This is a genomic window from Glaciecola sp. 2405UD65-10 (assembly GCF_048820975.1).
Taxonomy (GTDB): Bacteria; Pseudomonadota; Gammaproteobacteria; order Enterobacterales; family Alteromonadaceae; genus Glaciecola.
In genome coordinates, this window is the sequence record NZ_JBMEUF010000001.1 from 115,343 (window position 1) to 346,028 (window position 230,686).

The window sequence follows — 230,686 nt, forward strand, 5'->3', positions numbered from 1 at the left end:
AAGAACGGTTTGAGTATCTTGTAGGTATACCGGCGGGCTAGATAAGTCTGATAGCAATGGTCTAGCGGTGTTACGAGACGCCCCGGCACGAATCAGCCAATTAGGCTCAAACTCCCACGATACATTCACACTGGGCAGAAGCGTGCTATGTGTTTGATATGGTGTCAAAGTACCTGAGCTTAGGCGGTAAGTAGTATCTACTTGCTCTTGTTGATAACGCAAGCCAAGTTCAGCATCAAGAGTGGCACTTGTCCATGAGAATAGAACAAATGAGGAGTGTTTAGTTTCAGCTGTTTGACTGAAAAGCTGGGTAATATCTTGTGAATTAAGGGATAAGTTAAACGGGTTAATGCCAAAATATTGCATAGCAGTGTTGGTGCTTAACGTTAACCAATTAGCATTTGGATGAGCAAAAAGCGGATTAGCTAAGTGAACGGGTAGGTTATTATCAACGCTAATAATACCCGTTTCATCAGGTTCACCTGCAGGTATTCCATTTGCATATGCCGCCCAGTTGTCTTCCAATAAATCAGCTTGAAACAAACTGGTGCTAGCATTACTAAAATATGTATATTCTATCCCCCACTTACCCGAAAAAGATGGGGAGTAGTTATATGTAAATGCTAATTCTGCATGTTGATAGCGCGTTTGTGCAAAATATTCTTCTAAGTCAATTTCTTGCATCTGCCACATGTCAGCTGATAGCAGGTCATTGTTGTAACGTATATTGGCAAAGAAACGGTCAGGCCGGTAGTCTACTTCAAGGTCACTTTTGCCTTTAGTATAAATTTTATTACTCAAAGGAATATCAAAATCAGACTGTTCAAGGCCCACAACTAGCGTCATATTTAGGCGCTTGTTTATGGCTGTGTGTGCATTTAATACCACTTGGTTGTAATCTGTTTGCGATAACTGCGCCCGGCTTTCAGTGGCTGCTCGGGCATCTTGATACTTGCCGTACACTAATTCATTGGCGGTATTTATTTCAGCATCGAGTACCTGCGTTTCACCAAGTATAATTGGGCTTGATTGATCGCCACGTGGATACAAATGGAATTCTGTTCTGTTTGAGTCTAATAGTGCGTGAAGGGCGTCAAATGTTACAGAAGTATTTTCATCTTTAAATTGCAAAGCAAAGCTTAAGCCTAAACGGCTTTGTGAGCTTCGCCATACGGAATTGCGATTGCCTCGTGGCATTGTTATTTCGCCGCTTGCTAAGCGTGATTGTAGTGTGCTGGGTAACAAGGTCAGAGCACTTGGCGGCAATGCAATTTCACGCCACCTAAAAGTATTAACGCCACGCTCCTCAGCATTTCTTTTGCCATATGAGAGTGATATTAAAGATCCCCAGTTGTCCCACGTGTTTGATATTAAGCCAGTGAAACGATGGGCAAGGGTGTTGGTGTATTGATTAAGGCCAATTTGAGGTGAAAATGTAAAATTAAAGCCAGGTTGATCAAACGGTTTGGTGGTGTTTAGCGCAACGGTACCAGCCAAGCCTCCAGATACTTGATCAGCTGAGTAGGCCTTTAGAACTTGTGCTTGATTAAACAGCTCAGAGGAGAAAATATTAAAATCAAATGATCGATCGCGTTGTTTTTGCTCTCTGCTGTCCATGGGGGAATCGTTATTGGCAAGCACTGGCATACCATTTAAAGTCACTTGAGTGAAATCTGGTAGAGTACCTCGCAACGACAATTGACGGCCTTCGCCGGCCTCACGTGTAATAGTTACCCCTGGTATGGTTTGCAACGACTCTGCAATATTTATATCTGAGTACTCGCCCATATCTTCACTAGCAATAGCATCTGATATTTGTGTTGTACGGTATTTGATATCTCTAGCGCGTTTTAATGCCCCGCGAATGCCCGTTACCACGACTTCATCGATTGCGCGCGTATTGTTATGAGTGTTTATAACATTTCGGGGCTTTATTATGACACCCAGTGATGATATTTCGTAGCTCACCTTAGTACCTTTAAATATAAATGCTAAGGCATTATTTAAGGTGTATTCTCCTTCAATATTTACAATTAGGGAAGATTTAGTAAGTTGGGAACTCACAGAAATAGGGGTGTTGAATAACACTGAAAATTGCTTGGCAACGTCAGCCAATGGCTTATTCTTAAGGTTGATATAACGTGATTCATTTAATGAAGCTGAAAAACTAGCGGCACTAAACAGCACCAATAAAGCAAGCGTCAGTAAATAGGAATACGAAGCTGTTTTGGTCAAAAAGTTTGTTATGCTAAAAAGCTTAGGTTTAGCTTTCAATTTGAGAGGCCTGCAACCGTGTTTGCAATAATTAGTTATGAGTAGTGCTAATTTTTAGCTTGAATAACAATACGCTGTGTTTCATTTACGAACTCAAGTTGATTCGTGTTTGAAATAAGCATAAGTGACTCTTCGGGCCTGTCTAATGCAAATCTACCATTTATCAGCAAACCTGATAAGCGCTCATCAAATACGACCTTCTTATCTAAATAAGCTTGAAATTGAGCAATGACTTCATCAATAGGTGTGTTATCAACCTCTAGCCAGCCTGCGCGCCATAGCGGGAGTATATCGAATGTTTGCTCGCTAACATTCACTATTTTACCCGCCTGCACCTTAATACTATGGCCTTTTGTTAAGGTAACTTTTTTGTCGGCCTTAACGTTAACCGTTCCTTCATACACACTTACCGTTGTATGCTGGGGCGTGCGTTTAACATCAAATGAAGTGCCTAACACCGTTATTTCTGCATTACCCGTGTTAATTATAAAAGGCCTATTTTCGTCGGGCGCTATATCAAAAAATACTTGCCCTTGCTCAAGCACTGCAAATCGTTTGTTTTTCGTTTGCGATACACTTAACGCGCTATTGGCATTTAAGTGTACTTGGCTGCCATCGTCAAGCACGCTTGATTTACGTTCAGCAATAGGTGAGCTTAGTTCTACCTCATATATATGAGAGGTGCTTGCTGTAGTTTGGCGTGGCTCGCTATATTCATTGCCATAAGGCATCAGGATATAAGCCAATATACAAACGAAGGTAAGCGATGCGGCCATTGCCACTGACACGTGTTTTTTTCTAGTTTGCTCTAAGCATACAACCGTGGAGTCACTTGATTGTTGCAAAGCATCAGATAAAGCATCTGAGTTTAACAAACCTTGCATTTTCTTATATGCAGCCATGTGCTCAGGATTTGCTAGCCAAGCGTTAAGTTCAGATTTTTCTGCGCTTGTGAGTTCATCTTCTTGATCAAGCCAATTTGCTGCTTGTTCCAGTATATCTGGTTTCATTAGTTCTTCTCTAATGTAAGTCAAAAGCTAATATACTTAAAACGTATATCAAACAAAAAAGGGGACAAAACTGCATTAAAATGTCCAGTCATGCTTGTCTGCGCATTTTGTTAGCTCAATCATAGCGCGATTAATATGCTTTTTAACCGCCTCTACCGATATTTGTAACTCATTAGCAATATCCTCTCTGCTTTTGCCATCAATACGGCGCATCTTAAATACTTTCTTTCTAAGGGCTGGCATGTTGGCTAAGACCTCACCTAAAATTCGAATTTTTTCCTGTTGTAAATATACATCTTCAATACTGGCGCTTTTATCTACAATGGCGTCAAGTTCGTAGTCAGTTTCGGTTTTATGCTTTGACTTCCAATGATCAAACAACACGGTTTTAGATACCGTTAACATGTAGGCTAATGGATTTTGAAGATGCTCAACTTCTCTGCTGCGAAAAGTTCTCAGCATCGTTTCTTGTACAACATCATCGGTCAGTTCATTATTTTGTGTACGCGTTTGTACATATGATCTGAGCTTTGGTATAGAGGCAAAAAATGTAGTTTTTGGTGTCATAATGGTTATCGACTATTAGGCTTCATATGATGAACTATTGCATAGCCACTCACTTTGCATCGGATTTCTTATACTATTTCAAGTATGTGTCAGTTGTATGAAAGTTGTTATACATTGTTTCCTGTTCATACACCCAAGCTCCAAAATCCCATTTAGCAATTTATTGTAATTTAATTTTACCCTTTGCTGATTGATGCTAAGCTCACCATCAATCGTTGTACATATTGAATCAATTCATACGGATAGTGGGTGATATATGCTGTTTAAAGAAAAATTGTTATTGTCAAATTGCGATTCGGTTCGAAAATTAAATACTAACGAGCTTCGAAAACGCTTTCTGACAGGTTTAGTGTTTGGCAAAGGTGTTGTTTTAACGCCCAATACCTTGTCGACAATATTGATTTACACTTATTGTTGAGCCGTAAAAATGTGCTCAAATATTTACAAGAAGAAGGATGTGAAAGTTTTGTAATTAGGGGGTTTAACCTTTATGGCGAACTGTCTTTACCTGATCATTTTGAACGCTTACCTGATGATTACATTGTATCAAGCTTGCCCGGTAGCCCCAAAAAAAGCTCACTTAACAACTTTCAACGTGACCAAATTCTCCATCGCTTAAGCACAACACAAAAAACCTTAAATCAAATATCGCCGATTATTGAAAACATAGAAATCCAAAAGCACTCTTTAAAAAATGAAATAGTGAAAAAAATCGAAAGCGATGATGCGATAGGTACGTATTTTCATTCTGACGGTGAAAGGTTACTGTTTGTTAAGCAGTTAGAAAATGTTGTGTCTCGCTCTCAGTGGTACGAGTTTATTGACAATTATTTTGCAAAAACAAGTAGCCTTGATTCAAATCGGTTTAAGTCAGAAGTGATTGACCCTTCATATAATTCACTATTTGCGATTGAAGGTGAGGGCTTTCTGCAAGATGATATTAAAGTCATCAATAATGTGCCTGAAATTCTGCTTGATTCAAGTGTTGTGTTCAAATCGTTTAGAAATGAAATTCAATATATTGAATATCCCTTAAAAGTATTTGAATTTATTACGAGCTTTGGCAGCGGCGAAATTGCTAAATTTCTTACCGATGAAGCCTTAGGTTATATTGAAGATAAATTTTCAGATAAAGGTGAGAAGTACCTTTCAAGAAAAAATTGGTTTGGCATGTACGACGTAATGAAAAGAAAAATAGGTTTGGAAGTTAAATGAGTATTGAGTATGAAAACCCGTGGTTTAAAATAGTTAAAAACGGTAAATACCATTATTTAAGCGAGAACGGCTCTGATAACGGCGCAGTAATACTGGCGATTGTTGATGAGCAATTTGTATTTGTTAAGGTGTATCGTCCCGCTCATGGTAAAGCATTTATTGAAGCGCCTAGGGGCTATGGTAATAGTGGCGAAACTAGCCAACTATGCGCTATGCGTGAGTTGTTTGAGGAAACCGGCTATTCACTGGATGTTTCTGATCTTAAACCCTTAGGTGTGGTTTGCCCAAACTCAGCTATTCTTTCTTCCACCATTCCTGTGTTTTTGATTGAGGCAGCTCAGCAGCTCCGTCAAGCAGTAAATGACGACGAAGTAAGCGAATTGTGCTTTATTCCTAAAGTCGAAATTCACAATTATGTAGCACAAGGCAAAATAAGCGATGGCATTACACTATCTGCTTTAGGACTTTATTGGGCGAAAAGTTACGCTATTAAAGTATAAAGTATTGGTGTTGCTAAACCACTTAGCAAGCCTGTATTTACGCATGCCAAAATGCTAAGCTCAAAAAACGAGTACTGCTTGCCTGTAATTGCTACAACCTTAGTTTATTAGTAAGCGTATGCCTTAAATTTCAGCCTATTACAAAAGTATATACATGAAAAAAAATGTTGTTGTTTTAAACTGCGGTAGTTCTTCAGTTAAGTTCGCCATTATTGACGCTAAAACCGGCGAAGCAAGTTTAACTGGCTTAGCCGAAAACTTAGGGAATGCCGATTCGTGCATGACGTTTAAAACCCAAGGTAAAAAGCAACAAGGTGATTTGGTAGCAAACGCAAATCATGCACAAGCCTTAAAAGCCATTCAAGATGTTATTGCTAGTACAGGTGAAAAACCTGTTGCGGTAGGGCACCGGGTCGTTCATGGCGGAGAGCGTTTTAAAGAAGCCGCATTGGTTGATAACAGCGTGTTAGCTGCCATAGAAGATTATGCTAGCATGTCGCCCTTGCATAATATGGCTAATTTAAAAGGCATTACTACCGCCCAAGCGGCATATCCAGACTTACCTCACGTTGCTGTATTTGATACCTCTTTCTTTCAACAAGTTCCACAGCGCGCTTACTTATATGCCTTACCTAAAAAGCTATACGAAGAACATGGTATTCGTAGCTATGGGTTTCACGGTACTAGCCACCAGTTTATTTTAGACAGCAGTGCTAGTTTACTAAATAAGCCAGTAAGCGAAACCAGCATCATTAGTGCGCATTTGGGGAACGGTTGCAGCGTAGCAGCAATTGAAAAAGGCATTGCTCATGATACCAGTATGGGGTTTACACCATTAGAAGGCTTAGTGATGGGAACCCGCTGTGGCGACATAGACCCAAGCTTACCCGGCACATTACAAGCCAAATTAGGTAAGTCAGTCAGTGAAATCAATGACCTATTGAATAAACAATCAGGCTTACTGGGTTTATCAGAATTGAGCAATGATTGCAGAACCCTGGAAGAGGCTGCGCAAAATGGCCATGAAGGTGCAAAGCTAGCCTTAGAAGTATTTTGCTACCGCTTAGCAAAATATATTGCGTCATATTTGATTGTAGTGCCGTCGCTGGATGCCATCGTATTTACCGGCGGAATTGGCGAAAATTCGTCGTATATTAGAAGTACTACCATGGCATATTTTGCTCATTTAGGTTTTAGCATTAACAATGATGAAAACTTAGCTAAGCGCTTTGGCACAGGTGGTAATATTGCGCATGAGTGTTCTTCTAAGCCCGTATTTGTAGTTGCCACCAATGAAGAGTGGGTCATTGCTGCCCAAGCCCTTACTTTCGCTTAAGCGCCGGAGAATTTATGTCACGTCGAATTATGTTAATCCCAGTGGGAACCAGTGTAGGTTTAACCACGGTTAGTATGGGATTAGTACGCGCACTTGAAGAACAAGCCATTAAACTCAATTTTTATAAGCCGGTGGCGCAACCGCGCAAAGGCGATACAGGCGTTGAACGCTCAACGGCTATTATTTCCCATCATTGTAGCGTTAAACCTATCCCCGCTTTTACACACTCAGCCGTAGAACGGATGATCAGTAACGACAACATGGACGACTTGTTAGAAGGCATTATTGAACGCTTTGAGCAGTACCAAGAACAAGACGCAGTGACCATTATTGAAGGCTTGGTGACAACGCGGCATCATCCTTATGCTGAGCGATTGAATTTAGAAATAAGCCGAGCTCTTGATGCCGATTTAGTGTTCGTATGCGTTCCTGGCAATGATGACACGGTAGACATTAATCATAGGCTAGAAATAGTGGTAGATGCTTATGGCGGCCACAAAAGTAAAAAAGTGGTTGGCTGTATTTTTAATAAAGTCAACGCGCCATTTGATGAACATGGCCAACTTAGCATAGATATAGCTGATGGCGAGGTGCCTCAATTAGATGAAGAAAGGTTAGCAGCGCTAAGCGCTTTACCTATTTTTAAGAAACACCTTAAGATGTTGGGCTGTATTACTTGGAATCCTGAATTGGTGTCACCACGCGTCATTGATATCGCTAAGCATTTAAATGCACATATTGTAAATGAAGGTGATATTGAGCAGCGGCGCTTAAGAAGCGTGACCTTATGTGCACGCGAAATTCACAACATGACACACACCTTAAAACCTGGCGCTTTGCTGGTGTTTTCGGGCGACAGAAGTGATGTGTTTGTTTCAAGCTGTTTAGCTGCGTTAAATGGCACAAAATTGGGCGCATTATTACTCACTGGCGGCAACATGCCTGATGAAAATATTCAGCGTTTAGGTAGCCAAGCAATGGAAACCGGCTTGCCAGTAATGTTGGTAAATACTAATACATGGCAAACCGCTCAAAAACTGCATGCGTTTAATCAAGAAGTGCCGGTTGATGACAGCCAGCGCATAGAAAAATTGATGGCTCATGGTGCTGAAAATATTAATGTAGATTGGCTTTCATCACTGACTAAAAAAGTGACTCGCCAGCAAAAATTTTCGCCATCAGCCTTTAGGTTTGCGTTAACCACACGCGCACGTGAAGCCAACAAGCGTATTGTATTACCCGAGGGCAATGAGCCTAGAACGGTTGTTGCGGCATCAATTTGTGCTAAACGCGGGATTGCCCATCCGGTTTTACTTGGTAACAAAGATGAAATACTAAGAGTAGCGCAGCAGCAAGGTGTAGAATTAGGTGAAAACGTTGAAATTGTAGAGCCTAGTGATGTAAAAGAACAATACGTGGCTGAACTTGTTTCTCTGCGAGGCCATAAGGGCGTAAGTGAAGTTATTGCGCGGGAATTACTGGATGACAAAGTCACCTTAGGCACAATGATGCTTAAACAAGGTGATGTAGATGGCTTGGTGTCGGGGGCTGTAAATACCACTGCCAATACTATTCGCCCAGCATTGCAGTTAATCAAAACCGCAGAAAATGCGTCTTTGGTTTCTTCTGTATTTTTTATGTTATTGCCTGATCAAGTATTAGTTTATGGTGACTGTGCTATAAACCCTGATCCTAACGCTCAAGAACTTGCTGATATTGCCATTCAATCAGCCAATTCAGCTAAAATGTTTGGCATTGAGCCGCGTGTAGCGATGATTAGTTATTCTACAGGTACATCAGGCGCGGGCAGTGACGTTGAAAAGGTGCGTGAAGCCACAAAGATTGCGCAAAAGCTACGCCCCGATTTATTAATTGATGGGCCCTTACAATATGATGCTGCCGCCATTGAAAGTGTGGGGCGAAGCAAGGCGCCTGATAGCCCCGTTGCGGGCAAAGCCAATGTATTTGTATTTCCTGACTTAAACACAGGAAATACTACTTACAAAGCGGTTCAACGTAGCTTTGATTTGGTTTGTATTGGCCCTATGCTGCAAGGTATGCGCAAGCCGGTTAATGATTTAAGCCGCGGTGCATTGGTAGATGACATAGTGTATACCATTGCATTAACCGCTATTCAGGCTAAGCAAAGCGAATAAGTTTTATCAAAATATGTGATCTTGATTGTAATTTTTACTTTACAAAATAGAAGTCATTAGGTGAAAGTCTAATATGACGTAATTCAACACGCCAGAAGCGTGAGCTTGAGCACCACTGCCGCTCAGCGCTTACAACACAAGGAGTATAGAATGAGTCAAAACAGCTTTGATACAAAACGTGATTTAGAGGTAAACGGAACAAGCTTTACCATTTACGACATTACTCGTTTACCCAATCAGGATGCTATTTCAAAACTTCCCTACAGCATGAAAATACTGCTGGAAAATTTACTACGCAACGAAGATGGCCACCATGTAGATAATGGTGATATTCAAGCTTTGTGTGATTGGGACGCAAGCATAAAATCTGAGCAACAGGTTGCCTTTACCCCAGCCAGAGTGGTGCTTCAAGATTTTACAGGTGTACCTGCCATTGTTGATTTAGCTGCCATGCGCGATGCTATGATCAAACTAGACGGCGATGCCGAACAAATTAACCCTTTAGTGCCTGTAGATTTGGTCATTGACCATTCTGTTATGGTCGATTTCTTTGGTACTGAAGACGCGCTAGGTAAGAATACTGCTATTGAGTTTGAGCGCAATGAAGAGCGCTATAAATTTCTACGCTGGGGCCAAAAAGCATTTTCTAACTTTAGAGTGGTTCCACCAGGCACGGGCATTGTGCATCAAGTCAATCTAGAATATTTAGCCCATGTGGTCATGACCAAAGAGAAAGGCGACACCCAAGAACTAGTGCCCGATACGCTTGTGGGAACCGACTCACACACAACCATGATAAACGGCCTTGGCGTACTGGGTTGGGGCGTAGGCGGGATAGAAGCCGAAGCGGCCATGTTAGGGCAACCTATTAGCATGCTTTTACCTGAGGTAGTGGGCTTTGAACTAAAAGGCGCTTTAAATGAGGGCGCAACAGCGACTGACTTAGTGCTAACCGTGACTAAGATGCTGCGTGAAAAAGGCGTGGTAGGAAAGTTTGTTGAATTTTATGGTGACGGACTTGCCAATCTTCCCTTAGCTGACCGAGCCACCATAGCGAACATGGCGCCTGAGTATGGTGCTACGTGCGGCATATTTCCTATTGATGATGAAACATTAAATTATATGCGCCTGAGTGGCCGCGACGCGGCGCAGATTGATATAGTTGAATCTTACGCTAAGGCGCAAGGTATTTGGCGAGAAGACGGAGAGGCTCCGGCCACTTATACCGATACTCTACAACTTGATTTATCTGATGTGGTGCCCAGCATTGCCGGGCCTAAACGCCCGCAAGATAAAATTGCGTTAAGTGATGCCAAGAAATCATTTTATGATTTAATGGAGTTACAAGGTGTTGAGCTTAATAACGAAATGCTAAGCCGTTTTGCCGATGAAGGTGGCTCAACCGCTATTGGCGCTGAACCACCTAAGGGCGCCGTTGAAATTAATATTAATGGCGAAAGCCATCATTTACAGCATGGTGATGTGGTGATAGCGGCTATTACATCGTGTACGAATACATCAAATCCGGCGGTAATGATTGCTGCTGGCTTAGTGGCACAAAAAGCCAAACAAAAGGGCTTAAGCGTGAAGCCTTGGGTGAAAACATCCTTAGCGCCAGGTTCACAAGTGGTGCCAGCTTATTTAGAAAAAGCGGGATTACTTGATGATTTAGCTGACTTAGGCTTTGATGTAGTAGGTTTCGGTTGTACTACCTGCATAGGTAATTCTGGCCCTTTACCCGATGTGGTTAGTGGAGCAATAAAAGAAGGAAAGCTCACCGCTTGCTCGGTGTTGTCAGGCAATCGAAATTTTGAAGGGCGCATACATCAAGATACCCGCGCTAACTACTTAGCATCACCGCCATTGGTAGTGGCTTATGCTTTGGCCGGCACTATGGCGAAAGATTTAAGCAAAGAGCCGCTAGGGCACACAAGTGATGGCAAACCTGTATTTTTAGATGACATTTGGCCAAGTGCTAAAGAGGTTAGTGACTTAATAGCAAGTTCACTTTCAGCTGAAATGTATCAAAGTAAATACCAAGATGTATTTGAAGGCACTAAGCAGTGGCAAGAGTTGCCTGTGCCAGAAGGTAAAAGTTATAGCTGGCCTGACTCAACATATGTTAAAAACCCACCGTTTTTTAGCAATATTACGCGCGATGTGGCCGATTTACCCAGTATTAAGAATGCCCGTTGCTTGGTGAAAGTGGGCGACTCAATTACCACTGACCATATTTCACCAGCAGGCGCTATTCAAGCCGACAGCACAGTAGGACTGTATTTACAAAAGCAAGGCGTTAAGGTGAGTGACTTTAATAGTTTGGGTTCAAGGCGTGGCAATCATGAAGTGATGATGCGTGGTACCTTCGCCAATACACGGCTAAGAAACCAATTAGCTCCCAACACAGAAGGCGGGTTTACGCGCTGTTTTATAGACGATGAAGTAACCAGTATTTATGATGCGGCTATGCGCTATCAAGAACAGAAAACCCCCTTAATTGTGTTAGCGGGTAAAGAGTACGGTACTGGTTCAAGCCGAGATTGGGCCGCTAAAGGAACTAAATTACTGGGCATTGAAGTGGTAATTGCACAAAGTTACGAACGTATACATCGTTCAAACTTAGTGGGCTTTGGTGTATTGCCGCTGCAATTCAAACAGGGTGATAGTGCTGACAGCCTTGGCTTGGATGGTACAGAAACATTTAGTTTCAGTGCGTTAAATAACAAGCCTGACACGCTAAGTGTTGAGGCGCTAAGCACTGGGGGGGAAAGTACATCATTTGAGGTAGATGTTAGAGTAGATACCGAGAGTGAATGGGATTACTACCAGCATGGTGGCATATTGCATTATGTGCTTCGCAATTTAGCCACGAGTTGAGTGTGAATTAGTAGATGAAAAAAGCCCTGTCGCAAAGTGTACTCTGCGGCAGGGCTTAAGCTTTATACCAAAAGGCTTCTTACAGCAACGCGCTATACTAATTTAGCAAGATGCGCTTTATCAAAGGCTTCAAGTTTTTCAAAATTACCCGCTTGTACTTGTTTCACCCAATCAGGATTAGAAATAAGCGCACGGCCAACAGCTACTAAATCAAACTCTTCATCATTAATTCGTTCAATTAAGTTATCAAGGTTTTCAGTTTCAGCATCTTTGAAATTACTGGTGCCGTCTTCTGGCAAGAAGTCTTGGCTTAAACCTACACTTCCTACGGTAATCGCTGGCTTATTCGTTAGCTTCTTCACCCAACCGGCAAGATTTAAATCACTGCCTTCAAACTCTGGCTCCCAGAAACGGCGCTGTGAACAGTGGAAAATGTCAACGCCTGCATCTGAAAGGGCTTGTACGAATGGCGCTAATTCTTCTGGCGTATTGACCAATTTCGCAGTGTAATCTTGTTGTTTCCATTGTGACCAGCGGAATATAATAGGGAAATCAGGGCCCACTGCAGCGCGCACCGCTTCAATAATTTCAATGGCGAAACGTGAACGCCCAGCTAAGTCACCGCCGTATTCGTCGGTACGCTGATTTGTACCTTCCCAGAAGAACTGATCAATCAAGTATCCGTGAGCACCGTGTAATTCAATTGCATCAAAACCAATGTTTTTAGAGTCTAAGGCAGCTTGAGCAAAGGCATCTACTACTTCTTTGATGTCTTCTTTTGTCATTTCGTGGCCGGTCACTTTGCCTGGAATAGCCATACCTGATGGACCATAGCCTGGGGTATCACCGCCTGGCTCTATACCGGGTTTACGAATGGCACCTACATGCCACAACTGTGGGGCAATTTTTCCACCCGCCGCGTGAACAGCATCTACTACCTTCTTCCAGCCGGCTAACGGTTTTTCGCCGGCAATGAACGGCACGTTGTCATAACCTGACGCAGCTTTGTGGCCAATACACGTGCCTTCGGTAATTATAAGGCCAACATCACCCTCAGCACGGCGTTTGTAATATTCTATATTTAAGTCGTTAGGAACATTGCCTGGGGAGTAGGTGCGCGTCATTGGTGCCATAACAATTCTATTTTTAAGGCTAAGATTGCCTAATGTTACGGGGGTAAATAAGTTATCGAGGTTTTCCATAAACTACCTTGTTTGAATTCATTAAAAGAACACAGCTGATATGTAGACAAACATGGAAAAACACAAGTATGGGAGCAATTAAAGATAGTGATAATAAAGTATAAGTCAGAACGAGGTGGGCGCTTATTGGATATAAAAAGCGATACTCAAGCAAGTATCGCTTTGACTAAATAACACGTAGCAAAAATGTTAGCGCGTTATTTATGCGGTTACGTTTATCAAAGATTGCCCTTCAGACAAACCGAACTTTTCGGCCAATGATGCCGTTAAGCTTGAGCTACTAGTACTGCTACTATCAGACAATTCGTCAAGGTAATCAACAATTGACGATAAGTCGAAATCGCTGCTAGCTGAAGAATCACTTGGTGGCGGAGGGGGTTGACCGCCTTGGCCGCCTTTACCTACACCGGCTAAGTCACCAATTTCTTTGGCATCAAAGCCCGATTCGGCCAGTGCATCTTGAAAAGCAACATTTGGACTAATGCCTGCTTCGGCAAACGCTTCAACAATACTAGTTGCATCTGATTCTGATAAATTATCAGCATCGTAATTCGCGAGTGTTTCGGAAATTAAAGATGCTTGATCTTCACTTAAACTTGCACTGCTATTTGCATTTGGAGGAGGGGGTGGTCTAAAGCTCCCGCCGCTGATTGAATCAATCATAAGTGTATCCTTAGGTTTAGGTTTAAATAAGTAACATCACGTGCAAGGTATTACGGTCTCTTCCTCGTAAATCCTATTTACACCTCATTCCTATCACCATTACACATTGTTAGCATATCAAATAATGTACAAAGTAAATGTGGAGAACTTGCGCAATTTATGCACGCTTTATTACAGCTTTCGCACTTTTAATCACTAAAAGTGAATTGCATCGTTCGATAATGGGGATGTATGGTGGTGCAAAACAAATGTGTGCGAAAGAGTGATGTATATTGCGCGTAAAATTGCTACTCTTTATAGTGCCTAGCCAAGAGTTTACTGCCTATTAAGGAATATTGCCTGAATGATAGACTACGTTGCCGTTTTCATTACCTTTTTCGCTGTAATTGACCCTATTGGAACCATTCCAGTCTTTATAGCAGTGACCGAGCAATTTGATGCTAAAACAAGGCGTCGCGTTGCACTTATTGCCACCATAACATCCGCGTTTATTTTATTGTTTTTCTTAGTAGTGGGTGAAATAGTACTAAATGCGCTGTCTATTCCATTACCGGCATTTCAAATCTCTGGCGGTATAGTGTTATTTTTGTTTGCCCTTAATATGATTTTTGGGGACAGTAAGCCAGATGAAGAAATACGAATGCTGCAAAACTCCCACCGAGAAACGGCTATCTTTCCTTTAGCCGTTCCGTCAATTGCAAGCCCAGGCGCCATGTTAGCAGCTGTGTTATTAACTAAAAACTCTGTATTTACCATATGGGAACAGGCGCAAACCGCCATGGTGATGATAGGCGTGTTGTTATTAGCCTATATATTGATGCTACTTGCGGGGCTTATTAATAAAGTGGTGGGTAGTAGCGGTGCCAGCGTAATAAGCCGAGTGATGGGGCTAATACTTTCTGCGGTTGCCACGACTAATATTTTGGCTGGCTTAGCCGAGTTTTACGCAGTACATTAATCGTCAGTTAGACGCGTTAGTCACGTTAAAGAATACCGTGCTTGATGAACCACCAGCGCTTTGATTTTGCTTGTGTAAAGTTTGTGTAAAAGCAGTTTCACTCACCAACAAAAACAGTATACTTTCGTCTTAACTTTTGGAGACATCGTGCGCCGTTTAACCTACTTATTTTTATGGGCAAGTTTAAGTGCCTGCCAAGCTACGTATCAAGCAAGTGAGCCGGAAATCTTAGACGATATACCTGCTCAATGGGCCAATAGCAGTAATAATCCTTCAGAATTACTGAGTATTGATGATTGGTATTCTGCCTATTTAAGTTCCGAGCAAAGCGGTAATTTAACTGAATTAATTGCCCAAGCCCTTGCCCACAATATCAGTATTCAAAAACAAGCTTTATCAGTTAGCGCACAAGAAAAAGCGTTAAATAACGCCCAAGCGGAGCTATGGCCTAGTCTATCTCTTGATTTTTCAAGTAGCCGGCAACAAGGAAGTAGTGCACTTTCGAGTTCTCAATCTCTTGATTTATCAGCCAGTTATGAGTTAGATATTTGGGGTAAATTAAAGTCTCAAGAAAAAGTAGAAGCCTTTACGTATTTGTCGACACAAGCTGAGTTAGAAAAAACAAAACAAAGCGTTGTGGCGCAGGTTATTACTTTGTACATACAAACTATTGAAGCTAAGCAATTGTACGAGCTGTTTAATGAGCGCGCTAAAAATTCTCAGCAAAACTTAGATATTATTGATACCGGATACAAACAAGGCCTAAATAGTGCCTTAGACGTGTATTTAGCGCGAAACGAGTTAAATTCGGATTTAGCTACCGTTTCTCAACAACTTAATTTACAACAACAGTTAATTCGCCAGCTTGAAAACCTTATTGGGTTTTATCCCAAAGGCGCGTTAGCTTTTAGTGGCAGCATCCCTTATTTAAATGATTCTGTATATTTAGGCTTGCCATCGCAGCTCACCAAACATAATCCGTCGCTTAAGCTTGAATGGCTTGAATTGCTTGCTGCAAACGAACAAATTGCTGTTGCTCACAAGTTACGTTTTCCAAGTGCACAAATAAACGCGTCTATTGGGAAGGCGTCAGAAGACTTAAGTGACTTGTTATCGTCTGACACAGTTTGGTCATTAGTTGGCAGTATTGTTACCCCAATTTTTAATGCGGGTAAGCTAAAAAATAACGTAGAAATAGCCAAGTTAAGTGCACAACAATTTGAGCTAGATTACTTAAATGAACTACGCGCTACTTTTTTAGCCGTTGAAAATGCCTTATTTCAAGAAAAAAGCCTCACCGAGCGATACGAATATCAACGTGAAGCCAGAGCCAATGCACTTGCAGCACAAGAGCTATCATTTGAGCAATATCAAAAAGGTTTAGTCACCTACACCACGGTTCTTGAAGCACAAACGCGCGCGGTAGATGCACAAAGTTCGCTGATACAAATCACGAGCAGTCTTTTTACTAATAGAATTGAGTTGCAAGTAGCGTTAGGCAGCGCTTTGCACAATCTTAACTAATTTCAGGCAGAGTTAACAAATATATGAATAAAGCAAAAAAACTACTGATCCCCTTGTGTGTTGTGTTGGTCAGTGCAGCAATAGTTTACTTTGTAACATCTAATCCTCCTGAAGCAAGGCGCGGAAAACCCAGCAATGCAGCACAAGTATTAGTAGAAGTGCAGGAAATAAGACCCCAAACCTACGATGTTGTGCTAAATAGTTTTGGTGTGGTAGCGCCAAGAACCCAAAGTGACTTAGTGGCTCAAGTAAGTGGGCAAATAGTCAAAGTAGCCGATGAATTTCGCGACGGTGGCTTTTTCGAAAAAGGCGACCCACTGGTTTGGATAGACGAACGAGACTACATCGCGCAAGAAAAAATAGCGCAAGCAAATGTGTTATCAGCCCAACAAACTTTACTAGAAGAACAAGCGCGCTCTGAGCAAGCTTTGATTGATTGGAAGCGCCTTGGAAATGGTGAAACACCTAATGCACTAGTATTGCGAGAGCCACAACTTGAAGCAGCAAAGGCCAGCTTGTTGTCAGCTCAAGCTCAATTAGAACAAGCACAATTAGCCGTTGAACGTGCCACTATTCGAGCGCCCTATGACGGTCGTATTTTGGTGACCGAAGCAGACCTAGGCCAATACATTAACTCAAACACAACCGTGGCAAGTATTTATGCAATTGATTTAATAGAAGTTAGATTACCTATAAATAATGCCGATTTAGCCCTAATTGACTTACCTCGAGAATACCGTAACAAGCTCTCACTCAGCACTGATTCAAAGGTACATCTTCGTTCAGATGCAGTAGGCAAACAACATTGGCTGGCAAAGTTGGTTCGTACCGAAGGTGCTATTGATGCTAGCACGCAACAACTATACGTAGTGGCACAAATTGATGATCCTTACAGTCAAAAAAACAAAGACATGGTGCCTATCAAAATAGGCCAGTACGTTAATGCGCAATTAAGTGGTAAGCGCTTAAACGACGCCATTGTCGTCCCTAATACTTCCATTTACCAAGGCAGTTACGTTTATACGGTAAAAGACAATATATTGATGCGTAAAGACATTAGTATTTTATGGCAAAACGGAACTGAGGCTATTATTAGCAGTGGTTTAGAATTTGGTGAGTCACTCGTATTAACACCTATGGGGCAGGTAAGCTCGGGCACGCGTGTTAAGGTGTTAGAACCAACTAGCGGTAATAAACCTCGCGCTAAAGATAATATTAAAAAGCCTAAAGGCGACAAGAGGCCTTCAAGATGATCGCATGGTTTACTCGTAACTCGGTTGCAGCCAATTTATTGATGATCAGTATTCTAATGGGAGGCTTATTTAGCTTAACTACGCAAATCCCATTAGAAGTGTTTCCAACCTTCGAATCAGAGCGTATTTCGGTTAGTGTTAGTTTACGTGGAAGTGCGCCTGAAGATGTAGAGCAGGGTGTTACGGTTCGTATTGAAGAATCAGTACAAGATTTAGAAGGCATAAAGCAGATAACTAGCAGGTCATCTGAAAGCTCTTCGTCAGTCACCATAGAAGTAGAAAGCGGCTATAACGCGCGTGATATTTTAGCCGACGTGAAAAGCCGTGTGGATGCTATTAACACATTCCCTGCTGATGCCGAAAAGCCAGTTATAGCATTGGCTCAGCGCCGAAGAGAAGTAATGGCCGTTACCATTGCTGCACCCTATAGCGAAAAAGAAATAAAAGAATACGCTGAGCAAGTGCGTGATGAATTGCTGTTAATTGATGGTGTAACGCAAATTGATATGTCGGGTGTACGCGACTACGAAATTACCATTGAGGTAAGCCAATCACAACTTCAAAAGTTTGATTTGAGCATTAGTGAAATTGCCAATCTAATTGATAATGCAAGTGCTGATTTATCAGCGGGTAATTTAAAAACCGTAGGTGGTGACGTATTGATACGCACAAAAGGGCAGGCGTATCACAAAGACGAATTCATTAATATTCCCATTTTAACGAAATCTGATGGTTCAGTCGTACGCTTAAAAGATATTGCTATGATCACCGACGGCTTCGAAGAAACACCGGTGCGCACGCGCTTTAACGGCAAACAAGCCGCGTTTTTAGACGTTTATAGAATTGGCCAGCAAAGTGCAATTGAAGTGGCTGACAAGGTCAAAGAGTACATCATTAACAAGCAATCAACACTTCCTGAAGGGTTTGAGTTGTCATTTTGGGATGATGATTCAGAGATTGTTAAAAGCCGTATTGCTACCTTAACCTCAAATGCGATTCAAGGTGGATTTTTAGTTTTATTGTTATTAACGCTATTTTTGCGTCCCTCAATTGCATTTTTTGTATTTATTGGCATTCCCGTATGCTTTTTAGGTGCATTTATGTTCATGCCAGTTATGGGTGTAACCATTAATATAATGAGCTTATTTGGGTTTATTCTAGTGCTAGGGATTGTGGTAGATGATGCTATTGTCACAGGCGAGAATATTTATACGCATTTGAAAACAGCCACTAGCAGCGAACAAGCCGCAATAAACGGTACACTGGAAGTTGCTACCCCTGTTACCTTTGGTATTTTAACCACTGTTGCTGCATTCTTGCCCTTAGCGTTTATTGACGGAAATAGAGGGCCTATTTTTGCTCAAATTCCATTCGTTGTTATTCCAGTGTTGCTGTTATCATTAGTAGAATCTAAATTTGTGTTACCCGCTCATTTAAAGAATATAAAACTTCGCAGCGACAAAGATAAAACCAATCGTTTTGACGCCTTTCAACAACGTTTTGCTGATGGCTTTGAAAGCGCCATTTTAAAATACTATCAACCTGTTTTGCGAAGAGCCCTGCGAAACAAACTAACCACTTTAAGCTTATTTGTAGGTTTCTTTTTCATTATAAGTGCACTAATTACCAGTGGCTGGACAAAATTTGTATTCTTTCCCCGTATCCCGAGTGAAACGGTTCGTGCAAGCTTAACTATGCCTACAGGCACTCCTTTTGACGTAACCAATTTATACATCACCAGAATGACTGACAAAGCCATTGAACTGCAAGATAAATATGTTGATGACATTACTGGCGAAAAAATTATCACCAACGTATTAGCAACAACCGGTGGTAGAGGCGGTACTTCAAATGTGGGAAGTGTGCGCTTTGAAATTACCCCGCCAGAGAAACGAAGCTCTGATATATCTTCAAGTGAATTAGTCACTGAATGGCGCAAGTTAATTGGGTCTGTTCCAGGTGCTGAACTGCTGACCTTTAGGGCTGAATTAGGCCGTTCATCAGATCCTATTGATATTCAATTAAGTGCTAAATCGTTGACTACGCTAAATCAATTAGCTGATGAGGTAAAAGCGCGATTAGCCACATACCCGAGTGTATTTGAAATTGCTGACAGTTTGTCAGACGGTAAACAGGAACTCAGGATAGAGCTAACCGACGCGGGTAAAGTACTCGGCTTAACGCGAATTGGATTGTCTCAGCAGGTGCGTAATGCCTTTTATGGCTCCCAAGTGCAACGTATTCAGCGCGGTAGTGATGACGTACGTGTAATGGTGCGCTTGCCTTTAGATGAGCGAAGCTCACTCAGTACGCTTAAAGATATCTTAATTGAAACCCCTTCCGGTGACAAAGTGCCGCTATCTCATGTGGCAACATTGCAACCTGATAAGAGCCCAGCCACTATTTATAGGGTTGACCGCTTCAGAACCGTGAGCATTACGGCTGATGTTGATAAAACAAGTACGAATATGACGGTACTGCAAAGTGATATCAACGAGTACCTAGCGAGTTTGATGCAGCAATATCCAGGGGTAAAATATAGTTTAGAAGGCGAAGCTCGTGAGCAACGTGAATCGTTTGGCTCATTGGGATGGGCATTAATATTTGTATTCTTTGTTATTTATTGTTTGTTAGCTATACCATTTAAATCTTATAGCCAACCTATTATTGTTATGAGCGTTATTCCCTTCGGGATGATAGGTGCGGTAGTAGGGCATTGGGTAATGGGAATGGACTTAACAATATTCAGTTTATTAGGCATGCTTGCACTAGTAGGGGTGGTAGTAAATGATTCCCTCGTATTGGTAGACTATATTAATAAAAAACGAGAGCAAGGGATGGCGGTGCTAGATGCAGCAATGACCGCTGGAGCCGCTCGCTTTAGGCCTGTAATGCTAACGTCGCTAACAACGTTTATAGGCTTAATGCCCTTGTTATTCGAAAAATCAACGCAAGCACAATTTTTAATACCAATGGCAATATCATTAGGATTCGGTATTTTGTTTGCTACTTTCATAACCTTGTTGCTTGTACCCGTGAATTACATGCTTCTTTCAAAAATTGTTGATAGGTAACAAAAAAGGCAAACTTTCGTTTGCCTTTTTTTTATTATTTTATTCTTTTAGCCTTACTTGGCTACTTCGTCAGCTCGTACTTTCTTGAGCTTTTTTATGTCAGCACCTAAGATTTTTTCTACTTGCTTTCTTCCGATATAAGCAATGGGTGCATATGGATAATGACGTTTAAATAATTGGGTCAACTTCATAGGGTCTTCCTTTGTAAGATATTCTGTTCTGACTAAGTCAGTTAGAATATGTGGGTGGTGGGATGTAAATTTATGACTACAAATTTACACATGAGGTATAGCTAGAATCAATCAAATTTCGATTTACTTTTATACTTATGTACGTTATACCGCTTTTTTAAGCAGATTGCAAGCTAAAATTCGACCTTAGTATAGTTAATTATGAAATTTTTTGTTTGAAAACCATGCTTTTGCCTGATATTTCATTGATTTACGGGTGTTTATTGTACACCCGCAAGTTTTCAGTGTTAGCGTTTGTTATTAGGTTTATTTCGCCCCTTGCTAGGGCTACCTTTGCGTTTGCCATTTGCAGGCTGGTTGTGTGGTTGATCATCACTGAAGCGAGTCAATGCTTTTTGAGGCTTAGGTCCGTTTTTACTTTTCCCTTTTGCATAGGCTTTGTTTATAGAGCGTTTTGCAAATTCTTTATGGTCACGGCCACGTAGCTCGTCTTTGCTTTCTGCTGGCACTAAACATTTAGGTCCGTTACCTATTAAATAGGGTTTTCCCATCTCAATTAACGCTTTGCGTAGCATGGGCCAATTGGCGGGATCATGATAGCGTAAAAATGCACGATGCAATCGTCTGTGAATTTCACCTTTAGGTACTTCAACTGCTTCACTTTTATGTGTCACTTTATGTATAGGGTTTTTATTAGTGTGATACATAGTGGTGGCGTTAGCCATGGGCGATGGATAGAAGTTTTGTACTTGATCTAACTTGAAGTTTCGCTCTTTCAGCCATAAAGCCAAATTTAGCATGTCTTCGTCTTCTGTACCGGGGTGAGCTGATATAAAGTAAGGAATTAAGAACTGTTCTTTACCCGCTTCCTTCGTATATTTATCAAACATTTCCTTGAAACGATCGTAAGTCCCCATGCCTGGTTTCATCATTTTATCTAAGGGGGCTTTTTCTGTATGCTCAGGCGCTATTTTTAAATATCCGCCCACATGGTGAGTAACCAACTCGCGAACATAATTAGGGTCTTCAATGGCAAGATCGTAGCGAACACCAGAGGCAATCAGTACTTTCTTAACGCCGTCTACCTTCCGTGCCTTTTTGTAAAGCTCTACGGTAGGCGTTTGGTCTGTATCTAAGTGACCACAAATTTGCGGCCATACGCAACTTAAGCGGCGGCAGGCTTGCTCAGCTTTCGCGCTTTTGCAACGCAACTTGTACATGTTGGCTGTTGGGCCGCCCAAATCTGATATTACGCCAGTAAAACCAGGCACTTTATCGCGGATTTCTTCAATTTCACGAATGATAGATTCTTCAGAGCGGCTTTGAATAACACGGCCTTCGTGCTCAGTTATAGAACAGAAGGTACAACCGCCAAAGCAGCCGCGCATAATATTAACCGAGGTTTTAATCATGTCGTAAGCAGGAATTTTAGCCTTGCCATAACTAGGGTGGGGCACTCTTGCGTAAGGCAAATCGAATACTGCGTCCATCTCTTCGGTTTCAAGTGGATAGGCCGGTGGATTGATCCAAATAATTCTATCACCATGGCGCTGCGCTAATGCCCGTGCACAACCAGGGTTGGTTTCTTTGTGCAAAATACGAGAAGTATGCGCGTACAGGGTTTTCTCAGCGCGCACTACGTCATAAGGAGGGAGCAACACATAAGTTTTATCCCATGGCTTGCGGCGCTCTTTTTTAGTGTGTGGTTGAATAACTACGGCTTGCGCTTTTTCAACTTCAATGGCCGACTCTTTGTCAGCTTCACTCGCTATGGCACATTTATCTTCAATATATTCGTAAGGGCTAACTATTGGGTCTATTTTGCCAATAGTATCAATATGGGTAGAGTCAACACCTTGCCAGCCGGGGAGCGGCTCTTTACGAATAACGGCCGTGCCTCTAATATCTTGCATATCGTCTATGCTTTCGCCGTTTGCAAACCTATGTGCCATTTCTAGCAAGGGGCGCTCAGCGTTACCGAACATCAGCATATCGGCTTTTGAGTCAAACAATACGCTTCTGCGGACCTTATCAGACCAATAATCGTAATGTGCTATACGGCGTAAACTGGCTTCAATACCACCAATTACAACCGGTTTTTTATAAGCTTCTTTACAGCGCTGCGTGTATACGGTTACGGCTCTATCGGGGCGCTTACCGCCTTCATTGTTAGGAGTGTAAGCATCATCATGGCGTAGTTTTCTGTCAGCGGTGTAGCGGTTAATCATAGAATCCATGTTGCCAGCGGTAACGCCAAAGAATAAATTGGGTTCGCCAAGCTTCATAAAGTCTTCTTTACTGTGCCAATCAGGCTGCGAAATAATGCCTACTCTAAAGCCTTGTGCCTCAAGTGTGCGGCCAATTACTGCCATGCCAAAGCTTGGGTGATCAACATATGCATCCCCTGTCACAATAATAATGTCACAACTATCCCAGCCTAATTGGTCCATTTCGGCCCTAGACATAGGTAAAAATGGTGCGTAACCAAAACATTCTGCCCAATATTTAGGATAGGAGAAAAGGCCTCTCTCAGCTTTCATGCGAGCAGTGGGCTGAGCGCGTAGGGAAGTAGGATTGGCAGATTTAGTGCGAGGCATGTATTACTCTTGTTGCGTGGCCATTGTAGCGGCATAAATTATGGCTTCATTTTACCAGAATTCGTACAGATTTAAATTTATATTGTGCTAAGGTTAAATTTGTAACGCAAACGGTATGGTTTATGCTTTACATATTTTTCAATAAATATAATAAAAACGACAATTTACATGGGATTTGACAAAAATGAATACTTCTTTTTATAAAGCGGGTTTTTGTGCTTTTAGCATATTAACCCTGGCATCTTGCGGTGCTACCTATACTCCTCAACCAGCCAAAGAGGGGCTTGAAGTTACGCCGGCGCAAAATCAAGTGATGGAATACGTTCGTAAGGTGCAAAACCAAAGTGATGAAAGTGATTTGGCTTTTGAGATAGTTAAGTCATTAACGGTTGAAGTTGGCCCTCGTATTCCAGGTTCATCGGGCGATAAACGAGCGGTTGTTTGGGCTGAAAATAAATTAAATGAATTGGGCTTTGATAAAGTCTATAAACAGGCTGTTCGAGTGCGCAATTGGGAACGTGGTTTTGCCGATGCGAATGTTATTAAGCCTTACCCTCAGCCGCTGGTAATAACGGCCTTAGGGGGCTCTATTGCAACGCCTGAAAGCGGGATTGAAGCGCCGGTAGTGATGTTTGAGTCATTAGAAGCCTTAAGCAAAGCAAGCGCAAATGAAATTGAAGGTAAAATTGTATTTTTAAATACCCGGATGCAGCGCCATAAAGCTGGCCGCTTTTACTCACAAGTGGTACCTAACCGCGTAAATGGCGCGGTTGAAGCGTCAAAATTAGGCGCAAGCGCTGTCATTATTCGCTCAGTAGGGACTGATAATTCTCGTTTTGCTCATACGGGCGTGATGCGATACGAAGACGGCGTGACGAAAATACCTGCAGGTGCTATTTCTATAGCCGATGCAAACAACCTAGAAGCGATGTTTACTGGCAACACTGAAGTACTGCTTAATATTAATATGCAGGCTAAAGACGCAGGTTGGCAAACCTCTTACAACGTTATTGGGGAATTTACGGGCACTGAAAAACCAAATGAAGTGGTTTTAGTAAGCGGCCACTTAGACTCGTGGGATGAAGGTACTGGTGCATTAGATGACGGCGCAGGCGTAGGTATTGCAACCGCCGCTGCAACACTAGTGAAAAAAGTTGTAGGCCAGCCCAAGCGAACAATTCGCGTGGTGTTATTCGCTGCAGAAGAAATTGGTTTGATAGGTGCTCGCCAATATGTGCGAGATAACAAAGATAGTCTTAAAAATATCATTATGGCGGGTGAATCAGATTTTGGTGCGGGTCCCATTTATCAAATTGATACCCGCTTTAATGAAGCTGTTAGAAGCGATGCAAGTGAGCTATACGCAGAGTTAGCAAAAATTGGCGTGGTATTAGGGAACAACACCACAAACGGTGGCCCTGATGTATCAATTATGCCCAAGTTAGGCGTGCCAGTTATTGCGCTTAAACAGGATGGAACCTATTACTTTGATTACCATCACACGCCAAACGATACTTTAGATAAGATAAACCTAGCGGACATTACTCAAAACCAAACTGTATGGGCAATGATTACCACATATATGGCTATGAGTGACTTTGACCCTCGCCCAGCGCCAGAAGCTGCGCCATAAAGCGTTAATAATCATAATTAGGAAAGTGCAATGAAACAAACATTTTTACGTGTATGTACAGTGACAAATTTGTTGTTACTTTCCCCTTTTATGTTAGCTGATGAATACCATTACAATAACTTGCTTATTGGTAAAGATGCCGTAGGAATGGGCGGGGCTTATACGGCAGTGGGAGATGATTTATCAAGTATTTACTATAATCCTGCCGCGCTTACTCGTGTTGGTGATAGTAACATGGCATCAATTAACACCTTTGCCTGGGAACAAACCACATTTAATAATGTGTTTGGGAATAGTGACGATTTTAAACGCAGTGCGTTTTCAATTGTCCCAGGCTTCTTTGGTATTAGCTATAACACTAATAGTTGGACATTAGGCGCGGCACTAATGGTGACTGATTACAGTCAAGAACGTTCTGATGACGAAATATTTTATCAAAGCCCGGCATTTTTAGGCACTGGAAGTTCTACAAACAATGAATTTATCACAATAGATATTGATAACAGTGCTTACCAAGTTGTAGGTGCTGCTGCCAAGCAAATTAATGATAACTTTTCTATTGGCTTTGGGTTGGGCATAGAGTACCGAGCATTTCAGACTACGCAATCTTCAGGGACGGTTATAAGCTCAAGTTCAAGCGAACTCAGTGCCTCGGCCAGTGGCTTTCAAGCCAGTGCGCGTTATTCTGATGACAACATTCTTATGATTCCGTCTGTTTCTATGTTGTACCAAGATAACGCGTGGTCATTAGGGGCGAAAATCGCTAAGTCTATTGTTGTGCAGCGTAATCATGAGTTTGTTAGTGCAATATTTCTAACGGGTGTACCTGCTGACTTTCCTGATGTAGTGTCGGCTGCGCGCTTATCGGAAAGCGCTTGCTGCAAACAGAAGTACCCATTTAATATAAATGTAGGCGCCGCTTATAAAACGGCCAACTGGCTATTTAGCGCTGACCTTCAGTATTTCGAAAAAGTAGATGAGGGCGTTGAACTACTCGAGGTATTTGGTTCACCGGTGACCAAAGTGTTAGATGAAGTGGTGAATGTAGCTTTGGGCTTGGCGTATACTATTAACCGAACTGACAGCATAAAATTCGGTATTTTTACCGACAACGCTAATTCAAGCATTGATACCAACATTGAGTTTCAGCGCTTAGAGGCCATTGACTTAATGGGGGTGAGCTTAGCCTTTGACACTGAGTTAATTGAATTACCCTTCACCTTTGGGGCTTATTATAAATTTGGTGATGGCAAGGTACGTATTGCCGACACGCGAAGTGTAGAAAATATTGTGGGTTTGCCTTTGTACCCCCAAAATAACAATAGTGATATTGCAGATGCTTCGCGCGGTACTGTAGTGGCTTATTTTAGCGTGAATTTCTAGCCTTATAAAACTACATTGCTTGTAGTATCGCTTCACTGATTTTGTTATTGGCGAGCGTGTGGGTAGCCCCCCTCAATTCTACTAATTCACGTGGCATGCCATATACAACCGCTGTTTCAGATGATTCCGCTATTGTAAATGCGCCCTTACTATAAGCTTGGTGCATCTCTTTTGCGCCATCATTGCCCATGCCGGTCAGCTGGACGCACATTAGCCTTTCGCAAGGTAAAATATTCATAGCCGAGAGCACCATTTTGCTTACGCTAGGGTGCCATACAAAATTTTTATCAATAGCTTGTGGCGTGGCTACAATAATGCCTCCTTGGGCCGAAAATTCTATATCACCATCCCCTTTAACTATGTATATATGGCCCGCCTTGAGCTCTGTCGTATCTAAAACTTCACTTACCGCAAGCTTACACAAGCTGTTTAAGCGCTTCGTAAATACCTCGGTGAATCGTGCCGGCATGTGCTGAGCAACTACAATGGGTACAGGAAAATCAGCAGGCAAGTTTTGCAGAATTTGTTGCAAGCACCCAGGGCCGCCAGTTGAAGCACCTATAACAATTAAATCAAATTTTGCGTGCTTTTGTATAGGTAGCGAAGTTGGCTGCGTTGGCGCAAGGGGTTTGGGTGACTCGCTTGGGTGTAATGTATTAAATTTGTTGCGAAAGGTACTACGCGGCCTAAGTTTAGATTGACAGGCAGCTTTTACTTTTTCAACTAATTGAATACCTGAATCAAGTATATTCTGGTTATGTACACCTTCGGGTTTCGCAAAATAGTCAACCGCACCTAATTCTAGCGCTTGTAAAGTGGCTATCGCTCCTTTTCGAGTAAGAGAAGATACCATTATTACTGGCAGGGGATGTGTGGTCATAATTTGTTTTAAACAAGCTATTCCATCCATAACCGGCATATTTATATCAAGCGTAACTACGTCAGGCGTATTTAAGGCTATTTGAGTTAAACAATCTTGCCCGTTAATCGCAAAAATCACTTCGTATCCAGCGTTATTCAAAACAGTTTGAATATGCTTTCTCATTACTGCTGAGTCATCTACAACTAATACTTTTTTACGCATTCTTGTGCTTCTTATTTAGCATTCTTTTAATTTTACCTCGATGATGACCTTGATTTCTTTTGTCCGAAAGACAACATGGCTGGTAGTAGTAACAAATCTACAATAAGCGCAAGGACTATAATAATTGCCGTTAATGTACCCATATCTGAATTCAAGGCAAAGCCTGAGAAAGCGAGAACCGTAAAGCCACTTGCCAATACTATGGTGGTAATTAACAGCGCATTGCCAACATTATTAAATGCAAACATAATCGCTTCGTTTGGTGTAGAGCCTGAGTCGATAGATTTTTTATACTTACTTAAAAAATGCACTGTATCGTCTACTATAATACCCAAGGTCATGGTCATTACTACTGATAATGCCATGCTTATTTCTGCTGAAATAAGTGCCCATACCGCAAATCCCATTAATGCAGGAAGTAAATTAGGGATTATGCTGATCAATCCTAGCTTTACACTTCTCAGTGCAAACAACAGTAAGCCTGAAATAAGCAGAAGGGCAACAACACCCCCTTTAATCATTCCCTCCATATTGGCTTTTCCAATATGTGCAAATATTAAGGGGATACTGGCAGCTTCAAGCGTGTATTGAGGAGCTTTATTATTCATCCATGCTTTTGCTTTGTCTTCAAAGGCGGTTAGCTCGCTACTGCCTAGGTTTTGTATGGTTACCATTACGCGCACTGCCGATTTTCGCAAATCTATTTGATTGTTGGTATCAAGCCCGAAAGGTAAGGACATTTCATAAAGCAGTAAATATTGCGCTGCCAATTCGCGGTTTTCAGGAATAACTTCAAATGCAATGTCATCATCATTTACGTTTTTACTTAAGCGTTTAATGGTGTTGCTGTAGCTAAGCACATGATCCACCTCTTCTTGAAGTAACAACCAAGCGGTAAATTCTTCTATTAAACGCAAATATTCAGGACTGTTTATTTCGTTGTCTTTATTAGTATAAAGCGCGAAGTCGATGTTGGTTAAGCCACTTAAGTTATCTTGCTGAAAATCGGCCGATTGCCTAAAGGTGTTACTTTTATTGAAATACTCAATGGCAATATCATTAAGTTCATTTTTGCTGGCTAAAAAAGCACTTCCAATTATTAAGACAAGGCCTGTCAATACAATTGGGCGGCTGTAATTTATAGTCAGTTTGGCCATTTTCTCCCAAGGGCTAGCTTCTTTAAGCGCTTCCTTTTTAAAAGAAATAGGCAGTGCTAACAATAAAGCGGGTAGTAAAATGAGGGAGAATAGGCAGGCTATAATCACCCCTATTGCAACCAAATTACCTAAATCGGATAAAACCGGTACTTCAGCAAAATTAAGGGTTAAAAATCCAATGGCGGTGGTAAGGCTGGTCATAATTATAGGTGGAGTGTTTAATTTTAGGCTCTTTTGAATCGCGAGGGATTTTTTGTCACCCTGTTGCATATAATAGCGTAAGCTAGAAATAACATGCACGCTATCGGCAATCGCTAAAGTCATAATAATAACCGGCACGTTGGCGGTGGCTATGTTCATAAACATACCGAACCAGCCGCCAAGGCCTAGGGTGGCAATAATACTAGTGAAAATAATGATCAGAGTGGCTACCGTTGCCCATACACTTCGCATTAATACTGCTATTAAAATACTAATGAGTATAAACATTGCTGGGAATAGCGTTTTTACATCGTGCAGAGCAGCTAAAAACATAGCGTCGGTCATAAATACAATGCCGCTTAGGCGGTATTGTACGTCAGGATATTGTTGTTGATAGGGCGCTACCATATTGCGAACATAGTCGCTAACTTCCTGAATAACCGCTGTTTGGTCCCCATCAGGTAGCAATATATTAACGTTGATCATGCTCACTTTTCCGTTTGAAGAAATGAGTTTGTCTACTAAATCAGGTTCATTCAAGCTTACGCTTTCAATCAGCGCAATCCTATTGTTATCTAAATCGTCTATATCCATGAGTAAATCTTCAACAATCAAATCCCCTTCATCTGAATAGGTGTGTTGAAAATTAGTGAGCGAGTCTACTCGGGTAGATAAGGGAATTTGCCAACTCGCGTCAGATAAATCTTTAATCATCGCAAGTCTTTCTTGCGTAAACTGAGTCCCATCTTCTACGGAAATAACAATAGAAACACTTTCATTTTTTGTAAATCGCTCTTGCATTTGCTCGTAAGCTAAACGCTGTGGATTATCATCTTTGAAGAATACTTTGTAATCACCCCTAAAATATAAATTTTTGCTGCCCAAAGCGGCAAGTAGCATAAATATGATACTTACAACAATAACAAGCTTAGGGCGAGCCAAAACCTTTTCTATCCAATGATTATTCAAAATGAACCTTTAGGTAACAAATAAAATGATGTATTAAGTCTCAAACATATCGACAAAATATGCAATTAACTGAAGGTGTAAAATGTATTTTTTATGTAAAAATAAGGTGATGGTGGCAGCAAAAAGTGGGGGGGAATAAATAAGGAGCTCATTTTAGAACGAACTCCTTATTTTAGCTTTCTAGTAGTTAGCGTTGCCTGGTGAACGCGGGAACGGAATTACGTCGCGAATATTTTGTACACCGGTTACGTACGAAACTAAACGCTCAAAACCAAGGCCAAAACCTGAATGTGGTACTGTACCGTATCTGCGCAAATCTCTGTACCAAGCGTAATCTTCCGCGTCTAAGTTCATCTCTTTTAAACGCGCATCAAATACATCGAGTCGCTCTTCACGCTGCGAACCACCAATAATTTCGCCTATCCCTGGGGCAAGTACGTCCATTGCTGCTACCGTTTTGCCATCATCATTAATACGCATGTAGAAGGCTTTAATATCTTTTGGATAGTTTTGCATTATAACCGGCGCACCAACGTGTTCTTCGGCAATATAACGTTCATGCTCAGACGATAAATCAACACCCCATTCAACTGGGAATTCAAATTCTTTGCCGCAGTTTTGCAAAATTTCAATGGCTTGGGTGTAATCCATTCGAACGAATTCAGAATTAACAACCTGTTCCATGCGCGTAATAACGTCTTTGTTGACACGCTGCTGGAAAAACGCCATATCATCAGCGCGCTCTTCTAAAACGGCTTTAAATACATATTTAAGTAAATCTTCAGCTAACTGAGCCACGGTAGATAAATCAGCAAATGCGACTTCTGGCTCAATCATCCAAAATTCAGCTAAGTGGCGGCTGGTATTTGAGTTCTCTGCTCTAAACGTTGGGCCGAAAGTGTACACCTTTGACATTGCCGTACAGTAAGTTTCAACGTTTAATTGGCCTGATACCGTCAAAAACGTTTCTTTGCCGAAAAAGTCTTGCTTGTAGTCAACATCACCTTTATCAGTGCGCGGTAGGTTGTTCATATCAAGGGTAGATACGCGGAACATTTCACCTGCACCTTCAGTATCAGATGCCGTTAAAATGGGAGTACTTATCCAATAATAGCCGTGCTCATGGAAAAATCTATGTACGGCTTGACTCAAACAGTTACGTACGCGAGTTACTGCGCCAATTATATTGGTACGAGCACGCAAGTGGGCATGTTCACGCAAGTATTCAATACTATGACGCTTAGCAGACATGGGGTAGGTATCAGGGTTTTCTACCCAACCAACAATCTCAATAGAATCAGCTTCTATTTCTAGCGCTTGTCCTTTACCTTCTGATTGTTTAATAACCCCAGTAGCAATAACAGAGCAACCCGTTGTTAGCTTAAGAATATCGTTATAATTGGTAAGAGAATTCAGCGCAACCACTTGAATAGGGTCAAAGCAGCTACCGTCATGAACGGCAACAAAAGAAAGACCGGCTTTTGAGTCACGCTTTGTGCGAACCCACCCTTGCACAGATACACTCGTGCCAACCTGATGTTTTCCAGCCAATACATCGGCGACTGGGGCTGTTGTCATATTAATCTCCATGAAATCTAAGAATATTCAAGTTTCGCGTTTGGAAACGCCAATAATGAGCATAAAGATGCTCAAACAAGGTAAAATAGCATTAAACTTGATATGATTGTTTGCAATTTTAATAATTATTCACAATAGTATACTTCACTCAAATTATGATGCCACTACTGTATAAGCAATATGACAAATAAAAATTGGCAAAAGGCCGATGTTTCGGGAATAGACTTAAATTCACCCGATGGATTTATTGAACGACGAAAGCAATCTAGAACCAAAGATTGGTTGTATCGCGTTGTGGTGACCCTAAATTTATTAGCGTGGGCCTTTTTGGTAAGCGCGCTTATTTTATTTCATTACGCTAGGCCGGAATTTATTACCGGTGTGCAAAATTACTGGGGAATAGAAGGGCGAAATTTTTGGTCAGAAGAACATTTGGCAAATCTACTTCGTTTATTACAGGTTTGCTTATTCACAACTATTTTCACCATCGCGCTTCGTAGTAGGCGGAATCGAAGAAAAAGTGACCGATTCGGCGTCAATATTATCATTCTCTTAGTTATCTCTATTGTTAGTTTAGCCACACTGTACATGACAGTGTAAATAATTAAGCCAGTGTTACAACTTGGTGACAAGTTTGAAAATACTTAAAAATCAAACATTTACTTCTAAGTTAACTGGATTTAAGACTTTTGTGCAGATTTAGTGTCGGTAAATTGCGACATTTACGGGCTAAGATTCTTAAAATAAAAAATATAAGCTGCTGTTTTTTATGGTATATTTTTAATGGCACGATAATTGAATTGCAATTTTCTTTTATGTGATCAGTAAAATCGTACTCACTTATTTACGACTCGAATTATCAGTAGGAACAATAAATGGATTTTTCATATTTTAAAAGGTTAACCGTCACGCCACTTACGCTCTTTAATTTGAATTTTTAGTCTTGAATCGCTTCAATATATTTGCAATGCTTGCGAGCAAAATTTCTCGACTTGGAAAGCACTTGCAGCTTAGTTCATTGCGCCAGCTAATACTTGGCAGTTTCTTCATGGCCCTAATTCCTTTAATTGCACTGTTGTGGCAAGGTAAAAGTGATTTTGTTTCTGTGAGTAAGTTAACGGCTAGCAATACAGGTTTTTTTGTATTCATGACCAGTGAGCTAAGAGAGCTAGAATCTTTTGGCGATGATGTTGAGCGCTTGGTAAGCCAATATCAGGTTTTACCTAAACCCCAATTGCAAGAATTAGCTGACGAAGCAATTGATAACTACTCTCGAAAAGTCGCCTTTTTGTGTGAAGAATTTAGCGATGGAAGTGCTGAATGCCGAGAACTCGTATTAATTATATCGCAATTATCAGAATACACGTCGTTTAACGACAATATGTTATTAGACGCTCAATTGGCATCTTTGCGTGATGCTCAGGCCAAACTTCGGCTTAAAATTCAGGTGCTCATTAATACTAAAATAATGACACAACAATCTCTTTTAGAAGAATTACAAGTGCGCCAAAGTTGGTTTACATTAGCATTGGTAGTGTTGTCATTAGGATTAACACTTTTAGCATCACAGTTAATTATTAAACCAGTTAAAAAGCTTAAAGATATTATTGAAGCAATAGCAACAAATGATAATCAATTACCTCGCAAGAGTAGAAACGGGCCGCGAGAATTAGTGGCAGTTGAACAAGATTTATATCGTTTGAATGATCGTTTGCAACAATTAGAGAAGGTGAGAACAGCCTTGCTGCGTCATGCTGCTCATGAATTAAAAACCCCCATGGCAAGTATCAAAGAGGGCTGTGAAATATTAGAGCAAGGCATGGTAGGCAAGCTAAGCGACATGCAAAGTGAAGTGGTGTCGCTTTTAATTTCTTCAACTGACCGCTTAAACTTGCTGATTGTTAAACTATTGGATTACAACGCGCTATTACAGCAAGCAGAACCTACATTTGAATTAGTTAATATGTATAAGTTAACTAATGATTGCTGCAATGATTACAAACTGCTGTTGGCGCAAAATGAGCAGTCAATTGTAATTAGAGTTGAGCCTACATTAAAGATAGTGACTGACCCTGAGTTATTGAGACGCGCTTTAGATAATTTAGTGACTAATGCAATTGCACATGGCAATCTAAAATCTGAGATAATAGTGTCAGCAAGCGAAATTGGTGATCACACAGTAATTGATGTGATGAACATGGGTAAACCCATTAATAAAGCCTCTAGGGTTGAGCTGTTCGAACCGTTTAAACGTGGCCAAGACCCACGTAACGACAAAGTAACCGGGGCAGGCTTAGGTTTATCAATTGTGAGTGATTGTGCTCGTTTGCTAGGTGGTAATGTTAAAATTATCGATCATCAGTACACTGACGTGTGCTTTAGAATTCAATTACCAAGGAAAGAGGTAAATGAGTAAATGGTTTCAAGGTAAAATGGTATTAAGATGTTTCGCTAGTGCAAGTGTAGCGGTGTATTTATCTGGCTGTAACATTTTACCCGAACGCGTGCTTGATAGCACAAGCAATAATCAGCAAAACCTGACTTTATGTGAAAACAATCGCCAAGAAAACGCTTTCGCCGAATTTTGCGATGCGCAATATTGGATTAGTTATCAACTAAGTATTCAAAATATGGCATGGCAAGAGCGAAGTGATCTAATAAAAAGCTTAAGTGATGATGCCTTCTATGTGCTGCAAAAATCGCTTTTAAGCCAAGCCGTTGATACACCATACCAAGATCGTTTGCGTGCACAAAATTGGCTGCTAAGTTTACAAAACCTTGCGAGTGATAAAATGAATTCACTGTTGTTAGGGCTTATATATAACAATAGCCAGCAACTGTTAGAACTTGAATCAGCCATTACCGTTCTTAGCCGCGTAAATACGCAGCAAGCCAAAAAGATAACTAAGCTTGAAAAACGTTTAGGTAAAAGTGAAGAAGAAATATTGAAGCAGCAAGAACAGGTTGATCAACTTCTGAAAATAGAGCTCGATATATCTAAAAAAAATAAACAAAGTTTAGAAGTAAGTGATTCTCTAGACTTAGAAAACAACAACGATGGGAATTAATAAAGGTGACTGGTAAAATAGCTGAAGAGCAGAGACCTCGATTACTCTTAGTAGATGACGATGAAACACTGTTGCGCTTGATGTCTATTAGGCTTAAGAATGATGGCTTTGACGTTAGCAGCGTAACAAGTGCCACGCAGGCACTGCGTTTATTGTATAACAATGATATAGATGTGGTACTTAGCGATTTAAGAATGCCGGGCATGGATGGCTTAAGTTTCTTTGATGAGATACTTCATAAACATGCTAATTTACCTGTAATTTTAATGACCGCTCATGGCAATATTAAAGATGCAATTTCAGCTACACAGCGCGGCGTTTATAGTTTTTTAACAAAGCCGGTGGATCATGTTGAACTGCGCCGTACCCTATTGAAAGCTATTTCAATAAGCAGCCGACAACATTTAGGCGAGTGGTGCGAAGACATTATTACTCGTTCGCCTGAAATGATTAGGCTGTTAAAACAAGCAGAACAAGTTGCCGATAAAAATGTAAGTGTTCTCATATCAGGTGCCAGTGGAACAGGAAAAGAGCTTCTTGCCAAAGCCATTCACAAAGCGAGTAATAGAAAGGATAAGCCATTTGTAGCGGTTAATTGCGGGGCATTACCTGAAAATTTACTTGAGTCTGAGTTGTTTGGACACGTTAAAGGCGCATATACCGGCGCTCATCAAAACACCGTTGGTTTGTTTAGAGAGGCTGAAGGCGGAACCTTATTTTTAGATGAAATAGGTGACATGCCCCTTAGTTTACAGGTTAAATTATTAAGAGCATTGCAAGAGCGCACTGTTCGCCCTGTAGGTGCAACGCAGAGTGTGGATATTGATGTACGGATAATATCTGCCACCCACAAAGATTTGCAATCGGCTATGCATATGGCTGAATTTCGAGAAGATTTATTTTATCGTTTAAATGTTGTGAATCTAGAAATTCCATCCTTGAAAGATAGGTTTGAAGATATTCCCATATTGGCCGAACACCTATTAAGGCAAAGTGCACAGAAGCATGGAATTAGCGTAGTTAAATTCGCAGATGATGCTATTAACATGATGTCTAAATATGAATGGCCTGGAAATGTGCGTCAGTTAGTGAATGTTGTTGAGCGATGCGTAGCATTAACCAACTCACAAATAATAGCGAGTAGTTTGGTTGAGCAAGCGCTTTCTCAAGAAAACCAGTATTGGCCTACACTTACCGAAGCGCGTGATACCTATGAGTATGAGTACTTATGTCGTTTGCTTCGACTAACAGAAGGTAACGTAACACGTGCGTCAGACTTAGCGGGGCGAAATAGAACCGATATGCACAAGCTGATGAAAAAACATGGCCTTGTAGCCGCAGACTTTAGAAGTGTTTAACAACACTTCTCTATGCCTGCGCTAATTGCATTCGTTAGCGTTAAAATGTCGTTTTCGTTTGATATAAACGGCGGCATAAGATAAATAAGCTTTCCGAAAGGCCTTATCCAAGCGCCATTAGCCACAAACACCTTTTGTATCTCAGCCACATTTACGGCTTGTTTCATTTCAACCACAGCAATCGCACCAAGGGTTCGTACATCTGCCACTGCCTCATGGCTTAACAAGGGGGCAAGCTGTGCGGCTAATACCTTATGGATATTAGCTACGTTTTGTTCCCAATTACTTTCTAGCAAGGTGCTAATACTGGCATTTGCAACTGCACAAGCCAGTGGGTTGCCCATAAATGTAGGGCCGTGCATAAATACGCCTGGGCTTCCTTCACATACCCCTTGCGCTACATTATCACTACACAAAGTTGCGGCAAGGGTCATGTAGCCACCGGTAATTGCCTTGCCTAAACACATAATGTCAGGACTAATATCAACATGGTTGCAAGCAAACAATTTTCCAGTTCTGCCAAATCCAGTCGCAATTTCATCGCAAATGAGCAGTACATCAAATTCATCGCATAATTGCCGGCAAGCACGAAGGTACTCAGGATGATACAAGCGCATACCGCCAGCGCCTTGTACTACAGGTTCAAGTATTAATGCCGCAATACTATTGTGATGGGTCTCAAGTATATCGCGCATGGGCGCAATGTCATCGGGGTTCCAGGCTTGGCCGAAACGAGTTTGCGGCGCAGGTGCAAAATAATGTTCAATTAATGAGTTTTTGAACAAAGAATGCATGCCATTTACCGGATCGCATACCGACATTGCCGCGAAAGTATCTCCGTGATAGCCATTTCTGGGAGCAAGCAGTTTATTTTTCTCGGCACGTCCCTGACACGCCCAATACTGCATTGCCATTTTAATGGCGACTTCTACTGCCACCGAGCCCGAATCAGCTAGAAATACGCGGTCAAGGCCTGAAGGCGTAATATCAATTAGCTTTTTACATAGATCAATTGCCGGTTGATGGGTAATACCACCAAACATAACGTGGGAAAAGTTATCGATTTGCGCATGAGCGGCTGCATTTAGTATTGGATGGTTATAGCCATGAATAGCCGCCCACCAAGACGACATGCCATCAACAATTTTTTCCCCGCTAGCCAAATGTAGATGCACACCACTGGCATGTACCACCTCGTAGCAAGGTAAAGGTTGGTGGGAAGAGGTGTAGGGATGCCAAATATGGCGCTTATCGAATTCGATATTACTAATTGATTTGCTCAAAAATTAACCTGTAGTTTAGCTTTGCTTTTAATTTGCATTGACAAATAGCGAATGGCACATAGACTAGTGGCAAATTAATTCTGAGTAAACCTTTTTATGACCATTACTGCTGACGCAAATCATCAAACAAATAAGGCAAATGCTTTTAGCCAACATGATACAACTATTCGCCACGATTGGTCTCTTGACGAAGTTAATGCTTTATTTGCACTGCCTTTTAATGACTTGATGTTTCAAGCTCAAACCATACACCGTCAGCATTTTGATCCAAACCAAGTACAAGTATCTACCTTGTTATCCATTAAAACCGGTGCATGCCCTGAAGATTGTAAATATTGTCCGCAAAGTGCCCGGTACGATACGGGGCTGGAAAAAGAACGCTTACTTGAAATAGAAAAAGTCATACAGCGGGCTAAGGAAGCGAAAGCCGCAGGTTCAACTCGTTTTTGTATGGGTGCCGCATGGCGAAATCCTAAAGAACGTGATATGCCCTATGTAACAGACATGGTTAAAGAAGTAAAAAAGCTAGGCTTAGAAACCTGTATGACATTAGGCATGCTTACCCGTGACCAAGCCTTGGCGCTTAAGCAAGCTGGGCTTGATTACTATAATCATAATTTAGATACCTCGCCGGAATACTATGGTGACATAATTACCACTCGTACTTATCAAGACCGCTTAGACACACTTGATAACGTGCGAGGCGCAGGCATGAATGTGTGCTCTGGTGGCATTGTGGGAATGGGTGAAACCAGTGATGACCGTTCAAGTTTGCTTCGCCAGCTCGCAAATTTACCGCATCACCCTGAAAGCGTGCCTATTAACATGTTAGTAAAGGTGAAAGGTACTCCGCTAGACAATGTTGATGAATTAGAACCTTTCGAATTTGTGCGCACCATTGCCGTTGCTAGAATTTTAATGCCTAAATCTCATGTGCGTTTGTCAGCAGGGCGCGAAAATATGAATGAGCAAATGCAAGCAATGTGCTTTTTAGCGGGCGCTAATTCTATATTTTATGGCTGTAAGCTGTTAACCACGTCAAATCCTGATACCCACGAAGACGTGCAATTATTTAAAAAGCTAGGCATTAACTCAGAGAAAACACGCGACTATTCCGATGAAGCTTTTGCAGCAGCCTTGCATGAAGAAATTGAACAAAATGATACAAGTGTAGCTGCCGATGCCTTATTTATTGATGCGACTCAATCATCTTTGAAACAAGCAGCTAAGATTTAATGTCATTTGAGTTTTTAAGAACCAATTTAGCAGAAAAAGAAAGCTTAGGCTTATTGCGTGAAAGGCGCTGCATTGCAAGTAATAAAGATGGCATTATTGAAGTTAAGGGCAAGCATTATATTAATTTTGCCAGCAATGACTATTTAGGCTTAAGCCAGCACACTCAAGTACAACAAGCGTTTGCCCAAGGTATAGCTGCCACTGGAACGGGAAGTGGCGCGTCTCCCTTAGTAACCGGCTACAGTGAACAGCATAAAGCCTTGGAAGATGATATATGCAGCGTATTAAATAAGCCCGCCGCCTTATTATTTAGTAGCGGGTTTAGTGCAAATCAAGCTATTTGTCATGCATTGTTTAACCAAGCCAATAACAGTGCAGGGCATATACTATGTGATAAATACATGCACGCTTCGTTCATACAAGGGGCGCTAGAAACCCCTGCAAAACTTCTGCGCTACCAGCATAACAATTTTGAACATGCGCAAAAGCAGCTACGAAATTTACCTGCCAATAGCTTAGTAGCCACTGAAGGTATATTTAGCATGGACGGTGATGAGGGTGAAATTGCCACATTAGCCGGCTTAATAAATAGCGAGAGTGAAACGCAAGACAGACCTTGGCTGATGGTAGATGACGCTCATGCATTTGGGGTAATAGGTAAATCAGGTTTTGGGAGTTTGGATGCAAACATTACATCTGAAAGCGTAGATGTTGTAATGGGAACTTTTGGTAAAGCCGTTGGTACAGGCGGAGCCTTTGTGGCAGGTAGCCAAGCGTTGATTGATTACATGGTAAATTCGTCTAAACACTATATTTACAGCACCGCGTTTAGTGGCGCGCAAGCTTATGCTACGCGTACTTCTTTAGCCATTATTGAAGCAGGTAAAGAACGTGAATTATTGCACAATAACATTGCGACATTTAAGCAATTAGCAGCCGAGCGAGGTTTAGATTTATTACCTTCTAATAGTCCTATTCAAGCACTCATAGTGGCGTGCCCCAACAAAGCAATGGCCTATAGTAAAAAGCTAGCTGAGCTTGGTTTATGGATTCCGGCTATACGCACCCCCACGGTGCCTAAAAACACTGATCGTTTGCGTATAACCTTAAGTGCGCTGCATCAAACACAAGATGTTCACGCACTTATTGATGGGCTTAGTGTGGTGATACACAATTGAAAACGCACTCCTTAAAATCTTCGATTCAGACTAGTTTTGATGTGGCCGCACATTCATACAATAATAATGCCCATGTTCAGGAACGTATTGCTGAGGACAATTTACGCGAGTTTGCACAGTTAGATCGCGCCGACTTAGCTTTATTAGTTGATTTAGGATGCGGCACAGCAAAGGCAAATAAAGTGCTAGCTAATTGTGCGCATGCATACCTTGGCTTAGATTTATCACGCAAGATGTTGTTAGAAGGAAAACGGTCTTCAATTAGGGCAAACACACATCATTGCTCAAATTGGATACAGGGCGATCTTGAATCCTTACCTTTTCAAGATAAATCCGTTGATGCATTCTATTCATCAATGGCGCTGCAATGGTGTACCTCTACGCTTACGTTTATAAAAGAGGTGAAGCGGTGCTTAAAACCTAAGGGAAGCGCCACTTTTGCCCTTATGGTAGATGGCTCATTTAGTGAAGTTCACAAGGCTTGGCAAAACCTAAACATGTCATCACGTTTAAATACTTTTACCAGTGAAGCGCAGTGGCTAGAAACCGCAAAGATGTTTGACTGGCATGTTACCAGTACAGTAAGAAATTACATCACTGAGCATGATAGCTTGCTTAATCTACTTCGTTCTGTGAAATCAGTAGGCGCAAATATAAAAAGCCAGCCTCAAGTACAGCAGTGCTCTGCAAGTAAACAAAAGCAAGGTTTTATAAGCCGGGCTGAATTGCGCGATTTAGAATTTGAATTAACACGGCACAACGCGGCTCAAGCTTTTGAGCTTTCTTACCGAGTACTCTTTTTAACCATTCAAAATAAAGATAAATAAATGCATACTTTTTTTGTAGCAGGAACCGACACTGATGTAGGTAAAACCATAGTAAGTAAGCTTATTATTAGGCAGCTAAACGCTAAGTTTGGCGCCACCTTAGGCATAAAGCCAGTTTCTGCGGGTTGTGAGCTTACGCCAGAAGGTTTACGCAATGAAGATGCTTTAATTTTGCAAAATGAAAGCGCGATAAAAGTACCTTACGAGGTAATCAATCCGATTGCATTTGAGCCTGCAATTGCACCGCATATTGCGGCTCAATTGGTAAACAAAGGCATTACGCTTGATGACTTACAAAAATGTTTAGCGCGCGCCAGTACATATGAACCAAAGTATTTATTGATAGAAGGCGCCGGTGGATGGCGATTACCGCTTAATAATGAAGGCTTATTTTTATCTGATTTCGTAAAAGATAGTAAAATTAAAGTGATATTGGTAGTAGGCATGAAGTTAGGTTGCTTAAATCATGCTATTTTGAGTTACCAAGCGATATTAGAAGATGGTTTAGAATGCGTAGGGTGGGTGGCAAATCACCTTAGTGCTGATATGCCGTATTTGCAGGAAAATAAAGAAACTTTATTAAAAACCCTAGGCTGCCCACTTATAGCAGAAGTGCCATATCAAGGCGGCACAAACTCGACTGATGATATAAGCACCATGCATGTAAACGCGTCGTTTCTACAAGTATTCAGTTAAATCTTGTTGGCTTGTAATTTCTAACTTATTGGGGCCAATGAAAACAAAGCCATTTAATTCCCCTAGCAGACTTAATTTATTATCCCTAATTAACAATGCAGTGCCCTCTCGAATAGCGATGACCGGGGTTTTAGGGTGTAATACACAAAATTCTTCAATGCGTTGATCACGAGTTTCACCGTGATGATGGGGAGCTACATAATCGGTGTAATGGGGGTTTAGTTGGGCGCTCAAAAAGTGTAGTGCATTAAATGAAGCGGGCTCAATTATAGGCATGTCGTTGGTAGTACGAATACTTTGCCCACATATATTTGAGCCAGCGCTCCAGCCAATATAAGGGGTTCCCAATTTCACGCTTGCCTGAATGGGCGTTAAAAGCGCATTTTTATACAATTGATGGAGTAAGTTAAATGTATTTCCCCCTCCAACTAAAATTCCCTCAGCTTCTTTTATAGCTAATACCGGGTCCTCAAATTGGTGTATTCCTTTTACTTGATACATAGGTAGGGCGTCTTGCACTTTTTGTGTGTATTCATCCCATGAAATGGAAACACCCGCATAAGGCACGAAAATAAGCGTTTTAGCCCCGTTCAGATGCTCAAGCATCCAATTTTTTGCATAGGCAAGGTAATCGTGCTCAGCATATTTTGAGCTACTTAACATCAACACATTCATTCTTGTTTCCTAAATTATGACTTACATCAACTTATCTTCGATGGTCTTATTCTACAATGCTTGTGTGCTTGATTTACAGCGCAAATTTTTCGTAACTTAAGGGGCGAATAATGTATATGACTGACAAAACCTTAATAACAGTGTTAAAGATTATTATGACAACTGGATTATGTTTAATTGCACTAGGTGTTTATTTTCATTTATACAGCGAGGCAATTGAACAAATGGGCGTCACAGGGATGATTATAAGTGCTTGTTGCGTTGCAATAGGCATGATCATGTCTTTGCCCACTAAAATGTTTTTGACCTTTGTATTGGTTAAACGAGAAGAAGACCTAAAGCATCATAAGTTGCACTGAGGCAAATAACCATACTTTAAGATAACTAGGTGCTAGGAATCATAAAAACACATGTTCTCAACATTGATGTGATGAAAATCTATTGGGCTTCTTGTATACTTTATTCAAGTAAATAAAAATAAAGATACGGGTCTTAAAAACATGGGCACGCCCTCAGTACTTTTTGTATGTTTAGGTAATATTTGTCGTTCTCCCACTGCTGAAGGCGTTTTTAAACACAAAGCTATGCAAAATGGCTTTGATGTAAAAGTAGATTCTGCTGGAACAGCGGGTTACCACGATGGCCACGCGCCAGATAAACGGTCTCAGCAAGTCGCTAGTCATAAAGGCTATGATTTATCGCGCCTTAAGTGCAGAAAAGTGACGGAAGCTGATTTCGAGACCTTTGACCACATTATTGCAATGGATAAGGCTAATGTGCGTGATTTAAAGCGCAAATGCCCAGAAAATTTGCAGCATAAAATTAGTTTATTTTTGTCGTATGCTAATAGCGAATTTGAAGAAGTCCCTGATCCATATTACGGTGGCGGGAAAGCCTTTGAATTAGTTATTGATTTAATAGAAGATGCGGCTGATGGTCTTTTATTTAAGTTGTCGCAATCGCTTAAGGCGGGCTAGCATTGCCGCCTGTTAAAGGTAAACCTTGGTACGCATATGTAGCTCTGTATCTTGGAGTGAATCTGCTCTTATCCGCATTGTACTTGTTTCCAAACCTTATACTGAGTTCTGAATTAAGTAAAAGTACTGAAATACACATTCTTTTTGCTATTAAAATTCCTATATATTTAACTGCAATCTTAGTCGGCTGGGCTATTTCATCTGCGTCAGCCGCACTGCAAGTAACCTTACAAAACCCTTTAGCTGATCCTGGCTTACTGGGCGTATCAAGTGGCGCTAGTTTTATGGCGGCTGTTTGCTTATTCATTTTTGCCAGTATTGGCATAGCTCCAAACGCTTTGTTTTTTGAATATAGTATGTACTGGATGCCATTAGTTTGTTTTGCAGGTGCTTGTTTAAGTGGCTTATTAATTTTTGCGGTCGCTAAGAAAATTGGCCAATCTATTAGTAGTTTTGTGCTAGCTGGTATTGCCATTTCTACCCTATTTAGTGCCTTAGTGGGGTGGCTATACCTTGTTGCGCCAGCGCAAGCAATGAAGAGCTTAACATTTTGGTTAATGGGTAGTTTACAATATACCAACTACACCAGTTTAACGGTGGCCGGTTCGCTTATAATATTTGCATTAATATTGCTGTATTTAAAGTCACACCACTTGAATAAATTGTACTTAGGCGCTCAAGCTGCGGCTAATGCAGGGGTGAACGTTGAGTCTCTTCAACGCCAAATATTTTTATTAGTGGCGTTACTGGTAGGGGCAAGTGTTTCGATTGCCGGTTCGGTAGCATTTTTAGGTTTGTTGGTACCCCATGTAGTCAGGCGAATACATGGGTACAATAATCAGCATGTGCAAATTCTGTCAGGCATATTGGGCGCGAACGTGATGCTAGTGTGCGCAAACGCGAATGAATATATTTTTTCTACCCAAGTGCCGCTATCAATGATAACGGCGAGCCTAGGTGCGCCCCTGTTTTTATACGTATTATTTGCTAATAAAAATCATCAATAAACTATTCAGCAAACGCTAAGGTAGCCTCTACCGCCAAGTGCCATTTTTTTAATAATCTCGCTCTTGTTGGTTCACCTAGTTCAGGTGAAAAGGTGCGGTCAACCGCCTTATGTGATGCAATATCGTCTAAATCTTTATACAAGCCTTCTTGTAAGCCTGCTAAGTAGGCAGCCCCCAACGCGGTTGATTCCATAATTTTTGGACGTTGTACTTCAATTTGCAGAATGTCGGCTAAAAACTGGCACAACCAATCATTTGCTACCATGCCACCATCTACCCAAACAGCTGATGATGATATTCCGTCATTTTCCATCGCGTTTAGTAATTCATGGGTTTGGTAGCATACTGCTTCAAGTGCGGCTCTGGCAAAGTGCGCGGGCCCAGTGCCACGCGTCATACCAAATAGGCTTGCTCGTGCATTAGGGTTCCAATGAGGGGCTCCTAAGCCAGCGAAACCTGGTACAAGGAAAACACCATGGTCATAATCAAGTGATTCGGCCAGCACTTGGCTTTGTTTAGCATGGTCTAATACGTGGATACCATCGCGCAACCACTGGATGTTTGCGCCTGCAGTGAAAATAGCACCTTCTAAGGCATAACTTGTTACGCCATTTAATCTATAACCCACGGTAGTTAATAATTTATGTGACGACATTACCGCTTCTTCGCCGGTATTTAGAAGTGCAAAACAACCTGTGCCATAGGTACTTTTAAGATCACCTGCTTTAAAACACGATTGCCCTACAAGCGCAGCTTGTTGATCACCTGCCACACCACTAATGGGTAACGACTGACCCAACACTCGTTTACTGGTAATGCCAAAGTCGTCAGCGCAATCAAGTACTTCAGGTAACATATTGGCGGGAATATCAAATAGCTCTAATAATTCAGCATCCCATTGTTGCGTATGAATATTAAATAAATTAGTTCTACTTGCGTTGCTTGCATCGGTAACATGTGACTTGCCGTCAGTTAGGCGCCATATTAAGAAACTATCTACCGTGCCAAAGGCTAGTTTGCCTTGGCTAGCAAGGTGGCGTGCTCCTTCAACTTCATCCAAAATCCATTTGACTTTGGTTGCCGAAAAATAAGGGTCAAGTAGTAAGCCGGTTTTAGCCCTGACGAACTCTTCCTGCTTTTTGATTGATTCACAATATTGGGCGGTTCTGCGGTCTTGCCATACAATTGCAGGATAAATTGCTTTACCGGTTTGCTTATTCCACACTAAGGTGGTTTCTCGTTGATTGGTGATGCCTATACAGGCAACGCTAACTCCTTTTTTGCTAGCTTGCTCAAGTGCCGTTTTACTGCTTTCTAATGTTGTTTTCCATATTTCTTCGGGGTCGTGCTCAACCCAGCCATTCGCCGGATAGTGCTGAGTAAACTCTTGTTGCATGTTTGACACTTGCTGGCCATTTAAAGCGAATACAATTGCGCGGCTTGAAGTGGTTCCTTGGTCTATAGATAAAATACCTTGCTTGCTCATAGTTTGACTCATTTTTGTTGTGTGTTGTGTTTAAATAGCTATTATCATTGCGAAGATTCATTTATAAATTAATTATGTAAAATGTAATCTATGTAAATGAATCGTCGCATTAACTGTGTATTGTTATGTAAAAAAGTGCGTACAAAATTTAGGTAATTTAAAGAGATTTATTGTTCTCTTTATTTGCCTTTTACACCCTAAAATGGTTAATATATTATTTATCATACAAATATGTAAAGCGGAAATGTAAAAATGTTGTTGCGAGAGACCAATGTATCAAAACTTAACGAAGATGAATATGACGTTCTTATATTAGGGGCTGGTATTAATGGTGCTGTTTCTGCAGCAGCGCTTGCACGAAAAGGCTTAAAAGTCGCCATGATAGACAAAGGTGATTTTGCTGGGCAAACATCATCTAATTCGTCAAACCTAGCTTGGGGCGGTATAAAATACCTTGAAAACCATGAGTATTTTTTAGTTAACAAGTTGTGCAAAAGCCGAAATCATCTCATGCGCAGCTACCCTTCAACGGTTCAAGAAATCCGTTTTTTAACTACCTTACAGAATGGTTTTAGATTTCCCGCATGGTTTGTATATTTAGGTACTTTAACTTACTGGGTAATGGGAAGGTTCTTCACCAAAGCGCCCAATTTTTTAGGCGCTAAAGCAATTAAAGCGCTAGAGCCGGCCATTGATGTAAGCAATGCGCAGGGAGGATTTGAGTATTCAGATGCTTTTTTACATGACAATGACGCTCGCTTTGTGTTTAATTTTATTCGTTCAGCCATGGACAACGGTGCTGTAGTTGCCAACTATGTAAGTGCAAATGGCAGTTCAAAAGAGGGTGATACGTGGCTTACGAAAGCGACTGATTGTACAAACGGTAAAGAACTCAACATAAAATCTAAAGTCATCATTAATGCATGTGGCCCTAAGGTTGACGCGTACAATCAAGCCAACCATCAAACTACCGAGCATCAGCATTTATTTTCAAAAGGTGTGCACTTAATAGTTGATAAAATCACCAAGGTAGACAAAGTCCTAGCATTCTTTGCATCTGATGGCCGTTTGTTTTTCGTTATCCCCATGGGGCAAAAAACATGTATTGGCACAACCGATGATAAAGTAGAAAACCCTGATACTCACGTAACAGATGCCGATCGAACATTCATATTAGATAATGTAAATGCCTTACTTGCGCTTGATAAACCCTTAACTATGGATGACGTTATTTCAGAGCGCTGCGGTGTGAGGCCTCTTGCTGTTAAAGGCCAAGACGGAAAGGCTGATTGGGTTGCGCTATCACGTAAGCATGCTATTGATGTAAACAAGCAAGACAAATATTTAAGCATTTTTGGTGGCAAACTGACTGACTGCATTAACGTTGGAGAAGAAGTTAGCCAATTGGTGAAGTCATTAGGCCTTGATTTACCCTACGAGAACGCTATTTGGTATGGTGAGTCTGATGATAAAATTAAAGGCGAATTTGAATTTAGAGCAAAGCTCTTAGATTTAGATGCCATGACACCCGAATATTCATCTGAAAAATTAACGACTCGATTGTGGCGCCGTTATGATATTCACGCTTTGCAAATATTAGATGAAATTCAGCGCGATCCTAGCCAAGCCGAACAATTATTAGAAAACGCTGAATACTTGCGGGCTGAACTTCACTATGCGGCACGACGTGAAATGATTACAAACTTAGAAGATTTTCTACGCAGGCGTTCAAAAATTGAAATGGTGTTAAGAAAAACCGATATCATTAACACCAAAGGTATAGTGGAAGCTTGCGAAATTTTATTTGGCGCACAAGCCCAAGAAAAGTTAAATGAATATGTTGCTCAAGTGAATACAGTTTCTGAATAACTGAATGTTGGTAAAAAGTGCTTCAATTAAAAAATGCGTGTGTTGGGTCAAGAATTAAATCAGTGAATTTAGATATTACTGAGGGAGAGTGTTGGCACTTACTTGGTAATAATGGCTCAGGTAAATCTAGCTTATTGGCATTAATGGCCGGGACGCTGGCGGCAGATACCGGCCAAATATTACTCAGGGGCCGTATTATTGATGATATATCCTTAGCGCAATTAGCCCAAGCAAGGTGTTTTTTGCAGCAATTGCCGCAAGCTGAGTTCGATATAAGCTTGCAAGAATTGCTCACGTTTTATTCCCAGCAAACACACTTACCCAAGCCTGTTGAAGATGCTTTAGGTTTGTCTGATTTAATGCCTAAATCATTGCGTAAATTGTCGGGCGGCCAGCAACAACGCTTTCATATAGCTCTAAGCTTAACGCAAATTTGGCCTGCGATTGAAAGCGGCAAAGCACTAGTATTACTTGATGAGCCATATCAGTATTTAGATATTTCTTACCAATGTAAGCTTAAAGCATTACTTAAGAATATATTAGCGCTGAATAATACGATTGTAATGAGCACACATGACGTCAACAGTTGTTTTGGCTTAGCTTCGCACATAGCCTGGCTAAAAGACAATGCAATAATGGCACAAGGCAGTACACATTCACATTTAAGCACTCACAATATGACGCTGGCTTATGGGCATGCATTTCATGAAATTCATGATGACGTGCAAAAGCAACGCTATTTCATTCACTCTCCCGCGTAAACCCAATAAATTTGCAAAATTTATCCTATAATTACGCAATTTATGGCGTGATTATGCTACTCTCACTTTTATTAAAATAATAAAATTTACGTCACATACCGTGGCATTTACAACAGTATAAAAGCGAATGAATTTAAGGACACAGCAGTGAGCGAGTGGAGCATAGATAGTTGGCAGAAAAAGCCAATACTACAACAACCAACTTATAAAGATCAGGCATTATTGAAAGACGTTGAGGGTAAGCTTGCGAGTTATCCACCTTTAGTGTTTGCTGAAGAAACGCGTCAATTATATAAGCAACTGGGTGATGTATCTCAAGGGAAGGGTTTTCTTCTTCAAGGCGGAGATTGCGCTGAGTCGTTTAATGAGTTTAATGCGCCTAAAATAAGAGACACTTTCAAAGTTATTTTACAAATGGCAATTGTGATGACTTTTGCAGGGCGTTGTCCGGTTACTAAAGTAGCTCGTATGGCAGGACAGTATGCGAAACCTCGCTCTGCCGATACCGAAACAATAGGCGGTATTACGCTACCAAGTTATCGTGGCGATATCATTAATAGTTTTGAGTTTACACCAGAAGCACGTGAACCTGATCCTACGCGTTTGCTTGACGCTTACCATAGAAGTGCATCTACACTTAATTTGTTGCGTGCTTTTGCTCAAGGCGGACTGGCTGACTTACATCAGGTGAATCGCTGGAATATGGCGTTTTTGGAAAATAATCCACTTAAAGAGCGTTATCAAGATATTGCTAATAGAATTGAAGATACGCTTGCCTTCATGCAAGTTATTGGTGTGAATAGCCAAAATACCGCTTCACTACATGAGACTAGTTTATTTACCTCCCACGAAGCTTTGCTACTTAACTACGAACAAGCGCTTACGCGAATAGATACGCTTACAGGCAAGCCGTATAATTGCTCAGCGCATATGTTGTGGATTGGTGAGCGAACACGTCAATTAGATCATGCTCATGTTGAATTTTTCAGTGGTATAAATAATCCAATAGGCGTGAAAGTAGGGCCAGGTATGCAAGAAGACGAACTTATTCGTTTAATTGATGCATTAAACCCTCAGAATATCCCAGGGCGTTTAACGCTAATTACTCGTATGGGGGCTGACAAACTAGCTGACAACCTGCCGCGTTTATTACGCCGCGTTAAAGCAGAAGGGCGCCACGTAGTTTGGAGTTCTGATCCAATGCATGGCAATACCATTAAGGCTTCAAGTGGTTATAAAACACGTAATTTTGATGCTATATTGACTGAAATTAAGCATTTTTTCCAAGCTCATGCTGCAGAAGGTACGCATGCTGGTGGTATTCATTTAGAAATGACTGGCCAGCACGTGACAGAATGCACCGGTGGTGCTTATCAAATTAGTGATGACGATTTAGCACAAGCGTATCAAACGCAGTGTGATCCTCGTTTAAACGCTGACCAAGTGCTTGAAATGGCATTTTTAGTAGCGGATCATTTAAAGAAATAAGTGTAAAAATAGCGCTCAGCCCTTTGAATAAGTTATTTATTTAATCAAGGGGCTGAGCATTTTTTCAAGGCCATTCAGTTTAATCTCATACATCAAAGCCAGTCTTTCCCCTAATTTACCTTCAGGAAATCCTTTTTTGTGAAACCAAACCAAATAAGGTTCAGGCAAATGAATTAACTTTATACCTGCATATTTTCCAAAGGGCATTTGCATGTTAATAGTGTCAATTAAATAGGCCTTATCGTGCTCTTCAAACGAAGGTGTGCTCATTAACTTACTTCCTTTGCACTTTTTTGCTGCGCCATCCAAAGTTTTGCATAAACGCCGTTCAATTCAAGCAGTGTTGCGTGATCACCTTGTTCTGCTATTTCACCTTCATGCATTACAATGATGTTATCGGCATCCATTATAGTTGAGAGCCTGTGAGCAACAACAAAGCTAGTATGCCCCTTAGATATTTCTTGTAAAGCTTCTAATATAGCTCGCTCAGATTGCGAATCTAATGAGGATGTTGCTTCATCGAATACCATAATAGGCGGGCGTTTTAATATGGTTCTGGCAATAGCCACACGTTGCTTCTCACCGCCACTTAATTTTAAACCACGTTCACCCACTTGCGTGTTGCCTTTATCAGGCAAGCGAGCTACGAAGTCTTCTAAATGCGCTAGTTTAATGGCTTGTTCAATATCTGCTTGGCTTGCATCGGGGCGGCCATATTTAATATTCTCATAAAGGGTGTCGTTAAATAAAACGGTATCTTGGGGCACTATACCTACTTGCTGGCGCAAACTGTGTTGGCTCACTTTGGATATGTCTTGGCCATCTATTTTTATACAGCCTTCACTAGGGTCGTAAAATCTAAACAGCAATTTAACTAAAGTAGATTTTCCAGCTCCGCTTTCACCCACCACAGCGACTTTATTGCCAGGCTGTATGGTGAAACTAATGTTGTTAATAATTCGGCGTTTTTCATGGTAATAAAAGCCAATGTGCTCAAATTCAATTTTTCCTGATTGAATTTGCAAAGGCTTAGCATCGGGTACATCAAGTACTTTTGGCTTTTTCTCCAGTAAAGTGAATAGGTTCTCAATATTGGTTAAAGAACCGCGTATTTCGCGATACACAAATCCTAAAAAATTAAGGGGCATAAAAATTTGCATGGTAAAGGCGTTTACCAATACAAAATCACCAATAGTCATATTACCTTTAGCTACCTGCGTTGCAGCCAATGCCAACATGCTAGTCATAGCAACTGCAATAATTAAGGCTTGGCCGGCATTTAGGGCAAATAGCGAGAGGCGGTTTTTACGCCTTGCTGACTCCCAATCAGAAAGCCCTTTGTCATAACGTTTCGCCTCGTAGTCTTCATTGTTGAAGTACTTTACCGTTTCAAAATTAAGCAAGCTATCAACGGCTTTGGTGTTAGAGTGGTTGTCAGCTTGGTTCAATTCTTTTATGTACTTAGTGCGCCAATCGGTGGCTTTAAATGAAAAACTAACGTAAATAATAACCGCTGAAAGTATGACTAGGGCAAAGCTAAAACCGTAGTTATATAGCAGTATGCCAATCACCATGGCTATTTCGAGTAAAGTTGGCCCAATATTAAAAACCATAAAGCGCATCAAGAAACTTATCCCGCTGGTACCGCGCTCTACATCACGTGACAAACCTCCGGTTTGGCGCGATAAATGAAAATCAAGATCGAGTTTATGTAAGTGCTCAAATACTTTTAAGCCAATTCGGCGCATGGCTCGTTCGGTTACGCGCCCGAATAACATATCTCTTATTTCCCCAAATAATACATTCGCTAATCGCAAGGTACCGTAAGCAACTATTAGACTTAAAATAACCGCCATTAGCTTTTCTGCACCGGTGTTTAAATTCAAGTTATCAACAATATGTTTTAGTACAAAAGGTAAGCTAACACTTGCTAGTTTTGCGCCCACTAAACAAGCCAAGGCAAGGCAAACTCTCAATTTAAATTCTGTTAGAAAAGGCCAAAGCTTGGCTAATACCTGCCAATTGAATGTGGCGTTTTCGTTTATAGGGTGTCGGCTAGGGCGCAATACAATATCCTCTGAAAGAAAATGGCGGCAAAAACAAAGTATACGAATTATTTAGGGATTAGTCTTAATTGCTTATGTATTTATTGATATTCATGGGCGAGTTCATCTAAACATAAATAATCCGCACCATTAAGGTGCTAAAAGCATTGGTGTTGCACCTTAATGGTGGTTTTGTGAAGAGGAGTACCTAAAAACATCAAACTTTGCAGCAATGAATTCGAGCAATGATACGCCCTAAATATTTCAATATAAATTTACATATAGGTAACAAGCCCGTATTTATTGGTCTATAACGGTGCAAAGCCTGATTTGATTTACCACGGATTTCAAGCCGTGCTCTTGCTGATTTATGTGAGTTCATTTGGTATGTATTTTGCTTTTGCTCACTAATAGGGCTAATGCTATTACTAAGTAAACTGCGATATGAACGCACATTCATTCTTATGCTTAGCCTAAAAATTCAGCAAGCATCAATATTATAAATTAAAGCACATAGAGGTTTATTGATGTTTGCACTATTTTCATTCATAGGGGAAACAAGTGAAAATCAAAACTTACAAAAAAAACACATTTAAGAAAAGCGCACTCGTATTAGCGTGTGCAATGCCTTTTGCTGGTGCATTTTCGCATCAAGCATTTGCTCAGGAAACAGCACAAGATAGCGCTGAAACTGAAAAAATTATTGTAACGGGTACCAGAATGACCAACCGCTCTGCGGCTGACTCTCCTGTTCCGGTAGACGTTATTAGCGGTGAAGAATTCCGCCAAAATTCATCAGCTGATGTACAAGACATGTTACGTACCGCTGTACCATCATTTGATGTAAACGCACAGCCAATAAGTGATGCGGCTACTATTGTACGCCCAGCTAACTTGCGTGGTTTATCACCTGATAACGTACTAGTATTAGTTAATGGTAAGCGCCGTCACCGTGGTTCAATAATCTCGTTCTTAGGCGGCGGTATTTCTGATGGCGCACAGGGGGTAGATATTTCTGCTATTCCTTCAATGGCCTTAAAGCGCGTTGAAGTATTGCGTGATGGGGCGTCTTCACAATATGGTTCTGATGCAATAGCAGGTGTACTTAACTTCATATTAAAAGACAGTGCTGAAGGCTTTGAAGTCACGGCTCGTTACGGCTCTACTTATGAAGGCGACGGCGATAATTTCGTTGTGGCTGCTAATGCTGGTTTCGCTTTAGGTGAGTCAGGTTTTATTAATGTAACAGGTGAATTTAAAGAAGTGGATGGCACTATCCGCTCAGTGATTCGTGATGACGTTGCTTTTCAAATTGAAAACGGTTATACGCCTGTTTCAGACTTTGCCGCAATTAACTCATATACCAACGAAGTACCTCAGTACTGGGGCCAGCCTGACGTAGAAGACGACGTTAAGTTGTTTGTTAATTCTGAATTTGATATTAATGAAAACACGCAAGCATATTTGTTTGGTAACTACGGTGAGAGACAAGTAACCGGCGGTTTCTTCTATAGAAACGTAGTGGGCGGGCCTTCTGGCCAACGCGGTGGTGTTTATGCCGGTCCATTAGTTGATCCATTAACAGGCTTAGCTGATGAAGAAGGTGTTAGCTCTGTGCTAGTGGGTGATTTAGACGGGCTAGGTGAAGGTGGTTCATGTATCGCGGGTATTCCATTAGGCGGAAGCGGCGGCGTTAATCCTGATCCAACATTCCTTGCGCAAGTAATGGCTGACGATAATTGTTTCTCATTTATTGAAACTATCCCTGCTGGTTTTACGCCTCGATTTGGTGGAACCAATGAAGATATGTCATTGACCGTGGGTATTCGTGGTGAATTAGATGTAGGTACGGGCTTAATGTATGACGTAAGTGCTCAGCGCGGCTCAAACAGAACCGACTTTTTCATCAACAATACGATTAATGCTTCTTTAGGCCCAGATACACCTCGCGATTTTGTACCTGGGGGACAAGAGCAAACAGAAACACTATTTAATCTTAATTTTGTATACGCTGTAGATGCGGGCTTATATTCTGATCTTAACGTGGCATTTGGTGCTGAATACAAAGAAGAAGAGTTTGATTTATTTGCAGGTGATGCTGCTTCATATGCCTTAGGCCCTTTAGCTAGCCAAGGATTTGCATCAAGTTCAAATGGTTTTGGTGGTTTCCCTGAAAGTTCATCTGCATCACAAGACAGCACCGCGTTTTATGTTGACTTAGAAGCCGATATTAGTGAGCAGCTTACCTTACAAGCCGCGGTAAGAACTGAAAGTTTTAGTGAATTTGGTGACACAACTGACTTTAAACTAGCTGGTATTTACCATGTAAACGATGAAGTGCGTCTTCGTGCAGCCTATTCAACGGGTTTCCACGCGCCAACAGCAGGCCAAGCGAATATTACCAATGTAACTACGCAAAACGTTAACGGCGTATTGATTGACCAAGGAACGTTACCTTTGTCATCGGTTGCTGGGCAATTAGCGGCTAACTTCGTTGAAAGCGCGGGTAATGGCCGTCCTGAATTAGGGCCAGAAGAAGCGGTTAACTACTCATTTGGTGTAGGCTTTGAAGTAGCTGGTACCACATGGACAGTAGATTACTACAATATTGAATTGACTGACCGTGTTGCATTAGGTGCAAACGTTGATTTCTTATCGGCTCTTAATTTTGCTGGTGGCGGTTCTGATTACGCTTCGGTATCGGCAGCCTTAACTGGATTAGACGCTGATGGGACCATTAATCGCCAAGATTTTATTGGCCTTGATGATTTGTCTGAGTTTAGATTTTTCTCAAATAGCTTTAGCACTACAACAACCGGTATTGATATTGTAGGTAATATTGATTTTGCATTCTTAAATGGTGACTCACGCATTACCGTTGCTGCAAACTACAATAAAACCGAAGTAGACGATACAGGTACGGTTAACCCAATTGATGAGGGCCGCGTAAGTGCAATTGAAGACTTACTGCCAAATACTCGCGCAAACATTTCTTGGAGCCACACAGAAGGTAAAGTAAGAACTTTACTACGTGCAAGCTACTACGGCGAATGGGATGACACTGGAAATGGCGTTCCCGGTATTGATGCTGAGGTATTGATTGATGCACAAGTAGCTTACCAGTACTCTGATAATTTAGAGCTAGTGATTGGCGCAGATAACTTGTTTGATACTTACCCGCAAGAAAACCCAAGTGCAGGGGGGTCAGGGCAGTTGTATTCTGAGTCAAGCCCATTTGGCTTTAACGGCGGTACCTACTATGTACAAGCACGTTACGTTTACTAAACCTTAGTAACACAACATACTGATAAAAGCTGCCAACACAAAATTGTTTGGCAGCTTTTTTTTGCCTATATTATGCTGCTTAAGTTTACTGTACCATTAAGGCAATAATGTAAATAAGGTAGGGAAGTAAGGCTAAGCCCACCAAAGCGGCAACATTTGCGACTACTTGCCAGCCATTAAAGGTATCTAACTTTTCAGTGTGAGTCGTCATAAATTTCTCCAGTATTAACAGATATATTGGTAATTATTAATTACTTAATCATACCAATACAAAAATTGTTCCAGAATTTTATTTGCTTTAAGCTATTGATTTTTAGTGCTAATTATTGATTTCAATGTAAATTTTCTTGTTTGCGATTTTTTCCATGACAGTATTGTCGCGAAGTGTTGTCATAATTGTCATCTGCCCGTGTTGCCAATAGACTATTACCGATGTATCCACTTTTATTGTATGTTTCAGTGCGTATCACGAATAGGCTGCTAATGATGAACTATTTATATATTGTGGATGAATGTGCTAACCAAGCCTGTTAAAATTACGTTAACAGTGTTGTGAATTTAGGATTAGATATTTTGAAAAGTAAACGCGTAAATGGCAAGTGGATGGATTCCTTAGCTCATTTATTTAGCAAGTGGCACGTCAGTTTACCTAGCCTGACTATTTTATGTTTTTTATTCACTATTTTTCCCAGTATCGCAAGTTCTGAATCGTCAAAGCTCTTACATCAATATCAGCGAGATACGAAGGATTTAACTACACAAGATTGCGTTTCATGCCATAAGGACCAAGAACAAAAGTGGCATTTATCAGACCATTTTATGGCAATGGCTATTCCTTCCAACTCTTCTGTAAAAGGAGACTTCAATAACCAGTATGTTGAGCATTTTAATCAGAAGGCTCATATGTTTAGGCAAGATGAGCAATACATGGTAACAGTGTTTGACGGCGCTGCAATTGATGAACAAAGCACACCTGCAAGTGGCGAGACATTTGCCGTAAAATATACCTTTGGCCACTTCCCACTACAGCAATATTTAGTCGAAACGCAACAAGGACGACTTCAAGTTTTACCGTTTGCTTGGGATAGTCGAACTGAAGAAGAAGGGGGGCAACGCTGGTACCACAATTATACAGAAGAAATCACCGTGAATGACCGTCTTCACTGGCGCCAGCCGCTTCAGAATTGGAATGGAATGTGTGCCGATTGTCATTCAGATCAGCTTAACCGTAATTACAACCTGGCGAAAAATACCTTCAACACAGACTTCTCTGCAATTAATGTTGGCTGTGTTTCATGCCATGGGGTCATGAATAAACATGTTGTAGATGGCAAGTATAGTGGCGATGCTAAAAAGTTACACAAGCAAGTGGGCGGGCGGTGGAGCCTCATTGAAAATGCCAAAACAGCGATATGGGCGGGAGAGCCCAGAGATAACACATTCATGGACACGTGTTTTGCTTGTCACTCATTACGCTCACCTCTCACTGATGGTTTCTCTGCCGATGTGCTATTTCTTGATCAGTTTTCTCCTTCTCTAGTTACCGATCCATTGTATTTTGCTGACGGCCAAATCAAAGAGGAAGTTTATGTATATGGTTCATTTTTGCAAAGCAAAATGTATAGCAAGGGGGTTAACTGTCTTGATTGTCATGACCCACATACAATGAAATTAAAATTAGAAGGAAATGGCGTTTGTTTGCAATGTCATAAAGCGAGCGAGTTTGATGTACCTTCGCATCATCGGCATACACCGCTTAGTTCAGGTTCAAAGTGCGTGAATTGCCATATGCCGAATGCAACATTTATGGGAGTAGATGAGCGTAGGGATCATAGTTTTAAAATCCCAAGGCCCCATGTTTCAGATTCTTTTAATACACCGAATGCTTGCTTAAGTTGTCATTCGGAAGACTCTAATGAATGGGCTAAAGCTAAAGTGGAAGATTGGTTCGATAGCGCTAGGCCACTAAAAATAAATGAAGAAAGCTTATTTAAATTAAGACACAAACAAGATATCACTTATCAATCCCATATCAATATTATTAATGATGAATCTATTGACGTGATTTCGCGCGCAAGTGCGTTGGAAATGATGCTGCGAATAGGTAGACGCATTGAGCCAAGCGATATGCGTAAATTTATAAACAGTGAACATGATTTAATTCGTCTAGCGGCCGCAAGAATCGGTGAATTGCTTGATCCTCAAGCACGAGGGGAATTGCTTAGCCCCTTGTTAAGAGATGAATTAAAATCAATACGAGTTGCTACTGCACAGGCCTTAGTTGGAATACCTTTAGATCAAACTCAGTTACCGTTATTTGCCAGTGCTTTTTCCGAACTTATGGTTTCAAACAAAGTGAGTGCTTGGCGCGGAGAAGGGCGACTTAACATAGGTCGTGATGCGCTCAAGGAAAATAATTTGATAGGTGCTGAACTAGCATTTAAAAACGCTATAGACGTAGACCCGTATTTCACGCCTGCATATGTTAATTTAGCCGACTTGTATAGGGCTAAACAGCGTGAGGATTTAGTTGCATCTGTTTTACAGCAAGGGATAAATAAATCACCTAAATCGGCGGATATGTTTTATTCATATGGCCTTCATTTGGTCAGGACAAAACAGCTCGAGAAAGCAATTGTTGAGTTTAAGAACGCACTTGAACTTGATAAAAGTAATCAGCAAATGGCATATACTTATGTGTTGGCACTTGATAGTAAAGATTCTCTACTAGCATTGAATACCTTAAAAGAACTGATTGGAAATTATGAACGTACCGATAGCTTAAAAGAGTTAGGCTTATATTTAGCGCAAAAAAACAACGATCGAGAGGCGTTTAAGTATTTTCAAGCTTATTAATCGTTGATGAAGTTTAAATATTTGAACATTTATTTTACTTCTTAGTGATAGATTTGAGCAGTCCACAGCGCGTTGTACAATTATAACTTTTGGGGGGAAAACGAGGTGGGGTAATGCATACCCCACTTTAAAGACTATTTAGCCGTTTATTTTCTTGCGGCCTTAGGGCCATCATAGTCATAAGTAAACCAATCTACGTCAATATAGCCATCATCTTGTTTTCGGCTATTGAAATTTGGAATCCAAATCAGCTGATACAAGATAACACGCCTGAAAGTATCGCTAAATTAGCTAAGCGCATTCAGCTGCTTCCGGCAAATAACTAAGATCTAAACACTAATGACTCGTGGCTCAAATCTGCAATAGTGTTAGCGCCAGTTAAAGTCATTGCTACACGCATTTCTTTGTCGTATAAATCGAGCAAGTGCTCAACGCCTTTTTGCCCTTGTGCAGCTAAAGCATAAATAAACGAACGTCCAAGTAGGGTGCAATCAGCACCAAGTGCTAACATTCTGACTACATCTAAACCATTTCGAATGCCGGAGTCAGCAAAAATAGTCATATCTCCTTTTACAGCATCGGCTATATCAGGTAAGGCTCTTGCCGATGACATAACACCATCTAGTTGACGGCCTCCATGATTTGACACCACAATACCATCAGCACCAAAACTTTTAGCATTCTTAGCATCCTCTACATCTAGTATGCCTTTAATAACCATAGGCCCATCCCAGAATTCTCGTACCCATTCAAGATCTTTCCATGAAATAGAAGGATCAAAATTCTCACCTAACCAGCCTATATAGTCTTCTAACTTTGTTGGCTCTCCACGATATGTTGAGATATTACCTAAATCATGCGGCTTGCCAAACACGCCTACATCAAAGGCCCACTGAGGATGCAACATTGACTGAAAGATTCGTCTATATGCCGCGTTAGGGCCACTCATACCTGAATGCATATCTCTATAACGCGCGCCGGGTACTGGCATGTCAACTGTAAAGACCAGTGTGGTAACGCCAGCTGCCTTCGCGCGTTCTAATACGTTTTTCATAAAACCGCGGTCTTTTAGCACATACAATTGAAACCACATAGGGCGCTCAATTTGGGGCGTGACTTCTTCAATAGGGCAAACGGAAACCGTAGACATGATAAAAGGAAGGCCTTTATTTTCAGCAGCCTTTGCTGCTTGTACTTCGCCTCTACGGGCATACATACCTGTTAATCCGACCGGCGCAAGTGCAATTGGCATTGCCAGTTTTTCACCAAAAATTTCAGTTTCTAAATTAAGGTCAGACATGTTATTTAATACGCGTTGACGTAAGGCTACTTCAGCTAAATCTTCTGTATTACGTTTTAGGGTATGTTCTTTGTATGACCCTCCATCTATATAGTGGAACAAAAATGGCGGTAGTTTGGCTTTTGCTGCCTTTCGGTAATCAGTAGATGCTGAAATAATCATTTTTCTCGTCCTATTGTATTGTGCATATAACGTACAAGTGCATAAGCGTGTTAACCAAAGTGCGGTTAATTTATTCTGTGCCAGTTTCAAGCCTTTAAACACGCCATTTTTGAGCATACGTTCAAGGGTTTGTGCCGCGTACTGTTCCCCTTGGCTAATCTCTACATCCAAAACAGCTGGTATTAAGGCCCTCAGTTGGATGTTATTATCACCTAGTTTACTCGTACTGAAGGTCGCTTCATACTGCTGTGCAGATACGCTTTTAGTATTAACATCCTTAAAAAATTGCTAGCTTGGATGGTGATAACCCTTTGCCTAGTGGTTATTCATTCTAATTTGGCAGATGCTTGATAGCGGTCAGTATCTTTAATTAAGGCAATGGCCGTGTAAAAGACCTCGAACGTATATCCCACCTTTTAAGCTAGATGAAAAATAATTATTAAAATATTCTTCTTGTTGCTTATTTTTATTTTGTTTGGCCAACAACATGCAAGTGCCTTAATGAGTAACACAGTTTGGCCGTTAAAATTGGTACAATTTGGTAATCGCTGTCACCTTGAAATTGATTAACAAAAGGGTAGTGGGTATTTGGCTAAAAAGGAATTAGAGTGAATCTTTAGGAAGAAATAGCGTTATGTATTATTAATTTTTGCGAAGGCGGGTTAATTATTACCCTTGATCATAATCAAGAGTTTACTTCTCTGGTAGCGAAACCATTATCACTTCAATATCGTGTTTTTCAAATAAGCTCAAAAATTTTGGATCAATATTATTGTCGGTTATAAGAATATCAACCTGATCTAACGAGCATAATATTAAAGAACTTCTTTTACCGAGTTTAGAGCTATCGGCCAATACAATTAATTTGTCAGCTTGCTTTAAAAGCTTATGCTCAGAAAGCACTAGTAAGGGGTCAGTCTCCATTAAGCCAAACTCGCCTATTGCAGGTGTACCCATAAACATTTTAGAACCATGGTAATTTGCCACACCATCGTTTTCAAATGAACTTAAGATAATACTTTGTTTTCTATAGAGTTCCCCGGCCGGCAGGGTTATTTGGTTATCGGAGTTGTCAGCTAGGGCTTGAGCAAGCGCAAATGAGTTCGTTAGTATATTTAAATGACGGCTAGCAAGCGCATCCTTCATCATATATGTACTGCTACCACCGTTGATTATTATTGATTCACCCTCTTCACATAACTCAACTGCTTTTTCTGCAATAAGTACTTTTATATCTTTATTTTGTTCGGTATCAGCTAGAAAAACAGATCCTTTAAGGTGCCTGCGTTCGTGAGGATGAGAACTCACATTGTTTGATTGTGCTCCTCCTCTAATTTTGGTGAGCGCTTTTCTCTTTGAAAGCTTGGTAATATCGCGGCGAATAGTTGCTTCCGAAGCTTTTAATTTATTTGATAATATAGGCACCGATGCATAGCCCATTTCAGCCAGCAGTTCTAAAAGCAAGTGATGTCTTTGTTTTTCTAGCATTAATTAATCCTTTATCAAATGTTATATTGCCTATTTTATAGAACATATACTAACTCAGTTTGATGGCTAGTAACATAACTTGAAAATTGTTTATTACAAAAAGTAGACAAAAATAAGCAAAGGTCTAAGTTTTAGTTATTAAAGGTAGGTTATAGCTGCATCGTCCTGCCATGCGTACATTCAATATAATTTAAATTCTTTCTACTAAACTATATTATTTAGTCTTGAGCGAAATATAATAGCATTTGCTTAACACACTGTTATTTATTAAAAGTAAAAAAGCGTCTGCTGATTAAGGGGACTTCATTTGAATAAGATTGCGACATCAAAAAAGCGTGCGCTAGCGATATGGTGCTTGCAATAAGTGTTAGTGAGATTGAAAACTGCGTAAGTATTTGAAAAAGAGTGGTGGACGCTACTGGGCTTGAACCAGTGACCCTCGCCTTGTAAGGGCGATGCTCTCCCAACTGAGCTAAGCGTCCGATATATCTGAATTGTATAGAAAAGAAAGTGGTGGACGCTACTGGGCTTGAACCAGTGACCCTCGCCTTGTAAGGGCGATGCTCTCCCAACTGAGCTAAGCGTCCAAATCTTTTCTAATCTTGCCTAAGCAAGTGGAGCGGTATTATAGAGTTGCGAATGAAAGAGTCAACACTCTTTTGCGAATTATTTTCTGTTTGCATAAAAATACAGCGATTTTAGCCATAAATGGCTCTTTTTCGTCTTTTTTGCATGTCTTTTCTTTAGCTCACCTATACAAAACGGTAGAATACGCGCAATTTATTATTCAGGAAATTAACATGTCTGTTGTTACTCGCTTTGCTCCCAGTCCAACTGGTTATTTACACGTAGGTGGTGCAAGAACTGCACTATATTCTTGGTTATACGCTAAAAGCCAAGGTGGGGAATTTGTACTTCGCATTGAAGACACTGATATTGAGCGTTCAACCGAGCAAGCTAAACAAGCAATTTTAGAAGGCATGGATTGGTTAGGCTTGCATCATACCAAAGGGCCGTATTACCAAACAGAACGTTTTGATACATACAACCAATACATTGATCAGCTATTAGAGCAGGGCAAGGCATACAAATGTTTCATGACAGCAGAAGAGCTAAATGAAATACGAGATGAGCAAGAAAAGCGCGGAGAAAAACGCAGATACCCCGGCACGTGGCGTGACCGAAGCGATCATCCTAGCGACAAACCTTATTCTATTCGCTTTAAAAACCCACTGGAAGGCGCAGTGAGTTTTAAAGACCATATTCGAGGCGATATAACGGTTGATAACAGCGAACTCGATGATTTGATCATTCGCCGTACTGATGGCGCACCTACCTATAACTTCTGTGTAGTCATAGATGACTGGGAAATGGGCATCACCCACGTTGTGCGCGGAGAAGACCACATTAACAATACGCCACGTCAAATTAATATATTAGAAGCGCTGGGAGCGCCTGTGCCTGAATATGCGCACGTTTCTATGATATTAGGTGATGATGGTCAAAAACTTTCTAAACGCCACGGAGCGGTTAGTGTGATGCAGTACAGAGATGACGGTTATTTACCTCAAGCTGTTCTGAATTATTTGGTGCGCTTAGGATGGTCACACGGTGACCAAGAAATATTCTCAGTAGATGAAATGATTTCTTTGTTTAGTTTAGACAACATTAGTAAGTCTGCCAGCGCGTTTAATACTGAAAAACTAAATTGGCTTAATCAGCATTACATGAAAACCCTCCCTGGCAGTGAAGTGGCTGAGCATGCTAAGTGGCACTTTGAAGATCAAAACGTCAATACTACGAATGGTCCTTCAATTGAATCGGTTATTGCAATTCAAGCTGAGCGCGTAGACACCCTAAAAGAGCTAGTAAGCATTAGTCGTTATTTCTTCGAAGAATTTGAAGACTTTGATGCAAACGCAGCGAAAAAGCATTTACGCCCTGTAGCGAAAGCTAATTTATTACTTGCCCAAGAAAAGTTAGCCGCAATAGTTGATTGGACTGCTGAAAATATTCAGCAAGCTATTAATGATACCGCAACAGAACTTGAAGTAGGTATGGGGAAAGTAGGTATGCCGTTGCGAGTTGCGGTGACCGGCTCAGGCAACTCGCCATCACTCGATGTGACCTTGGCGCTGATAAATCAAACACAAGTTGTGCAAAGAATAGACAAAGCTGTTGAATTCATAAGCAATCGCGAAAATTCTTAAAAAAAGCGTTGACAACTTCGGCGTCGATGCCTAGAATGCGCCCCGCTGTCAAGGGAAGTGTTACAACACAGTTTGTTATGCTCCTAAGCACGGGGCCATAGCTCAGCTGGGAGAGCGCTTGCATGGCATGCAAGAGGTCGGCGGTTCGATCCCGCCTGGCTCCACCAAGGATACAATGTGTCCCCTTCGTCTAGAGGCCTAGGACACCGCCCTTTCACGGCGGTAACAGGGGTTCGAATCCCCTAGGGGACGCCACTTTTTTATTAAGTAGGTAACTACTCAATATTAAAATGGCTACTAGGTATTTAACGTTTACTAGGCACAACGTTAAATAACATAAGTAGTTAAAGTTAAGTACATTATTTATGTACTTTTACTTAAGATTACAATACAATTTGAAATGTAGCGTGTCAGGCAAAATTCAGTTTTTGTCCCCTTCGTCTAGAGGCCTAGGACACCGCCCTTTCACGGCGGTAACAGGGGTTCGAATCCCCTAGGGGACGCCATTTTAAAACCAGAAAAACCAGCTCTTTGAGCTGGTTTTTTTGGTTTTGTTATCCATAAAACTTGTTTAGTCCAAACTAATGCGTTTTATCTTTAACTCAACTTGTTTTTTCAAGGCTTTCTGATTAAGCTAAGAGGCTTGTATAGCGCCTTTGCCAAACACTTTGCGCTTATCTTTTAGTAAAATAGCATGTTGGATTAAAACAGCAATGAAATGTTTCTTACAAGTAGTATTCATACTTACATCACTATGCTTTATGTTTCGCACACATGCATCTACGCCTTTACTTGACGTAAATGAATTTATAGCCACTTCATACACGCCAGCTTACGATTGTCCTTCTTCAGACATTGTTGACACAATTGACCAATACTTAACAGATCCTAGCCTAAGCCAAACTCAAATTTTTGAATTACTGACTCGTAAAAGCCATGCTTTGATTTGTTCACGTGATTACGCTGGCGGGCAATCTATTGTTCAAGAAGTATTAGCTAGCGAATCTGCTGATAGAAACGCTCGCTATTACTTAGCTGCAATTTATCAGTATGGTTTTGTTTACGATGTGCAAGAGAACCCTGAACGTTGTAATTACTACATGCTAGCTAAAGATTCGGCAGTAGATAAATATTTAGATATAAAAACCAGCGCAAGTTTAAATTATGAATTAGTGTGCAATAGAGACCCAAGTGTTCGCTTAGCGAATATATATCAGCTGCTTGAAGATGTGACTCGAACGGGTGATAAAGCCGCACTAGCCCACGCACACAATACCGTAGGCATGTACTACGCTGATATGAGGCACCATAACTTAGCTGCCGAACAATATATGAAAGCATTGGAATACGCACGTGATGTTTACACTGATGAAAACCGCTTAACCATACAAGCCAGTGCGCTTACAGTGCTAATGGCATCATATAAAATGAATGCCGCTGAAGAAGTACTGAATGAATTTATTGAAATTAATAAAAATGTGAATACCGTGCAAACCAATTTTTTACAGTATTATTTGGAAGCGGGGTTTTATATTCGAACAGGGGACTACGCTAAACTTGAACAAACGATAGAAAAATGGAACGCGATAAAATCAAACTTCAATGATACTATCGCGCAAGGTTTGTTCAGTTGGTATGCTGCAGAGTTGTGCTTATATTCACAAGACAACGAATGTTTGCAAGATTTTCTTGTTCAAGAAAAAGAAGCGTCTCGAAATTATTTAAACTACGTAAAGTTAAGTAAAGATTATTTGCGTTTTAAAGTCCGAGTTTACATTCAGTTGTTAAACCGTGAAAAAGCACAAGAAGCATTTGATGAATTTTATGAGCACTCTGTTGAGATGACGATTAAGGTACGTGACTTAGACGCAATAAATGACGTAGCTGAATTTCAAGATAAAATTGGTAACTTAACCGAGTTGTTAGCAGAAAAAGAGCGCCAGAGAAATCAAATTATTGCGATTACTGTGGTCGTTTTTGGATTAGTTATTGTGGGTGTGGCTTGGTTATTCAGACGTAAACTAATACATCAAAGAAGTTTAGATACCGTAACGGGTTTGTTGAACAATACAGCTGTGATCGATAGGCTCTTAAAATTACCAGAGCCAAGCCCTAAACATACCAATGCATTAGCAATATTTGATATTGATAACTTTACTGAGGTGAATTTAACGCTTGGCGCTTCCAAGGGCGATTTTGTATTGCAACAAATAGCTAATACCTTTGAAAAAATTACGCGAAGTTCAGACATACTCGGTGTATTTGGCCCAGGCCAATTTATTTTATGTTTAGCCGACATTGATGAAGACGCCGCGCAAGCATTTTTTGAACGAGTGAAAGATGCACTTACGCACACCTTTGCAGAAGAGCACGGGAACGGCCATAAGATCAGCGTTGACTCAAGTATGAGTATTTATTACGCAACCGAAAGTTTTTCTGATATTAATGAAATTTTAGATAACATGTTACTGTCACTTAGCATGAAATCGCAGTAAGCCTTATGAAAATTGTATTAGCCCCAATGGAAGGCGTTGTTGACCATTTAATGCGAGACATGCTAACCGAAGTGGGTGGCTTTGATTTATGCGTTACTGAATTTGTTAGGGTGGTTGCTGCAAAATTACCTCATCGTGTATTTTATCGCTTGTGCCCTGAATTGCATAACGGTGGCTACACAAGTAATGGCGTGAAAGTAAAAGTGCAACTGCTAGGGCAAGACCCTGATTGGTTAGCCGTTAATGCCGAAACGGCTATTGAGCTAGGCTCACATGGCGTTGATTTAAATTTTGGTTGCCCTGCTAAAACAGTCAATAAATCAAAAGGTGGAGCGGTGCTACTGCAATACCCAGAAACGCTATACAAAATCGTAAAAGCTGTTCGTGAAGCCGTTCCTAGCCATCATGAGGTTACCGCTAAAGTTCGCTTGGGATACGAAGATACCTCGTTAGCGATTGAAAATGCGCAGGCTATTGAAAGTGCAGGGGCCTCATCACTGGTTGTGCATGCCAGAACCAAGCGCGATGGCTATAAACCTCCGGCTTACTGGGACTGGATTGCGAAAATTAAGCATCATACCAATATTCCATTAATTGCTAATGGAGAAATTTGGACAGCGCAAGATGCCTTTAATTGCATTGAACAAAGTGAAACACCTGACATTATGTTAGGTCGCGGCGCACTTTCACTGCCTAATTTAGCCAATACTATTAAGCACGGGCACCAACCCTTTACGTGGGATGAAATGCGCGAACTTCTTATAAAGTATTCGGGTTACGAAATATATTCTGGTAAAGGACTATATTACCCTAACCGAATAAAGCAGTGGTTTCTTTACCTAAAGCGCCAATACCCTGAGGCTCACGACATGTTTATGGATTTACGAAAATTCAAAACGGCCGACGAGATCGTAAAGGTACTAGAGCGTTAATTTTCGATCACTTCACTATTCAGCTAAAATTGCTTCTTTTAATGCATTTGACAGGGCATCTGCAATCATTGGCTGAGCCTTCGCAGTGGGGTGTATGCCATCACGTTGCATCAATTCTTTATTTAGACCAATTTCCTGTAGAAAAAACGGCACGAGCGGTACTTCGTATTGTTTAGCTAAATCATGATAAATTGCATTGAAGCTTTTAGTGTAGCGCGTACCATAATTACTTGGAATTTGCATTTCTTGCAAAATCACTTTAGCCTCGTTTTGTTGAGTGAGTTCAATAAGCGCCCTTAAGTTTTGTTCTATCTTTTTAGGGTTATGCCCTTGAAGTCCATTATTTCCGCCCAATTCTATATACACATGGCTAGGCTCATGAAGGGCTAAAAGCCGAGGTAAACGCGCTAATCCGCCGTCAGTGGTGTCTCCACTTATGGCTGCATTTACCACTGAAATTGGGGTGTTATCTTGTTGCCATTTTTGAGCTAACAATGATACCCAGCCTTGTTCTGCACTTAGCCCGTATGCTGCTGACAAACTGTCGCCAAGTACGAGTACTTTATAAGAGCTGTTTGTTTCGAAAGAATTAGGCTGATCTGAATGAACAATACTAGAGAATAAAAGACTAAGTAAAATAACCCAAAATGGGGTGCGCTTAAGCGCCTTAAATAGCCAACAGGATGAAATATTTGTCACTATGAGCAAAGCCTCTTTAATGATTGAAACGAAAAGTGTGATTAAAAAGGTCACTACGAATGAAGGTGAGTTACAGATCCTTCAACCCATTACTTTTAATGTGACCGCAGGAGAGAGTGTAGCAATAGTTGGGGCGTCTGGCTCGGGTAAATCAACGTTATTAGGCTTATTGGCGGGTTTAGATGAAGTCAGTGGCGGTCATATATTTCTAGATGGACAACCTTTACACACCATGGATGAAGAGGCGCGAGCCCGTTTACGCGGTGAAAAAGTAGGGTTTATATTTCAAAGCTTCATGTTGGTTCAAAGCCTTACTGCCCTTGAAAACATAATGCTTCCGGCACAAATAGCAGGCCTGAAAGACGCGAAAAAGCGTGCGAATGAGATTATAAAGCAAGTTGGCTTAGAGCATCGTGCTCATCATTTTCCAAATCAGTTGTCAGGCGGTGAACAGCAGCGCGTTGCTATAGCGAGGGCATTTATAACGCAGCCTAAAATTTTATTTGCCGATGAACCTACCGGTAACCTTGACTCTGCGAACTCACATAAAATTGAAGAACTTTTATTTGCGCTAAACAAAAATTCAAGCACCACCCTTGTATTGGTGACGCATGATAACGAGCTAGCAAATAAGTGTGATCGCCAATTACATATGAATGCAGGTGAATTAAGTGAACAAACTCAGCGCTTAAAAGTGGTTTCAGGGGAATAATAACTATGATCACTTTTGATTTAGCATGGCGCTTGTTTAAACACGAGGCAAGGCGCGGCGAGTTGACCATTATTTTGCTCGCTATTGTATTGTCAGTCGCATCGGTATTATCGCTGAGTTTATTCTCTGAACGTTTACAACAAGCCTTAACTGATAGAAGTGCAGAATTTATCGCTGCTGATAGCCAATTGCGTTCACGCAATGAAGTTGACCCAGCTTGGATTTCTCAGGCCCAAAACCAAGGCTTAAATACCGCATTTCAATTATCTACACGCTCAATGGTGTTCGCCGGTGACGAGTTAGCCTTGTCAGATGTGCGAGCGGTTGACAACGCATACCCGCTTAAAGGCCAAGTGAAAGTATCCACGGTTCCTTTTGGTGAAGGCGCAGCCGTAGCTGAGGGAGTTAAACAAGGAGAAGTGTGGGCTGATGCACGGCTACTACAAACCTTACAAGTAGAATTAGGCTCAGAGCTTGAAGTGGGGGATGCTAAACTTGTAGTAAGTAAAATTTTAAGTGAAATTCCTGACGCAGGATTTAGCGTTTTTAACACCGATCCAATATTATTGATGCATGCCAGTGACATTGCTGCTACCAATATAACGGGGCCTGGTAGCCGAGTGAACTACAAGTATTACTTTACCGGTGAGCCTGAACAAATTGAAGATTACTACGATTGGCTGCGTCCGCAACTCAATAGAGAGGTTCATCGCTGGACCAGCATTGAAGATGATGATTCTCCTATTGGCAATTCAATAGCGCGAGCGGAGCAATTTTTCTTACTCGCCAGTTTACTCGCTATTGTATTAGCTGCGGTGTCTATTGCGGTTGCTGCTCAGCGTTTTAGTCAACGACACTTTGACCCAGTAGCCATTATGAAAACCTTAGGCGCTAGCCGCGCAATGGTGCGTCAAATTTATCTCATACAAATTAGTTTTATAACGCTGCTTGGAATCGTAGTGGGGAGTATTATTGGTTATATAGTACAGCAAGGAGTTGTACTCGCTATTCAGGACCAAGTGGAGGTTGCATTAAACACTTGGTATTGGCGTCCATTAGGGATAGCTGTATTTACCGGCGTTACCTGCGCTTTGTTGTTTTCTATTTATCCATTATTACAGCTTTTCTCAGTTCCTCCCCTGCGAGTGCTACGAAAAGACATTAGTGCAACGGTTTCATCAAAAGCCCTACAATTTTTCTTTTCTGGCGGTGCGGTTTTCCTTCTCATGTGGGTGTACAGCGGGAACTTGCGTGTGAGCAGTATTTTGTTTGTTTCTGGCGTTGCATTGGTTTTGAGTTTATTAGCGGTAACTTTCTTACTCATTGTGGTAGGGCGCAAATTAGGCAGTGGCAGTATGGGCGCATGGACTTTAGCTTGGGCTAGGATCCGCAGGCGAGCAATGGGTAATTCGGTACAGCTAATCAGTTTCGCAATTACTATTATGCTGCTTTTGGTAGTGTTGGTAATGCGCAATGACATGGTAAAGCAATGGCGCGACCAACTCCCTGAGGGCACGCCTAATTATTTTATGGCAAACATTACTGAATCTCAGAAGCCTGCCTTAACGGAGCATTTTGATACCAACATGGTGACATACGAAGACTTCTACCCAGTGGTAAGAGGGCGTTTTGTTGCCATTAATGATGAAACTGTTCGAACCGAGGTCACCAAAGAAGGGGAAGATTCTGATAATGACGGCCGTCAAGGCCTAGGGCGTGAAGCCAATTTGAGTTGGAGCACCCAGCTTCAGTCAGGAAATGAAATCATTGAAGGGCAGTGGCATAACGATTGGCAGGAAGGCGAGCCAGTTCCGCTTTCAATTGAAGATGGCGTAGCTAATCGATTAGGAATTGCTTTAGGAGACAAATTAACATTTAACGTGGGAAGTGAAGTTATTAGTGCAACGGTAACCAGTGTACGAGAAGTAGATTGGCAAACCTTACAACCAAATTTCTTCTTTGTGCTTCACCCTAAAGCCATGGAGAATTTTAGCGCTACTTACATTACGAGTTTTTATTTAGATGAATCTAGAAAAAATGAAATAGCGCCTTTGATGGCACCTTTTGCAAGTGTAACGCTATTTGACGTAGATGCACGAATTGATCAAATAAGAGAAATTATTGACCAAGTATCTATGGCGGTGGAATTCATATTAGTGTTGGTGCTAATTGCGGGTGCATTAGTTTTGATTGCTCAAGTACAAGCCAGCATGGATGAACGTTTACAAGAGTTAGCTATATTAAGAACTCTTGGTTTAAAAGGCTTAAGTATTCGATTTAGCGTAATAAATGAGTTTATTGTAATAGGCGCAGTTGCAGGGTTTATGGCTGCCTTAGCAAATGAATTCAGTTTGTTTTTGCTGCAAACTCAGGTATTTCAAATGCCAGCTTCTTTGCATGTAGAGTATTGGTTAATAGCTCCTGTTGTTGGGGCTATAGTGGTAGGGATTTTAGGCGCAATAAGTTGCTGGCGTTTATTGTCACTTAACACAGCGCATTTACTGCGAAAGATGGTGTAAATGAATTAAACAAAAAGGCTGATTATTATAATCAGCCTTTTTTAATTTAACGCTATAGCTTACTTAAATGTCTAATGCATCAAGCGCATCAACTAAGGTAGGGTAAGCGAAATTAAAATTAGCGGCGATTAGCCGTTCAGGCATCACTTTTTGCCCATATAAAACTAATTCTGATGATTCACCCATTAAGGCTTTTAGCACAAAGCCCGGGACTCTAAACAAACAAGGTCGGTCTAAGCGCCGCGCTAATTTTAAGGCAAAATACCCGTTCGTATTCGGGTTGGGCGCGGTAAAATTAAAAGGGCCTACGCACGCTTGGTGTTCTAATATGTGTAAAATACCTTTTACCATGTCATCAATATGAATCCACGACATAAACTGTTTGCCGTCACCAATTGGGCCGCCTAGGCCTAATCTAAAGGGCATAATCATTTTAGCTAATGCGCCGCCTTCTTCATCAAGTACAATGCCAGTGCGCATGATACACACCCTTGTATTAGCCTGATTCGCAATGTCTTCCCATTTTTTACATACCTGATGGCTAAATTCATCATGGTAATCGCTAAAGTCTTCATTTATGGGAGTATCGCCTTGGCGCCCATAAATGCCAATAGCTGAGCCACTCAAGAAAACCTCAGGAGGGGTTTGTGCAGTGTTAATTAAATCAACTAAACGCTGGGTGATAGTCCATCTAGATTGGCATATTGCCGCTTTTTGTCGCTCACTCCATCGTTTGTCTGCAATAGGTTCGCCTGCTAAGTTTATAATTGCATCGTACTTATTTACGTTGTGAAGTCCATCTAAGGTTAAGGCGTGAATGTCTTTACCTAGCAAGCGTTGAGCTCGGCTTGGATCGCGGGTAATAACTGAAATTGTATAATTGCCAGTTAACTTTTTTACGAGTCTTCGACCAATTAAACCCGTGGCGCCAGTAATAAGAATGTGCTTCATCTTTAGTCCTTGGTGCACGAAAGTGCAAGTGACACAGAGTCTGAAAACCTGAGTGCATGGGGTTTATCTACCTCAGCTTCTGCAAAAATTACCCATGGATGTTCAGCCGCAATAGTAAGTACTTCAGAGGTTAGCTTTTCAAGTAGTGAAAACCGGTTGTCTTCAACTAATCGTATTATCGCCTTAGTAATTGTTTTATAATTTAATGCATCTTGCATTTGGTCACTATCAGTTGCTCGCTTCGCGTCATATTGAATGGTAATGTTGATCACAACATCTTGTTGATTCAATATTTCATCTTCATTAATGCCAATGTAGGTGCGCAAGCGCAAGTTTTTAATACGAATAGTCGCAAGATTTAAATTCATGAACGTGTTATATCCTTGTGTAAAATAATCGTTGGTAAGGGAATCATTTAATGGAAGTAAAATCGTCCGTTACAAAGTCATTTATTATAATGGCTGCTGTAGTAATTGTTTTAGCTGGTATTAAAGCAGCAAGCGTTATTTTTGTACCATTTTTATTATCAGCGTTTATTGCTATGGCCGTTAGCCCACTCATCAATTGGTCAGCTAAGTTTAATGTTCCTCGCTGGCTCTCAATTACTTTAGTTATACTCTTAATTGTTGTAATTGGATTTATGCTTGCTGGGCTTATTACGCAATCACTGGGTGAATTTCAAAACAACTTGCCCGTTTATAGGCAACAATTGTCAGGCGAATTCGCTTGGGCGATTGAAAAACTATCACTTTTAAACATTAATATCGACAAAGACTTGTTCTTATCTTATCTCGACCCAGGCATGGCTATGAGCATGGCTACCAACCTATTAACCGGAATGGGTACGGTGCTATCTAATGTCTTTTTAATTCTATTAACCGTTATTTTTATGTTGTTTGAAGCCGAATCAATGCCTCGCAGGATTCATATTGCGATGTCAGATCCTGAAATGAATTTAACGCATGTTGACCGATTTCTGCAGTCAGTTAATCAATATCTTGTTATTAAGATGATGGTGAGTTTGGGTACCGGTTTGTGCATCGGCATTTGGTTATACTTTTTAGGTGTTGATCACTTTATGTTGTGGTCAGTACTCGCATTCATGCTTAATTTCATTCCTAATATTGGTTCAATTATAGCGGCTATTCCGGCGGTTTTAATCGCTTTTGTTGAAATGGGATTTGTGACTGCTGGCTTAACCGGTCTAGGCTTTATAGTGGTTAATACTGTAATGGGTAATATGGTTGAGCCACGCTTCATGGGTAAGGGTTTGGGCTTATCTACCTTAGTGGTGTTTTTATCGTTGATTTTTTGGGGATGGCTACTAGGTACCGTCGGGATGTTGCTTTCAGTGCCGTTAACTATGGTAGTGAAAATAGCCCTTGAGTCACAAGAAAGCACCCAGTGGTTAGCGATTTTGCTTTCACAAGACCCAGAAGATGAAGAACAAATTATTGAAGATAATGACGAAAAAATGGGCTAGGCGAATAAACACCGCGTACTGTCTATATAAAGAAAGTGGCCGCAGTTAAATAACAGCGGCGCACTTATAGTATAGTCGCATTTTACGGCAGTACTTTTTTGTAAGGCTTAACCGTTACTTTTTCATAAACGCCAGCTGTAATGTAAGGGTCTGCATCGGCCCATGCTTGAGCGTCATCTAAAGACGGGAAGTCAGCAATTACTAAAGACCCAGTGAAGCCTGCTGGACCTGGGTCTTCTGAATCAATTGCTGGGGTTGGTCCAGCTACTAATAACCTTCCTGCATCAGCAAGAGTATTCAATCGTGCTAAATGCTCTGGCCTAGCGGCCAGTCGCTTCTCTAAGCTATTTTCTACATCTTGTGCATATATCATGTAATACATACGACTTCCTTAATTTAAATCTTATCGTTGAGTGGCCGCTTTCATTTGGCTCACAAACTTACCTAGTTCACTATGCAGCGCATCATGATCATCTAAGTATTTAGCTATTATATTCACTGTTGCAGAACCCGATATTGCACCAGCAGCGCCCGCCTCAATGGCTGCGGCTACTTGTTTAGGATTAGAAATACCAAATCCTAGCAGTGGCGGAGCAACTTTATATTTATTTAACTTGGCTACCAGTTCTGCGGCAGGCAATTCCACTTCGGTTTCTGCACCGGTTACGCCTGCTCTCCCTAGTAAATATGTGTAACCACTTGATTTTTCACCTATGGCAGACAATGTTTCATCAGATGCATTAGGCGGCGCCAATAAAATTTGCTGTATCTCATGGGCTTGAGCAATTGTGATAAAGCGGTCAGCTTCGCGCAAAGGGACATCAGCTATGAGTATTGAATCAACACCAGCATTTTGTGCGTGTTGATAAAAATCGTCAATCCCGTTGACTAAAACCAGGTTGCTATAAAGCAATAAACCAATGGGGATATGCGGAAATTCGCTTCTAATTTGTTTAATAATCGCAAAGCAATCTTTCACTTTGATGTTTGATTGTAATGCACGAATGCTCGCTTTTTGAATGGTAGGGCCATCAGCAATAGGATCAGAGTATGGAATACCAAGCTCCAGCGCATCAGCACCGCTGCTTATAAGCGTGCGAATAATGGCAAGTGAGGTATCAAAATCAGGGTCGCCTACCATAACGAAGGGGACAAATGCGCCTTGATTCTTTTCATCTAGGCGGGTGAACATCGCTTCGTAACGCCCTGTATCTTTCGTAGTTGCAGGCAATGATGCGTTCATTATAGTTTGTCTCCTAAAATCTTTGTTACGTGGGCAAGGTCTTTGTCACCGCGCCCTGATAAGTTCACCACAATAATGGTTTCTTCTTCAGCTTCATCGGCCATGTTAAGTGCATGAGCCAAGGCATGTGAAGACTCAAGGGCCGGTATAATCCCTTCTTTACTTGCGAGTAATTGAAAGGCATTTAGCGCTTCGGTATCAGTTACTGCAAAGTATTCAGCTCTTCCTGTGTCAGCTAAGAAAGCATGTTGTGGACCAACCGCAGGGTAATCTAAGCCAGCACTCACAGAGTAAGATTCTTCAATTTGGCCGTCTTGATCTTGCATAATGAATGTATAAGCGCCGTGCAATATACCTTTTGTACCTTTTACTATTGTTGCACCATGCTCTTTGGTGTGCACGCCTTTACCTGCAGGCTCTACACCAATTAGTCGAACGCTTGGCTCGTCAATGAAATCGGCGAACATGCCTATTGCATTTGAACCGCCACCCACACAAGCAACTACGGCATCAGGTAGTCGGCCTTCTTTCTCTAAAATTTGTGCGCGGGTTTCTTCCCCTATCATGCGGTGATATTCACGCACAATGGTAGGGAATGGATGAGGGCCCGCTGCCGTACCTAACAGGTAGTGCGCAGTTTCGTAATTGGCAGACCAATCTCTTAAAGCTTCATTCACGGCATCTTTTAATGTACCAGAGCCTGAATCAACAGGAATCACTTCGGCTCCCATTAAGCGCATTCTAAATACGTTTGGAGATTGGCGCTCTACATCTTTAGCACCCATGTATATACGTGCCTTTAAACCTAATAAAGCACAGGCTAAAGCCGTGGCTACGCCATGTTGGCCAGCTCCTGTTTCAGCAATTACTTCGGTTTTACCCATGCGCTTAGTTAAAAGGGCTTGGCCAAGTACTTGATTGGTTTTATGCGCGCCGCCGTGTAATAAATCTTCACGTTTTAGGTAAAGTTTTACATTCGGATTACTCACTAGGTTGCGCGTGAGTGTCATCGCAGTAGGGCGACCAGCATAGTCTTTCAACAAAGATAAAAATTCTGTTTGAAAGTCGGGGTCTTCTTTTGCATCTAAAAATGCTTGTTCTAACTGGTCTAGCGCGGGGATAAGCAATTCCGGCACATACATACCGCCGAAGTCGCCAAATTTTGAGTCTAATTTATTCATTTTAGTTGTCTCTTTGAATGTGTGTGTTAAGCGCGAAGTTTGATAAACAGTTCACTCAGCAGCGCCTCTGACTTTTGTCCGCTTTGCGTTTCTACCCCTGAATTTACATCTAATAAACTAAGATTAAATTCACTGGCTTGCGTAATGTTTTTTATATTCAAGCCACCGGCAAGGGCAATTTGGTGTTTATTAGGTAATTGCTCAATTACTTGCCAATCAAAGGATTGGCCAGTTCCGCCTAATTGATCGCCAACTTTACAATCTAATAAAATTTTTGAAATAAGCGAGCTATCTAATAAGTTTTGCCATGAGGCCACCGCGCTATGCACGCTGGCTGCATCATCAACATCTACGGCAATCACTTTAAAAATTTGGCAATGCAAGGGTAATGATGAGTGCAACTGGCTAAGGTATTCTTGGGTTTCATTGCCATGCAATTGTACGCAACTTAGCGAAAGCTTGTTTACATACTCAATGACCTGCTCAATTGGCGCGTCTAGAAATACACCAACGTAATCACCTTTAACTTGTCGGGTGATGTCTAAAGCGGCTTCAAGGCTAACAAAGCGTTTTGATTTAGCGGCGAATATTAAGCCCATGTAAGTCACTGGAAAGCTGGAAATCATGGCGGCTTGCTCAACACTTGTTACACCGCAAACTTTAATAGGGCCATACACTAATTGTTTAATGGCTTGGTCTAAGTCACTTTGCGCCATTAGGGCACTTCCTACTAAAAAACCATCAACTAAAGGTGATAATCGCTGAATATCACTATGATGATATATGCCAGATTCTGAAATAATTACACCATTGAAACGCGCGTCAGTTCTTATCATGGGGGCTAGCTTTTCTGTCATGGCTAAATCGGTAGAAAGGTCACGCAAGTTGCGATTATTGATGCCAATAATACGTGCACCTAGTGCTAGTGCGCGCTCAGTTTCTTCTTCATTGCTGACTTCAGTTAACACGTCCATTTTGTAGTAATGAGTAAGCGCTGCTAATGCTTTGTATTCTTCATCTGACAATACAGACAACATAAGTAACACGGCATTAGCGCCTAAATAACGGGCTAAGTGTATTTGGTATTCATCAATAAAAAAGTCTTTATTCAACGCGGGTTGCTGCACTTTTTGACTAACAAACTGTAAATACTCAAATTTTCCTTGAAAGTATTTTTCATCGGTTAATACCGAAAAGCATGCGGCTTCTTTCATGTAAGCATCGGTAATTTCATCTAAATCAAAATGCTCACGAATGAGCCCTTTAGAAGGGGACGCTTTTTTACATTCGAATATGTAACTGGTGCCGCTCGCTGCAAGTGCGTCATAAAATGAATTATTACTTTCTTGTAATTCATCAATAAAGTTTTCTGCTGGAAAACTTAGTTTTTTTGCGTCAATTTCAACACGTTTATCAGCAACAATTCGCTGTAAAACATTAGGGGTATTTACTGCTGCGCTCACACGCTTTCTCCTTGGCTGATTTTTGCTGCTAAGCGAATAGTAGCAATAGGTAAGGCGCTATTAATACTTTGCATCACTTCTTTAAAACAATCTTTTAAGCTAAGTTCGGGCTTGTGCAACCACATAAGTGCCGCAGCATTCATTGCAATAGCATGAGTATGCGCTAGTTCGCCTTTGCCGCTTAACACCTTTTCAATGGCCGCTACGTTAAATTCAGGCGTATCGCCTTTAATTGCGGCTAAGGGCTGTGGTTCAATACCAAAATCACTAGGTGAAATTACCATTGAGCTTAGCTTGCCATCATTTACCAAAATGGCTTGTGTATCCCCGTGTAGGGCTATTTCATCTAAACCAGAGCCATGCACTACTAAGGCCTTATTATGCCCTAAATTAAGCAAAGTTTGCGCGTAGGGCGCTAGCAATTCAGGCGTATATACACCATAAATTCCATGGGTAGGTTGTGCCGGATTTGCTAATGGCCCAAGTACATTAAACAAAGTACGTGTTTTTAGTACGGTTCTAACCGGCATCACGTGTTTCATTCCTGTATGGTAGCTTGGCGCCGCTAAAAAACAGAAATTGGCTTTATCTAAACAAGCTCGTGCTACTTCAGGTGACATATCAAGCTTCATTCCAAAGCCCGCAAACAAATCACTTGAGCCTGATTTACTTGATACGCTTCTATTGCCATGTTTGGCAACTTTAATACCGCAACTTGCCGCTACAATTGAAGCTGCGCTTGAGATATTTATGGTGTTGTGGCCGTCACCACCTGTACCTACTAAATCGGAAAATGCGTAACTTGGGCGAGGAAAACGTAAAGCTGCATTTCGCATGGCTTCAGCGGCACCAGCAATTTCATCGCTGCTTTCGCCTTTCATTTTTAAAGCAATTAGCAGGGCGCTTAAATTAATGCTGTCAAGCTCACCATTTAATACTTGAGTAAACAATATCTGGCTTTGTTCTTGGCTTAAACTTTCGCCTTTATAAAGTGTTTCTAATAAGGGGTAAAAATCAGTTTGCATGAACATGTCCTGTTTCACTAAGGCTTGAGACTAAAAACTGCATGGCTTGGAATAACAATTGGCTTCCTTGGCAAGTTAATACTGATTCGGGATGAAATTGGAAGCCCAGCATTTTATCATCTTGATGTACGATAGCCATAGGTAAACCGTCAATATCAGCAACTACCTGCAAACATTCGGGTACATTGGTGGCTACTAAAGAGTGATAGCGTGCAATTGACATAGGTGAGGGTAGTTCACTAAACACTGGGGCAAAATAATGGCGCATAAGTGATGATTTCCCGTGCATTACATAGGGTGCGCGGCTCACTGTTCCGTGATAGCTCTCCACAATTGCTTGATGACCTAAGCAAATACCCAACACTGGATAACGTCCTTTTACTTCTGCAATAATGTTTGGCATGTTACCGGCGTCGCTTGGTGCACCAGGGCCGGGAGATAACATTAATAATGCCTGCCCTTTTTCATTATATTCCGCTAGTTTTGTCATAACTTGCTGAGTATCTATGGTGTTTCTGTATACCGTGAGCGTTACGCCTAGCACGCGTAACTCATCTACAAGGTTGTAGGTAAAAGAGTCTTGGTTATCAATAAGCACAACGAACATATTTTTTGCATCAATCATCTTATTGTTCTCCTGAATTCGTATTGGCTATCAAAGGAGAGCTATGGCTGCGCTGTACCGCGGCTATTACCGCTTGAGCTTTTACGCGCGTTTCATCAGCTTCAGATTGCGGGACAGAGTCATTTACAACGCCTGCGCCTGCTTGCACATGCGCCACATTGTTTTTTACAAAAGCAGATCGAATAACAATACAGGTGTCAAAATCGCCGTGGCCATTTAAATAACCAACAGCGCCGCCGTAACTGCCTCTTCTTTCTTTTTCAGTTTGGCGAATGAGCGATGCTGCGCTTATTTTAGGAGCGCCCACCAAGGTCCCCATATTCATGCAACCTTGGTAAGCATGCAGTGCGTCTAAATCTTCGCGCAATTCACCCGCTACGCGAGATACTAAGTGCATCACATGTGAATAGCGGTCAACTTTAAGTAAATCTTTCACGTGGCGGGTGCCAGGTTTGCTCACTCTTGCCACGTCATTTCGGGCTAAATCAACCAGCATAATATGTTCAGACTTTTCTTTTTGATCTTGTTGTAAGTCAAGTTCTAAGCGGCTATCTAAATCTAAGTCAATACTGCCATCAGCACGTTTGCCGCGAGGACGCGTACCGGCAATGGGATACACCTCTAAGGTATTGTTATAAGATTCGTACTTTACTGCCGACTCAGGTGAAGCGCCAAAAATAGTGAAGTCATGATCTTGCATATAAAACATATAAGGTGAGGGGTTAGTTAATTTCAACTGCTGATACGCGGTAATAGAGCAAGGGCACTCTATTGAGAAAATACGCGAAGGGACCACTTGAAAAATATCCCCATCAAGAATATTTTCTTTCAGCCTTAATACATCTTCACAATAGCTCGCGTCATCTTTGTTAACACTTACGCTTGGCGCATGGCTTATTGGTAAAAGTGCATCTTCAACGTAGCTTAAGTGGCTTAAATCATGGCGAATTTTTTCAAGGCGCTTGTGTACAGAAAAATAAGCATTTGCCACATTGGGGCCACTAAATACACTGCCAATGACTTGCGTGCTTTTTTGTTGGTGATCAACTAACACTAAGGTTTCGGCTAAATAAAACACATAGTCAGGGCAGCTATTTAAAGAATCCGGTACATCAGGTAACTCTTCAAAACTGGCGATTAAGTCATATGCAAACACCCCGCCTAAAAATACCGAATGAGGGTGGTCGCGCAATACTTTTAAGCTATTTTTTAGCACTCTAAGTACATCAAACACACTCATTTCTTTTAGTCTAGAATCTTCATCTAAGGAATTATTTGCTGGGCTGAAGCGAAATACCGCGCTTTTAGCGGTTTGGGATACCAGCTGTTGCGGTAATTGTTGGCAAAGAAAGGGCAATACGTCTTCGCCATTAGGGCTTAATGCACTTACGTTTACTTCGTGTTTGTCACATTGGATACGAAGCGCAGCATCAATTAATAGTAAACTTTTTAAATTGTCTTTACTGTTGATTTCAGCTGATTCCAATAACACTGAATGCTGGCTGGCTAGGGCTTGATAAGCGCTTAAAGGATTGGCACAGTAAGGGGCATCAATAAGAATGCTTTCTACCGTTCCCGGTTCAGTGCCTAAGTCCGACAAGTTCATGTTTGTGTTCCTTTTAATCTATTTTTATTCGTTGAATGCTTGTTGGGCCATTTCCTAAATTGAAGCAATAAAAAAGGCCCTAATTGGGCCTTGGATACGCGTGCATGCACATACAACCTGAGCCCTAAGTCTGGTCGTGCCACCACCAAGTAATGTTTAGTTGTGATAATGTGTTTTGCATCGTGTACTCGTATTGTTTCATAATTTAATTAGTGAGCGTGACGTTTATACTGGTTCAAAGTCATAACGTTTTAGCGAATGTAATTTGTGCTACACTCTTGTTACAGACTTATTGTGTCAATCAGTATTGAAAGATCACTTTGCAAGCAACATTTTTTATTAAGCCGTAATCGGAAAAGTTAGTCTTGCACTAAGGCCTATAGAAGAAACCAAAACGGGTCTAAAGTCAACCTTGAAATGTTATTTGCGGCAAAATTCACATAATAAAATCGACTAAGGTATGTCACTTGTTGAAAATAGATTTACATAGCCATACGCATTTTTCTGATGGTAAGTTAAGTGTGCCAGAATTATTGATGCGTGCAGAACAGATGCAGGTTGATTATTTAGCCATTACTGATCATGACTGCGTGGATGCTATTGCCCCTGCATTAGATTTTGTTAAGCAACAAAAGAAGCCCAAAGTTTCAATCGTGAGCGGCACTGAAATATCCACTCGTTGGCACGGCTTTGAAATTCATATATTGGGATTGGATCTAGACCATACCGATATTCGCTTAAAAGAGCGTTTGGCCAGTCAAATAGAAAAACGTAGTGAACGCGCGCTTAAAATAGCAGCGAAGCTTGCCAAAATTGGGATTCATAATGTTTATGAAGACGCTATAAAACACGTAGTGAGCCATGAAGGAAATAAGGCCTGCATTAGCCGGGCACATATTGCCCAAGTGTTAGTTGAGCGCGAGTTATGTGCAAACTTTCAGCAAGCGTTTACTCGTTACCTTGGGGCTAAGAAAAAAGCCTATGTAGTACCTGACTGGATTGATATTCCAAACGCGATTAAATGGATTCATGAGGCGGGTGGAAAAGCGGTCATTGCTCATCCTTTTCATTACGATATGACCACCAAATGGCTACGTAAGCTAGCCAATGAATTTGCGCAAGCTGGTGGCGATGCGATGGAAGTGCAGCATCCTAATTTAGCAAAAGCTAAGCATGAACTTATGGTTGATATTGCCATTGAAGCTAATTTACTAGGTTCATCAGGCTCAGATTTTCATGGCCCTTCGCGCTGGACAGAATTAGGGCGCCGTTTGCATATACCTGCTAACTTGCGGCCTATTTGGGAGTGTTTTGAACGTAACCCAATTATTCAAGAAAAGACGCCGCAAGGAAGCTAAGTTTTTTTACCCGCTATTACTGATATTACGCCGCTTATAACTACCATAGCAAATGCGAAGGAATAGGCCGGGTAGAAGGGTTCATTAAATAACAAAACCAAGTATATTACTGACACTAAGGGAGTTAGAAAGGTAAGCAAAGATAAATACTCTGCTTTAGTTTTACGCAACGCGGCAAGCCAAAAATAGTAAGACACCCCGTTGACTAAAATACCATTTGCTAGCACGGCGGCAATATTGTCAGAAGCCGGTAGTGCAAAATGCGACTTACTTTGCATTAACATAAATGATGCAACAGATGCGACACCAAAAAATACTGTGTTAAGTGGTAACGGAGCCATTTTAACGGTTTTTGACAATACTGAAAACAGAGCAAAACCAGCTGCGCCAAGCAATACCCATAGAAGCACGGCTAAGTCAGGCACAACTAAGGCCTTAATGTTTCCCTTACTAATCACTAGCAACACACTGGCAATACCAGAAACTATAACTATTCCATGATGCCACTTAAACCTTGTTTTGCTGATTAACAAAGCAAAAACGATGATCCAGGCTGGCCATGTATACTGAACAGACAAAACTTCAATGTTTGCTCCTAACTTATAGCCTTGATACAAACAAAAGTAGTAAAAAAATGTGCCTAATAAGCCTAGAATAATGGCTTGCAGCCAAAATATTATTGATTGAGATTTTAATTTTCTTCCTTGCTTTTGCATTAGCGTTAGTGAGCCTAATGTAACGAAGGAAACAAGGCTTGATAAAAATAAAAATTGGTACTGATCTAAGCCTTTCATTCCCAACACAGAAACAACAGGAATAAGCCCCCACAACAAAATGCAAACAACGCCAAATAGCATAAAAATTCCCTAGTAAAATAGTTAACCAACAGATTGGGTTAATTTTGCACACAACTCTTTGTTACTGCCACATAGTTTAGGCATAGATTCAGTAATCATCTTTGCTTCAGCCTCTTTAATAATTCGGTGAACTAATTGGCGTAACCATATTACGCCAAGGTCTTTATCTTGGCGTAAGTGCCAATATATGGTGGCGTCGGGCGGTGATAAATCTAAGGGGGGTAAGGTACCGGTAATGTCGCCGTTAATTAAGCCGTTTGAAATGGCCGATAACGGCACAACGCAAATTAAGTCACTATTTGCCAACAGTGGCGTCACCATACTAAATTGATTAACCGACATAGCAATTCGGCGTGACAAGCCATTTTGTGCAAGTACCTCGTCAGTAACACCTACTACATCGCCTGATAGCGAAACAAGTAAGTGTTCGGCTTTTGCGAACTCATCAAGGGTAAGTTTACTTTTCGCTAAAGGATGACCAGGGCGCATTGCGCAAATAAAATGAGGGTGGAATAAGTGCTGGCTGCGCACATTGCCGGTTTGCGGATCACCTGAGCCTATTACTAAGTCAACTGATGCGTCGTCTAACACTTGCCCAGTATTGACTATGGTGTAGGGCATCATATGTACATTAATACCAGGTGCATTTTTTTCGATTTCTTGGCGCAAACCTAGCATCATCATTTGCACCACTATGTCAGCCGCCGCAATTCTAAACGTTCGAGTAGATGTAGCGGGATCAAAATCATTTGGTTTGATAACCGATGAAAGCTCATTAATGGGTTGTTTAATTTGCTCCCACATATTTATGGCTTTTAATGTGGGTTTTATATTGCGCCCATCTTTTACGAATAAATCATCTTTCCATGCCGATCGCATTCGACTTACGGCATTTGATACCGCAGGTTGGGTCATAGAAAGGCGGTTCGCCGCTCGGCTAATACTGCCTTCGGTCATTATGGCATCGAAAATAATAATTAAATTGAGTTCTTGTGGACGCATTCGTTAGCTCACTTTTAGTTGCATACATAATCAATAATACATCATATAAAGATATGTGTTGCATGCGTTTATATAATTATATTTATTTTTTGTCTATGCTTAGACTGTATTATTCCAACATTTGTATACAAACCATTTATTTGTTTCCCTACTTGCCCTGAATATTTCGAACAAGCTATATTCAATTAATCGTGTACACCGAAATCGTTCAGGGCTTTTTATATAGAGCAAGGGGAATAAATGTTTGATATACTTTACATTAAGCATTGTTCTAGCGTTTAAAACGCTTTATAAAATTAGAAGCGAACACCATGAGTCAGTTTTTTTATATTCACCCTGATAACCCTCAAGCAAGATTGATTAAGCAAACATGCGAGTTAATTAAGCAAGGGGAAGTAGTTGTGTATCCAACCGATTCGGGCTATGCCATTGGTTGCCAAATGGAAAATAAGAACGCGCTTGAGCAAATTTGTCAAATAAGAGACATCCCTAAAAACCATAATTTTACCTTAATGTGCCGCGATATGTCTGAACTCTCGATTTACGCAAGAGTAGATAACACCGCCTTTAGGCAAATTAAAAACAACACGCCAGGCCCTTACACATTTATTCTTAAAGCCACTAAAGAAGTCCCCAAGCGTTTACAGAATCCTAAACGGAAAACCATTGGTATTCGTGTGCCTGATAACGCCATTGCTTTGGCCATATTAGAAGAGCTGGGTGAGCCGCTTATGTCAACCACCTTAATACTGCCAAACGCAGAAGGGGCTGAAAGCGATCCTGATGAAATTAGAGATAAGTTAGAAAAGCGACTTGGTTTGATTATTCATGGCGGTTATTTGGGTGAGCAAGCCACTACTGTTATTGATATGTCAGAAGGCGAATCTACTATTATTCGCTACGGCAGCGGCGATCCTAGCCCCTTTGAATAGGGTGAAAAATGAGCGAAAAACCCCAAGACGAAAAAGCTGAGATTACGCAACAGCAACCTTTGGCTTTAGCCTTCGTTAACGGCGAGGCGCTCATAAGCAAACCTGAAGACTTATACATTCCTCCTGACGCCCTAGAGGTCATTCTTGAAACCTTTGAAGGGCCACTTGATTTACTACTCTACTTAATTCGCAAACAAAAATTCGATATTGTAGAGTTACCTGTATTAAAGGTGACTCAGCAGTACATGGAATATGTTGATGTAATGACGGATGTAAAGCTAGAGTTGGCGGGAGAATATTTATTAATGGCTGCAATGCTTGCTGAAATAAAATCTCGTTTGTTGTTACCCAAACATAATAGCAATGATGAAGACGAAGAAGACCCAAGAGCAGAGTTAATTCGGCGTTTAAAAGAATATGAGCAAATAAAGAAAGCGGCAGAACGGCTTGATGCTGCGCCTAGGTTAAGACGTGATACTCACGTGGGTTCAGCCGATACCAGCAGTAATGTGCAAGCTATAAAGCATTTGCCGCAGGTTCATTTACAAGAGCTTGTTGTTGCGTTTTACCAAGTTATGCAGCGCGCAGATGCATTTGAAAATCACCATATAGATAAAGAAGTTTTGTCGACCCGTGAACGGATGAGTTACATTTTACAAACCCTTAATAATCAGAGTTATACGCCACTTAATAAATTGTTAGTCGCTAACGAAGGGAAGGCCGGTGTAGTGGTGACATTTATTGCCATCTTAGAATTAGTGAAAGAATCCTTAATAGTACTAGAACAAGGGGAACCTTTTGCTAATCTTCATGTTAAACTAGGGGAATATGAGCAAGATATCTGACCAGCAACTAAAACAATTGATAGAAGCGGCTATTTTTGTGAGCGAGAAACCCTTAAGTGTTGAACGCATGCGCAATACCATACTCGCCGAATTAGCTGTGTCAGTTCGCCAACTAAATAAAGCGCTCAAAGAAATTGAATTAGATTATGCTCCCCGCGGCATAAATTTAGTGAAAGTTGCTTCAGGTTATCGATTTCAATCAGTTTCGGGTTTAGGCCAGATACTGAGCAAGCTTTGGCAGGAAACGGTACCTAAATATTCAAGAGCAATGCTTGAAACATTGGCATTAATAGCATACAAGCAGCCCATTACGCGCGGCGAAATAGAAGAAGTGCGAGGCGTAGCAGTAAGCAGTAATATTATACGTTCTTTAAGTGAACGAAACTGGATAAAGGTAGTTGGCAACAAAGAAGTGCCAGGGCGGCCAGCATTATTTGCGACCACCGCTACTTTTTTAGATTATTTTTCATTAACATCACTAAGTGAATTACCCTCTGCAGAAGAATTTGCGGCAAATATAGAAGCGGCACTAGACGCGACTAATTCGCCCGAGGTAACACTTGAATTAGACCAAACCCAAGGCGATTTATTGCCTGCTAATAAGGCAAATATACACTAATGACAGCAAAAACACCTGTATCTGAGAAGCTACAAAAAGTGCTAGCCAATAATGGCTTAGGCTCACGCCGAGAAATGGAAAGATGGATAGAAGACGGACGAGTTAAGGTTAATGGCAAGCTTGCCACCTTAGGCGATAGAGTATTAACCCACGACAAAATTGCAGTTGATGGGCATGATATTGCACGAGCAAAAGAAAAGTCGCCTTGCAGAGTGCTGATGTACAACAAGCCTGAGGGTGAGTTATGTGCAAGAGTCGACCCAGAAGGGCGCCCTACAGTATTCGAGCGTTTACCTAAATTAGAAGGTGAGCGTTGGATTACCGTAGGCCGACTAGATATTAACACCAGCGGTTTATTGTTATTTACCAATGACGGCGAACTTGCCAATAGGCTAATGCACCCTAGCCACGAAGTTGAGCGTGAATATGCGGTGCGCGTATACGGTGAGGTCACACCGAAAATGCTTCGAGACTTAAGCCAAGGCGTTAAGTTAGAAGATGGTATGGCTAAATTTAATCACATACACGTAAGGCCGGGTGACCCTGAAAGCTTAAATCACTGGTTTAACGTAACCTTGTCAGAAGGACGTAACCGAGAAGTTCGCCGTTTGTGGGAATCACAAGGTGTGCAAGTTAGCCGATTGATTCGCGTACGTTACGGAAACTTAGAATTGTTTAAGCGTTTACCACAGGGCGCATGGGTTGAGCTTGATATTGAGAAAGTAAATGCTTTACGGAAAATGGTGCAATTACCAGAAGAAACCGAGACTAAAATACACTTGCCTGAAAAGCTTGATCATACCAAATTAAGCCGAATGCGCAGAAGTGTAAGAAAACATAAGTTAAATAAGGTGTCTGGTCAGCGTCAGCGCAGAAACCAAACTAGATAGCAGTATGAACGATTCAGATATTATTGAAGCTGGGCAGCGTGTAGCCTTAGGTATTGAATACACGGGTACGCAATATAGAGGGTGGCAGCGCCAAGCTACCGCCGATTCGGTGCAAAAACGAGTTGAAGATGCCTTACATAAAATTTTGCTTGAGCCTGTTCATATTACTTGCGCGGGCAGAACCGATGCCGGTGTTCATGCTACTGCGCAATTAGTGCATTTTGACAATCCAGTGGCGCGTCCAGTAAAAGCATTTACCCGCGGTACCAACACTATATTACCCGGTGACATAGCCGTTACTTGGTGCAGAAGTGTCCCGCAAGATTTCCACGCTCGTTATTCTGCTACTGCAAGGCGTTATCGCTACATTATTTACAACTACCCATTACGCTCAGGCGTATTCGGCAATGGCGTTACCCATGCTTATGAATTATTAGATGAAAAGTTAATGCATGAAGCGGCACAATATTTGGTGGGTGAGCATGATTTCACCTCGTTTCGTGCTGCCCACTGCCAAAGCCATACATCTTCGCGCAATGTACATTCAGTAGATATTTACCGCTTAGGTCACTACATTATTGTTGATATTAAGGCCAATGCCTTCTTACATCATATGGTACGCAATATTGTGGGATCGTTACTTCGCATTGGTACAAAAGAACAGCCTGTAGATTGGTTAGCCACTTTGTTGGCTTTAAAAGATCGCACCAAAGCGGCGCCCACAGCAAAGCCGCATGGCTTATATTTGGTTAAAGTGGACTATCCCGAAAAATTTAATTTACCCACTACTCAAATAGGGCCTATGTTTTTGCCCGATGAAATTAATTAGTAGCAAAAGCTTGAAAGTAAACAAGATACTGAAGTTAGCAAGCGTAACACCTTAGACCACTTAAACGTTTAGTCGCGAGCGTAAATGTGGTTTAATTCCGCGATTAATTTCCGTATAAATACGTTATACTCACTTTAGTATTCGTAAAAGAATGATAACAACAGGAACGTTTCATGAGTTGGATTGAAAAGATACTGCCAAAAACACAATCGGGTGCGAAAAGTAACGTACCGGAAGGGATCTGGACTAAATGTGCATCATGCAATGCTGTGCTTTACAAAACCGAATTGGAAAAGCAACTAGAGGTTTGTCCGAAATGTGATCACCATATGCGCATCACCGCGCGTTCAAGAATTAATGCTTTTTTAGACGCAACTGACCGCAAAGAGTTAGCGAGTGACCTTGAACCACAAGACATCTTAAAATTTAAAGACTCAAAACGTTACAAAGATCGCATCAATGCGGCGCAAAAGGCGACTAACGAAAAAGATGCACTTATTGTTATGCAAGGCTCTTTAAACGGTATGCCGGTGGTAGTGGCTAGTTTTGAATTTGCATTTTTAGGCGGTTCTATGGCCTCTGTGGTTGGCGCAAAGTTTGTAGCTGGCGTAAATGCAGCCCTTGAAAACAATTGCCCATTTATATGTTTTTCAAGCAGTGGCGGCGCCCGTATGCAAGAAGCCTTAATATCTCTTATGCAAATGGCAAAAACCAGTGCTGCTTTAGCTAAATTAAGCAAGCAAGGATTGCCATATATTTCAGTACTAACTGACCCAACTATGGGCGGTGTATCTGCAAGTTTGGCTATGTTAGGTGATGTTAATGTTGCTGAGCCTAAGGCTTTAATTGGTTTTGCTGGCCCACGCGTAATTGAGCAAACCGTGCGTGAAAAACTGCCAGAAGGATTTCAGCGCAGTGAGTTTTTGTTGGAAAAAGGAGCCATTGACATGATTGTTGATAGGCGCCAAATGCGTGACAAAATGCACAGTGTATTGAGCAAATTGCATCATGCGAAATCAAGCCCAAGCCCTCTGCCAATAGCAGAATAAGTGCTTGCGAGTATTACAAGGCTTCACATTGCATGTTAAATGACCAAGCGTCGTTACCACAGTGGTTAGCGTATATTGAAAATACGCACCACCAAAGTATTGATATGGGCCTTGGAAGAATCAATCGCGTTTTTAATGAATTAGCTATTGATTTTTCAAAGGTTTGTGTGGTCACTGTTGCGGGTACTAACGGCAAGGGAAGCACTTGCCGCTTTATAGAGCAAGCTTGCTTGAAAGCAGGTTTGTCGGTTGGTGTTTATTCTTCGCCGCATATTACAGCGTTTAACGAACGCATTCGAATAAATGGTCAAGACCTGCCAGATGAATCAATTTGTTCAGCGTTCATGGCAATTGAAAAAGCCAAACAAGATATATCTTTAACCTACTTTGAATATGCAACCTTGGCTGCGTTTTACTCCTTTGCACAAGCAAAACTAGATGTAATTGTAATAGAAGTGGGACTAGGCGGGCGCCTTGACGCCACTAATATTGTAGATGCTAATATTGGCGTTATTACAAGTATTGGCTTGGATCATCAATCGTATTTGGGCAATACAACAAATGACATTGCGCGCGAAAAAGCAGGGATTATCAAACCTCATCAAGAGCTTATAATTGGCTATGCACCTGTTCATGAGAGCGTGTTGAAGGTTATTCAGCAACATCAAGTAAATGTGCGATATAGAACCATCGACTTTGATGATACAAGCCTACAAATAACAGAACAAAAAAGGCTAGCATTTGATATTTCTGACGCGCACATTCCGCATCCAAATGTAATGACAGCCATAAGTGCAATAAGTTGTATTGCGCAATATTTTAATAAGCCAGAGCCAATCTTATTAAATGAAAGTGAAATGCAATCTCTTATAAACACCGTTAGCATGCCTGGACGTATGCAAATATTGTCAGAAAATCCGTATATTATTTTGGATGTTGCTCATAATGAAGCGGCAGCAGAATTAGTGGTCAAAAAATTGCAGCAGATGCATTTTTCGCGCTGTCATATTGTTGTTGGTATGCTTAGCGATAAAAACATTGAGGCAACATTGGGCGTGTTTCGACAGTTAAATGTTGAAACATGGCATTGTACTGATTTACCTACCGAACGCGGAGAAAAAGCCGCTAGGTTTGCTCAATATTTAAGCCCTTTGAATGAGCAGTGTGTTTGCCATTTGAGTGTGCAGGACGCGTTAAATGCGGCCTTAGAAACGGCCACAGTTAACGACTTGATTTTGGTAGTGGGCTCTTTTATTGTAGCTCAAGAGTGCATGAAAGCCTTACCCTAAGTATTAGTATGGTGTTTTAGGTTTTAATTAATTTAACAAGCAATGGTAAGTAAATATAACTATTTGCCCTTAGGATGAACTGTTACATGAGCAGTACCTTACAAAATCGACTCGTAGGCACCATAATTGTTGTGGCATTGGTGGTGATTGTTTTACCCGAATTCATTGACGGTGAAAAGCGAATCAATAAGCAAGAATTTGTTGATATCCCGGCCGTTGGGCAGGTGGTAGAAGTGAATTCTGTTGAGCCTTTTGACACTGAAAAACTCAATGAGCAGCTTGAAATGCCGGTGGATATTACGAATGACACTGCTGTTGATGAAGTGTTTGAAGAGGCTAGCGCAGATTCTCCCAACAGTGAAGAGCTTGTTACTCAAGCAAATAACACGCAAAGTAGTGAAACTGCCGCCAGTGATACTAGTGACAATCAAGCCCAGCAAACAGAGCCCCTTTCTACTTTAGATATTAAAGAAGCAGGATGGGTAGTTCAGCTTGGTAGTTTTCGTCATGAAAAAAACGTAAAAGAACTCTTAAAAACATTGAATGACGCAGGCTACCGAGCATATAGCCGACCTGTGATGACAAGCGTAGGTGAATTGACTAAAGTGTTTGTTGGACCTGAACTTGACAAAGAAACCTTAGAATTAGCCTTACCCCATTTACGAGAAATTACTAAATTAAAAGGTAAAATTACTGCATTTGAGGTTAGCGCAAATTAGTTTATTTTGCTAAACTTCGCGCCTGTTTTGACGGACCTCATTTAACGCACTTTATGGAGCCAGGCACTTTCTATGAATTGGTTTGATTTTACCATCATCGGCATTATTGCGATATCAGCTGTAATCAGCTTGGTTCGCGGTTTCGTAAAAGAAGCCATCTCTTTGGTTATTTGGGTTGCCGCCTTTTTAATTTCTCGCACGTTTTACCCGCAACTTGCACAATACTTAACACAAATTGATGAACCCATGGTTCGTGATGCTTCAGCAATTGGCATTTTGTTTGTTGGAACCCTTATTGTAGGTGCATTGTTTAACTATATTATTTCCCAGCTAGTAATAGCAACGGGTTTAAGTGGCACCGATAGAGCCTTAGGCGCAGTTTTTGGTGCGCTTCGCGGTGTGCTAATTGTAAGCGCTCTGCTATTTTTTCTTGATACTTTTACCACCTTCGCAAGCGCGCCGTGGTGGCAATCTTCCCTGTTAGTGCCCGAGTTTGGCATTATCATAGAGTGGTTTTTTGAATTTATGAAAGACAAGTCCAGCTTTTTAAGCGGGCAATAAATCGTTCAGGTTAACATAAGGCATAATTATGTGTGGCATAGTAGGAATAGTAGGCAGAGAACAAGTTAATCAGGCACTTTATGATGCACTTATTGTATTGCAACATAGAGGGCAAGATGCTGCGGGTATTATGACAATTGAAGACAGTATGTTTCACTTGCGCAAAGCGAACGGCTTGGTTCGAGATGTGTTTCACACACGTCATATGAAGCGTTTAAAAGGAAATGTTGGGATTGGTCATTGCCGGTATCCAACTGCGGGTTCATCTAGCTCTGCAGAAGCGCAGCCATTTTACGTGAATTCACCTTTTGGTATAGCCTTTGCGCATAACGGTAACTTAACCAATGCTCATGAGTTACAAGACGAAGTTTTCCGTATTGCGCGCAGGCACATAAATACGACATCAGATTCAGAATTACTGCTTAATATATTTGCGCATGCCTTATCACAAACCAGCAATTTAGATGTTACCCCTGACGATATATTTAAAGCGGTAGAAACGGCTCACTCTAAAATTAAGGGCGCTTATGCTGTAGTTGCCGCCATTATTGGCTATGGCATGGTAGCATTTCGTGATCCTAATGGTATTCGTCCTCTTGTACTAGGTAAACGCAGCACCGTGCATGGTGACGAGTACATGGTGGCTTCTGAAAGCGTAGCCTTAGATGCGGTTGGCTTTACCTTTGTGCGTGACGTAGCGCCGGGTGAGGGGATTTACGTGAGCGAACAAGGGGAGTTATTCACCAAACAGTGTTCTCCTATATTTAAGTTTAGCCCCTGTATATTTGAATTTGTTTATTTTGCTCGCCCTGATTCATTTATTGATGGTATTTCAGTTTACGCTTCACGGGTTAATATGGGGCGCAAGTTAGGCGAAAAAATTAAGCGCGAATGGTCTGATTTAGATATTGATGTGGTGATACCTATTCCTGAAACATCAATGGATGTGGCGCTGCAAATTGCAAACACCTTAGAAAAGCCATATAGGCAAGGCTTTGTTAAAAACCGATACATTGGACGTACGTTCATAATGCCGGGACAAACTCAGCGTCGTAAATCAGTTCGCCGTAAACTTAATGCTATATCTTCAGAATTTAAAGGTAAAAACGTACTGTTGGTTGATGACTCCATTGTGCGAGGAACTACGTCTGAACAAATTATTGAAATGGCAAGAGAGTCGGGTGCAAATAAAGTGTACTTTGCTTCCGCAGCCCCTGAAATTAGATTTCCGAACGTATATGGCATTGATATGCCATCGGCCACTGAATTGATTGCCTACGGTAGAGAAATTGAACAAATTTGTGAATGTATAAAGGCTGATGGCCTTATTTTCCAAGATATTCAAGACTTAGTCGATGCGGTTAAAGAAGAAAATCCTGAAATAGCGAATTATGAAACCTCGGTATTTGATGGCATATATGTAACCGGAGACGTTGATCAAGATTACCTTGAAAGTATTGATAAAGCGCGTGGTGAAGCGGCTAAAGGTAGCCCTACAGTTCAAGCTGAACTCAGTAATTTAGAAATGCATAATATGGGCAACTAAGCACTAACTAAAATTAAAAAAGCCGAGAAACAGAAGGTGTTGTCTCGGCTTTTTTGTATTTTGATGTAGCCATTAGAGCGGCATTAAGACTACATATATTGTGGGCCGAAGCCAATGCTCCATAAAATAACCGAGCCCGCCATTAGTATTACCATTAACACCAACCCGCAGGTTACGACGGAACTTGAAAATATAAACCCTTTCTCTTCTGGAATGTGCAGCATAATAGGCACTCCGGTATACAGTAAGTACACTGAGTATGATAAACCCAACAACACTACCGACATTAAAAACCACAGTTGTGGATAAAATGCGCCAAAACCTGCCATAAATAAAGGAGTCGCGGTATATGCGGCAATCTCTAAACTTTGAGTATAATTAGGCGTGGCGTCAAATGTTTGTGCTAACTCGTGAATAAGTACAGCAAGCGCAACAACACCTGCGACTAAACCTGCGTACATTGCAACAGACATAGCCATTGCACTTTGTTGTGTTAAGCGAATAGTATCTGCGGTAGATCCTGCGCCAATATCCCAACCCAAATACGCCGATGCGTAGTAGGCCATACCTGAAGGGATAAGGGCAATAATCATAATGTGGCTAAGCGCATAAAAGTAACTTTCATGCTTAGTATCTATGCTTTTCCACTCTTCTTTTGGATGGGTATAAATACCCCATAAATGGTTTAATATCACTGATGTAGCTCCTGTTAATACTTTGATAAACTATCGATAAGCTTGGATGAGCTCGTACCAAAAAAAAGAGCCACTACCAAGACAACGCACTTGTGCGCATAGGTAAGTCAAAAGTGGTTAAAATTTGACTTACCATGACTATAGTTTATTAACAAAGGATTAACAAGAAAATAAAAACTCCTCACTAGGATCTACTAATACTTTATCTTGCATCGCTTCTCTGCCTAATAACATTAAGTAAGTCATTTCCGATCTATCGGTCAATGTGATGTGAATTGGCCAAGCGTTTTCGCCAATAGCGAAGGTAGTTTCTATGAGGTAGCGCCTCTCACGAGTGGCGGTTGAGCTTTTTACTTTTCGCATTGCTTCTACTTTGGCTGTATGACGCGTTATTTTTTCAACGTCATACACATCAGGATGGATGTCAAAGTGGATGTAACGCGCGTCATCTTTCTCAAACTCCACTACATTCTCTACATGCAATGATGATGTAGCAGCGCCTGTGTCTACTCTAATTGCTAAATTATAAATTCCTAAATCGGGCAAATCACACTTTTCTAGTGCACCTAAGGTAATTTTATTATTTGTAGTCATCTTTGTTTTCTCAATCAACAATTGGGGCATCGCGTGGTACTAAGTCATCTTGAACTTGCTCTACGTGCTCTGCTACAGAATCAGGTTTGCGAAAATACGCTATGTGATACAAAGCCTCGCCTTCTTGCGCTAATGGAATATTTTGCTTACCTATTACAACACCTTCTTGAGGAGATAAAACTTTATCTAATATATCGCCAAAAGGGTCAGAAATAGTGGCTAAAACTTGGCCTTTTTCAACATGGTCGCCAAGTTGTGATACGTGCACAACAAAACCACTTTCATTTGCGCGCACCCAACCGCTTTGTCGCGCAACAAACATTTTGGTTTCTCGACCCTTCTGCTTCGTTTTATTTAACATTCCTGTATGGCGCATAACATTAATAATGCCTTTAACGCCTGCTCGAATAGAGAACTCATCGTAGCGTAACGCTTGTCCTGCTTCATATAGAATTACTTTAACGTTCTTCTCACCGGCTGCTTGGCGCAACGAGCCTTCACGTAACTCGGCATTTAACAATACAGGTAATCCAAATGCCTTGGCCATTTCTAAGGTTTCTGCGTCATCTAAATCAGCGCGCACTTGGGGCAGGTTACTACGATGAATCGCGCCGGTATGTAAATCAATTCCTACATCACATTGATACACAATTTCATTTAAAAACAAATGCGCAATTCGCCCCGCTAAAGAGCCTTTTTTACTGCCTGGAAAACATCTATTTAAATCGCGTCTATCGGGCAAGTAGCGGCTTTGACTAAGCACGCCATATACATTAACCATAGGCACCGCAATAAGCGTACCGCGTAAGTTTTTAATAGCAGGACTTTTCAACAAGCGTTTTACTATTTCAATACCGTTTAATTCATCACCATGAATCGCGGCTGATACAAACATTGTGGGCCCATCTCGTTTACCACGTTGCACATGAACGGGAATAGACATATTAGTATCAGTATATAATGGAGGCATAGGCAGTTGAATGCGTTTAGTTTCACCGGGTAAAACTTCCTCGCTGCCAATCGTAATTTTTTTCATTTAACCTTTTCCACGAGTACGGGTTTTATTAGGCGAGGCATTTTTAGAAATATAATCAATAATTAGTCCGCCCACATCTTTGCCGGTAGCTCGCTCAATACCCTCTAAACCTGGAGATGAATTAACTTCCATTACCACAGGGCCGTTATTTGAGCGCAATATATCAACGCCGCACATATTCAAGCCCATTGTTTTGGCTGCGTCTACAGCGGTTTTTCGCTCTTGCGGCGAAAGCCTCACAACGCTTGCACTGCCACCTCTGTGAAGGTTAGACCTAAATTCTCCGGGGGCGGCCTGGCGTTTCATGGCGGCAATTACTTTACCGCCAACAACTAAACAACGTATATCAGCGCCACCGGCTTCTTTAATATATTCCTGCACCAAAATACTAGCGTTTAATCCCATAAATGCTTCAATGATGGCTTCAGCTGACTTGTTCGTATCGGCAAGTACCACACCAATACCTTGTGTGCCTTCTAGTAATTTGATGACTACCGGCGCACCACCTACGTTTTTGATTAAATCATCGATTCTATCAGGATGGTTGGCAAAGCCTGTTCTTGGCATGCCAATGCCTTTACGTGACAACAATTGAAGTGAACGAAGCTTGTCACGAGAGCGGCTAATAGCCACAGACTCATTAATGCTAAATGTGCCCATCATTTCAAATTGGCGAACAACAGAAGTACCGTAAAATGTAACCGATGCCCCAATACGAGGGATCACAGCATCGAATGTGGGTAGCATTTTACCTTTATAGCGCACATTGGGTTTGCTACTAGTAATATCCATATAGCAATGCATGGTGTCTATTATGTGCATTTCATGACCCGCGGCTTCTCCGGCTTCTTTTAAGCGCCGGGTAGAATAAAGCTTGGGATTTCTTGATAAAATAGCAATTCTCATTGTCACTCCAAGTAAACATAAACGTGAGTTCGTTTGTGTTTAGTATATTAAATTTGTAAAAGCTAAGTAGTATTGCTCAGCCTAATGTTTATGATGAAGGCGCATATCAATATGCTCAATGCCGTCTTCTAGATACATGTTTGATATTACTTCAAAGCCAAATGATGTATAAAACTCACGTAAGTATTCTTGTGCGCCAATATCAATATCTTGATTTGGCCATAGTGCGTCGCAGTGAATTAATATCTCTTTCATCAAGCTACGACCTAAACCTAAGCTCCTGTATTTTTCAGCTACAGCCACTCGGCCAAAACTCACGTTATCGTACGAAATGCTAGGCGGTAATAAACGAGCATAGGCCACTAAATCAGTGCCCTTGTATGCCAAAAGATGATGGGCATTATCAACACAATCTTTATTGTCTAAATCAGGATAAATACAGGTTTGTTCAACCACGAATACATCGCTACGAAGCTTTAAAGCATCATATAGTTCGTTCACGCTCAAGCGCTGAAATGGTTTGCAAATCCACACAATGTTTTGCATAAATAAGAGACTACTTTTTTAAAAATAAGCGAAAACTTAGGCTACCTTATACAGGGTAAAAATAAAACTACCTAATGATTTAGTAACAATTTTGCTTTTTTCTTCAGATACCCTATATCAAGCCGATAACTTATCTAGATAACGCTTAAATTCGCTGTAAATTAAATAACTAGAGACGACAAATGTCCAAATTGATGTCATCGATAGACCAACGAACGCAACTCGTTGGAGAAAATCGCCTAGAGCTACTTATGTTTAAGTTGGGTTCTCGCCATACTTTTGCGCTTAACGTGTTCAAGGTGAGAGAAGTCATTACTGTGCCAACGTTAAATCAGTTGCCTGGCTCGCATACAAACCTAAAAGGGGTGATTAATTACCGAGGAAAATCTATTCCTGTAATTGATTTGCGCTCATCTATAAAGATGAATCCTTTAAATGAAGTGTATGACGTCGCGAACGTGATTATTACTGAATATAATCGAAGTGTTCAGGGCTTTTTGATTGGTCAAATAATGAATATTGTGAATACATCATGGAGCGATATTCAGCCGCCGCCTACTAACGCAGGCAAAAATCACTATTTAACGGCCATTACTCATTTAGAGAATGATGGTATTACCGAGCTTGTAGAAATCATTGATGTTGAAAAAGTATTATCTGAAATTGTAGATTATGACACGTCAATTTCAGAAGAGGCGCTAGATGATAGCGTTACTCAACATATGAGTGGACGCAAAGTACTTGTAGTGGATGATTCATCAACGGCTAGGAGACAAATTCGCGATACGCTAACGCAGTTAGGTTTAGAAATTATAGAAGAGAAGAATGGTAAAAGGGCGCTTAACCTGTTGCGTCAATGGGCTGATGAAGGCAAAGATGTTACAGAAGAAATTCTGATGATGTTTACTGATGCAGAAATGCCTGAAATGGACGGGTACCGACTCACCGCTGAAGTCAGAGGTGATGCAAGAATGAGCTCTTTATTCATTGCACTTAATACTTCTTTAAGTGGTAGCTTTAATGAAGCCATGGTTGAGAAGGTAGGTTGTAATCGCTTTATTTCAAAGTTTCAGCCTGATTTACTGGTAGATGTTGTACAAGAACGAATGCGTGAATTATTAAAACAACAAGAAAAATAAAAGAGCGTGTTAACACGCTCTTTTATACTACATAGAAGCTTACGCTTATCTAATTTCTTTTAAGATCTCTTGTATCGCTCGTTCTAATTGTTGGTCTTTACCAAAATCTATAACACCAGGCGCGTTTTTAACCTTTATATCGGGGGTGGTTTCATTATTTTCTAACCATTCGCCACTTTTATTTTTAGCGCTAATTGGCACTACTCCCCAGTATCCTCCTAAAGGTAAGCCTTCCCAGCCTGCAAAACTACATGTGCCCGGCACTGGCATACCTACTGATTTACCAAGTTTTAAGTCAGTATAAGCACTGGCATAACAATGGCCGTCGCTGTACATAGACTCATTAAACAATGAGATAATGGGTTTGGTATAACGCGACGTAGGCTCACCACCTACTACTTTACCTTCAATAGCGTAAGTTAAAAAAGCTTCGCCGGTAAAGAACATGGCTAAGTCGGCTACCAAATCACCTCCACCATTAAAGCGCGTATCTATAACCATTGCCTCTTTGTCGTAGAATCGACCCATCATATCATTATAGATACTACGATAAGGGCCATCACCCATGCCCGGAATATGCACATACCCTAGTTTTCCGTTACTCTTTTCAAGTACTTCTTGCTCGTTTATCTTAACAAAACGTTTATAGAGCAATTCGTTTTGCTCGCCCAATGAAATTGGCTTCATGGTGATTTGCTGAATTTCACCATTTTTATCTTCTATATCAAGTAGCACATATTCGCCTGCTTTTTTGTTAAGAAGCTTTGCAAAATCAATATCCTTACTAATCAGCTTGCCATTGATTTTTACAATAGTCATGCCTGGCACTACGTTGTATTTGGCTTTATCTAACGGGCCGCCTTTAATGACTTCGGTAACTTTGATACCGTCACCTTTGTGTTTAAAATCATAAAATATCCCCAGTGATGCGGTTGCGTCGTCACTTGGTCCGCCAGAGCGATACGAAGCGCCAGCATGAGAGACGTTTAGTTCACCAATCATTTCGCTCAATAACTCAGTAAACTCGTAACCATTACCCACATGAGCAACTTTGGTTCTGTATTCCTCTTTCATTAGTTGCCAGTCAATGCCATGGTATGTTGGCTCATAAAAGATTTTTGAAGTGCGAAGCCATACATGGTCAAACGAAGCAAGTCGAACAGCATGTTCGTCTATTTCTACATTGGCGTAAATAGAAACCCCTTCGCTTGCACCATTTTCTGGATCTAAAGTAGATATTCTGCCTTCACTTAATAAATATAAGGTTTCCAAGTTGTTGTCCCACAACAAGCTTCCATTATTTACACCTAAGTGAATTGCTTTACGCGTTTCCTGTGTTCTTAAGTCGGTTTCCCACAAGTCATATTTATCTTCAAAGCGCGACAAGTAATAAAGTGTAGTTGCATCAGCACTTAATACCGCATCGGCTAGCGCTGAAGAATGAATCGTTAATTTGGCTACTCTTTCGTTCAGATCATCCCAATCAAATGTCAGCTTCTCTTGAATGTCTTCTTCTTTACTATCATCTTCTTTGCTTGCGCTGTCTTTGTCTGTATCGTCAGTTTGCTCTTCCTCAACTGTATTGGCTTCTTCAATAGCTTGCATCAGTGCGAAGTCATCTTCACTTAAGTTAAACTCATCCCAATCTTCTTGATTAAAAAACAGGCTGTAAACATCGTTTTGACTACGTCCGCTAGTCGCATAACTCTTTAATCCTTCGCGGTTTGAAAACCAAATAATTTGCTTGCCATTGTTGGTCCAAGAAGGATTACTATCATAGTATCCACTTGGCACAATTACCTTCATCTTTTCTTTGCCCGAGGCATGTACCATAGCCACGTCTGCATTGTTCATCAGCTTATTGTATTCAAACAATATCCATTCGCTGTCAGGGCTCCAACTAAAGGTCTGGTCACCGTCACGCATATGGATCATTTGGTCAGCGGGTATTAAGCTTGTCGTTTTTTTGCTTTCAAGATTCATTACCTTAAGAGTTTTTCTATCTTCTATAAACGCAAGCATTTTGCCATCAGGAGATAACTTTGGAAGGTAGTTGTCTTTTTCATTATGTAAAAGAGCAGTTTCTTCAATCAAGGTAGAGGCATAAAAGAAAGGTTCGGCTTCGCGTTTTTTACGGGCGGTGAATATACTCCATTTACTATCACGCTCTGAAGCGTAAATTAAATAGTCATCTTCAGGGGCAAAACTAACGAAAGCTTCTTGCGTGGGAGTATGCGTAATTTGTTTAGTAAACGCACCGTCTGTTGAGCTTACAAATACTTCACCATGCGCAATATAGGCAATTTCTTTGCCGCTACTAGATACCGCCATTTCACTTATTTCGCCATTAATAGCTTCATTTACAATGGCGTTGCCAATGTCTTGTGTGCGAATACTAATGTTGAGCTTTTTAGGTGACCCATTGCTGTTCATGGTGTATACATCACCATGATAACTAAACGCTAAAATACCCGCCGCGCTTGATAAAAACCTAACAGGATGCAATGTAAATTCGGTTAATTGCTTGTTTGATGACGGGCGATTTAAATTTACGCTATGAACGTTAAAACTACCGCTCTGTTCACTCAAATAATAGATTGTACTGTTATTGCTTGCATATATGGGATTGCGGTCTTCGCCATAAAACGACGTGATTTTTTTATGCTTTTTTGCGTTTAGATCGAAGGTCCAAATATCACGCGCAATTGCCGATTTATGATGCTTACGCCAAGGATTTTCATAGCCTTTGTTATCATGATAAACAAGCTGTTTGCCATCTTCACTTATTTGAACGTCTTCAGCTGGCACAGTCAATATTTGATCAACACGGCCTCCCTCAACAGGCACTGAATAAAGTTCGGTTTGTCGGCCTGTGGGGTATTGACGATGAGCGTTTGTGTCCATACGCTGCGCCTTGAAGTAAATAGACGAATCAGTAGTATCAAAGGTGTAAGGCTCTTCGTTGCTTGAATGGAAGGTCAATCGTTTAGCATTGCCCCCTAGTGCAGGCATTAGGTAAATATCAAAATTACCAAATCTATTTGAAGCGAAGGCAATACTCTGGCCATCTTTACTCCAAACCGGTTTGTAATCATGTGCTTTATGGAAAGTCAGCCGCTGAGCTTCTCCGCCGCTACTCGCTACACGATATAAATCGCCTTTGTAAGTAAAAGCAATAGTGCTTCCATCAGGTGATATTGCTGGGTATCGAACCCAGTTTGGTGTTTCTTGTGCAAGGGCATCCCAGCCAATCACAATAGATAACAAACTCGCTATTAAAATTCTCATTTATACCTTCTTTCGTTGTAGGTGCGGCTATTTTTATAATTTGATAACAACACCCCATTAACAACGGTTGCTCCGTCAGTGGAATTAAGCAAACTGTAGTAATTTAGCGTTATCATCTGAAGTAATTATCTAATGCTTAAGTGAAAAAGCAAAGTAGAAAAACCCTAATTACACATGTTGTAACAAAATGACCAAGAATTAGTGAATTTCGCTAACACTTGCCGTCGTATAATACATGACATCACACAGTTAAATGCTTAAGCCGTTGAATTTAATCGCTTTAAATTGAATGGCACAATCAATGCTAAAGAACGAATTATATTTTGTTGGAACATTAAACTTACACATTTGGAATCTAAATATGGACGCTTTGAATACCTTTAAAAGAAACGCAAGCTTTACAAGATGCGTAAAACCCTTTGCTGTTGCTTCATTGTTAGGGCTTGCGTTAATAACTTCGGGATGCGGTGAGGCGGGTGCATCAAAGCAAGAGGAAGTTAAAGAAGAAGTCAAAGTAATTCCTATTCCTGTAGAAGTGGCGTCAAGTACCATTGGTGATATATCTTCTAATTATACCACTACCGCAGTACTTGAATCGAAAGAAGAAGCGTTTGTGGTTGCTCGTGCTGCAGGGATTATAGAGCACATTATGGTGGAAGAAGGGGATTATGTTGAAAAAGGACAAGTTTTAGCTAAGTTAGACCCTCAGCGATACGAACTTAATTTGCGTAGGTCTCGTGCCGATTTACAGGGAATTGAAAAAGAGCTGGCTAAAATAAATAAAGTGTATCACCAGAAGTTAGTGAGTGATGACGTATACGATAAATTAAATGCCCAATATGAGTCAGCTAAGGCCATGTTAGCGTTAGCTGAATTAGATTTAAAAGAAACCACTATTGTGGCTCCAATTAGCGGCTACATTGCTGAAAGAAACGCAAAAGTAGGCAATTTAACTGAGTCATTTCAGCGCGAAAGAATGTTCCATATAGTGCAACTAAAAGAGTTGTACGGCATTGTGCATTTGCCAGAAAAAGAGCTCTCTAAGGTGCATAAAGATCAACAAGCTAAGTTACAAATTACTGCACTTAACAATCAGGATGTGAAGGCATTTGTAGAGCGTATCAGCCCAGTAATTAACCCTGAAACAGGCACATTTAAAGTCACACTTCGCGTACCTAATGACGAAGCTAAATTAAAAGCAGGTATGTTCACGCAAGTGAGTTTAAATTATGACACCCGCGAAAATGCCACTCTTTTACCCCGAAAGGCAATGCTAGCTTTAGATAACACCTTAAGCGTATTTGTTGTAAATGACGGCGTGGCTAAAAAGGTTGGTATTAAGATTGGGTATCAAGAAGATGGATTAGTTGAAGTGCTAGAGGGTGTTGGCGCAAACGAGCACGTTGTTATAACAGGGCATCAGAATTTAAAGAACAACGCACCTGTTGAAATCGTTAATATTTAACTGAGGGATTAGTCATGAACCTAATTGATGTGGCGGTTAAACGCCCGGTTACAGTGTGGATGTTTACTTTAGCGGTGCTTTTATTTGGATTTGTTTCTTTAGGGCGTTTGTCTATTAATTTGCTTCCTGAATTATCATATCCCTCGTTAACCATTCGCACTGATTATTTAGGCGCTGCGCCAGGCGAAGTAGAGCAGTTAGTTTCTAAACCTATTGAAGAAGCGGTGGGCGTTGTTAAAGGTGTACGAACCGTTACATCAGCTTCTAAAGCTGAGCAATCTGATGTTGTGCTTGAGTTTGAGTGGGGCACAGACATGGAACTGGCAAGTTTAGAAGTGCGTGAAAAGCTCGACGTTATTTTTCTTCCTCTTGATGTTAAACGCCCACTCTTACTACGTTTCAACCCAAGCTTAGATCCCATTTTACGATTTGGTTTAGGCGTAAACAATGCGCAAGCTAATGGCGATTTGCCAAGCTCTACGGCCATGAATATAGCCACTATGAAGCGTGTGCGCAATTACGCCCAAGAAGATATCAAACGCAGTTTAGAGTCGGTTGAGGGGGTTGCATCGGTTAAAATTGGCGGCGGCCTTGAGAACGAAATTCATGTGTTGATTAATCAGCAGCGTACTAGCCAACTTAGTATTTCGCTTGCTGACATTACGCAGCGTTTGCAAGATGAAAACGTTAACGTGTCGGGCGGACGAGTTGAAGACGGTTCACAAGAATATTTGGTTCGAACCATTAATCAGTTTGAAAATTTAGATGATATGCGCAATTTGTACATTGCTACTCGAGACGGTAAACATATTAAACTGAGCGACGTGGCTGAGGTGGTTGATACTTACAAAGAGCGCAGTTCAATCACCCGTTTTGACAGCCTTGAAGGCGTTGAGATAGCCATCTATAAAGAAGGTGATGCGAATACAGTGCAAGTTGCCAAGGCGGTGAATGAGCGCTTAGACAGAATTCGCAATAACATGCCTTCATCTTATCAACTCCAAATGGTTTACGACCAATCTATATTTATTGCTAGCGCCATTGATGAGGTCAAATCTGCTGCCATTGTGGGCGGTATATTAGCTATGTTTATCCTGTATTTCTTTTTAAAGAATATATGGTCAACGCTTATTATCTCTATTTCTATTCCCGTATCTATTATTGCGACGTTTAACCTGATGTACAGTTACGATATTAGTTTAAACATAATGAGTTTAGGGGGAATAGCCTTAGCTATTGGGCTGTTAGTGGATAACAGCATCGTTGTGCTAGAGAATATCGACCGCCATAAAAAGAACAACGCTAATTCCCAAGAAGCTGCCGCAAAAGGTACATCTGAAGTATCTATGGCCATTGTGGCTTCTACCTTAACTACCATGGCGGTTTTCTTTCCCTTAGTGTTTGTAGAAGGGATTGCCGGGCAATTGTTTAGTGATCAAGCGCTTACCGTTACCTTTGCCTTGGCTGCCTCTTTAGTTGTGGCATTAACTTTAATTCCCATGCTTGCCGCGCGCGAAAAGCAAACACGACAAGCTGACGCACAAGGCTTAGATACAGAGCCTAATTCACAAAAGCCGCAAGGGAAAATTGCTAGCTTGTTTTATTATATCACCATGCCTGTTAGATGGTTACTCAAAGTAATTTTCTACTTCACTCCTTTAGCACTTACGAGTTTATGTATTGCCATTTTTAGAGTGTTTTCAAAATTATTCTCTTTAATCTTCAAACCCTTTTTGTGGCTTTTTGACGCGTTCTATAAACACACAGCGCGCGCTTACGCAAAAGCACTGAATGCAGCAATGCGAGCCAAGTTTCTGGTTATCACTGGGATTTTAACCGTTTCGTTGCTATCTATTTTATTGATACCTAAATTAGGCTTAGAACTTATTCCTCCAATGTCGCAGGGGGAATTCAATGTTGAAGTTACGCTTCCAACCGGTTCTCGCTTAGAAACTACCGATGCGCTTATTAAATCGTTATCAGAATTTACTGAAGAGCAAAGTAATGTTGCACGTACTTACTCATTGGTTGGCACAGGCAGTTTAATGAACGCTTCGCCTGCTCAAGGCGGAGAACACTGGGGCAAACTTAATGTGGTGATGAGCGAGCAGTCAACAAATTTTGATGAACAACAAACAATGGAAGCCATGCGTGAATTTTTAGCGCGCAAGGCTGGCGTTACCAGTAAATTTGGACGCCCTGAGTTATTTAGTTTTACCACTCCGCTGGAAATTCAAATTGCTGGATATGATTTAGACCTTCTAAAACGCTATGGCGACAAGGTGAGCGAAGCATTAGGATCTAACGAACGCTTTACCGATGTTAAAAGCTCTTTGCAAAGCGGAAATCCTGAACTCAAAATTGTATTTGACCACGCCAAATTGGCGCAATTGGGGTTAAACGCACCACAGGTGTCATCTTTAATTGCGGGTAAAGTTGGCGGTGAAATTGCGAGTAAATTCACTATTGATGACCGCAAGGTCGACATATTAGTGAGAAATCAAGAAACCCAGCGAAACTCTATTCAGGATATTGGTAACTTAATTGTTAATCCAAATTCAAAACCAGCCATTGCCCTTTCTACCGTCGCGAATATTGAAATGTCAGTTGGGCCAAGTGAAATTACGCGGGTAGGGCAGCAGCGAGTAGTGCTAATAAGCGCAAATTTAGCCTATGGAGATTTAGGAGCCGCGGCTTTAGATGCCCAAAATGTACTTGATGACATGAAGCTCCCCCTTGCATTGCAAGCCAAAGTTTCTGGGCAAAGCGAAGAAATGTCAGCAAGCTTTGAATCTCTATATTTCGCACTGGCTTTAGCTGTGTTCATGGTGTATTTGGTTATGGCGTCGCAGTTTGAATCTTTATTACATCCTTTCATTATATTGTTCACGGTGCCAATGGCCTGTGCGGGCTCAATTTATGGCTTATATTTAACAGGCACAAACGTGAGTGTAGTGGTATTTATTGGCTTGATCATGTTGGCCGGTATAGTCGTTAACAATGCGATAGTCTTAATAGATCGAATAAACCAGCTTCGTGAAAACGGCAGCGATAAGCTTTCAGCTATTGTTGAATCAGCAAACAGTCGCCTTCGCCCAATACTTATGACAACACTAACCACGGTTCTGGGCTTACTGCCTATGGCAATAGGCATAGGCGACGGTGCTGAAATTCGAACACCAATGGCAATTACCGTTATATTTGGTTTGCTGTTTGCCAGTATGCTAACGCTTTTCCTTATCCCCGTTTTGTATAGTATTTTCGATCGCAAAGAATTTGTCCCACAGCAAGCTAACAACGCCAGCGAAAGCTCATCTATTGCCAACGGAGAGAATATTTATGGATAAGTTCGGACTTGCCGGAGCGGCGCTAGCATCGTTTGCTTTACGCCGCCCTGTTACCATTGGAATGCTGTTTTTTTCCCTACTCATTATGGGCTTAGGTGCAAGTAAATTGTTGCCATTGGAAAAGTTTCCAGGCATTGATTTTCCAGAGTTGTACATTCAGGTTCCCTATCCTGACGCCACTCCTGCTGAAGTTGAAAAAATGATTACGCGGCCGGTAGAAGAAGCGCTTGCTACTATGTCAGGTATTAAACGTATGCGTTCGTGGTCAAATGAAAACAGTGCCGAAATTTCTGTACGGTTTAATTGGGAAGAAAACATCAAAGCGAAAAGCATTGAAGCTAGAGAGAAAATAGATGCAATAAGGCACTTACTTCCTGATGATGTAGAGCGCGTGATGGTATATAAATTTAATTTGTCTGATATGCCTGTTTTTCAATTGCGACTGTCAAGTGACAGAGATATTTCCACTAGTTATGACTTGCTTGAACGCAATTTAAAAATGCCGATTGAACGCGTCAAGGGGGTGTCGCGTGTTGAACTGTATGGCGTGCAAAAAAAGCAAATTTCAATACGTTTACATTCCGATCGAATTGCCGCGCTGCATATTAATATAGGGCAATTATTTCAAACGCTGCAAAGCGCTAATTTCTCTATGACTGGTGGTCAATTTTTTGATCTTGACCAAAAAATAACGGTGAACCCAAGCGGTGAATATCAAAGTATTGAAGAAATAAGAGATTTATATATTACGCGAAATGTGCGTTTGTCAGACATAGCTGACGTTAAATTTGAAACCCCAGAGGCCTTAGAAGGGCGGCATTTAGACCAAACTCACGCAATTGGTTTAAATATTTTTAGAGAATCGGGTGCTAATTTAGTAGACGTATCTGAGGCGGTCCTCGAACAAATTGAAATTGCCAGAAATAGCACGGCTTTTAATGGCATCAATGTATTTGTAATGGATGATGAAGCGAACAGTGTTACCACTTCGCTTAATGATTTGTTAATGTCAGGGTTAATTGGCGCTGTGCTTTCTGTAATAGTGTTGTATCTTTTCCTTCGCAATATAGCGACCACCATAGTGGTAGTGCTATCAGTCCCCTTTGCTATTTGTATTACCTTAGCGTGTATGTACTTTTTAGGCTACACCTTAAATATACTGTCATTAATGGGCTTAATGTTAGCCGTGGGCATGCTAGTTGATAACGCCGTTGTAGTGACTGAAAGTATATTTCAAGAGCGTGAAAAGACTGACGATGTACAACTTGCGACTCGCAAAGGAGTAGGCTTAGTTAGTTTAGCCGTGATTGCCGGTACAGCCACAACTGCGATTGTATTTTTACCCAATATTGTGGGCGTTAAAGCCGAAATTACCGTGTTTTTAGAGCACGTAGCGGTTGCTATTTGTATTTCCTTATTTGCCTCTTTACTTATTGCACAAACCTTAATCCCTTTACTTAGCACCAAATTAAAAATAAAAATCAAGCCTAAAAAAGCGCAAGCTCATTGGGCTACCAGAAAGTACGAATCAACATTGCGGTGGATACTTGCTAACCAAGTAAAAACAGGCCTAATAGCCCTAGTGCTACTAGCAAGTACTGCTATTCCTATGAGCCAGCTTAAAAGCGATGAAGACAGCAATGGGGAGCAAGGTCGTTTATGGTTAAATTACAACATCCAGGGTAACTACAGCTTAGATGAAGTGGAAGTGGCAGTGGCCAAAATGGAAGCGTATTTATACGCAAACCAAGATGAGTTTCATATTAAGCAAGTATATAGTTATTTCAGACCTGGCTTTGCGACATCAGGCATCACGCTGAATGATAATTTGCCAATGAAGCTTTCTGATTTAAAGCAAAAAATGAAAAAAGACATGCCCTTGTTAGCTAGGGCAGAACCTTCTTTTCAGTGGGATTCAGGAACCGGGGGTGGGGTAAGAGTCACTTTGTTTGGCCAATCATCTGAAACACTCATGCAAATTGCCGATCAAATAGTTCCTGTGCTTGCCAGTATTGATGGATTTACCGACGTAAAAGCGGATATAGATTCACAAGATTTAGAAATGCAAGTACGCATAGATCGTGAAATGGCATTTCGTTATGGCTTAAACACCTCGGAAGTGGCCAACATTGTGGGCACAGCGCTGCGTGGCACAAATTTACGCACGTTTAGAAGTGACCTTGAGGGCGAAATAAATATTCGTTTACTATTTGATGAAAGTTTGCAGAATTCATTAGAAGCGTTGAAAAGCTTAACGATTCTGCGTGATGCTGATAAAAACGTTACACTAGATATGCTAGCAACCATTAGCGTAAAACCTAGATTGTCGCAAATTCAAAGAAGCTCTCGGCAAACAGCTCTAGGAATAGGTGCTAATTTAGAAGATGAGCTTACTATTGGCGAAGCAAAAATGCGCATTGAATCGCTTATGCAAAATATTTCCTTACCAAGTGGATATAGATGGTCTTTGGAGGGCAGTTTTCAGCGCCAAGACGAAGAAGAGTCAATAATGGTCACGAATATGATTTTGGCAGTTATTATGATTTATATCGTTATGGCCGCCTTGTTTGAATCGCTACTGTTGCCCACATCTGTACTTACTTCGTTAATTTTCTCATTCACGGGTGTATTTTGGGCCTTCTGGTTTACGGGCAATTCAATGACCATTATGGGGATGATTGGTATGTTGGTGTTAATGGGCATAGTGGTAAATAACGGCATAGTGCTAGTTGATCGTATAAATCAGTTAGTCAATTCAGGAAGGTCAATAAGCGAGGCGACTATTGAAGGTTGTCTGGGACGCGTTAGGCCAATACTTATGACTGTGTTAACCACTGTGCTAGGCTTGGTTCCACTTGCTTTTGGGGATGTCAGTATTGGCGGTGATGGCCCGCCTTATTCACCTATGGCAATAGCTATCATAGGTGGCCTTTTGTTTAGTACCGTAACCAGTTTGTTTTTAGTGCCTTTAGCATATATTTCACTGTTAAAATTAAGACGAAATACGCACAACATGGTACTGCATAGTAAACAACTTGTGTCTAAAGCAATAAAAGCCAATTAGGGTGCTAAGCCTGTTGGCTTAGCACTGAGTGCATAGGCATTAATGGCGCCTCTACTTGCCAGTCATGGTCGGTTCTTTTGCCTGAAAAGTCATACACCAAATAGGCATAGCCATGAACTGATAGTTGCTGATGTATAATTTGCATTTGTGGCTGGCTTGGGAGGGGAATTTTTGCAAATTTTCGGTTGTTTTTATCTATAATAATCGAATTGCCACGGGTAATATGCTCTCCCACCCATTTACTATCTTTAAATTCGGCGGTGGTAATAAGGTAACTTTCACCGCTAAATTGTACCGGATGAATATCTTTATCTCCTATAATAGGGAGGCGCCCGCGCCCATCTAACTCAAGTGATAAGCCTTGCGGTATTTTAATTCTAAGTTCCACCTTACTGGCTAAACTATCACCCGACAGTACTTTGCTGATTAACAGCTTCAAAGCGAATTTAGGTATACTCGATATAAATGGAATATGACTATCACTCACCATATTAAGCACTCTATCAATGAGTTGGTTGGTGCCTTTGTGAAGCGCTTTATCATACAATCGCACCTGACTTTCACTTAACTCGGGTGCCGGTTTAGGTAAGGGCGGTATATCTAAAAAATCTTCAGTGCTTAAGGCTTGGTGCGCGCAATATTTTCCCAATTGTAAGTCAATATTACGAGTGGGTTCATAAAAAAAACCGCCGAAAGCTTGTAGTTTATCACCCGGTAATTTAATGAGCTCCGGTTTAGTCGGGTCGGCAAAATCAATACATGGCCCTATGGCGAAAAAACGGGTCTTATCAGATTTACCCGTTAAACTCATAGATTGGTCTAACATAATAAAACGCAGCGCTAAATACCACGAGTATGATGAGTAACTAGGTGATTGGTGTTGCAGAATGTTATTTAAATCACTTTCAATTCGCTCATAATCAAGGCCCGAGAATAATTGCGGTTCTTCACGCGCTATTCTTTTTACTTCGGCTAGTACGTTTAAGCCTGTATTCGGAAATAAAGAAAGCTTGTCATCACTTTCCTGTAAATGCGTAATTTGGCTCAGTAGAGCTTTAAGTAGTTCATTAGATACATCTATAGGAGCTTCTAAGTAATAAGACTTTCTGATCTCGTTTCTATTTTTGAACTTTTTTCTTACCTTAAATATTTTATCACCCTCAATAGAACGAGCTTGATTAAATATACAACTTACTATACTCCCAAGATGTCCTTGGAGTTTATCAAGTGATGCTTTTCTAACTAAATCTACACCGTCAATATCACCTATTGGATTGTCACCAAATAAAGGGCTGGTAAGCGCGTAGCGCGGGTGTACCGGTAAGTTAAACGTAGACTGATTACTGGCTATGCTAGGGTCTACAAAAATAATACTTCGCTCTATATTGAGCCTTTCGTCATTAGCATCCATGAATGAAGCGAGTTTAAACGCGTCACGTATGGGCTCGTTATTAAAGACGCCACCGTCAATGTAAGTAAAATTAAATTTCGCCTGATGTTGCAATTCCCTTGGCCACGTATCGGCAAATTCAAAATTAAAACGTTCTAAAACAATGGGTTCAAATGCCATGGGAAAAGCACCCGAGGCCATCGCGGTAGACACAATTCGCCACCACACGTCATGGTTATCGTCAGACATATCGCCAATAGTGCCCGTTTGCCGGCTACCCAAGTGATAACGAACCCATCTATCAGGATGTTTTTCGGAGTCTCTTAAGGTTTCGCCATTCTTTTCACCTAAATACAAATCAAACACTCGAGATTCTTTATGTGTATACGAAGTCATGCCGTCTTGAAGAGCGAAGTCACCGCCTAAACCTACTTTAAATTCGCTTTTTGCGTCTTGAATAATGGGCGTTAGATTGGTTAAAGAGCTTGCAAATAGTACGCGCTCACCCAAAAGTGCTTTTGATTTATCTAAATTAATAGTAGGTGAGTCTTTTATTAAATTTACGGCTATTGTTTCAAGGGCTCCGCGGTTTAAAATGCCAGCGGTATGTTTAAGAGAAGACGTTCCCGCAAGGTCGTTGTCTTGCCCTTTACTTAGCAAATTTTCCATATTAACTTGCTTTACCCAAATGTTGTGCTGCACATTTTGCATTACCTGTGCGGCTATTAGGGCGTCTTTTTTATTCGCTGGCAAAGCATTAAGTACGTCTTCTGAGAACTCAGTAGCTAAGTCAATATTAGCCTGTTGAATTTGTGAAGGTGTTTGAGCAGCGAGTGCGCGTAGCATTAATGCTAAGGATATTGAGCCGGCACTCGCGCCTGAAAATACATCTATTTCAACCGAATCAAACAGCTCGCCATTTTTGTCTTTGCCATAGACTATGGCTAATTTTATAGATTGCGATAGGGCGCCTGCATTAAACGTCCCTAAACTTACGCCACCACCCATTGCAAAACCTAGTTTTAAAATGGTCATGGTCAAACTCCTTTTCGATATTGCTGTATTTGTTTAAATAAATGTAACAACATTGATTACATTATCACTTGTATATATTTTATACAATATGAGCGTTATATTACTTTTATGCCTGAGTTGCTGATTGTAAAAGCGACTTCATAAATGTATAAAAAACTTCAGTTTTGCGCATAGGTAGGGCATTTTGAGCGCGCAAAAACCATACCGGTGCATCACTGTTTGCTAATACATTTGGCATAACCTCGACTAAACGTCCTTGGGCCAAATCATCATTAATAGCTATTAAGGATTTGATTGCAATGCCATGCCCAGCCAAAGCCGCTTGTGTCATGTTGTCAGAATTTGAAATAGTAAATCGTGTGTTAGCGTGCAATGTTTGCGTATTTTTATGTTCGTCAAATACCCGTAACTGTTGCTGCCATGGCAGGCATACCCAACTGTGTTCTTCTAACTCAGCCAATGTTTTTGGCATTCCTCGTTTTTTAATATACGCCGGTGATGCACATAATATTCGGGAGTTATCTACCAGCTTGCGTGATAAAAGCGCAGAATCATTTAGCTTCCCAACACGTATGGCAACATCTTGTGTGTTATCAACCACATTGACAAATTGGTCGCTAATAAGGAAGTCGAGTTTTAGCTGTGGGTACTCTTGCTCAAATTTACTTAATTGAGGCATTACATATTTAGAAAATATCCACGGCGGCATAGTTACGCGAAGTAGGCCGCTAACAGACGAAGAACGAGCGCCTATTTCGTGCTCTGCGTCATAAAGCGCCTCAATTATCCCACCTACGCGCGCATAAAATAGCTCCCCGGCAGGTGACAATCGAATCCGGCGGCTGTCTCTAAATACTAATACCGTTGATAACTCACGCTCTAATTTACTTAAACGGTGGCTCACGGTAGCCGGAGATATTTTTTGTTCGCGAGCGGCGGCCAGTACGCCTTTATTTTCGACCACCGCGATAAATGTTTCTAGATCATTTACGCTATACATTGCTTACTCAACTTTTAGACTGTTCAATATATTTAAACATTGGTTTTAGTTTTGATGGGTTTATTTAACTTTGTGAAACAATATAATCTACTCACTTCAATAATAAAAGCATCGGAAAGACAGATGAGAAAAATTAAATCAGCAAAATATCTATTTTTAATTTTACTAGCAGGAATATGCATAACAGGAGCAAATGCCATGGCATCTAACGAATCTAAGCAACAGCCAAAAGTGTTAATATTTGACGTAAATGAAACACTACTCGATTTGGAGTCTATGCGCGGTTCCATTGGGCAGGCATTAGGCGGTAGAGAAGATTTATTACCGTTGTGGTTTTCAACCATGTTGCATCATTCATTAGTGAGTACTGTTAGCGGCGAATATCATGATTTCGGGCAAATTGGTGTAGCGGCACTGTTAATGGTGGCTCAAAACAATAATATTGAAATAAGTGCTGAAGACGCAAAAACGGCCATTGCCACCCCTTTAGTCAGTTTACCGCCACATCCTGATGTAAAGTTGGCATTGGCCAGCTTAAAAGCACAAGGCTATAAGCTAGTTAGCTTAACTAACTCTTCAAATAAAGGGGTTAAAGCACAGTTTGAAAACGCGGGCTTAACCGAATTTTTTGAAGCGCGTTATAGCATTGAAGATATTAAAATTTACAAGCCTGACTTGCGTGCTTACGAGTGGGTACTTGAGCAACTTAATGTGGCTGCGGAAGACGCAATGATGGTTGCCGCACACGGATGGGATGTAGCTGGTGCAAAAGCAGCCGGCCTGCAAACTACGTTTATTGCGCGTCCGGGCAAAGCCCTATATCCGCTAGCGCAAGAGCCTGATCATGTAGTAAGTGACTTAAATGAACTCGTTAAATTGCTAAAATAAAGTTCGTTTATTTACAGATTTAGCTAACAATGCTTAGACTTCCTGCTATTTTGAAGCTACTTTATATTTAGCTTTCGTTAGGGAGGAATGAAGTGATTTCTACTTTACCTAGATGGGTCGAATATGGCGCGTTTATTTTAGCCGCCGTGGCGGGGTTTGTTAACGCGACTGGACTTTTAGGGTTTGAGCATCAATCTGTTTCGCACTTGTCGGGCACCGCTACGCTTTTAGGGGCCGAGCTAGCTAAGGGCTCTTTACTAGCTGAGGGCTCTGTATCCGCTGAGGGCTTTTTATTCACAGGGCTTCACTTAATAGGCGTATTATTTAGCTTTTTGGTCGGCTCAGCCATTTCGGGATATTTTATAAATGGTCGTACCTTAAAAATTGGGCGCAACTACAGCGCAATGCTGTGTTTAGAAGCTGTTTTATTGTTCTTGGCTTGTTATTTATTGATTCAAAATTCTATTTATGGGCATTATTTAGCGTCAGCAGCCTGTGGTTTACAAAATGCCTTTGCAACTACTTTCAGTGGCGCCATTGTACGCACCACTCACGTTACTGGCATTTTTACAGACTTAGGAATTATGTTAGGAGCAAAATTAAAAGGTGAAGCATTTGATCGCCGCAAGGCTATTCTTTTCACTTTAATTATTATAGGTTTTGTTTTTGGTGCAGTAGCAGGCGCCTTTACCTTTAAGCAGTTTCAGTTTTATGCCTTATTATTTCCAGCGAGTATTTGTGTTTTACTTGCCATCACTTTTTATCTTTACAAACTAAAGCGGCAGCTAAAAGAAGATAATTAGCGAATGAAACATTTCTAACACGTTAATGTTCAATAAATGCACACTAAATTTAACTTTTTTTTAGCAATAAACTAAAGTCTATAAAAAATTTGAAAGCGCTATTTTCATTGCGTTTTATCAGACATAAATAATAGCATACTACGTATTTTTGCTTTTTCATTTAGCCTTCTAAGCCAATCATGGTGGTAGCTAGCGGTATTATCGCGTACTATTAGGCGGAGTCAAAAAGCGAGCTTTACATCTACATGCAAATATGGAAAAAATTACTAGATTCAAAATCATTTATAGTTTTTGTGTTAACTGTATTTGCGATTGCCTTAAGCGCAATTATCACACTTTCAAAATCGGTTGAGATTCAAAGTTTACAAGAGCAAAAAAGTTTAACGCCAGCACTTAGTTTAGTGGTTCAGGAAATAATGAAACCATTATATGTTGCCGAAACTATAAGCAAAGTATCCCCCTTAAAAACATGGTTAAATGACCCAACTACTCAACCTGAAAAAATCCACAGTAAGCTAAAAGAGTTATCTCAAGAATTTGATATGGACTTTTTTGTTGCCAGTGAAAAAATGCGTTTGCAATATAATTCTGACGGCTCAAAACAAGCACTTATTGAAGGTAAAGTTGAATGGTATTTTAGAGATAAGCAAAGTGAAGAAAAAATAATTGGCGCTTTGGGTAATAGGCAAGATATTCGAATTTATTACGATATTAAAGTGTTTGCTGAGAACGGTGAGTTTCTTGGCTTCATTGGTGTAAGCCGGCGCTTAAAAAGTTTTCTTGATTCGTTTAATCAGTTTAAGAAACAGTTTGGCTATGATTTTGTTTTTGCCGACCACAAAGATAATATTGTGCTTTCTTCCGATGAAAGCCTTGTGGCTGATGGCAAACGTATATTGAGCCTTCATCAAATGCCATGGTTTAAAGCAATGGGTTCAGAACTCACTAAAGACTCGAAATTAAATAGCTTACTGGTAAACGTAGATGGAAGTGACTATCTTATTGCTGAAGCTGAAATAGATGCCTTAAACTGGCGCTTGTTTATCGTAAATCCACTTGAAGCTAGGCAAACAGCAGCAACAACGCAATTTGTTATTCTTGCCGTTTACATTTTTGTATTACTGGCTATTGTGGCCTTCGTGACTCGCTTTACAATCGCATATTTCCAAGGTGAATTTGCTAAGAAATATCAAAAAGACCCACTTACACAATTACCTAATCGCGCTCAATTGAACTGGCGATTTGAGCAACAATCGAAAAAAGAGAAATTTATAAGTGTTGTTATGGTTGATATTGACCATTTCAAAGCGATTAATGACAACTATGGGCATGCTTGTGGCGATCTTGTCCTTAAACGTATTGCTGCCGTACTCTCTGCTCAAATACGTCAAGAAGATGTTGTAGCCCGATGGGGCGGGGAAGAGTTTGTTTTGATGCTAGCCGGTACCAAACTTGAAAAAGCGAGCCAGATTGCTGAAAAAGCGCGACTTGCCATTGAGCAAGCAAGTATTGAATTTAATGGTCAACAACATAATGTTACTGCTAGTTTTGGCGTTGCCAATAGTAGCGAAGCTGTACACCGCCTTAATACTATAATAGCAAATGCTGACAAAGCACTGTACGAAGCAAAAAATGCCGGGCGTAATGTGGTTATAAGCGTGCCGAATATTTCCACCGATCCTACTAAAAGCACTGAGCAGACTATTACGGTGTAGATAAGTCACTGCTGTTATTGACTTAATTTTTCTGCTTAGCAAAACCCCGTCGTTAGCAAAATTTACGTCATTACCGAAACACCCGTCATTACCGAAACACCGCAACATGTTTTCTACAACTTCACCTTAGCGCTATATCAAACGGGGACGCCGCTATGAAACTTGAAATCTTCATCAACTGAGTTGATTAAATCAGCTTCTACTTGGCCAAAATACTCAACACGTGCTGTAATATCTTCATGGCTTATAGATTGTGCTAGGGCTAAATAATCTTGATAATGCCGCGCTTCCGAACGAAGCAAAGATATATAAAATTCACCGAGCTTTTCATCAACATGGGGCGCTATTTTAGCGAAGCGTTCGCAAGATCGCGCCTCAATATATGCGCCGCATATTAGTTTATCAACCAAAGCATTGGGTTCGTGTGTTTTCACATGTCTCAGCATGCCTTTGGCGTAGCGAGAAGGTGTAATACTTTGATACTCAATGTTATATAGCTCCATCATTTCTAACACTTGATAAAAATGGTGAAGCTCTTCTTTAATTAACAAAACCATCTTGTCAATTAGCTCTTGTCCGTAAGGTGAATCTGACTTGGGGATAACAGATTTACGTAAGTTATTCTTAGCTGCCAGCTCTCGCCAATTGCCTTCTCGCTTATAAATAAATTGTTCAAAAGGTTGCAACCAAGCTAATAAAGCATCGCCACTGTCTTTATCAACAGCGTATTTGCGAATAAGGAACATTGCGCTTTGCGCCGCTTTTAACTCACAAATTAGGTGGTCTATAACAAGCATTGATAGGTTTTCGGGTAATTTTGCTTTGTTTATCCACGCATCAGGCGTTTCACACTTTAAAAAAGACAAAATAGGTGAGAGCAGGGTAGTTGTTGACATAAATTCTATTTGTTAGCTAAAACTTCAGTGCTTATTTTAACATATGCGAGCAAATTAACCATATGGACTCAGGCATGACCTATATCTATATGGCGCACTTGCTTTACATTTTTCGATGATGTTCATCGGTATTTTTCAATTTAAAGCATGGGCTTTCTCTTCTATGATTTACTCACTGAAACCAATTTAGAGAATATTGATATGAAAACTGGAATAAAAACGATAACTTTCGCTATTACGCATTTTAGCGTTGCGTTTACAGTGGCATGGGTGTTAACAGGAAGCCCACTTATTGGTGGACTCATAGCACTTGTAGAACCCGCAATTAATACGGTAGCCTACATAATCCATGAAAATATTTGGCAGCGCAAGTCTGAAGAGAAAGCTTTAAATCAAAGCGCTGCTTTAAGCTGTTAATTGGCAGTTTTTACGCGAAGCGCTTTTGCAGGTAGGCAATTATTTCAGATGATTCATATAACCATGTAACGCCTTGTGGGCTTTGAATACGCAAGCAGGGTGTTTGTATTTTTCCACCCTGTTCAAGTAATTCGGTTCTGTATTGAGAGTCGTTTGATACGCTGTGTTTTTCAATAGGCACGTTGAGCTTATAAATAGCTCGTCGCGTCTTAATACAAAACGGACATGCAAAAAATTGATATAAGCTTAAATTTTGCGCTTGTTCTGCCACATTGGCTTGATCTTGAGCGCTTCTTTTTAACTTCCTTCCACGTGTAATTAGGTCAACAAAGGCAATAAGCCCCCCTAATATATTTCGAATAAGGTTTATAATAAGTTTCATTTAGCCTGCTTGCTTTGCATATAATTTAGCGTTGCGAGTATACTGAATATCGTTCAACTTTCCAGTAACGCTTAAAATTTATACGCTAACAGATTGGGATGTGTAGTAAGGTGTGTAGTAAGTAATTTAGCTAGCCCTTGTGCTCCACCAGCATTTACACTGAACCTTATTGGCTTGTATATAAGGCTTACTCGGATTTTTCATTGTGAAAGGCTTACCGCTTCGGCAACAATTGTTTGATTATCTACGGTATAAACAGCGCTATAATAACCGCTTGCAAGTTCAACACCTCTCCCCATTGGAATTCTATAAAGCCGCTCTTTGAAGGCCTCAAACTTTTCCTCGGTAACTATATTATCATTACTATCTATAATCTTTACGCTTACTTCAGAAGCAGGGAGTTTGCTGAAACTAGGGCGTATCATGAATTCGGTCACGCAAATACGGGAGCTGTAACTTGGTTTGTCACAATAGCGGGCGTTCATGAAATGCTTTGTAAGAAAGATGGGCTTGTTTAATATAGTGTTTAAGCTTGAAACCTGAGCTTGTAAAATAGAAACCTCATTAGCCGATTTTTTTTGAAGCGAATCTAATTTTTGTTGCGTTTTTGTAAGCGCAGTTTGCGCTTCAATATAATTTTGTTGGCTTTGTTTTAGCTGCGTTTCCAGCTCAGCTAATTTTGCCGATGAAACCGATAAGTTGCGCGCCTGGCTTTCACATTTCTCAGCTGAATTAGCACTGTGTGAAGTATTGGTTTGATTGGTAGCGCGAAGTTCAGTTTGGCATAATTGAAATTTTTGTTCGCTTTGACTCGTTAAAATTCTCGTTTGCTGAAGCTGTACTTGGGTTTCAAATAAACTATTATTTGCGTTGTTTAGATTATCTTCTAACAAACGAATTGTTTTACTTCTTGCTTCAGCTTCTTCAATTAAGCTAAGCACAAATTCGGTGTTAAATGGATCGTTTGAGGAATCATTGTCAGTATTTATGTACAGTACAATTAATACAATCAAATTGATGAAGAGCAGGAATATGTATTTTCTACTTCGATTAAACAAATTTATTCCTTTAAAATGTGACGGTATCAAAAGAGGTAAATTTAATTATTCAATAAATCTTCACATTTTTAAACAGTTTGTTGCATTTTTATTGCGAAAAAGAGCGATTTACAAGATTTATACCGTTTTTACTAGCTTCTAAAATACTCCCTTGTGTATACCAATCACCAAGCACAATGCGCGTCGCCTCTTTGCCGTCTAAGTTGAAATGATGAATATCAGGCCTATGGGTATGACCATGAATAAAATGTAGTACCTTAAACTTACGCATCGCCTTGTAAACCTCTTCAGGCGTTACATCCATAATTTCAGCACTTAAGTTTTTCTGATTATTTTGGCTAGTTTCCCGCCCCTTATTGGCAATTCGTTTTCTGAGAGATAATGGTAAGGAAAGCATGAGTTTTGGCCACCACCACCCCCGTGCTTTTCTACGAAAACGCATATAGTCTAAATCGCGAGTACATAATTCATCGCCATGAGAAATCAAAACAGGCGTGCCGTAAAGGTCAATTACGTGTTGTTCAGGAAGGAGGGTCATTTTAGCTTGTTCAGCAAAACGTTTACCAACAGCGAAGTCTCGATTACCGTGAATAAAATAAACGGGCAGTTTTGCACCGACCTTAGCGATAGCGTTTGCTACTGCATTGCTAAATTCAGTTTTATTGTCGTCACCTATCCACACTTCAAATAAATCCCCAAGAATGTATAGGGCATCAGCATGAATAGCTTCATTGTTCATAAATGTAAAAAAGCACTGAGCAATATCTTCTCGCTCAGCGCTTAAATGCAAATCAGAAATGAATAAAGTTTTATTCAATGGTTCGCTTAGAATTTGAAATTACTCGGCTTCAACAACAGCTGATTCAATCACAACATCTTCTACAGGTACATCGTCATGCATGCCAGAACGGCTTGTTTCAACCGCTTTGATACTATTTACCACGTCCATTCCTTCAACTACTTCTGCAAAAACACAGTATCCAAAACCTTGAGAGTTAGCGGCTTTAAAGTCTAAGAAAGTGTTGTCATTTACATTAATGAAAAATTGGCAAGTAGCTGAATGTGGATCGTTTGTTCTTGCCATTGCAAGAGTACCAATTTTATTGCTTAAGCCGTTATCTGCTTCGTTTTCAATAGTTGCTTTGGTTTCTTTTTGCTCCATACCTGGCGTAAAACCACCACCTTGAATCATAAAATTACTGATTACACGGTGAAAAATAGTGTTGTCAAAAAATCCGTCTTCTACGTACGACAAAAAGTTTTCTACAGTTTTAGGGGCTTTATCAGCAAAAAGCTTAATTTTGATGTCGCCGAAGTTCGTTTTTAATACAACCATGTTATGTCCTCAAGGAGATTTGTGTTTAATGTGACTAATGGTAGCCTATAAGCGTACCAAGATGCTAGAATTCATCATATATTTTAAATAAAACTTATCGTTAAGCCATCATTATTTATGTTACAAATCTACAATACTTTACGTAAAGAAAAGCAGCCGTTTACTCCTATTAATCCCAACGAAGTGGGTATTTATGTATGTGGGATTACGGTATATGACCTAAGCCACATGGGGCACGCGCGCACATATTTGAGTTTTGATATTGTAGTGCGCTACCTGCGTCATTTAGGGTACAAGGTTAACTATGTAAGAAACATCACTGACATCGACGACAAAATTATCCAACGCGCACATGAAAATAATGAAACGCCAGCGCAGCTTACCGAGCGTACAATAGGCCATATGCACGAAGATTTCGCTGCACTTAATTTGTTGGTTCCAGATATTGAGCCTCGTGTTACAGGCCATATGCCAGAAATTATAGATGTTATTCAGCGCTTAATGGATAAGCAGTATGCGTATCAAGCAGAGTCGGGTGATATCCTATTTAAGGTGTCGGCATTTAAAGAGTATGGCAAATTAAGTAAGCAAGATTTATCGCAATTGGTGTCTGGCATCCGTGTTCAAACCAGTAATGACAAGCAAGACCCACTTGATTTCGTGCTGTGGAAAACGGCGAAAGAGGGCGAGGTAAGCTGGGAATCACCTTGGGGAGCAGGACGTCCTGGTTGGCACATTGAATGTTCAGCCATGAATCATAAGCATTTAGGCGCGCATTTTGATATTCATGGCGGTGGCTCTGATTTGATTTTTCCGCACCACGAAAACGAAGTTGCACAGTCATGCTGTGCCTTTGACACACAATACGTGAACACCTGGATGCATGCAGGAATGGTGCAAATTGATGATGTTAAAATGTCGAAGTCGCTTGGTAATTTCTTTACGCTGCGTGAAGTTTTAAAAAAGCATGATCCTGAAACCTTACGTTTTTTCTTAATGTCGGCACACTATCGTAGCCAATTGAGTTACTCGCAAGACAACATAGATCAAGCTCGCGCTAGCCTAGAGCGTTTGTATAATGCGCTACGCTCTGTTGAAGCTAATATGGAAGTTGATATTGCTAAAGGGGGTTATTTAGGTAAGTTTGAAGCGGCCATGAATGATGATTTCAATATGCCAATCGCAATTTCTGTTTTGTTTGATGTTGCTAAAGATTTAAATAAGCAAGAAACGTCAAGTCAAGAAGCCAAAGATTTAGCAGGCGTGCTTAAGAAGTTAGGTAATATTTTGGGTGTATTAGAGAATGATCCTGAATCTTTCTTCCAAGGAGCAGTGAATGGCGATGACGAGTTTACCCAACAGGTAGAAGATTTAATAGCAAAGCGTGTTCAAGCTCGAGCTGATAAGAATTGGGCAGCTGCTGACGCGGTGCGTGATGAGTTAGTCAAGCTTGGTGTGGTATTAGAAGAGAGCAAAGAAGGCACTAAGTGGCGAAAAGCGTAATTTAGCTTGCTAGTCTAAGTAGTATGAAAAAGGGAAGCATTTAGCTTCCCTTTGTTTTAAGTACTGGTTACATCAACTTTTATTTTTATTTTCTGACCCGGCTGCAAATACTTTTTACGATTTAAATTGTTCCATTTGGCTAAATCAGACACTCTGACACTGAACTTATCGGCTATTCGCGCCAAAGAATCGCCTGAACGAACCGTGTAAACTACGTTTCTAATAACAGGTGAGTTGGCATTTGGTACGGGTACTTGGTCAGTCCAAACAACAAGCTTAGCACCCACTTTAAGTGGATCAGTGGGGGCCATTTTGTTCCACTTCGCCAAATTACGTACACCAACGTTATGTGCCATTGCTATATCCCACAAGGTGTCGCCAGAACTTACCGTATGTGTAATTTTGTGTTCAGCGCGCGCTATGTTTTGCGCTTTAGCTAAACGTTGGTCAGCTGATAAGCTGTACTCATGTAAACTTTTAAGTGATACAGGCACTAAAATATAATCATTTACGTAAATAGTATTGTTACGAAGGGAGTTCAGCTGTTTAATCACATCTATGCTGCTGGCATATTTTTTAGCAATTAAGCCCAAACTTTCACCATTTTTAACTTTGTGTCTAACCCAGTTCAATCGGTCTTTTTGGCTGGTCTGCGCTAAACTCTCTTTAAATTGAGATGCTTTGTCAGCGGGCAAAAATAGTGTGTGCGGGCCGTCAGGATCAGTTGCCCAACGATTGTAACCCGGATTCAAAGCCTGTAATTCGCTAATCGTAATGCCAGCCATGTTCGCAGCCAGTGCAAGGTCAATTTGCGAACCTACGTCTATTTTTTTAAGTACGGGGACATTAGGAATACTGGGCCATTGAAACTTGTTAGTATCTTGGTTTTTTAATATATCTGCTAAGGCTAATAATTTAGGCACATATGCGCGGGTTTCTTTGGGTAGAGCTAAAGACCAAAAATCAGTGGGTTTACCCAATTTCTTATTCTTTTTAATGGCGCGCATTACGCGACCTTCGCCACTGTTGTAAGCCGCTAGAGCATGAAGCCAATCACCATCAAACATCTTATTCAAATATTTTAAATAGGCTATAGCGCCATCAGTAGAGGCAATTACGTCACGGCGGCCATCATACCACCAGGTTTGCTTCATACCAAAGCGCGTACCTGTTCCTGGTATAAACTGCCACATACCAGACGCTCTGCCATGGGAATATGCAAATGGGTCAAAGGCACTTTCCACAATGGGTAATAACGCTAGTTCTATTGGCATATTCTCTTGTTCAAGGCGCTCAACAATATAATACAGAAACGGCTTAGCGCGTTTTGCCACTCGTTGCATATAAGCCGGATGGCGTAAATACCACTTTTTTTGTGATTCTAGGCGAGCTTCTTGTTGGGGAATGTTTAAGGCTAAACTATTTTGTATACGTATCCACACATCATCAATAACGGGCGGCTTTTCAGGCTCAGGTGTTCTTAGGCTTATATCAATTTCTTCAATTGGATGTATAAGCTTAGCCACACCTTCTTCAGCTTCATTTGAACTTAATTCGCAAAATTGTTCTGTGTTGTTTTTATTGCTAGCCCCTTTACAAGTATCTTCTTGTAAACCAGCTTCACTGACCGTTATTGGTTCTACTTGGGGCTCGCTGGTGATATTACATCCACCAATAAAAACTACTGCGGTACTTAGGAGTAAAAACTTCATAACGTCCTTTATTATTATTTTAAGCGTCAAATTGTACGATAATTACGTGTAAATTAAAATTCATCCTTTAACTTACGTAATGAAGCGAACGTAGCAATGGCCAGTTCGTTGTTAGATTGTGCACCTGCAATTTGCATAGCGTTTTGCATATAAGGAATATGACAACGTAAAAACGGATTAATTTCATTTTCCTTAGAAATTGTTGAAGGAAGCGTCGTTTCCTTGTTTGCCCGTTTATTGGTAACCCAATTTGCATATTCTTTTAATGTTTTATTGTTTGGGTCAACATGGCTTGCAAACGCAAGGTTCGCTTGCGTGTATTCGTGGGTGCAATACACTTTAGTGTGCTCGGGTAATTGCCCTAACTTTTTAAGAGAGGGATAAAAAATGTCAGGTGTGCCTTCAAACATTCTTCCGCAACCGCCGGAAAATAATGTATCGCCACAAAACACAAGTGCTTCATTGAAGTAACTTATATGATCAAGAGTATGGCCGGGTGTTTCAAGCACGCTTAAGCTTATTTCTGGAGAGTTAAACGAGATCTTATCGTGCTCTTTTACATAGTGGGTAAGACCCTTGATGCGAGGGTTATTAGGGCCATAAACATGTATATTTGGATATTTACCTAGCAATTCGGTAATACCGCCCACATGGTCAAAATGATGGTGCGTAATTAATACAGCTTGAAGCTGTAATGTATTTTGCTGCAAAAAGTCTATTACTGGCTTCGCGTCACCTGGATCCACCACTATTGCGTGTGTGCTATTGTGAATACACCATATGTAGTTGTCATCAAATGCGGGTATAGGATAAATACTAAAGGCAGAGGGTTCTTTTGTAATTTGATTCATAGTATAGCTGCTGATTCCGTTGACAGGCTGAGGAGTCTATGTCCTACTTTAGGTAGTTTAAGTGTAACTTTCAAGTTGTGGAGTAATTAGATGTTCATGCGTTCAGCCCGAAGCAAAACTACGCCAGTTTACCCGAAGCGGTGGCAACAGTTGGGCCAAGGCGACATTGCACGCCAAGAGCTTGAACAAGCGCTAATCCCTATAACCGAGCGTATTTTTGGTTATTATCTAGTAAAAATAGGTAGCTTAAGTAGCCAAGTGACCTTGCACAAGTGCTCGGTAAAAAATCAGTTTAGCTGTGCACCACATGCTAATCAGCACAATCAATTATGCGCTAAATCAGCACAGCTACCTTTTCAAAATAGCAGTGTGGATGCGTTTGTGCTATTAGGTGAGCTTGATTTTGCCCAAGACCCACATCAAATTATTCGTGAAATAGACCGAGCTATTACGGCTGATGGCAGAGTTGTGATTGCTGGTTTTAATCCATTTAGTATTGCAGGTATTATGAAGTACATGCCAATTAACCGAAAAAATCTGCTTCACAAAGGTCGATTTTTTACCGCATCACGTATAAAGGATTGGCTACAACTACTAGATTTTGAAATTGTTCAACACGACAATTTAATTTATTCATCTATGTTTATGCGCAAAAAATTAAATAGCCAAAGCCGCTTACAAAAGTGGTTTCAAAAACACCTACCGTGGTTTAGCTCAATGTATATCATTACGGCCAGAAAAAGAGAAATTCCACTTAGCCCTATAAAGCCCAAGTGGAAACTTAAACCTAAATTTTCAGCATCAACCGCTAACGCTAGGCATACACATTCGCGCACACCGTCGCAATAATAAACTACTTAACACGCATTCCAGGTGTAGCACCACTGTGTGGCTCAAGAATATATATATCCTTGCCACCAGGGCCTGCGGCCAATACCATACCTTCAGACATACCAAAGCGCATTTTACGGGGAGCTAAGTTGGCGACCATTACCGTATGCTTGCCAATTAAGTCCTCGGCTTTGTATGCTGATTTAATACCCGCAAAAACTTGACGTTGTTCAGTACCAATATCTAGTTCTAAACGTAGCAGTTTATCTGCTTTCTCTACAGCTTCAGCGTGTACAATTTTGGCAATTCTGAAATCTATTTTTGCAAAATCTTCAAAGCTAATAGTATCGGCTATAGGTTCAATATCAGCGCTTGTAGCCGCTTCGCTTATACTTGCTTTCTCAGTGCCTTGGCTGGTAGCTTTTAAGTGTTCTTTAGACGCTTCAACCATCGCATTTACTTTATCGGCATCTACGCGTTGAATCATTGCTTTGAACTTATTAATACTATGTCCTAACTTAATGTCTTGTATGCTATCCCACGTGAATTCATCATTAAGGAATGCTTGGGCATCTTTAGACAAGCTGGGCAGAACGGGCGTTAAATACACCATTAAAATTCTAAATAAGTGTATTCCCATAGAACAAACATCGTGGGTAAAGTCTTGCTTGTTTTCGTCTTTAATGGTGACCCAAGGCGCTTGGGCATCAATATATTGGTTGGCTTTATCAGCTAGGGCCATGATGTCGCGAATAGCCTTGTGATAATGGCGCTCTTCAATAGCCTGTGCTATTGCATTATGGGCAACTTGAAATTCTTCTAATAGGGCAGGGTTTTCAATATTATTTGAAAGCTTGCCATCAAATTTTTTGCTAATGAAACCTGCACATCTTGAGGCTATATTTACCACCTTACCTACAAGATCAGCATTCACTTTTTGTACGAAATCTTCAAAATTTAAGTCAATGTCAGTTACGCTGTCATTGAGTTTACTGGCAAAGTAATAGCGTAAGTATTCCGGATTAAGATGGTCTAAATAGGTTCTTCCTTTTATAAAGGTACCTTTAGATTTAGACATTTTAGCCCCGTTTACGGTAACAAATCCGTGGATGTTAACACCCGTTGGCTTTCTGAATCCTGCTCCCTCAAGCATGGCTGGCCAAAATAAACAATGGAAATAGGTAATGTCTTTTCCTATAAAATGATACAACTCAGTATCATTTCCAGTTTGCCAAAATTCACTGTCATCAATACCATGCTTATTTGCATAGTTTTTAAAACTCGCCATATAGCCTACCGGTGCATCTACCCATACGTAGAAAAACTTACCCGGTGCATTGGGAATTTCAAAACCAAAATAAGGGGCATCACGGCTAATATCCCATTGCTGTAGGCCTTGTTCAAACCATTCTTCCAGTTTGTTGGCCATTTCATTTTGAATTGCACCTGAGCGAATCCACTCTTTGAGCATGCTTTCAAACTTCGGAAGGTCAAAGAAAAAATGTTCTGAATCGCGCAACACTGGCGTAGCGCCTGACACAACAGAACGTGGGTTTTTCACTTCAGTAGGGCTGTAGGTAGCGCCGCATACATCGCAACTATCGCCGTTTTGATCTTCAGCACCGCATTTGGGGCATGTGCCTTTAACAAAACGGTCAGGCAAAAACATTTCTTTTTCAGGGTCAAATAACTGGCTAATAGTACGCTTTGAAATGTACCCATTTTCATTTAGTCTATTATAAACTAGTTCGCACAGCTCTTTGTTTTCAGGCGAGTGCGTAATGTAGTAATTGTCGTAATTTACCAGGAAGTCTTGCAAATCTTGTTGGTGCTCTGCACGCGTTTGCTCCACCATCTCTTCAGGGCTTATGCCAAGCTCTTGAGCTTTGAGCATTACTGGCGTGCCATGGGCATCATCAGCGCAAACGCTATAACATTGGTGACCTCGCAAACGTTGAAAGCGTACCCAAATATCGGTTTGGATATGTTCAAGTAAATGGCCCAAATGAATCGAACCGTTTGCATAAGGTAAAGCACTGGTGACCAGTATGCGTCTTTGCTTTGATTGCATGTAAAGTAAAACCCTGTAATTTTTAAAATCTAATATAGGGGCAGATGTTAGCCGAAACTCGTATTATTTGCACCTTGAATTAGGCATAATTACTGATAATTTCTAGTGAATTCGTAGTTTCTAACATGATTCATTTTACTAAGGTGGCTAAGTGTCGTTTTTCTCAAGTAAAAATAAACCGCTAAGCGGTGAAACCCTTGAACAAATCATTGCTTTGATTGAAGACTTTTTTGAACTTAAAAAAGAAAATTTAATTACTGCTCATGTTGATAATAAACATAATGTGTGGATACGTTTTCCGTTTTTAGTGGATTCTGTGTGGCCGCAGGTTCAAGCGAGTCTGTCGGAAGCGGGTTTGCCTGTTAAGCAAATTCAAAAGCAGTACAATATTCCTATTTTTAACGCCAAACAAATGCCGGTTGCTAATGTTAAAAATATTATTGCGGTGTCGTCTGGAAAGGGAGGGGTGGGGAAATCAGCCAGCGCACTTAATTTAGCCCTAGCATTACAATTAGAAGGTGCGCGAGTGGGGATATTAGATGCTGATATTTACGGCCCTTCAATACCCATTATGCTAGGAACACAAGGTGAGCATCCTCAAAGCAAAGATGAAAAAAACATGCAGCCGGTAATGGCGCATGGTTTAGCATCTAATTCTATAGGTTACCTTGTTGATAACGAGCACGCATCTATTTGGCGAGGCCCCATGGCGAGCAAAGCTTTAGGGCAATTACTAAAAGAAACAGTATGGCCCACCTTAGACTATTTGATTGTTGATATGCCTCCGGGCACCGGCGATATTCAATTAACCATGTGCCAGCAACTTCCTTTAACCGCCGCGGTTGTGGTAACTACGCCGCAGGATATTGCTTTAAGCGACGCAGGCAAAGGAATAGCAATGTTTGAAAAGCTAGAAATACCCGTTTTAGGCTTAATTGAAAACATGAGTTACTTTGAATGTGGCCATTGCCATAAGCGTACGGCTATTTTTTCAGAAAAGGGCGCGCAAAAATTATCGAGTAAATACAACTTACCTATACTTGCACAAGTACCTTTGAATCCTATTATACGAGAGTTTGCCGATGAGGGGCGTTCACTGTTACATGAACAGCAGGCTCATCCAGTGTCTATTATTTATCGTGAAGCGGCTATTAACTTAAGCCGAAACCTCTGTGAAATAGCACAAGTTCTTCCGCTTGCAGCAAACATGGCATCAAGCATAGAAGTTACTCGTTTAGATTAGTATTAAATACATATTAAATATTAATATCTTAGCTTGCATGCAGTGCATTCTAAGCCCATAATTCTAGTAGGTAGCGGGGTCAAATTTGACCTTTCATTCATTAGTTCAACACAAAGAAGTACACCATGCGTTTATGCGATACCGATATTAAAAAACATTTAGCGGCAGGGGACATAAATATTGTGCCTGCACCTAGCGAGCAAAGTATTAGCGGCTTAACGGTTGATGTTACTTTAGGCAGCAAGTTTCGTGTGTTTGAAGATCATTTTGCCCCCTTTATTGATTTAAGTGGCCCTAAAGCTGAAGTGCAAGCTGCCTTAGACACGGTAATGAGTGATGAAATAGATATAAAAGAAGGAAAATCTTTTTTTCTTCACCCTGGTGAACTGGCAATAGCGGTTACCCATGAGTCAGTAACACTTCCCGCTAATATGGTAGGTTGGCTTGATGGGCGCTCTTCCTTAGCGCGATTAGGCTTAATGGTGCATGTAACGGCGCATAGAATTGACCCAGGTTGGTCAGGTAATATCGTTTTAGAGTTTTTTAATTCAGGTAAATTACCACTTGCCTTGAAGCCCGGTATGAAAATAGGCGCACTTAGTTTTGAATTATTATCAGGTTTTGCGGAACAACCCTATAATTCAAGAAACGATGCGAAATATAGAGGCCAAGATGGCGCAGTGGCTAGTAGAATTGGTTCGGAAGACTAGCTGCATTAGAGTCTTAAATATGCACTTTTGTGTGTTTAATAAGCATTTAAGGGCAAAGTTTTTACAAAGCCTTAAAAACAATTGGATTTAATTTTTTAAATCCATATAATGCGTGGCTCGGTCGGTGTGTGGCGCAGCTTGGTAGCGCACTGTCATGGGGTGTCAGGGGTCGGAGGTTCAAATCCTCTCACACCGACCAATTCTCTTTACTTTTAAACTATCCCATTTTTTAAAAGTAGCCTTTACCTTGCTAATGTAAATCTTCGAGTGTTCATTCTTACTCATTTTATAATGCCTATAAATGTTAACCTTTTAGCGCGTTAAATTTTATCTAAACAGCTTTACATTATATCCGTTTCATTTTAACGGCTCATGATTTGCATAGAGTGCTTTTAATTACTTATTTAAAGCAGGTCAAAATAGCAAAAGGTAAGCTCATGCAAACTATCAAACTTCTACTAAAAGATACTCGGCAACTGTCGATTTTTATTATTATCTCAATAGCGCTTTTTGCATTTATTAATCTTGCCGCACTGGTTATGGCTGAAAGTACCTTGGCCATTGATACGCGCCTATTATTACTGTTTAGGGAGCAAAATGATTTAAGCGATCCGCTTGGCCCTAAGTGGGTGGAAGAAATGATGCGAGATATTACCGCCTTAGGTGGTGTGGGGATGTTGGTAATAGTGACCTTAGTGGTGACTATATTTTTATTAATAATTAAAAAGCCTAAAGCCGCTTTGCTAGTGTTAATAGGCATTGCAACAGGCATGTTAGTCAGCTTTTCACTTAAATACGGCTACAGCCGCCCACGGCCCGACTTAGTGCCACACGGTAGCTACGTTTATACAAGCAGTTTTCCAAGTGGCCATGCAATGATGTCATCACTGGTTTATTTTACTATTGCCGGTTTGCTTGCACAGCAAAATACTCAACAACGAATACGTATTTTTATGTTTACCCTCGCAACGTTTATTACGTTAGCGATTGGTGTAAGCCGTGTTTATTTAGGTGTGCATTATCCTTCAGATGTAATTGCTGGTTGGATAGTAGGTACAAGTTGGGCAATGTTGATTTATTTTGTATATAGGTGGTCGCATTTAAGGCGTAAGCATCTTGTTTAACTCAGCAAGGCAAGCATTGTAAATCTTTCAATATAAGTGGGTGACTCGGTAAAACTTACTTGCGTAAACGCATTATTTAGATAGCGGCAAGTCTAATATATTTGTGAAGAATGTATTTTAGAATACGATTTTTAAAGGTATCAACGCGCTATTTAAACCTTTGTAAACTTCTAGGCGCTAAATTTGCTAAGCCTAATTAGAAGACTACAAGAGGATAGTTCGGTGACTCGAACCCAAAAACGATATGTAACAATAATTGCTAGAATTGGATACTCCGCTAAGTGTGTAGTGTATTCGGTATTAGGATTTTTAACTATTTATGCTGTTTTCTTTGCGGGAAATACACAAAATGTTTCCAAAAAAGCAGTTTTCCAAGAAATATTACAATCTCCCTTCGGCCAGTTTTCTCTAGCAAGCGTTGTTATTGGTTTCGCTTGCTATGTTGTATGGCGTTCAGTGCAAGCCATTACTAACCCTGATGACTTAGACATGTCAAAGCCAAGCGATGCTTTATTAAGAGCTTTTTACTGGGGCTCGGCTTTTTTGTATTCAATGGCAACATACGCCGCGTTAAAAGTATTGCTGCGAGAATCATCATCAAGCGAGCAAAGTAAAGAGTCTACGTTAGTATTTTTACTTAATTCTGCGTGGGGCACTGCATTAGTGGTAGCGCTTGGCTTGGTCGTTATTAGTTTTGGTGTAATTCAATTTAAACACGCAGTCAAAGCAGATTTTATGGATAAATTTGTACCCGATATGTCAGGTAAATTTGTAAAGCTTGCAAAAACGAGCGGGCGGTTCGGCTTTGCAGGGCGAGGCGCGCTGTATTCTTTAATAGGTGGTTTCTTTTTGTTTGCTGCGCATCAAAGCGATCCTAGCGAAGTAGGAGGTATGGGAAAAGCTATTTCAACACTACTTCAGCTTCCCTTCGGGCCTTATTTAGCAAGTGCATTAGGCGCAGGCATGATTGCATTTGGAATATTCTGTGGGCTTGAGGGGCGGTATCGCCAAACACATTAGCCATAAAACCTAAGCAATGCGAATAGATGGTACATGCTTTGCAGTTAGCTTAAATAGTAGCAATTTTTAATTGCTCGTAAGTAACACATTATTTTTAAAACATAGGAGAACATTAATGAACAATCCATTAAAAAATAGTAAGACGATGAGTGATCAGCTAATTGATACCGTAAGCGAAATGTCACAGAAAAATATAAGCAAAGCCGCTGTTAGTGGCAAAGCCGCCATGGATAAGGGCTTAGTTACGGCAAAACAATTAAGAAAAAGCCGCGTAGTGAATATGGTTGAACGTAACCCCGTAAAAACAATTGGCGCATTGGCTGCCTTAGGTCTAATAGCGTACTCAATTTTTGGTAGTAAAAAAGCGCATTCACGTAAGGTTAACCAAGAATAGTTAACAAGGTTAGTGTGTAAATTCTACCGAATAGTTAAGCGTTAAAAATTATGTTTAATTAGCATTTCAAGAGTATTGATCAAATTTTAGGAGAGTAATTATGACTACCGTATCACAATCTACAAAACCAGTATCAGCAACTATTGGTGATACGCTCAGCGATAAAGACAAGAACGAGTTACACGAAGCAGCTGAAGAAAATATAGCCGGTTCAAATGCTACCCATTCGTCTACTATAGATGAGCAATTAGTGTCTAATTTCAAAGAAGGTGCACAAACGCTTGAAGCTTTTGTTAAGTCACATCCATACCAAAGTGCGGGCATTGCGGCTTTAGGCGGTGCGTTGCTATACACATTATTTAAGCGTTAAGTGAGCGGCGCGTTTATTCTGCGCTAATATGTTGCTCAAAGGTCATTATTTTAGTGCTATATATGTGATCAGCGGTGCAGGTACTCAGTAAAACTGATACATTAGCGCCGTGGAAAATTATATTAGGAGTAAAAATGTTTAGTACCAATGACTATTTTGACGGGAACGTAAAATCCATCGCTTTTGATACCGAGGCGGGAACATCTACATTAGGTGTTATGGCACCTGGCGAGTATGAATTTGCTACGTCAAAACATGAAACCATGAGTGTGGTTAGCGGTGCCATGACTGTTTTATTACCAAACACTAATGATTGGGAAACGCTTGGCAGTGGTGAAGTGTTTACAGTCGAAGCCAATGTAAAATTTAAGGTAAAAGTCGCGGTAAATACTGCCTATTTGTGTGACTACAAGTAATACTTGTTTAGTTTAATTTATCGTAAGTAATTAAAAATAAAGTGAAAAAAACCGTTAAGAAATTAGACAATAACGTGGTGAAGGCGCTAACACATGTTTGTGAGTTGGCTAAATGTGAAATTCCCGGATTCGAATGGATTACTCATACTGCTAGCTACGATAACTTTCCTGCTAGCTTAGCCGTAATTTGCGTGTTTGATACAGAAGCGTCAGTTGAGCTTGCGAATAGTAAAGACTTAGATGTTTATTTGAGGCGTCAAATTCAAGGGCAACTTTTAAGAGTTGGCGTTAAGTTAAAAGATGCGCGTCGCCATGTGCGCTTTGATAGTGAAGAAGCTTGCAATGAGCAACACCAAGGGAATTGGCAATTGCGTTTGCAGCCACATTGAATAATTAAAAAGCCCGCGTAAAGCGGGCTTTTTAGTGTCATTATATTTATTTACGCATTTACGTCAAAACGATCAGCGTTCATAACTTTCGTCCAAGCTTTCACAAAGTCTCTAACAAATTTCTCTTTGTTGTCATCTTGCGCATACACCTCTGCATAAGAGCGTAATATTGAGTTAGATCCAAAGACTAAGTCAACACGAGTTGCCGAATAAACTTGCTCACCTGATGCTCTATCAACAATTGCGTAGGTACTTTTGCTAGTTGGCTTCCACGTATATTTCATATCAGTAATGCTAACGAAGAAATCATTCGTTAATGAACCTGAGTTACTAGTTAATACGCCATGAGATGTGCCCTCATAGTTGGTATCTAACATGCGCATACCACCTACTAAAACGGTCATTTCTGCCGCGGTTAATCCTAGTAGCTGTGCTTTGTCTAATAACAGTTCTTCTGGCTTCACTACGTAGTCTTTTGGCAAGTAGTTTCTAAAGCCATCAGCCTGAGGCTCTAATGGTTCAAACGATTCAGCATCGGTCATATCATCAGTAGCATCACCACGGCCCGATAAGAATGGTACTTCAACATCAAACCCAGCCGCATCAATCGCTTTTTCAAGCCCTACGTTACCAGCCAATACAATGGTATCAGCTAAACTGGCACCTGCTGATTGCGCTAACGGTGCTAATATTGATAGCACTTTAGCCAACTTTTCAGGCTCATTAGCTTGCCAATCTTTCTGAGGCGCTAATTGTATACGTGCTCCGTTTGCACCACCTCGTAAGTCAGAGCCTCTAAAGGTGCGGGCGCTATCCCATGCGGTAGATACCATTTCACCTATGCTTAAGCCAGAATCTGCAATACTTGCCTTTAAAGAATCTACATCGTAGTCAGTGCTGCCAGCAGGCACAGGATCTTGCCAGATTAACGTTTCCTGAGGTACTTCTGGACCTATGTAGCGAACTTTTGGCCCTAAATCACGATGCGTTAATTTAAACCATGCTCGGGCAAACACCTCACTGAAGTAGTCAGGGTTATTATAAAACTTTTCTGAAATATCACGATAAATTGGGTCCATTTTCATTGCCATATCAGCATCAGTCATAATAGGGTTATAACGTTTGCTTGGGTCTTCAACGTCAACAGGCTTATCTTCTTCTTTAATGTTGATAGGCTCCCATTGTTCCGCACCTGCAGGTGATTTTTTCAGTTCCCAGTCGTAGTTTAACAACAGTTCAAAGTATCCATTGTCCCACTGTGTTGGATTAGTTGTCCACGCACCCTCAATGCCGCTTGATACAGTATCTCGACCAATTCCGCGAGTTTCATTGTTCATCCAGCCTAAGCCTTGCTCTAAAATATCAGCGCCTTCTGGATCAGGCCCAAGATTTTCTGCGTTTCCATTACCATGGCATTTGCCCACAGTATGGCCGCCTGCAGTCAGTGCTACCGTTTCTTCATCATTCATTGCCATTCGAGCAAAGGTTTCACGCACATGTAAAGCTGTTTTAAGCGGATCTGGCTTTCCATTCACACCTTCTGGATTAACGTAAATAAGGCCCATTTGTACCGCGGCTAATGGATTCTCCATTGAATCAGGCGCTTCAACGCTGTCATAACGCTCGTCACTAGGTGCGAGCCATTCTTTTTCCGCTCCCCAGTAGGTGTCTTTTTCAGGGTGCCAAATATCAGCGCGACCAAATGCAAAGCCATAGGTTTTTAAGCCCATGCTTTCGTATGCGACTGTACCGGCAAATACTAAAAGATCAGCCCAACTCAGTTTATTGCCATACTTCTTTTTTATAGGCCACAGTAAGCGGCGAGCTTTGTCTAAATTAACGTTATCGGGCCAAGAATTCAAAGGTGCAAAACGCTGGTTACCAGTAGAAGCGCCTCCGCGGCCATCCGCAATTCTATATGAACCTGCAGCGTGCCATGACATTCTAATCATCAAGCCACCATAATGACCCCAGTCAGCAGGCCACCACGACTGCGAATTAGTCATAAGTTCAATCATGTCTTTTTTTAAGGCATCAAAATCAAGCGTTTTAACTACTTCACGGTAATCAAAATCTTCGCCTAAGGGATTTGTTTTAGTGTCATGTTGGTGAAGAATATCTAAGTTAAGAGCTTCCGGCCACCAGTCCATATTAGACGTGCCAGAAGCTGTTAAACCACCGTGCATAACTGGGCACTTTTTTGCAGAATCGTTTACATCGCCTATCTTTGCATTACTCATTTACTTTACCTCTTTGGGGATAAAATGTAGTGACTTGTCAATACATGTGAACATAAGATTTAATCAATAGTAAATCGGTACTCTGAAAGAATATAGTGAGTTTTTCAGATGCAGCTAAACTAGTTTATCGATTAGAAAGTGCAAATCTTTATAGGGTGAAATGATAGTAAATGCGTAAAACCATCACTTTAGATTTATAAAGATCAAACGCATTTAAACATAGCATTAGAAAATAATATGGGAGGGGAGTTTGTGGTGTTGTTATAGCTACTTACTGCTAAGTAAAAAAAAACCTTTTTACCAATACCAACAGTAAGTAGCTAACGCTTATAATCTTTAGAAAAAATTTACTTAACTTCTACACCAGCAGCTTGTTTGTCTGCATGGTAGCTTGACCTTACCATTGGACCACAAGCCGCGTGAGTAAAGCCAATTTCTTTTGCGTAGTCACCTAACAAATCAAATTCTGCAGGTGTAACGTAACGTTTAACAGGGTAGTGATGCTTACTAGGCTGTAAGTACTGTCCTAAGGTTAACATATCAACCTTGTGTGAACGCAAATCATCTAAAACGCTTTGCATCTCTTCGCTTTCTTCGCCCATACCCATCATCAAACCTGACTTGGTCGGGATGCTTGGATGCTGCTCTTTAAATTTCTTGAGTAAATCAAGAGACCACTGGTAATTTGCACCCGGACGGCATTCACGATAAAGGCGCGGGATAGTTTCTAAGTTATGATTGAACACATCAGGAGTGGCTTGTTTAAATATTTCTAAAGCTCTGTCCATTCGCCCACGAAAATCGGGCACTAATACTTCAATTGTAGTAGTGGGGCTGTGCTCTCTTATTGCTTTTATACAATCTACAAAATGCTGAGCGCCACCGTCACGTAAATCATCACGGTCAACCGAGGTAATAACCACGTAGCGTAGGTTCATTTCAGCAATAGTTTTAGCTAGTTTTTCGGGTTCCTCAGCGCTCGGAGGTAAAGGCTTACCGTGAGCAACATCACAAAACGGACAACGGCGTGTACATATATCCCCTAGGATCATGAACGTAGCTGTACCATGATTAAAGCACTCAGCCAAATTAGGACAACTTGCTTCTTCACAAACTGAATGCAGTTTATTTTTACGTAAAGTCTTTTTTATATGGTCAATACGGTCAGTTGTTGCTGGTAATTTTACTTTAATCCAAGCAGGTTTACGCAGCATATCTGCTTTTTCTGTAGGGACTATAGTAATGGGGATATGTTTAACTTTATCTTCATCACGAAGTTTTACACCAGCTTGAGAACGTGGGTTACTCATTAAAACCTTCTTTATGTATCAATGGGTGGAGATTCAATAGTTTGCAAAAGTTTTCAACTACTTGCTTTTTAGCTTCAGCAATAGTTTGAATACCATGAAGACGTTTGCTGTCGGTCATTTCAAGCCCAGCGTAACCACAGGGGTTTATTCGCTGAAATGGGCTTAAATCCATATCTATATTAAGTGCTAAACCATGAAAAGAGCAGCCTTTTCTTATGCGTAAACCTACTGAGCAGACTTTTTGCTCATTAATATACACACCTGGGGCATCTTTTTTAGCATATGCTTCAATTCCGTACGGCTCTAAGCTTAACACAATACAGTTTTCAAGGGCACTTACTAAATCCCTTACACCAAGCTTTCTACGACGTATATCTAATAAAACATACATCATTAGTTGGCCGGGACCGTGGTAGGTGACTTGCCCGCCTCTATCAACAGGAACCACCGGGATATCACCGGTTGCTAAAAGATGTTCTTCTTTTCCTGCTTGCCCTTGAGTAAAAACGGCTTGATGTTCTAAGACCCAAATTTCATCGGCGCAATGTTCGTCGCGTTCATCAGTAAATGATTTCATCTTATCCCATATAGGGAGGTATGGCTGAAATCCTAAATCTCTTACTAAAACAGGCAATTCTTTGCGTTTAGTATGTATCTCAGAATGGGGAGAATTACTCAAAGCTATAGAACCACGCGAACCAATTCTAATTTAGATATTTCCACATAAATACTTTCCATGTGGTCTTTGCTTGTTACCTGGACCGAAATTGACAATGAATGATAATTGCCTTTTGCACTCGGTTTAACTTTGGGTGAATAATCACCTGGTGCAAGTTCTTGTAGGCGATTAATAACTACATCAGGTAGGTCAGGGTGGGCTACGCCCATAACCTTAAATGTTTGTAGGCATGGAAATTCTAACAATTCATCAAACTTTGTATCCATGGTTACTCTTCCAATCCTGTTTTAAGATTAAACCAATCCAAGGCCTGGCTAATAAAGCCACCTTCTTCAACTTCTTCTAAAGTAACAAGGGGGTAGGTAATAAGTACTTCATCATCTAATACAATGTTTAGTGTTCCTACAGTCATGCCTTTTTCAATAGGTGCTTGAAGTTGAGTACTTAGCTCAAAGTTGGCTTTTAACTCTTTTGCTTGGCCGCGCGGAATAGTCATAGGTGTACTAGAATTAATACCTAAACTTACTGTTTCTTTAGCGCCCATGTAAATACGGTGATCAGCAAAACTGTGGCCGGCTTCATAGGGTGTTACCGTTTCATAAAAGCGGAAGCCGTATCGAAGAAGCTTTTTATTTTCAGCTTTTCTTGCTCTTTCACTTTCAGTACCCATTACCACTGACACTAAACGCATGTCACCTTGGGTAGCTGATGTAATTAAGCTGTAGCCAGCGTCTGACGTGTGGCCAGTTTTTATACCGTCTACGTTTAGGCTCTTGTCCCAAAGTAAGCTATTACGGTTAAATTGTTTTATACCATTATAAGTAAATTCTTTTTCGCTATAAATGGCATACATGTCAGGCGTTTCAGTTATAAGAGCTGATGATAAAGTTGCCATATCACGAGGAGAGGTGTAGTGGTCAGCGTTGTGTAGGCCGTGGCTGTTAACAAAGTTAGTGGCTGTCATGCCTAAGTTTTGTGCATGGGCGTTCATCATGCTAGCAAATGCTTCTTCACTACCGGCAATATGTTCTGAAATCGCCACACACGCATCGTTACCTGATTGCACAACAATTCCCATTAAGAGATCGCTAACCGAAACTTGTGTACCTACTTCAATAAACATTTTTGATGAGTCAGGAAAGTTTTTGGCCCAAGCGTTCTCAGAAATAGTCACCATGTCATTTAATGAGATGTTACCGGCTTGCAGCTCTTTACCTACCACGTAAATAGTCATTATTTTAGTTAAGCTAGCAGGCGCTAAACGTTGGTCAATGTTTTTTTCAGCTATGATATGGCCTGTGGTATGGTCAACTAACATATATCCACTTGCCGCCACCGCCGGCGGTGGAGGAATTACAATTGCAGCGTTCGCTGCGTGTAAAACCATAGTTATCCATAATGTCACAAGTATTTTAAAACGCATTTTATTTCCTGAATTAGTGTTAAAAATTATTCGAAAATCATATTCAAATATTAGCCAGCAATTTTAGCTGATTGTGACAACAAACTACAGTCGAAACACGGTTTTAGTTTGTATCTTTACCAATATACTGTTTGATTTATGTTCCGTTGAGACAAAATTAAGGGAATTACCCCCTTGTTAGGGCGAAACCTCTACAGCGAAAGCTTGGTCAAACCCTATTTTGTACAATTCTTTGATTAGTTTTTCTGCTTTTTGTTCATTCGCAAGTGGCCCTAATTGTAATTTATATATATTAGCAACCTTTGGGGTGTTAGTTGATACTTGCAACAAGTTACTCAAGCCCACGGCTAAAGATTTAACTTTTTCTTCATTTTGTATAGCCATTACTTGCACAAACAATCCTGGCAAGTTCGCCTGTTCAGAAGTAGGACTGGCTTCAGCTACCGGAACTGAATTGGGCGTTTGTGCCAGTAATACAGGAGGCGCGGCTTCAACAAGTGGAGCCGTAGGCTCTGATTTTCCAACGCTAACTAGTCCATTCTCACTCACGTGCACAACTTCTATTTTTATATCGGCAACGCCATGTTCGTGAAACCCTAGTTTTTTAGCTGCACCGTACGATAAATCTAAAATACGGTCATCATGAAATGGACCACGGTCATTTACTCTTACAATGGTGTGCTCATTATTGGCTAAATTTGTCACTTTCACAAAAGAGGGAAGAGGCAAGGTTTTGTGCGCAGCACTTAAAGCAAACATGTCAAAAGTTTCGCCATTAGCTGTTTTATGACCATGAAACTTTTGCCCATACCATGAAGCTTTACCTTCAGCTTCATAGCCTTTGCCGGTAATGAGCGGTGTGTAGTATTGCCCCAAAACTTGATAAGGGCGACTAGTCCACACATTATAGGGTTCATATTTAGGTGTTACGTCAGTATATTTAATTTCGCCGTAATCGTAATTAGGTGCTGAATCTTCTGCTATTTTATATCTCCCTTGAGGAGATGAATTACATCCTTGCAACACGCCTAGAATAAAAATAAACAAGCAAATTAGCTTACGTTGTTTTGAGATAAGAGATAATGAACAGGTAGCCGTGTAGTGCATAGCAATAATCCTTCATTCGCCCTTATTTAGCTTTTGGTACTTACACCAAAAGATTGAGCGTTATATTTATAGAAATTGTTATTAAACAAACAGTTTGTTATCTGGATAACAATCGTTTTTGTGTACTAATTGCCATAAGAATACCAAACCCAGCCATTAAGGTCACCATCGATGTTCCCCCATAACTAATGAGCGGCAATGGAACGCCTACAACAGGTAAAATTCCTGACACCATCCCCATGTTAACAAACACATATACGAAGAAGGTTAGGGTAATACTACCCGCCAGTAATTTGCTAAATGTATCTTGCGCTCTATTGGCGATGTACAAGCCTCTTAAAATAATACACAAGTACATAAATAGTAAACCTGCCACACCCATGAGTCCGAATTCTTCGCTAAATACGGAAAATATGAAGTCAGTATGGCGTTCAGGCAAAAATTCTAACTGAGATTGAGTTCCCTGCAACCAACCTTTACCTTCAATCCCGCCTGAACCGATTGCTATTTTAGATTGAATGATATGGTAGCCCGATCCAAGTGGATCACTTTCAGGATCTAAGAAAGTAATGACTCGTTGCTTTTGATAATCTTTCATTAAGAAAAACCACATGATAGGGGCAAATGCGCCACCTAACATCGATATAAAAGCAATCAACTTCCAGCGCATTCCGGCTAAAAACAAAACAAATATGCCACTTGTAGCAACTAATAAAGATGTACCCAAATCAGGTTGCTTTGCAATCAATATGGTTGGAATAAACACAAGTACAAAGCCCCAAAAAACGTCCTGTAAACGAGCAGGTAAGCTATGTTTACTTACGAACCAGGCAATCATCATAGGCATGGCAAGCTTCATTATTTCAGAAGGTTGAAATCTAAAAAAGCCAAGGTCAAGCCAGCGCTGAGCGCCTTTACCCATTACCCCAAATAACAATACGGCCAGCAGCAGCACAATACCGACCGTATAAAAGTATATTGCTACACGCCTATACGCCATAATTGGGATTTGTGCCAAAATAAACATAATAGCAATTGCGAGTCCTAAGCGAACGAGCTGGCGATTAACTAGCTCCCAATCTTGCCCGCCTGATGAGAAAATTGTTAGCAAGCCAATTCCCATTAAACAACCAAGTGAAAATAGTAAAAAACCGTCTATATGAATGCGCTCTAAGAAGCTTTGCTTATTGGTTTTAAATTCAGTCTTTTTCATTGTTCAGCCAATGATGATGTAGTTTGGCTAACTGCGTTGACAGGTACTTGAGCCATATTTTCCGTTTCGTTATTTTTTTCCTGCGCTTCAAAATAATAATCCATTACATGCCTGGCTAATGGAGCGGCATTTGACCCACCGCCACCTACATTTTCAATAGCGACCGCTATACTTATTTGTGGATCATCATAAGGGGCATAACCAATATACATAGCATTGTCACGCAAATTTTCATTCACCGATTCAGCCTCGTATTCAGCATCTTGTGCAATGGTAAACAATTGGGCTGTTCCGGTTTTACCTGCCGCTATATATTTCGCGCCTCGGTATGCTGAATGGGCGGTACCGTGCTCTCTATTAACGGTGCCGTAAAGTGAATCGAGGACTATGTCCCAATTCGCCTCATTTTTTACCGCAATTACTGCGCTTTCTTTAAGCGGCTCATCTACTAACTCGCCTTCAACTAAAAAGCCTTTTAATAATGTTGGTGTGAACTTACGTCCTTTGTTTACCAAAATATTCAGAGAATTTGCTAGCTGTAGAGGGGTAGCGTTCCAGTAGCTTTGCCCGATTCCAACAGAAATAGTGTCACCTATGTACCAAGGCTCATTAAATCTAGCTCGCTTCCATCCTCGACTGGGTAAAATAGCTTGGGATTCTTCATATAAATCAATGCCTGTAAATTCACCGAAACCAAATTGACTCATAGAATCATGAATACGATCAATCCCTAAGCGATAAGCCAAATCGTAATAAAAGGTATCGCATGACACTTCAATAGATTTTGTTACATCAACTTTTCCGTGGCCATATTTTTTCCAATCTCGCCAAACGTGCGACACATTGCGCAATTGATAAACCCCGCGGTCACGAATTTCGGTTTCGCTGTCAATTACACCTTCTTCTAAGCCTAATAAAGCCAAATGCGGCTTAATAGTAGATGCGGGCGGATATCGCCCTTGGGTAGCTCTATTTAATAGTGGGCTGTATTTAGAATTTAATAATTTCGAATATTCAGTTTGGCTTATGCCATGAACGAATAAATTGGGATCATAGCTAGGACTTGAATACAAAGCTAAAACGCCACCTGTTTTTACGTCGGTAATCACAACTGAGCCACGGCGACCCGCTAATTCTTCTTGAGCCTTTTGTTGCAAGGTAATATCAATATTAAGCACAATATCTTTACCTGGGGTAGGGGGCTGAAAATCTAATACGCGAATAATTCGCCCCTTGTTATTTACTTCAACCTGCTGAAAGCCCACCTTACCGTGCAAAATGCGTTCATGAAATTTTTCGACACCCTGTTTACCAATATCATGGGTTGCAGCGTAGTTTGCTTCCTCTCCATTTGCTTTTAATTTTTGTACATCGCGCTTGTTGATGCGCGCAACATATCCAAGCATATGGGTAAGGGTGTCTCTAAATGGATAAAATCGTGATAAGCGTGCTTCAATAGTCACACCGGCAAACTTATGTTGGTTAGCTGAAAATAGGGCTACGTCATCATGGCTAAGTTGTTGGCGCAGTGCAACGGGCTTGAATCGGCGCTGGCGTTTACGATCTCGATGAAAACGTGTTATTTCAGCAGGGGTAATATCCATTAATTGCGTGATTTCAGCTAAAGTTTGCTCTAAATCGTCTACTTCTTCAGGAACAACTTCTAAACTAAATACGGGCCTGTTTTCAGCGAGTATTACACCGTTTCTGTCATAAATTAACCCACGATTTGGTGCAACAGGTAACACTTTTATGCGGTTACCATTTGACTGCGTCTGATAATCTTCAAATTGTCGAACTTGTAAATCATACAAGTTGATTAAGATAAGAAGCATGAACGCAATAACGAAAAAGACGGAAACGAAGGCTCTGCGAGCAAAAAGATTTGCCTCAGCACTATGATCCCGAATTGTCTGTTTCGCTTTTGCCATGCCTACTCTCTGTGATACGGATGATTTTGCGTAACTGACCAAGCTCTGTATAAGGCTTCAGTAACGATTACTCTTACCATTGGATGTGGCAATGTAAGCGGAGATAAAGACCACATTTGGTGAGCGGCATTTCGGCAGTCATTTGAAAGGCCTTCTGGCCCTCCAATTAATAGACTAACGTTTCGGCCATCCATTTTCCATGTCTCTATTTGGCTAGCGAGTTTTGGGGTAGTCCATGCTTTACCTAAAACTTCAAGCGCAATAATGCGATTGCCTTTAGGTATAGCTTGTAAACACTTATTCCCTTCAATTTCTTTTATTTTCTCAAGGTTTACTGTTTTACCACGTTTTTGAGGGGTAATTTCAGTAAAGCTAACAGAAAAATCAGCCGGAAACCTACGCAAATATTCTTCAGTTCCTTCGACCACCCAATGGGGCATTTTGTTCCCCACTGCGATAATTTGAATTTGCATTAGGCGTTTATTGCCAAAGCTTTTCTAACTGATAGAAATCACGTGTTTGGTCTTGCATTACATGCAACACAACTTCACCTAAATCTACTAAAACCCATTCACCTACGTCTTTCCCTTCAACGCTCAAAGGAGCATGTTCGGTTTGTTTGCACTCAACAATTACATTTTCAGCAATTGAAGACACGTGCCGCTTTGAATTACCTGAACACACTACCATGGTGGTAGTCACGGTTGATTTTTCAGAAACATCAATTATTACTATGTCTCTTGCTTTCATATCGTCGGCTTTGTCAACAACAAAGTCTATAAACTCTTTATGATTCAATGCTTTTCCTAATTTAACTGTTATACAGTTGATGTTGTTTTATATAATTTTCAATTTTAAGGGGTAAATAAGAACTTACCTCTTCATTTGCTCTAATCTTCTCTCGTATAGATGTAGATGAGCAATAGTATGGCGCGTTATTTACTAACCAGAGATTACCCTCAGGCAACTTGCTTATTATATCTGTAAACGCATCAGATGTATTGCACTGGCGTATAAGATTAACGGGGGCAAGTTTTGACGACAAATACAATTGACTCTCTTTATCCATCTTTGAACCAATAAAATCGTTTATAGCATGTTCGCCTGTATTAAAATCATACAATTTTGATGCCATCCTGTTTTGCTTTGTATCCGCTTCACAGGGGCGAATCATTACTAGCAAATGGCAATATTTAAAAATGTCTTTCCAATTATGCCACTTATTCAGTGTAGAAAGCGAGTCTTGACCAATAATGAACACTAAATTCTTTGTCTTGTCTTCTTGCTTTAATTGACGCAAGGTATCAACTGTGTAGCTAGTTTTGTTGTTATTAACTTCTATTAGATTCACGCTCATGCGCTCGTCTTCTTCTGCTAACAAAGTGGTCATTGCCACGCGATGCGCTGTACTACTTACACCGTGTTTTAATGCCGGTATATGAGACGGAACTAACGATATACGTTTTATACCGAGTAAGTCAGCCGTTTGTTGAAGAGGATACAAGTGACCATAGTGAGGCGGATCAAACGTGCCACCGTACAAGCACATTACAGATTTAGGCAAGTGATAATTCGCTAATTTGCGCTGGCATGAATAGTAAAGCTAGATGACTTAGCACAACGTAAGGTTTAGCTACATACGCTGATTTAAACATAATATCGGCTTCACTCAATGCGGTATTAATGGTTTGCATATTCGAGTGTGACAGGCGAGCAAGTGCATTTTGGTACAAGCTTTGTTTTTGAGACCAAATACGTAGGGCCTTAAAATCAACATGGCCTGTTAGTGCCTGCATTTCGAAAAGTTGCGTCAGTGTTTGGGCTTCATTCACTAAATTCCATAAGATCACAACGGGCTCGAATCCTTCGTCGTCTAATCTACAAAGCATTTTTATCGCTTTAGTAAAATCCCCTCGTAATATTTCATCAGTAAATTGAAACACAGAATACCTAGACTGCTGAACCATCACTTTAGCTATATCTTGCGCTTGAATAATATGTTCTGCAGGGAATTGTAAGCCTAGCTTTTCAAGTTCTTGACGCCCAGCCATCAAATTTCCTTCACACATATCAGCAATCATGGTGAGAGCCTGCGGTGCTATGTGTAAGTTTAATTTGTTAGCTCGTGCTGCCAGCCATTTATGTAATTGATTGTTTTGCAATTCGTAAACGTGACAAAACCAACCTGCGTTTGCTAGTGCACTAAACCATTTTGTCTTTTGCACGTCTTTGCCAGCTTTAGGGCCTTGAATAACAAGCACTACATCACTGTTTTGCATGTTAGCAATTTCTAGAAATTGCTTTGCTGCTACGGCTCCTGGTTTACTCGAAGTGAGAGTTAACTCAATATATTGCTTATCGGCAAACAATGACATGCTTTGCATGGCGTCAATTAGATGAGCCCATTCGAATTCGCTATCTAAGGTAAAATTTTGTCGCTCATCAAAGCCTTCTGCTTTTGCTTTTGCACGAATTGCATCAATAATATCAAGCTTTTGTTGAGGTTCATCACCGAACACCAAAATAAATGGTGGCAGTGAAGATGCATTAAGTTGTCGCTCTGCGTCATAAGCTTGAAATTGCAAATTAATTACCTACCGCTCTTTGAATTTTGCTTACCTTTTTAGATTTCGCAGGCTCAGGGCTAATAACAGCTGTTTTGTATTGGCTTGATAGCAAGCGAATGATGCGATCAGCTGACTCTCGGCGTAATTCACCTAAAATCAAATCAAGTTCTCTGGATTTTGCTAGAATTTGGTCAGGGTCATCTTGGTATTCTCTGCTAACCGACAAACTATTGTTTATAGTTTCAAAACCAGGGAACTGCACTGAGTACTCAACAGTATAAACAAGTTCATATTCAGCTACCTGCCCAGTACTAAATACTGATAGAAGACGTCTTTCGAACTGTTCGGGCTGTAAGTTGACATTTACCGTTTGTTCAACATCAATTGTTAACTCAGTGGTTTCGTCGTTAATAATGCCATTGAGTTGGTAAACACTCAAACGTTGGTCTAAAGCTCTTGAAAGAGGGGAGTACTGCAATGGCGCAGAAATCAACACATTTGTGAGGCTGTCAGGTAGGGCCTGAGAGCCACGCAAATGAAATCCGCACGCACTTATAGCGCACACCAATGCACATACGCTAATACATTTAATCAAACAGGTTTTCCACATTGGTGTTTTAGCCACGCTACGTTCTCCTAGTTAGCCACTATATTGACTAATTTACCCGGTATCACAATTACTTTTCTAATCGTCTTCCCTTCGGTAAACGACAGTACATTCTCATGTGCTAGCGCCGCTTCTTGTAATGCATCTTTTGTGATGTCAGCGCTTACCGTAAGTTTTGCCCGTAACTTACCGTTGACCTGCACAATAATCAGTTTTTCATCTTCAACCAGCGCGCTGGTGTCGCATTGCGGCCAAAGTGCTGTTTGAAGCTCACCCTCCAATTCATATTCCTTATACAAAGCTTCACAAATATGCGGTGTAACAGGGTTAAGCATTTTAATCATCGCCACAATAGCTTCATGCATCAATGTAAAATCAATATCGTTTTTAACATCAAACTTTTGCAAGTAATTAAGCAGCTCCATTAATTTAGCAATAGCGGTATTAAAGGTTTGGCGTCGAAGTATATCGTCGGTGACCTTTTGAATCGTGCCATGAAGCTCAAATCGAAGTGCTTTTTGTGCTTTATCCAAATCTTTATTACTGTAACTAACGAGTTGTAAGTCTGAGTTTTTATTGTCAATCGCTAAACGCCAGAAACGACGTAAGAATCTATTCGCTCCCTCAACCGCTGACTCGGTCCACTCTAAATCTTGCTCTGGTGGAGCTGCAAACATGGTGTAAAGTCTTATGGTATCAGCACCATACAAGTCAATTACGGCCTGTGGGTCAATACCATTGTTCTTTGATTTCGACATTTTGATCATACCAGCGTGTTCCACTTCTTCACCAGAACTGGTCACATAGGCTTTTATAATTCGGCCTTTATCATCTCGCTCAATCGTTAAATTACTTGGATATTGCCATATTTTCTTTCCGCTAGGGTCAACCGTATAAAATGCGTTTGACAGCACCATGCCTTGGCACAATAGGCGTTTAAACGGTTCATCACTTTCTACCAAACCTTCATCACGCAATAGTTTATGGAAGAAACGTGCATACAATAAATGAAGTATTGCATGTTCTATACCGCCAATGTACTGGTCAACCGGTAGCCAATAGTTTGCTTCACTTGGATCTAACATAGCGTTATCAGGAGACGAGGCATAACGTGCGTAATACCAAGATGACTCCATGAAAGTATCAAAGGTGTCGGTTTCCCTTACCATCGCCTGACCATTATGGCTTGTTTGAGACCACGTGGGGTCTGACTTTATTGGCGAAGTAACACCATCCATAACTACGTCTTCAGGCAGTACAACCGGTAAATCTTCTTCGTTTACAGGGAATGAGTTGCCTTGGGCATCATTTACTATTGGGATAGGCGCTCCCCAATAACGTTGGCGTGAAACCCCCCAATCGCGTAAACGGTAATTAACGGTTTTTTTGCCTCGGCCTGAATCTTCAAGGGTTTTAGCTATTGCTGCAAAGCCGTCTTCATGGCTTAAACCGGTGTAATCACCTGAATTAATGAGTTCGTTCTTTTCTATTAACGCGCCTTTTGATAAATCGGCTTGCTCATCATCTGATTTAACAACTTGAATAATCGGTAATTCGTATTTGGTCGCAAATTCCCAGTCTCTTTGGTCGTGCGCAGGGACTGACATTACTGCACCTGAGCCATAACCCATAAGCACAAAGTTAGCTATCCAAATAGGTAACTTTTCACCTGTTAGAGGATGAATGGCGTACAAACCGGTCGCCATACCTTTCTTTTCCATGGTGGCCAGTTCAGCTTCGGTTGTTTTGGTGTTTTTACAATCATCCACGAAGCTAGCAATACTTTCGTCACTTTGTGCAATTTCTACAGCAATGGAATGTCCGGCTGCAATAGCCAAATAGGTAACACCATAAAGCGTATCAGGGCGAGTTGTATAAACTTCAAGTTCGTTCAAGCCTGCAGCGCTAGTGGCTAAATCAAATCGAATATCAACACCTTCAGAGCGTCCTATCCAATTTTTCTGCGCTATTTTTACTTGGCTTGGCCAGTCTTCCAACTTTTCAATATCTTGAAGGAGTTGTTCGGCGTAATCGGTAATTTTAATAAACCACTGAGGTATTTCTTTTTGTTCAATAGTGGCACCTGAGCGCCAACCTTTTCCATCTATTACTTGCTCATTGGCAAGCACGGTTTGGTCAATTGGGTCCCAGTTGACGGTAGCATTCTTTTTATAAACTAGGCCTTTCTCGTATAAACGAGTGAAAAACCATTGTTCCCAGCGGTAATAATCAGGCTTACAAGTAGTTACTTCACGGCGCCAATCGTAGCCGAAACCTAATGAATGCAGCTGATTCTTCATGTAATCTATATTTTGTAAAGTCCAATTGGCTGGCGCAGTATTGTTGTCTATTGCTGCGTTTTCAGCGGGTAGGCCGAATGCATCCCAGCCCATTGGTTGTAAAACGTTTTTACCCTGCATGCGCTGAAAGCGGCTTACCACATCACCAATGGTGTAATTACGAACGTGGCCCATATGAAGCCTGCCACTTGGATAGGGGAACATGCATAAACAATAAAATTTTTCTTTATTACTATCGGGCTCAACCTCAAACACCTTATTTTCTTGCCAATGGGCTTGGGCCTTGGCCTCTATTGCTCCGGGCTGATAATCAAGGCCAGTTGTGTTGACAGTGTTTGAGGGTGTTGATTCTTGGTTTGCCATTAACGCTACGTTCTCTTTATTATTTCTTAAAAGGTGAATATGACAGTTATCTTTAATGCACATTAGGTTCATGCCCTAGTTGCATCAAGTATGTTTTTTAACCGAATTCCTGTCATGAGCTCAGCCTCGTAGAATAACGTGTATTGGCATGTTTGAACAAGCACTTAAGTTGTCATTTTGGCGATTTCCTGTGAAAAATCCCCACAAAAGCACTTTAGAACAAATGTGAATGTGACAAACTATAATTTAATGTACACTATTTATATTGTATAAATGATTTAAGTAGTTTGTTTAATTGATGTCTACACCTTTACCAAGCGCGCTAAAAAAACGAATTGACCAATTGGGCCTTAAGCCAGAAAAATTGCGTTCACAAGTATCTCAGTCAATGTTGGCGCTTGCTAATTCAAATGCACAAGCCAATATTGATATTCCACAAGTACCAAAACACCTTCTAATTGGGCAAGAACGCGCAAAAAACGCGTTATCTTTCGGCTTAGGCGTGGCCTTACCTGGGTACAACTTATTTGTTATGGGAGAGCAGGCTACGGGTCGTTACACCCTGGTGCACGAGTATATAAAAGAATGTCGTAAAGGTGTGTCAGAACTAAGCGATTGGTGTTACTTGAATAATCTTGATAACGAACGTGAGCCTATTGCTTTATCGCTACCGGTTGGTGAAAGTGAAATATTGGTGAGCGATCTTGAGAATTTTATTGATGAAATTTTAGCAACGTTTCCTGCAATGTTCGAAAACCCTGGTTTTCAACGGAAAAAAGCCAGCATCACTCGCCATTATGATCAAAAATACGATGCGGCCATTGATAAAGTCGAGCACCTAGCTTTAGAAAAAAGTGTGGCTTTAATAGAAGATGGCAATAGCATTAGCTTTTCTCCTATTATAGATGGTAAGCCACTTAATGATGCTGAATTCACAAGTAGAACCGACATCGACAGGCAGCACTATTACGACCTAATTGATGCGCTTGAAACAACCTTAGGCGAAGCCTTATTAGAATTGCCTATTTGGCAACGTGAAAGTGTTGAAAAACAAAAGGCATTAAAGCAAGAAACCGTTGAGCAAGGGATTCGCCCCTTATTAAAAGAACTTGAGCGTAAGTACAGCGACAACATTGCTATTTTGAAATACCTACGACAGTTAAAAAAGCATGTTATTGACATGGTGATTGAAACGCTTGTTGTTGATGAAAAAGAAGATAAGTCAGATGAGTATGACAAACGAGCACTATTTATAGATACATATGTTCCCAATGTGCTAGTTAAACATAAGGCCGATGACTCGCCACCCTTGGTATACGAAGCAAACCCAACCTATCAAAATCTGTTCGGAAAAATTGAGTATACGAGCGTTCAAGGTTCGGTTTATACCAATTATAGAATGATTACGCCTGGGGCTTTACATAAAGCCAATTCAGGTTATTTAGTGTTGGATGTTGATAAGGTACTAGAAAATCCACATGTGTGGGAAGCCTTAAAACTTGCTTTGAAATTCGGCCAAATTAAACTTGAATTACCCCAGCAGGAAGTTGGTATGGTCAATTCAATTACGCAAACACCAGAACCTATAAGCTTGCATGTAAAAGTAATTCTATTAGGTTCTAGCGAACTTTATTATACCTTGCAAGAGTATGATCCAGAGTTTAAAGAGCTGTTTAGAGTACTTGTTGATTTTGATCACGAAATAGATTTAAACCAAACTAATGTGAATCATTTTGTTGCCCGGGTGCAGCAACAAGCAAAAAGCCTGAATTTGAAAGAGGTTGATCATGCCGCAATGGAAGAGTTACTGCTTTATAGCTTGCGTCAAGCTGAACACCAAAGCAAGTTAAGCGCAAAGTTTGCCGATGTAATCGAACTACTTAATGAGGCTCATTATTACTGCTTGCAAACCTTTAATGAGCAACAGAAAGTTGATGACACCCTACAGCGCCACCATGTGATAGCTGCGCTTGAAGCCAAAAAGCATCGCTCTGGCAGGGTAAGTGACACTTTCATGCAAGATATTGAAGAAGGCCATGTGTTAATTAGCTCCCAAGGTGATGCAGTTGGTACTCTAAATGGCTTAACAGTATTGGAGGTTGGAGATACCGCCTTTGGTACGCCAGCTCGTGTTACTGCTACCGTTTATGCAGGGTCTAGCGGGGTGGTAGATATTGAGCGCGAAGTAGAACTAGGGCAATCAATACACTCTAAGGGCGTATTATTGCTAACCGGTTATTTGGGTAATAAATATGCGAAAACATTTTCGTTAACTTTGTCGGCGAATATCGCGCTAGAACAGTCTTATGGTTACATTGACGGCGACAGCGCTTCGCTAGCTGAGCTCATGGCATTAATTTCGTCACTTACTGACATACCTTTACAACAAGGCATTGCGGTAACGGGATCAATTAATCAACTTGGTGAAGTACAAGCAGTTGGCGGCATAAATGAGAAAATTGAAGGCTACTTCAGCTTATGTGAAAAACGAGGTTTAAATGGCCAGCAGGGCGTTATTATTCCTAAATCAAACCACGTGAATTTAATGCTCAGTGAGGCAGTTATAAACGCGGTAGAAAATAATGTATTTCATGTTTACACGGTGGCGTGCGTAGATGAAGCATTGGAGATTATGATGCAGCAAACGGCAGGAAAGCTAAACGCAAGAGGCCGTTATCCAAAAAACTCGATTCATTATGCGGCAATATCACGCTTGTTTGGCATTTCAAATGTGGTAAATGGTGGTGGCGAAGAATAAACGCCACCCATACTAGCAATTTACTTTGGCGGCATTCTTAGCGCGCCGTCAAGGCGAATAGTTTCACCATTAATATAAGAATTTTCAAAAATATGCAGCGCTAATTTAGCAAATTCTTCCGGTAAGCCTAAGCGTTTGGGATGTTGAACATTACTTGCCAAGCCCTCTTGAACGTTCTCAGGCATGGCCAGTAGCATGGGGGTTCCCATAATACCTGGTGCAATTGAATTGACACGAATACCAGAGGCGGCTAGATCACGTGCCATAGGTAAGGTCAAGCCAATTAAGCCCGCCTTACTTGCAGCATACGCAGTTTGGCCAATTTGCCCTTCATAGCCCGCTACCGAAGCGGTATTGATAATAACACCGCGCTGACCATCTTCATTACTTGCTTCATTTTTAGCCATACTGGCGGCTACTAGTCGCGCAACGTTAAATGAGCCAATTAAATTAATATTAATAACCTTCGCAAAATCATCTAATGCAATGGCTTCACCTTGCCTATTTAGCATACGTTTGGCAGGAGCAATGCCCGCGCAATTCACTAATAGCGAAATTCGTTCATCAGCTAAATCGTTGACTGCTTGTTCAACGCTTTCAACGTTAGTTACATCTACTTGCTTAAATGAGCATCGAGTAGGATGCAAAGTAAAAGAAATTTGTTTGCCTTGTTCTTGGTTAATGTCAAAAATACACACTTCCCAACCTGCGGCAATCAAAAAACTACTGGTGGCGTGTCCTAATCCAGAACAACCCCCAGTAACGATGGCAAATAATGGTGCTTGTTTCATAAGTAATCCCTATTATTGTTATTATATGGTGCGTAACTTATGGGGTACCTTTATATCTAAAACTTAGGTACGTGGTAGTGAAATCTTTGCTTCTTTACTTGGTTTGTAAAGTACAAGTACGTGTCCAATGGCATGTACTTTTATCGCTTTTGTTTCGCCTATAATGGCTTCCATAATAAGCGCTTTTTCGTCACGGTCATCAGTGGGTACTTTTACTTTAATGAGTTCGTGGTGACTTAAGGCATTATCAATTTCAGCTACTACGCCCTCAGTTAGTCCATTGTTTCCCAATTGAACGACTGGTTTCAGGGGGTGTGCTAAACCTTTTAAATACTGTTTTTGCTTGTTGGTTAACGTCATGTTTTGCTAATTGCCTATTTTATGCTTTATTTAATCTTGATCTTTCTTATTCTACCCCCACTTTTAATGTAATGCGACTAATCTAAGTATTTCGTTATTATTTATTACTTCTTAGGGCTTATTTATTTTACGTATTAAAGTGAACAAGTTATTTGGAACTAACGTATTATTTACAGTGTCGGAAGAATGTGCGTGAATGTACAAGCACATTTCGTTTTATAAAGTCCCCAAGCCCGTCAGTTCAATGGTATCTAGTGGCGAAGGGCTGCAAAGTGTAGTAATCTTTGCAAATCGAGTATTAGCAGTAGCTAATAGAAGTAACTAGTTCGTCCTTAATAGAGGGTAATTGCGTTGAGCGACATGGCAAAAAATCTTATTTTATGGTTAGTCATAGCCGTTGTGCTGATGATGGTTTTTCAAGGCTTTAATGGTCAAACCACAAGCAGTGCACAAACTGACTACACAACGTTTTTGAAAGAAGTTGAACGCGGAAATATTAGCGAAGTCAAAATCGACAAAAACAAAATCACGGGTGTGAAGCGTAACAACGATGCATTTGTTACCTATATCCCATTACATGATGATAAATTAATTGACGAATTGTACAAAAATGATGTGCGTGTATTTGGTCAAGAGCCTGAACAGCAATCGTTTTTATCGCAAATATTTATTTCATGGTTTCCCATGTTATTGCTTATTGGTGTATGGATTTTCTTCATGCGACAAATGCAGGGTGGCGGCGGCAAAGGCGCAATGTCATTCGGCAAAAGCAAAGCTCGCCTTCTGGGTGAAGACCAAATTAAAACCACGTTTGCTGATGTAGCAGGATGTGATGAAGCTAAGGAAGATGTATCTGAATTGGTAGATTTCCTACGCGATCCTACAAAATTCCAAAAATTAGGCGGTAAAATTCCTAAGGGCGTTTTAATGGTAGGCCCACCTGGAACCGGTAAAACCTTGCTTGCTAAAGCGATTGCAGGCGAAGCTAAAGTCCCATTCTTTACCATTTCAGGTTCTGACTTTGTTGAAATGTTTGTAGGTGTGGGTGCATCTCGTGTACGTGACATGTTTGAGCAAGCGAAAAAATCATCTCCTTGCATTATTTTCATTGATGAAATTGATGCAGTAGGGCGCCAACGTGGCGCAGGTTTAGGCGGCGGACACGACGAACGTGAGCAGACCCTAAACCAGATGCTAGTTGAAATGGATGGTTTTGAAGGCCATGAGGGTATTATTGTAATTGCTGCAACTAACCGCCCTGACGTGCTTGACCCTGCACTGTTGCGTCCTGGCCGATTTGATCGCCAAGTAACTGTAGGTTTGCCAGACATTCGCGGGCGCGAACAAATTTTAAAAGTTCACATGCGTAAAGTGCCTATTGCTGATGATGTTGAACCTTCAGTTATTGCGCGTGGAACACCAGGTTTCTCTGGTGCTGACTTAGCCAACCTTGTGAATGAAGCTGCTTTATTTGCAGCACGTTCTAACAAACGTATGGTTGCTATGGAAGAATTTGATAAAGCAAAAGATAAAATCATGATGGGCTCTGAGCGTAAGAGCATGGTAATGTCGGAAGAAGAGAAAACCATGACGGCTTACCACGAAGCTGGCCACGCGATTGTTGGAAGAGTTGTTCCTGAGCATGACCCTGTTTACAAGGTATCAATTATTCCTCGTGGGCGTGCGTTGGGGGTAACTATGTACCTGCCAGAGCAAGACCGTGTTAGTTATACTAAACGTCATTTAGAAAGCATGATTTCATCCTTGTATGGCGGCCGCTTAGCTGAAGAAATCATATACGGCGAAGATATGGTTACTACCGGTGCATCAAATGATATTGAACGTGCTACTGACATAGCCAAGAAAATGGTAACGCAGTGGGGCTTGTCGTCTAAATTAGGAGCGCAACTATACGCTGAAGAAGAAGGCGAAGTGTTCTTAGGTCGTTCTATGAGTAAATCTGCTAACGTTTCTGACGAAACGGCACGTTCAATTGATGCTGAAATAAAAAGCGTGATTGACCGCAACTATCAGCGTGCAGAGCAAATTTTGCGTGATAACATGGACGTATTACATGCGATGAAAGATGCGCTTATGAAATATGAGACCATTGATGCCAAGCAAATTGATGACTTAATGGCTCGCAGAGAAGTTCGCCCACCTGCTGATTGGGGCAAGGCTGATAATTCTGATTCTGATAAACCTACTGGCGGTGCGTCAATGGATGTCGGTAAAGAAGATAAGCCAAAAGATGACGGTGAAACAAGCGGCGCTACGCACTAAGTTTTCACGCAGTTAGTAAAATACAACACCGACTTATGTCGGTGTTGCTCGTTTTATCGCAAAATTTTGTTTAAAAACACTTCAGAACCCACGCAAGGAAACGATATATATGTTGTTCAAAGGAACTGAAATTACCTTTGATAGCCCCCAAATAATGGGGATTTTAAATGTTACACCTGATTCTTTCTCAGATGGTGGCAAGTTTACTAGTGCTTCATCTGCGCTTAAGCATGCGCTTGATATGGTTAATAGCGGCGCAACGTTTATTGACGTTGGAGGGGAGTCTACCCGCCCAGGCGCAAAAGAATTAAGCGTGCAAGAAGAGTTAGACCGAGTGCTTCCAGTTGTTGAGTTACTTAACGCTGAACTAGACACTATAATTTCAATAGATACCAGTAAGCCACAAGTTATGTTGGCTGCGGTGGAGGCGGGGGCGAGCTTAATTAACGATGTACGCGCTTTATCAGTCCCAAATGCGCTTGAAACAGCTGCGCACTTGGCAAAATCTCATGGCGTACCAAGTTGCATAATGCACATGCAAGGTAGTCCGCAGAATATGCAAGAAGCGCCAGAGTATAATGACGTTGTGGCTGAAATAGTCGCGTTTTTCGAAAAACGATTAGCGCAATTAATTAAGGCTGGTTTTAGCTCCGAACAAATAATAATAGATCCAGGATTTGGCTTTGGCAAAACACTAGGTCATAATTACGCAATTTTAAATCATTTGCGTCAGTTTACTGATTTAGGATTACCGGTTTTAGCTGGTATGTCACGTAAATCAATGATCGGGAACGTGATTAATAAGCCGGTAGATGAACGTTTAGCGGGAGACATAGCTGCAAGCACAATAGCGGCAATAAACGGAGCCAATATTATTCGTGTTCATGACGTTCAACAAACCGCTGATGCAATGAAAATTGTGCAAATGGTTAGCAAGTTTAATAAATAAGGAAAAGACATGTCGAAAAGACAGTATTTTGGAACCGACGGAATTCGCGGTAAAGTAGGCGAAAGCGTAATAAACCCAGAGTTTGTTACTAAGCTAGGTTGGGCCGCAGGGAAGGTGCTAGCCAATAGAGGCACTAACAAAGTGTTAATTGGTAAAGACACGCGTATAAGTGGTTATATGTTAGAGTCTTCATTAGAATCAGGCTTATCGGCTGCCGGTATTAACATTGGTCTACTAGGGCCCATGCCCACGCCTGCCATTGCATATTTAACAAAAACATTCCGCTCTGAAGCCGGTATTGTAATTTCAGCATCACATAATCCTTATTATGACAATGGTATTAAATTTTTCTCATCGACAGGGCACAAGTTAGATGACGAAATTGAATTAGCGATTGAACGCCAAATGCTTGAGCCGATGACCTGTGTTGAGTCTGATAAATTAGGCAAAGCAAGCAGGGTCAACGATGCTGCGGGGCGCTACATAGAATATTGTAAAGGCACATTCCCATCAGAATTGTCACTTTCTGGTATGAAAATAGTGGTGGATTGTGCCCATGGCGCTACATACCATATTGCACCTAACGTACTAAGCGAATTAGGCGCACAAGTTATTGAGGTAGGTACTAAGCCTGACGGCTTAAACATTAACCATAAAGTAGGTGCTACTTCATTACGAACGACCATTGAAACGGTTAAGGAGCACGGTGCTGATTTAGGTTTCGCCCTTGACGGTGATGGCGACAGAATCATGATGGTTGATGAGAACGGCGAGGTGATTGATGGTGACCAAATCATCTTTATTATTGCCCGTGATGCATTGCGTTCAGGTAAATTAAAAGGTGGTGTTGTTGGTACTAAGATGTCTAATCTTGGAATGGAGTTAGCGCTTAAGCAACTTGGAATACCGTTTGAACGAGCCGATGTAGGTGACCGCTATGTAATGGAACAGCTGTTGCAGAAAAATTGGTCTATAGGCGGTGAAAATTCAGGCCATGTACTTAATTTAGAATATGCGTCTACGGGTGATGGGATTGTTGCGGGTTTGCAAGTTATTGCTGCAATGCTTCGTGCTAATATGAGCTTAAGTGCAATTAACGCTGGATTTAAAAAGTTTCCTCAGCGCTTAATCAATGTTAAATTTTCTGCTGGTTCACAAAACCCGCTGCTTGATAAACAAGTAATTGAAGCTGTTGAAGAAGCTGAAAAAGCAATGGACGGAACGGGCCGTGTATTACTTAGAAAAAGTGGCACTGAACCGTTAATTCGGGTTATGGTTGAAGCGCAAAGCAAAGAAGATTCTGATAAATGGTCAGAGTTCATTGCGCAGCAGGTAAAAAATGTAAAGTAATTCTACTTTTTGTTGTTATCACGCTTGTATAATTGGGTGTGGTTAGTTAATATCAGCGCCGCTTTTCGCGGTGCGTTCTAAATTTTGTAAATGGAGTTAATGATGGCGAATGTACGCAAACCTATGGTTGCAGGCAATTGGAAAATGAATGGTTCTTTAGCTTTGTTAAAGTCATTCACTGACTCACTTGAGTCTAGTTCAACAATCGACACAGTGCTTTGCTTACCCGCTCCGTATTTAACTGCAGCGTCTAAAGGTGATTTTGCTTTAGGGGCTCAAGATTGTAGTCAATTTGAATCGGGTGCACATACTGGTGATATATCGGTGTCAATGCTTAAAGAATTAGGCGTTGAGTATATTATTATTGGTCACTCAGAACGTCGACAAGATCATGCCGAGAGCAATATTGTTGTAGCTGAAAAGGTTCAAACCGTTATTAATGCAGGTTTAATACCTATTTTATGTGTAGGCGAACCTTTAGAAGTACGAGAAGCTAACCAGCAAAATGAGTTTGTATTAGAACAACTACAAGCAGTGCAAACTATTTGCGGAAACGAATTTATAGACAACTGTGTAATAGCTTATGAACCGATTTGGGCAATAGGAACGGGCAAAACAGCCTCTCCTGAACAAGCGCAAGAAGTACATAAATTTATTAGAACAGAGTTATTAAAATGGAATTCAAACGCTGCCAACACTCAGTTATTGTATGGTGGCAGTGTAAACGCAAGCAATGCAGAAGCATTATTTGCAAATGAAGATATTGATGGTGGCCTAATTGGAGGCGCCAGTTTGAAATTAGAAGATTTTGCTGCCATTTGTAAAGCAGCAGGATAAGAGGATTTATATGTTATACGAGATTTTGTTAATCGCATATTTGATAGTAGCTATATTGTTGATAGGTTTTGTGCTTATTCAGCAAGGCAAGGGCGCAGATATGGGAGCATCTTTTGGTTCGGGCGGCTCAAACACCATTTTCGGTTCTGGTGGCTCAGCTAACTTTATGACTCGTACAACGGCAATTTTAGCTACTTTGTTTTTTGCGATTAGTCTTGTTATTGGTGGTATTACCGCCGGCACAAGCGATACAACTGATGAGTTTGAAACCATAACACCAGTAGTTGAAGATTCAGAAATTCCGAATGTTGAGGAAGCGCTAATTCCTGTAGAACAGGCCAGCGAAGAAGCACCGTCAAGTATCCCAACTGACGATTCATCTGACCAACCTCAGTAGTCATAGTATTTTGCGGAAGTGGTGGAATTGGTAGACACGCCAGCTTGAGGGGCTGGTGGCCTAACGGCCGTGCGGGTTCAAGTCCCGCTTTCCGCACCAATTAAAAAAAGCCCGTACTTAAATAAAGTACGGGCTTTTTTAGTCTTATTTTTTAATACTATCAATGAGGTTTTGTTCAGCGCAATGTTCGCGCAAGCGGTGTTTTAATTCTAGTATGTCTTTAGAATCTAGCGTGCTTACCCATTCTTGATAAAACTCTTGCGCTCGTTTGCTGCGAATTTGCTGAGTCACTAAAAGTAGAGCAATGCTCATAAGCATAAGCGCTACGCTTAGTAAGGCCCAGTGAGCCGCTAAGTCACTTAAAAAATATGCGGTACTAACTAATGCGCAAGTAGCGCTTGTACTGTAAAGTATCAAATACTCAGCAACGCAGCGTTTACTTTTAAAGTCATCTATTCTCATTAAAATCATAATTCATTCCCACCATCCCGGTGTGCAGCTAAACAAATACTTAAATTCCTGTTATGTAATTATCGACATTAAAATTGTGCAATAAAGCCCAATTGTCTATATAAAGTTATTGTTTTAAATACTTATTATTAAACAACTATTCTCTTAATTACCTTTAAATACCCCCCGGTTTTGCCACCTTTTAGATGGGGAAACATCAAAGCTAACGAGATTAAAACGCGAAGTGCGAAGGCTAATAAAAGGTTTTTTGTGCAAAAACTTACCCGTTTGGAGAAAAGAAAGACTAGGGAAAAGGCAAATTTCCCTCAAAAAATTAAAAAATTCACTGTGAAAATAAGATTAATCGGTTGGTATTGACGATAGGGCGATATATACTATGCCTCGCATTTAATAAGCGAATATATAAATAACTTAAAGGATAGAGTGTGACTCCTATTACTAAAACTTTTCAGTATGGTCAACATACTGTAACTCTAGAAACTGGCGTAATCGCCAGACAAGCAAATGCTGCTGTTATGGCAAGCATGGATGATACTACTGTACTGGTAACAGTAGTGGGTAAAAAAGAAGCAAAGCCTGATCAGTCTTTTTTCCCTCTTACCGTAAATTATCAAGAAAAAACCTACGCATCGGGTAAAATCCCAGGTGGTTTCTTTAAACGTGAAGGTCGTCCTTCTGAAAGCGAAACACTAATTGCTCGCTTGATTGACCGTCCAATTAGACCATTATTCCCTGAAGGCTTTAAAAACGAAGTTCAGGTGGTAATTACGGTTATTTCTGCAAATCCAGAAATTCCAACTGATATTATTTCTCTTATTGGTACATCAGCGGCATTATCTATTTCAGGTATCCCGTTTAATGGTCCAGTAGGTGCTGCACGCGTTGGTTATATCAACGACGAGTTTGTATTAAACACCCGTACATCAGAAAATGAAACTAGCAAACTAGACTTAGTTGTTGCCGGTACAGAAAGCGCTGTATTAATGGTTGAGTCTGAAGCTGAAGTGCTTTCTGAAGATGTAATGCTTAGCGCGGTAATGTATGGCCATGAGCAATCTCAAGCGGTTGTAACTGCTGTTCGTGAATTTGCTGCTGAAGTGGGTACTGAAACGTGGAACTGGGTTGCTCCAGAGCAGAACGTAGAATTAAAAGATAAAGTAAAAGCTTTAGCAGAAAGCGGCATGACAGAAGCTTACCAAGTTTCTGACAAAATGGAGCGTAAAGACGCTGTAGAAGCGCTTACAAGCAAAACAGTTGAAGAACTTACCTCAGCTGACGAAAGCTTAGATCCAAAAGAAGTATCAGAATTAGTTCATGAACTAGAAAGTGACGTTGTACGCTCACGCATTCTAGCGGGTGAAAAGCGTATTGATGGCCGCGATCCAGAAACGATTCGTGCCCTTCACGTAGCTACTGGCGTACTTCCACGTACACACGGTTCTGCTGTATTTACTCGTGGTGAAACCCAAGCATTGGTAGTTGCAACACTTGGTACTGAGCGTGATGCGCAAATGATTGACGGCCTTTCGGGTTTGACTAAAAACGCATTTATGTTGCATTACAACTTCCCTCCATACTGTGTTGGTGAAACTGGTATGATTGGTTCTCCTAAGCGTCGTGAGATTGGTCATGGTCGTCTTGCTAAACGTGGTATTCAAGCGGTAATGCCTAGCTTAGAAGAATTCCCGTATGTAGTGCGTGTTGTGTCTGAAATAACTGAATCAAACGGTTCTTCTTCAATGGCATCAGTATGTGGTACTTCACTAGCCCTTATGGATGCTGGCGTACCAATTAAAGCATCTGTAGCCGGTATTGCTATGGGTTTAGTTAAGTCTGATGACAACTTTGTTGTACTATCTGACATCCTTGGTGATGAAGATCACTTAGGTGACATGGACTTTAAAGTAGCGGGTACAACTGGCGGGATTACTGCTCTTCAAATGGATATTAAAATTGAAGGCATCACGCAGGAAATTATGCAAAAAGCGCTTAAGCAAGCTAAAGAAGCGCGTTTACACATTTTAGGTGTTATGGACCAAGCAATTGGCGGACACCGTGAAGAAATGTCTGAATATGCACCTCGCATCTATACTTTGAAAATTAATACTGACAAGATTCGCGATGTTATTGGTAAAGGCGGCGCAACTATTCGCTCTATTACTGAAGAATCAGATACTAACATCGAAATTGAAGATGACGGTACAATCAAAATTTTCGCAACAGAAAAAACTAAAGCTGATGCGGCTATAGCGCGTATAGAGCAAGTTACTGCTGAACTTGAAGTAGGTAAAACTTACCACGGTAAAGTAATGCGTATTGTTGACTTTGGTGCTTTCGTTGAAGTGCTTCCTGGTAAAGAAGGTTTGGTACACATTTCACAAATCGCTCATGAGCGTGTGAATAAAGTGACTGACCACCTTTCTGAAGGCCAGCAAGTTGACGTTAAAGTAATGGAAATTGACCGTCAAAACCGCGTTCGTTTAAGTATGAAAGAGCTGCTTGAAAAACCAGCTAGCGAAGACAACGCAGGTAATGAATAAACGTTAAATAACGTTTATTGAAAATACAAACCGCTAGCTTGTTTCAAACAGTTGGCGGTTTTTTTTTAGTGAATATAGTAAAGAATTTTAATCATGGAAAATAAACAAATAGAAGCAGAAGCGGCAACCTTGCAACGCTTACTTAGTCATTTAGATAATAACAAACAAGTACAAAACATCGATTTAATGATTTTGGCTGATTTTTGTCGTAATTGTTTATCAAAATGGTATTTGCAGGAAGCTAATGAACGTGGTCTTGATATAAGTGATGAACAAGCCCGTGAACATATTTACAAGATGCCTTACAGCGAATGGAAAGCAAATCATCAATTACCTGCAACACCAGAACAATTAGCCGCATTTGAGGCTAAGAAAAAGTAAAAGCTTATGCTTTGTTGCAGTAAATTTTGCTATATTGAACTTAATGCATCCTAAGAATACTAGGGAACCAGTAATATTGTGAGAAAACATTATTTAAAATTGGTAGTTTTGTTGTGTTTATCAACATTCTTTACCGGGTGTGTGAGTAGTCAAAAACCCGATCCATTTATGAGCGGCTTGCTTTTAGCTGAGGCTGAGCCTATTAGCCCGCGTATTCAAATTTCAATCGCTCAGTACAATGAGTGGCTGTATCGGGCGGAGTTAAGCTCAAAAGAGCGTTCTGAATTACTGTTTCAACGCGGTGTTGCTTATGATGCAATTGGTTTATCTAGCTTAGCGCGTCGCGATTACGCAGAATCAATTAAACTCAACCCGGCTTTTGCGGCGGCGCATAACTCAGTAGGGGTGCACTACATTCAAGCTGGCATGTTTATGTTAGCTTATGAATCATTTGACGCAAGTTTGGACATAAACCCTGAATACTCAAACGCCATTTTAAATCGAGGGATTGCTTTGTACTATGGGGGCCGTTCTGAGCTTGCAGTACAAGATACTCAGCAGTTCTTAAATGAAGATAAAAGTGACCCTATAAGAGCCATATGGCACTACATTACAAAGCGCAGCAATAATGCAGAACTTGCCATTGTTGAGCTTGCTGATAACCGCGAATTCATTGACTCAAATGACTGGACGAGCAGTATTATAGATTTTTATTTAGGCGAGGTGCCTGAGAGTAGAGTTATTGCTAGTTTGCTGGCCGATGTGAAAAGCCAAACACAATTGAATCATAGACTATGTGAAGCTTATTTCTATTTAGGGAAGTTTTATGCGTGGCAAGGACACAGAGGCAAAGCTGAAAATTACTTTAAATTATCGTTAAGTACCAATGTGTATGAATATATTGAGCACAAGTATTCACGCATTGAATTAGCTAACTTGCGCCAAGTCCAGCCTGTTGATGCACCCAAATAGACTATGTTGATTGCACGTAAGTTACTCGTTCTGCTGCTACTGTTCTTTATGACGAGTACTGGGCTTTCTGGTAGCTCTACCTATAGCTCAGTTGTACTTACCCATTATTTTGAGCAGCCTAAGAATACACAAAAGCTAAATCTAATTTGGCCAGCGGCTTCTCACCAATATTTGTCATCAGGCTCATCTTCACTACTCTCCACAATGGTCAGAAAGGCAATAGAGCAGTCTAATGAGTATTGGCTTACCCAAGCCGCCTTAATGAATCATCTTGAAGCTCAACTCGAACTGGCTAGGCGCACTTCTAAAGAAACCATTAAAAAATTTTGGTGGTTGCAAGCGGCGCAAAGTGGACATAGTGCAAGTTATTTTGAATTGGCGCTTGTAGAAAACGACTTTGACTTACGGATTAGCTATTTAGAGCGCGCTGCATTAGCTGAGTACCAGCCTGCTGTTATTGCCTTGTCACAATATTGGTACGATACAGGGCATAAGGAAAAAGCCATAAAATGGCTAGTTAAAGCGGCTAAGTATGATCCCCTTAGTGAATATTATTTAGGCCGCTTATTATGGAAGCAGGGGAAGCATGAACAAGCTAACATTCATTTTAAGTCAGCAGGAAAAAGCATTGATGAAGCAAAGGATTTAGCAATATTAAATGAGCTTCATTCTCCTGTAAGCGTTCAGGATTGGCTAAATAAAGATAAACAGTTACAGCCTAAATGTGCCCAGCAATTACAATTTGTGGCAAATAATTTAGACAGTGCCGTCCAGGCTAAAAAGTTTATGCGAAAATTTCAAAAAGATGCACGCTTCGAGCAATTGCCTATTTGTATCAACAATCTTGTTTGGCTGAACGAAGGGGCGTTATCTTGCCAACTTGAGGGGCACCGCCAACGTTGTGATTTAAGCGAGATAGCCGCTTCTATAGGGAAGCAGAACTTTACACATTTGGTCTTTTTTCTGCCTAATGGGACGGCTTACGTTCAACATGGCCTTATGTATCTAGACCAAGCAGATACCTATTCTGTATTTGTGCACGAACTGGCGCATTTTGCAGGATTTATTGATGAGTATGCTATTTCAAGTGATTTAGCTGAGCAATATTGCTCAAATTTTTCAGCTCCTAACTTCTATGTTGGCGATTCTTTATATAGCTCTAGTCGTTTCAATACATGGCAACAACACTATCAGAAAGTAGCTGACGTGAATTATGAAATAAGCATTAATAATGAATTGCCGGTAAATGCAGAGCTTGCTATTTCACCCTCTAGAACTTGCAACAAGCTAGGTATCCAAAGCGTAAAGCCATCAATAGATATTACGTTTATGGAGCATCATGATACTAATCATATTCCCCCACTATATTTACAGCTATGGAAATCTCAATTAAGTAATGCTCACGGTTTTATTGCTGTTGCAGAAGCGCTTAATTAAACTTCACTTGAGCAGCAAATAAATCAAGGCTGGCGAATATCGGCAAGGCCTTTTAATTTAGCGCTGCCTTTCTTTGATGTGTTTGTAATTATCTACATATAGAGCTGTGGCACCACAAATAGCAACAGGCATTACAATAAAATTAACAATTGGAATAAACGAAAAAATGTTTACCATTATGCCAAAACTAAAAGCGCGTGATTTATCATCCCGCAAAGTATCGCGGGTTATATGAAAGCTACCTTTGTGGTTATCAAATGGGTAGTCTACATACTGTATTGCCATCATCCACGCGGTGAATAAAAACCAAATTACTTGCCCAATAACAGGCAGTATAAAGAATAAGAGCAAAAATCCTATCGCTCTGGGAATGAAGTAAACTAGCTTTGATACCTCTCGCCCCATGGTTCTGGGTATGTCCTTAACAACATCCATTAAACCTTCATCACCCATTTGTTCATTACTTAAATAACGCTCAACCTTCTCGCTCAATAAACCATTAAACGGCGCGGCAATCCAGTTGGCTAGTGTGCCAAATATAAGCGCGAAAATGAGTAAAACCGTAATGATTGCGATGGGCCACAGTATGTATATAAGGCTTGTTTTTAGCCAACCTAGCCAGTCAGGAATAATGTTAATAATATAATCAACAGAACTTTGAATGTAGTCGAGGAGAAAATAAAATGCCGAACAAAAAAGAATAAGATTAATAAACAAAGGAATTAACACAAACCGTTTAAGGCCTTTAGTTTTGATTAAATCAAAGCCTTGAAAAAAATAGCTAGCACCGCCTCTGTTTGTTTGCGGTGAGTACTTTGTTTCGTAATGCACATTATCTCCATATTCTTGATTTTACTAATGGGTATCATTAGTGAAAATTAAACCGTGTAACAGCATAAGGCTGTAATAATTGATGCAAATTATAAAGGTAGTCAAACACGAGAGCTAGTCACAAATCGTCACAAAGTGTGTCAATGAACAAATTTACCGCGCTATAAGGCCAATATTGGTGTTTGAACACGCTATGATCTACACTATATAAATACCTATTTGAATTGTGCGAAGTTTACTTTATAAAGTGGTAAACGCTTAAAATAACTGAATAATCGAACCATAATAATAATTACATGCGACTCAAAAAGATCCGTCTAGCAGGGTTTAAATCCTTTGTTGATCCAACCAATATTCCTTTTCCAGGGGATATGACTGCGGTTGTGGGTCCAAATGGCTGTGGGAAATCAAATGTAATTGACGCGGTCAGATGGGTACTAGGTGAATCTTCAGCTAAAAATCTGCGCGGTGATTCTATGACTGACGTCATTTTTAATGGCTCCAGTGCGCGCAAACCTGTTTCGCAATGCTCTGTTGAATTAGTGTTTGATAATAGCTCGGGTCGTATTCAAGGTGAATTTGCAGCTTTCAACGAAATTTCAGTCAAGCGCCTTGTAACGAAAGATGCGGTATCGAGTTATTTTCTAAATAGCGCCAAATGCAGGCGTCGAGATATTACTGACTTGTTTTTAGGAACAGGCTTAGGCCCAAGAAGTTATGCCATTATTGAACAAGGCATGATCTCAAAATTAATTGAATCTAAACCTCAAGATTTACGTGTATTTATAGAAGAAGCCGCTGGAATTTCCAAATACAAAGAGCGCCGCAAAGAAACGCAAACACGCATTGCTCACACAAAGGAAAACCTTGATAGGCTAGAAGATGTTCGTCAAGAACTCGGTGATCAAATTGCCAAGTTAAAGCGCCAAGCGATTGCGGCAACTCGCTACAAAGAACTCAAGCAAGAGGAACGCACACTCAAAGCCGAACTAGCAACCATTAAATGGTTAGCACAAAGCAAGCAGCAAGCTAATTTACAGCAGCAAATTGACGAAAAAAACATTGAATTAGATAGCCTAAGCAGCAGCCAACAAGGTGATGAATCGGGCTTGCATGCCTTAAAGAATGATCAACTAATGGTAAAACAGCAAATTGATGATATTCAGCAAACAGTATTTAATACAGGTACGGAAATAACCAAGCTTGAACAGTCACAATTATTTGCACAAAAACGTTTAACACAAATTCAATCAGAAGTTGCTCAGCTGAAACAGGCTGAGAGCGCTTTAACTATAAATGTAGAACAGTTAAACCGAGAGTTAGAACAAACTAAAGTGAAATTGTTAGATGCAGAGCCGCAAAAAGAACTACTTGAAGAGCAAGTGTTTGAACTTGAAAATATAAAGCATGAAGTTGATGAAAAGTTGCAGGCTTTCTTGCGAGAGAGCAAATCAGATGACGATATTTACCATAGTAAAAAACAGGTATTGCAGCAAAAGCACGGCCAAATTCAACAAAGTCTAGCTATTCAACAACGCCTAAACACACGTATTGTAGAGTTAAACCAAGAGCTTAGTGAGCAAAATATTGCTGATATAGAGCTTAGCCTCGCGCAAACCGAAAGTAGTTTAGAAGACGCAATGTTGCAAGCTGAGTTAGCACAAACGAATTGGCAACAATTATCAGATGATCAAGCTCGTCATAGAAGTCAATTATCTGAACAAAGAAAGCTTGTGTCATCACAAGAAGCTCAAGTATTAGGCATTACTACTAAGAAACAAACGTTAGAAGATATGCAGGTTCTACCGGCGGGTATTAATGGTGTTCTAGAAAATTTGCAATTAGACAGCGCCAAAGCTTGTTGGGAGTACTTCTCAGTTAAGCCAGGTTACGAAAAAGCATTGGATGCTGCCTTTCAAGAAATTCAAGAAGGTTCAGTGTTAAACACCAGTTTAACCGTTAACTTGCTAACAAAACTTCCTCACAATTCGCCGCCTATATTGTTTGATGAAAATTTTATTCGTAAAAAAACTGAGGGGAGTTTAGCGTCGGTTATATTAAATGACGCGGTGCCAGAATTTACAAACCATATTTTTGTGTGCGACACAGTAGTTGATGCTTTAGATAAAATAAATGAAGGTGGCAATGTTCAAAAGGTGGTGACCAAAGATGGCACTATACTCACGCCTTCGAGTATTATTTTTGCCAAACAAAGTGATACTAAGGTGCTGCGTAAAGCACAAATAGATCAGCTTTCGCAAACATTGCAGCAATTAACACCTGAACTTGAAGAGGCAAACCTGAAGTTAGCAGCCTTAGTTGAGCAAGAAGCAAGTTTGGCAAGTGCACAAATAGCGCAAAGCAATATTTTGCAAGAAGCGAAGGTGCAGGTACAAAAATATGAACTGGAACACAAAAACTTAGTGTTTCAGCAGAGCCAGTTTGCAAAACGCAACGATAGGCTTTTACAAGATATTAGCAAGCAAGAAATTGAACTAGAGCAAGAAGCGATGTTATTAGAAACCGTCACTGAACAAGTTGAAGAGTTAAGTGAAGAGCTAGCGCTTTTAGAAGATAATCGCTCACAAAACCAACACGAAAGCGATAATTTGCAGCAACAGCAGCAAAATACTCAAATTCAGTTCAATCAGCTGCAAGCTAAACTACATCAACACGCACTGTTGTATCAGCAACTACAAAATAGCATTACCGTATTGCAAGAACAAACCGCAAGTAAGCAAACTAGCTTAATCGCAAACCAAGAAAAACTAGCAATGCTGCAAGAAGAAGCTGAAGATTTGAATATGCCAAGTCACGAGCAAGAACAAAAGCTGCAAAGCCTATTGCTTGAACAAGAGCAACACCGAGCAAAATTAGAAACGGCGAGAGTGAGCTTGGAAAAAATAGAAAGCGATATTGCGGATTTAGAAAAAGGGCAACACGGTATAGTTGCAAAAATGGATAAGATAAAAGCAGAAATTGCGAGCTTGCGTATTCAAAGTGAAACCACAAAGGTGCGAGCCCAATCGCATATTGAGCAACTAGCTGAATTATCGCAGTCAGTGAAAGACATTATTGCTACTCTAGATGAACAGGCTGAAGAAAAACTTTGGCAAAGTAAACTTGATAAAGTAGTGCAAAGTTTATCTAGATTAGGCGCCGTGAACTTAGCAGCGGTTGAAGAATATGAGCAACAATTTGAACGCAAAAAGCATTTAGATGATCAAAATGATGACCTTACTCAAGCCCTTGATACCCTTGAAACTGCCATGCGAAAGATTGATAAGGAAACGCGTACTCGTTTTAAATATACGTTTGACCAAGTAAATGGGGATTTAAAAATGTTATTTCCCAAAGTGTTTGGCGGAGGCTCGGCTTACCTTGATTTAACCGGCGATGACCTGTTAGAAACAGGGGTTACAATAATGGCAAGGCCACCTGGGAAGAAAAATAGTACAATTCATCTATTATCTGGTGGAGAAAAAGCGCTAACCGCATTATCATTGGTGTTTGCTATATTTAGATTAAATCCAGCACCGTTTTGTTTGCTTGATGAAGTAGATGCACCGTTAGACGATGCTAATGTGGGAAGATTTTGTCGATTGGTTTCAGAAATGTCTAAATCAGTTCAATTTATTTACATCACCCACAATAAGATTGCAATGGAGATGGCGACCCATTTAACCGGTGTGACAATGGCTGAACCGGGTGTATCGCGCATGGTTGCGGTAGATATGGAACAGGCTTTGGCAATTGCAGAATAATATAAAAATAAAGGGCAATAATGCAGGAAGATATTAGATTCACATTATTTATAATTGGTATTGCCGTGATAGGCGGCGTGCTGTTACATGGAATTTGGACTATTCGCAAAAATAGCAAAAAGTCGACGCGTGCCAGTTTTGAATCAAAAAACTGGGAACCAGGATTTGAGCATGAAGATGACCTAGATGCCGACGTGCCTTTATATGATGACGTAGGCGTAGGCAAAGCTCGAGTTGTTTTCAATCCTAAGAGCGAACAAAAAGAAAGTGATATGCCTTTTGTTGAGCCAATAGAGCAATCCGAAACTAGCGAATCGTTAAATAAAGTAGACACTGAATTAAGCGATGAAAATGCGTTTAAACAAAATGTTGGTGCAGGGCAAATAGGCGAGGGTGAAGATTTTGCGCCAGTTGCAGGGGAATATACCTCGAATGACGCCGAACATGAAAAGCAAGAACCAGCAAAGCCCATTGCACAAGCAAGTGAGTTTGAGCCAAGCGATCAGAGTGACAAAGTTGACGGCGTTAATGATTCTACTGTGCTAAACGAAAATGTGTCTGACACAGAGTCATCGCAACAAGATAGTGCTCAAACAGAAGTGAAATCGGAAGTTAAAGTAGCTCCCATGTACTCAAACGTGGTAACGCAGCCTAAACCTGAATTCCACAAACCTAGTATTGCTAAAGATATACTCAGTGAAGATATTGGACAGCCGCCAGAGTTTTTATTAAAAAAACAAAGTGACGAGTCGGCTTTAGAGCCTACCCCTGCTGATATTGACCAAGAAGAAAGTGATAAACCCATAGAGCCTGCGCAAAGCGAACAAACAAAACCCGCTCAAACAGCGCCAACGGTTGAGCCTATTTACGAAACACCGCTATATTCAGGGGATGAAAAAGCCCCTGAGTTTAGCTTAAATATTCAAGAAGGGCCGCAAGCGCCTGTAAAAGACCCTAATAAGCCTGGCGTTGAAAAAGAGTTAAGTTTTGCTGAACAAGCTAAACGCTTTGTGCGACGAAATAAAAAGTCAGTTTCTGATAAACTGCGCAAAGAGCCCGTTATTAAAGATAGCGAAGAAGATCAGATGCGTATTGATTTTGATCGAAAAGAGAGCAAGCCTATTGTTCGTGAAGAACAGCTAGATTTAATTGGACATGATGACCATCATCACATTGAAGACAAACCCAAAGAGCCGATTGTGGAAAAAGAAGCTTACACGGGTGATCCAGTTGTATTAGTACTTAACGTAAAAGCCGATAAGAACAGCCCTATAGAAGGTGCCGCCTTATTGCCAATGTTATTAACATTAGGGTTTAAATTTGGCGAACACGAAATTTTTCATCGCCATGTAAATACTAACGGCAAGGGCCCAATCTTATTTAGCTTGGCAAATATGCTTAAACCTGGCAATTTTGACATTGATAACATCGAAAACTTCTCAACCTTGGGCTTATCGTTGTTTATGATGTTGCCTATTGATGGTGATGCTCAGCAAGTATTCAATATGATGCATAATGCCGCTAGAAAGTTATCAGAAGAGTTCGACTGTAGAATACTTGATGGTAACAAAGTCGTTTTAAGCAAACAAAGCGTACAACAATATGTAGAACGAATTCGCGAATTTGAGCGTAAAAGATTAAGCCGCTAGCTTATATTTTTCATTGAGTTGACACTAACCTAAGAGGCAAGCGTTCAATTATGAGCCCTTGCTTTTTTTAACAATTATATTTTAAGTAAATAGTTTTTATGTCTGAAAATAGTTCAAACCAGTCAGCTGAAGCTGATATTCATCGCCTTAAGCAATCTATAGAAGATTTTAATTATCAGTATTACGTATTAGACGACCCAAGTGTGCCTGATATTGAATACGATCGCCTAATGCGAGAATTGATACAACTTGAGACAAAACATCCTGAGCTAAAAACAGCAGATTCGCCTAGCCAAAAAGTGGGTGGAAAAGCATTATCAAAGTTTGAGCAAATTGAACATGAAATGCCTATGTTGTCGTTAGATAATGGTTTTGAAGACGATGATTTGTTTAACTTCGAAACCCGCGTTCAAGACCGCTTAAATTCTAAGGACACTATTGAGTTTGCTTGTGAACCAAAATTAGATGGTTTGGCCGTTTCTATATTGTATGAAAACGGCGTGTTGATTCAGGCGGCTACTCGGGGAGATGGCCAAGTTGGTGAAAACATAACTGAGAACGTAAAGACGATAGCGAATGTACCGCTTAAGCTTCGTTCTCAAAATATTCCTTCAAGAATTGAAGTTCGCGGTGAAGTGTTTATGCCAAAGCAGGGCTTTGACGAACTTAATCTTAGCCAAAAGGAGAAGGGAGAGAAACCTTTTGCTAATCCGAGAAATGCAGCTGCTGGCAGTTTACGACAGCTTGATTCTAAAGTGACAGCGGCAAGGCCTCTGCGAATGTATGCATACTCTTTAGGCGTGCTAGAAGGCGGTGAAATTAGTGATACTAGTAGCCATAGTGAACGGTTGGCCTACCTTGGTAAGTTGGGTTTGCCTTTGTGCAAAGAAACTAGCGTTGCTAAAGGCGCACAGGCTTGTTTAGATTACTTTAGAAAAATAGGTGAATTAAGAAATGACCTAAGCTACGACATAGATGGCGTAGTATTCAAAGTAAATGACATTGCGTTACAGCAACGCTTGGGTTTTGTATCTAAAGCTCCTAGGTGGGCGATGGCGCAAAAATTTCCTGCTCAAGAAGAGTTAACCGTGCTTAATGATGTTGAGTTTCAAGTGGGTAGAACCGGCGCAATTACGCCTGTAGCACGATTAGAACCGGTGTTTGTAGGCGGGGTTACCGTATCTAATGCCACCTTGCATAACCAAGATGAAATAGCTCGTTTAGGGATAAAAATTGGCGACACGGTTGTTATTAGAAGGGCAGGTGACGTGATTCCACAAATTGTGTCTGTAATATTGGATAAACGCCCTGAAACAGCCAAAGATATAGAGTTTCCGAGTCATTGCCCTGAGTGTAACTCTCATGTTGAACGAATTGAAAATGAAGCCGTAATTCGTTGTACCGGCGGACTTGTATGCTCAGCTCAGCGCAAACAGGCTATTAAGCATTTTGCGTCGCGTAAAGCTTTCGATATCGAAGGTTTAGGTGACAAAATTGTTGACCAATTAGTTGATGCAGAACTGATAAAAGATCCCTCTGATATTTTTAAATTAACACTCAGCCCCTTAGTGAGCTTAGAACGCTTCGGGGATAAATCTGCGGTTAATCTACTGCGCTCAATTGATGCTGCTAAAAGTACGAGCTTAGCTAAATTTTTATATTCATTAGGCATACGCGAAGTAGGTGAATCTACGGCGCGTAACTTAGCCTTGCATTTTTTAAGCTTAGAAAAAATTATAGCCGCTAACGAAGAAGCATTGAAAGATGTACAGGATGTAGGGGCTATTGTTGCCACGCATATTTATGAATTTTTTAATGAACCAGCCAACGTAGTTATTATTGAAAAGCTACTTAGCGCAGGTGTTAACTGGCCTGACATAACACCGCCTAGTGCAGATGCTCAGCCAATGCTAGGTAAAACGGTTGTGTTAACCGGCACACTACAACAAATGGGGCGTGCTGAAGCAAAAGCAAAACTACAAGACTTAGGCGCTAAAGTTTCAGGCAGTATTTCAGCTAAAACTGATTTATTAGTGGCGGGTGAGAAAGCGGGCTCTAAGCTAACGAAAGCCAGTGAATTAGGGATTGAAACCTGGGATGAACAAGCTTTTGTTGATTACTTAGCCAGCTTATAGCTAGGCTAAGTAACAATCATTAATCTTTATTTACACGTTTTGCGTGCGCTCTTTTTCTCCAAGCTCTGGCCACAGAGCTTTTCCACACCCAATCTAGTCCAAAATATCCTATAGCGGCAAACACCACCGAGCATATTGCACAACCCACTACAAATGCAGGGCCTATAGTAGTAATAGATTCACTTAGCCATGTCCAACTTAACTGAAATTTAAAGTCAGTCATTTCAGTCCCAAGTACAGTACTTCCCAACAAATAAGCCGAGTAATATATAGGAGGCATAGTGAGCGGGTTAGTGATCCACACAGCGGCTACTGATAAAGGTAAATTCACTCTAAATGGGATTGCGAGGGCTGCGGCAAATACCATTTGAAATGGTACTGGCCAAAACGCAAAAAATAAACCAATCGCAAACGCTCCTTTCGCTGAGCGTCTATTTAAATGCCATAAATTTGGGTCATGCAATAAAGAGCCAAACATTTTTAAAGACTTGTTTGTTTTAACTTTATTGTGATCAGGTAAATAACGTCGGATAAACTTTTTCGGCATAATGAGTACGGCTTTTATGGGTTCCTAAAGATGACGGTTAGTGAAAAATTAATGCTGGGATTTACTAGTATATTCCTGAGCAGTGCATTATGGCCTAATTTGCCGAAAATTTCACTGCTTGCGTTAATCATATTGATATTATTTCTTCTACTTAGGTATAGGTCCTTATTTTTGGTCTGCGGGGGTATCTTAGGACTGGTTTGGGCAACATTGGCCGCAAACTACTATCTTCACTGGCAATTGCCTTCCAAATACTACCAACAAAACGTAATTGTAGAAGGATTTGTTGACAGTATTGTGTCAAAACAAAGCGGTGATACAGAATCAAGTTACTTTAATTTTAAAGCGTCCAAAGTCGGTAAGCGTGAATTAATCTTTACGCCACGTATTAGGGTGTCGTGGTTTAAACCATTAAAAGAGCTTAAACAAGGGCAGCAGTGGCGCTTATTTGTAAAACTGAAACGCCCAGTAGGGCTGGCAAATAAAGCTGGATTTAATTATCAAAAGTGGTTGGTTAGCCAAAATATTGTGGCAACGGCCTACGTGAAAGCGAGTCCCTCAAACACCTTAATCAATAATAGTGTTTCTTATCGCCAAGCCAATATAGATAACTTGCTCAACTATAATTTACCCATGCAGAAGTGGGTGTTGGCCCTTATGTATGGTGAGCGTAGTTTATTAGAGCCACAAGATTGGCAGTTATTGCAAAATACCGGAACTGCGCATCTTTTTGCCATATCGGGAATGCACTTAGGTATTGTTTTTAGTGTTATGTTGCTGGTCAATAAAGGGTTATTCCTAGCTCGTGCAACGATGCTATCTCACTGCGGCATACAAATAAACCGCAAACCATTACATTTCATTTTATCGTTAGGTGTTTGTATTATTTATGCATATTTCGCTGGCTTTCAAATACCTGTTTTGCGAGCATTAATTGGCTTGGCCGTAATTGCTTTACTCATCCTTATGGGGCTGTTTTGGCGCTGGCAAGCAAGTATACTAAGTTTGTTAAGCATATTTATACTGCTTTTCCCTTTTGCCCCATTGGGTATGAGTTTTTGGTTTAGTTTTATTGCAGTATGCCTCATTTGGTTTTTTATGTGGCGTTGGCCATTGAATAATCGCTCAAACAAGGTATCAACAGTGTGGCGTGTATTTGCATATGGTTTCGCACTACAAGTGTTTTTATCCATTAGCACTATTCCCATGACCGCACTGGCATTTGACTCCATCCCATATATATCCTTATTCGCGAATATATTTGCCATCCCCATTGTAAGCCTGATTTTAGTTCCATTGTGCCTTTTATGCGCAGCGCTTATTGCTTTTGGTTTCCAAGTTCACGGCATTTTATTGCTTATTGATGGCATATTTGAATTTACCGTTGATGTTCTTAGTCAGTTTCAGCGCTACGAAGCGCTTGATACAGCGTCTTATGCCATAAACAGTGTAATAATTATGTTAGGTGCTTTATTAGCGCTTTTAGTGCTACTACCTAACACAAAAGCGCGAGTGCCGTTAATTGCTTCGTCGATACTCACGCTTTTCACCTTTGTAATATTGAATAATGAAAAGCCGAAACAGGGCCAATGGCAATTGAGCGTATTTGATGTGGGGCAGGGAAGTGCCATGGTGATCCAAAGCAATAACGCCTATTTAGTCTACGATACTGGCCCGTCTTTCAAAGGTTCGTTTAGCATGGCAGAGGCGGTGCTAATGCCATACTTCAAAAGTAAGGGTTACCCGCCTATTGATAAATTAGTGTTGAGCCATCTTGATAATGACCATGCGGGAGGTAGGCAAATTTTACTGAATAATTTATCAATTAAAGACGTAATAAGCCCTTTGGATGTCTGCAATGCAGGAAATAACTTTATTTGGCAAGGCTTGAGCTTTACTATTTTGTGGCCACTTAAATCAGTATCAGGTGAAGAGAACTCACACAGTTGTGTGATTAAAATTGATGATGGCCACCATTCAGTATTATTAAGTGGTGATATTGAAAAGCCAACTGAGCAAGCTATGCTGGCGAAATATACAAAAAATGAGTTAAATGCGTCAGTTTTATTGGCCCCGCATCATGGCAGTATAAGCTCATCTACTGCGCCTTTTGTGGCGGCGGTTGAGCCTGAATATGTGGTGTTTACATCTGGCTTCGCAAACCGCTGGGGCTTCCCGCATTCCTTGGTACTGAAGCGATACACCAATGTAGGTGCTTATAAGGCAACCACAGGCACTGATGGCCAAATCACTTTTAATTTTTCACCCAAAGGCATAAACATGAGCCGATATCGGACAGATGAATTCAAGCGCTGGTATTTCAAGGCCCCAAGTGAAGCCAGTAATAAGATGTGAAATTAGTCATAGGCAAAGCAATAAGTTAGTGTATCTATTGGAAATTAGGTAGAATATGCAAAGATTTAATAACATGCGTAGTTTATGCCAAAAAATAATGTAGCCTCTGATCCACTTGAACCAAAGTCTCGCGTAACGGTGAGTCGTTTTCTCAAGTACATCAAACCTTTCCGATTCCTTTTTCTTATTTCTATTATAGGCATGATTGGCTATGCCTTAGTTGATGTGTATGTGTTATCACAAATTGAGCCACTTATTGACAATAGCCTTCGTGACGGTGATTACGACTTTCTAAAGTTGGCTGCTTATTTCATTGTGCCGCTGTTCATTCTTCGTGGAGTCTTTAACTTTATGGGCACTTACACACTTGAATATATTGGCACACAAGTGGTTAAAAAGATGCGCCAAGAACTGTTTGATAAATTCATTCATTTGCCAGTTGAATTTCATGATCATCATTCGTCGGGCAGCTTAATCTCCAAAATAATTTATGACACTGAACAGGTGCGAGCTGCTTCAGGAAAAGCCTTACTAACTTTAGTACGTGAAGGTATGTTTGTAGTGGGTTTAATAGTCGCTATGTTTATTGCCTCATGGAAATTGTCTATTATATTTCTATTAATAGGCCCATTGGTGGCCGTGATTGTTACTTTTGTAAGTAAACGATTTCGTAAGGTCAGTAAAGCTATTCAACAAGCAATGGGGTCTTTAACCTCTAGTGTTGAAGAGGCTGTAAAAGGCCATAAAGTGGTATTGATGAGTGACGCTCAAGCCTTAGAGGCCAGCAAATTTGAGCAAAAAAACAATCAAAATCGCTTACAAAATATGAAGCTCGTAACTTCACAAATACTTAGCGTTTCAAGTATACAAATAATAGCCTCAATTGCTTTAGCATTTGTACTCTATGCGGCTAGTTTGCCTAGCATGGTTGAAGAATTAACCCCGGGAATCTTTATAAAAGTAGTGCTATTTATGGTGATGCTACTAAAACCTTTGAAAGCGCTCACCACGGTAAATACTCAGTTTCAAAAAGGTATGGCCGCCTGCGGAAGCATTTTTGAAATACTTGATCAAGAGAACGAAAAAGACACAGGTAAAATTGACTTAGGTAAATCCAAAGGCGCGATCAGTTTAAAAAATGTTACTTTTACTTATCCAAGTAAAAAAAGCCCTGCCATTAAAAATGTTAGTTTTGACGTTAAGCCGGGGCAAACTATTGCATTAGTGGGGCGTTCGGGTAGTGGCAAATCAACACTTTCTAGTTTGTTAACCCGCTTTTACGCTCCGGATTCAGGTGAAATTTTGCTAGACGGCGTAAACACAAATGACATTAGTTTAAGAAGCATTCGTAAACAATTCGCTTTAGTATCCCAACAGGTAGTGTTATTTAATGACACTATTGCCAATAACATCGCTTATGGCAAGCAGGAAGAAGTGAGCCGAGAGCAAATTATTGAAGCTGCCAAAATAGCGCACGTAACAGATTTTGTAGAACAGCAAGAGAATGGGTTTGATACCTTAGTAGGTGAAAATGGTTTAATGCTATCAGGCGGTCAGCGACAAAGAATCGCAATTGCAAGAGCCATTTTAGCCGATGCGCCCATTCTAATTTTAGATGAAGCTACTTCAGCCCTTGATACCGAATCAGAAAAATTTATTCAACACGCTTTGGATGAATTGCAGCGTACCCGTACTTCGATTGTGGTGGCGCATCGTTTATCAACCATTGAAAACGCAGATGTGATTATGGTGGTTGAACAAGGTGAGGTACTTGAAATGGGTGATCATCAATCATTGTTAGCAAAAGGTGGTATGTACAAAACCTTGCACGACATGCAGTTCTCAGCAGATATTTAGACGCACATCATGAGTCTTCAAAACGCGTGGTATACAAAACAAAAATGGGTGTGGATCTTAGCGCCATTCACTTTATTGTTTTGGTGTATATCTAGCTTGCGCAGAGCGTCTTTTAAATTAGGTTTTAAGCGCATTAAGCGCTCACGGCTGCCGGTAATAATTGTAGGGAATATAAGTGTTGGCGGCAATGGCAAAACACCCGTTACCTTGGCGCTGGTAGAGTATTTGCAGTCACAAGGCCACACACCTGCAGTATTATCGCGAGGCTATGGCGGTTCACAAACTACATTCCCTCACTTATTAACACCGCGTTGTAAGCCCAGTGTAGTAGGCGATGAACCTGCGCTTATGGCGAAACGCTTAAATTGCCCTATTGTAATTGACCCAAAGCGGGCGCGCGGCAGTGAATACATTGAACAGCATACGAAAGCGAGTGTAATTATTTGTGATGACGGCTTACAACACTACGCTTTAGCACGCAGTATTGAATTGTGTGTTCTTGATAAGCGCGGTATAGGAAATGGCTATTTGCTTCCAATGGGCCCATTACGTGAAGGAGCGTGGCGTTTAAATTCGGTTGACGCTTGCATATTAAATGCAAATGAAGAAGAAAACGCGCTGGTGAATAAGTTAAGTTCGGTGCGTTCTCCGTTATTTACTATGGCGCTAAAAGCGACGAGTTGGGTCAATGTTGCGAGTAATGAACGAAGAAGCCTTCAAGATTTCAGTTTAGAAGGCAAAAATGTAGCCGCCTTGGCGGGTATTGGTGATCCTAAGCGTTTTTTTAGCACTTTGCACAATATCGGAATTATGCCAAGCAAGGAAATTTCGCTACCTGACCACCATCATTTTCAAGCAAGCGATGTCCCATCAGGATATACTGTGCTTATGACAGAGAAAGACGCAATTAAATGCGCCAATATTGCGCATAGTGATTGCTGGTATTTGCAGGTAAATGCAGTATTACCCGAAACCTTTTATGCGTTTTTACAAACCAAACTCGCACAAGAAACTTATAAATAATTCGAAACGGAGAAAACATGGCTTTTGATAAAAAGTTACTCGATATCATTGCTTGCCCAGTCTGTAAAGGGCAACTTGTATTAACCACGTTACCCGAGCGATCTGAGCAAGAATTGGTATGCAAATTTGATAAACTTGCCTATGCAATAAAAGACAATATCCCTGTATTGCTTGAAACCGAAGCGCGTGAAATAAGCTTAAGCGAATATGAGTCGCTGAAGTAACATTTCAGTACCATGCTAATTAAACATTGTTATTCATAAGGATATAGTATGTCTTTTGTCGTTATTATTCCGGCTCGATACGGGTCAACTCGATTCCCCGGTAAACCTTTAGCTTTGATTAAAGGCAAGCCCATGATTCAGCACGTTTATGAACGCGCTTTAGAAGCTGGTGCTGATGATGTGATTGTGGCAACCGATGATCAAAGGATTGGTGATATTGTTGAAAGTTTTGGTGGAAAAGTGTGCTATACCGCAAATAACCATGAATCAGGGACAGAGCGAATTGCCGAGGTACTAACTAAGCTCAACATTGATGACAATACCACGGTTGTTAATGTGCAGGGTGATGAACCCTTTATTCCACCCGAAAACATACAACAAGTAGCGCAAAACTTAAATGAAAGCGCGATGCAAATGGCAACCTTGTGCTTTCCAATATCACAACGTAGTGATATAGATAACGCAAATGTGGTTAAAGTAGTGTTCGCACAAAACGGCAAAGCGCTTTACTTTTCACGTGCCCCCATTCCTTTTGATAGAAATTGGGTGCAAAATACGCAACACATGCAAGCAAACAACTACTTTAGGCATGTTGGTATATATGCTTACAATGCGGGGTTTATTCACAAGTATATTACGTTAGCGCCAAGTGCTTATGAAACAATTGAATCGCTAGAGCAACTCAGAGTCTTGTATCACGGCTATGATATACACGTTGAACAAGCTCATGCCGCGCCGCCTCACGGGGTAGATACCCCGGAAGACTTGGCGCGTTTAAATGCTTGAGCGTAAGGCTTAGTCTTCTACTCTAACACCCCATAAATCGTGTTCGTTGGCGTGAATAATTTGAACCCAAACTTGTTCACCCGGCGTCACGTCAAATTCATCACTTAAGTAAACTTTGCCATCAATTTCTGGCGCGTCCATGTAAGAACGGCCCACAGCACCAATATCTGTGACTTCATCAATTAATATTAAGTATTCTTGACCAATACGTGATTGCAGCTTTTGTGCACTAATTTGTGCTTGCACAGCCATAAAACGTTGCAACCTATCTTCCATTACTTCATCAGGTACATGGTCAGGTAAGTCGTTGGCTTTAGCGCCTTCAACAGGTGAATACTTAAAACAACCTACGCGATCAAGTTGTGCTTCTTCTAAAAAGTCCAACAACTCGTTAAACTCTTCTTCTGTTTCACCAGGGAAACCCACTATAAACGTTGAGCGAATCACTAGCTCAGGGCATACTTCTCGCCACTGCTTAATACGTTCTAAGACTCTATCTGAGCTGCCAGGACGCTTCATTAGCTTTAGAATGCGCTTGTTGGCGTGCTGAAAAGGAATATCTAAATAGGGTAAAATTTTACCTTCGGCCATTAAAGGAATGAGTTTGTCTACATGAGGATAGGGGTATACATAGTGCAAGCGAACCCACACACCTTGTTTGCCCAACTCCTCGCACAGCTGCTGCATATGCGTTTTTACCGGCATGCCTTCCCAAAAATCGGTTTTATGCTTCACGTCAACGCCATAGGCTGAGGTATCTTGGGAAATTACCAGTAACTCTTTTACACCCGCGTTGACTAAACGCTTAGCTTCACCTAGAACGTCGCCTACTTGGCGTGAATCTAGATCACCGCGCATTGACGGAATGATACAAAAGGTGCATCTATGGTTGCAGCCCTCTGAAATTTTCAAATATGCATAATGTTTGGGCGTAAGCTTAACGCCGTGGTCAGGTACTAAATCTATTAGTGGGTTGTGCTTTGGTTTAGCAACATGCTCGTGAACCTGTGACAATACTTCATCGTAGGCGTGAGGGCCGGTCACACCCAATACGTTAGGATGCAATTCAATAATTTCATCTTTCTTGGCGCCTAAGCAACCTGTAACCAGTACCTTTCCGTTCTCTGTTAAAGCTTCACCAATTGTATCAAGTGATTCTTGCACCGCCGAATCAATGAATCCACAGGTGTTTACAATCACCATGTCGGCATCTTCATAGCTGTTAGTAACGTCATAACCTTCAGTGCGCAATTGCGTAAGAATACGCTCCGAATCAACAAGATTTTTGGGGCAGCCAAGGCTAACGAAACCAATGCGTGATCCTGTGCTTTGATTACTTGTGCCTAGGCCATCAGGCATGGTTTTAACGGCAATTTTCTGCTCGTAATCTTCTAAGGATTTCTTTGACGTTTCTAATGTCGTAGTTTGTTGCGGTTTATATGTTTTAACGCTCATGAGTGTTTGTTGTGCCTGTTTGAAGAAGATAAATAGCCGGAACTTAGTCTTGCTACGAAGCTACAAGTCACCGTTTAAAAGTGGCGTTGTAGCATAATGGCGCTGATTATACATGTTAGCCTCAACTTTTTCACTATAGCTGTAATTGAGTATTAAGAAGAAATATACCCATCTAAAGCCACAAATAGCTTTTATTATATTAATTAGAAATATAAATAATAGAACTGGTTCTAATTTTCATTAACTTATTGTATTTAAATTGTTAAAGACCCTGCAAATACAGCCGATTATAGAGTAAGTGTGTATTATTTCGTCTCATTCGTTGCAGTTTCTAGTGGAAAGCGTCATAATATTAAGTAGAACACTAATTAATTGTTCTCATAATTCACCGTTAAATAAAGAGGAAGTATGTCGTTTAGTGATAAAAAGCGCGTAGTAATAAAAGTGGGTAGTGCGTTAATTGCTCCAAATAATACCGGATGCAGCCCGCATAACCTTCTAGCTATTGCTCAATTCATTGTAAAATGTAGGCAATTAGGCAAACAAGTTGTATTGGTTTCATCTGGCTCAGTAGCTGCTGGTAAAAAGTGGTTTGATGCACCTGAAATGTCTAAAACCTTAAAAAAGGCAATGGCAGCAACAGGGCAAACAAGCATGATGAAACTTTGGGATAGACTTTTCGACTTCCCAACCGCGCAATTATTACTCACAAACGATGACTTAAGCCACCGCGAACGTTACATAAGCATTAAAGATACGCTTGAGGCTTGCTTAGAGCATGGCGTAATGCCCGTAGTAAACGAGAATGACACGGTTACTTCTGATGATCGCAAAGTAGGTGATAACGATAATTTATCAGCGATGGTGGCCACTTCAATTGGTGCTGATACACTTATTTTATGTACTGATGTAGCAGGCCTATATGATAAAAATCCTCATAGCCATGATGATGCAAAACTCATCAAAACCGTTGACAAAATTACATCTTCTACATATTTAATGGCAACAGGTGCCGTTAGTAGTACTGGAACCGGTGGCATGCGCACTAAAATTGAAGCCGCAGAAAAGGCAACTAGCCATGGTATTGATACTTACATTTTAGATGCTTTCAATGGGAAAAACTTTGAATTGTTGCTCGACAACAGCAATCCAGGTACGCATTTTGTAGCATTTAACAAACCTGTTTCTTCAGCAATTCATTGGCGAACTCACACTTCAAAAGCCCGTGGTGAAGTGATTGTTGATGAAGCCGACATGGAACTAGGTGATATTCAAGATACCTTAACGAGCAGTAGCTTATTGGCTATCAATGGTGAGTTTTCAGTAGGTGACACCATTATGGTTAAAAACGATTCTGGCAAAAAGTTGGCTAAAGCAAAAACAAATTACAGTAGTTGTTTGCTTAATTATTTAGCCGATAAAGACATTCGAGACAAACTCGATGACAATTCATCTTTACTTACCGATTCAATAATATCTGATGAGCACATTGCCGTACTAGGAACCCAATAATATGATTCGCGAATTATCGAAACAAGCCAAAATTGCAGCTCGCGTATTATTACGTTTATCAGAGCAAGAAAAAAACACAGTATTACTAGATATGGCTAAAGCCTTGAAAGAAAATACTTCAGCTATTTTAGACGCCAACAAAGCTGATATGGAGCACGCAAAAGTCAATAACTTGCCTGATTCTATGTTAGATAGGTTGTTACTTAATGCTGATAGAATTAATGATATGGCCGCTGGGCTTGAAACAGTTGCTTCTTTGCCTGACCCAGTAGGTAAAAAACGTGAAGTAACGACTCGCCCAAATGGATTACAAATTAGTAAAGTAAATATTCCTTTAGGCGTGGTTTGCATGATTTATGAAGCGCGCCCAAATGTAACTGCTGATGCAGGCGCTTTATGCTTTAAGTCGGGCAATAGTGTTATTTTGCGTGGCGGAAAAGAAGCCCTGCATTCGTCTAAAGCAATTGCAAGCGTGATGCACGAAGTATTACGCGCACATAATTTACCCGAAGCGTTAATTTCGGTTGTGCCTGATCCAGCACGCGAATATATGATGGAACTCATGCAGCAAAAAGACTACATTGACGTAATTATTCCTCGTGGCGGTGAAGGGTTAATCAACTTTGTTACGGAAAACAGTTTGGTGCCGGTGATACAACACTTTAAGGGCGTTTGTCACTTATACGTAGATGAGCATGCTGATTTACAAAAATCCCTCGATATTTTACTCAATGGTAAAACTCAAAGAACCGGTGTGTGTAATGCACTTGAAGGCTTAGTTGTTCACGAAGCTATAAAAGATACTTTTTTGCCGCTAGCGAAAGATGCGCTAGCTAAACATAAAGTTAAAATAAACGCATGTGAAACGAGTGCCCCTTATTTTGATAACGCCACTATTTTAAAACAGAATGACTTTGGGCAAGAGTACTTAGGTTTAGAGTTGGCGGTTAAAACAGTAAATGATATTGATGGCGCAATTGCTCACATTGATCAATTTGGCAGCAACCATACTGAAGTTATTTGCACTGAAGATGAAGCGAATAGCTTATTGTTTCAACAATGTGTTGATGCATCAGTGGTAATGACAAACGCATCATCACGGTTTTCTGATGGCAGCCAATTAGGCTTAGGGGCTGAAATAGGTATTGCAACAAGTAAGCTCCATGCTTATGGTCCAATGGGCTTAGAAGCATTAACAACTGAAAAATTCTTAGTGGTGGGTGACGGACAGGTAAGAGCCTAAGTTGTGAGTTCATTATAGATGAGGAATGTTTCAATACTTAGTTTTGAGGTATCATTGGCAGCAAACTAATCTTGTGACTTTTTTATCTAGTGTTGAAATATCCTTTAAAATGTTTTGATGAAGGGGGGCGAATGAAACCGCCCCTTCTTTTATATATAGCACTTCTATTTGTATGCAGAGGGCTTTTAATATTAATCGTTTCTTTATCGTTTCGTGAAGATAGTGAACTTTTGATTCGGATGTTTTATCCACAGCCTGAACACTTCAACTTATCATTAATCCCCATGATCCCCTCATTGTTTGCCCTGTACCTCATTAGCAAGCGGAACAGTTTGTGGGAAAGTAAACGCTATCACTTGTTTGCATTACTGAGCAAAGTAGTCAGCCTTGCTCTTCTATTGGATTTAGCAGTTCAAACCTACGTTCTATCCCAAACGCATTTTCAGTATTCCTTGGCGCATGGGCTAAACTTAGTATTGCTATCGCTGTTTATTTCCTACCATTTAAAAAGCCGCTATTTAAAAGACGCTTATATAGACTGGAAAACGCCTTAAGTTTAAACACATCGATTAATGAGATGTGTGCTGGCTTATTGCCTGCTCAAAGTATTCCAGTACGGTCATATCACCATTATTTACCAAGCGTTGGTAACAAATGCCTGCAAATGCAAATGAATGGTCACCAATAACTAAAAACAACGCTGGGGCATCCACGTTGCTCTCATCGTAAAACCACTGCCCACCACATAGTTTTTTAAACGTTTCACCCACATATGCGCCATATACATTACAAATGGTAAATACCGCTTTGTCATCTAAAGCAATATCTTGATATTTTTTTAAGTAAGAAAGCAAAATATCATCTACCAACGAAATACTTTGCTTACTGTAATCTAATGGTATTGAAAATTCATCATTGGCTATAGTGACCGCATCGTTGGCGCTATCTTTCATTAATTGAGCAAGTTCTTCATTTTTCATTATTTTCACTATTGTTGTATTTAAATTAGTTTCTCGCGAATTTAAAAGCTAGGTAAAGCTTAAAAAGACGGGGCTTCAAGGTTCCTGTTTTGCAAAATTAAATCGGCTAACATTTGTGTGCCAGGGCCTATTTCATCAGGGCTTGGGCATACTAAAAAAGCAGTTGTTCTTAAAAATTCACTGCCTTTAACTTTCAGCTTTTTTAAACTACCGTTATGAATATACTTTGCAGCTACGTGTTTTGGTAGCCAGCAGAAGCCAATTTGCTCCATGAGTAATGAAACTGCAGTGTCAAACTGGCTTACCGTCCATCGATTTTCTGACTTTAACCATCCTGATGCCTCGTGGGGAGATTGCGACGTATCTTTAATTACTATTTGAAGATGTTGGGCGAGTGCATTTGGATCAAGTGGGCCTGTTGCATTAGCAAGCTCGTGTAAGGGATGGCAAACTAAAACAAAGTCAACGGTTTGTAGTGGTTCGCCCAAGTGCCCTTTAGGAACATGCATTAAAATGACTAAATCCGCTTTTTTATGGCTGACCGCCTCGGCACTTCCGGTTAATACGGTATCAATAATTTTTAAACGAGAGCCTCTACTTTGTGTTTGAAATTGCTTTAATACCGGTAGTAAAGCTTCACGAGGGTAGGCTAGGTCTACACATATTGTAATTTCAGGCTCCCAATCTTGGCGCAAGTTGATGGCCAGCTGTTCAAGCGATTCTACATGTTGAGTTAAATCTCGTGAGCGCCTAAGCATCACTTCACCCGCTTCACTTAACTGCGCTTTACGCCCAACTACATGTAAAAGTTGTACACCTAACTGAACTTGCAGTTTCGATACCGCATGGTTTAAAGAAGACTGACTTTTATTGAGTGCTTGAGCCGCTTGTGCATAGCCGCCGTGATCAACCACCGCTTGTAATATACGCCATTGTTCTAATGTTGTTTTCGGGCGATACACAGCGTAACCTCATGGAATATTTAGTATGATTAAAAAAACGTAATTTACCTTAACTGAACTATCCTTGTTTTACCATAGTAATCAATATATTACTTTTAGGAATTAAACTTTGAAATATAACGCATTTCTACCTTTTAGCGCTTTAATTGCATTGGCAATGATCAGCATTTTTGTTCATTTTAAGATTGTGCCACCAGGCGCTGATTTGCTAAATGAAATTAATGATGTATTTAAAGATGGATTTTATGGCGTGATTTTTTTAATCATACTATTAGAAGCTATTGTTTACATTGGATTCTATTTCCCCGGGCAGTTTTTCGCGGTTATTTTAGTGGTCGGCGCTAAACCCACTGCACTTGATATCGTGTATTTAACCTTAGCTATGGTTTTAGCCGCTACTTTAGGTTCTTTATTAAATTACGAGCTAGGAAAAGCTTCAACTAAGCATCGCTCAGAAGAAGATCAGCCTCCGTCATGGAAACAACTCTTATTGGCGATGATTCATATTAATTCTTTAGCGTTTTTTATGTTCTCTCAAGGTGCAAAAGGCAGAGCAAGAAAAATTGTGTATCTAGCGGGCTTACTAAATCTTCCTTATTATTTGTTGCTTATTGCAGCCACTAGTTTGCTGAGTGAGCAAGTGATGGCTATGGCTGAAAACACCATTTTACTTATTTCATTAATTGGCGTTTGGCTGTGTGTGGCAGTTTATTTAGATGTAAAAAAATACCGCCAAGAACATAGTGAGCAATACAATTAAACACACTTTCTACTTTGTGATATATGCAATGGCGCGTGATGCTGCAATAAGCCCAAAAGTGGCGGTTACTCCCACAAATGCGCCAAACCCTGTAGTGCAGTCCATTTTATTGGCACCTTGGCTAGACTGTTTACTTTGCGTTATACCGCCATCAGGCGAGGGGTATTTTAATTGTTCGCTTGAGTAAATACATTCAACACCAAAATTGCGTTTGGGATTAGTGCTAAAATTATAATCTCTGCGAAGCTGCGAACGTACTTTAGCCAAAAGAGGGTCTTGGATTGTTTTGGCTAAGTCACCTTTGTTAATAAGTAGTGGGTCAAGTTGGCCGCCGGCGCCGCCAATACATATAACTTTTAATTTTAAACGTTTACACCTTGCCACTATAGCTGCTTTAGCTTTTACGCTATCGGCTGCATCAATGACTACGTCAAAAACATCGTTACTAGGAATATAATCCACTACGTTTTCTACGGTGACAAAGTCCTCAATCAATGAAACTTGGCAGTCAGGGTTTATATCTTTTACTCGATGCTGCATAACTTCAATCTTACTTTGATCGAGTGTTGAATTTAGCGCATGAATTTGGCGGTTTACATTGCTTAGTGCCACATCATCTAAATCAATCATAGTAATATTGTTCATACCACTTCGAGCTAAGGCTTCTACTACCCATGAGCCAACACCACCAATACCAATGACACAAACTTTAGCTGACGCAATTTTATTGAGCCCTTCAGCTCCATATAGACGGGCTAAGCCAGAGAATCGTTCTTGGTATGACATATGTAATGGTAATCCGGTAACTAAGATAAAGTGAACCATTCTATTTTATAGAAAGGAATTAGCAAAATTTCGCATTTATTATTTTGATAAACGCATGCTTTAATATGCGGGCATGATAACAAATTAGTTAGCGACAATTCAGTATTTGGGCCAATATTTATTCCAAATACTGAAATCTAGAGGTAATGATGAGCAGTATTAAGACAATATTAAAAGGTAAGTCTGTTTCTGATGGAGCAGGCGTAAAGTTAAAAAGAATAATTGGGCAGGCTCAATTGATGCGCTTAGACCCTTTTTTATTGTTAGATGAATTTGGTTCAGACCAAGCTCAAGACTACATAGCCGGATTTCCTGCACATCCTCACCGAGGATTTCAAACCGTTACCTATATGCTAGCGGGTAAAATGCAACATAAAGATTCGGTTGGAAACACGGGAATAATTGAAGATGGTGGCGTGCAGTGGATGAACGCAGGCAGGGGAATTATTCACGAAGAAATGCCAATGCAAACGGCAGGCACCATGAGAGGTTTTCAGTTATGGCTTAATTTACCCGCTAGCGAAAAAATGTCTAAGCCAGCTTATCAAGATATTCTAAGTGCGCAAATTAATGAAATAAGTATTGGTGATAAATCGCATGCACGCGTAATCGCGGGAAGGCTACGTGACGTTGAGGGAGCGGTTAAAGATAATTTGCGGAAAACTCAGTTTTACGACATGCATATGAATTATGATGATACGATATCGTTTCGCACATGCTTGGGGCAATCAGGATTCATATATGTGTATGAGGGGAGTATTGTTATAGCGGGGCGTTTGCTTTCAAAAGGCGAAATAGGCGTACTCAATTTGACCGAAAAGATACAGATAGTGACACGTAAAAGTGCCAAATTTATCTTTTTGAGTGGTCAACCAATTAATGAACCAATTGAACAATATGGCCCTTTCGTTATGAACACAAAAGAGGAAATTCAACAAGCAATTTTGGATTTTCAGGCGGGGGCATTTAGCTAAGCACTTCTGCTAAGCTGATTATTATTAAAATCATATATGTAAACTAAGTACTGTTTTTTAAAGATAAATTTACGACGTTTCATTTTAATATCTCTCTGTTATACTGCCAGTACTCTATTGTTTACTGTATATATCTATAAATAAATATGTCAAAAATCACTTGTTTTAAAGCTTACGATATTCGTGGTGAGTTAATTACTCAATTAAATGAAAATGTAGCCTACCGTGTAGGTAGAGCCTTTGCTGAATACTTAACAGCAAAAACAGTTGTAGTGGGTGCCGATGCACGTAAAACATCACTACCTTTAAAGCTTGCTCTTACTGCGGGTTTGATTGATGGCGGAGCGAAGGTGTCAGATATAGGCGCTGCAGGGACCGAAGAAATTTATTTTGCGACCAAACATCTAGGGGTTGACGGCGGCATAGAGGTTACCGCAAGCCACAATCCTATTGATTACAACGGTATGAAAATGGTTAAAGCCGGGTCGGTACCCATCAGTGGTGATACAGGTCTACACGCTATTCGCGAATTAGCTGAATCTTATGATGAAAATTTAGTCAGCTCTCGCCTTAGCCATTTTGCTTCCGGCGATATAGTAAGTGATGCAGCCTTTATTGAAGGCGCTCATTCAGTAAAAGAAATTGAACTATTAGAGACTAAACTTTACGAGCGAATTAGTTGCGTAAACGATTATATACTGCACTTAAATGAATATATTGCGGTGTCGAAATTAAGCCCACTTAAGTTAGTAGTTAACGCGGGGAATGGCAGCGCAGGTCATATTGTTGATGCAATAGAATTATTTTTTAAACATCAAAACGTGCCGGTTGAATTTATCAAAGTGCATCATGAAGCAGACGGTAATTTCCCTAATGGTATTCCAAATCCTCTTTTACCAGAAAACCGTGCAGATACCGCACAAGCTGTAATAGATAATAAAGCAGATATGGGTATTGCTTGGGACGGCGATTTTGACCGTTGTTTCTTGTTTGATGAAACAGGCGAATTTATTGAAGGTTATTATATTGTTGGATTGCTTGCTCAAGCATTTTTAGATAAAAATAAAGGGGCTAAGATCATATATGACCCTCGCGTTTTCTGGAACACAGAAGATATCGTGAATAATGCTGGCGGTAAGCCGATTAAATCTAAAACGGGGCATGCGTTCATTAAAGAAAGAATGCGTAAAGAAGATGCGGTTTACGGTGGTGAAATGAGCGCACACCATTATTTTAGAGATTTTGCTTATTGTGATTCAGGCATGATCCCATGGTTATTAGTAGCTGAATTACTCTGCAAAACTAAAAAGCCTCTTTCTTCATTAGTAAAAGAGCGCATAGCCTTATTCCCGTCATCAGGTGAAATTAACTATAGAGTTGAAGATGCGGGTAAAACTATTAAGACTATAATAGAACATTACCAAGCAAATGCTGAAGTCGTTGATAAAACCGATGGTATAGGAATGGAGTTTGGTACATGGCGCTTTAACTTAAGAAAATCTAATACTGAGCCGGTAATCCGCTTAAACGTTGAGAGTAAAAACGATGAGGCGCTAATGAAAGAAAAAACGGCGGAATTAGAGCAATTAATACGCGGTTAACGAGCTATAAAAATCAATAAAAAAGGCGAATGTATAATCAACATTCGCCTTTTTTATTACAGATAAGCCATAAACAAATGACTTATAACCACTATGGTAGTAAGCATTGTACGTAAGTAGGTGTAGTCTAAAAGAATATCTTTTTCCAAGGCTAATACATATTTGTCATACATTAACACTCCGATATATGCGACCGAAAGGGCGCTTAGTAAAGAATTCCCTTCCAGGAATATAAGTGCTACCCAGGCAACTATACTTGGCAACATTGCAACGTATAGCTGGTGATCTTTGCGCCTATTTTGCAGCGCATCTAGCCAGTGTATCCCGCCAAAAAATGACAAAATAATTGCTGAGTACTGCACAAAATAAGTATAAGCCTGAAAGTACGACAAGGCCCCTGCAACAATTAGTAGCGGCAAGCCTATAAAGGGTAAAAGTCCCGCGTATCCAAGAACTTTAGCTGAAAAATGCATAATTTTCTCCGTAAGGCATAAAAAAATGGCGCTCAAAAAGCGCCATTTATTATCGTTTTAATGCAACAAGAATTACTTCTTGATAGGTGTGTACTCACGCTTACTATGGCCTGTGTACAATTGACGAGGACGACCAATTTTTTGACCTGGCTGGCTCATCATTTCATGCCAATGTGAAATCCAACCTACTGTTCTTGCTAAAGCAAAAATACAAGTAAACATATTGGTTGGAATACCAATAGCACTTAATACGATACCAGAATAGAAATCAACATTAGGGAACAATTTCTTCTCTGCGAAGTAAGGGTCGCTCAAGGCAATTCTTTCTAATTCCATCGCAACATCTAATAATGGGTTTTCAACATTAAGCTCTTGTAGTACTTCATGACAGCTTTCACGCATCACTGTTGCGCGTGGATCGTGGTTCTTGTAAACACGGTGTCCAAAGCCCATTAGTCGGAAAGGGTCACTCTTGTCTTTAGCTCGAGCAATAAACTCAGGAATGCGATCAACAGTGCCAATTTCTTCTAACATTTTTAAACAAGCTTCGTTAGCGCCACCATGAGCAGGACCCCATAAAGATGCTACACCTGCTGCAATACAAGCATAAGGATTAGCACCCGATGAACCGGCTAGACGCACAGTTGAGGTAGATGCGTTTTGTTCATGGTCAGCATGAAGTATAAAGATTCTATCCATAGCACGCTCTACAGCTGGGCTTATGACATACTCTTCAGCAGGAACAGAAAACATCATGTTTAAGAAGTTTGCAGCGTAGCTCAAATCGTTACGTGGATAAACGAAAGGCTGCCCTATGTTGTATTTATAACACATCGCTACTAGCGTTGGCATTTTGGCAATCAAACGATGCGCAGAACGGCTACGTTGGTCAGGGTCAGCAACATCTAAATCACTATGGTAGAAAGACGATAACGCACCAACAGTACCGCAAAGCATTGCCATTGGGTGGGCATCATTTCTAAAGCCATGGAAGAACATATTTACTTGTTCGTGCACCATGGTGTGGCGTGTAATGGTTTCTTTAAATTCGTTATACTCTTCACTATTTGGCGCTTTGTCATGTAATAACATATGACAAACTTCCAGAAAACTCGCATCACGAGCTAAATCTTCAATTGAGAAACCGCGGTGAAGTAGAATACCTTTAGCACCGTCTATGAACGTGATTGCTGATTCACAAGAACCAGTCGCCATAAAGCCTGGGTCAAAAGTAAAGTATCCGTGTGCACCTAGTGCTCTTACGTCAATAACTGGGTGGCCTTCAGTACCTTCCAAAATTGGAAATTCTACTTCTACGTCACCAGCTTTGAGGGTAGCGGTCTTATTTGACATTAAATTGCTCTCCTAAGTTTTGAGTATCCGATCTAACGGAAAAAGCGAGGATTTTGTTCACTATCTTTCACAAAATACTACACTTTTTGGGAAAAGTGCCGATATTCTTCACTTATTCACTAGCGAAGTCAATTTAAATGCACATGTGTTTAATATATATTCTTCATCACTCTAGCTGATATTGGTAATAAATGTTGGTTATAAACATATGTTTACTACTAAAGTCCCAATCATCAAGTAAACATTGCTATTCAAGCTTGAGGTTGATATATTCAAACCCGCTGAATTTAAAGGGATATTTGTACATACTTTACTAATATTTCATTCACAAAAATTTAACAATTAAATTTTCGCTATTGTTAAATTATTAACACACAACCACGTGTTACTTGGCATAAAAAAATAATTCTGCGTAAGTGCACGTTTAAACACACAGGCGTTTTATTGTGAAAAAACAAAGACCAGTCAATCTCGATTTGAGCACAATCAAATTACCACCCGCAGGGAGAGCTTCAATATTGCACCGTATTACAGGTGTTGCGATGTTCTTTGCATTATTATTCGTTATTTGGGCATGGGCAACTTCCATTGCGTCGCCTGAAGGATTTGCTTTAGTTAGTGATCTAATGAATGGTTTCGTAGGTAAATTCATAGCCATAGGAACGCTTTCTGCTTTCACATTTCATTTCATTGGTGGCATACGCCATTTAGTGATGGATATGGGCTACTGGGAAGAGTTAGAGTCGGGCAATACCAGTGCTAATATAGCTATTGGTTTGTGGATTGTAATTACCATCGTTATTGCTGGAGTGTTAATATGATAACTAACCAAGCATCAATTAAAAGAAATGGTATCCAAGATTACGTAACCTTGCGTGCATCAGCGGCTATCATTACACTTTTCGCAGCTTACATGCTGTACTTCTTTGTTTCCACCCCAACTGTAACCTTTGAAGTTTGGCAGGGTTTATTTGCTTCAGTTTATATGAAAGCATTTACCATGGCAGCATTGGTTGCAATCATGATGCACGTGCGCATAGGTTTATGGCAGGTGCTTACTGATTACGTAAAAGCGCATAAATTGCGTGCTGCTTTGCAGTTCATTTTAAATCTAATCGCATTTGCTTATGTTGCGATTGGTCTTTTCGTATTGTTGGGAGTTTAATATGACTTTACCTGTTCATGAATTTGATGCAGTTGTAATAGGAGCGGGTGGCGCGGGAATGCGTGCAGCTTTGCAAATTTCAGAATCGGGCCGTTCGTGCGCACTTTTATCAAAAGTGTTTCCAACACGTTCTCATACCGTTTCTGCCCAAGGTGGCATTACTGTAGCATTGGGTAATTCCCACGAAGATAATTGGGAATGGCACATGTATGATACCGTAAAAGGTTCAGATTACATTGGTGACCAAGAAGCCATTGAATACATGTGTAAAACTGGTCCAGAAGCAATTATTGAAATGGAAAACATGGGTTTGCCATTTTCAAGAACTGAAGATGGCCGAGTATATCAACGTCCATTCGGTGGTCAGTCAAAGAATTTTGGTGGTGAGCAAGCGGCAAGAACTGCAGCTGCTGCTGACAGAACAGGCCATGCTCTTCTTCACCTTTTGTACCAACAAAACGTTAAAAACAAAACAAAAGTGTTCTCTGAATGGTACGCACTAGATTTAGTTAAAAACCAACAAGGTCAAGTAGTAGGTTGTACTGCAATAGACATTGAAAGTGGCGAAGTGGTTTATTTCAAATCAAAAGCGGTTGTTCTCGCAACCGGCGGTGCAGGTAGAATTTTTGCTTCTACTACTAATGCACACATCAACACTGGTGACGGTGTTGGTATGGCCTTACGTGCAGGCGCACCAGTACAAGATATGGAAATGTGGCAGTTCCACCCAACGGGTATAGCTGGAGCAGGAACACTTGTAACCGAAGGTTGCCGCGGAGAAGGCGGTTACTTGCTTAACAAAGATGGCGAGCGTTTCATGGAACGTTATGCGCCTAACGCGAAAGATTTAGCGGGCCGTGATGTAGTTGCGCGTTCAATGATGACAGAAATCCGTGAAGGTCGCGGTTGTGAAGGGCCGTGGGGCACACACATTAAACTTAAGCTAGATCACTTAGGTAAAGATGTTCTTGAGTCTCGTTTGCCGGGTATACTAGAGCTATCTCGTACCTTTGCTCACGTTGACCCAGTTAAAGAACCAATTCCAGTAATTCCAACTTGTCACTATATGATGGGTGGTATTCCTACTAATGTTGATGGACAAGTTATCAACATTGACAAAGACGGTAACGAAACGCCAATGGATGGTTTATTCGCATGCGGAGAAATTGCATGTGTATCTGTTCATGGTGCAAACCGCTTAGGCGGTAACTCATTACTTGACTTAGTAGTATTTGGACGTGCAACAGGCCTACACCTAGGTAAGAGTATTGACGAAATTGAAGTTAAATCTGACGCATCAGCCTCTGATTTAGAAGGCGCTATGGCTCGCTTCAATCGTTGGGAATCATCTGATAAAGGTAAAGGCGAAGACCCAGTTCAAATTAAGAAAGATATGCAGAAGTGCATGCAGCTTAACTTCTCGGTATTCCGTGAAGGTGAAGCTATGGCAGAAGGCCTTAAAGAACTAGGTGAAATTCGTGAACGCTTACAGCACGCTCGTTTAGATGACAAGAGCAGTGACTTTAATACTCAGCGCATTGAATGCTTAGAGCTTGATAACTTAATGGAAACTGCATATAGCACAGCTGTTGCTGCTAACTTTAGAACAGAAAGCCGTGGTGCTCACAGTCGCTTTGATTTTCCTGAACGTGATGATGACAACTGGTTGTGTCATTCAGTATATGTTCCTGAGAGCGAAACTATGCGTAAACGCGACGTCAATATGGCGCCAAAAATTAGAGAGGCATTCCCTCCTAAAGCGCGTACATACTAAGAGGAGTATTGACCATGAAATTAGACTTTTCAATTTACAGATATAACCCTGATGTTGATGATGCACCTCGCATGCAAGAGTATTCTCTTGAAGTTGAGGAAGGCCAAGACATGATGGTGCTAGATGCGCTTCTTGCTTTAAAAGAATCGGATCCTACTTTATCTTTCCGTCGCTCGTGCCGTGAAGGCGTGTGTGGTTCAGATGGCATGAACATGAACGGTAAGAATGGTTTGGCATGCATTACGCCGTTATCAGCGCTAGGAAAAGGTAAAATAGTGGTTCGTCCACTACCAGGTTTGCCAGTTGTGCGTGATTTGGTTGTAGACTTGAGCCAGTTCTATACGCAATATGAAAAAATTAAACCGTTCTTGATTAATGACAACAAGCAGCCGCCGGCACGTGAACATATTCAAATGCCAGAAGAGCGCGCTAAACTTGATGGGCTATATGAGTGTATTTTGTGTGCTTGTTGCTCAACTTCATGTCCTTCGTTTTGGTGGAATCCTGATAAATTTATAGGTCCAGCAGGTTTGTTACATGCGTATCGTTTCTTGATTGATAGCCGTGATACTGCTACTGACGAACGTTTGAGCTATTTAGATGATGCATTTAGCGTATTTAGATGTCACGGCATCATGAACTGCGTAAGCGTGTGCCCTAAGGGTCTTAACCCAACAAAGGCTATCGGGCAAATTAAATCAATGTTGCTACAGCGAGCTTTATAATTGAAACACTTAGTGCGTTTTTTTAACTAGTTTTTAAATAGCTATCCAGCAATGGATGGCTATTTTTTTTATATAAGTTAAAAAAAACCTAAGACATTGGTTATATAAGATTTAAATTAAAAACTACATAGAATACAATACAGTCAATAACACTAATCAAGGCTAAACGATGCAAAATAGCGTGATGAAAGCATGGTGGGACTCTTCACACATGGCAGGAGCTAACGCTGCGTATGTAGAAGAGTTATACGAAGCATACCTCGAAAACCCTCAAGACGTCTCTGAAAACTGGAAATCAGTTTTTGATGCGTTACCAAAAGTTGACGGCGTTGCCGTTGAAGAAAATCATTCAAATATTCGTGAAGAATTTAAAAAAGTTGCGGCCGCTGGCCCAGCAGCTCGCATTGGCTCTGTTTCTGCAGCGCCAGGCGCATCTTCACCTGGTGATGAAAAACAGGTAAAAGTTCTTCAACTTATAAATGCATATCGTTTTCGTGGTCATCAACATGCTAATCTTGACCCGCTAGGTTTATGGAAGCAAGAGCGCGTTCGTGACTTAGAGCTATCGCATCATAATTTGTCTGAGAGTGATTTTGATACAATATTTAGTTTAGGTTCTTACGCTGTAGGCGCAGATAAACTAGACCTTAAAGAATTGTTTAAATCATTAAATAGAACTTACTGTGGCTCTATTGGTTCTGAATACATGCACATTACTGATACTGAGCAAAAACGTTGGATTCAACAACGTCTTGAGTCAGTAGAAGCTAAACCTGCTATTGATCGCGATGCTAAAATCAAAATTTTAAAAGGTTTGATTGCCGCTGATGGCATGGAAAAGTATTTAGGTTCTAAGTTTACTGGTGCAAAGCGTTTTAGTTTGGAAGGTGGTGATGCCTTAATTCCAATGTTAAAAGGTCTTATTACCGAAGCAGGTACAGCTGGTGCTAAAGAAGTAGTATTGGGTATGGCTCACCGCGGCCGCTTAAATGTGCTTGTTAATGTACTTGGCAAAAATCCATCGGTATTGTTTGATGAATTTGCCGGTAAGCACGACGACAGCCTAGGCGCTGGTGATGTTAAATATCATGCAGGTTTCTCATCTGATTTTGCTACCCCGGGCGGCAACGTTCACTTAGCGTTAGCGTTTAACCCTTCTCATTTGGAAATTGTTAATCCTGTTGTTATGGGTTCAGTAAGAGCGCGTTTAAATCGTCGCGACTGCACTGACGGTTCAGCCGTATTACCTATTACAATTCACGGTGACTCAGCGATTGCTGGTCAAGGTGTTGTGCAAGAAACATTTAACATGTCGCAAACGCGAGGCTTCTCAGTAGGCGGCACAGTTAGAATTGTAATTAACAACCAAGTAGGTTTTACCACTTCTAAAACCGAAGATACGCGTTCAACTCAATATTGTACTGATATCGCAAAAATGGTCCAAGCACCTATTTTTCACGTGAATGCTGACGATCCTGAAGCGGTTTCTTTTGTTACAAAATTAGCGCTAGATTATAGAAACAAATTTAAACGTGATGTGGTAATAGATTTAGTGTGTTATCGCCGTCATGGGCACAACGAAGCTGATGAGCCTAATGCTACTCAGCCTTTGATGTATCAAAAAATTAAAAAACATCCTGTTCCACGTCAAATATATGCTGACCAACTTATTGCTGAGGGAATAATTGCCCAGCATGATATTGATAAGCTAGCACTTGAATATAGAAACGCGCTTGACCACGGTGCATGCGTAGTTGAAGAATGGCGCCCAATGACAGAACATTCTGTTGATTGGTCACCTTATATTGGACATGACTGGGATGTAGATTACGACGGTAGTGTTCCTATTGAACGTTTAGTTGAACTAGGCGAGTCAATCAATAGTTTCCCTGAAGAACATAAGCTGCAGTCTCGCGTTAACAAACTGTATGCTGACCGCGCTAGTATGATTAGCGGTGACAAAATGCTAGATTGGGGCATGGCTGAAAACTTGGCCTATGCAACAATTTTAGATGGTGGCACTGAGATTCGTATGACGGGTCAAGATTCTGGTCGTGGTACCTTCTTCCATAGGCATGCTGTTCTTCACAACCAAAGTGATGCCAGCGATTACATGCCATTGCAACACTTACACAGCAAGCAAGGTAATATTGAAATATATGACTCAGTATTATCAGAAGAAGCAGTAATGGCCTTTGAGTACGGTTATGCTACCGCAGAACCTGCTACATTAACTATTTGGGAAGCTCAGTTTGGTGATTTTGCTAACGGCGCTCAGGTAGTATTTGACCAATTTTTGTGTTCAGGTGAAGCGAAATGGGGACGTTTATGTGGCTTGACAGTATTGCTTCCTCACGGTTATGAAGGGCAAGGTCCAGAACATAGCTCAGCACGCTTAGAGCGTTTCTTGCAATCATGTGCAGATCATAACTGGCAGGTATGTGTACCTTCTACGCCAGCACAAGTTTATAACATGCTTCGCCGCCAATCAGTGCGTCCCATGCGTCGTCCTTTGATTGTAATGTCACCTAAATCATTATTACGTCATCCGCTAGCGGTTTCTTCTTTAGAAGAACTATCTGCAGGTGTTTTCCACAACGTAATTGGTGAAATTGATGAGCTAGATAGCGCTAAAGTTGAACGTGTTGTTATGTGTTCAGGCAAGGTATATTACGACTTGCTAGAGCAGCGTCGTAAAGGGGAATTGAATAATATTGCGATTGTTAGAATTGAGCAATTATATCCATTCCCACAACAAGAATTAGATAAAGTGGTTGAACAGTATGCTCATGTAAAAGATTGGGTATGGTGTCAAGAAGAACCACAAAACCAAGGCGCGTGGTATTGTAGCCAACATCATTTTTGGCAATCAATTCCAAATGGCGCTAATTTAACATATGCAGGGCGTAAAGCATCTGCGTCGCCTGCAGTTGGTTATTTTGCAGTTCATACTCAACAACAAAAAGCATTGGTTGAAGATGCTCTCACAATTAAATAAGGAACCCCAGATGGCTCATGAGATTAAAGTTCCCGTCTTACCTGAATCAGTTGCTGATGCAACCGTAGCAACATGGCATGTTAAATCAGGCGAAACAGTAACCCGCGACCAACATTTAGTAGATATCGAAACCGATAAAGTGGTACTTGAAGTTGTATCACCCGCTGACGGTGTGTTGAGTGAAATTTTGTTCGAAGAGGGCGCGACTGTTTTAGGCGAACAAGTGATTGCCAATGTAAGTGAAGGTGCAGTCGCCAATACGGGTAATTCAGCTGAGCCTGCTGCCAAAGCAGAAGCTCCTGCATCATCAGAAAGTAAAGGTGAAGCGAGTGACATTAAGGTTCCAGTGTTACCAGAGTCGGTAGCTGATGCAACCATCGCAACTTGGCATGTTCAAGCTGGCGAAGCAGTTAGCCGCGATCAAAACCTAGTTGATATTGAAACAGACAAAGTGGTTTTAGAAGTAGTTGCTCCGGCAGATGGTTCAATTAGCGAAATTATTGCTTCTGAAGGTTCTACTGTTGTAGCTGAAGAAATTATAGCCAAGTTTGTAAGCGGTGCTAGCGCGTCAGCGCCAGCGGCATCTGCAGCACCTGCTGAATCAGAAGATGAAAGCGATGACAGTGATGCATTAAGCCCATCAGTTCGCCGTTTACTTGCTGAGAAAGATATTGATGCAAGTAAAGTAAAAGGCACTGGAAAAGGTGGTCGTATTACTAAAGAAGATGTAGAAAAGCATCTTAATAGCAGCAGCGCTCCAGCGCCTGCAGCTAAATCAGCATCAAACGAGCCGAGTGTTGCCGAAGGTAGCCGAGTTGAGAAGCGCGTACCAATGACACGTTTGCGTAAAACAATTGCAAACCGTTTATTAGAAGCGAAAAACTCAACTGCAATGTTAACGACCTTCAATGAAGTTAATATGAAACCTATTATGGATTTGCGTAAGCAATATCAAGATGGGTTTGAGAAGCGCCACGGTATTCGTTTAGGCTTTATGTCTTTTTATGTAAAAGCGGTTACCGAAGCACTTAAGCGTTATCCTGAAGTGAACGCATCAATTGATGGTGATGACATTGTTTATCATAACTATTTTGATATCTCAATTGCCGTATCTACGCCTCGTGGCCTAGTAACGCCAGTACTGAAAGACAGCGATATGCTTGGCATGGCGGGTATTGAGAAAGGCATTAGAGAATTAGCGCTTAAAGGTCGAGATGGCAAGTTGTCGTTAGCAGAATTGCAAGGCGGAAACTTTACCATCACCAATGGTGGTGTGTTTGGTTCACTTATGTCTACCCCTATTATAAATCCACCACAAAGTGCGATTTTGGGTATGCATAAAATTCAAGACCGTCCAATGGCAGTTAACGGTAAAGTTGAAATATTACCAATGATGTACTTAGCATTGTCATATGATCACCGTATAGTGGATGGTAAGGAATCAGTAGGATTCTTAGTAACTGTTAAAGAAATGCTAGAAGACCCAACTCGTTTAATCTTAGATGTTTAAGGCTAAGCGAATTTAGAGATTTATCAACATATGTTGATATAAAGTATTCAGTTTGATAATACAGATGTATTATCTTTTAAACGCCGAATTCACAGGGAATTCGGCGCAGTTTTAACCAGACTTTACCAGAGTATTTTCGTTCGAGAATATAATGCTAAGTCTATAATCAACAAAATCGGATAAATAACCATGAATTTGCATGAATATCAGGGTAAACAGTTATTCAAAGAATACGGCTTGCCCGTTTCTGACGGAATTGCTGCTGATACACCTCAAGCTGCTGTTGAAGCCGCTAGTGCCATTGGCGGTAGCGAGTGGGTAGTTAAGTGTCAGGTACACGCGGGCGGTCGCGGTAAAGCGGGCGGCGTTAAACTAGTCAAAGATAAAGAAGATATTAGAGCTTTCGCTGAAAAGTGGTTAGGTAAAAATCTAGTAACTTATCAAACAGACGAAAATGGCCAGCCAGTTAGTCGTATCCTTGTTGAGTCATGTACAGATATTGATCAAGAACTTTATCTAGGTGCAGTTGTTGACCGTTCTTCACGAAAAATCGTGTTTATGGCGTCAACAGAAGGCGGTGTAGAAATTGAAACCGTTGCAGAAGAAACACCAGAGAAGATTCTAAAAGCTGAAATTGATCCATTAGTGGGTGCTCAGCCTTACCAAGCTCGCGAAATCGCATTTGCACTTGGCCTTAAAGGTGTTCAAGTGAAGCAATTTACTCAAATCTTTATTGGTTTGGCTAAAATGTTTGAAGATTTAGACTTAGCGCTTATCGAAATTAATCCTTTAGTGATTAAAGATGACGGTAACCTTCACTGCTTAGATGCTAAATTAGCAGTAGATAGTAACGCTATGTATCGCCAGCCTAAAGTTCGTGAAATGCACGATCCTTCGCAAGAAGATGCTCGTGAAGCACAAGCGGCGCAGTGGGAACTAAACTATGTTGCATTAGACGGCAACATTGGTTGTATGGTTAACGGTGCAGGCCTAGCAATGGGTACCATGGATATTGTGAAATTACATGGTGGCAACCCAGCTAACTTCCTTGACGTTGGCGGCGGTGCAACTAAAGAACGTGTTACTGAAGCGTTTAAAATCATTTTATCTGACAGTAACGTTAAAGCGGTACTAGTTAACATCTTCGGCGGAATTGTACGTTGTGACATGATTGCTGAAGGGATTATTGGTGCGGTTGAAGAAGTAGGTGTAAATGTACCTGTAGTTGTAAGACTAGAAGGTAACAACGCTGAGTTAGGTACTAAGAAATTAGAAGAGTGTGAACTTAACATTATTGCAGCAGCAAGCTTAAGCGATGCAGCTCAAAAAGTTGTTGATGCGGCAGGAGGTGCAGCATGAGTGTACTAATTAATAAAGACACTAAAGTAATTTGCCAAGGCTTTACTGGTGGTCAAGGTACTTTTCACTCTGAACAAGCTATCGAATACGGTACGCAAATGGTTGGTGGTGTAACACCTGGTAAAGGTGGCACAACACATTTAGGCTTGCCAGTATTTGATACTGTTAAAGATGCTGTTAAAGAAACAGGCGCAACTGCTTCTGTTATTTATGTACCAGCACCTTTCTGTAAAGATTCTATTATAGAAGCGGCAGATGCAGGCATTGAACTAATTGTATGTATTACCGAAGGTATCCCAACTATTGATATGCTTTTCGTGAAAGAATATATTTCACAGAAGGGTGTGCGTATGATTGGTCCTAACTGTCCAGGCGTAATCACGCCAGGTGAATGTAAAATTGGTATTATGCCTGGTCACATTCACAAAGCAGGTAAAGTAGGTATTGTTTCTCGCTCTGGTACATTAACGTACGAAGCGGTTAAGCAAACTACCGATGAAGGTTTCGGCCAATCTACTTGTGTAGGTATTGGTGGTGACCCAATTCCAGGCTCTAACTTCATCGATATTCTTGAGTTGTTCGAGAAAGATCCAGCTACAGAAGCAATTGTTATGATCGGCGAAATCGGCGGAAACGCTGAAGAAGAAGCTGCAGCATACATTGCTGAGCACGTAACTAAGCCTGTTGTTTCTTATATTGCTGGTGTAACTGCACCTGCTGGTAAGCGCATGGGTCATGCTGGTGCTATTATTGCTGGTGGTAAAGGTACTGCTGACGAGAAATTTAAAGCCTTAGAAGCGGCCGGTGTTAAAACGGTTCGTTCATTGGCTGACATCGGCAAAGGCCTTCGTGAAATTACCGGTTGGTAAGCTCTGGCTAAGTTGATGTTTTAGCATCTTTAATAAAAGGCTCAAATATAATTTGAGCCTTTTTTTTAACTCAAATTTTATCATGTATTGCCGTTAACTTAGGTGACTTCACTTAATTAAATGGAACCACTCACTTGGCTGAGCGTAAAGTTATTCCTAAGCAACAAGCGCCTGAAATTAAAAATATTCTTGAGCGAATGCCCGAAGACGTGGCCAGCAGTTTTACGCCTAAGCAACTTGAACATTTACATGCGGCCTTAGGTGTTCGTAGTTGGAAAAAGCACTCTATTGACTTACGTTCAACCTTATCTATCCCACTTACCCATGTACGTATTTACTATGTATTTTTAATTGGTAAAAACAGACGAGAGCTATCAAGAAGAGAGGCAAAAATATCCGCTTTCACTTCTGCATTTGTGCTTTCAATATTTCTGACATTTTCAGCTTTAGTCGGCTTGCTATTATTGTACTTACTAAAGTCGGCGCTGGGTATTAACTTATTTGATGGGTTTTCACTTGGGATATGGTCATGGTTTAAAGGGCAATTTTAAGCATTGCCCTTTTATTACTATTTGTTTTCGTCTTTTAAAATACGTACTTCACGTTGAGGGAAGGGCATATCAACGCCATTTTCTTTCAAGGTTTCAAATATAATGAGTAATAAATCACCGCCTACGCGATTTTTACCGTCATCAACGCCTATCATCCAAAACTCAACAAACATATTCACACCGCTATCACCAAAGCTATCTATTTCGCAGTCAGGACGTTCTTCAACAGGGTATTGTTCTCCGCTCAAGACCTGAGGATGTTCGGCCACAGCATCTTTTACATACTCAACCATTTCTCGAATATTTGTGGCGTAGGGTACGGCAAAGTCAACTCTATAGCGCTGTTTTGGGTCTTTGTGAGACCAGTTCACTAAAAGGTTAGATATGAACATTTCATTGGGAACTAAAATATCTTTCCCATCATAGGTTTCTAATACTGCATAACGCATTTTAAATTCGCGTACGAAACCTGTTTGTCCGTTATCAAGTTCTACATAGTCCCCAATGGTTAGCGAGCGATCTAGCAGAATTATGATGCCTGAAATAAAGTTTGAAGCAATTGATTGTAAGCCCAAACCAATACCTACACCTAAGGCCCCGCCAAAAACAGCCAGTGTAGTTAAGTTGATGCCCATTACATTTAATAAAAGTAAAACAATTATGCAAAAAAGCGTTACCTCAAATAGTTTACTGAAGACTTCTTTCGTAGGTACATCTAAAGAAGCTTGTTTGCGAATAACCGCTTTACCGAAACTATTAGATGCACGCCCAAGCCAAAACAATAAGCTACCAAATATAAGTACTCGAATAATGCCATAAGCCGACACACTTACATTGCCAATATTAAGTGAAATGTCGCTTAGTATTGCAATTACGTCATCAAGTAGCCCCACTACTTGAAGAAAAACAATAGGCAAGCCAATCCACTTAAATAATCGAGCTGCCACTGGCTCATTAACAAATACGTTAATAATAGAATTAACAAGTAGCAGCACCGCTATGGCTAAGGTGAGGTTTATTACCCAATGAGGCATGGCTAAACTTGTAGCAAGTTCATCAAATATTTTTATTAAAAAAACCGCTAATAATGGGCCTATTAACAATGAGGCTTTGTACAGCAATCGCTTCAAGGGGTGAGCATGTTCGTCAGGCTTAATATTGGTAATAGCAATATTACTGCGTACTACCTTTGATATAAGAAAAGAAAAAACATAAATCGCGGCAACAACTGCCAGCTGAATATAGGTGTGCGATTCGCTTAATGCAAGGGCTAGTTGCGTTTGTGCATCTGCAAGCGCACTTGTTATAGCGGAAGAATTCATCATGAAAAAGTGAGCACTATGTAATTGATAATTTTCAAATTCTCTAACGTGAGAGAAGTATTCATTACCACTTGATTAATTTGTTTGAGTATAACAGTAAAGATAAAAATAAATAGAAAAATGCGTTTTCTTGAGAATGTTTTTGTAAAATTATTGTTAACAAGGTTATGAATACGTATGCATAAAGATGTTAATGGTTAGTGAAAAATGTAACATAATATCAGGTAGGTAAGCGTTTGATAGATTCGGTTATACGGATCATTAACAAAGTTAGATTTTAAGCGACTCGGCTATCAACACTACATTCACATTATAAGAGACACTCGTATGAATAAATTTAAACCCAATATTATCATTAGCTCTTTGCTTGCTAGTGGTATGTTAATCGGGAGTTCGTCAATATACGCACAAGAAGACAACGCTGATGTTGAAAATCCCGAAGCGCTCGAAGTTATTGAAGTAAGAGGGTTCAGCACGAGCCTGATTAAATCATTAAATCAAAAGCGTTTTAGCGATACCGTTACTGAGCAATTATCAGCAGATGATCTTGGCGGTTTACCCGATGTTTCAATTGCCGATGCACTTACTCGCTTACCGGGCATTTCAGCGGTAAGAACAGGTGGTCAAGCTGCCGAAATAAACATTCGTGGTTTATCTGGTGATTTCGTTTTCTCAACCTTAAATGGCAGAGAGCAAGTATCTACAAGCGGCAGCCGTTCAATTGAATTTGACCAATATCCATCAGAACTTATTTCATCGGGCGCTGTTTATAAATCCCCCAAAGCGTCATTAATTGAAGGTGGCGTTGCGGGTACTGTTGAATTGAAAACCGCCAGTCCGTTATCCAACAGCGAAAAACACAAATTTAATATAAACGTTCGAGGCATGTATAACAATCGCGCTTCTGAAGTATCAGATGCTGATGAATTTGGCCACCGTTTAAGCTTCTCTTATCAAGGCCAGTTTTTAGATAACACACTGGGTTTAGCACTAGGTTATGCGCGCTTGTATCAACCAAGTGTGTCGACTCAATTTATAGGCTTAGCGTCAAACCGTGAATTAGATGTTGATGGTCTAGCCGGAGACACCGACAACTATAACCCTAATCTAAGTATTGAAGAGCAATGCCAAGAATGTGAAATAATTGGTGAAGGTTTTGAAATGCAACATAAGGGCGGGGCCGAAACTCGCGATGGTTATGTTGTAGCCTTGGAGTGGGCGCCGGTAGACAACTTTACGCTTAAAGGCGATGCGTTTTATTCTAAGTTTGATTCCGAAGCTTTTGCGCGTGGATTCAGAGTCAAGTTAGAAGCGCCTGACGTAGCCGTTGGCAACCCTATAATTGATGATAACACCGTAATTGGTGGAACATTTAACCGAGCATCCGATGGCAACACTCGGATTGAATTGGTTAATGATAATAACCAAGAGTTTGATGAAATAATGAACCTAGGCCTAAATGGCGTATGGGAAATTAACGATAACTGGACGGCCAGTTTCGATATTTCAAATTCAAGAGCAAAAAGTGATTTTAGAAATGGCTTGTTATGGTCATTAGTAGTTGATGACGCTACCGCTGAAAATCCGCAGTTTGACGAGAACGTTTCCATTACTTATGCGTTAAATGGCTTAGATTTGCCAGATTTAGGCTTTAGCCAACAAGATGCTTTCTCAGATATTGACCGTGTTTTGACCACTAAATACGGTATTTATCCTTTTCAAAATGAAGACGAACTTGATGCATATCGCCTAGACTTTACCTATTTGCTTGACGATAACCCATTCATTAGTTCAATAGAATTTGGAGCTCGTTACTCAGACCGAACGTATTCGAACGACCGGTCAGTGTATGAATACGGAAGTGACTCTGGCGTTTCTACTTCACAACCGCCGCTTCAGCTTACTCAAGATATGGTTGAGGTAGTGAATTGGGAAGGTGAGTTTTCTTATTTCCCTAGCTATTTAGCCATCGATTTAGATAAAGCGCTAAACGCTTGGTTCCCCAGCGGTATTCCTCAGCCACAACAAACTTGGGGCGGATATGATGGTGTACTTAATGCAGATCCCGATGCGGTAGCTGGCAACGATACGTCTTGGTCAGTATTGCAAAGCGGTGAAGTTTACGAAGAAGTGACATCAGCCTACATCATGGCTAACCTTAATTTTGAGATTGGCGACATTCCGGTTACGGGTAACATTGGTGTACGCATGGTGGATTCAAAGCAAGCTTCAACCTTTTTACAAGATGTAGACGGAGATATTGAAGCCGGCGCAGAGTTTATAACGGACGATGTAGGGCTTATTACCGATCAATTTCGCTCCATTATTCTTGAAGATACTTACACCGATTATTTACCGTCTCTTAACTTAAACTTTCAGATTACAGATAATTCTTACCTTCGCTTTGCTGCCGCAAAAGTAATGGGCCGTGCGCCTATTAACCAAATGTTTGCGAATACAGGTACAACTATCAATGAGCCCATTGCTCAGCGTGATATTGATACCGGTGAAATTGAGGTCTTAGGGGAGGCAAGAGTGTCAGGCCAAAGCGATAACAGCCCTTACTTACGTCCGTTTTATGCCAACCAATACGATATATCGTACGAGCGCTATTTTACTGAAACCGATGGTGCTTTAGCTATTGCCTTATTCTATAAAGATATTGTGTCGTTTGTAGATAGAAGTACCACCGATCCATACAACTTTAGGGCAAATGGATTTGACGTTCCAGATACCATTGACATTGTGGTTGGAGAGGATTTAGACGACGACCCAAGTACCCCGTTAACACCAGTACTAGACACGGGTGGTTTGCCTCTTACTGTTTCACTTCCTGTTTTAGATGGCGCATACACTACCGCGGTGAATAATGGTGAAGGGGGTTATATTCGTGGTTTAGAAGTTTCATACACACAAATATTTAGCTTCTTACCTGATATGTGGTCAGGCTTTGGAACAAATTTAAGCTATTCATACACAGAAACTGAAATTACCCGTATATCAGACCCAAACCAAGGGATTTACTCAAGCGACCTACCTGGACTATCACCTGAGGTATTGTCTGCCACTTTGTTTTATGACAACGCCAAAGGGTTTGAAACCCGCATAAATGCCCGCTATCGCGACCCATTTGTGTCACAACAGGTAGCGGTGAACTCACAAGTAGTTAACTTTGATTCAGAGCTAGTTGTGGATTTTCAAGCCTCTTATGAGATTAATGAGAATTTAGGGGTGTTGTTCCAAGCAAATAATATTACTGATGAACCTACGAAAAGTTACTTCGGTAGCGAATCGAGAACGGGCACTATCCAGTATTTTGGCACGCAATACTACCTTGGGGTGACGTATTCATTATGAGTAAATTTAACAAACATTTATTTGGCAGCCTTAACTGCCAATCGAGTATTCCCGCAACAAGCAACAACGTGGAGTTAACAAAGATGGTTAACATAAGAAAAATGATTGGGATTACCATAATAGCTTTAAGTACTTTAATACTTTCAGCGTGTGGTGGTTCTGAGGTTGATTCAGGCGAGCAAATTGCAGCCTGTGATGTGCCTAATATTTATGATTCAGCAACGCAACGTTGTGTAGCGCCACCGCCTATTATATGCGTGGCACCCGAAGTTCCTAATTCAGCAAATGATGCATGTGAAGTAGGTTATAACCCTGAACTCGCTGACCCTGTATTTACACCTAGTGCGGATCAGGCAGTGTTGTATTTCAACCGAAATGCGGTAGATGCAGATAACAGCCCTAACGATCCTGCTTACAATGGGTATAAGTTGCACACCTGGAACAACGATGAATGCGCCGCCTATGTAGACGCTGATACAGCCTGGACCGATGGCCGAGTCCACAACGGAATAGACCCTGTGTATGGTGCTTACTGGATTTTAGACTTAATTCCAGGCTACGCCGACACGCCAGGGGCTTGCCACAACTTTATTATCCACATTGGTACTGATGATTCTGGCAAGGAAATGGGGGGAGGCGACTTCAAAGGTAAGTTAACTCAAGAAGATGAACGTTTTGCCCGCATGAATTTCGTATTCAGCGGTAATAGTGCAATTTATGAATTTCCTGTTGATGCCTTAGGTGAACAGCCTGTTTCGGTTGAAGGTAGCCAAGCACATTGGCTTGATAGCCAGACTATACTTTGGGCAGTTGATGATGCATTAGTTGATTCCGTTAAGCTGCATTATTCAGACAGCGCTAATATTGAGATTACCTTAGAAGATGGCGTACTGAATAGCACAAGTGTTGAATTAACCGAAGTTGATTTAAGTACTGAGCAACAAGAAATTGCGCCTCATTTAAATGGCATTACTGCATTTGCGGGTGATTGGTCAGAAGATGACGCAAAGGCCGTGTTGAAAACCCAAGCGATTTTAGGTGCGTACAATGATGAAGGCAAGCTAGTTGCAGCCACTCGTATGCAAATTGGTAACGTGATTGACGAGCTATATACAAAAGGTGATGCTGACGCTGATGAAGCAGCGCTAGGTCCAATATACACTGATGCGGGTATTACTGCAGCAGTATGGGCTCCAACCGCACAAAATGTAAACTTGAACATATATAATTCAGGTAAGAGCTTAGATACTAGCTATCCAATGAACTACGACGCTGCTTCAGGCGTTTGGTCTTATGAAGGCGGGATGGAACTTGACCGACAGCTATATCGGTATGAAGTAAGCGTTTATTCACCCGTAAGCGATGAAATTGAAGTGTTAGACGTGACTGACCCTTATTCAGTTAGTTTATCAACCAACGGTAGGTTCTCACAATTTGTGAACTTAAATGACGATGACTTGAAACCAGATGGTTGGGATAGCCACATTATTCCAACGGTAGAAAATTTTGAAGATATAGTAATTTATGAAGGTCACATTCGTAATTTTAGTGTGCGCGATGAATCAACCAGCGAAGCTAACCGCGGTAAATACTTAGCGTTTACTGAGCAAGATTCGGTGCCAATGACGCATCTTAAAAACTTACAAGAAGCTGGCCTTACGCATTTTCATATGCTACCTGCAAATGACATTGCAACCATAAACGAAGATCCAAACCGTACCATTGAATGGACAAGCACTATTGCACAGTTTTGTGCCATTGCTCCGGCTGCCAGTGTATGCACTGATGGTACATCAACTAGCATGACCATTGCACAAGTATTTGAAAGCTTCAGTACGGTAACAGAAGGTGGTGCGGCACAGGCCTTTGCAGAGGAACTGCGTAACTACGATTTGTTTAACTGGGGCTATGATCCAAAGCACTTTAATACGCCTGAGGGTAGTTACTCAACTGATGCTGATAGCACAGCGCGCATTTTAGAAATGCGTGCCATGAACCAATCATTACATGAGATTGGCCTAAGGGTTGCTTTAGATGTTGTTTATAATCACACCAATGCTTCAGGATTATTCGCAAACTCAGTGTTTGATAAAGTAGTGCCGGGTTATTACCATCGCTATGATATAGAAACGGGCGATATAATTAGAGAAACCTGTTGTGATGACACAGAGCCAAGAAATCGCATGATGGAAAAATTCATGGAGGACTCTTTGCTTATGTGGTCTGAGCATTACAAGTTTGACGCATTTCGCTTCGATATTATGAGCCAAGCGTCTAAAACCACAATGGTAGCGTTATTTGAGTCAGTAAAAGCGATTGACGAAGATGTGTATTTCTACGGTGAAGGATGGGGTAAAGACACCGCTGCATATGGTGATTTTGAAATTGCTAGCCAGTTTAATATGGCCGGTACTGAAATAGGCACCTACAATGACCGTATCCGCGAGGCTATTCGCCAAGGTTTAATTTTCAGTGAAGAATCGAGCGAAGCAAGCTTAGATGCACAAGACAAAGTTAAAATGTCGATGGCAGGCACGCTTACAGACTTTGTTTTGAAAACATCAGGCGGTAGCGATGCACAAACCAGTGTGCTAGGCGGTTACGCCACTGACCCTGCTGACATCATTAATTATGTGTCAAAGCATGATAATGAAACCTTATGGGACCAATTTAACTATGTTTTACCAAGTTCGTATTCGCTAGAACAACGAGTAAGAGCGCAAAATATAGGTATTGGCATTCCACTTATGTCGCAAGGGATTCCATTTTTACAAATGGGAGGGGATTTCCTTCGCTCTAAGTCAATGGACCGTAACACTTACGATTCGGGCGATTGGTTTAACTACGTTGATTTCACCATGCAAACCAATAACTTTAACGTAGGTTTGCCATTAGCGGGTGACAACGAAGCACGTTGGGACGAAATAGCAAACTTCATGAATTCAGTTGACCGCGCCGCGGGCATGCATGAAATTGAATTTGCTGCTGAGGTATTTCAAGAATTGTTAAGTATTCGTTCTTCAAGCCGTTTGTTTAGATTAACGACTAGTGACGAAATTAAGCAAAGAGTGGGTTTCCACAATATTGGTGCAAGGCAGGAGTTTGGGATGATTGCCATGAGTATTGATGATGGTATTAATACTGAAGGCGCAACCATGCTCGAAGACTTAGACTCAAGCACCGATGCCTTAATGGTAGTGGTGAACTCAAGCACAGAAGAAAAATCTATTGAAGTGCGCACTGCAGAGGGTTTTGAGCTGTACAGCACCTTAATGAACTCAATAGACCCTGTAGTACGCGGCGCTAGTTTTAGCGATACTTCTGCAGATGGTGTTACCCAAGGCACGTTTACCGTTCCGGCATTAACAATAGCTGTATTTACCAAACCTCAAGGTACTCAACGTGCATATGGTTTATCAGCTATTGCAACCGCTGGTGCGCCTGACGTAGTTCCTTACGGTGATTCACCCGTTTATGTGCGTGGTGACATGAACGGATGGGGATTAGATAACGCATTTACTTACAAAGGCGAGGGCGTTTATGAAGCAACCATTCAGCTTACTTCAGGTATCAACTACGGATTTAAGGTAGCAACAGAAGATTGGTCTACAGCTAATTTAGGCAACAATGATGATCCTATTGTAGTTGAAGACATTGCGAAAACGCTTAATCCTGGCGGCGGTAATATGAGCATTAGCGTAAGCAGTGATGCAAGTTATGTATTTACCTTAGATGCCAGTGATACAGCGGCTCCTATACTTACCGTAGTAAATGAAGAGCCATATGTTGGTACTCCCGTTTATATTCGCGGTTCAATGAACAGTTGGGGCACAGATAACGAATTAGAGTATCAAGGTGGGCGTATTTACCATAGTGAAGGTATATTCATTCCTGCTGGTGAGCATTTATTTAAAGTGGCAAGTGAAGATTGGTCTACTGTGAATTTAGGTGGTGTAAGCGCAGATGCAACTGACATTACTGTTACCCTAGGTAATAACCAATACCTCGCAGCAAGTAACAACAACTTAGCACTTGATATTCAAGAGGCTGGAAACTATGTATTTATTTTCGATACTGTTGACCTTAATGAACCTAAAATAAGAGTGTTTAAAGAAGAGTTTTTTGGTAATAGTGCGGTGTATATTCGCGGTAGCATGAATGGCTGGGGAGCAGTTGATCAACTAAGCTACCAAGGTAATGGCGAATACTCTGTTAACATAACGCTAGATGGCGGTGCAGTGAATTTCAAAGTTGCCGATGCTGATTGGGCTAATATAAATCTAGGCGCGCTTAGCGGTGATGACAACGTGATTAGTGTTAACCAAGCCTTTGAACTATACGCTGATGGTAGCAGTGCTGATATTTCTATTCAGCCCGCTCCCGCTGCAGGTGATTATAAATTTACCATTAAAGGACCTGATGCAAAAGCCCCTGAGGTAATTGTTACGCCAGTAAATTAATGTAAATTTGCTTAAAATAGAGTAATAAAAACCAGCTTACGCGATGTAGCTGGTTTTTTTTTAAAAGCTTCTCATATCGTTCAATTGTTGGGCACACAGTCTTTTTAGAAAAAAACAACAATATATTCTGATTTATTTGCAAAAATCTTATCCAATTTCCATATTCTTTATCATTATTATTGCGTAATACGCGTTTTAATTATTCACAGTGATAATTCTTTAAAAACTCTACTTTAGTATTGTTATACATACCATAAACTCAATAAACAGCTTTAAATCATGGCATTTACTGCCATATCATGTAAGAAATATCGCGCAAGCTTTCATTAACTGAGGTGCTTGTTTATTTATTTAGTGAATGGAGTGTGAGGTCTAAATTGATAGACAAAATAAAAAATAATTCTTTACTTTTATAGTGTTATGTTTAACATGCATTGGGAGTAGAGAACGAGTTGTAGCAATTTTGCGACACTGTAACTAAAAAGATACAAGTTTTTTTATGTTAGTTTCTTCTGTTTCCATTTTTATACCTATTAATAGGTGCCAATCAAGATTTATGTACGACTTGAGACGTATTGCAACAAAAAATATAAAATTAGGAGACACTAGCCATGTTCGACGCACAATCTACAATTTCAAGTAATGAGATTCCTCAATCTGTAAATGTCAAAGATTTTTCAATTAAAGCCGATAAAACTCGAGCAGACGCGTTAAGATTAAAAAAACAGCGTATTGCTAGAATAAGAGAGAGACAAATGAAATTTCAAATCGAAGCGCAATGGGTGTTCGAGCATTTTACAGATCATTTTTCAGCAGTATTGGCCAAAAGCCCTGACGAACTTAAAAGTGCTTATAAAATAAGACATGAAGTATTCTGTGAAGAAATCAAAATATTTGAGGGTAACGAAACCGGTTTAGAGCGTGATAATTATGATGACTATGCCGAACAGTGCCTTATTCAGCATAACCGCTCTAAAGATTACGCTGGCTGCGTAAGGCTGATTATGCCAGAGCAAGATGATCAGATATTACCCATTGAAAAGCAGGGTATTGAGCATATTGAAAGAAAAGATCTTCTTCCTGAAAATTTCCCTCGTAATGAAGTAGCAGAAGTTTCTCGTATTTTGATTCCGAAGGTATTTAGACGACGTAAAATAGACGCCGCGGCTTGCGCAGCAAATACCGGTATCAATATTGAACATTATGACGAGAATGACATGCGTTGTTTTCCATTCATAGCCGTAGGTTTATATATGGCGTGTACTGCCATGTTTAAGAACCGAGGCAAAAACCATATCTATTTCATGGCTGACCCACGCCTAGGTAAGAGTATGCAAGTAGTTGGCTTAACTATGACGCAAATTGGCCCAGAGTTTGAATACGTAGGAAGACGTGTACCTTACTACATAGAATCAAAAAACTTCCTAGATAATTTAAAACCAGCGTTTAAAACTATGCTTGATGAATTTATGAAAAAAATCTATTAATAGATTTGCTCTTTTTGGCTAGAGCCTCCCTTACTTCATAAAGCATACCTTTAGATGTTATACCTTCAAAGTAGCGGTTATTTCATGATTATTAAATAGCCGCTAACTTTGCTTAGATTCACGCTTACTTGCATATCTAGTGTTTCATAATAATACTGTTCTCTTCTTATTCGTAAGAGTTACTTATTGCAGTACAACGAGTGCTAAATCTTCTTTCATTTTAGTCGATACACTAGAATATAAAATGAGGATACGACAATGTTTGATTATGATAACGCCTTTTCCAGAAATATTGGCTGGATTACCCACGAAGAAAAAGAAATCATCAAAAATACTAAAATAGCGATTGCTGGTTTAGGGGGCGCGGGCGGTGAACATGCCTTAACGCTTGCTCGAATGGGTTTTCAAAATTTTCATTTTTCGGATTTTGATGAATTTGAAGTTCATAATTTCAACAGGCAAGCGGGTGCGTTTATGTCCACTGTTGACAGGCCTAAATGTACCGTTATGGCCGAAATGGTGCGCGACATAAACCCCAACGCGCAAGTTAAAGAATTCCCAGGCGGCGTGACTAAAGACAACGTTGATGATTTTTTTGATGGCGTAGATATTTACGTAGACGGCATTGATTTTTTTGCATTAGAAGCAAGAAAGACGGTTTATCAAAAAGCGCAAGACAAAGGCATTCCAAACTTGTTAGCAGCTCCAATTGGTATGGGCGTAGCCTTGGCTATATTTACAAAAGATTCAATGTCATTTGACGACTACTACCAATTTAGTAGCAGTAAAAATGATGAAGAAAGCTACATCAAACTCCTGATTGGCTTAGCACCTGTGTTAATGCATCGTGATTACTTAGTTGACCCGTCATCTGCTAATTTTAAAGAAAAGCGCGGTCCATCAACGCCAATGGCAATTAAGCTCTGTTCTGGCTTGCTTTGTTCAAATGTACTAAAGTTAGTATTGAACCGAGGTGATGTAGTGGTTGCGCCTAAAGTGACTCAGTTCGATGGCTATAAAAACAAGCTTGTTTTCCCACACTTGCGATGGGGGAATAAAGGTCCTATACAGCGAATCAAATTTGGTGTGGCGAAAAAGGCTGTGAGCTAGTGTCCTTAAAGGTGTCGAACTTTTTTACACACCATTGATTAAAAAAAACACGAAATATATTAAATCCTGTTAAATCAATGGCTTGCAAAGTTGGCACTATCTATGCTTTGTTCATGGTGAAAGAATTTAACTTCAAGGAAACCATGATGACTAATTTTAAAAAACTTGCTTTAGGTGCTGCTTTGCTTACAGCTTCTGCTGCATCATACGCTGACCTACCTTTTACTGTTGATAACAGCCAAGGCGTAGCTGACACTGGTGCTGCATCTACTACTTTTGTTGCTGACAAAATCACTGGCGACTACAACGAAATCGTTGTTGTAAATAACGCTGCTGGTCAATTCTCTGCAACTATCGTTTTATCTTATACAAACTTTAGCGGTACTGTTTTTGGTACTGACACTGGTTTGAACATCAACGCTGGATACGGTTTGTATTCTGTTATCAACATTGACGGTAACGTAATCAGCAACGATGGTACAACTGTTACAACTGGTAACTGGACTGGCGATTTCAACCTTTTCTTAGACGTTGAAAGAGACACTAACTCATTTGCTGAATCAGCTATCGCAGGTATTGGTGCGACTAGCTTCAGCGCTGCTGAATTAGATGACGATGTTGAATTGCTTTCAGGTCTTATCGGTACTGGTGGTTCTGTAGGTAATGCAACAGCTGGTGGCTTTAGCTTATACTCAGACAACTTCTCTTTGAGTTCAGCTGGCGAAGCGTTCTTCATTGAACCTGACCCGTTCTACTCAATGCTTATCTCTGATGGTGATTTAGAAGATTTCTTCTCACAAATCAGCTTTGGTCCAGACGCTATTGGTGATATCCAAACGTTTGACGGTGAAGCAAGTGTTGTATTTAACGTTCCAGAGCCTTCTGCAATTGCATTAATTGGCTTAGGTTTGTTTGCATTAGGTTTCAGAGCTAGAAAATAATAATATTTAAAATATTGTTTGAAAAAAAAGCGGCCTAGTGCCGCTTTTTTTGTTATTATTTTTGGCTATACAAGGAGTTATCAATATGAAATACCTCAAGCGCATCATTATTAGTTCAAGCCTACTGTTAATTATTAGTTGTTCTAAACCCTTAACAGAAGAACAAACCCTTACTAACTCTCAAGAGCTAGTTGAAAATAATAAATCTAGTACCGCTATTATTGTTCTTAAGAAATATTTATCTGAAAATACAGGCGCAGATGCAATAAGAGCGAAGCTTGCTGAAGTATTGGCAATTTCTGGTGATTACTATGGCGCTATAGATCAGTTTAATAAAGTTAAATCCTCTCTAAATCCTAATGCTTTTGAGCGTAAAGTAGAAGCATTGTACATGACTACTGATATGTCGCTTGCCCTTGAAACTACTAAATTGAACAAAGCAAATAATCAAGCTGGGCTTCAAAATAGTGATGTAGTTGAAGCCTTGCTGTTATCGCGTTTAGAACAGGACAAAAGTGGTTTTGCTAGATTAAAAAATTCTGAGCAAAGCTTAATTGGTAAATTAGCTAATGCGGTAGCCACTTTTAGCGAGAACAGCAATACAATTGAATTTTATAATCAGTTGAATTCAATCAACGAAGAATTTGCCTCAGCTCAACAAAATTATTTGTTTTTACACTTATTTGGCAACTTTGCGTTTGTAAATTCCGAATATGAAAAGTCAGCAAATGCATACAAAGCACTTGAAGTGCTGCGCCCAGCATTTGCTAAAATTAAAGTGCTAGCCGCCGAATCATTAGTTCGCGGAAAAAATTGGCCTGAAGCTGCACAATACGTAGATGAAATATTAAAGCAATCACCTAATCAACCGGTTGCCAATCAATTAAAAGCTTTAATATCAGTTAAAGACAATGATCTAGAGACCGCTAAAATTCATATTGAACGCGCTTTATCGGGTGGTTATGAGACTCACAAAAACTACTTATTAGCGGCTGATCTTAATTTTACATTGGGTAATTATGAGCAAACCATCAACTTTTTAGAAAAAGGACTACGCGGCTTAAAAGTAAGAACCAATTACCACAACATGCTTACTTATGCTAAAGCGAAGTTAGGCGGGGATGATAATGTGCTTGATACTTTTAAGAAAAACAGTATCTCGAATTTATCAGATTTGCAGAATGTGGTGGCTTACATTGAAGGTTTAGAATCAGTAGGTGATAACCAAGCGCTTGAAAATGTAAGAGACGTAATTTCAATAAGTCCAGATGCAGATGTGGCCACTCAATTAGAATTCGCTATTTTTAACATGGTAAATGGTAAGCAAGCCAGCTATGAAAAGTCTGTAGCCGCTAGCAAGGAACTTATTGCTGACGCATATAAAAACCCAAACAACTATTCACAGAAACAAGTATTGGTCGCTAAAAATATTATAGTGGGTGATTTGGTCAAAAATCAGCAATTTAAAGAAGCTGAAAATACAATTAATGATTGGATAGAAGCAGAGCCCTTTAACTCATCTAACGCGATGTATTTAGCCGATGTTTATAACTTAAGTAAGCAATTTGAAAAAACAAAATCAATTTTAAAACCCACTGAAATAGAGTTTGATAACTCGCATATGTATATTTTGTTATCAAATGCATATGCGAATACGCAGGATTATACTGGTGCGTTAGATACAGCGAAAACTGGAATAGCGAAGTTTCCTTACAGTATAACTTTATTGCGTCAAACCGCTGCATTGAGTTTAAATTTAAATACAGATGTTTCTGAGTATGTTGAATCAATTTACGAACAAAGCGCTACACGGGTTGAAGACTCTATTCTTTTAAGCTTGTACTACGCTATGGTAAAACAAAAAAGCAAGGCCGTTAGTGTGCTTGAAAGTTTCACCTTTGAAGAGCAGAAAAGCGTAACGTATTGGTATACCTTAGCTGAATCTTATATTGCTGTAGGCGAAAATGAGAAAGCGTTAAGTGCAATCTCTAATACCTTAAATACTTATGTTTTAAGTATTGAACAAATTAATTCAATACTTAGCGTGTTAGGCAAAGTGGATGGCGTTAAGCAAAGTATTTTGCTATTAGAAGAGCAACTGGTTAACTACCCCAACAATGTGCGCTTTAAACTTCAATTAAGTGACTTATATTTATCTCAAGGCAATGTAGAACAAGCCCAAGACACGGTTGATTCACTTAGTGCGATAAACCCTGATGTAATGGTAAAAAAAGCGGATATTGCACTTCGTTCAGGTAACTTGATGACGGCTACTAAATTATATAAAGAGGCGTTTAATCAGTTTCCAACAGAGCGCACTTTAATTCCTTATGCTCAGCATTTGCATGCCGCTGGACAAACAGCTCAGGCAATGGATGAGTTAACTGCATTTAGTCAATCAAATAGTAGGGCAGTAAACGCCTTATTACTTATGGCTACTATGCAAACAGGGAGTGATGCCATGGCTAATTACCGAAAAGTGCTTGCGATTAACCCTAATAATTTAGTTGCGTTAAATAACTTGGCCTTAGCATTAAACGAAGATAAGCAGTTTGATGAAGCTAAATCTTTAGCTGATAGGGCAATTGCTTTGGCGCCAGATAACACAGAAATTCAAAATACTGTTGCCCTTGTGAACGCAAACCTATAGGAACACATCCATGTCAATGGCATTAGTACAGCTTGACTGATGCCATTTGTTTTCATAAATTCTTAGCACTGAATATATGCCATTTGGATTTTCAGTAGTACGTTTTCACCTATAAGTTCACTTAACAGTTTTTATGGAATATGCGAACCCCATCTTTATTGCCAATTGATAAAATTCTTGGCGAACTCAGCCAACAAATCATAAATCATGATTGTATTTTGATTGCGCCTCCTGGTGCAGGCAAATCAACTCGTTTACCCCTTGCATTGCTAAAGCTCAGTTGTTTTACACATAAGTTAATAATTATGCTGCAACCTCGACAAGTTGCTGCACGTTCTATAGCGCAATATTTGTCTATGCAATTAGGTCAAAAGGTAGGTCAGCATATTGGCTACCATGTTCGTGGTGACGCCAAGTATTCTACACAAACTCGTTTATTAATTATGACAGAAGGCATGCTAAGCGCGCGCATGCAGCAAGATCCTGAATTAAGTGATGTTGCGCTCATTATTTTTGATGAGTTCCATGAACGCAGTATTTATTCTGATATTGCACTAGGCTTAGCTTTAGAAATTCAGCAAGGCTTACGTGAAGATTTACGTTTATTGGTGATGTCAGCTACTTTGGAGGTTAAACCTGTTCAGGACTTGCTACCCTTAGCTAAACTCTTAGAATGTGAGGGGCGCTCTTATCCAATACAGTATATATATAGGCCACTTTTAGCCTCAAATATACAGCATAAGGGCCAGCGAAACACAAAGCAGTTTGCACTTCGAAACTGGCTTATAAAAGTTATAGAAGAAGCTTTCGAAGAGCACGAGGGCCATATACTCGTATTTCTATCGGGCGCCAGTGATATATTTTTTGTGCAAGGCCGTCTTAAATCAAAGATTGAAAACGGTATTTTCCCTAATACTATTGTAGCGCCATTATTAGGCATACTATCAGCCCAAGAACAACAGTTAGCTATTGATGTTCCCCCTAAAGGCGTTCGTAAAATAGTTTTGGCTACCAATATTGCAGAAACAAGTTTAACCATTGATGGTGTAAGCGTTGTTATTGATTCTGGTCTAGAAAAAGTGCAGAAGTTTAATATTAGTCGCGGCACAAACATGTTAGTTGAACAAGCTATTTCTAAAGCGTCTAGTACGCAGCGAGCGGGAAGAGCCGGTCGCCAACAAGCAGGTATATGTTACCGCTTATGGGATGAACAAAAGCAACAATACCTTGTTCAGGCGAGTAAACCACAAATTACTGACATGGACATTAGCCGCGAATTGCTAATGCTCAAAGAGTGGGGCAGTTCATTTGACGATTTACCGCTGATTGATAAGCCAAGCAAAGCCCAAGTGAGTGCCGCAAGTGATTTACTGGCTCAATTAGGGTTTATTAATGCTGACAAAAGTCTAAGTTTGTTAGGAAAAAAAGCCGCCAAATTTTCCACTCATCCTAGGCTAGCGAAGTTACTTTTATTAGCGCAACATGAATATCATCATGATGCACTACTTATTATATTTATTGTTAGTATTTTAGAAGGTAAGTCTATTTCGCAAGATGCTGGTAGCTTAGACATTGAAGCTCAAATTAGGTTTTTGCAAAGCAATAGCCGCCATCCTATTCACAGTGATATTAAAAGGTGGGCTAAACATTTTAAAATTCCAGTGGATTGTTCATTTGAATTATCATCTTTAGATAACATTTTGTTAGCTAGCTTTCCTGATGCTATAGCCAAGCAAAAACCTGATGGTGGTTATCTTATGAGTAGTGGCAACGGCATTGAGTTTCATAGTGCGCTTGTAAATGAAAATATGCACATAGAATGGCTTATTTGTTTGGAGCAGCGCATATTAAGTACCCATGGTGGCAATGCCCAAATTAGTCTATTTCATCGCCTTAGTCCGCAAAGTATACGCAACCATATTAATGAGCAGAAAACGCGCAGCGTGAACACCTTTTGGGATAAACAAAATGAGAAAATTGCATCAAAGCAAGTCGATGCTTTGGGGGCAATTATTCTTAATGAACAAGCAATCAGCACCCCAAACTCTGCAAAAGCTAGCACTTTATTAATGCAACATATTAGTGAAAAGGGTGCCCATTTTTTTGAGCATGAAAAGTTAATAAAGGTGCGCGAGTTTATTATGCGTTTAGAGTGTGCTCGCCTGCTAAGTGCAAATGCAACTATTCCAAATATGTCGCCACTACGGATTTTCGATGATGCTGAAAATTGGCTTTTACCGTTTTTGCACAATATTACGAGCATGAAGCAAGCGCTCAACCTAGAGTGGATGAGTATAATAAAAAGTAGACTAGATTATTCACAGCAGCAAGAACTTGAACGTGAATTTCCAGCGTACTTTAAAGCTCCCTCAGGGCATAATCATCCTTTACATTATGCGGTAAATAGCCAAGAGGAATGTTCGGTTACTTTAGCAATTAGAATGCAAGAATTATATGGCTTAAACAAAGCTATTACCGTTGGGAATAAACATTGGCCAGTAACAATATCTATTTTATCTCCTGCTCAGCGTGAAATTCAAAAAACGCAAGACTTACCCGGATTTTGGGAGGGCAGCTATAAAGCCGTTCAAAAAGAAATGAAAGGACGGTATCCAAAGCATTTTTGGCCAGATAAACCCGCTCATGCAAAGCCAACCACAAAAACCAAAAAGAATATGTAGTTCAAATTTATAGCAATGCATATTTTATGAATACGTATGTAGCTTCATTAACAAGTTGTTAACGGTTATCCTAGGACTATAAGTTTACGGTTCAATAAGGTTACTGTGTGAATAACAAATTAACATTTCTTTCAAAAAAGCGGCAATTAACATTACTAGGCATAGCGGTATGTGTGTTTAGTCTTGGAGCTTGTGAGCAAAAGACGAGCGGTGAAAAACCCCATAAAACGTTAGCCAATGGCTTAAGTACCAAACAGATGAAACTTGATATGCGCGCAAACCACCTACCAACACCTTTGTCCATGCATCATGCTCAGGGTGAAGGTAAACCTGTTATATATCAAGTATTCACCCGTTTGTTCGGAAATACGAACAATAATAATAAGCCTTGGGGCACTATTGATGAAAACGGTGTAGGAAAATTCAATGACTTCAATGATGCCGCGCTTCAAGGTATTGCCGAGCTAGGTACTTCGTATGTTTGGTATACCGGCGTAATGCATCACGCCCTTATAAATGATTATTCCAAGTTCGGAATTTCTTTAGATGACCCTGATGTTGTTAAAGGGCGAGCAGGTTCGCCTTATGCGGTGAAAGATTACTACAATGTTAATCCTGATTTAGCTGAAGATCCTAAGCATCGTTTGGCTGAGTTTGAAGCATTAATACGTCGCACGCATAAACATAACATGAAAGTAATTGTTGATATTGTACCAAACCATGTTGCACGCCGTTACGAATCGCTAAGCTTACCAATGGGTCAAAGTAATTTTGGCGCCAGCGATGATACAAGTGTGGCTTACAGTAAGCACAACAATTTTTACTATATTCCCAGTACTTCTTTCGAAGTACCAGAGCAGCAGTCAAAGCAGCAAGTGTTAGGCGGCGAAGCCCATCCATTAGCGGATGGAAAATTCACAGAGCAGCCAGCGAAATGGACGGGTAATGGCTCGCGCGCCGTTAAACCAAGTGCAAATGATTGGTATGAAACCGTTAAGGTTAACTACGGCGTTCGTCCAGACGGCACTTATGATTTTCCAAGCTTACCTAACGAATACAATGAATTAGGGCATGCAGAGCATTACGCTTTTTGGCAACAACAAAACGACTTACCTGACTCGTGGTATAAATTTGAAGCCATAGCCCATTATTGGCTTGAAAAAGGTGTTGATGGTTTTCGTTATGACATGGCTGAAATGGTACCGGTAGAGTTCTGGTCTTTTTTAAACTCATCTATTAAACACAAATATCCTAAGGCTTTGCTACTAGCAGAAGTATATAACCCGAGTTTGTATCGTGATTACATTAAGCTTGGCAAAATGGACTATTTATATGACAAAGTTGAGTTTTACGACTCTTTAAAGCTGGTTATGCAGGGGACTGGCGATACTAAATCACTCGAAGATGTGCAAAGCTCAATGCAAGACATAGCCCCTCACATGCTACATTTTTTAGAAAATCATGATGAACAACGTATAGCTAGCCCTGAGTTTGCAGGGAGTGCTGCTAAAGGAATGCCAGCATTGGTGGTTTCAGCCTTAATAAGTGATTCTCCTACTATGCTTTATTTTGGCCAAGATGTGGGTGAAGATGGCAGTGAAGAAACGGGTTTTGGTGATCCTAGCCGCACAACTATTTTTGATTATGCCGGCGTGCCCGCGCATCAACGGTGGATGAATAAAGGCAACTTTGATGGGGCACAGTTAAGTGATAACGAGCAATCGTTAAGACGTTTTTACATAGATGTAATGAACATATCAGCGCATCATCCCGCTATGTTAGGTGAATATCAAAGCCTGCATTCATTCAATATAAATAACTTAAGCAGCAAATACAGTAAGCATCAATTTTCATTTGTTCGCTATGTGGATAATTCCGCTTTGATTGTAGTGAGTAATTTTCAAGAATCTAAGGTTGAACTTAGCTTGCAATTACCCAATGAATTAATGGATGTATGGAAGCTTAATAAACCAATGACACCTTTGCTTGATTTAATGGTTGAAACTGAAAACCAAATTGAGCGCCGCGAAAATAAATACTTCATTGATATTAAGCTAGCGCCTTTAGGTTCGGTAGTTTACGAAGTGAAATTAGGAAGCAGCAATGAATAAAACTACCTATTATGTTTATGCCTTTATACTTGCCTTTTTTGTTGCATATAGCAGTTATGCTCAGCCAAATCAGCGCAAGCTTATAAGTGCGCAGTATACAAAACAGTATGTTGAACTGCAGCTAAGTGATGGGCCGGTTCGAATTACGCCCTTAAATGAGGGGACGGTAGAGGTTTTCTACCAACCGAAAGGGGTAGGTCAGCTTCCATCATTTGCTTTGCCAGAAAACCCTACGCATTTTAAAGACACCCAATGGAATATTGTTGAGGAGGGATACGAACTGATTCTTCCCAATTTGCGGATACATATTCAAAGCAAGCCCTACAAATTAAGTTATTACAATAACAGTGGTTTGTTAAGTGAAGAAGAGGTGGGTTTGTTTCACTATGAAACGCTTCGCGGATTTCGATTTTCATTAAATGATAATGAAAAGATTATGGGCGGCGGCCAACGAGTATTAGGTATGGACCGCCGAGGTCATCGTTTACCTTTATATAATAAAGCGCACTACGGCTACAACGGCGAATCGAAGCAAATGTATTATGGCTTGCCTGCCATTATGTCTGATAAAACCTACATTATTGCATTTGATAATTCAGCCAATGGATATTTAGACATTGGTCATACACAAACTAACGTACTGCAATTTGAAGCAGATGCAGGGCGTACCTCGTATATTTTTAGCGCGGGTAACAACTATAAGGAGCTTATAGAAACCTTTGTTGATGCAACGGGCAAACAACCATTGCCTCCGCGGTGGGCGCTTGGCAATTATGCATCTCGCTTTGGGTATAAAAGCCAGCAGGAAGTATTAGATACCATAGGTTTGTTTAAAGAAAAGGGCTTTCCAGTTGACGCAGTAGTGCTTGATCTTTATTGGTTTGGGGCCGACATAAAAGGTCATATGGGAAATTTATCATGGGATAAAGCGAATTGGCCTGAGCCTGAAAAAATGATTAAAACCTTAAGTGATCAAGGCGTTAAAACCATTTTAATTACAGAGCCATTTATACTGTCAAGCTCAAGCCAATGGGAAAGCGCTGTTAATAATCAAGCCTTAAGTAAAACACCATCGGGCGAACCTAAACGTTTTGATTTTTATTTTGGCAATACAGGTTTAGTGGATGTATTTGATGAAAATGCACAAGATTGGTTTTGGCAATTTTACGAAAAACTTAATCAACAAGGTGTTGCTGGCTGGTGGGGAGATTTAGGCGAGCCTGAGGTGCATCCAGCTGATGCTCTTCATAATTTTAACGGGGCGATGCATACCGCTAACGAACTGCACAATGCTTATGGACACACTTGGGCCAAAATGGTGTACAACAAACAGTTACAAAGCCGACCAAACGAGCGGCCTTTTATTATGATGCGTTCTGGCTTCATTGGCAGTCAGCGATATGCCATGGTGCCATGGACCGGAGATGTAGAACGCTCTTGGGGAGGGCTTAAGACTCAAGTTGAACTTGCCTTACAAATGAGCATATTTGGATTAGCATACACCCATTCAGATTTAGGTGGGTTCGCTGGCGGTGATATCTTTGATGCACCGTTATATATTCGCTGGCTACAATATGGTGTATTCCAACCGGTTTATAGGCCTCATGCACAAGACCATATTGCGCCTGAGCCAGTATTCCACGATGAAACTACCCAGGGAATGGTTCGAGAATACGTAAAGTTACGCTACCGCATGCTGCCATATAATTATTCATTGAGCATGCAAAACTCACTCAGCGGCTTACCTATGATGCGTCCGCTATTCATAGATTATCCGCAACAAGCTATAGAACGAACTGACGCTTATATGTGGGGCGATGCATTTTTAGTTGCTCCTATAGTGGAGCAGGGTGAGCTATCAAAAATCGTAAATCTACCACAGGGATTCTGGTTTAATTATTGGACTGATACTATTTACGAAGGTGGTAAATCACATACCATTGATGCGCCTTTAAATGAATTGCCGGTGATGGTCAAAGCGGGTTCGTTTGTGCCCATGGTAAATGATATTAACAATACCGAAGCATATTCTACTAAAGATTTACACGTGCATTACTATCATCATAGCAGCGTCTTAAATAATACTTATGTGATGTATGATGATGACGGTAAATCGCCTAATAGCCTTGCTAAAAAACACTTTCAAACCCTTAGTTTCAGTGCGGCAAGTCAGATAGAAACTGGCAAAGATACTTCTGAGCATCGTAAAAATAGCTTAGCTTTGCGCTGTAAACTAGTAGGAAATTTCGAGGGCGCACCTTACCGTAGAAAGGTGAACTTTCACATTCATGGTGTAATTAAAAAACCTAGCAAGGTGTGGGTAGACAATAAACCTTATGATGTAAGTGAACAATCTACGAAAAACAAAAAGCAGGCAATTTATGATGCTAATACGCAATCGCTGAAAGTGACGGGTATATTGGTGTCAGACTTGAGCGTGAAACTTAAGTGGTGATACTTGTTTGCCGCTAAACATTATTTAAAATAAAAAAGGCGCCTCTTATAAGGCGCCTTTCTCACAATTAAAAGAGCTTATTTTCTATTTAAGCAATTTAACCATAGCTTCGCCAACCGCAGCTGCACTGCTAGGGTTTTGGCCTGTCACTAAACGCTCATCCACAACAACAAACTCTTGCCATGGTTGCACTTTATTATATCGGCCGGCAGTACGCGCTAGCTTCTCTTCTAACAAGTATGGAATCTTATTGATGGTATCGTAATCAATTTCTTCTTCGCGGGTAAAACCTGTTACTGACTTATCTGCTATAAGCTTGTTACCGTTTGACAAAGTAATTGGCAACAATCCTGCCGGACCGTGACATACAGCGCCCACTATTCCACCTTTCTCATAAACCGCTGCGCTTATAGCTGCAAATTCAGCATTATCTGCTAAATCTGAAAGTAGCCCAAATCCGCCAGGATAAAATACGGCATCGTAGTGATCTGCTGAAATTTCAGAGGCCTGTTTGGTGTTGTTGAGCTGCGCATTAAAATCATCGTTAGCTAAAATTTCGCTATTAATCGCATCATCTTCCATGTCAGTGCCGTAAAGAGGAGCTTTTCCACCTTCAATTGATGCAAGGTCATATGTAAAACCAGCATTAGTAAAAACGTGTAGCGCATGAGTTAATTCAGGCGAAAATGTGCCATTAGCTTCGTCGGTCTCGCCAAGTGTTGCATGGTTTGTTAAAGGAATTAGTATCTTTTTCATAATATTCTCGCGTTTATTCAATGTTGCATCATAGTAATTGTTTTTCTTTGAGATGATAATATACGAAAATTGCAAATCATTATTGCTATATGGCAACAATAGACTAGTATATTGTTAATATTTACAGGCTTGTAGCAAAAAAATCAGTATGAGAAAGTTAGACAGTTTTGACGGTATCAATGAGTTTGTGGCAGTTGCAGAGCATCAAGGTTTTTCAGCTGCGGCAAAAATACTTAATTGCAGTACAAGCCATGTTAGCCGCCAAGTAGCTAAATTAGAAGAGCGCCTCGCATGTTCTCTATTAGCAAGAACTACTCGATTAGTAAGCTTAACCCCTGATGGACAAGCGTATTACGAGCAATGTAAAGACATTGTACAAGCATTAAGCCAGGCCAATGAACAATTACGATTTAAGCAGTATCAACTAAATGGTACTTTGCGAGTGACTGCTGCGGGTACCTTTGCCGAACAATATGTGGTTCCAGCATTAATTGACTTCGCAAAAGAGCATTTAGAATTAAACATAGACATTAACTTTAACAGCCGTAACGTTAATTTTGTGGAAGAGGGCATAGATTTCGCAATTCGCTATGGGCAACTAAGTGACTCTAGTTTAATTGCACGCCCGCTAGCAAAGCGTCCTATGATGGCGGTTTCTAGTGCACAATATTTACATGAGAATGGCACGCCTAATTGCCCCGATGATTTAAAGCAGCACAGTTGTATTGTCGCCAACAGCGATGTTTGGCGCTTTAGTAACAAAAACACCACGTACAATGTGAAAGTAGATGGCAGATGGCGATGCAACACTGCTAGTGGTGTAGTAAATGCCTGTATTCAGGGCTTAGGTATTGCATATATGCCCAAAGCTAATTTTAATGAGGGCGTGGAGAAAAAAATGCTTGTACCTATTTTAGCTCCATATTGGAGTGCTGGTGCCAACAGTTCAATTGTATACCAAAATAAGCAATTTCTCCCTTTGCGTGCGCGCGTTGCAATTGATTACTTACTAGAACGGTTTAAAGACTGGCATGAATAAAAATAAAGCCTGAATACGTATGCAAGTATTTGGTCTACTGTTAATTGCCAGTTACAATCACTGGGTTTTAATTACAAATATTTAACATGCCCATCGAGTAACTTTTTAAAGAAGAGATGAATGAATAAGCAACAACCTCAGTTAAGTTTTTTCCAAGTATGGAATGTCAGTTTTGGCTTTTTAGGCGTACAGTTTGGTTTCGCCTTGCAAAACGCTAACGTATCAAGAATTTTAAGTGATTTAGGCGCAGATCTTCATTCCTTATCATTATTTTGGATAGTCGCACCACTAATGGGACTCCTCGTACAACCGATTGTAGGCGCGGCTTCTGACCGAACTTGGAATAAGTTAGGGCGACGTAAACCATTTATATTAGCTGGCGCTATAGCGGCAGTAATTGGTATGGTTTTATTACCTAACGCATCTTTATTTGTTGCGTTTATGGCGCCTATGATTTTTGGTGTGTTAATGGTCGCATTAATGGATGCTTCATTTAACGTTTGTTTCCAACCGTTTCGCTCATTGGTATCTGACATGGTACCCGCCCAGCAACGTAATGTGGGCTATTCTGTACAGTCAATTCTTATCAACATTGGGGCTGTTATAGGCTCTATTTTGCCTTTTATGCTGACCAACGTAATTGGGCTCGATAACACAGCACAAAAAGGGGAAGTTGCCAATTCTGTGGTTTGGGCTTTTTATATTGGTGCTACTGTGCTTCTTGGTACTGTACTGTGGACTGTGTTTAAAACGAAGGAATATGCCCCTAAAGATTATTATGCCTATAAAGGCTTAGACGCCAACACAGTTGAGAGTGAACTAAACACCAAAAAAGGCATGGGCGAAAAATTAACAGAGTTTTTCGCTTTGGTTAAAAATATGCCTGAAACTATGAGAGGCTTAGCACTCGTTCAATTCTTCTCATGGTTTGCTTTATTTATAATGTGGGTTTATACCACGCCTGCCATTACGCAACATATATGGGGAGTGGAGGTAAAATGGTTTGACCCTGATTATTTAGACTCTATCAACAACGTAGTGCCGCAAGCCATTGTAGATGCGAAAGGCGCTGCGGGTGATTGGGTTGGAATTTTGTTCGCTGCCTATTCTTTATTTGCGGCAATATTTTCTATATTTTTGGCTCGTTTAGCTGATAAATTTGGTCGTAAATTAGTGTACGCGAGTTCACTATTTTTAGGCGGAATTAGCTATATTAGTTTTATGTTCTTCCAAGATCTCACGCCAACGCATGTTGATTTACTCATTACGCAAGTGACGGTACCAGCTGGTGCAGTTTCCTTAATCATTCCTATGATAGGGGTTGGCATTGCGTGGGCAGCCATTCTTGCTATGCCATATGCCATGCTAGCGGGGGCATTACCTGCTGATAAAACCGGCGTGTATATGGGCATTTTCAATTTTACAATTGCCTTACCGCAAATCGTTTCTGGCTTAACGGCGGGGCTAATATTAAGCGTAGTCTTTGACAATGTGGCGAGTAATATTATTGTATTAGCCGGGGTATCAATGCTGTTGGCTGGTGCGTCCGTATTTTTTGTAAAAGAAACGGTATCAGCTGCAAAGTAACCCTTTAACTATGTTTGCCGAAATAGTGGCGTTTTCTATTTTGGCAAATTAACAATTAAATGAAAGTTTATGTAACCCTCGCTTTTAGTCTTGAATTCCGCACGACTTTCTTACCACTAAGTCAGGTTGCATAAGTATATCGTCAACCTTTTCGTTGTTGATGAGTTTGACTAAATTACTGACTAAAATTTGCCCGGCTAATTGAGTGTTTTGTTGCACCGTTGTAAGAGCGGGTGTACAAAATTCACTGATTTGAATATTGTCATATCCTACTACGGCTATGTCATCAGGAATAAGCAAACCGCGTTGCCGTATTGCACGTATTGCGCCTATTGCCATTAAATCAGATGCACACACAATTGCATTGGGTTGAACAGAGTCGAGTAAAATATTGGCCGCTTCGTAACCTGCGGTTTCAGTCGAAATAGCATCTACTTGAATAATGTTGTCAGGCGTTAATCCTACATATTCAATGGCTTTTACAAAACCTTCGTAGCGTGCCTTAAGTTCAGGCGCGTTGTCGCCAACGTCGCCAATAAAAGCAAAAGTTCTGTGCCCTAGCGTGAGTAAATGCTGAGTTATTATGTATCCGCCCTGAAAGTTGTCAGAGCCTATTGATACACCTGGGTGTTTATTATCGGGAGCGCCCCAACGTAAAAAATGTGTATTTTGTTCTTCTAACTGCGACAATTTGTACTCATAGTCAGTGTAACTGCCGTAACCTAATAATATTAGACCATCAGCCTTGTTGCTATCTTCATATTCGGCATGCCAATCATCGCCTAAGTTTTGAAACGACACCAATAGATCATAACCCGCGGCGGCAGAAGCCTTTGTAATGCTACCTAGCATACTAATAAAAAATGGGTTTATAGAGGAATCATCAGAGGTAGGGTCATCAAATAATAAAAGCGCTATGGTTGAGCTTTGTTGCTTTCGTAAGTTACTAGCGCTTTTATCTACTTTATAATTGAGCTCGGCTGCGATGCGTTTTACTTTTTCGCGGGTTTCATGGTTAACTAAAGGGCTATTGTTTAATGCCCTTGACACGGTTGATTGAGAAACGCCGGCCATATGGGCTATGTCAAATGATGTCGATTTACTTTTCATTTACTTCTTATTGTAAAAACGCAGTTGTTTTTTATACACTAGACTCACAAGTTAGTTCAAGCTCTAAATAGAATCGGGCTAATCTAAACTCTGACTAAATAGCTTGATATGTAAAACAAAAATAACCTTTATATCTTGTTGCAAGGTAATGATATACTCCTCGCATAAAATATAATATCTATACACTATAAGGAATGTCGCTATATGGCCGAGACTGACTACCGTCCGACCAATTTTATTCGTCAAATTATTGAAAAAGACCTTGCTTCTGGTCTTCATCAAACTGTAGCTACACGTTTTCCGCCTGAACCAAACGGCTACCTACATATGGGGCATGCAAAGTCTATTTGCTTAAACTTTGGTGTAGCGCAAGATTATCAAGGTAGCTGTAATTTACGTTTCGATGATACTAACCCTGAAAAAGAAAACATTGATTATGTTAATTCTATTAAAAATGACGTGTCATGGTTAGGTTTCTCTTGGAACGATGAAGAGAAATATTCGTCAAACTATTTTGATCAGTTATATGGCTTCGCCGTTGAATTGATTGAAAAAGGTCTTGCCTACGTTGATTTCAACAATCAAGAAAAAATGCGTGAATTACGCGGCACTTTAACAGCTCCAGGCGTTAACAGTGAATATCGAGATACGTCTGTAGAAGAAAACCTAGCGCATTTTGAGAAGATGCGCATGGGTGAATATAAAGAAGGTGAATGTAGTTTACGCGCTAAAATTGATATGAGCTCGGCTTTCATGTGCATGCGTGATCCTGTTATTTATCGCGTACGTTTTGCGCATCATCACCAAACGGGCGACAAGTGGTGCATTTATCCAATGTACGATTTTACGCATTGTATTTCAGATGCAATAGAGGGGATAACCCATTCCCTTTGTACCTTAGAGTTTCAAGATAACAGGCGTTTGTACGATTGGGTAATTGAAAACATCAGTATTGATTGCACACCTCGTCAGTACGAATTCAGCCGCCTAAATGTTGAATACACGGTACTAAGCAAACGTAAATTAATTCAGTTAGTCGACGAAGGCCATGTGGCAGGTTGGGATGACCCTCGTATGCCAACTATTGCGGGTATTCGCCGCAGAGGTTACACCGCCGCTTCTATTCGTGAGTTTTGCAAACGAATAGGGGTTACAAAGATGGATAACATGGTTGAAATGAGCATGTTAGAAGCGTGTATTCGTGATGAACTAAATGAAACCGCACCGCGCAGAATGGCGGTGTTAGATCCTATTAAAGTGGTTATTGAAAATTACCCTGAAGATAAAGTTGAAATTTTGTCGGCGCCTAATCATCCGAACAATGAAGAAATGGGTAATCGCGATATTTATTTTAGTAAAACTTTATACATCGAAGCTGACGATTTTAGAGAATCGGCCAACAAAAAATTTAAACGTTTAGTGATAGGTAAAGAAGTGCGTTTACGTAACGCTTATTACCTTAAAGCCGAGCGTTTTGACGAAGACGAAAATGGAAAGGTGACTTGCGTTTATTGTACTTACGATCCTGACACGCTGGGCAAAGACCCAGAAGACAGAAAAGCGAAAGGCGTAATTCATTGGGTAAGTGCAAGTCATGGTGTTCCTGCGAAAGTAAGGCTTTACGATCGCTTATTCACCGTTCCTAATCCAGCGGCAGCTGATGACTTTACAGCGTGTATTAATGCAGACTCATTACAAACGGTATCGGCTGTAGTAGAGGCATCATTAAAAGGCGTGAGTTCATTGAGTGGGTTTCAGTTTGAAAGAACGGGTTACTTCAGCGTAGATATTGATAGCACCGATGACTCACTTGTTTTTAATCGCACTGTAGGCTTGCGCGACACGTGGGCAAAAGTAAGTAATTAAGACAAAGTTAAGTTTACTAAACGTGGCTAATTGCTTATTTAAGCCACGTTTAGTGAAACCTTATTTTTTAACTTGGCAATCAAGTGACTGGCCCGAAACACCGCGGCTAATATCTGACATTAAATAAACATAAGTATTCATAATATCTTCAGGCTTTTTAAGCGATTCTGGGTTTTCTGCTGGATACGCTTTTGCACGCATATTGGTGCGTGTGGCGCCAGGGTTAATACAGTTGAAACGAACCGACGATGATTTGTATTCATCTGCTAATACTTGCATCATGCCTTCAGTAGCAAACTTTGAAATGCTATACGTTCCCCAAAAAGCACGACCTTTGCGACCTACTGATGATGTAGTGAATACCACCGACGCAAGTTTTGTCTGTTTTATAAGTGGCAATAAGGCATTTACTAATAAGAATTGGCTATTAACATTGACCTGCATTACATCGGCAAATTCTTTTTCTTTAATTTGTCCGAAAGGGCATAGGTTACCTAGCAAGCTTGC

The 230,686-nt window shown here is 40.6% G+C and carries 182 protein-coding genes and 7 tRNA genes (2 of these 189 cut by a window edge); 112 read left to right on the plus strand and 77 right to left on the minus strand.

What is annotated here, in order from left to right:
- From ACOI22_RS00605 to ACOI22_RS00615, 3 genes are all read right to left on the minus strand, one after another.
- On the minus strand, positions 1-2,235 hold the 5' portion of the coding sequence (locus ACOI22_RS00605; RefSeq protein WP_420669159.1) for a TonB-dependent receptor. Its footprint begins 726 nt before the window's first position; the window shows 2,235 of its 2,961 coding nt (coding positions 1-2,235); it begins with the start codon at positions 2,233-2,235; the stop codon falls past the left edge of the window.
- An 86-nt stretch (positions 2,236-2,321) separates the two neighbouring features.
- Positions 2,322-3,284: a FecR family protein gene (locus ACOI22_RS00610; RefSeq protein ID WP_420669161.1), complete on the minus strand. Its 963-nt coding sequence runs from the start codon at positions 3,282-3,284 to the stop codon at positions 2,322-2,324.
- A 75-nt stretch (positions 3,285-3,359) separates the two neighbouring features.
- Positions 3,360-3,851, minus strand: coding sequence for an RNA polymerase sigma factor (locus ACOI22_RS00615; RefSeq protein WP_420669163.1), 492 nt, complete (start codon positions 3,849-3,851; stop codon positions 3,360-3,362).
- Positions 3,852-4,280: 429 nt separating this feature from the next.
- Between ACOI22_RS00615 and ACOI22_RS00620 the strand changes: the two genes are divergently transcribed.
- The 5 genes from ACOI22_RS00620 to acnA all read left to right on the plus strand — a co-directional run bounded on the left by ACOI22_RS00620 (position 4,281) and on the right by acnA (position 11,935).
- Positions 4,281-5,066 (plus strand): hypothetical protein, encoded by a 786-nt coding sequence (locus tag ACOI22_RS00620; RefSeq protein WP_420669165.1) that lies wholly within the window; start codon positions 4,281-4,283, stop codon positions 5,064-5,066.
- Positions 5,063-5,566, plus strand: a complete 504-nt coding sequence (locus ACOI22_RS00625) for an NUDIX hydrolase (RefSeq protein ID WP_420669167.1) — start codon at positions 5,063-5,065, stop codon at positions 5,564-5,566. Before ACOI22_RS00620 ends, ACOI22_RS00625 begins: the two co-directional genes overlap by 4 nt.
- 154 nt (positions 5,567-5,720) lie before the next feature.
- Positions 5,721-6,902: an acetate kinase gene (locus ACOI22_RS00630; protein WP_420669169.1), complete on the plus strand. Its 1,182-nt coding sequence runs from the start codon at positions 5,721-5,723 to the stop codon at positions 6,900-6,902.
- Positions 6,903-6,916: 14 nt separating this feature from the next.
- Complete coding sequence (gene pta, locus ACOI22_RS00635; protein ID WP_420669171.1) at positions 6,917-9,058, plus strand: phosphate acetyltransferase; 2,142 nt, start codon at positions 6,917-6,919, stop codon at positions 9,056-9,058.
- Positions 9,059-9,208: 150 nt separating this feature from the next.
- Entirely contained in the window at positions 9,209-11,935 is a 2,727-nt protein-coding gene (gene acnA / locus ACOI22_RS00640) for an aconitate hydratase AcnA (protein WP_420669173.1), read from the plus strand.
- Between the two features lie 92 nt (positions 11,936-12,027).
- Here acnA and ACOI22_RS00645 read toward each other — a convergent pair whose 3' ends face one another.
- Both ACOI22_RS00645 and ACOI22_RS00650 read right to left on the minus strand, forming a co-directional pair.
- Positions 12,028-13,137, minus strand: coding sequence for an NADH:flavin oxidoreductase (locus tag ACOI22_RS00645; RefSeq protein ID WP_420669175.1), 1,110 nt, complete (start codon positions 13,135-13,137; stop codon positions 12,028-12,030).
- Between the two features lie 201 nt (positions 13,138-13,338).
- Entirely contained in the window at positions 13,339-13,800 is a 462-nt protein-coding gene (locus ACOI22_RS00650) for a hypothetical protein (RefSeq protein WP_420669177.1), read from the minus strand.
- A 343-nt stretch (positions 13,801-14,143) separates the two neighbouring features.
- Here ACOI22_RS00650 and ACOI22_RS00655 point away from each other — a divergent pair, with 343 nt between their 5' ends.
- The 4 genes from ACOI22_RS00655 to ACOI22_RS00670 all read left to right on the plus strand — a co-directional run bounded on the left by ACOI22_RS00655 (position 14,144) and on the right by ACOI22_RS00670 (position 20,609).
- Positions 14,144-14,758 (plus strand): MarC family protein, encoded by a 615-nt coding sequence (locus tag ACOI22_RS00655; protein WP_420669179.1) that lies wholly within the window; start codon positions 14,144-14,146, stop codon positions 14,756-14,758.
- Between the two features lie 147 nt (positions 14,759-14,905).
- The gene (locus ACOI22_RS00660) at positions 14,906-16,282 is read left to right on the plus strand and encodes a TolC family protein (protein ID WP_420669181.1); all 1,377 of its coding nucleotides are present in this window, start codon (positions 14,906-14,908) and stop codon (positions 16,280-16,282) included.
- 23 nt (positions 16,283-16,305) lie between these two features.
- On the plus strand, positions 16,306-17,535 hold the full coding sequence (locus ACOI22_RS00665; RefSeq protein ID WP_420669183.1) for an efflux RND transporter periplasmic adaptor subunit: 1,230 nt from the start codon (positions 16,306-16,308) through the stop codon (positions 17,533-17,535).
- Complete coding sequence (locus ACOI22_RS00670) at positions 17,532-20,609, plus strand: efflux RND transporter permease subunit (protein ID WP_420669185.1); 3,078 nt, start codon at positions 17,532-17,534, stop codon at positions 20,607-20,609. The genes ACOI22_RS00665 and ACOI22_RS00670 overlap by 4 nt, the downstream gene beginning before the upstream one ends.
- 53 nt (positions 20,610-20,662) lie before the next feature.
- Here ACOI22_RS00670 and ACOI22_RS00675 read toward each other — a convergent pair whose 3' ends face one another.
- Both ACOI22_RS00675 and ACOI22_RS00680 read right to left on the minus strand, forming a co-directional pair.
- Positions 20,663-20,800, minus strand: coding sequence for a hypothetical protein (locus ACOI22_RS00675; protein WP_420669187.1), 138 nt, complete (start codon positions 20,798-20,800; stop codon positions 20,663-20,665).
- Between the two features lie 287 nt (positions 20,801-21,087).
- Complete coding sequence (locus ACOI22_RS00680) at positions 21,088-23,397, minus strand: YgiQ family radical SAM protein (protein WP_420669189.1); 2,310 nt, start codon at positions 23,395-23,397, stop codon at positions 21,088-21,090.
- 184 nt (positions 23,398-23,581) lie between these two features.
- Here ACOI22_RS00680 and ACOI22_RS00685 point away from each other — a divergent pair, with 184 nt between their 5' ends.
- The gene (locus tag ACOI22_RS00685) at positions 23,582-25,030 is read left to right on the plus strand and encodes a M20/M25/M40 family metallo-hydrolase (protein ID WP_420669191.1); all 1,449 of its coding nucleotides are present in this window, start codon (positions 23,582-23,584) and stop codon (positions 25,028-25,030) included.
- A gap of 30 nt (positions 25,031-25,060) precedes the next feature.
- Positions 25,061-26,413 (plus strand): OmpP1/FadL family transporter, encoded by a 1,353-nt coding sequence (locus ACOI22_RS00690; RefSeq protein WP_420669193.1) that lies wholly within the window; start codon positions 25,061-25,063, stop codon positions 26,411-26,413.
- 10 nt (positions 26,414-26,423) lie between these two features.
- On the opposite strand, the gene cheB is transcribed toward ACOI22_RS00690, so the two are convergent.
- The 3 genes from cheB to asnS form a co-directional block, all read right to left on the minus strand.
- Positions 26,424-27,497, minus strand: coding sequence for a chemotaxis-specific protein-glutamate methyltransferase CheB (gene cheB, locus ACOI22_RS00695; RefSeq protein WP_420669195.1), 1,074 nt, complete (start codon positions 27,495-27,497; stop codon positions 26,424-26,426).
- Positions 27,498-27,529: 32 nt separating this feature from the next.
- Positions 27,530-29,824 (minus strand): efflux RND transporter permease subunit, encoded by a 2,295-nt coding sequence (locus tag ACOI22_RS00700; protein WP_420669197.1) that lies wholly within the window; start codon positions 29,822-29,824, stop codon positions 27,530-27,532.
- A 180-nt stretch (positions 29,825-30,004) separates the two neighbouring features.
- Positions 30,005-31,402, minus strand: coding sequence for an asparagine--tRNA ligase (gene asnS, locus ACOI22_RS00705; protein ID WP_420669199.1), 1,398 nt, complete (start codon positions 31,400-31,402; stop codon positions 30,005-30,007).
- A gap of 180 nt (positions 31,403-31,582) precedes the next feature.
- Here asnS and ACOI22_RS00710 point away from each other — a divergent pair, with 180 nt between their 5' ends.
- The 4 genes from ACOI22_RS00710 (at position 31,583) to ACOI22_RS00725 (ending at position 35,828) form a co-directional block, all read left to right on the plus strand.
- Positions 31,583-32,002, plus strand: a complete 420-nt coding sequence (locus ACOI22_RS00710) for a hypothetical protein (RefSeq protein ID WP_420669201.1) — start codon at positions 31,583-31,585, stop codon at positions 32,000-32,002.
- Positions 32,003-32,405: 403 nt separating this feature from the next.
- Entirely contained in the window at positions 32,406-33,818 is a 1,413-nt protein-coding gene (locus tag ACOI22_RS00715; RefSeq protein ID WP_420669203.1) for an ATP-binding protein, read from the plus strand.
- On the plus strand, positions 33,811-34,470 hold the full coding sequence (locus ACOI22_RS00720; RefSeq protein WP_420669205.1) for a hypothetical protein: 660 nt from the start codon (positions 33,811-33,813) through the stop codon (positions 34,468-34,470). The genes ACOI22_RS00715 and ACOI22_RS00720 overlap by 8 nt, the downstream gene beginning before the upstream one ends.
- Positions 34,471-34,475: 5 nt before the next feature.
- Complete coding sequence (locus tag ACOI22_RS00725; RefSeq protein ID WP_420669207.1) at positions 34,476-35,828, plus strand: sigma 54-interacting transcriptional regulator; 1,353 nt, start codon at positions 34,476-34,478, stop codon at positions 35,826-35,828.
- Here ACOI22_RS00725 and bioA read toward each other — a convergent pair.
- The gene (gene bioA, locus ACOI22_RS00730) at positions 35,825-37,099 is read right to left on the minus strand and encodes an adenosylmethionine--8-amino-7-oxononanoate transaminase (protein WP_420672284.1); all 1,275 of its coding nucleotides are present in this window, start codon (positions 37,097-37,099) and stop codon (positions 35,825-35,827) included. The genes ACOI22_RS00725 and bioA overlap by 4 nt on opposite strands.
- A 108-nt stretch (positions 37,100-37,207) precedes the next feature.
- Between bioA and bioB the strand changes: the two genes are divergently transcribed.
- The 4 genes from bioB to bioD are packed head-to-tail and all read left to right on the plus strand — an operon-like array spanning position 37,208 to position 41,048.
- Positions 37,208-38,347 carry a biotin synthase BioB gene (gene bioB / locus ACOI22_RS00735; RefSeq protein WP_420669209.1) on the plus strand — a complete coding sequence of 380 codons (1,140 nt, stop codon included), beginning with the start codon at positions 37,208-37,210 and terminating at the stop codon, positions 38,345-38,347.
- Positions 38,347-39,525, plus strand: coding sequence for an aminotransferase class I/II-fold pyridoxal phosphate-dependent enzyme (locus tag ACOI22_RS00740; protein WP_420669211.1), 1,179 nt, complete (start codon positions 38,347-38,349; stop codon positions 39,523-39,525). Before bioB ends, ACOI22_RS00740 begins: the two co-directional genes overlap by 1 nt.
- Positions 39,522-40,352 (plus strand): methyltransferase domain-containing protein, encoded by an 831-nt coding sequence (locus ACOI22_RS00745; RefSeq protein WP_420669213.1) that lies wholly within the window; start codon positions 39,522-39,524, stop codon positions 40,350-40,352. Before ACOI22_RS00740 ends, ACOI22_RS00745 begins: the two co-directional genes overlap by 4 nt.
- Positions 40,353-41,048: a dethiobiotin synthase gene (bioD, locus tag ACOI22_RS00750; protein ID WP_420669215.1), complete on the plus strand. Its 696-nt coding sequence runs from the start codon at positions 40,353-40,355 to the stop codon at positions 41,046-41,048.
- Here bioD and pepE read toward each other — a convergent pair.
- Complete coding sequence (gene pepE / locus ACOI22_RS00755; RefSeq protein ID WP_420669217.1) at positions 41,031-41,723, minus strand: dipeptidase PepE; 693 nt, start codon at positions 41,721-41,723, stop codon at positions 41,031-41,033. The genes bioD and pepE overlap by 18 nt on opposite strands.
- Before the next feature lie 116 nt (positions 41,724-41,839).
- Here pepE and ACOI22_RS00760 point away from each other — a divergent pair, with 116 nt between their 5' ends.
- From ACOI22_RS00760 to ACOI22_RS00770, 3 genes are all read left to right on the plus strand, one after another.
- Positions 41,840-42,082 (plus strand): hypothetical protein, encoded by a 243-nt coding sequence (locus ACOI22_RS00760; protein ID WP_420672285.1) that lies wholly within the window; start codon positions 41,840-41,842, stop codon positions 42,080-42,082.
- Between the two features lie 141 nt (positions 42,083-42,223).
- The gene (locus tag ACOI22_RS00765; protein WP_420669219.1) at positions 42,224-42,700 is read left to right on the plus strand and encodes a low molecular weight protein-tyrosine-phosphatase; all 477 of its coding nucleotides are present in this window, start codon (positions 42,224-42,226) and stop codon (positions 42,698-42,700) included.
- Positions 42,701-42,702: 2 nt separating this feature from the next.
- A complete protein-coding gene (locus ACOI22_RS00770) occupies positions 42,703-43,707 on the plus strand; it encodes a FecCD family ABC transporter permease (RefSeq protein ID WP_420669221.1) in 1,005 nt (334 codons plus the stop codon).
- 1 nt (position 43,708) lies between these two features.
- Here ACOI22_RS00770 and glpK read toward each other — a convergent pair whose 3' ends face one another.
- Positions 43,709-45,193, minus strand: coding sequence for a glycerol kinase GlpK (gene glpK, locus ACOI22_RS00775; protein ID WP_420669223.1), 1,485 nt, complete (start codon positions 45,191-45,193; stop codon positions 43,709-43,711).
- Between the two features lie 252 nt (positions 45,194-45,445).
- On the opposite strand from glpK, the gene ACOI22_RS00780 reads away from it, so the two are divergent.
- From ACOI22_RS00780 to ACOI22_RS00790, 3 genes are all read left to right on the plus strand, one after another.
- Complete coding sequence (locus tag ACOI22_RS00780) at positions 45,446-47,062, plus strand: FAD-dependent oxidoreductase (RefSeq protein WP_420669225.1); 1,617 nt, start codon at positions 45,446-45,448, stop codon at positions 47,060-47,062.
- Positions 47,063-47,124: 62 nt separating this feature from the next.
- The gene (locus ACOI22_RS00785; RefSeq protein WP_420669227.1) at positions 47,125-47,823 is read left to right on the plus strand and encodes an ATP-binding cassette domain-containing protein; all 699 of its coding nucleotides are present in this window, start codon (positions 47,125-47,127) and stop codon (positions 47,821-47,823) included.
- Positions 47,824-47,970: 147 nt separating this feature from the next.
- Positions 47,971-49,311: a class II 3-deoxy-7-phosphoheptulonate synthase gene (locus ACOI22_RS00790; RefSeq protein WP_420669229.1), complete on the plus strand. Its 1,341-nt coding sequence runs from the start codon at positions 47,971-47,973 to the stop codon at positions 49,309-49,311.
- 36 nt (positions 49,312-49,347) lie between these two features.
- On the opposite strand, the gene ACOI22_RS00795 is transcribed toward ACOI22_RS00790, so the two are convergent.
- Positions 49,348-49,581, minus strand: a complete 234-nt coding sequence (locus tag ACOI22_RS00795; RefSeq protein WP_420669231.1) for a DUF3820 family protein — start codon at positions 49,579-49,581, stop codon at positions 49,348-49,350.
- Positions 49,581-51,377 carry an ABCB family ABC transporter ATP-binding protein/permease gene (locus tag ACOI22_RS00800; RefSeq protein WP_420669233.1) on the minus strand — a complete coding sequence of 599 codons (1,797 nt, stop codon included), beginning with the start codon at positions 51,375-51,377 and terminating at the stop codon, positions 49,581-49,583. Before ACOI22_RS00800 ends, ACOI22_RS00795 begins: the two co-directional genes overlap by 1 nt.
- 540 nt (positions 51,378-51,917) lie before the next feature.
- Here ACOI22_RS00800 and ACOI22_RS00805 point away from each other — a divergent pair.
- Positions 51,918-54,641, plus strand: coding sequence for a TonB-dependent receptor plug domain-containing protein (locus tag ACOI22_RS00805; protein WP_420669235.1), 2,724 nt, complete (start codon positions 51,918-51,920; stop codon positions 54,639-54,641).
- A gap of 85 nt (positions 54,642-54,726) precedes the next feature.
- Here the strand turns inward: ACOI22_RS00805 and ACOI22_RS00810 are convergent, their stop codons facing one another.
- Positions 54,727-54,852 (minus strand): hypothetical protein, encoded by a 126-nt coding sequence (locus tag ACOI22_RS00810; protein ID WP_420669237.1) that lies wholly within the window; start codon positions 54,850-54,852, stop codon positions 54,727-54,729.
- Between the two features lie 362 nt (positions 54,853-55,214).
- Between ACOI22_RS00810 and ACOI22_RS00815 the strand changes: the two genes are divergently transcribed.
- Positions 55,215-57,497, plus strand: coding sequence for an ammonia-forming cytochrome c nitrite reductase subunit c552 (locus ACOI22_RS00815; protein WP_420669239.1), 2,283 nt, complete (start codon positions 55,215-55,217; stop codon positions 57,495-57,497).
- Positions 57,498-57,819: 322 nt separating this feature from the next.
- Here ACOI22_RS00815 and lldD read toward each other — a convergent pair whose 3' ends face one another.
- The 4 genes from lldD to ACOI22_RS00835 all read right to left on the minus strand — a co-directional run bounded on the left by lldD (position 57,820) and on the right by ACOI22_RS00835 (position 61,034).
- Complete coding sequence (lldD, locus tag ACOI22_RS00820) at positions 57,820-58,959, minus strand: FMN-dependent L-lactate dehydrogenase LldD (RefSeq protein WP_420669241.1); 1,140 nt, start codon at positions 58,957-58,959, stop codon at positions 57,820-57,822.
- A 693-nt stretch (positions 58,960-59,652) separates the two neighbouring features.
- Positions 59,653-60,447, minus strand: a complete 795-nt coding sequence (locus tag ACOI22_RS00825) for a DeoR/GlpR family DNA-binding transcription regulator (RefSeq protein WP_420669243.1) — start codon at positions 60,445-60,447, stop codon at positions 59,653-59,655.
- Positions 60,448-60,853: 406 nt separating this feature from the next.
- Positions 60,854-60,929: transfer RNA gene (locus ACOI22_RS00830), tRNA-Val, on the minus strand.
- A gap of 29 nt (positions 60,930-60,958) precedes the next feature.
- Positions 60,959-61,034 (minus strand) — tRNA-Val (locus tag ACOI22_RS00835).
- Between the two features lie 213 nt (positions 61,035-61,247).
- On the opposite strand from ACOI22_RS00835, the gene gltX reads away from it, so the two are divergent.
- The 6 genes from gltX (at position 61,248) to ACOI22_RS00865 (ending at position 66,084) form a co-directional block, all read left to right on the plus strand.
- Positions 61,248-62,657: a glutamate--tRNA ligase gene (gene gltX, locus ACOI22_RS00840; RefSeq protein ID WP_420669245.1), complete on the plus strand. Its 1,410-nt coding sequence runs from the start codon at positions 61,248-61,250 to the stop codon at positions 62,655-62,657.
- A gap of 91 nt (positions 62,658-62,748) precedes the next feature.
- Positions 62,749-62,824, plus strand: a tRNA-Ala gene (locus ACOI22_RS00845).
- A gap of 12 nt (positions 62,825-62,836) precedes the next feature.
- Positions 62,837-62,912 (plus strand) — tRNA-Glu (locus ACOI22_RS00850).
- A 175-nt stretch (positions 62,913-63,087) separates the two neighbouring features.
- Positions 63,088-63,163, plus strand: a tRNA-Glu gene (locus ACOI22_RS00855).
- A 207-nt stretch (positions 63,164-63,370) separates the two neighbouring features.
- Complete coding sequence (locus tag ACOI22_RS00860; RefSeq protein ID WP_420669247.1) at positions 63,371-65,152, plus strand: diguanylate cyclase domain-containing protein; 1,782 nt, start codon at positions 63,371-63,373, stop codon at positions 65,150-65,152.
- 5 nt (positions 65,153-65,157) lie between these two features.
- Positions 65,158-66,084, plus strand: a complete 927-nt coding sequence (locus ACOI22_RS00865; protein ID WP_420669249.1) for a tRNA-dihydrouridine synthase — start codon at positions 65,158-65,160, stop codon at positions 66,082-66,084.
- 15 nt (positions 66,085-66,099) lie between these two features.
- Here ACOI22_RS00865 and ACOI22_RS00870 read toward each other — a convergent pair whose 3' ends face one another.
- Positions 66,100-66,783 carry an arylesterase gene (locus tag ACOI22_RS00870; protein WP_420669251.1) on the minus strand — a complete coding sequence of 228 codons (684 nt, stop codon included), beginning with the start codon at positions 66,781-66,783 and terminating at the stop codon, positions 66,100-66,102.
- Positions 66,784-66,802: 19 nt separating this feature from the next.
- On the opposite strand from ACOI22_RS00870, the gene ACOI22_RS00875 reads away from it, so the two are divergent.
- Both ACOI22_RS00875 and ACOI22_RS00880 read left to right on the plus strand, forming a co-directional pair.
- Positions 66,803-67,495, plus strand: coding sequence for an ABC transporter ATP-binding protein (locus ACOI22_RS00875; RefSeq protein ID WP_420669253.1), 693 nt, complete (start codon positions 66,803-66,805; stop codon positions 67,493-67,495).
- A gap of 5 nt (positions 67,496-67,500) precedes the next feature.
- Positions 67,501-70,014 (plus strand): ABC transporter permease, encoded by a 2,514-nt coding sequence (locus ACOI22_RS00880; RefSeq protein WP_420669255.1) that lies wholly within the window; start codon positions 67,501-67,503, stop codon positions 70,012-70,014.
- Between the two features lie 63 nt (positions 70,015-70,077).
- Here the strand turns inward: ACOI22_RS00880 and ACOI22_RS00885 are convergent, their stop codons facing one another.
- Positions 70,078-70,965 carry a TIGR01777 family oxidoreductase gene (locus tag ACOI22_RS00885; protein WP_420669257.1) on the minus strand — a complete coding sequence of 296 codons (888 nt, stop codon included), beginning with the start codon at positions 70,963-70,965 and terminating at the stop codon, positions 70,078-70,080.
- A gap of 2 nt (positions 70,966-70,967) precedes the next feature.
- Positions 70,968-71,333 (minus strand): dihydroneopterin triphosphate 2'-epimerase, encoded by a 366-nt coding sequence (folX, locus tag ACOI22_RS00890; protein ID WP_420669259.1) that lies wholly within the window; start codon positions 71,331-71,333, stop codon positions 70,968-70,970.
- A 50-nt stretch (positions 71,334-71,383) separates the two neighbouring features.
- On the opposite strand from folX, the gene ACOI22_RS00895 reads away from it, so the two are divergent.
- A complete protein-coding gene (locus ACOI22_RS00895; protein WP_420669261.1) occupies positions 71,384-72,448 on the plus strand; it encodes an AI-2E family transporter in 1,065 nt (354 codons plus the stop codon).
- 82 nt (positions 72,449-72,530) lie between these two features.
- Here the strand turns inward: ACOI22_RS00895 and ACOI22_RS00900 are convergent, their stop codons facing one another.
- Genes ACOI22_RS00900 through ACOI22_RS00930 form a run of 7 tightly spaced genes read right to left on the minus strand, consistent with a single transcriptional unit; the run spans position 72,531 to position 79,591 of the window.
- Positions 72,531-72,830, minus strand: coding sequence for a YciI family protein (locus ACOI22_RS00900; protein WP_420669263.1), 300 nt, complete (start codon positions 72,828-72,830; stop codon positions 72,531-72,533).
- A 21-nt stretch (positions 72,831-72,851) separates the two neighbouring features.
- Positions 72,852-73,691: a tryptophan synthase subunit alpha gene (trpA, locus tag ACOI22_RS00905; protein WP_420669265.1), complete on the minus strand. Its 840-nt coding sequence runs from the start codon at positions 73,689-73,691 to the stop codon at positions 72,852-72,854.
- Positions 73,691-74,872: a tryptophan synthase subunit beta gene (trpB, locus tag ACOI22_RS00910; RefSeq protein WP_420669267.1), complete on the minus strand. Its 1,182-nt coding sequence runs from the start codon at positions 74,870-74,872 to the stop codon at positions 73,691-73,693. The genes trpA and trpB overlap by 1 nt, the downstream gene beginning before the upstream one ends.
- A gap of 26 nt (positions 74,873-74,898) precedes the next feature.
- Positions 74,899-76,335 (minus strand): bifunctional indole-3-glycerol-phosphate synthase TrpC/phosphoribosylanthranilate isomerase TrpF, encoded by a 1,437-nt coding sequence (gene trpCF / locus ACOI22_RS00915; protein WP_420669269.1) that lies wholly within the window; start codon positions 76,333-76,335, stop codon positions 74,899-74,901.
- A complete protein-coding gene (gene trpD, locus ACOI22_RS00920; protein ID WP_420669271.1) occupies positions 76,332-77,360 on the minus strand; it encodes an anthranilate phosphoribosyltransferase in 1,029 nt (342 codons plus the stop codon). Before trpD ends, trpCF begins: the two co-directional genes overlap by 4 nt.
- Entirely contained in the window at positions 77,350-77,985 is a 636-nt protein-coding gene (locus ACOI22_RS00925) for an aminodeoxychorismate/anthranilate synthase component II (protein ID WP_420669273.1), read from the minus strand. Before ACOI22_RS00925 ends, trpD begins: the two co-directional genes overlap by 11 nt.
- 1 nt (position 77,986) lies before the next feature.
- Positions 77,987-79,591 carry an anthranilate synthase component 1 gene (locus ACOI22_RS00930; protein ID WP_420669275.1) on the minus strand — a complete coding sequence of 535 codons (1,605 nt, stop codon included), beginning with the start codon at positions 79,589-79,591 and terminating at the stop codon, positions 77,987-77,989.
- 470 nt (positions 79,592-80,061) lie between these two features.
- On the opposite strand from ACOI22_RS00930, the gene ACOI22_RS00935 reads away from it, so the two are divergent.
- Positions 80,062-80,949: a PHP domain-containing protein gene (locus ACOI22_RS00935; RefSeq protein WP_420672286.1), complete on the plus strand. Its 888-nt coding sequence runs from the start codon at positions 80,062-80,064 to the stop codon at positions 80,947-80,949.
- Here ACOI22_RS00935 and ACOI22_RS00940 read toward each other — a convergent pair.
- Both ACOI22_RS00940 and ACOI22_RS00945 read right to left on the minus strand, forming a co-directional pair.
- Positions 80,946-81,806, minus strand: coding sequence for a DMT family transporter (locus tag ACOI22_RS00940; protein ID WP_420669277.1), 861 nt, complete (start codon positions 81,804-81,806; stop codon positions 80,946-80,948). The genes ACOI22_RS00935 and ACOI22_RS00940 overlap by 4 nt on opposite strands.
- A 21-nt stretch (positions 81,807-81,827) precedes the next feature.
- Positions 81,828-82,808 (minus strand): LysR family transcriptional regulator, encoded by a 981-nt coding sequence (locus ACOI22_RS00945; RefSeq protein ID WP_420669279.1) that lies wholly within the window; start codon positions 82,806-82,808, stop codon positions 81,828-81,830.
- Between the two features lie 311 nt (positions 82,809-83,119).
- On the opposite strand from ACOI22_RS00945, the gene ACOI22_RS00950 reads away from it, so the two are divergent.
- From ACOI22_RS00950 to purF, 10 genes are all read left to right on the plus strand, one after another.
- Positions 83,120-83,740 (plus strand): L-threonylcarbamoyladenylate synthase, encoded by a 621-nt coding sequence (locus ACOI22_RS00950; protein ID WP_420669281.1) that lies wholly within the window; start codon positions 83,120-83,122, stop codon positions 83,738-83,740.
- Between the two features lie 8 nt (positions 83,741-83,748).
- Positions 83,749-84,585, plus strand: a complete 837-nt coding sequence (locus ACOI22_RS00955) for a segregation and condensation protein A (protein ID WP_420669283.1) — start codon at positions 83,749-83,751, stop codon at positions 84,583-84,585.
- Positions 84,569-85,204 (plus strand): SMC-Scp complex subunit ScpB, encoded by a 636-nt coding sequence (gene scpB, locus ACOI22_RS00960; protein ID WP_420669285.1) that lies wholly within the window; start codon positions 84,569-84,571, stop codon positions 85,202-85,204. Before ACOI22_RS00955 ends, scpB begins: the two co-directional genes overlap by 17 nt.
- The gene (gene rluB / locus ACOI22_RS00965; protein ID WP_420669287.1) at positions 85,204-86,094 is read left to right on the plus strand and encodes a 23S rRNA pseudouridine(2605) synthase RluB; all 891 of its coding nucleotides are present in this window, start codon (positions 85,204-85,206) and stop codon (positions 86,092-86,094) included. Before scpB ends, rluB begins: the two co-directional genes overlap by 1 nt.
- Positions 86,095-86,098: 4 nt before the next feature.
- A complete protein-coding gene (truA, locus tag ACOI22_RS00970) occupies positions 86,099-86,923 on the plus strand; it encodes a tRNA pseudouridine(38-40) synthase TruA (RefSeq protein WP_420669289.1) in 825 nt (274 codons plus the stop codon).
- A gap of 173 nt (positions 86,924-87,096) precedes the next feature.
- Entirely contained in the window at positions 87,097-87,972 is an 876-nt protein-coding gene (gene accD, locus ACOI22_RS00975; RefSeq protein WP_420669291.1) for an acetyl-CoA carboxylase, carboxyltransferase subunit beta, read from the plus strand.
- A gap of 32 nt (positions 87,973-88,004) precedes the next feature.
- Positions 88,005-89,261 (plus strand): bifunctional tetrahydrofolate synthase/dihydrofolate synthase, encoded by a 1,257-nt coding sequence (folC, locus tag ACOI22_RS00980; RefSeq protein WP_420669293.1) that lies wholly within the window; start codon positions 88,005-88,007, stop codon positions 89,259-89,261.
- A gap of 86 nt (positions 89,262-89,347) precedes the next feature.
- Complete coding sequence (locus tag ACOI22_RS00985) at positions 89,348-89,980, plus strand: SPOR domain-containing protein (protein ID WP_420669295.1); 633 nt, start codon at positions 89,348-89,350, stop codon at positions 89,978-89,980.
- A gap of 72 nt (positions 89,981-90,052) precedes the next feature.
- Positions 90,053-90,541, plus strand: a complete 489-nt coding sequence (locus ACOI22_RS00990; RefSeq protein WP_420669296.1) for a CvpA family protein — start codon at positions 90,053-90,055, stop codon at positions 90,539-90,541.
- Positions 90,542-90,569: 28 nt separating this feature from the next.
- Positions 90,570-92,087: an amidophosphoribosyltransferase gene (gene purF, locus ACOI22_RS00995; protein WP_420669298.1), complete on the plus strand. Its 1,518-nt coding sequence runs from the start codon at positions 90,570-90,572 to the stop codon at positions 92,085-92,087.
- 89 nt (positions 92,088-92,176) lie between these two features.
- Here purF and ACOI22_RS01000 read toward each other — a convergent pair whose 3' ends face one another.
- From ACOI22_RS01000 to ACOI22_RS01020, 5 genes are all read right to left on the minus strand, one after another.
- Complete coding sequence (locus ACOI22_RS01000) at positions 92,177-92,782, minus strand: Yip1 family protein (protein ID WP_420669300.1); 606 nt, start codon at positions 92,780-92,782, stop codon at positions 92,177-92,179.
- A 159-nt stretch (positions 92,783-92,941) separates the two neighbouring features.
- Positions 92,942-93,376, minus strand: a complete 435-nt coding sequence (locus ACOI22_RS01005) for an ATP-dependent zinc protease (RefSeq protein ID WP_420669302.1) — start codon at positions 93,374-93,376, stop codon at positions 92,942-92,944.
- Positions 93,377-93,386: 10 nt separating this feature from the next.
- Positions 93,387-94,412, minus strand: a complete 1,026-nt coding sequence (locus ACOI22_RS01010) for a succinylglutamate desuccinylase/aspartoacylase family protein (protein WP_420669304.1) — start codon at positions 94,410-94,412, stop codon at positions 93,387-93,389.
- Positions 94,413-95,318 carry a 30S ribosomal protein S6--L-glutamate ligase gene (gene rimK, locus ACOI22_RS01015; RefSeq protein ID WP_420669306.1) on the minus strand — a complete coding sequence of 302 codons (906 nt, stop codon included), beginning with the start codon at positions 95,316-95,318 and terminating at the stop codon, positions 94,413-94,415.
- Between the two features lie 81 nt (positions 95,319-95,399).
- Positions 95,400-95,864 carry a GNAT family N-acetyltransferase gene (locus ACOI22_RS01020; RefSeq protein ID WP_420669308.1) on the minus strand — a complete coding sequence of 155 codons (465 nt, stop codon included), beginning with the start codon at positions 95,862-95,864 and terminating at the stop codon, positions 95,400-95,402.
- A 182-nt stretch (positions 95,865-96,046) separates the two neighbouring features.
- On the opposite strand from ACOI22_RS01020, the gene ACOI22_RS01025 reads away from it, so the two are divergent.
- Positions 96,047-97,003, plus strand: coding sequence for a chemotaxis protein CheV (locus ACOI22_RS01025; RefSeq protein ID WP_420669310.1), 957 nt, complete (start codon positions 96,047-96,049; stop codon positions 97,001-97,003).
- 45 nt (positions 97,004-97,048) lie between these two features.
- Here the strand turns inward: ACOI22_RS01025 and ACOI22_RS01030 are convergent, their stop codons facing one another.
- Positions 97,049-100,291, minus strand: a complete 3,243-nt coding sequence (locus tag ACOI22_RS01030) for a S41 family peptidase (RefSeq protein ID WP_420669312.1) — start codon at positions 100,289-100,291, stop codon at positions 97,049-97,051.
- Between the two features lie 361 nt (positions 100,292-100,652).
- Between ACOI22_RS01030 and ACOI22_RS01035 the strand changes: the two genes are divergently transcribed.
- Genes ACOI22_RS01035 through ACOI22_RS01045 form a run of 3 tightly spaced genes read left to right on the plus strand, consistent with a single transcriptional unit; the run spans position 100,653 to position 108,167 of the window.
- A complete protein-coding gene (locus ACOI22_RS01035) occupies positions 100,653-101,756 on the plus strand; it encodes an efflux RND transporter periplasmic adaptor subunit (protein WP_420669314.1) in 1,104 nt (367 codons plus the stop codon).
- Between the two features lie 14 nt (positions 101,757-101,770).
- Positions 101,771-105,103 (plus strand): efflux RND transporter permease subunit, encoded by a 3,333-nt coding sequence (locus ACOI22_RS01040; RefSeq protein WP_420669316.1) that lies wholly within the window; start codon positions 101,771-101,773, stop codon positions 105,101-105,103.
- Entirely contained in the window at positions 105,096-108,167 is a 3,072-nt protein-coding gene (locus tag ACOI22_RS01045) for an efflux RND transporter permease subunit (RefSeq protein ID WP_420669318.1), read from the plus strand. Before ACOI22_RS01040 ends, ACOI22_RS01045 begins: the two co-directional genes overlap by 8 nt.
- Before the next feature lie 4 nt (positions 108,168-108,171).
- On the opposite strand, the gene ACOI22_RS01050 is transcribed toward ACOI22_RS01045, so the two are convergent.
- Both ACOI22_RS01050 and ACOI22_RS01055 read right to left on the minus strand, forming a co-directional pair.
- Positions 108,172-110,592, minus strand: coding sequence for a patatin-like phospholipase family protein (locus tag ACOI22_RS01050; protein ID WP_420669320.1), 2,421 nt, complete (start codon positions 110,590-110,592; stop codon positions 108,172-108,174).
- 106 nt (positions 110,593-110,698) lie between these two features.
- On the minus strand, positions 110,699-111,592 hold the full coding sequence (locus tag ACOI22_RS01055; RefSeq protein ID WP_420669322.1) for a LysR family transcriptional regulator: 894 nt from the start codon (positions 111,590-111,592) through the stop codon (positions 110,699-110,701).
- A 123-nt stretch (positions 111,593-111,715) separates the two neighbouring features.
- On the opposite strand from ACOI22_RS01055, the gene ACOI22_RS01060 reads away from it, so the two are divergent.
- The 3 genes from ACOI22_RS01060 (at position 111,716) to ACOI22_RS01070 (ending at position 114,998) form a co-directional block, all read left to right on the plus strand.
- Positions 111,716-112,480: a haloacid dehalogenase type II gene (locus ACOI22_RS01060; RefSeq protein WP_420669324.1), complete on the plus strand. Its 765-nt coding sequence runs from the start codon at positions 111,716-111,718 to the stop codon at positions 112,478-112,480.
- A gap of 92 nt (positions 112,481-112,572) precedes the next feature.
- Entirely contained in the window at positions 112,573-113,283 is a 711-nt protein-coding gene (locus ACOI22_RS01065; RefSeq protein WP_420669326.1) for a YoaK family protein, read from the plus strand.
- Positions 113,284-113,528: 245 nt separating this feature from the next.
- Positions 113,529-114,998: a sensor domain-containing diguanylate cyclase gene (locus ACOI22_RS01070; protein ID WP_420669328.1), complete on the plus strand. Its 1,470-nt coding sequence runs from the start codon at positions 113,529-113,531 to the stop codon at positions 114,996-114,998.
- Positions 114,999-115,135: 137 nt separating this feature from the next.
- On the opposite strand, the gene miaE is transcribed toward ACOI22_RS01070, so the two are convergent.
- Positions 115,136-115,894 (minus strand): tRNA isopentenyl-2-thiomethyl-A-37 hydroxylase MiaE, encoded by a 759-nt coding sequence (gene miaE, locus ACOI22_RS01075; protein ID WP_420669330.1) that lies wholly within the window; start codon positions 115,892-115,894, stop codon positions 115,136-115,138.
- Between the two features lie 213 nt (positions 115,895-116,107).
- On the opposite strand from miaE, the gene ACOI22_RS01080 reads away from it, so the two are divergent.
- The gene (locus tag ACOI22_RS01080; protein ID WP_420672287.1) at positions 116,108-116,311 is read left to right on the plus strand and encodes a DUF2061 domain-containing protein; all 204 of its coding nucleotides are present in this window, start codon (positions 116,108-116,110) and stop codon (positions 116,309-116,311) included.
- Between the two features lie 10 nt (positions 116,312-116,321).
- Here ACOI22_RS01080 and ACOI22_RS01085 read toward each other — a convergent pair whose 3' ends face one another.
- From ACOI22_RS01085 to ACOI22_RS01100, 4 genes are all read right to left on the minus strand, one after another.
- Complete coding sequence (locus ACOI22_RS01085) at positions 116,322-116,693, minus strand: glutathione S-transferase N-terminal domain-containing protein (protein WP_420669332.1); 372 nt, start codon at positions 116,691-116,693, stop codon at positions 116,322-116,324.
- 200 nt (positions 116,694-116,893) lie between these two features.
- The gene (locus ACOI22_RS01090; RefSeq protein ID WP_420669334.1) at positions 116,894-117,751 is read right to left on the minus strand and encodes a hypothetical protein; all 858 of its coding nucleotides are present in this window, start codon (positions 117,749-117,751) and stop codon (positions 116,894-116,896) included.
- Between the two features lie 88 nt (positions 117,752-117,839).
- Positions 117,840-118,568: a UDP-2,3-diacylglucosamine diphosphatase gene (locus ACOI22_RS01095; protein WP_420669335.1), complete on the minus strand. Its 729-nt coding sequence runs from the start codon at positions 118,566-118,568 to the stop codon at positions 117,840-117,842.
- A gap of 21 nt (positions 118,569-118,589) precedes the next feature.
- Positions 118,590-119,087: a peptidylprolyl isomerase gene (locus ACOI22_RS01100; protein ID WP_420669337.1), complete on the minus strand. Its 498-nt coding sequence runs from the start codon at positions 119,085-119,087 to the stop codon at positions 118,590-118,592.
- Positions 119,088-119,204: 117 nt separating this feature from the next.
- On the opposite strand from ACOI22_RS01100, the gene cysS reads away from it, so the two are divergent.
- Positions 119,205-120,590, plus strand: a complete 1,386-nt coding sequence (gene cysS / locus ACOI22_RS01105; RefSeq protein ID WP_420669339.1) for a cysteine--tRNA ligase — start codon at positions 119,205-119,207, stop codon at positions 120,588-120,590.
- A gap of 56 nt (positions 120,591-120,646) precedes the next feature.
- Here cysS and ACOI22_RS01110 read toward each other — a convergent pair whose 3' ends face one another.
- Together ACOI22_RS01110 and gloB are read right to left on the minus strand one after the other, a co-directional pair.
- Entirely contained in the window at positions 120,647-122,302 is a 1,656-nt protein-coding gene (locus tag ACOI22_RS01110; RefSeq protein ID WP_420669341.1) for a LysM peptidoglycan-binding domain-containing protein, read from the minus strand.
- A 53-nt stretch (positions 122,303-122,355) separates the two neighbouring features.
- Positions 122,356-123,153 carry a hydroxyacylglutathione hydrolase gene (gloB, locus tag ACOI22_RS01115; RefSeq protein ID WP_420669343.1) on the minus strand — a complete coding sequence of 266 codons (798 nt, stop codon included), beginning with the start codon at positions 123,151-123,153 and terminating at the stop codon, positions 122,356-122,358.
- A gap of 90 nt (positions 123,154-123,243) precedes the next feature.
- Between gloB and ACOI22_RS01120 the strand changes: the two genes are divergently transcribed.
- The gene (locus tag ACOI22_RS01120; RefSeq protein WP_420669345.1) at positions 123,244-124,002 is read left to right on the plus strand and encodes a class I SAM-dependent methyltransferase; all 759 of its coding nucleotides are present in this window, start codon (positions 123,244-123,246) and stop codon (positions 124,000-124,002) included.
- A 4-nt stretch (positions 124,003-124,006) separates the two neighbouring features.
- On the opposite strand, the gene metG is transcribed toward ACOI22_RS01120, so the two are convergent.
- A complete protein-coding gene (gene metG / locus ACOI22_RS01125; RefSeq protein ID WP_420669347.1) occupies positions 124,007-126,055 on the minus strand; it encodes a methionine--tRNA ligase in 2,049 nt (682 codons plus the stop codon).
- 151 nt (positions 126,056-126,206) lie between these two features.
- Between metG and apbC the strand changes: the two genes are divergently transcribed.
- From apbC to ACOI22_RS01170, 9 genes are all read left to right on the plus strand, one after another.
- A complete protein-coding gene (gene apbC / locus ACOI22_RS01130) occupies positions 126,207-127,298 on the plus strand; it encodes an iron-sulfur cluster carrier protein ApbC (RefSeq protein ID WP_420669349.1) in 1,092 nt (363 codons plus the stop codon).
- A gap of 125 nt (positions 127,299-127,423) precedes the next feature.
- Positions 127,424-128,008 carry a dCTP deaminase gene (dcd, locus tag ACOI22_RS01135; RefSeq protein ID WP_420669351.1) on the plus strand — a complete coding sequence of 195 codons (585 nt, stop codon included), beginning with the start codon at positions 127,424-127,426 and terminating at the stop codon, positions 128,006-128,008.
- Between the two features lie 122 nt (positions 128,009-128,130).
- A tRNA-Pro gene (locus tag ACOI22_RS01140) sits at positions 128,131-128,207 on the plus strand.
- A gap of 238 nt (positions 128,208-128,445) precedes the next feature.
- Positions 128,446-129,132 (plus strand): phosphatase PAP2 family protein, encoded by a 687-nt coding sequence (locus ACOI22_RS01145; RefSeq protein ID WP_420669353.1) that lies wholly within the window; start codon positions 128,446-128,448, stop codon positions 129,130-129,132.
- Between the two features lie 222 nt (positions 129,133-129,354).
- Positions 129,355-130,152 carry a DUF1206 domain-containing protein gene (locus ACOI22_RS01150; protein ID WP_420669355.1) on the plus strand — a complete coding sequence of 266 codons (798 nt, stop codon included), beginning with the start codon at positions 129,355-129,357 and terminating at the stop codon, positions 130,150-130,152.
- Between the two features lie 115 nt (positions 130,153-130,267).
- Positions 130,268-130,546, plus strand: coding sequence for a hypothetical protein (locus tag ACOI22_RS01155; protein ID WP_420669357.1), 279 nt, complete (start codon positions 130,268-130,270; stop codon positions 130,544-130,546).
- Between the two features lie 100 nt (positions 130,547-130,646).
- Entirely contained in the window at positions 130,647-130,916 is a 270-nt protein-coding gene (locus tag ACOI22_RS01160; RefSeq protein WP_420669359.1) for a hypothetical protein, read from the plus strand.
- Positions 130,917-131,050: 134 nt separating this feature from the next.
- Positions 131,051-131,332: a pyrimidine/purine nucleoside phosphorylase gene (locus ACOI22_RS01165; protein WP_420669361.1), complete on the plus strand. Its 282-nt coding sequence runs from the start codon at positions 131,051-131,053 to the stop codon at positions 131,330-131,332.
- A 41-nt stretch (positions 131,333-131,373) separates the two neighbouring features.
- Positions 131,374-131,721, plus strand: a complete 348-nt coding sequence (locus ACOI22_RS01170; RefSeq protein ID WP_420669363.1) for a Fis family transcriptional regulator — start codon at positions 131,374-131,376, stop codon at positions 131,719-131,721.
- A 50-nt stretch (positions 131,722-131,771) separates the two neighbouring features.
- Here ACOI22_RS01170 and katG read toward each other — a convergent pair whose 3' ends face one another.
- The 14 genes from katG to leuS form a co-directional block, all read right to left on the minus strand.
- On the minus strand, positions 131,772-133,961 hold the full coding sequence (gene katG, locus ACOI22_RS01175; protein WP_420669365.1) for a catalase/peroxidase HPI: 2,190 nt from the start codon (positions 133,959-133,961) through the stop codon (positions 131,772-131,774).
- Positions 133,962-134,308: 347 nt separating this feature from the next.
- Positions 134,309-135,271: a lipoyl synthase gene (gene lipA, locus ACOI22_RS01180; RefSeq protein WP_420669367.1), complete on the minus strand. Its 963-nt coding sequence runs from the start codon at positions 135,269-135,271 to the stop codon at positions 134,309-134,311.
- Positions 135,264-135,848, minus strand: coding sequence for a lipoyl(octanoyl) transferase LipB (gene lipB, locus ACOI22_RS01185; RefSeq protein ID WP_420672289.1), 585 nt, complete (start codon positions 135,846-135,848; stop codon positions 135,264-135,266). The genes lipA and lipB overlap by 8 nt, the downstream gene beginning before the upstream one ends.
- A gap of 104 nt (positions 135,849-135,952) precedes the next feature.
- Positions 135,953-136,216, minus strand: a complete 264-nt coding sequence (gene ybeD, locus ACOI22_RS01190; protein ID WP_420669369.1) for a DUF493 family protein YbeD — start codon at positions 136,214-136,216, stop codon at positions 135,953-135,955.
- A gap of 2 nt (positions 136,217-136,218) precedes the next feature.
- Positions 136,219-137,373, minus strand: coding sequence for a serine hydrolase (locus ACOI22_RS01195; RefSeq protein WP_420669371.1), 1,155 nt, complete (start codon positions 137,371-137,373; stop codon positions 136,219-136,221).
- A 177-nt stretch (positions 137,374-137,550) separates the two neighbouring features.
- Positions 137,551-138,480, minus strand: coding sequence for a septal ring lytic transglycosylase RlpA family protein (locus tag ACOI22_RS01200; RefSeq protein ID WP_420669373.1), 930 nt, complete (start codon positions 138,478-138,480; stop codon positions 137,551-137,553).
- A gap of 97 nt (positions 138,481-138,577) precedes the next feature.
- On the minus strand, positions 138,578-139,693 hold the full coding sequence (rodA, locus tag ACOI22_RS01205; protein ID WP_420669375.1) for a rod shape-determining protein RodA: 1,116 nt from the start codon (positions 139,691-139,693) through the stop codon (positions 138,578-138,580).
- The gene (gene mrdA, locus ACOI22_RS01210) at positions 139,690-141,624 is read right to left on the minus strand and encodes a penicillin-binding protein 2 (RefSeq protein ID WP_420669377.1); all 1,935 of its coding nucleotides are present in this window, start codon (positions 141,622-141,624) and stop codon (positions 139,690-139,692) included. The genes rodA and mrdA overlap by 4 nt, the downstream gene beginning before the upstream one ends.
- Before the next feature lie 2 nt (positions 141,625-141,626).
- A complete protein-coding gene (gene rlmH / locus ACOI22_RS01215; RefSeq protein ID WP_420669379.1) occupies positions 141,627-142,097 on the minus strand; it encodes a 23S rRNA (pseudouridine(1915)-N(3))-methyltransferase RlmH in 471 nt (156 codons plus the stop codon).
- A gap of 7 nt (positions 142,098-142,104) precedes the next feature.
- Positions 142,105-142,422 (minus strand): ribosome silencing factor, encoded by a 318-nt coding sequence (rsfS, locus tag ACOI22_RS01220; protein WP_420669381.1) that lies wholly within the window; start codon positions 142,420-142,422, stop codon positions 142,105-142,107.
- Between the two features lie 13 nt (positions 142,423-142,435).
- The gene (gene nadD, locus ACOI22_RS01225; RefSeq protein ID WP_420669383.1) at positions 142,436-143,188 is read right to left on the minus strand and encodes a nicotinate (nicotinamide) nucleotide adenylyltransferase; all 753 of its coding nucleotides are present in this window, start codon (positions 143,186-143,188) and stop codon (positions 142,436-142,438) included.
- A complete protein-coding gene (gene holA / locus ACOI22_RS01230; RefSeq protein ID WP_420669385.1) occupies positions 143,181-144,209 on the minus strand; it encodes a DNA polymerase III subunit delta in 1,029 nt (342 codons plus the stop codon). Before holA ends, nadD begins: the two co-directional genes overlap by 8 nt.
- 1 nt (position 144,210) lies before the next feature.
- Complete coding sequence (gene lptE, locus ACOI22_RS01235; protein ID WP_420669387.1) at positions 144,211-144,816, minus strand: LPS assembly lipoprotein LptE; 606 nt, start codon at positions 144,814-144,816, stop codon at positions 144,211-144,213.
- Positions 144,817-144,827: 11 nt separating this feature from the next.
- The gene (leuS, locus tag ACOI22_RS01240) at positions 144,828-147,461 is read right to left on the minus strand and encodes a leucine--tRNA ligase (protein ID WP_420669389.1); all 2,634 of its coding nucleotides are present in this window, start codon (positions 147,459-147,461) and stop codon (positions 144,828-144,830) included.
- A 298-nt stretch (positions 147,462-147,759) separates the two neighbouring features.
- Here leuS and ACOI22_RS01245 point away from each other — a divergent pair, with 298 nt between their 5' ends.
- Positions 147,760-150,219, plus strand: a complete 2,460-nt coding sequence (locus ACOI22_RS01245; RefSeq protein WP_420669391.1) for a Lon protease family protein — start codon at positions 147,760-147,762, stop codon at positions 150,217-150,219.
- Between the two features lie 20 nt (positions 150,220-150,239).
- Here ACOI22_RS01245 and ACOI22_RS01250 read toward each other — a convergent pair whose 3' ends face one another.
- The gene (locus ACOI22_RS01250; protein ID WP_420669393.1) at positions 150,240-151,010 is read right to left on the minus strand and encodes an SDR family NAD(P)-dependent oxidoreductase; all 771 of its coding nucleotides are present in this window, start codon (positions 151,008-151,010) and stop codon (positions 150,240-150,242) included.
- A gap of 63 nt (positions 151,011-151,073) precedes the next feature.
- Positions 151,074-151,370 (minus strand): ribosome assembly RNA-binding protein YhbY, encoded by a 297-nt coding sequence (gene yhbY / locus ACOI22_RS01255; protein WP_420669395.1) that lies wholly within the window; start codon positions 151,368-151,370, stop codon positions 151,074-151,076.
- A gap of 351 nt (positions 151,371-151,721) precedes the next feature.
- Here yhbY and ftsH point away from each other — a divergent pair, with 351 nt between their 5' ends.
- The 6 genes from ftsH to ACOI22_RS01285 all read left to right on the plus strand — a co-directional run bounded on the left by ftsH (position 151,722) and on the right by ACOI22_RS01285 (position 157,285).
- Positions 151,722-153,653: an ATP-dependent zinc metalloprotease FtsH gene (ftsH, locus tag ACOI22_RS01260; RefSeq protein WP_420669397.1), complete on the plus strand. Its 1,932-nt coding sequence runs from the start codon at positions 151,722-151,724 to the stop codon at positions 153,651-153,653.
- Between the two features lie 109 nt (positions 153,654-153,762).
- Positions 153,763-154,602, plus strand: coding sequence for a dihydropteroate synthase (folP, locus tag ACOI22_RS01265; protein ID WP_420669399.1), 840 nt, complete (start codon positions 153,763-153,765; stop codon positions 154,600-154,602).
- Between the two features lie 9 nt (positions 154,603-154,611).
- Complete coding sequence (gene glmM / locus ACOI22_RS01270; protein ID WP_420669401.1) at positions 154,612-155,952, plus strand: phosphoglucosamine mutase; 1,341 nt, start codon at positions 154,612-154,614, stop codon at positions 155,950-155,952.
- Between the two features lie 99 nt (positions 155,953-156,051).
- The gene (tpiA, locus tag ACOI22_RS01275) at positions 156,052-156,789 is read left to right on the plus strand and encodes a triose-phosphate isomerase (RefSeq protein WP_420669403.1); all 738 of its coding nucleotides are present in this window, start codon (positions 156,052-156,054) and stop codon (positions 156,787-156,789) included.
- A gap of 10 nt (positions 156,790-156,799) precedes the next feature.
- Entirely contained in the window at positions 156,800-157,186 is a 387-nt protein-coding gene (secG, locus tag ACOI22_RS01280; protein WP_420669405.1) for a preprotein translocase subunit SecG, read from the plus strand.
- 12 nt (positions 157,187-157,198) lie between these two features.
- Positions 157,199-157,285, plus strand: a tRNA-Leu gene (locus ACOI22_RS01285).
- Between the two features lie 45 nt (positions 157,286-157,330).
- On the opposite strand, the gene ACOI22_RS01290 is transcribed toward ACOI22_RS01285, so the two are convergent.
- The gene (locus ACOI22_RS01290; RefSeq protein WP_420669407.1) at positions 157,331-157,657 is read right to left on the minus strand and encodes a hypothetical protein; all 327 of its coding nucleotides are present in this window, start codon (positions 157,655-157,657) and stop codon (positions 157,331-157,333) included.
- Positions 157,658-158,082: 425 nt separating this feature from the next.
- Here ACOI22_RS01290 and pnp point away from each other — a divergent pair, with 425 nt between their 5' ends.
- The 4 genes from pnp (at position 158,083) to ACOI22_RS01310 (ending at position 162,987) form a co-directional block, all read left to right on the plus strand.
- Complete coding sequence (gene pnp, locus ACOI22_RS01295) at positions 158,083-160,197, plus strand: polyribonucleotide nucleotidyltransferase (protein ID WP_420669409.1); 2,115 nt, start codon at positions 158,083-158,085, stop codon at positions 160,195-160,197.
- A 93-nt stretch (positions 160,198-160,290) separates the two neighbouring features.
- A complete protein-coding gene (locus ACOI22_RS01300; protein ID WP_420669411.1) occupies positions 160,291-160,578 on the plus strand; it encodes a DUF1244 domain-containing protein in 288 nt (95 codons plus the stop codon).
- 78 nt (positions 160,579-160,656) lie between these two features.
- On the plus strand, positions 160,657-161,550 hold the full coding sequence (nlpI, locus tag ACOI22_RS01305) for a lipoprotein NlpI (RefSeq protein WP_420669413.1): 894 nt from the start codon (positions 160,657-160,659) through the stop codon (positions 161,548-161,550).
- A gap of 3 nt (positions 161,551-161,553) precedes the next feature.
- A complete protein-coding gene (locus ACOI22_RS01310; RefSeq protein WP_420669415.1) occupies positions 161,554-162,987 on the plus strand; it encodes a tetratricopeptide repeat protein in 1,434 nt (477 codons plus the stop codon).
- Between the two features lie 57 nt (positions 162,988-163,044).
- On the opposite strand, the gene cysZ is transcribed toward ACOI22_RS01310, so the two are convergent.
- Positions 163,045-163,818 (minus strand): sulfate transporter CysZ, encoded by a 774-nt coding sequence (cysZ, locus tag ACOI22_RS01315; RefSeq protein ID WP_420669417.1) that lies wholly within the window; start codon positions 163,816-163,818, stop codon positions 163,045-163,047.
- A gap of 296 nt (positions 163,819-164,114) precedes the next feature.
- Between cysZ and smc the strand changes: the two genes are divergently transcribed.
- The 3 genes from smc to ligA all read left to right on the plus strand — a co-directional run bounded on the left by smc (position 164,115) and on the right by ligA (position 171,366).
- Complete coding sequence (gene smc, locus ACOI22_RS01320) at positions 164,115-167,582, plus strand: chromosome segregation protein SMC (RefSeq protein WP_420669419.1); 3,468 nt, start codon at positions 164,115-164,117, stop codon at positions 167,580-167,582.
- A 20-nt stretch (positions 167,583-167,602) separates the two neighbouring features.
- A complete protein-coding gene (gene zipA, locus ACOI22_RS01325) occupies positions 167,603-169,231 on the plus strand; it encodes a cell division protein ZipA (RefSeq protein WP_420669421.1) in 1,629 nt (542 codons plus the stop codon).
- 98 nt (positions 169,232-169,329) lie between these two features.
- Positions 169,330-171,366, plus strand: coding sequence for an NAD-dependent DNA ligase LigA (gene ligA, locus ACOI22_RS01330; RefSeq protein ID WP_420669423.1), 2,037 nt, complete (start codon positions 169,330-169,332; stop codon positions 171,364-171,366).
- Between the two features lie 19 nt (positions 171,367-171,385).
- On the opposite strand, the gene ACOI22_RS01335 is transcribed toward ligA, so the two are convergent.
- Positions 171,386-171,913 carry a DUF2062 domain-containing protein gene (locus tag ACOI22_RS01335; RefSeq protein WP_420669425.1) on the minus strand — a complete coding sequence of 176 codons (528 nt, stop codon included), beginning with the start codon at positions 171,911-171,913 and terminating at the stop codon, positions 171,386-171,388.
- A gap of 51 nt (positions 171,914-171,964) precedes the next feature.
- Here ACOI22_RS01335 and ACOI22_RS01340 point away from each other — a divergent pair, with 51 nt between their 5' ends.
- The 5 genes from ACOI22_RS01340 to kdsB all read left to right on the plus strand — a co-directional run bounded on the left by ACOI22_RS01340 (position 171,965) and on the right by kdsB (position 178,158).
- Positions 171,965-174,268, plus strand: coding sequence for a DNA internalization-related competence protein ComEC/Rec2 (locus tag ACOI22_RS01340; protein WP_420672290.1), 2,304 nt, complete (start codon positions 171,965-171,967; stop codon positions 174,266-174,268).
- Positions 174,269-174,352: 84 nt separating this feature from the next.
- On the plus strand, positions 174,353-176,125 hold the full coding sequence (gene msbA, locus ACOI22_RS01345; RefSeq protein ID WP_420669427.1) for a lipid A export permease/ATP-binding protein MsbA: 1,773 nt from the start codon (positions 174,353-174,355) through the stop codon (positions 176,123-176,125).
- A gap of 9 nt (positions 176,126-176,134) precedes the next feature.
- The gene (gene lpxK, locus ACOI22_RS01350) at positions 176,135-177,148 is read left to right on the plus strand and encodes a tetraacyldisaccharide 4'-kinase (RefSeq protein WP_420669429.1); all 1,014 of its coding nucleotides are present in this window, start codon (positions 176,135-176,137) and stop codon (positions 177,146-177,148) included.
- A 17-nt stretch (positions 177,149-177,165) separates the two neighbouring features.
- Complete coding sequence (locus ACOI22_RS01355; RefSeq protein ID WP_420669431.1) at positions 177,166-177,372, plus strand: Trm112 family protein; 207 nt, start codon at positions 177,166-177,168, stop codon at positions 177,370-177,372.
- 48 nt (positions 177,373-177,420) lie between these two features.
- Positions 177,421-178,158, plus strand: a complete 738-nt coding sequence (gene kdsB, locus ACOI22_RS01360; RefSeq protein WP_420669433.1) for a 3-deoxy-manno-octulosonate cytidylyltransferase — start codon at positions 177,421-177,423, stop codon at positions 178,156-178,158.
- 9 nt (positions 178,159-178,167) lie between these two features.
- On the opposite strand, the gene rimO is transcribed toward kdsB, so the two are convergent.
- Entirely contained in the window at positions 178,168-179,613 is a 1,446-nt protein-coding gene (gene rimO, locus ACOI22_RS01365) for a 30S ribosomal protein S12 methylthiotransferase RimO (protein ID WP_420669435.1), read from the minus strand.
- A gap of 408 nt (positions 179,614-180,021) precedes the next feature.
- On the opposite strand from rimO, the gene proB reads away from it, so the two are divergent.
- From proB to ACOI22_RS01380, 3 genes are all read left to right on the plus strand, one after another.
- The gene (gene proB / locus ACOI22_RS01370) at positions 180,022-181,125 is read left to right on the plus strand and encodes a glutamate 5-kinase (protein WP_420669437.1); all 1,104 of its coding nucleotides are present in this window, start codon (positions 180,022-180,024) and stop codon (positions 181,123-181,125) included.
- 1 nt (position 181,126) lies between these two features.
- The gene (locus ACOI22_RS01375) at positions 181,127-182,368 is read left to right on the plus strand and encodes a glutamate-5-semialdehyde dehydrogenase (RefSeq protein ID WP_420669439.1); all 1,242 of its coding nucleotides are present in this window, start codon (positions 181,127-181,129) and stop codon (positions 182,366-182,368) included.
- 89 nt (positions 182,369-182,457) lie between these two features.
- The gene (locus ACOI22_RS01380) at positions 182,458-182,922 is read left to right on the plus strand and encodes a DUF2919 family protein (protein WP_420669441.1); all 465 of its coding nucleotides are present in this window, start codon (positions 182,458-182,460) and stop codon (positions 182,920-182,922) included.
- 15 nt (positions 182,923-182,937) lie between these two features.
- On the opposite strand, the gene ACOI22_RS01385 is transcribed toward ACOI22_RS01380, so the two are convergent.
- Complete coding sequence (locus ACOI22_RS01385; RefSeq protein WP_420669443.1) at positions 182,938-183,348, minus strand: hypothetical protein; 411 nt, start codon at positions 183,346-183,348, stop codon at positions 182,938-182,940.
- Between the two features lie 59 nt (positions 183,349-183,407).
- Positions 183,408-184,310, minus strand: a complete 903-nt coding sequence (locus ACOI22_RS01390) for a LysR family transcriptional regulator (RefSeq protein WP_420669445.1) — start codon at positions 184,308-184,310, stop codon at positions 183,408-183,410.
- Between the two features lie 109 nt (positions 184,311-184,419).
- Here ACOI22_RS01390 and ACOI22_RS01395 point away from each other — a divergent pair, with 109 nt between their 5' ends.
- On the plus strand, positions 184,420-185,070 hold the full coding sequence (locus ACOI22_RS01395) for a hypothetical protein (RefSeq protein ID WP_420669447.1): 651 nt from the start codon (positions 184,420-184,422) through the stop codon (positions 185,068-185,070).
- 9 nt (positions 185,071-185,079) lie between these two features.
- On the opposite strand, the gene tcdA is transcribed toward ACOI22_RS01395, so the two are convergent.
- A complete protein-coding gene (gene tcdA, locus ACOI22_RS01400; RefSeq protein WP_420669449.1) occupies positions 185,080-185,856 on the minus strand; it encodes a tRNA cyclic N6-threonylcarbamoyladenosine(37) synthase TcdA in 777 nt (258 codons plus the stop codon).
- Between the two features lie 188 nt (positions 185,857-186,044).
- On the opposite strand from tcdA, the gene ACOI22_RS01405 reads away from it, so the two are divergent.
- Both ACOI22_RS01405 and ACOI22_RS01410 read left to right on the plus strand, forming a co-directional pair.
- Complete coding sequence (locus tag ACOI22_RS01405; RefSeq protein WP_420669451.1) at positions 186,045-186,869, plus strand: pirin family protein; 825 nt, start codon at positions 186,045-186,047, stop codon at positions 186,867-186,869.
- A 146-nt stretch (positions 186,870-187,015) separates the two neighbouring features.
- Positions 187,016-188,470, plus strand: a complete 1,455-nt coding sequence (locus ACOI22_RS01410) for a phosphomannomutase CpsG (RefSeq protein ID WP_420669453.1) — start codon at positions 187,016-187,018, stop codon at positions 188,468-188,470.
- Positions 188,471-188,526: 56 nt separating this feature from the next.
- Here the strand turns inward: ACOI22_RS01410 and ACOI22_RS01415 are convergent, their stop codons facing one another.
- Positions 188,527-188,943: a DUF3429 domain-containing protein gene (locus tag ACOI22_RS01415; RefSeq protein WP_420669455.1), complete on the minus strand. Its 417-nt coding sequence runs from the start codon at positions 188,941-188,943 to the stop codon at positions 188,527-188,529.
- Positions 188,944-189,015: 72 nt separating this feature from the next.
- Positions 189,016-190,296, minus strand: coding sequence for a citrate synthase (locus ACOI22_RS01420; RefSeq protein WP_420669457.1), 1,281 nt, complete (start codon positions 190,294-190,296; stop codon positions 189,016-189,018).
- A 446-nt stretch (positions 190,297-190,742) separates the two neighbouring features.
- Between ACOI22_RS01420 and sdhC the strand changes: the two genes are divergently transcribed.
- From sdhC to ACOI22_RS01465, 9 genes are all read left to right on the plus strand, one after another.
- Entirely contained in the window at positions 190,743-191,117 is a 375-nt protein-coding gene (sdhC, locus tag ACOI22_RS01425) for a succinate dehydrogenase, cytochrome b556 subunit (RefSeq protein WP_420669459.1), read from the plus strand.
- Entirely contained in the window at positions 191,114-191,461 is a 348-nt protein-coding gene (gene sdhD, locus ACOI22_RS01430) for a succinate dehydrogenase, hydrophobic membrane anchor protein (RefSeq protein ID WP_420669461.1), read from the plus strand. The genes sdhC and sdhD overlap by 4 nt, the downstream gene beginning before the upstream one ends.
- 1 nt (position 191,462) lies before the next feature.
- Positions 191,463-193,235: a succinate dehydrogenase flavoprotein subunit gene (sdhA, locus tag ACOI22_RS01435; RefSeq protein ID WP_420669463.1), complete on the plus strand. Its 1,773-nt coding sequence runs from the start codon at positions 191,463-191,465 to the stop codon at positions 193,233-193,235.
- Positions 193,236-193,249: 14 nt separating this feature from the next.
- Positions 193,250-193,960: a succinate dehydrogenase iron-sulfur subunit gene (locus ACOI22_RS01440; protein ID WP_420669465.1), complete on the plus strand. Its 711-nt coding sequence runs from the start codon at positions 193,250-193,252 to the stop codon at positions 193,958-193,960.
- A gap of 169 nt (positions 193,961-194,129) precedes the next feature.
- Positions 194,130-196,958, plus strand: coding sequence for a 2-oxoglutarate dehydrogenase E1 component (locus ACOI22_RS01445; RefSeq protein WP_420669467.1), 2,829 nt, complete (start codon positions 194,130-194,132; stop codon positions 196,956-196,958).
- 10 nt (positions 196,959-196,968) lie between these two features.
- Complete coding sequence (gene odhB, locus ACOI22_RS01450; RefSeq protein ID WP_420669469.1) at positions 196,969-198,468, plus strand: 2-oxoglutarate dehydrogenase complex dihydrolipoyllysine-residue succinyltransferase; 1,500 nt, start codon at positions 196,969-196,971, stop codon at positions 198,466-198,468.
- A gap of 189 nt (positions 198,469-198,657) precedes the next feature.
- The gene (gene sucC / locus ACOI22_RS01455; protein ID WP_420669471.1) at positions 198,658-199,827 is read left to right on the plus strand and encodes an ADP-forming succinate--CoA ligase subunit beta; all 1,170 of its coding nucleotides are present in this window, start codon (positions 198,658-198,660) and stop codon (positions 199,825-199,827) included.
- A complete protein-coding gene (gene sucD / locus ACOI22_RS01460) occupies positions 199,824-200,696 on the plus strand; it encodes a succinate--CoA ligase subunit alpha (RefSeq protein WP_420669473.1) in 873 nt (290 codons plus the stop codon). Before sucC ends, sucD begins: the two co-directional genes overlap by 4 nt.
- 134 nt (positions 200,697-200,830) lie before the next feature.
- Positions 200,831-201,247: a 3-phosphoshikimate 1-carboxyvinyltransferase gene (locus ACOI22_RS01465; protein WP_420669475.1), complete on the plus strand. Its 417-nt coding sequence runs from the start codon at positions 200,831-200,833 to the stop codon at positions 201,245-201,247.
- Between the two features lie 17 nt (positions 201,248-201,264).
- Here ACOI22_RS01465 and ACOI22_RS01470 read toward each other — a convergent pair whose 3' ends face one another.
- Entirely contained in the window at positions 201,265-202,569 is a 1,305-nt protein-coding gene (locus tag ACOI22_RS01470; RefSeq protein ID WP_420672291.1) for a mechanosensitive ion channel family protein, read from the minus strand.
- Between the two features lie 327 nt (positions 202,570-202,896).
- Here ACOI22_RS01470 and ACOI22_RS01475 point away from each other — a divergent pair, with 327 nt between their 5' ends.
- The 9 genes from ACOI22_RS01475 to ACOI22_RS01515 all read left to right on the plus strand — a co-directional run bounded on the left by ACOI22_RS01475 (position 202,897) and on the right by ACOI22_RS01515 (position 223,821).
- A complete protein-coding gene (locus tag ACOI22_RS01475) occupies positions 202,897-205,926 on the plus strand; it encodes a TonB-dependent receptor (RefSeq protein ID WP_420669477.1) in 3,030 nt (1,009 codons plus the stop codon).
- Positions 205,927-206,009: 83 nt separating this feature from the next.
- A complete protein-coding gene (locus tag ACOI22_RS01480; RefSeq protein ID WP_420672292.1) occupies positions 206,010-210,386 on the plus strand; it encodes an alpha-1,6-glucosidase domain-containing protein in 4,377 nt (1,458 codons plus the stop codon).
- A 611-nt stretch (positions 210,387-210,997) separates the two neighbouring features.
- On the plus strand, positions 210,998-211,873 hold the full coding sequence (locus ACOI22_RS01485) for a PEP-CTERM/exosortase system-associated acyltransferase (RefSeq protein ID WP_420669479.1): 876 nt from the start codon (positions 210,998-211,000) through the stop codon (positions 211,871-211,873).
- Positions 211,874-212,131: 258 nt separating this feature from the next.
- A complete protein-coding gene (locus ACOI22_RS01490) occupies positions 212,132-212,983 on the plus strand; it encodes a ThiF family adenylyltransferase (RefSeq protein ID WP_420669481.1) in 852 nt (283 codons plus the stop codon).
- A 143-nt stretch (positions 212,984-213,126) separates the two neighbouring features.
- A complete protein-coding gene (pepA, locus tag ACOI22_RS01495) occupies positions 213,127-213,924 on the plus strand; it encodes a flocculation-associated PEP-CTERM protein PepA (protein WP_420669483.1) in 798 nt (265 codons plus the stop codon).
- Between the two features lie 85 nt (positions 213,925-214,009).
- On the plus strand, positions 214,010-216,574 hold the full coding sequence (locus tag ACOI22_RS01500; protein WP_420669485.1) for a tetratricopeptide repeat protein: 2,565 nt from the start codon (positions 214,010-214,012) through the stop codon (positions 216,572-216,574).
- A 140-nt stretch (positions 216,575-216,714) separates the two neighbouring features.
- Positions 216,715-219,255, plus strand: a complete 2,541-nt coding sequence (gene hrpB, locus ACOI22_RS01505; protein ID WP_420669487.1) for an ATP-dependent helicase HrpB — start codon at positions 216,715-216,717, stop codon at positions 219,253-219,255.
- A gap of 269 nt (positions 219,256-219,524) precedes the next feature.
- On the plus strand, positions 219,525-221,366 hold the full coding sequence (locus tag ACOI22_RS01510; RefSeq protein ID WP_420672294.1) for an alpha-amylase family protein: 1,842 nt from the start codon (positions 219,525-219,527) through the stop codon (positions 221,364-221,366).
- Positions 221,359-223,821, plus strand: a complete 2,463-nt coding sequence (locus ACOI22_RS01515) for a TIM-barrel domain-containing protein (protein ID WP_420669489.1) — start codon at positions 221,359-221,361, stop codon at positions 223,819-223,821. The genes ACOI22_RS01510 and ACOI22_RS01515 overlap by 8 nt, the downstream gene beginning before the upstream one ends.
- A gap of 84 nt (positions 223,822-223,905) precedes the next feature.
- Here ACOI22_RS01515 and ACOI22_RS01520 read toward each other — a convergent pair whose 3' ends face one another.
- Positions 223,906-224,577 carry a type 1 glutamine amidotransferase domain-containing protein gene (locus ACOI22_RS01520; RefSeq protein WP_420669491.1) on the minus strand — a complete coding sequence of 224 codons (672 nt, stop codon included), beginning with the start codon at positions 224,575-224,577 and terminating at the stop codon, positions 223,906-223,908.
- A gap of 148 nt (positions 224,578-224,725) precedes the next feature.
- Between ACOI22_RS01520 and ACOI22_RS01525 the strand changes: the two genes are divergently transcribed.
- Together ACOI22_RS01525 and ACOI22_RS01530 are read left to right on the plus strand one after the other, a co-directional pair.
- The gene (locus ACOI22_RS01525) at positions 224,726-225,616 is read left to right on the plus strand and encodes a LysR family transcriptional regulator (protein ID WP_420669493.1); all 891 of its coding nucleotides are present in this window, start codon (positions 224,726-224,728) and stop codon (positions 225,614-225,616) included.
- 120 nt (positions 225,617-225,736) lie between these two features.
- Positions 225,737-227,203: an MFS transporter gene (locus ACOI22_RS01530; protein ID WP_420669495.1), complete on the plus strand. Its 1,467-nt coding sequence runs from the start codon at positions 225,737-225,739 to the stop codon at positions 227,201-227,203.
- 84 nt (positions 227,204-227,287) lie between these two features.
- Here ACOI22_RS01530 and ACOI22_RS01535 read toward each other — a convergent pair whose 3' ends face one another.
- Positions 227,288-228,313, minus strand: coding sequence for a LacI family DNA-binding transcriptional regulator (locus tag ACOI22_RS01535; protein WP_420669497.1), 1,026 nt, complete (start codon positions 228,311-228,313; stop codon positions 227,288-227,290).
- 204 nt (positions 228,314-228,517) lie between these two features.
- On the opposite strand from ACOI22_RS01535, the gene glnS reads away from it, so the two are divergent.
- Positions 228,518-230,179 carry a glutamine--tRNA ligase gene (gene glnS / locus ACOI22_RS01540; protein WP_420669499.1) on the plus strand — a complete coding sequence of 554 codons (1,662 nt, stop codon included), beginning with the start codon at positions 228,518-228,520 and terminating at the stop codon, positions 230,177-230,179.
- Between the two features lie 60 nt (positions 230,180-230,239).
- Here the strand turns inward: glnS and ACOI22_RS01545 are convergent, their stop codons facing one another.
- Positions 230,240-230,686, minus strand: the 3' portion of a protein-coding gene (locus ACOI22_RS01545) for a YciK family oxidoreductase (RefSeq protein WP_420669501.1). It continues 318 nt past the right edge of the window; only the last 447 of its 765 coding nucleotides appear in the window; its start codon lies off the right edge, out of view — the gene reads right to left on this strand; its stop codon occupies positions 230,240-230,242.

Bases quoted from the DNA above. Each gene is read 5' to 3' on its own strand.
- ACOI22_RS00765 (WP_420669219.1), top strand. From the start codon at position 42,224: ATGGGCACGCCCTCAGTACTTTTTGTATGTTTAGGTAATATTTGTCGT.
- ACOI22_RS01410 (WP_420669453.1), top strand. From the start codon at position 187,016: ATGTCAAAAATCACTTGTTTTAAAGCTTACGATATTCGTGGTGAGTTA.
- ACOI22_RS00895 (WP_420669261.1), top strand. From the start codon at position 71,384: ATGGAAGTAAAATCGTCCGTTACAAAGTCATTTATTATAATGGCTGCT.
- lipA (WP_420669367.1), bottom strand. From the start codon at position 135,271: ATGAGTAACCCACGTTCTCAAGCTGGTGTAAAACTTCGTGATGAAGAT.
- ACOI22_RS01440 (WP_420669465.1), top strand. From the start codon at position 193,250: ATGAAATTAGACTTTTCAATTTACAGATATAACCCTGATGTTGATGAT.
- ACOI22_RS01045 (WP_420669318.1), top strand. From the start codon at position 105,096: ATGGATAAGTTCGGACTTGCCGGAGCGGCGCTAGCATCGTTTGCTTTA.
- ACOI22_RS01300 (WP_420669411.1), top strand. From the start codon at position 160,291: ATGGAAAATAAACAAATAGAAGCAGAAGCGGCAACCTTGCAACGCTTA.
- trpA (WP_420669265.1), bottom strand. From the start codon at position 73,691: ATGAACGCATCATTGCCTGCAACTACGAAAGATACAGGGCGTTACGAA.
- ACOI22_RS01340 (WP_420672290.1), top strand. From the start codon at position 171,965: ATGCTGGGATTTACTAGTATATTCCTGAGCAGTGCATTATGGCCTAAT.
- lldD (WP_420669241.1), bottom strand. From the start codon at position 58,959: ATGATTATTTCAGCATCTACTGATTACCGAAAGGCAGCAAAAGCCAAA.
- odhB (WP_420669469.1), top strand. From the start codon at position 196,969: ATGGCTCATGAGATTAAAGTTCCCGTCTTACCTGAATCAGTTGCTGAT.
- purF (WP_420669298.1), top strand. From the start codon at position 90,570: ATGTGTGGCATAGTAGGAATAGTAGGCAGAGAACAAGTTAATCAGGCA.
- ACOI22_RS00655 (WP_420669179.1), top strand. From the start codon at position 14,144: ATGATAGACTACGTTGCCGTTTTCATTACCTTTTTCGCTGTAATTGAC.
- ACOI22_RS01165 (WP_420669361.1), top strand. From the start codon at position 131,051: ATGTTTAGTACCAATGACTATTTTGACGGGAACGTAAAATCCATCGCT.
- glnS (WP_420669499.1), top strand. From the start codon at position 228,518: ATGGCCGAGACTGACTACCGTCCGACCAATTTTATTCGTCAAATTATT.
- ACOI22_RS01055 (WP_420669322.1), bottom strand. From the start codon at position 111,592: ATGTATAGCGTAAATGATCTAGAAACATTTATCGCGGTGGTCGAAAAT.
- ACOI22_RS01415 (WP_420669455.1), bottom strand. From the start codon at position 188,943: ATGCATTTTTCAGCTAAAGTTCTTGGATACGCGGGACTTTTACCCTTT.
- lpxK (WP_420669429.1), top strand. From the start codon at position 176,135: ATGAGTCTTCAAAACGCGTGGTATACAAAACAAAAATGGGTGTGGATC.
- ACOI22_RS00740 (WP_420669211.1), top strand. From the start codon at position 38,347: ATGTCATTTGAGTTTTTAAGAACCAATTTAGCAGAAAAAGAAAGCTTA.
- ACOI22_RS01385 (WP_420669443.1), bottom strand. From the start codon at position 183,348: ATGAAAAATGAAGAACTTGCTCAATTAATGAAAGATAGCGCCAACGAT.
- ACOI22_RS00680 (WP_420669189.1), bottom strand. From the start codon at position 23,397: ATGCCTCGCACTAAATCTGCCAATCCTACTTCCCTACGCGCTCAGCCC.
- mrdA (WP_420669377.1), bottom strand. From the start codon at position 141,624: ATGGCAAAAGCGAAACAGACAATTCGGGATCATAGTGCTGAGGCAAAT.
- ACOI22_RS01525 (WP_420669493.1), top strand. From the start codon at position 224,726: ATGAGAAAGTTAGACAGTTTTGACGGTATCAATGAGTTTGTGGCAGTT.
- ACOI22_RS01510 (WP_420672294.1), top strand. From the start codon at position 219,525: ATGCGCGCAAACCACCTACCAACACCTTTGTCCATGCATCATGCTCAG.
- kdsB (WP_420669433.1), top strand. From the start codon at position 177,421: ATGTCTTTTGTCGTTATTATTCCGGCTCGATACGGGTCAACTCGATTC.
- ACOI22_RS00925 (WP_420669273.1), bottom strand. From the start codon at position 77,985: ATGATTGATGCAAAAAATATGTTCGTTGTGCTTATTGATAACCAAGAC.
- ACOI22_RS01290 (WP_420669407.1), bottom strand. From the start codon at position 157,657: ATGATTTTAATGAGAATAGATGACTTTAAAAGTAAACGCTGCGTTGCT.
- rimO (WP_420669435.1), bottom strand. From the start codon at position 179,613: ATGAGCGTTAAAACATATAAACCGCAACAAACTACGACATTAGAAACG.
- ACOI22_RS01530 (WP_420669495.1), top strand. From the start codon at position 225,737: ATGAATAAGCAACAACCTCAGTTAAGTTTTTTCCAAGTATGGAATGTC.
- scpB (WP_420669285.1), top strand. From the start codon at position 84,569: ATGAGCAAGATATCTGACCAGCAACTAAAACAATTGATAGAAGCGGCT.
- gltX (WP_420669245.1), top strand. From the start codon at position 61,248: ATGTCTGTTGTTACTCGCTTTGCTCCCAGTCCAACTGGTTATTTACAC.
- trpD (WP_420669271.1), bottom strand. From the start codon at position 77,360: ATGCAAACTGATTTTTACCCCTTATTAGAAACACTTTATAAAGGCGAA.
- ACOI22_RS01520 (WP_420669491.1), bottom strand. From the start codon at position 224,577: ATGAAAAAGATACTAATTCCTTTAACAAACCATGCAACACTTGGCGAG.
- ACOI22_RS00985 (WP_420669295.1), top strand. From the start codon at position 89,348: ATGAGCAGTACCTTACAAAATCGACTCGTAGGCACCATAATTGTTGTG.
- ACOI22_RS01050 (WP_420669320.1), bottom strand. From the start codon at position 110,592: ATGACCATTTTAAAACTAGGTTTTGCAATGGGTGGTGGCGTAAGTTTA.
- ligA (WP_420669423.1), top strand. From the start codon at position 169,330: ATGTCTGAAAATAGTTCAAACCAGTCAGCTGAAGCTGATATTCATCGC.
- ACOI22_RS01100 (WP_420669337.1), bottom strand. From the start codon at position 119,087: ATGGTTGTATTAAAAACGAACTTCGGCGACATCAAAATTAAGCTTTTT.
- ACOI22_RS01470 (WP_420672291.1), bottom strand. From the start codon at position 202,569: ATGAATTCTTCCGCTATAACAAGTGCGCTTGCAGATGCACAAACGCAA.
- ACOI22_RS01500 (WP_420669485.1), top strand. From the start codon at position 214,010: ATGAAATACCTCAAGCGCATCATTATTAGTTCAAGCCTACTGTTAATT.
- sdhD (WP_420669461.1), top strand. From the start codon at position 191,114: ATGATAACTAACCAAGCATCAATTAAAAGAAATGGTATCCAAGATTAC.
- accD (WP_420669291.1), top strand. From the start codon at position 87,097: ATGAGTTGGATTGAAAAGATACTGCCAAAAACACAATCGGGTGCGAAA.
- cysS (WP_420669339.1), top strand. From the start codon at position 119,205: ATGTTACAAATCTACAATACTTTACGTAAAGAAAAGCAGCCGTTTACT.
- ACOI22_RS01335 (WP_420669425.1), bottom strand. From the start codon at position 171,913: ATGCCGAAAAAGTTTATCCGACGTTATTTACCTGATCACAATAAAGTT.
- pepA (WP_420669483.1), top strand. From the start codon at position 213,127: ATGATGACTAATTTTAAAAAACTTGCTTTAGGTGCTGCTTTGCTTACA.
- ACOI22_RS00625 (WP_420669167.1), top strand. From the start codon at position 5,063: ATGAGTATTGAGTATGAAAACCCGTGGTTTAAAATAGTTAAAAACGGT.
- ACOI22_RS01310 (WP_420669415.1), top strand. From the start codon at position 161,554: ATGTTGATTGCACGTAAGTTACTCGTTCTGCTGCTACTGTTCTTTATG.
- ACOI22_RS00720 (WP_420669205.1), top strand. From the start codon at position 33,811: ATGAGTAAATGGTTTCAAGGTAAAATGGTATTAAGATGTTTCGCTAGT.
- katG (WP_420669365.1), bottom strand. From the start codon at position 133,961: ATGAGTAATGCAAAGATAGGCGATGTAAACGATTCTGCAAAAAAGTGC.
- folP (WP_420669399.1), top strand. From the start codon at position 153,763: ATGTTGTTCAAAGGAACTGAAATTACCTTTGATAGCCCCCAAATAATG.
- gloB (WP_420669343.1), bottom strand. From the start codon at position 123,153: ATGAATCAAATTACAAAAGAACCCTCTGCCTTTAGTATTTATCCTATA.
- ACOI22_RS00955 (WP_420669283.1), top strand. From the start codon at position 83,749: ATGAGCGAAAAACCCCAAGACGAAAAAGCTGAGATTACGCAACAGCAA.
- smc (WP_420669419.1), top strand. From the start codon at position 164,115: ATGCGACTCAAAAAGATCCGTCTAGCAGGGTTTAAATCCTTTGTTGAT.
- ACOI22_RS00685 (WP_420669191.1), top strand. From the start codon at position 23,582: ATGAATACTTCTTTTTATAAAGCGGGTTTTTGTGCTTTTAGCATATTA.
- cheB (WP_420669195.1), bottom strand. From the start codon at position 27,497: ATGCGTAAAAAAGTATTAGTTGTAGATGACTCAGCAGTAATGAGAAAG.
- sucC (WP_420669471.1), top strand. From the start codon at position 198,658: ATGAATTTGCATGAATATCAGGGTAAACAGTTATTCAAAGAATACGGC.
- truA (WP_420669289.1), top strand. From the start codon at position 86,099: ATGAACGATTCAGATATTATTGAAGCTGGGCAGCGTGTAGCCTTAGGT.
- ACOI22_RS00650 (WP_420669177.1), bottom strand. From the start codon at position 13,800: ATGATTGATTCAATCAGCGGCGGGAGCTTTAGACCACCCCCTCCTCCA.
- dcd (WP_420669351.1), top strand. From the start codon at position 127,424: ATGCGTTTATGCGATACCGATATTAAAAAACATTTAGCGGCAGGGGAC.
- ACOI22_RS00615 (WP_420669163.1), bottom strand. From the start codon at position 3,851: ATGACACCAAAAACTACATTTTTTGCCTCTATACCAAAGCTCAGATCA.
- ACOI22_RS01490 (WP_420669481.1), top strand. From the start codon at position 212,132: ATGTTTGATTATGATAACGCCTTTTCCAGAAATATTGGCTGGATTACC.
- ACOI22_RS00630 (WP_420669169.1), top strand. From the start codon at position 5,721: ATGAAAAAAAATGTTGTTGTTTTAAACTGCGGTAGTTCTTCAGTTAAG.
- ACOI22_RS00940 (WP_420669277.1), bottom strand. From the start codon at position 81,806: ATGCTATTTGGCGTTGTTTGCATTTTGTTGTGGGGGCTTATTCCTGTT.
- secG (WP_420669405.1), top strand. From the start codon at position 156,800: ATGTTATACGAGATTTTGTTAATCGCATATTTGATAGTAGCTATATTG.
- acnA (WP_420669173.1), top strand. From the start codon at position 9,209: ATGAGTCAAAACAGCTTTGATACAAAACGTGATTTAGAGGTAAACGGA.
- ACOI22_RS00670 (WP_420669185.1), top strand. From the start codon at position 17,532: ATGATCGCATGGTTTACTCGTAACTCGGTTGCAGCCAATTTATTGATG.
- zipA (WP_420669421.1), top strand. From the start codon at position 167,603: ATGCAGGAAGATATTAGATTCACATTATTTATAATTGGTATTGCCGTG.
- ACOI22_RS00610 (WP_420669161.1), bottom strand. From the start codon at position 3,284: ATGAAACCAGATATACTGGAACAAGCAGCAAATTGGCTTGATCAAGAA.
- ACOI22_RS00865 (WP_420669249.1), top strand. From the start codon at position 65,158: ATGAAAATTGTATTAGCCCCAATGGAAGGCGTTGTTGACCATTTAATG.
- tcdA (WP_420669449.1), bottom strand. From the start codon at position 185,856: ATGTCATACCAAGAACGATTCTCTGGCTTAGCCCGTCTATATGGAGCT.
- ACOI22_RS01375 (WP_420669439.1), top strand. From the start codon at position 181,127: ATGATTCGCGAATTATCGAAACAAGCCAAAATTGCAGCTCGCGTATTA.
- ACOI22_RS01420 (WP_420669457.1), bottom strand. From the start codon at position 190,296: ATGTCAAATAAGACCGCTACCCTCAAAGCTGGTGACGTAGAAGTAGAA.
- sdhA (WP_420669463.1), top strand. From the start codon at position 191,463: ATGACTTTACCTGTTCATGAATTTGATGCAGTTGTAATAGGAGCGGGT.
- proB (WP_420669437.1), top strand. From the start codon at position 180,022: ATGTCGTTTAGTGATAAAAAGCGCGTAGTAATAAAAGTGGGTAGTGCG.
- ACOI22_RS01355 (WP_420669431.1), top strand. From the start codon at position 177,166: ATGGCTTTTGATAAAAAGTTACTCGATATCATTGCTTGCCCAGTCTGT.
- ACOI22_RS01010 (WP_420669304.1), bottom strand. From the start codon at position 94,412: ATGAAAAAAATTACGATTGGCAGCGAGGAAGTTTTACCCGGTGAAACT.
- ACOI22_RS01070 (WP_420669328.1), top strand. From the start codon at position 113,529: ATGCAAATATGGAAAAAATTACTAGATTCAAAATCATTTATAGTTTTT.
- folC (WP_420669293.1), top strand. From the start codon at position 88,005: ATGTTAAATGACCAAGCGTCGTTACCACAGTGGTTAGCGTATATTGAA.
- ACOI22_RS01145 (WP_420669353.1), top strand. From the start codon at position 128,446: ATGCAAACTATCAAACTTCTACTAAAAGATACTCGGCAACTGTCGATT.
- trpB (WP_420669267.1), bottom strand. From the start codon at position 74,872: ATGAATAAATTAGACTCAAAATTTGGCGACTTCGGCGGTATGTATGTG.
- ACOI22_RS01475 (WP_420669477.1), top strand. From the start codon at position 202,897: ATGAATAAATTTAAACCCAATATTATCATTAGCTCTTTGCTTGCTAGT.
- ACOI22_RS01195 (WP_420669371.1), bottom strand. From the start codon at position 137,373: ATGCGTTTTAAAATACTTGTGACATTATGGATAACTATGGTTTTACAC.
- rimK (WP_420669306.1), bottom strand. From the start codon at position 95,318: ATGAGAATTGCTATTTTATCAAGAAATCCCAAGCTTTATTCTACCCGG.
- ACOI22_RS01085 (WP_420669332.1), bottom strand. From the start codon at position 116,693: ATGAAACTTATTATAAACCTTATTCGAAATATATTAGGGGGGCTTATT.
- ACOI22_RS01035 (WP_420669314.1), top strand. From the start codon at position 100,653: ATGGACGCTTTGAATACCTTTAAAAGAAACGCAAGCTTTACAAGATGC.
- lipB (WP_420672289.1), bottom strand. From the start codon at position 135,848: ATGAAATCATTTACTGATGAACGCGACGAACATTGCGCCGATGAAATT.
- ACOI22_RS01120 (WP_420669345.1), top strand. From the start codon at position 123,244: ATGTTCATGCGTTCAGCCCGAAGCAAAACTACGCCAGTTTACCCGAAG.
- ACOI22_RS00990 (WP_420669296.1), top strand. From the start codon at position 90,053: ATGAATTGGTTTGATTTTACCATCATCGGCATTATTGCGATATCAGCT.
- rlmH (WP_420669379.1), bottom strand. From the start codon at position 142,097: ATGCAAATTCAAATTATCGCAGTGGGGAACAAAATGCCCCATTGGGTG.
- ACOI22_RS01060 (WP_420669324.1), top strand. From the start codon at position 111,716: ATGAGAAAAATTAAATCAGCAAAATATCTATTTTTAATTTTACTAGCA.
- rluB (WP_420669287.1), top strand. From the start codon at position 85,204: ATGACAGCAAAAACACCTGTATCTGAGAAGCTACAAAAAGTGCTAGCC.
- ACOI22_RS00665 (WP_420669183.1), top strand. From the start codon at position 16,306: ATGAATAAAGCAAAAAAACTACTGATCCCCTTGTGTGTTGTGTTGGTC.
- miaE (WP_420669330.1), bottom strand. From the start codon at position 115,894: ATGTCAACAACTACCCTGCTCTCACCTATTTTGTCTTTTTTAAAGTGT.
- hrpB (WP_420669487.1), top strand. From the start codon at position 216,715: ATGCGAACCCCATCTTTATTGCCAATTGATAAAATTCTTGGCGAACTC.
- metG (WP_420669347.1), bottom strand. From the start codon at position 126,055: ATGCAATCAAAGCAAAGACGCATACTGGTCACCAGTGCTTTACCTTAT.
- bioB (WP_420669209.1), top strand. From the start codon at position 37,208: ATGACCATTACTGCTGACGCAAATCATCAAACAAATAAGGCAAATGCT.
- ACOI22_RS00675 (WP_420669187.1), bottom strand. From the start codon at position 20,800: ATGAAGTTGACCCAATTATTTAAACGTCATTATCCATATGCACCCATT.
- ACOI22_RS00760 (WP_420672285.1), top strand. From the start codon at position 41,840: ATGACTGACAAAACCTTAATAACAGTGTTAAAGATTATTATGACAACT.
- rodA (WP_420669375.1), bottom strand. From the start codon at position 139,693: ATGAAAAAGACTGAATTTAAAACCAATAAGCAAAGCTTCTTAGAGCGC.
- ACOI22_RS01245 (WP_420669391.1), top strand. From the start codon at position 147,760: ATGTCTACACCTTTACCAAGCGCGCTAAAAAAACGAATTGACCAATTG.
- ACOI22_RS01485 (WP_420669479.1), top strand. From the start codon at position 210,998: ATGTTCGACGCACAATCTACAATTTCAAGTAATGAGATTCCTCAATCT.
- ACOI22_RS00825 (WP_420669243.1), bottom strand. From the start codon at position 60,447: ATGCTAGAAAAACAAAGACATCACTTGCTTTTAGAACTGCTGGCTGAA.
- glpK (WP_420669223.1), bottom strand. From the start codon at position 45,193: ATGAGCAAGCAAGGTATTTTATCTATAGACCAAGGAACCACTTCAAGC.
- asnS (WP_420669199.1), bottom strand. From the start codon at position 31,402: ATGACAACAGCCCCAGTCGCCGATGTATTGGCTGGAAAACATCAGGTT.
- folX (WP_420669259.1), bottom strand. From the start codon at position 71,333: ATGAATTTAAATCTTGCGACTATTCGTATTAAAAACTTGCGCTTGCGC.
- ACOI22_RS01535 (WP_420669497.1), bottom strand. From the start codon at position 228,313: ATGAAAAGTAAATCGACATCATTTGACATAGCCCATATGGCCGGCGTT.
- tpiA (WP_420669403.1), top strand. From the start codon at position 156,052: ATGATGGCGAATGTACGCAAACCTATGGTTGCAGGCAATTGGAAAATG.
- glmM (WP_420669401.1), top strand. From the start codon at position 154,612: ATGTCGAAAAGACAGTATTTTGGAACCGACGGAATTCGCGGTAAAGTA.
- ACOI22_RS01445 (WP_420669467.1), top strand. From the start codon at position 194,130: ATGCAAAATAGCGTGATGAAAGCATGGTGGGACTCTTCACACATGGCA.
- ACOI22_RS01025 (WP_420669310.1), top strand. From the start codon at position 96,047: ATGTCCAAATTGATGTCATCGATAGACCAACGAACGCAACTCGTTGGA.
- ACOI22_RS01480 (WP_420672292.1), top strand. From the start codon at position 206,010: ATGGTTAACATAAGAAAAATGATTGGGATTACCATAATAGCTTTAAGT.
- ACOI22_RS00880 (WP_420669255.1), top strand. From the start codon at position 67,501: ATGATCACTTTTGATTTAGCATGGCGCTTGTTTAAACACGAGGCAAGG.
- ACOI22_RS01250 (WP_420669393.1), bottom strand. From the start codon at position 151,010: ATGAAACAAGCACCATTATTTGCCATCGTTACTGGGGGTTGTTCTGGA.
- ACOI22_RS01005 (WP_420669302.1), bottom strand. From the start codon at position 93,376: ATGACTACAAATAATAAAATTACCTTAGGTGCACTAGAAAAGTGTGAT.
- ACOI22_RS00645 (WP_420669175.1), bottom strand. From the start codon at position 13,137: ATGGAAAACCTCGATAACTTATTTACCCCCGTAACATTAGGCAATCTT.
- pta (WP_420669171.1), top strand. From the start codon at position 6,917: ATGTCACGTCGAATTATGTTAATCCCAGTGGGAACCAGTGTAGGTTTA.
- ybeD (WP_420669369.1), bottom strand. From the start codon at position 136,216: ATGGATACAAAGTTTGATGAATTGTTAGAATTTCCATGCCTACAAACA.
- pepE (WP_420669217.1), bottom strand. From the start codon at position 41,723: ATGAATGTGTTGATGTTAAGTAGCTCAAAATATGCTGAGCACGATTAC.
- ACOI22_RS01200 (WP_420669373.1), bottom strand. From the start codon at position 138,480: ATGCACTACACGGCTACCTGTTCATTATCTCTTATCTCAAAACAACGT.
- ACOI22_RS01515 (WP_420669489.1), top strand. From the start codon at position 221,359: ATGAATAAAACTACCTATTATGTTTATGCCTTTATACTTGCCTTTTTT.
- ACOI22_RS00690 (WP_420669193.1), top strand. From the start codon at position 25,061: ATGAAACAAACATTTTTACGTGTATGTACAGTGACAAATTTGTTGTTA.
- ACOI22_RS01110 (WP_420669341.1), bottom strand. From the start codon at position 122,302: ATGAAGTTTTTACTCCTAAGTACCGCAGTAGTTTTTATTGGTGGATGT.
- ACOI22_RS01160 (WP_420669359.1), top strand. From the start codon at position 130,647: ATGACTACCGTATCACAATCTACAAAACCAGTATCAGCAACTATTGGT.
- ACOI22_RS00900 (WP_420669263.1), bottom strand. From the start codon at position 72,830: ATGTATTACATGATATATGCACAAGATGTAGAAAATAGCTTAGAGAAG.
- ACOI22_RS00945 (WP_420669279.1), bottom strand. From the start codon at position 82,808: ATGCGTCCACAAGAACTCAATTTAATTATTATTTTCGATGCCATAATG.
- ACOI22_RS01040 (WP_420669316.1), top strand. From the start codon at position 101,771: ATGAACCTAATTGATGTGGCGGTTAAACGCCCGGTTACAGTGTGGATG.
- ACOI22_RS00930 (WP_420669275.1), bottom strand. From the start codon at position 79,591: ATGAACTTGTCGGACTTAGGCACTGAACCGGGAACGGTAGAAAGCATT.
- ACOI22_RS00950 (WP_420669281.1), top strand. From the start codon at position 83,120: ATGAGTCAGTTTTTTTATATTCACCCTGATAACCCTCAAGCAAGATTG.
- ACOI22_RS01020 (WP_420669308.1), bottom strand. From the start codon at position 95,864: ATGCAAAACATTGTGTGGATTTGCAAACCATTTCAGCGCTTGAGCGTG.
- ACOI22_RS01030 (WP_420669312.1), bottom strand. From the start codon at position 100,291: ATGAGAATTTTAATAGCGAGTTTGTTATCTATTGTGATTGGCTGGGAT.
- ACOI22_RS00780 (WP_420669225.1), top strand. From the start codon at position 45,446: ATGTTGTTGCGAGAGACCAATGTATCAAAACTTAACGAAGATGAATAT.
- ACOI22_RS00810 (WP_420669237.1), bottom strand. From the start codon at position 54,852: ATGACGACTCACACTGAAAAGTTAGATACCTTTAATGGCTGGCAAGTA.
- ACOI22_RS00710 (WP_420669201.1), top strand. From the start codon at position 31,583: ATGACAAATAAAAATTGGCAAAAGGCCGATGTTTCGGGAATAGACTTA.
- ACOI22_RS00875 (WP_420669253.1), top strand. From the start codon at position 66,803: ATGATTGAAACGAAAAGTGTGATTAAAAAGGTCACTACGAATGAAGGT.
- yhbY (WP_420669395.1), bottom strand. From the start codon at position 151,370: ATGACGTTAACCAACAAGCAAAAACAGTATTTAAAAGGTTTAGCACAC.
- sucD (WP_420669473.1), top strand. From the start codon at position 199,824: ATGAGTGTACTAATTAATAAAGACACTAAAGTAATTTGCCAAGGCTTT.
- leuS (WP_420669389.1), bottom strand. From the start codon at position 147,461: ATGGCAAACCAAGAATCAACACCCTCAAACACTGTCAACACAACTGGC.
- ACOI22_RS01155 (WP_420669357.1), top strand. From the start codon at position 130,268: ATGAACAATCCATTAAAAAATAGTAAGACGATGAGTGATCAGCTAATT.
- ACOI22_RS00885 (WP_420669257.1), bottom strand. From the start codon at position 70,965: ATGAAGCACATTCTTATTACTGGCGCCACGGGTTTAATTGGTCGAAGA.
- ACOI22_RS01405 (WP_420669451.1), top strand. From the start codon at position 186,045: ATGAGCAGTATTAAGACAATATTAAAAGGTAAGTCTGTTTCTGATGGA.
- ACOI22_RS00860 (WP_420669247.1), top strand. From the start codon at position 63,371: ATGAAATGTTTCTTACAAGTAGTATTCATACTTACATCACTATGCTTT.
- msbA (WP_420669427.1), top strand. From the start codon at position 174,353: ATGCCAAAAAATAATGTAGCCTCTGATCCACTTGAACCAAAGTCTCGC.
- bioD (WP_420669215.1), top strand. From the start codon at position 40,353: ATGCATACTTTTTTTGTAGCAGGAACCGACACTGATGTAGGTAAAACC.
- ACOI22_RS00795 (WP_420669231.1), bottom strand. From the start codon at position 49,581: ATGAGCACACCTTCGTTTGAAGAGCACGATAAGGCCTATTTAATTGAC.